This window comes from Streptomyces sp. SN-593 (assembly GCF_016756395.1).
GTDB classification, from domain to species: domain Bacteria; phylum Actinomycetota; class Actinomycetes; order Streptomycetales; family Streptomycetaceae; genus Actinacidiphila; species Actinacidiphila reveromycinica.
On the sequence record NZ_AP018365.1, the window covers coordinates 8,624,927 to 8,833,490 of the forward strand.

General features: G+C 75.4%; 77 protein-coding genes and 3 pseudogenes (1 of these 80 only partly in view). 52 read left to right on the forward strand and 28 right to left on the reverse strand.

What is annotated here, in order from left to right; all coding sequences use genetic code 11:
• From RVR_RS38805 to RVR_RS36075, 8 genes and pseudogenes are all read left to right on the forward strand, one after another.
• Positions 1 to 5,571, forward strand: the 3' portion of a protein-coding gene (locus tag RVR_RS38805; protein WP_202238201.1) for a type I polyketide synthase. It extends 13,878 nt beyond the left edge of the window; only the last 5,571 of its 19,449 coding nucleotides appear in the window; its start codon lies off the left edge, out of view; it ends in the stop codon at positions 5,569 to 5,571.
• 163 nt (positions 5,572 to 5,734) lie between these two features.
• Positions 5,735 to 15,661 carry a type I polyketide synthase gene (locus RVR_RS36030; RefSeq protein ID WP_202238202.1) on the forward strand — a complete coding sequence of 3,309 codons (9,927 nt, stop codon included), beginning with the start codon at positions 5,735 to 5,737 and terminating at the stop codon, positions 15,659 to 15,661.
• Between the two features lie 41 nt (positions 15,662 to 15,702).
• The gene (locus RVR_RS36035) at positions 15,703 to 35,364 is read left to right on the forward strand and encodes a type I polyketide synthase (protein ID WP_202238203.1); all 19,662 of its coding nucleotides are present in this window, start codon (positions 15,703 to 15,705) and stop codon (positions 35,362 to 35,364) included.
• A 72-nt stretch (positions 35,365 to 35,436) separates the two neighbouring features.
• Positions 35,437 to 54,966, forward strand: a pseudogene (locus RVR_RS38810) (type I polyketide synthase); the annotation flags it as partial.
• A gap of 147 nt (positions 54,967 to 55,113) precedes the next feature.
• Positions 55,114 to 65,160 (forward strand): annotated as a pseudogene (locus tag RVR_RS38815) (SDR family NAD(P)-dependent oxidoreductase); the annotation flags it as partial.
• A 296-nt stretch (positions 65,161 to 65,456) separates the two neighbouring features.
• Entirely contained in the window at positions 65,457 to 68,771 is a 3,315-nt protein-coding gene (locus RVR_RS36065) for a condensation domain-containing protein (protein ID WP_202238205.1), read from the forward strand.
• Between the two features lie 927 nt (positions 68,772 to 69,698).
• Positions 69,699 to 73,466 (forward strand): type I polyketide synthase, encoded by a 3,768-nt coding sequence (locus tag RVR_RS36070; RefSeq protein WP_202238206.1) that lies wholly within the window; start codon positions 69,699 to 69,701, stop codon positions 73,464 to 73,466.
• Between the two features lie 587 nt (positions 73,467 to 74,053).
• Positions 74,054 to 83,989, forward strand: coding sequence for a type I polyketide synthase (locus RVR_RS36075; protein ID WP_202238207.1), 9,936 nt, complete (start codon positions 74,054 to 74,056; stop codon positions 83,987 to 83,989).
• A gap of 366 nt (positions 83,990 to 84,355) precedes the next feature.
• On the opposite strand, the gene RVR_RS36080 is transcribed toward RVR_RS36075, so the two are convergent.
• Positions 84,356 to 85,162 carry a thioesterase II family protein gene (locus RVR_RS36080; RefSeq protein WP_202238208.1) on the reverse strand — a complete coding sequence of 269 codons (807 nt, stop codon included), beginning with the start codon at positions 85,160 to 85,162 and terminating at the stop codon, positions 84,356 to 84,358.
• A gap of 385 nt (positions 85,163 to 85,547) precedes the next feature.
• Here RVR_RS36080 and RVR_RS36085 point away from each other — a divergent pair, with 385 nt between their 5' ends.
• From RVR_RS36085 to RVR_RS36195, 23 genes are all read left to right on the forward strand, one after another.
• On the forward strand, positions 85,548 to 85,886 hold the full coding sequence (locus tag RVR_RS36085) for a hypothetical protein (protein WP_202238209.1): 339 nt from the start codon (positions 85,548 to 85,550) through the stop codon (positions 85,884 to 85,886).
• Between the two features lie 171 nt (positions 85,887 to 86,057).
• Positions 86,058 to 86,354 carry an acyl carrier protein gene (locus RVR_RS36090; protein WP_202238210.1) on the forward strand — a complete coding sequence of 99 codons (297 nt, stop codon included), beginning with the start codon at positions 86,058 to 86,060 and terminating at the stop codon, positions 86,352 to 86,354.
• Between the two features lie 85 nt (positions 86,355 to 86,439).
• Positions 86,440 to 88,113: an ABC transporter ATP-binding protein gene (locus RVR_RS36095; protein ID WP_202239670.1), complete on the forward strand. Its 1,674-nt coding sequence runs from the start codon at positions 86,440 to 86,442 to the stop codon at positions 88,111 to 88,113.
• Positions 88,110 to 90,206 (forward strand): ABC transporter ATP-binding protein, encoded by a 2,097-nt coding sequence (locus RVR_RS36100; protein ID WP_202238211.1) that lies wholly within the window; start codon positions 88,110 to 88,112, stop codon positions 90,204 to 90,206. Before RVR_RS36095 ends, RVR_RS36100 begins: the two co-directional genes overlap by 4 nt.
• A 306-nt stretch (positions 90,207 to 90,512) precedes the next feature.
• Positions 90,513 to 91,475, forward strand: coding sequence for an ABC transporter ATP-binding protein (locus RVR_RS36105; RefSeq protein WP_202238212.1), 963 nt, complete (start codon positions 90,513 to 90,515; stop codon positions 91,473 to 91,475).
• Positions 91,476 to 91,527: 52 nt separating this feature from the next.
• Positions 91,528 to 92,316: an ABC transporter permease gene (locus RVR_RS36110; RefSeq protein ID WP_202238213.1), complete on the forward strand. Its 789-nt coding sequence runs from the start codon at positions 91,528 to 91,530 to the stop codon at positions 92,314 to 92,316.
• 253 nt (positions 92,317 to 92,569) lie between these two features.
• Complete coding sequence (locus RVR_RS36115) at positions 92,570 to 93,373, forward strand: hypothetical protein (protein WP_202238214.1); 804 nt, start codon at positions 92,570 to 92,572, stop codon at positions 93,371 to 93,373.
• A gap of 44 nt (positions 93,374 to 93,417) precedes the next feature.
• Positions 93,418 to 95,226, forward strand: coding sequence for a non-ribosomal peptide synthetase (locus RVR_RS36120; RefSeq protein ID WP_202238215.1), 1,809 nt, complete (start codon positions 93,418 to 93,420; stop codon positions 95,224 to 95,226).
• 128 nt (positions 95,227 to 95,354) lie between these two features.
• Positions 95,355 to 96,902, forward strand: a complete 1,548-nt coding sequence (locus tag RVR_RS36125; protein WP_202238216.1) for an FAD-binding oxidoreductase — start codon at positions 95,355 to 95,357, stop codon at positions 96,900 to 96,902.
• 332 nt (positions 96,903 to 97,234) lie between these two features.
• Positions 97,235 to 99,778: an MGH1-like glycoside hydrolase domain-containing protein gene (locus RVR_RS36130; RefSeq protein ID WP_202238217.1), complete on the forward strand. Its 2,544-nt coding sequence runs from the start codon at positions 97,235 to 97,237 to the stop codon at positions 99,776 to 99,778.
• A 24-nt stretch (positions 99,779 to 99,802) separates the two neighbouring features.
• Entirely contained in the window at positions 99,803 to 101,875 is a 2,073-nt protein-coding gene (locus RVR_RS36135; protein ID WP_202238218.1) for a glycoside hydrolase family 30 protein, read from the forward strand.
• Between the two features lie 1,511 nt (positions 101,876 to 103,386).
• Positions 103,387 to 107,334 (forward strand): type VII secretion protein EccCa, encoded by a 3,948-nt coding sequence (eccCa, locus tag RVR_RS36140; RefSeq protein WP_202238219.1) that lies wholly within the window; start codon positions 103,387 to 103,389, stop codon positions 107,332 to 107,334.
• A gap of 175 nt (positions 107,335 to 107,509) precedes the next feature.
• Positions 107,510 to 108,910 carry a type VII secretion integral membrane protein EccD gene (gene eccD / locus RVR_RS36145; protein ID WP_202238220.1) on the forward strand — a complete coding sequence of 467 codons (1,401 nt, stop codon included), beginning with the start codon at positions 107,510 to 107,512 and terminating at the stop codon, positions 108,908 to 108,910.
• Positions 108,911 to 108,944: 34 nt separating this feature from the next.
• Complete coding sequence (eccB, locus tag RVR_RS36150; RefSeq protein WP_202238221.1) at positions 108,945 to 110,288, forward strand: type VII secretion protein EccB; 1,344 nt, start codon at positions 108,945 to 108,947, stop codon at positions 110,286 to 110,288.
• Positions 110,281 to 114,669 carry a hypothetical protein gene (locus RVR_RS36155; protein ID WP_202238222.1) on the forward strand — a complete coding sequence of 1,463 codons (4,389 nt, stop codon included), beginning with the start codon at positions 110,281 to 110,283 and terminating at the stop codon, positions 114,667 to 114,669. The genes eccB and RVR_RS36155 overlap by 8 nt, the downstream gene beginning before the upstream one ends.
• Positions 114,666 to 117,986 (forward strand): right-handed parallel beta-helix repeat-containing protein, encoded by a 3,321-nt coding sequence (locus tag RVR_RS36160; RefSeq protein ID WP_202238223.1) that lies wholly within the window; start codon positions 114,666 to 114,668, stop codon positions 117,984 to 117,986. The genes RVR_RS36155 and RVR_RS36160 overlap by 4 nt, the downstream gene beginning before the upstream one ends.
• An 86-nt stretch (positions 117,987 to 118,072) precedes the next feature.
• Positions 118,073 to 118,408: a WXG100 family type VII secretion target gene (locus RVR_RS36165; protein ID WP_202238224.1), complete on the forward strand. Its 336-nt coding sequence runs from the start codon at positions 118,073 to 118,075 to the stop codon at positions 118,406 to 118,408.
• A 132-nt stretch (positions 118,409 to 118,540) separates the two neighbouring features.
• Complete coding sequence (locus RVR_RS36170) at positions 118,541 to 118,828, forward strand: WXG100 family type VII secretion target (protein WP_202238225.1); 288 nt, start codon at positions 118,541 to 118,543, stop codon at positions 118,826 to 118,828.
• Between the two features lie 6 nt (positions 118,829 to 118,834).
• Positions 118,835 to 119,392, forward strand: coding sequence for a hypothetical protein (locus RVR_RS36175; protein ID WP_202238226.1), 558 nt, complete (start codon positions 118,835 to 118,837; stop codon positions 119,390 to 119,392).
• A gap of 150 nt (positions 119,393 to 119,542) precedes the next feature.
• Positions 119,543 to 123,211 (forward strand): hypothetical protein, encoded by a 3,669-nt coding sequence (locus RVR_RS36180; protein ID WP_202238227.1) that lies wholly within the window; start codon positions 119,543 to 119,545, stop codon positions 123,209 to 123,211.
• Between the two features lie 56 nt (positions 123,212 to 123,267).
• The gene (locus tag RVR_RS36185) at positions 123,268 to 123,705 is read left to right on the forward strand and encodes a YbaB/EbfC family nucleoid-associated protein (RefSeq protein ID WP_202238228.1); all 438 of its coding nucleotides are present in this window, start codon (positions 123,268 to 123,270) and stop codon (positions 123,703 to 123,705) included.
• A gap of 103 nt (positions 123,706 to 123,808) precedes the next feature.
• Complete coding sequence (locus tag RVR_RS36190) at positions 123,809 to 124,195, forward strand: WXG100 family type VII secretion target (RefSeq protein WP_202238229.1); 387 nt, start codon at positions 123,809 to 123,811, stop codon at positions 124,193 to 124,195.
• Positions 124,192 to 136,365, forward strand: coding sequence for a WXG100-like domain-containing protein (locus RVR_RS36195; RefSeq protein WP_202238230.1), 12,174 nt, complete (start codon positions 124,192 to 124,194; stop codon positions 136,363 to 136,365). Before RVR_RS36190 ends, RVR_RS36195 begins: the two co-directional genes overlap by 4 nt.
• A gap of 91 nt (positions 136,366 to 136,456) precedes the next feature.
• Here RVR_RS36195 and RVR_RS36200 read toward each other — a convergent pair whose 3' ends face one another.
• The 3 genes from RVR_RS36200 to RVR_RS36210 all read right to left on the reverse strand — a co-directional run bounded on the left by RVR_RS36200 (position 136,457) and on the right by RVR_RS36210 (position 139,755).
• Positions 136,457 to 136,909: a protein kilB gene (locus RVR_RS36200; protein WP_202238231.1), complete on the reverse strand. Its 453-nt coding sequence runs from the start codon at positions 136,907 to 136,909 to the stop codon at positions 136,457 to 136,459.
• A 165-nt stretch (positions 136,910 to 137,074) separates the two neighbouring features.
• Entirely contained in the window at positions 137,075 to 138,769 is a 1,695-nt protein-coding gene (proP, locus tag RVR_RS36205; protein ID WP_237405178.1) for a glycine betaine/L-proline transporter ProP, read from the reverse strand.
• Positions 138,770 to 138,945: 176 nt separating this feature from the next.
• A complete protein-coding gene (locus tag RVR_RS36210; protein WP_202238232.1) occupies positions 138,946 to 139,755 on the reverse strand; it encodes a siderophore-interacting protein in 810 nt (269 codons plus the stop codon).
• A gap of 24 nt (positions 139,756 to 139,779) precedes the next feature.
• On the opposite strand from RVR_RS36210, the gene RVR_RS36215 reads away from it, so the two are divergent.
• From RVR_RS36215 to RVR_RS36250, 8 genes are all read left to right on the forward strand, one after another.
• The gene (locus tag RVR_RS36215) at positions 139,780 to 140,832 is read left to right on the forward strand and encodes a FecCD family ABC transporter permease (protein ID WP_202238233.1); all 1,053 of its coding nucleotides are present in this window, start codon (positions 139,780 to 139,782) and stop codon (positions 140,830 to 140,832) included.
• Positions 140,829 to 141,986 (forward strand): FecCD family ABC transporter permease, encoded by a 1,158-nt coding sequence (locus tag RVR_RS36220; protein ID WP_202238234.1) that lies wholly within the window; start codon positions 140,829 to 140,831, stop codon positions 141,984 to 141,986. The genes RVR_RS36215 and RVR_RS36220 overlap by 4 nt, the downstream gene beginning before the upstream one ends.
• Positions 141,983 to 142,930 (forward strand): ABC transporter ATP-binding protein, encoded by a 948-nt coding sequence (locus RVR_RS36225; RefSeq protein ID WP_430393207.1) that lies wholly within the window; start codon positions 141,983 to 141,985, stop codon positions 142,928 to 142,930. The genes RVR_RS36220 and RVR_RS36225 overlap by 4 nt, the downstream gene beginning before the upstream one ends.
• 34 nt (positions 142,931 to 142,964) lie before the next feature.
• Positions 142,965 to 143,969 carry an ABC transporter substrate-binding protein gene (locus RVR_RS36230; protein ID WP_202238235.1) on the forward strand — a complete coding sequence of 335 codons (1,005 nt, stop codon included), beginning with the start codon at positions 142,965 to 142,967 and terminating at the stop codon, positions 143,967 to 143,969.
• Positions 143,970 to 144,091: 122 nt separating this feature from the next.
• Positions 144,092 to 145,255: an ATP-binding cassette domain-containing protein gene (locus RVR_RS36235; protein ID WP_202238236.1), complete on the forward strand. Its 1,164-nt coding sequence runs from the start codon at positions 144,092 to 144,094 to the stop codon at positions 145,253 to 145,255.
• The gene (locus RVR_RS36240) at positions 145,252 to 146,067 is read left to right on the forward strand and encodes an ABC transporter permease (protein ID WP_202238237.1); all 816 of its coding nucleotides are present in this window, start codon (positions 145,252 to 145,254) and stop codon (positions 146,065 to 146,067) included. The genes RVR_RS36235 and RVR_RS36240 overlap by 4 nt, the downstream gene beginning before the upstream one ends.
• Positions 146,064 to 146,876: an ABC transporter permease gene (locus RVR_RS36245; protein ID WP_202238238.1), complete on the forward strand. Its 813-nt coding sequence runs from the start codon at positions 146,064 to 146,066 to the stop codon at positions 146,874 to 146,876. The genes RVR_RS36240 and RVR_RS36245 overlap by 4 nt, the downstream gene beginning before the upstream one ends.
• Before the next feature lie 111 nt (positions 146,877 to 146,987).
• Positions 146,988 to 148,019, forward strand: coding sequence for an ABC transporter substrate-binding protein (locus tag RVR_RS36250; RefSeq protein ID WP_202238239.1), 1,032 nt, complete (start codon positions 146,988 to 146,990; stop codon positions 148,017 to 148,019).
• Positions 148,020 to 148,102: 83 nt separating this feature from the next.
• Here the strand turns inward: RVR_RS36250 and RVR_RS36255 are convergent, their stop codons facing one another.
• The 7 genes from RVR_RS36255 to RVR_RS36285 all read right to left on the reverse strand — a co-directional run bounded on the left by RVR_RS36255 (position 148,103) and on the right by RVR_RS36285 (position 171,351).
• Positions 148,103 to 153,817 carry an SDR family NAD(P)-dependent oxidoreductase gene (locus RVR_RS36255; protein WP_202238240.1) on the reverse strand — a complete coding sequence of 1,905 codons (5,715 nt, stop codon included), beginning with the start codon at positions 153,815 to 153,817 and terminating at the stop codon, positions 148,103 to 148,105.
• Between the two features lie 8 nt (positions 153,818 to 153,825).
• Positions 153,826 to 159,933: a type I polyketide synthase gene (locus tag RVR_RS36260; RefSeq protein ID WP_202238241.1), complete on the reverse strand. Its 6,108-nt coding sequence runs from the start codon at positions 159,931 to 159,933 to the stop codon at positions 153,826 to 153,828.
• Positions 159,930 to 163,388, reverse strand: a complete 3,459-nt coding sequence (locus tag RVR_RS36265; protein WP_202238242.1) for a non-ribosomal peptide synthetase — start codon at positions 163,386 to 163,388, stop codon at positions 159,930 to 159,932. The genes RVR_RS36260 and RVR_RS36265 overlap by 4 nt, the downstream gene beginning before the upstream one ends.
• Complete coding sequence (locus RVR_RS36270) at positions 163,388 to 166,879, reverse strand: non-ribosomal peptide synthetase (protein WP_202238243.1); 3,492 nt, start codon at positions 166,877 to 166,879, stop codon at positions 163,388 to 163,390. Before RVR_RS36270 ends, RVR_RS36265 begins: the two co-directional genes overlap by 1 nt.
• Positions 166,880 to 167,699: 820 nt before the next feature.
• Positions 167,700 to 169,922, reverse strand: coding sequence for a beta-ketoacyl synthase N-terminal-like domain-containing protein (locus RVR_RS36275; RefSeq protein ID WP_237405179.1), 2,223 nt, complete (start codon positions 169,920 to 169,922; stop codon positions 167,700 to 167,702).
• Between the two features lie 194 nt (positions 169,923 to 170,116).
• Positions 170,117 to 170,941 (reverse strand): thioesterase II family protein, encoded by an 825-nt coding sequence (locus tag RVR_RS36280; protein WP_202238244.1) that lies wholly within the window; start codon positions 170,939 to 170,941, stop codon positions 170,117 to 170,119.
• On the reverse strand, positions 170,938 to 171,351 hold the full coding sequence (locus tag RVR_RS36285) for a phosphopantetheine-binding protein (RefSeq protein WP_202238245.1): 414 nt from the start codon (positions 171,349 to 171,351) through the stop codon (positions 170,938 to 170,940). The genes RVR_RS36280 and RVR_RS36285 overlap by 4 nt, the downstream gene beginning before the upstream one ends.
• Positions 171,352 to 171,616: 265 nt before the next feature.
• Here RVR_RS36285 and RVR_RS36290 point away from each other — a divergent pair, with 265 nt between their 5' ends.
• Positions 171,617 to 172,966: a salicylate synthase gene (locus RVR_RS36290; protein WP_237405180.1), complete on the forward strand. Its 1,350-nt coding sequence runs from the start codon at positions 171,617 to 171,619 to the stop codon at positions 172,964 to 172,966.
• Between the two features lie 108 nt (positions 172,967 to 173,074).
• Positions 173,075 to 174,691 (forward strand): (2,3-dihydroxybenzoyl)adenylate synthase, encoded by a 1,617-nt coding sequence (locus tag RVR_RS36295; RefSeq protein WP_202238246.1) that lies wholly within the window; start codon positions 173,075 to 173,077, stop codon positions 174,689 to 174,691.
• Between the two features lie 61 nt (positions 174,692 to 174,752).
• Here RVR_RS36295 and RVR_RS36300 read toward each other — a convergent pair whose 3' ends face one another.
• Positions 174,753 to 175,664 (reverse strand): siderophore-interacting protein, encoded by a 912-nt coding sequence (locus tag RVR_RS36300; RefSeq protein WP_202238247.1) that lies wholly within the window; start codon positions 175,662 to 175,664, stop codon positions 174,753 to 174,755.
• 176 nt (positions 175,665 to 175,840) lie between these two features.
• Between RVR_RS36300 and RVR_RS36305 the strand changes: the two genes are divergently transcribed.
• Positions 175,841 to 176,566 carry a TetR/AcrR family transcriptional regulator gene (locus tag RVR_RS36305; RefSeq protein WP_237405181.1) on the forward strand — a complete coding sequence of 242 codons (726 nt, stop codon included), beginning with the start codon at positions 175,841 to 175,843 and terminating at the stop codon, positions 176,564 to 176,566.
• Between the two features lie 103 nt (positions 176,567 to 176,669).
• Here RVR_RS36305 and RVR_RS39020 read toward each other — a convergent pair whose 3' ends face one another.
• From RVR_RS39020 to RVR_RS36340, 7 genes are all read right to left on the reverse strand, one after another.
• On the reverse strand, positions 176,670 to 177,686 hold the full coding sequence (locus RVR_RS39020) for a YqcI/YcgG family protein (RefSeq protein ID WP_346731500.1): 1,017 nt from the start codon (positions 177,684 to 177,686) through the stop codon (positions 176,670 to 176,672).
• Between the two features lie 73 nt (positions 177,687 to 177,759).
• Positions 177,760 to 179,166 carry a cupin domain-containing protein gene (locus RVR_RS36315; RefSeq protein ID WP_202238248.1) on the reverse strand — a complete coding sequence of 469 codons (1,407 nt, stop codon included), beginning with the start codon at positions 179,164 to 179,166 and terminating at the stop codon, positions 177,760 to 177,762.
• A gap of 391 nt (positions 179,167 to 179,557) precedes the next feature.
• Positions 179,558 to 181,024: a chlorohydrolase family protein gene (locus RVR_RS36320; RefSeq protein ID WP_202238249.1), complete on the reverse strand. Its 1,467-nt coding sequence runs from the start codon at positions 181,022 to 181,024 to the stop codon at positions 179,558 to 179,560.
• The gene (locus RVR_RS36325; protein ID WP_346731501.1) at positions 181,021 to 182,313 is read right to left on the reverse strand and encodes an amidohydrolase; all 1,293 of its coding nucleotides are present in this window, start codon (positions 182,311 to 182,313) and stop codon (positions 181,021 to 181,023) included. The genes RVR_RS36320 and RVR_RS36325 overlap by 4 nt, the downstream gene beginning before the upstream one ends.
• A 1-nt stretch (position 182,314) precedes the next feature.
• Positions 182,315 to 183,025, reverse strand: a complete 711-nt coding sequence (locus RVR_RS36330) for a GntR family transcriptional regulator (protein ID WP_202238250.1) — start codon at positions 183,023 to 183,025, stop codon at positions 182,315 to 182,317.
• Positions 183,022 to 184,899, reverse strand: a complete 1,878-nt coding sequence (locus tag RVR_RS36335; protein ID WP_202238251.1) for a 2-oxo-4-hydroxy-4-carboxy-5-ureidoimidazoline decarboxylase — start codon at positions 184,897 to 184,899, stop codon at positions 183,022 to 183,024. Before RVR_RS36335 ends, RVR_RS36330 begins: the two co-directional genes overlap by 4 nt.
• Positions 184,900 to 184,940: 41 nt before the next feature.
• Positions 184,941 to 185,690, reverse strand: a complete 750-nt coding sequence (locus RVR_RS36340) for an aspartate/glutamate racemase family protein (RefSeq protein WP_202238252.1) — start codon at positions 185,688 to 185,690, stop codon at positions 184,941 to 184,943.
• Between the two features lie 361 nt (positions 185,691 to 186,051).
• Here RVR_RS36340 and RVR_RS36345 point away from each other — a divergent pair, with 361 nt between their 5' ends.
• From RVR_RS36345 to RVR_RS36375, 7 genes are all read left to right on the forward strand, one after another.
• Positions 186,052 to 187,653, forward strand: a complete 1,602-nt coding sequence (locus RVR_RS36345) for an ABC transporter substrate-binding protein (protein WP_202238253.1) — start codon at positions 186,052 to 186,054, stop codon at positions 187,651 to 187,653.
• Positions 187,653 to 188,690, forward strand: coding sequence for an ABC transporter permease (locus RVR_RS36350; protein ID WP_202238254.1), 1,038 nt, complete (start codon positions 187,653 to 187,655; stop codon positions 188,688 to 188,690). The genes RVR_RS36345 and RVR_RS36350 overlap by 1 nt, the downstream gene beginning before the upstream one ends.
• Positions 188,687 to 189,712, forward strand: a complete 1,026-nt coding sequence (locus RVR_RS36355) for an ABC transporter permease (RefSeq protein ID WP_202238255.1) — start codon at positions 188,687 to 188,689, stop codon at positions 189,710 to 189,712. Before RVR_RS36350 ends, RVR_RS36355 begins: the two co-directional genes overlap by 4 nt.
• The gene (locus RVR_RS36360) at positions 189,709 to 190,695 is read left to right on the forward strand and encodes an ABC transporter ATP-binding protein (RefSeq protein ID WP_202238256.1); all 987 of its coding nucleotides are present in this window, start codon (positions 189,709 to 189,711) and stop codon (positions 190,693 to 190,695) included. The genes RVR_RS36355 and RVR_RS36360 overlap by 4 nt, the downstream gene beginning before the upstream one ends.
• The gene (locus RVR_RS36365) at positions 190,692 to 191,480 is read left to right on the forward strand and encodes an ATP-binding cassette domain-containing protein (RefSeq protein ID WP_202238257.1); all 789 of its coding nucleotides are present in this window, start codon (positions 190,692 to 190,694) and stop codon (positions 191,478 to 191,480) included. Before RVR_RS36360 ends, RVR_RS36365 begins: the two co-directional genes overlap by 4 nt.
• Positions 191,481 to 191,549: 69 nt before the next feature.
• Positions 191,550 to 192,644 (forward strand): sugar phosphate isomerase/epimerase family protein, encoded by a 1,095-nt coding sequence (locus RVR_RS36370; RefSeq protein ID WP_202238258.1) that lies wholly within the window; start codon positions 191,550 to 191,552, stop codon positions 192,642 to 192,644.
• Positions 192,641 to 193,591, forward strand: a complete 951-nt coding sequence (locus RVR_RS36375; RefSeq protein ID WP_202238259.1) for a sugar phosphate isomerase/epimerase family protein — start codon at positions 192,641 to 192,643, stop codon at positions 193,589 to 193,591. The genes RVR_RS36370 and RVR_RS36375 overlap by 4 nt, the downstream gene beginning before the upstream one ends.
• A gap of 169 nt (positions 193,592 to 193,760) precedes the next feature.
• Here the strand turns inward: RVR_RS36375 and RVR_RS36380 are convergent, their stop codons facing one another.
• Together RVR_RS36380 and RVR_RS36385 are read right to left on the reverse strand one after the other, a co-directional pair.
• Positions 193,761 to 195,323: an FAD-dependent monooxygenase gene (locus RVR_RS36380; RefSeq protein ID WP_202238260.1), complete on the reverse strand. Its 1,563-nt coding sequence runs from the start codon at positions 195,321 to 195,323 to the stop codon at positions 193,761 to 193,763.
• Positions 195,324 to 195,828: 505 nt separating this feature from the next.
• On the reverse strand, positions 195,829 to 197,121 hold the full coding sequence (locus RVR_RS36385) for an alpha/beta fold hydrolase (RefSeq protein ID WP_237405182.1): 1,293 nt from the start codon (positions 197,119 to 197,121) through the stop codon (positions 195,829 to 195,831).
• Positions 197,122 to 197,535: 414 nt separating this feature from the next.
• Between RVR_RS36385 and tap the strand changes: the two genes are divergently transcribed.
• Entirely contained in the window at positions 197,536 to 199,824 is a 2,289-nt protein-coding gene (tap, locus tag RVR_RS36390; RefSeq protein WP_202238261.1) for a telomere-associated protein Tap, read from the forward strand.
• Positions 199,825 to 199,836: 12 nt separating this feature from the next.
• Positions 199,837 to 200,385 carry a telomere-protecting terminal protein Tpg gene (gene tpg, locus RVR_RS36395; protein WP_202239686.1) on the forward strand — a complete coding sequence of 183 codons (549 nt, stop codon included), beginning with the start codon at positions 199,837 to 199,839 and terminating at the stop codon, positions 200,383 to 200,385.
• Positions 200,386 to 200,406: 21 nt separating this feature from the next.
• Here tpg and RVR_RS36400 read toward each other — a convergent pair whose 3' ends face one another.
• The 4 genes from RVR_RS36400 to RVR_RS36415 form a co-directional block, all read right to left on the reverse strand.
• Positions 200,407 to 201,228: a hypothetical protein gene (locus tag RVR_RS36400; protein ID WP_430393208.1), complete on the reverse strand. Its 822-nt coding sequence runs from the start codon at positions 201,226 to 201,228 to the stop codon at positions 200,407 to 200,409.
• A 472-nt stretch (positions 201,229 to 201,700) separates the two neighbouring features.
• The gene (locus tag RVR_RS36405) at positions 201,701 to 202,840 is read right to left on the reverse strand and encodes a hypothetical protein (RefSeq protein ID WP_202238262.1); all 1,140 of its coding nucleotides are present in this window, start codon (positions 202,838 to 202,840) and stop codon (positions 201,701 to 201,703) included.
• 207 nt (positions 202,841 to 203,047) lie between these two features.
• Positions 203,048 to 204,679, reverse strand: coding sequence for an FAD-binding oxidoreductase (locus RVR_RS36410; RefSeq protein WP_202238263.1), 1,632 nt, complete (start codon positions 204,677 to 204,679; stop codon positions 203,048 to 203,050).
• 12 nt (positions 204,680 to 204,691) lie between these two features.
• Positions 204,692 to 205,696: a cucumopine synthase-related protein gene (locus RVR_RS36415; RefSeq protein WP_202238264.1), complete on the reverse strand. Its 1,005-nt coding sequence runs from the start codon at positions 205,694 to 205,696 to the stop codon at positions 204,692 to 204,694.
• A 510-nt stretch (positions 205,697 to 206,206) separates the two neighbouring features.
• Here RVR_RS36415 and RVR_RS36420 point away from each other — a divergent pair.
• A complete protein-coding gene (locus RVR_RS36420) occupies positions 206,207 to 206,677 on the forward strand; it encodes a replication-relaxation family protein (protein WP_202238265.1) in 471 nt (156 codons plus the stop codon).
• A gap of 222 nt (positions 206,678 to 206,899) precedes the next feature.
• Here RVR_RS36420 and RVR_RS38440 read toward each other — a convergent pair whose 3' ends face one another.
• The 3 genes and pseudogenes from RVR_RS38440 to RVR_RS36430 form a co-directional block, all read right to left on the reverse strand.
• On the reverse strand, positions 206,900 to 207,355 hold the full coding sequence (locus RVR_RS38440) for a hypothetical protein (protein ID WP_237405485.1): 456 nt from the start codon (positions 207,353 to 207,355) through the stop codon (positions 206,900 to 206,902).
• A 44-nt stretch (positions 207,356 to 207,399) separates the two neighbouring features.
• A pseudogene (locus RVR_RS38445) lies at positions 207,400 to 207,867 on the reverse strand (TniQ family protein); the annotation flags it as partial.
• On the reverse strand, positions 207,864 to 208,564 hold a 701-nt coding region (locus tag RVR_RS36430), incomplete at its 5' end, for a TniB family NTP-binding protein (RefSeq protein WP_237405185.1). The gene RVR_RS36430 and the pseudogene RVR_RS38445, both read right to left, overlap by 4 nt.

The following is a 208,564-nucleotide window of genomic DNA, read 5'->3' on the forward strand; positions in this document are numbered from 1 at the left end:
TTGCGGCGTGGTCCGTTGCCGGAGATGGATCCGGTGCTGGCGATGAACGCGTTCGCCCGGGCTGTGGACGGGCCGGGCGGTCTGGTCGCGGTGATGGACGTGGACTGGACCCAGTTCGCCGCCGTCCCCGGCGCGCTCGACGTCGCGTTCGTGCGCGACGTCCCCGAACTCGCCGCGGCCGCGGCTTCGGCGGCCGCTGCCGCCGCGGGCCAGAACACCGCCGGCGCGGCCCCGGTCGGGGCCGAGGACCTGGTCGGCCGGCTCACCGGCGTGTCCCGGGCCGAGCAGGACCGCGTCCTCACCGACCTGATCCGCTCCGCGGCCGCCGAGGTGCTGGGCCACGGCGCGTCCGCCTCCGTCCCCGCCGATCGGCCGTTCAGCGATCTGGGCTTCGACTCGCTCACGACACTGGAGATGCGGCAGCAGATGAGCGCGCTCACCGGGCTGCGTCTGCCGGCCACCCTGCTGTTCGACTACCCCACCCCGGAGGTCCTGGCGGGATTCCTGCGCGTCGAGCTGGGGGTCGCCGCCGCCGGCGACGGCCCCGACCCGGCCGTGTCCGGCGCCGCCTCGGCGGTGGCGGGCACGGAGCCGGACGAGCCGGTCGCGATCGTCGCGATGAGCTGCCGCTACCCCGGTGGCGTGGCCAGCCCCGAGGACCTGTGGGAGGTGCTGTCCACCGGGCGCGACGCGATCGGCGGCTTCCCCCGTGACCGCGGCTGGGACACCGACGACCTGTACGACCCGGAGCCCGGGCGCCCCGGCAGCGTCTACGTGCGGGCCGGCGGGTTCGTCCACGACGCCGGGGACTTCGACCCCGCCTTCTTCTCCATCAGCCCGCGTGAGGCGCTGGCCATGGACCCGCAGCAGCGCATCCTGCTGGAGATCGCCTGGGAGGCGCTGGAGCGCGCCGGCCTGGACCCCCGGGCCCTGCGCGGCACGTCGACCGGCGTCTTCGTCGGCGGCTACTCGTCGGGCTACGGCCTCAGCCTGGTCCTCCAGGGCTCCGGGCAGGCCGAGGGCCACCTCATGACGGGCAACGCCGGCAGCGTGCTGTCCGGCCGGCTGTCGTACGCCTTCGGGCTGGAGGGCCCGGCGGTCACCGTGGACACCGCCTGCTCGTCGTCGCTCGTGACGCTGCACCTCGCCTGCCAGGCGCTGAAGGCCGGCGAGTGCGACCTCGCGCTGGCCGGCGGCGTCACCATCATGGCCAACCCGATGGACCTGGTGGAGATGTCCCGGCAGCGGGGCCTGGCGGCGGACGGCCGGTGCAAGGCGTTCTCGGCGTCGGCCGACGGGATGGGCATGGCGGAGGGCGCCGGCATGATCGTGCTGGAACGGCTCTCCGACGCCCGCCGCAACGGCCACCACGTGCTCGCGGTCGTCGCCGGCTCCGCGGTGAACCAGGACGGCGCGTCGAACGGCCTGACCGCCCCCAACGGCCCGTCCCAGCAGCGGGTCATCCGCGCCGCCCTGGCCAGCGCGCGGCTGTCGGCCGCCGACATCGACGCCGTCGAGGCCCACGGCACCGGGACCGAGCTGGGCGACCCCATCGAGGCGCAGGCCCTGCTCGCCACCTACGGCCAGGACCGGCCCGCTGACCGGCCGCTGCTGCTGGGGTCGGTCAAGTCCAACATCGGCCACACGCAGGCCGCGGCCGGCGCCGCCGGCGTCATCAAGATGGTGCTGGCCCTCCAGCACCGGACCCTGCCCCGCACCCTGCACGCGGACGAGCCGTCGCCCCACGTGGACTGGTCGGCCGGCGAGGTGCGGCTGCTGAACGACGGCACGGCGTGGCCCGCGGAGGGCGGGCGCCCGCGCCGGGCCGGCGTGTCGGCGTTCGGGGTCAGCGGCACCAACGCCCACGTGGTGCTGGCGGAGGCGCCGGCCGTGGACGGCGCGGACACCGCGGACGGTGACGGCGCCGGCGGCGACCTCCCGGCGGCGCCCCCGGTGCTGGCGGGCGCGACCGCGTCCGCGGGTGCCGGTGCGCACCCCGCGTCGGGCTGGCTGCTGTCCGCGCGGACCGCCGAAGGGCTCGCGGCTCAGGCGGCCCGGGTCCGCGAGTTCGCCTCCACCCGGCCGGAGTCGGCGCCGGCGGACGTGGCGTGGTCGCTGGCGACGACCCGTTCGACCTTCGAGCACCGCGCGGTCGTGACGGGAAGCGGCCGGGACGACCTGCTGGCCGGCCTCGCGGCGGTGGCGGCGGGCGTGCCGGCCGCGGGAGTCGTCTCCGGCGAGGTGCCGGCCGACGGTGACCCGGGTCGGATCGCGTTCGTCTTCCCGGGCCAGGGCAGTCAGTGGGCGGGGATGGGTGCCGAACTGGCCCGGGTGAGCCCGGTGTTCGCGGCGCGGTTGGACGAGTGCGAGACGGCCCTCGCCCCGTTCGTGGACTGGTCGCTGCGTGAGGTGCTGGCCGAGGGGCCGGGTGCTCCGGGCCTGGACCGGGTGGATGTGGTGCAGCCGGCGTTGTGGGCGGTGCTCGTGTCGTTGGCGGCGGTATGGCAGGCGGCGGGGGTCATCCCCGATGCGGTGGTGGGCCACTCGCAGGGGGAGATCGCGGCGGCGGTGGTGGCGGGCGTGTTGTCGTTGGAGGACGGCGCCCGGGTGGTGGCGTTGCGGAGCCAGGCGTTGCGTGCGTTGGCCGGTCGTGGCGGGATGATGTCGATCGCCGCGGGTGAGGAGGCGGTGCGGGCGCGTATCGCGTCGTATGGGGAGCGGGTGTCCGTCGCGGCTCTCAACGGGCCCGCGGCCACGGTCGTTTCAGGTGATCCCGAAGCCCTGGAGGAGCTGGCGGCGGCCTGCGAGGCGGACGGCGTACGGGCCCGGGTCCTGCCGGTGGACTACGCGTCGCATTCGCCGCAGGTGGAGGAGTTGGAGGCGCAGATCCGGGGTGCCCTGGACGGCCTGGCACCCCGGCGCGGCACGATCCCCGTGGTCTCGTCCATGACAGGTGGGGTGATCGACGGCACCGCGATGGACGCCGGCTACTGGTACGACAGCCTGCGGGCGCCCGTCCGGTTCGGCGAGGCCGTCGCCACGCTGGCCGGGTCCGGGCACGGCGTGTTCGTGGAGACCTCCCCCCACCCCGTGCTGACCGGCGCCGTCGCCGACACCGTCGAGGCCGCGGTCACGGACGCCGACGAGGAGGGCACCGGCGGGAGCGGGGCCGTCGTGACCGGCACGCTGCGCCGCGAGGACGGCGGGGCCGCCCGGCTGCTCGCCTCGCTCGCCGAGGCCCACGTGCGCGGGGTGCGGGTCGACTGGGCCGCCGTGCTGCCGGCCGGCCGCCGGGTCGACCTGCCCACGTACGCCTTCCAGCACCAGCGGTACTGGCCGGAGGTGTCGCTCAACCTCGACCTCGGCGCGTTGCGGGGACCCGGCGGCGGCCCCCGGACCGGGGGCGGAGCGGCCGAGGCGCGGTTCTGGGCCGCGGTCGAGGGCGAGGACCTCGGGGAGTTGGCGAGCACGCTCGCGGTGGACGACCACGAGCGGCTGCGCTCGGTGCTGCCCGCGCTGGCGTCGTGGCGGCACCGCGAGCGCGACGAGTCCGCCCTCGCGTCCTGGCGGTACCGGATCGACTGGACGCCGGTCACCGACCCGGGCCCGGCCACCCTTTCGGGCCTGTGGCTGGTCATGACCCCGGGCGCCGAGGCGGTCGGCCCCGACCTCGCCGAGGCGTGCGCGGAGGCCCTGGGCCGGCGGGGTGCGCGTGTCGCGGTGGTCGAGGCCGGCGCCGCCGACCTCGACCGTGCCGCGCTGGCCGGGATCGTCGGGCAGGCGGTCGCCGCGGCCCACCACGACGGCGACGGGACGCCACCGCCCGCCCCGGCGGGCGTGCTGTCCCTGCTCGCGCTGGACGGGTCGCCGCTGACCGGCCACCCGCACCTGGCGGCCGGACCGGCCCGGACCCAGACCCTCGTGCAGGCCCTCGGCGACCTGCGACTCGGCGCCCCGGTGTGGGCGGTCACCCGGGGCGCGGTCGCCACCGACCCGGCCGAGGCGGCGCCCGATCCCGTGCAGGCCCAGGTCTGGGGCATGGGACGGGTGGCCGGCCTGGAACACCCGGACTGGTGGGGCGGCCTGGTGGACCTGCCGCCGGCGTGGGACGAGCGCGTGGCCGGGCGGTTGTGCGCGCTGCTGGCCGGCTGCGGCGAGGACCAGGCGGCGATCCGGCCCGCGGGCATCATGGCCCGGCGGCTGGTGCGCGCACCGCTGCCGGCCGGCGGCGCGCGGCCGTGGCACACCCGGGGCACGGCCCTGGTCACCGGCGGCACCGGCGCCATCGGCGGCCGCACGGCCCGCTGGCTGGCCGGGCGCGGCAGCGAGAGGATCGTGCTCGCCGGCCGTTCCGGCCCCGCCGCGCCCCAGGTGGCCGCGCTCGCGGCGGACCTGGCCGGACGCGGCGCCGACGTCGACGTGGTCGCCTGCGATGTCGCCCGGCGCGACGAGACGGCGGGCCTGCTGGAACGGATCGCGTCCCGCGGCCCGGCCCTGCGCGCGGTGCTGCACGCCGCCGGGGCACCCCAGTCCACCGCGCTGGAGCACACCGACCACGCCGAACTGGCCGCGGTGCTCGCCGCCAAGGCCGCCGGCGCGGCGCACCTCGACGCGCTGACCGCGGACGCCGACCTGGACGCGTTCGTGCTGTTCTCCTCGGCCGCCGCGACCTGGGGCAGCGGCATGCAGCCCGGATACGCCGCCGCCAACGCCTTCCTGGACGCCCTCGCCGAGAACCGCCGGTCCCGCGGCCTGCCCGGTACCGCCGTGGCGTGGGGCCTGTGGGGCGGGGGCGGCATGGGGGCCGGCGAGGGCGGCCGGCTGCTCGAACGGCACGGCGTCCTGGCCATGGAACCGGACCTGCTGGTCCGGTCGCTGGAGCGCGCCCTGGCCGGCGGCGAGGGCGCGCTGACGGTGGCCGACGTCGACTGGCAGCGCTTCGCGCCGCCCTTCACCCTGCGCCGGCCCAGCCCGCTGATCGCCGACCTGCCCGAGGTGCGCCAGGCCCTGGCCGGCGGCGGGGAGGAGCCCGACGCGGGCACCGACACGGCGGCGGGCGGCAAGCTCGGCCGCGAACTGGCCGACCTGTCCCGGACCGAGCAGGACCGTGCCCTGGTCCGCATCATCCGGTCCGAGGCGGCGGCGGTGCTCGGCTATCCCTCGCCCGACTCCGTGCCGGCCGCCCGGCCCTTCCGCGACCTCGGCTTCGACTCCCTGACGGCGGTCGAACTGCGCAACCACCTCACCGCGGCGACCGGCCTGCGGCTGCCCGCGACCCTCGTCTTCGACTACCCCACCCCCGCGGACCTGGCCGCCTACGTGTGGGGTGAGGTCTTCGGACGTGAGCCGGAGTCGGACACGGTGGTCGAGGAACTCGACCGCGTCGACTCGCTGCTGTCGGGTCTCGCGCCGGACAGCGCGGCCTACGACCTGGTCAACCGGCGGCTCCAGGAGTTCCTGGCCAAGTGGAGCGGCGCCGGCCGGGGCGGCGGCGAGGTGGCGAAGAAGATCAGCGCGGCGAGCGACGACGCGCTCTTCGACTTCATCGACAAGCAGTTCGGCCGGTCGTGAGCCCCCGCGCGGGCACCGTCCGACCCCTCCGTCGGCCCGGACCCGATGCGACCTGATCCGCCCGATGCGACCTGATCCGACCTGATCCGACCTTCCCGACCGGTGGCCCCACCGGTCCGACCGATGCGAAACGTCCAGAGACCGTCTGACGAGCGAGGCTGCGGTGGCAAACGAAGAGGCTCTGCGCGACTACCTCAAGTGGGTGACCACGAACCTGCACGAGACGCGTGAACACCTGCGCGAGGTGGAGGAACGCCGTCACGAGCCGCTGGCGATCGTCGGGATGAGCTGCCGCCTGCCCGGCGGCGTCCACGACCCCGAAGGGCTCTGGGAACTGGTCGCCTCCGGTACCGACGCCGTCGCGGCGCTCCCCACCGACCGGGGCTGGGACCTCGTCGAGGAGCTGTACGGCCTCGAACCGGACCCGGAGGGCAGGCGCCAGGGCGGGTTCGTCCACGACGCCACCGAGTTCGACGCCGGCTTCTTCGGCATCAGCCCCCGCGAGGCCCAGGCGATGGACCCGCAGCAGCGCCTGCTGCTGGAGGTCTCCTGGGAGGCGCTGGAGCGCGCCGGCCTCGACCCCCGCACGCTGCGCGGCTCGCGGACCGGCGTCTACGCGGGTGCCTCCTTCTCGGGCTACGGCCTCGCGCTCGCGATCCTGTCCGGAGGCGACGGCGGCTCCGACGGGTTCGGCCTCACCGGCCAGGCGGGCAGCGCGATCTCCGGGCGGGTGTCCTACGTCCTGGGGCTGGAGGGCCCCGCCGTCACCATCGACACCGCCTGCTCGTCGTCGCTGGTCGCCCTGCACCTGGCCTGCCAGGCCGTACGCGACGGCGAGTGCGACATGGCGCTGGCCGGCGGCGTCGCGGTCATGGCCGACCCGGGCGCCTACGCCGAGTTCGGCAAGCAGGGCGGCATGGCCGCCGACGGCCGCTGCAAGTCCTTCGCGGACTCCGCCGACGGCATCGGCTGGGCCGAGGGCGCGGGCATCGTCGTGGTCGAGCGCCTGTCGGACGCCCGCCGCCACGGGCACCGGGTGCTCGCCCTGGTCGCGGGCTCCGCGGTGAACCAGGACGGCGCGTCCAACGGTCTGACCGCGCCCAACGGCCCCGCCCAGCAGCGCGTCATCCGCGCCGCGCTCGCCAACGCCCGGCTCGGCGCCGACCAGGTCGACGCCGTGGAGGCCCACGGCACCGGCACCACGCTGGGCGACCCGATCGAGGCGCAGGCGCTGCTGGCGACCTACGGCCAAGGGCGGCCCGAGGACAGCCCGTTGTGGCTCGGTTCGGTGAAGTCCAACATCGGCCACGCGCAGGCCGCGGCAGGCGTCACCGGCGTGATCAAGATGGTGCAGGCGCTGCGGCACGCGGCGCTGCCCGGCACCCTGCACGTGGACGAGCCGTCGTCCCACGTCGACTGGTCGGCCGGCAGCGTGTCCCTGCTGTCCGGGCTGGCCGAGCCGATGCCGTGGCCCGAGACCGACCACCCGAAGCGGGCCGGCGTCTCGGCCTTCGGGGTCAGCGGCACCAACGCGCACGTCATCCTGGAGGAGGCTCCCGCCCCCGGGAGCGACGACGACGAGGGCTCCGACGACGACGGGGTGGGCTCCGGCGAGAGCTCTGGCGAGGGCTCCGGCGCCCCCGAGGCACACGCGGTGGAGGCCGCCGCGGCGGACGGCGGGGGGCGGCCGGAGCGCTCGCCGGAGGTGCTGGGCGGCGCGGGCGGCCCGGCCGCCACCGTCGCGTGGCCGGTGTCGGGCCGCACCTCCGCGGCCCTGCTCGCGCAGGCGGCCCGGCTGCGGGCGTTCGCCCTGGAACGGCCGGACGTGGCGGCGGCGGACGTGGCGTGGTCGCTGGCGACGACGCGGTCGGCGTTCGAGCACCGCGCGGTGGTGACCGGAACCGGGCACGGGGAACTGCTCGCGGGCCTGGCGGCCGTCGCGGCGGGCGAGCCGGCGGCGGACGTCGTCTCCGGGGAACTCCCGGGGACCGACCCCGGCCGGGTGGTGTTCGTGTTCCCGGGTCAGGGGAGTCAGTGGGTGGGGATGGGTGCCGAACTGGCCGGGGTGAGTCCGGTGTTCGGGGCGCGGTTGGCCGAGTGCGAGACGGCCCTCGCTCCCTTTGTGGACTGGTCGTTGCGTGAGGTGTTGGCGGGTGGGTCGGGTGCGCCTGGTTTCAACCGGGTGGATGTGGTGCAGCCGGCGTTGTGGGCGGTGATGGTGTCGTTGGCGGCGGTGTGGGAGGCGGCCGGGGTGGCGCCGGATGCGGTGGTGGGCCATTCGCAGGGGGAGATCGCGGCTGCGGTGGTCGCGGGCGTGCTGTCGTTGGAGGACGGTGCGCGGGTCGTCGCCTTGCGGAGTCAGGCGTTGCGTGGGCTGGCGGGGCGTGGCGGGATGCTGTCCATCGCGGCCGGGGAGGCCGCGGTGCGGGACCGTATCGCGTCGTATGGCGAGCGGGTGTCGGTCGCTGCTCTCAACGGGCCTGCGGCGACGGTGGTGTCGGGTGAGCCGGTCGCGTTGGAGGAGTTGGCGGCGGCCTGTGAGGCGGACGGCGTACGGGCTCGGGTCCTCCCCGTGGATTACGCGTCGCATTCGCCGCAGGTGGAGGAGTTGGAGGCCGGGATCCGGTCGGCGCTGGCTGGTGTGGCTCCGCGGGTGGGGCGGGTGCCGGTGGTGTCGTCGTTGACGGGTGGGGTGATCGACGGTTCGGCGATGGACGCGGGCTACTGGTACGACAGTTTGCGGGCGACGGTGCGGTTCAGTGATGCCGTCACCGCGTTGGCGGGTGAGGGGCACTCCGTGTTCGTGGAGACCTCCCCCCATCCCGTGTTGACCGCCGCCGTCACGGACACGGTGGAGGCGGCGGTCCCCGAAGGCGACGGCCCGGGCGAGGGCGGCGGGCCGGTGGTGACCGGGACGTTGCGGCGTGACGAGGGTGGTGCGGCGCGGCTGTTGGCGTCGTTCGCGGAGGCGTACGTGCGCGGGGTGGCCGTGGACTGGTCGGCGGTGCTGCCGGCGGGCGAGCGGGTGGACCTGCCGACGTACGCCTTCCAACGGCAGCGCTACTGGCCGAAGGGTGCCCTTGAGGGCGGCGCGCTCGCGGGGGCGCGGGCGCGGGACGCCACCGGGTCGTGGTGGTACCGCGAGTCGTGGGTGCCGGTGTCCGGGAGCGGTCGGGCGTCCCTGACCGGCACCTGGCTGGTCGTCACGACCGGCGCCGGCCCGCAGGAGCCGGTCGGTGCGTGCACGCGCGCGCTGGCCGCCGCCGGGGCGGAGGTGGCCGTCGTCGAGACCGGCACCGGGGACGTGACCCGCGCGCAACTGGCCCGGCTGGTCGCGGAGTCCGCCGGCCGCGAGGTTGCCGGAGTGGTGTCGCTGCTCGCGCTGGACGAGGAGCCCAGGAAGGATCTGCCGCTGGTCTCGCGCGGGCTGGCCGGATCACTCGCGCTGGTGCAGGCCCTCGGCGACGCCGGGATCGGCGCGCCGCTGTGGATGGTGACGTCCGGCGCGGTGGCGCCCGCCGGGACCGGGGCGGCCCGGCACCTGGTCCAGGCCCAGACGTGGGGCCTCGGCCGCGTGGCCGGACTGGAGCACCCGGACCGCTGGGGCGGCCTGATCGACCTCCCGCAGGAATGGGACGAGGCGGCGGCGGAACGGTTCGCCTTCGCACTGGCCGGGAGCGGCGAGGACGAACTCGCGATCCGGCCGAGCGGGGTCCTCGCCCGCCGTCTGGTCCGCGCGTCGCCGCCCCGCCGCCCCGAGCGGCCCTGGACGCCGTCGGGCACCGTGCTGGTGACCGGCGCCAGCGGCGCGATCGGCCCGCACCTGGCGCACTGGCTGGCCGGGCGGGGCGCGCCCCGGCTGGTCCTGACGACGCGGCGCGGCGCGAACGTCGCCGGGATGGGGGCGCTGGCGGCCGGGCTCGCCGAGGCGGGCAGCGACGTCGGCGTGCTCGCGTGCGACGTGTCCCGGCGGGACCAGGTCGCCGGGCTGCTGGAGCGGATCGGCAGCGGCGGACCGCGCCTGTCGGCGGTGGTGCACGCGGCCGTCGCGGGCGACCTGATGTCGCTGGAGGCCACCGGCACCGAGGACCTTGCCGTCGCGCTGGGCGGCAAGGTGGCCGGAGCACGCTGGCTGGACGAGTTGACCGCGGACGCCGGCCTCGACGCCTTCGTGCTGTTCTCCTCGATCGCGGCCACCTGGGGCAGCAGCGAGCACGCGGCCTACGCGGCCGCCAACGCGCACCTCGACGTCCTCGCCGGCCACCGGCGCGCCCGCGGGCTGCCCGCGACCACGGTCGCGTGGGGCGTGTGGGACGCGGGGGAGTGGGTCGGCCAGGACGCCGGCCTGCCGTCGAGCATCTCCCCGGCACGGCTGCGCCGCCAGGGCATGCGGTTCCTGGACCCCGCCCTGGCCCTGGACGCGCTGGACCGGGCGATCGGCGCCCGCGAGCCGTTCGTGGCGGTGGCCGACGTGGACTGGGCGCGCTTCGTACCGGTCTTCACCGCGGCCCGGCGCTGGCGCCTGCTGGACGTCCTCGCGGACGAGGTCGCCCGACAGGACCGGGCCGGGACCTCGGCCGACGCCGACGGCCCGGCGGACCAGGCGGGGCCGTCCGGTCTGGCCGGTCTGGTGGCGGGGTTGGACGCGGCCGGCCGGGAGCGGGCAGTGGTGGAGCTGGTGCGGTCGCACGCGGCCGCGGTGCTGGGGCATGAGAACGCGTCGGAGGTCGGCGCGGGTCGCGCCTTCCGCGACCTGGGCTTCGACTCGTTGACGGCGGTGGAGCTGCGGACGCGGATCAACGGTGCGACGGGGCTGCGGCTGCCGTCCACGGTGGTCTTCGACTACCCGTCACCGCGGATTCTGGCGCGGCACGTGCTCTCCTTCCTGCCCGGCGGCGGCGAGCAGGGCGCCGTGTCCGGGGCCGATGCGCCGGCGGCGGGCCGCCCGGACGACGACCCGGTGGTCGTCACCGGCATGGGCTGCCGGCTGCCGGGCGGCGTGACGTCCCCGGACCTGCTGTGGGACCTGCTCGCCGCGGGCGGCGACGCCACCGGGGAGTTCCCCGCCGACCGCGGCTGGGACCTCGACCGGCTGCTCGGCTCCGGCCCGGACCGCGCCGGGACGTCCTCCGTGTCCCGCGGCGGTTTCGTCACCGGCGTGGCGGACTTCGACCCCGGGTTCTTCGGGATCTCGCCGCGCGAGGCGCTGACGATGGACCCCCAGCAGCGGCTGCTGCTGGAGGTCTCCTGGGAGGCCCTGGAACGCGCCGGCATCGACCCGACCACCCTGCGGGGCCGCTCCGTCGGCGTCTTCGCGGGCGCGACCGCGTCCGGCTACGCGGGAGCGGTCGGCCAGGAGGGCGCCGAGGGGCACCTGGTGACGGGCAACGCGCTGAGCGTCATCTCCGGCCGGGTGTCGTACGTGCTGGGCCTCGAAGGACCGGCGGTCACGCTCGACACCGCGTGCTCCTCCTCACTGGTCGCGCTCCACCTGGCCGCGCAGGCGGTCCGGGCCGGGGAGTGCTCGATGGCCCTGGCCGGGGGCGTCACCGTGATCACCTCCCCCGAGGAGTTCGTCGGGTTCACCCAGCAGGGCGCGCTGGCCGCCGACGGCCGCTGCAAGGCGTTCGCCGAGGGCGCGGACGGCATGGCCCTGGCCGAGGGCGCGGGCATGGTCGTCGTCGAGCGGCTGTCGGACGCGCGGCGCGCGGGCCGTACGGTACTCGCGGTGGTCGCCGGCTCCGCGGTGAACCAGGACGGCGCGTCCAACGGCCTGACCGCCCCCAACGGACCCTCCCAACAGCGCGTCATCCGTGCCGCGCTGGCCGGCGCGGGCCTGTCCGCCGGGCAGGTCGACGTGGTCGAGGCGCATGGCACCGGCACCGAACTGGGCGACCCCATCGAGGCACAGGCCCTGCTCGCCACCTACGGACGGCAGCGCACGCCGGAACGGCCCCTGTGGCTCGGGTCGGTCAAGTCCAACATCGGCCACGCGCAGCAGGCCGCCGGCATCGCCGGTGTCATCAAGGCCGTTCTCGCGCTGACCCACCAGGTCGTGCCCGCCACGCTGCACGCGGACGAGCCGTCCACGCACGTGGACTGGGAGGACGGCCAGGTCCGCCTGGCCACCGAACCCGTCGCTTGGCCGGCCGTCCCCGGCGGAGAACCGCGGCGCGCGGGCGTGTCGGCGTTCGGCATCTCCGGCACCAACGCCCACGTCATCCTCCAGGAACCGCCCACCGCGAGCGGCCCCGACGACACCGGGACCGGTGCACCGCTTCCGTACCGGGAAGGCGCGGCCGACGGCGGCAGGGACTCCGGGGACACCCGCGTCGCGACGGACCGCGGAGCCGGGCGGACCGCGCAGGACCGACCCGGACCCGCGGAGCCGGTGCTCGCACCCGACGTGGAACTGTCGGCGTGGACCATCTCGGCGCGCACCGGCCAGGCGCTGGCCGGCCAGGCCGGCCGGCTGCGCGAACACCTCGCAGCCCGACCGGAACCGGCCCCCGCGGACGTCGCCTGGTCGCTCGCCACGACCCGCTCGCTCTTCGAGCACCGCGCGGTGGTCACCGCCGCCGGCCGCAGGGACCTGCTGGCCGCGCTCGCCTCGGTCGCCGTCGGAGAGCCCGCGGCCGGCGTGGTGGCCGGCGCGGCCCCCGTGGACGGCGACCCCGGCCGGGTCGTGTTCGTCTTCCCCGGCCACGGCAGCCAGTGGGCCGGCATGGGCCGGGAACTGGCCGCGGCCAGCCCGCTGTTCGCGGCCCGCCTGGCCGAGTGCGGCCGCGCGCTGGCCCCCCACACGACCTGGACCCTCGACGACCTGACGGCCGGCCGCGTCGACCTGGAACGCGAGGACGTCCTGCAACCCGTGCTGTGGGCGGTGACCGTCTCGCTCGCCGCCCTCTGGCAGGCCGCCGGCGTCGTCCCCGACGCGGTGCTCGGCCACTCGCAGGGCGAGATCGCCGCCGCCACCGTCGCCGGCATCCTGTCGCTCGACGACGCGGCACTCCTGGTCGCGCGCCGCAGCCGCGCCCTGACGGCGCTGTCCGGCCGGGGCGGCATGCTGTCGATCGCCGAGCCCGAACAGGACGTGCTCGCCCGCCTGGAGCCGTACGCCGGGCGCGTCGGCGTCTCGGTGGTCAACAGCCCCGCCGCCACCGTCGTCTCCGGGGACCTCGACGCCCTCACCGCGCTGGAGGCCGCGTGCGCCGCGGACGCGGTGCGCACCCAGCGGGTGCCGATCGACTACGCCTCGCACAGCGCCGCCGTCGAACCGGTCGCCGACCGCCTCCTCGCCGACCTGGCGCCCCTCACGCCCGCCGCCGGAGACATCCCGATGATCTCCGCGACGACCGCCGAACCCGTCGACGGCACCACCCTGGACGCCGCCTACTGGTACGCGAGCCTGCGCGCCCCGGTGCGCTTCGCCGACGCGGTCACCGCCCTCGCCGCCACCGGCCACGGCGTCTACGTCGAGGTCTCCCCGCACCCGGTGCTCGTCGGCGCGATCAGCAGCACCGTCGAGGACACCGCCGGCGGCCCCGCCCCGGTCGTCACCGGCACCCTGCGGCGCGACGCCGGCGGCCCGGCCCGGCTGCTGGCCTCGCTGGCCGCCGCCCACGTGCGCGGCGTGCCCGTCGACTGGACCGCGGTCCTGCCGGCCGGCCGGCGCGTGGAACTGCCCACCTACGCCTTCCAGCGCCAGGCGTTCTGGCCGGAACCGGCCCCCGACCGGTCCACCGTCGCCGCACCCGGCACCGGGTCGCCCGCGGAGACCGCGTTCTGGGCCGCGGTCGAGGACGGCGACCCGCACGCCCTCGCCGCCGCACTGCACTTGGACACCGGCGGCGCCGTCGACGCCGACCGACCGCTGCGCGAGGCGCTGCCCGCCCTCGCCGCATGGCGCCGACGCGAGCGTTCGCAGGCCCTGACGGCCGGCTGGCGGTACCGGGTGGCCTGGACGGTGGTCCCCGAGACCGCGCCCGGCAGCGGGCCGGCGCCGTCTCAGTTGAACGGACGCTGGCTTGCGGTGGTACCCGCCGGGCATGGTGGCTCCGAGCTGGTCCGCAGGTGTGTCGCGGCACTGGCGGTTCATGGTGCCGAGATCGAGGCGGTTGAAGTGCCGGTGTCCGAGGTGGACCGGTCGGCCCTGGCCACCCGGCTCGGCGCGATCGCCCGCGGACCGGCGTCCGCCGGGGAGTTCGGCGGGTCAGGAAGCGGAACGGAAGAGGGACCGCGGGTCGCGGCCCCGGTAGCGGGGGTGGTGTCGTTCTTGGCTCTCGACGGGCAGCCGACCGCGCACCACCCCGCGGTCACGCGCGGGCTGGCCACCAGCCAGACACTGGTCCAGGCCCTCGGCGACGCGGACGTCACCGCGCCGCTGTGGCTGGTGACCTCAGGAGCCGTCGCCACCCACCCGCACACCACCGGCCCGCACACCACCGGCCCGGCCCACCAACCGGACCCCGCCCGCACCACCCGCCTCGACACCGACCTCGACGCCGACCCGGCCATCGACCCCGTCCAGGCCCAGCTATGGGGCCTCGGCCGCGTCGTCGCCCTCGAACACCCCGACCGCTGGGGCGGGTTGGTCGACCTGCCCGCCGAACCCGACGACCTCACCGGCGCGCGCCTGGCCGCGGTCCTCGCCACCGGCACCGAGGACCAGGTCGCCATCCGCCCGACCGCCACGCTCGCCCGCCGCGTCACCGCCGCCGGCCCGTCCCGCGCGGCCCGCCCGTGGCGACCGGACGGCACCGTGCTCATCACCGGCGGCACCGGCGGGATCGGCGCCCAGGTCGCCCGGTGGGCAGCCGGCCGCGGCCCCGCCGACCTGGTCCTCACCAGCCGGTCCGGCCCCGCGGCCGACGGCGCCGCCGACCTCGCCGCCGGACTCGCCCAGGACGGCACCTCGGTCCAGGTCCTCGCCTGCGACATCGCCCGCCGCTCCCAGGCCACCGGCCTGCTCGACCGGATCGCCCTGGACGGCACCCCGCTGCGCGCGGTCCTGCACGCCGCGGGCACCGGCCAGAGCACCGCCCTGGACGACACCACCGTCGACGAACTCGCCGACGTCCTCGCGGCCAAGGTCGCCGGCGCCGCCCACCTCGACGACCTCACCCGCACCCTGGACCTCGACCGGTTCGTGCTGTTCTCCTCGATCTCCGCGACCTGGGGGAGCGGCCGCCAGCCCGGCTACGCCGCCGCCAACGCCTACCTCGACGCCCTCACCGAGCAGCGCAGGTCACGCGGCCAGGCCGCACAGTGCGTCGCCTGGGGCCTGTGGGACGGCGCCGGCATGGGCGCCCACGACAGCCGCGACTGGCTGGAGCGCTCCGGCCTGCGCCCGATGGCCCCCGAACTCGCCGTCGCCGCACTCGCCCAGGCCATCGACGGCGACGAGGGCCCGATCACCGTCGCCGACGTCGACTGGAACCGCTTCGCCCCCGCGTTCACGCTGCGCCGCCCCAGCCCGCTGCTTGGCGACCTGCCCCAGGTCCGGCAGGCCCTGACCGCCGACCCGGCCGCGCCGGGCACCGGCGCCGCGATCCAGCAGGCCGCGGCCGAACTCGCCGCCCGGCTGACCCGGTTGAACCCCGCCGACCAGGACCGCACCCTCGCCGACCTGGTCCGGGCCGAGGCCGCCGCCGTCCTCGGCCACCCCGGCCCCGAGGCGGTCCACCCCGGCCGGCCCTTCCGCGACCTCGGCATCGACTCGCTGACCGCCGTCGAACTGCGCGACCGCCTCGGCGCCGCGACCGGACTGCGGCTGCCCTCGACGCTCGTCTTCGACCACCCCACCGCCGCCGACATCGCCACGCTGCTGCGCCGCGAACTCACCGGCGCCGGCACCGAGGACGCCTCCGCCCTGGCCGAGCTGGAACGGCTCGAATCCGCCCTGCGGTCGGGCCCGCGCGACGGAGCGGAGCGGTCCGCGGTCGTCGAACGCCTGGAGGAACTGCTCCTGGACCTCAGGGCCGGGGACGAGGACGACCCGACGGCGGCAGGCGAGGACCTCGACCTGGCCTCCGACGACGAGATGTTCGAGCTGGTGGAGAAGGAACTGGGCGCGCCGGAGTCCGACTAGCCACAACTGCCGTGCAACAGCCAGGGGAATGGTTGCGAACAATGGAGAACGAGGACAAGCTCCGCGATTACCTCAAGCAGGTGACCGTGAAGCTCCGCCAGACCCGTCAGCGGCTGCGCGAGGTCAGCGACCGCGACCGCGAGCCGGTGGCGATCGTCGGCATGGGCTGCCGCTTCCCCGGCGGGGTCACCAGCCCCGAGGAGCTGTGGGACCTGGTCCTGGCGGGCCGCGACGCGACCTCCGACCTCCCCTCGGACCGCGGCTGGGACACCGCGGGCCTCTACGACCCCGACCCCGGCCGCGACGGCACCTCCTACGTCGCCCGCGGCGGTTTCGTGCGCGGCGCGGCCGGCTTCGACGCGCGGTTCTTCGGCATCAGCCCCCGCGAGGCCCTGGCCATGGACCCCCAGCAGCGGCTCCTGCTGGAGACCTCCTGGGAGGCCCTGGAGCGCGCCGGCATCGACCCCCACACGCTGCGCGGCAGCTCCACCGGTGTCTTCGCCGGCGCCTCGTTCTCCGGCTACGGCCTCGGCGAGAACGGCGCCGGCTCCGAGGGCTTCGTGCTCACCGGCACCACCACCAGCGTCATCTCCGGCCGGATCTCCTACGTCCTGGGCCTGGAGGGCCCGGCCGTCACCGTCGACTCCGCGTGCTCCTCCGCCCTGGTCGCCCTGCACCTGGCCTGCCAGGCGGTCCGCGCCGGGGACTGCGAGACGGCGCTGGCCGGCGGCGTCTCGGTCATGGTCTCCCCCGAGGTCTTCGTCGAGTTCTCCCGGCAGAACGGCCTCGCCGCCGACGGCCGGTCCAAGGCGTTCGCCGAGGCCGCCGACGGCATGGGCCTGGCCGAAGGCGCCGGCATGCTCGTGGTCGAACGGCTGTCCACCGCCCGCCGCAACGGCCACCCGGTGCTGGCCGTCATCCGCGGCAGCGCCGTCAACCAGGACGGCGCCTCCAACGGCCTGACCGCCCCCAACGGCCCCTCCCAGCAGCGCGTCATCCGCGCCGCCCTCGCCAACGCCCGCGTCTCCGCCGACCAGATCGACGCCGTCGAGGCGCACGGCACCGGCACCACCCTCGGCGACCCCATCGAGGCCCAGGCCCTCATCGCCGCCTACGGCCAGAACCGGCCCGCCGACCGGCCGTTGTGGCTCGGCTCGGTCAAGTCCAACATCGGCCACACCCAGCAGGCCGCCGGCACCGCCGGGATCATGAAGATGGTCCTGGCCATGCAGCACGGCACGCTGCCCGCGACCCTGCACGTCGACGAGCCGTCCACGCACGTGGACTGGTCCACCGGGGCCGTCCGGCTGCTGACCGAGGCCGCGGCCTGGCCCGACAGCGGGCAGCCGCGCCGGGCCGGCGTCTCCGCGTTCGGGATCAGCGGCACCAACGCGCACGTCGTCCTGGAGGAGGCACCTGCCGCATCCGGCGCGGACCCGGCCGCGGGCCGGGGCGTCCGGCCCATCGGGACGGCGCTGCGGACCACCGGCGACGGCGCGACGTGGCTGGTCTCCGCGCGCTCCCGGCAGGGGCTCGCCGCGCAGGCCGAGCGGCTCCACGCGTTCGCGCTGGAGCACCCGGAGCCGGCACCTGCGGATCTGGCGTGGTCGCTGGCCACCACGCGGTCGGCGTTCGAGCACCGCGCGGTCGTCACCGGAGGCAGCCGGGACGACCTGCTCGCCGGACTGGCGGGCCTCGCCGCGGGCGCGCCGGCCGCCGGCGTCGTCGCCGGAGCGGTACCGGCCGACGGCGACCCGGGCCGGACCGTGTTCGTCTTCCCGGGCCAGGGCAGCCAGTGGACCGGCATGGGCGCCGAACTGGCCGAGGCGAGCCCGGTGTTCGCGGCGCGGTTGGCGGAGTGCGAGGCGGCCCTCGCCCCCTTCGTTGACTGGTCGTTGACCGAGGTGCTGGCGGGGGGCCCGGGTGCCCCCGGCTTCGACCGGGTGGACGTGGTGCAGCCCGCGCTGTGGGCGGTGATGGTGTCGCTCGCCGCGGTCTGGCAGGCGGCGGGAGTGGTGCCGGACGCGGTGGTCGGACACTCCCAGGGGGAGATCGCGGCCGCCGTGGTCGCCGGGGTCCTGTCGCTGGAGGACGGCGCCCGCGTGGTGGCCCTGCGCAGCCAGGCGCTCCGCGTGCTGGCCGGGCGTGGCGGGATGACGGCGATCGCCGCGGGCGAGGACGCGGTGCGGGAGCGCGTCGCGCCGTACGGCGAGCGCGTGTCGGTGGCGGCCCTCAACGGCCCCGCCGCGACGGTCGTTTCGGGCGAGCCGGAAGCCCTCGAAGAACTGGCCGCCGCGTGCACGGCCGACGGCGTACGGGCCCGGGTCCTGCCGGTGGACTACGCCTCGCACTCGGTGCAGGTGGCCGAACTCGAAACCGAGATCCGGTCGGTGCTGGCGGGCGTCGCCCCGCAGGCCGGCCACGTCCCCGTGGTGTCGTCGCTGACCGGCGCCTGGATCGACGGCACCGCCATGGACGCGGGCTACTGGTACGAGAGCCTGCGGGCGACCGTGCGCTTCAGCGAGGCCGTGGCCGCGCTCGCGGACGACGGGTACGGCGTGTTCGTCGAGGCGTCCCCGCACCCCGTGCTCACCGGCGCCGTCGCCGACACCGTCGAGGCCGCCCGCCCGGACACCTACGGCGACGGTCCCGTCGTGACGGGGACGCTGCGGCGCGACGACGGAGGCGCGGAACGGCTGGTGGCGTCGTTCGCGGAGGCGTACGTGCGCGGCGCGGCCGTGGACTGGTCGGCGGTGCTGCCGGCCGGCGAGCAGGTCGGCCTGCCGACGTACGCCTTCCAGCGCCAGGACTACTGGCCGACGTGGCCGTCGCCGGCGGAACGCGCGGGCGCCGCCGGGCAGGGCGGGGAGCACGCGGGTTCGGCCGCGGAGGCGCGGTTCTGGGCGGCCGTCGAGGACGGCGACGTCGTCGGGCTCTCCGAGGTGCTCGCGATCGACGGGAGCCGTCCGTTCCAGGAGGTGCTGCCCGCGCTGGCGTCCTGGCGGGAGCGCGAGCGGGACCGCCAGGCGACGAACTCGTGGTGGTACCGCGTGGCGTGGGTGCCCGTCGAGGGCCTGGGCGTCGGACGCCTCGCGGGACGATGGCTCGCCGTGGTGCCGGCCGGCACGGCCGACGGCGGTCCGGTCGCGCAGGTGCCGACGGCGCTGGCGGCGCGCGGCGCCGAGGTGCTGACGCTGGAGGTGGACGCCCCGCACGCGGACCGGTCGGCGCTGGCCGAGCGGATCGGCGCGCTGGTCGCGGAACGCCCCGGGCCGGCCGGGCTCGCCGGTGTGGTGTCGCTGCTGGGCCTGTCCGGCGAACGGCTGGCGGCCGACCCGGTCGTCGGCGCGGGCGTGGCCGCCTCGATGGCGCTGGTGCAGGCGCTCGGTGACGCCGGGGTCGGCGCGCCGCTGTGGATGGTCACCTCCGGGGGCGCCGACGTCGCGGACGGCGGCCCCGTCGACCCGGTGCAGGCCCAGGTCTGCGGCCTGGGCAGGGTCGCCGGCCTGGAGCACCCCGACCGCTGGGGCGGTCTGGTCGACGTCCCCGCCACGCTCGAAGGACGCGCCGGCGACCTGCTGGCGGGCGTGCTCGCGGGATGCGGGGAGGAGCAGGTCGCGATCCGCCCCGCCGGGGCGCTGGCCCGCCGGGTGGTCCGTGCGAGCGCGCCGGCGGAGGACCCGGCCGCGCGCGAGTGGACTCCTCGGGGGACCGTGCTGGTGACCGGCGCGAGCGGGGCGATCGGCCCGCACCTGACCGGGTGGCTGGCCGGGGCCGGCGCGTCCCGGCTGGTCGTGACCTCCCGGCGCGGGACCGCCATGGAGGGCGTCGCGGCGATGGCCGCGGAGCTGGCGGGGTCCGGCACGTCGGTGAGCGTGGCGGCGTGTGACGTGTCGGTGCGGGACCAGGTGGCGGGTCTGCTGGGGTGGGTCGACCGTACGGGTGAGCGGCTGCGGGCCGTGGTGCACGCCGCCCTGGCGGTCGACCTGCTCCCGGTGTCCGCCTCGTCGGTGGGCGACCTGTCCAAGGCGCTCGGCGCCAAGGTGGACGGGGCGCGTTGGCTGGACGAGTTGACGGCGGACGCCGACCTCGACGCGTTCGTGCTGTTCTCGTCGATCGCGGCGACGTGGGGGAGTACGGAGCACGGGACGTACGCGGCGGCGAACGCGTACCTCGACGCCCTCGCGTACGACCGTCGGGCGCGGGGGCTGCCGGCGACCTCGATCGCCTGGGGCGTCTGGGAGGCGCGCACCGCCGGTTCCGACGCGCCGCCCGTCGGCGGGGCGGGCGATGCCGCCCATGGCGCCGGAGGTCAGGGTGACGAGGGGCAGGGCAGTGGCGATCAGGGTGTCGGCGGTCAGGTGAGCGCCGGTTGGTCGCCGAGCAGCGCGTCGCCGGTGTGGTTGCGGCGGCAGGGGGTGCGGTTCCTGGACCCGGACCTGGCGTTGGGTGCGTTGGGCCGGGCGGTGGGTGCGGGGGAGACGTTCGTGGCGGTGGCGGATGTGGACTGGGCGCGGTTCGTGCCGGTGTTCACCGCCTCGCGGCGCTGGCGGCTGCTGGACCCGCTGGAGGAGGAGACGGTCCGCGACGAGACCGCCGCTGCGGCCGGTCCGGGCAGCGCGGCCGCGGGCGTGGGCGAGCAGGAGGGCGCCGCGGGTCTGGCCGGTCTGGTGGCGGGGTTGGACGCGGTCGGCCGGGAGCGGGCGGTGGTGGAGTTGGTGCGGTCGCACGCGGCCGCGGTGCTCGGTCACGACGCCGTGTCGGAGGTGGAAGCGGGTCGCGCGTTCCGTGACCTGGGTTTCGACTCGTTGACGGCGGTGGAGCTGCGGACGCGGATCAACGGTGCGACGGGGCTGCGGCTGCCGTCGACGGTGGTCTTCGACTACCCGTCACCGCGGGTGCTGGCGCGGCACATTCTGTCCTTCCTGCCGGGTGGCAGCGGGCAGGACGTGCCGTCGGTCGCCGTGTCGCCGGTGGGTGCGGGTGGGGGTGGGGTGGGTGATGATCCGGTGGTGGTGACGGGGATGGGGTGCCGGCTGCCGGGTGGGGTCATGTCTCCTGAGCAGTTGTGGGAGTTGTTGGTGGTGGGTGGGGATGCGATCGGGGGGTTTCCGACGGATCGCGGGTGGGATCTGGCGGGGTTGTTCGATGCGGATCCGGAGCGTGAGGGGACGTCGTATGTGTCCCGGGGCGGTTTCGTGGCGGGTGCGGCGGATTTCGACGCGGGGTTCTTCGGGATCGCTCCGCGTGAGGCGGTGGCGATGGATCCGCAGCAGCGGTTGCTGTTGGAGACGTCGTGGGAGGCGTTGGAGTCGGCGGGCATCGATCCGACCTCGTTGCGGGGGCAGTCCGTGGGCGTCTTCGCGGGCGCCGCCTCGTCGGGATACACGGGCATCGGCTCTCTCGAAGGAGCCGACGGACACCTCGTGACGGGTAACGCGACGAGTGTGATCTCGGGTCGGGTGTCGTATGTGTTGGGGCTTGAGGGTCCTGCGGTGACGTTGGATACGGCGTGTTCGTCGTCGTTGGTGGCGTTGCATCTGGCGGCGCAGGCGGTGCGGTCGGGTGAGTGTGTGATGGCGTTGGCGGGTGGGGTGATGGTGATCGTGGGGCCGGATGAGTTCGTGGGGTTCTCGCGTCAGCGGGCGTTGGCGGTGGATGGTCGGTGCAAGGCGTTCGGTGCGGGTGCGGATGGGATGGGTCTGGCTGAGGGTGCGGGGATGGTGGTGGTGGAGCGGTTGTCGTCGGCGCGGCGGGCGGGGCGGCCGGTGCTCGCGGTGATCGCCGGCAGTGCGATCAATCAGGACGGTGCGTCGAATGGATTGACGGCTCCGAACGGTCCCTCCCAGCAGCGGGTGATCCGGGCGGCGTTGGCGAGTGCGGGGTTGGGCGCGGGTCAGGTGGATGTCGTGGAGGCCCACGGCACCGGGACCGAACTCGGTGACCCCATCGAGGCGCAGGCGTTGATCGCCACCTACGGCCAAAGTCACTCGGTGGAGCGGCCGTTGTGGTTGGGGTCGGTGAAGTCGAACATCGGTCATGCCCAGCAGGCGGCGGGTGTTGCCGGGGTGATCAAGGCGGTGTTGGCGTTGCGGCATGGGGTGATTCCGGCGACGTTGTACGCGCAGGAGCCGTCGTCGCACGTGGATTGGGAGGACGGTCAGGTTCGTCTGGCGAGTGAGGCGGTGGACTGGCCGTCGGTGCCGGGGGGTGAGCCGCGCCGGGTGGGGGTGTCGGCGTTCGGGATCTCCGGGACGAACGCGCACCTGATCCTCCAGGAAGCCCCGGTCGAGCAGGACGAGTCCGGTGCGCCGGACACGGACGGTGACACGGGCTCGGTGCTGCTGCCGGGGACCGAGGTGTCGGCCTGGCCGGTGTCGGGTCGTTCGGTGGTGGCGCTTGCTGGGCAGGCGGGGCGGTTGCGGGAGTTCGTGGCGGGGTGTGCGGGGGTGGGGCTGGGGGATGTGGCGTGGTCGTTGGTGACGGGGCGTGCGGTGTTCGAGCGGCGTGCGGTGGTGGTGGGTGGTGGCCGGGAGGAGTTGTTGGCGGGGTTGGCTGCGGTGGCGGCGGGGGAGCCGGCGGTGGGGGTTGTCTCCGGTGAGGTGCCGGCCGACGGTGACCCGGGCCGGATCGTGTTCGTGTTCCCGGGTCAGGGGAGTCAGTGGGTGGGGATGGGTGCCGAACTGGCCGGGGTGAGCCCGGTGTTCGCGGCGCGGTTGGCCGAGTGCGAGACGGCCCTCGCCCCGTTCGTGGACTGGTCGTTGCGTGAGGTGTTGGCCGAGGGGTCGGGTGCTCCGGGTCTGGATCGGGTGGATGTGGTGCAGCCGGTGTTGTGGGCGGTGATGGTGTCGTTGGCGGCGGTGTGGGAGGCGGCGGGGGTGGTGCCGGATGCGGTGGTGGGGCATTCGCAGGGGGAGATCGCGGCGGCGGTGGTGGCGGGCGTGTTGTCGTTGGAGGACGGTGCGCGGGTGGTGGCTCTTCGGAGTCAGGCGTTGCGTGCGTTGGCCGGTCGTGGCGGGATGCTGTCGATCGCTGCGGGTGAGGAGGCAGTGCGGGCGCGAATCGCGCCGTATGGGGAGCGGGTGTCCGTCGCCGCTCTCAACGGGCCCGCGGCCACGGTCGTTTCGGGCGAGCCGGTTGCCCTGGAGGAGTTGGCGGCGGTCTGCGAGGCGGATGGCGTGCGGGCCCGGGTCCTGCCGGTGGATTATGCGTCGCATTCGCCGCAGGTGGAGGAGTTGGAGGCGCAGATCCGGGGTGCCCTGGACGGTCTGGCGCCGCAGGTGGGGCGGGTCGTGGTGGTGTCGTCGTTGACGGGTGGGGTGATCGACGGTTCGGCGATGGACGCCGGCTACTGGTACGAGAGCCTTAGGGCGACCGTGCGGTTCAGTGAGGCCGTCACCGCGTTGGCGGGAAGTGGCCACTGCGTGTTCGTGGAGACCTCGCCGCATCCGGTGCTGACCGGGGCCGTCACGGATGTCGTCGAGGCGGCTGGGGACGGCGGGGGCGGTGCCGTGGTGACGGGGACGTTGCGGCGGGGGGAGGGTGGTGCGGGTCGTCTGCTGACCTCGCTCGCGGAGGCGCATGTGCGGGGCGTGACCGTGGACTGGTCGGCGGTCCTCCCGTCCGGCACCCGGGTGGACCTGCCCACGTACGCCTTCCAGCGCGAGCGGTACTGGCCCGACCGTCCCGCGGTCGCGGCGGTCGCCGAGGACACCGCTGCCCGTTCGGAGGCGGAGGCGCGGTTCTGGGCCGCGGTCGACGGCGGCGACGTCCCGGCCCTGACCGAGGCTCTGTCCGTCGGGCCGGACCGCCCGCTGCGTGAGGTGCTGCCCGCGCTGTCCTCGTGGCGGAGGCGGGAGCACGCACGGGAACTCACGGAAGCCTGGCGCTACCAGGTCACCTGGGTCCCCGTCACCGGGCTCAAGGCCGGCCTCCTGACCGGACGGTGGCTGCTGGTGGTTCCGGACGGCTGCCGCGACGGGCTCGCGGACGCGTGCGCGCGCCTGCTCACCGAGCACGGCGCCGACCCGGTGGTGGTCGAGGTGCGCGTCGGCGAGGCCGACCGGGCCGAGCTCGCGGCACGGATCGGCGACGCGCTGGCCGGCCCGGACGGCGGGCGGTTCCGTCCGTCCGGGGAACCGCACGCGGGCCCGACCGGGGTGGTGTCCCTGCTCGGACTCGCCGCCGAGCCGCTGGAGGACCTGCCGGAGGTGCCGGCCGGCGTGGCCGGATCCCTTGCGCTGGTGCAGGCGCTCGGCGACGCCGGGGTGGACGCGCCGCTGTGGATGGTGACCAGTGGTGCGGTGTTGCCGGGGTTGGATGTGGTGGGTGGTGTGGGTGGGGATGGTGTGGTGCAGGGGCAGGTGTGGGGTTTGGGTCAGGTGGTGGGGTTGGAGGAGCCGTTGCGTTGGGGTGGGTTGGTGGATGTGCCGGTGGTGTGGGAGGAGGGGGTGGGTGGGTTGGTTGCTGGGGTGTTGGCGGGGTGTGGTGAGGATCAGGTGGTGGTGCGTGGGGGTGGGGTTTGGGGGCGGCGGTTGGTGCGTGCGGTGGGTGGTGGGGGTTTGTCCGGGGTGTCGGGTGGTGGGGGTTGGGTGCCGTCGGGGTCGGTGTTGGTGACGGGGGGTACGGGGTCGATTGGTGGGCGTGTGGCGGGGTGGTTGGTGGGTCGGGGTGTGGGGCGGGTGGTGTTGGTGTCGCGGTCGGGTCCGGGTGCGGTGGGGGTGGCGTCGTGTGTGGCGGAGTTGGCGGCGGGGGGTGCTGCGGTCGAGGTGGTGGCGTGTGATGTGTCGGTGCGGTCGCAGGTGGCGGGGTTGTTGGAGCGGATCGCGGTGTCCGGGCCCGAGCTGTGCGCGGTCCTCCACACCGCGGGGGTCGGGATCGGCACCCCGGTGGGCGACGAGACCGTGTCCGGCCTCGCGGCGAACCTGGCCGCGAAGGCGTCGGGCGCGCGGTGGTTGGACGAGTTGACCGCCGATCTGCCCCTGGAGCAGTTCGTGGTGTTCTCGTCGGGTGCGGCGACGTGGGGTAGCGCGGGGCTCGGCGCATATGGCGCCGCGAACGCTTACCTGGACGGGTTGGTGACGGAGCGTCGGGCGCGGGGTCTGGCGGGGACGTCGGTGGCGTGGGGTCTGTGGGGTGGCGGCGGCATGGGCGAGGGTCCGGCCGGGGCGGCGTTGCAGCGGTTGGGTGTGGCGGAGATGGAGCCGGGGCGTGCGGTGGAGGCGTTGGCGCGGGTGGTGGACGCGGGTGAGGGTGTGGTGACGGTGGCGGATGTGGACTGGGAGCGGTTCGTGCCGGTGTTCACGTTGCGGCGGCCGAGTCCCTTGTTGGGTGCGTTGCCGGAGGCACAGCGGGCGCTTGCCGGGGTGGAGGCGGTGCCTGCGGGTGAGGCGGGTCCGGTGGGTGGGGAACTGGCGGGTCGGTTGGCCGGGTTGGGGCGGTCGGCGCAGGAGCAGGTGCTGACCGATCTGGTGCGGTCCAGGGCCGCGGTGGTGCTCGGCTACGGTTCCCCGGCGGCGGTCGAGGCCGGCCGGGCGTTCCGCGACCTGGGCGCCGACTCGCTCACCGCGGTGGAGTTGCGGAACCGGCTCGCGGCGGAGACCGGGTTGGTGCTGCCGTCCACGCTGGTGTTCGACTACCCGACTCCGCAGGCCGTCGCGTCGTACCTGCGCGAGCAACTGACCGGCGAGCAGGACGCGTTGCCCGCGGTGCCGGCGGCGCTGACCCCGGTCGGCGACGCGGGCGAGCCGATCGCGATCGTGGGCATGGGCTGCCGCTGTCCCGGCGGCGTCCGGAGCCCGGAGGACCTGTGGGACCTGGTCTTCGAGGGCCGCGACGCGGTCTCGGTCTTTCCGACCGACCGCGGCTGGGACCTCGACCCGGAACGGCAGGACCAGGGCTACGCCCGCGTGGGCGGCTTCGTCTACGACGTGGCCGACTTCGACCCCGCCTTCTTCGGCATCTCGCCGCGCGAGGCGCTGGCGATGGACCCGCAGCAGCGACTGCTGCTCGAAGTCGCCTGGGAGGCCCTGGAACGCTCCGGCATCGACCCCAAGTCGCTGCGCGGCAGCTCCACCGGCGTGTTCGCCGGGGCCGCCTACTCCGAGTACGACGCCGGCGCGCAGGAGGCCGGCGGTTACCAGCTCACCGGCAGCGTGACGAGTGTGATCTCGGGCCGGGTGTCGTATGTGCTGGGGCTTGAGGGCCCGGCGGTGACGGTGGACACGGCGTGCTCGTCGTCGCTGGTCGCGCTGCACCTCGCCTGCCAGGCGGTGCGGTCGGGTGAATGCGAGATGGCACTCGCCGGCGGCGTCGCGGTGATGGCCACGCCGAGCGCCTTCGCCGAGTTCTCCCTGCAACGGGGTCTTGCGGCGGATGGTCGGTGCAAGGCGTTCGCGGGTGCGGCCGACGGTATCGGGTGGGCCGAGGGTGCGGGGATGGTGGTGGTGGAGCGGTTGAGTGAGGCGCGGCGTCGGGGTCATCGGGTGTTGGCGGTGGTGGCGGGTTCGGCGATGAACCAGGATGGTGCGTCGAATGGTCTGACGGCTCCGAACGGTCCGTCGCAGCAGCGGGTGATCCGGGCGGCGTTGGCGAATGCGGGGTTGGACGCGTCGGAGGTGGACGCGGTCGAGGCGCATGGGACGGGGACGACGCTGGGTGACCCGATCGAGGCGCAGGCGTTGTTGGCCACGTACGGTCAAGGTCGTGCGGTGGAACGGCCGTTGTTGCTCGGGTCGGTGAAGTCGAACATCGGTCACGCGCAGTGTGCGGCTGGTGTGCTCGGGGTGGTCAAGACGGTGATGGCGCTCCGGTACGGGGTGTTGCCGGCGACTTTGCACGTGGACGAGCCGACCCCGCATGTGGACTGGTCGGCGGGCGGGGTGCGGTTGTTGACCGAGGCGGTGTCGTGGCCGGAGAACGGGCGGCCGCGGCGTGCGGGTGTGTCGGCGTTCGGCGTGTCCGGGACGAATGTGCACACCATCCTCGAACAGGCCCCTGTGGCCGAGGACATCGCCACCGGAGCGGACGACGAGGACTCGACGCCGTCGCTGCTGGTTCCGGGTGCCGGGGTGCCGGCGTGGTTGGTGTCGGCGCGCTCGCGGGAGGGGCTGGCGGCGCAGGCCGAGCAGGTGCGCGCGTTCGCGCTGGAGCGGCCGGAGGTGGCGGCGGCGGATGTGGCGTGGTCGCTGGCGACGACGCGGTCGGTGTTCGAGTACCGGGCGGTGGTGTTGGGGTCCGGTCGGGATGAACTCGTTGCGGGGTTGGCCGGGTTGGTGGCGGGTGAGCCGGTGGCGGGTGTGGTCGCGGGTGGGCTGCCGGTGGGCGGTGTGGGGCGCACCGCGTTCGTGTTCCCGGGCCAGGGCAGCCAGTGGGCGGGCATGGGCGCCGAACTGGCCGAGGCGAGCCCGGTGTTCGCAGCGCGGTTGGCGGAGTGTGAGGCGGCTCTCGCTCCCTTCGTGGACTGGTCGTTGCGTGAGGTGTTGGCCGAGGGGTCGGGTGCTCCGGGTCTGGAGCGGGTGGATGTGGTGCAGCCGGTGTTGTGGGCGGTGATGGTGTCGTTGGCGGCGGTGTGGGAGGCGGCGGGGGTGGTGCCGGATGCGGTGGTGGGGCATTCGCAGGGGGAGATCGCGGCGGCGGTGGTGGCGGGGGTGCTGTCGTTGGAGGACGGCGCCCGGGTCGTCGCCTTGCGGAGTCAGGCGTTGCGTGGGCTGGCGGGGCGTGGCGGGATGCTGTCCATCGCGGCCGGGGAGGAGGCGGTGCGGGCGCGTATCGCGTCGTATGGGGAGCGGGTGTCCGTCGCCGCTCTCAACGGGCCCGCGGCCACGGTCGTTTCAGGTGATCCCGAAGCCCTGGAGGAGTTGGCGGCGGCCTGTGAGGCCGAGGGTGTCCGGGCTCGGGTCCTCCCCGTGGACTACGCGTCGCATTCGCCGCAGGTGGAGGAGTTGGAGGCGCAGATCCGGGGTGCCCTGGATGGTCTGGCGCCGCAGGTGGGGCGGGTTCGGGTGGTGTCGTCGCTGACGGGTGGGTGGATCGACGGTTCGGCGATGGACGCCGGCTACTGGTACGACAGCCTCCGGGCGACGGTGCGGTTCAGTGACGCGGTGGGCACGTTGGCGGGTGAGGGGCACTCCGTGTTCGTGGAGACCTCGCCTCATCCGGTGCTGACCGCCGCCGTCGCGGACACGGTGGAGGCACTGGGCGCGGAGGTTGATGGTGGCGGCCCCGTCGTCACGGGGACGTTGCGCCGTGAGGACGGTGGTGCGGCGCGGCTGTTGGCGTCGTTCGCGGAGGCGTACGTGCGCGGGGTGGCCGTGGACTGGTCTGCGGTACTGCCAGTCGGCGAGCAGGTGGACCTGCCCACGTACGCCTTCCAACGGCAGCGCTACTGGCCGGACATGGCCGCTCGGGTGGCGGCGGAACGGGCGGCCCGCGGGCTCGACGGCACGGGTTCGGCGGCCGAGGCGCGGTTCTGGGCGGCTGTCGAGGGCCGCGACGTGGCCCGGCTGGCGACGGAGTTGGCGATCGACGGGGACCGCCCGTTCCGGGAGGTGCTGCCGGCACTGGCGTCCTGGCGGGAGCGCGAGCGGGATCGGGCGGCGACGGGGTCGTGGTGGTACCGGGTGGCGTGGGTGCCGGTCGCGGGCCTCGGTGCCGGGGTGCTGTCGGGGACCTGGCTGGCGGTCGTTCCGGCCGGCGGTGCGGGCGCGGTCATGGCCGAACAGGTGACGGCTGCCCTGGCGGCGCGCGGTGCGGACGTCGTCACGGTCGAGGTGGATCTGCGGGGTGTGGATCGGGAGGGTCTGGCCGAGCGGATCGGTGCCGTGGTGGCCGAGGAGGCTGGTGGGCTGTCCGGTGTGGCGGGTGTGGTGTCGCTGCTGGGGCTGGCCTCGGGTGAGCGGCTGGAGGCGGAGCCGTCGGTGCCGGCGGGTGTGGCCGGTTCGCTGGTGCTGGTACAGGCGTTGGGCGACGCCGTGGTCGAGGCCCCGTTGTGGCTGGTGACGTCCGGGGGCGCGGACCTCGCGGACGGTGGCCGGATCGATCCGGTGCAGGCGCAGGTGTGGGGGCTGGGCCGGGTGGCCGGTCTGGAGCACCCGGACCGCTGGGGCGGGTTGGTCGATGTCCCGGATGTCCTGGACGACCGGTCCGCCGACCGGTTGGCGGCGGTCCTGGCCGGGTCCGGCGAGGACCAGGTGGCGATCCGCGCGGGCTCCGCGCTCGCCCGCCGCGTCGTGCGGGCCAACGGCACCGGCGATTCGGAGGGCGCCGGAGGATGGAGCCCTCGGGGGACGGTGCTGGTGACGGGTGCGAGCGGGGCGATCGGTCCGCACCTGGTCCGGTGGTTGTCGGACGCGGGGGCTTCGCGGCTGGTGGTGCCGTCGCGGCGCGGAACCGCGCTGGAGGGGATCGGGGCGGCGGCCGCCGAGTTGGCGGGGTCTGGCACGTCGGTGAGTGTGGTGGCGTGTGACGTGTCGGTGCGGGACCAGGTGGCGGGTCTGTTGGGGTGGATCGACCGTACGGGTGAGCGGCTGCGGGCTGTGGTGCATGGTGCGGTCGCGGTGGATCTTCTTCCGGTGGCGGGGACGTCGGTGGAGGATCTGGCGAGGACGTTGGGTGCGAAGGTGGAGGGCGCCCGCTGGCTGGACGAGTTGACGGCGGACGTGGAGTTGGACGCGTTCGTGTTGTTCTCGTCGATCGCGGCGACGTGGGGGAGTACGGAGCACGCGGCGTATGCGGCGGCGAACGCGGGGTTGGACGCGTTGGCGTACGACCGTCGGGCGCGGGGGCTGCCGGCGACCTCGATCGCCTGGGGCGTGTGGGAGGCCGGGGCCAAGGCCGCACCGGAATCGGAGGAACAGGAGCAGGAGCAGGACGCCGAGGCGGGGCGGAACACGGACGGGTGGTCGCCGAGCAGCGCGTCGCCGGCCTGGTTGCAGGGTCAGGGGGTGCGGTTCCTTGCGCCGGAGCGGGCGTTGGGCGTGCTCGGGCAGGCGGTGGGCGCCGACGAGACGTTCGTGGCGGTGGCGGATGTGGACTGGGCGCGGTTCGTGCCGGTGTTCACCGCGTCCCGTCCCTGGCGCCTGCTGGACACCCTGGCCGAGGAGGCGGCCCGGCCCCGGCCCGGCGCGCCGGGTGAGGGCGTCGCGGGCGCCGGAGCCGACACCGCGGACGACGGGGCCGCCGCGGGTCTGGCCGGTCTGGTGGCGGGGTTGGACGCGGCCGGGCGGGAGCGGGCGGTGGTGGAGCTGGTGCGGTCGCACGCGGCCGCGGTGCTGGGTCATGAGAACGCGTCGGAGGTCGGCGCGGGGCGTCCCTTCCGTGACCTGGGCTTCGACTCGTTGACGGCGGTGGAGCTGCGGACGCGGATCAACGGTGCGACGGGGCTGCGGCTGCCGTCGACGGTGGTCTTCGACTACCCGTCACCGAGGCTGCTGGCGCGGCACGTGCTGTCGTTCCTCCCCGGTGGCGGTGAGCAGGGCGCGGTGGCGGCCGGAGCTCCGGCCCTCCCGGCGGCCGCCCAGTCCGCCGACTCCGACCCGGTCGTGGTGACGGGCATGGGCTGCCGCCTGCCGGGCGGCGTGACGTCCCCGGCCCGGCTGTGGGACCTGCTCGCCGCAGGCGGCGACGCCACCGGAGAGTTCCCCACGGACCGGGGCTGGGACCTGGCCCGCCTGTTCGACCCGGACCCCGACCACGACGGCACGTCGTACGTCACCCGAGGCGGTTTCGTGGCGGGCGTGGCGGACTTCGACCCCGGGTTCTTCGGGATCTCCCCCCGTGAGGCGCTGACGATGGACCCGCAGCAGCGGCTGCTGCTGGAGACGTCGTGGGAGGCCCTGGAAGCGGCGGGCGTCGACCCGACCACCCTGCGCGGCGCGTCCGTCGGCGTCTTCGCCGGCGCGGCGACATCCGGCTACGCCGGGATCGGCAACGCCGAGGGCGCCGAGGGTCACATGGTGACGGGTAACGCGACGAGTGTGATCTCGGGTCGGGTGTCGTATGTGTTGGGGCTTGAGGGTCCTGCGGTGACGTTGGATACGGCGTGTTCGTCGTCGTTGGTGGCGTTGCATCTGGCGGCGCAGGCGGTGCGGTCGGGTGAGTGTGTGATGGCGTTGGCGGGTGGGGTGATGGTGATCGTGGGGCCGGATGAGTTCGTGGGGTTCTCGCGTCAGCGGGCGTTGGCGGTGGATGGTCGGTGCAAGGCGTTCGGTGCGGGTGCGGATGGGATGGGGTTGGCTGAGGGTGCGGGGATGGTGGTGGTGGAGCGGTTGTCGTCGGCGCGGCGGGCGGGGCGGCCGGTGCTCGCGGTGATCGCTGGTAGTGCGGTCAACCAGGATGGTGCGTCGAATGGTCTGACGGCTCCGAACGGTCCCTCCCAGCAGCGGGTGATCCGGGCGGCGTTGGCGAGTGCGGGGTTGGGCGCGGGTCAGGTGGATGTCGTGGAGGCCCACGGGACTGGGACCGAACTCGGTGATCCGATCGAGGCGCAGGCGTTGATCGCCACTTACGGCCAGAGCCACTCGGTGGAGCGGCCGTTGTGGTTGGGGTCGGTGAAGTCGAACATCGGTCATGCCCAGCAGGCGGCGGGTGTTGCCGGGGTGATCAAGGCGGTGTTGGCGCTGACCCACCAGGTGATTCCGGCGACGCTGTACGCGCAGGAGCCGTCGTCGCATGTGGACTGGGAGGACGGTCAGGTTCGTCCGGCGAGCGAGGCGGTGGACTGGCCGACCGTCCCCGGTGGGGAACCGCGCCGGGTGGGGGTGTCGGCGTTCGGGATCTCCGGGACCAACGCCCACGTCATCCTCCAGGAAGCCCCCACTCCGGACGTCCCCTCGGAAGCAGGCGACCTGCCTTGTGCGGCCGGCACCGGCGAGGACGCCGGTTCGCCCGCCCTCCCGCAGGCGGACGGCACCGCCACGGCGGCCCCCGTCCTGGGCACCGGCACCGAGGCGTGGAGCTGGCCCGTGTCCGGGCGCAGCCGGGAGGCGCTGGCCGACCAGGCCGCGCGGCTGCGCGAACTCGTCGTCGAGCGCCCGCGGACGGCGCTCTCCGACGTGGCGTGGTCACTGGCGACGACCCGGTCGGCGTTCGAACACCGCGCGGTCGTCACGGGCACCGGCCGGGAGGACCTGCTGGCGGGCCTGTCCGCGGTCGCGGCCGGCGAGCCGGCGCCGGGCGTCGTGTCCGGAGCCGTCCCGGTGGACGGCGACCCGGACCGCGTGGTCTTCGTCTTCCCCGGCCAGGGCAGCCAGTGGACCGGTATGGGCGCCGAACTGGCCGAGGCGAGCCCGGTGTTCGCGGCGCGGTTGGCGGAGTGCGAGACGGCCCTCGCCCCCTTCGTGGACTGGTCGCTGACCGAGGTGCTGGCGGGGGGCCCGGGTGCTCCCGGCTTCGACCGGGTGGACGTGGTGCAGCCCGCGCTGTGGGCGGTGATGGTGTCGCTCGCCGCGGTGTGGCAGGCCGCCGGCGCCGTCCCCGGCGCGGTCGTCGGGCACTCGCAGGGCGAGATCGCGGCCGCGGTCGTGGCCGGCGTGCTGCCCCTGGAGGACGGCGCCCGGGTCGTCGCCCTGCGCAGCCAGGCGCTGCGCGCGCTGGCCGGACGCGGTGGCATGCTCTCGATCGCGGAGAGCGAGGAGGACGTCCGGGTGCGGATGGCCGCGTACGGCGACCGCCTCTCGATCGCGGCCCTCAACGGGCCCGCGGCCACGGTCGTTTCGGGCGAGCCGGGAGCTCTGGAGGAACTTGCGGCCGCCTGCGAGCGCGACCGGGTCCGCGCGCGGGTCCTGCCGGTGGACTACGCCTCCCACTCCCCGCAGGTCGAGGAGCTGGAGTGCACGATCCGGGCGGCGCTCGACGGACTGACCCCGCGCCGCGGCCGGGTCCCGGTGTTCTCCTCGCTGACCGGCGAGCCGATCGACGGCACCGCGATGGACGCCGGCTACTGGTACGAGAGCCTGCGCGCCACCGTACGGTTCAGCGACGCCGTCACCGCGCTGGCGCGCGACGGGCACGGCGTGTTCGTCGAGACCTCCCCGCATCCCGTGCTGACCGGCGCCGTCGGCGACACCCTGCTCAGTGCGACCGGGAACACGCCGGGCCGTACCGGCGCCGTCCCGGTCGTGACGGGCACCCTGCGCCGCGACGACGGCGGGCCGGGCCGGCTGCTGGCCTCGCTGGCGGAGGCGTACGTGTGCGGAGTGGGCGTCGACTGGACCCGGGTGCTGCCCGCGGGCCGCCGCGTCGACCTGCCCACGTACGCCTTCCAGCACCAGCCGTACTGGCCCCAGCCGGCCGCCGCACCGGTCACCGGGGGCGGCGACGTCGCCGGATCGGCCGCGGAGGGGCGGTTCTGGGCGGCGGTCGAGGGCGGCGACCTGGACGGCCTGTCGCAGACCCTCGCCCTTGAGGAGAGCGGGGCGGTCCGCGAGGTCCTCACCGCGCTGTCGTCGTGGCGGCAGCGCGAACGGGCCCAGACCGTCTCCTCCTCCTGGCGGTACCAGGTCACCTGGACGCCGGTGGCCAACCCGGGCGCCGGCGCGCTGTCCGGGACCTGGCTGCTGGTGGTCCCGCAGGACGCGGCGGACGGCGGCGCGGCGACGCCGGGCGCGGACACCGCCCCCGCGGGCCTGGCCGCCGAGTGCGCGCGGGTCCTGGCGGAACACGGGGCCCGGCCGCTGGTGCTGCGGGTGCCGCCGGACGGGACGGACCGCGCCGCGCTGGCCGGGCGGATCGGCCGCGCCCTGGCGGCCGCCTCCACCGAAACCACCGCCGAGCCAGCCACCGGGTCCGCGACCGAGCTCTCCACCGGGCCCCGACCCGCGCCCTCCGCCGAGGACGTGACCGGCGTGCTGTCGCTGCTCGCCCTGGCCGCGGGGCCCGCCACCGGGTTCCCCGACCTGCGAGCGGGCGTGGCGGCCTCGCAGCTACTGATGCAGGCGCTCGGCGACGCGGGAGTGGACGCGCCGGCCTGGCTGGTGACCAGCGGGGCCGTCCTGCCGGGCCGGCCCGGGCACACCGCCCTGCCCGGTGCCACCGCGGCGTCGGGCCCGAGGCGCGCCCGCGCGGTCCGCGCCGGCGCCGAGCCGCCCGCCGCGCTCCGCCCCGGGCGGGACAGCGGCCCGGCCGCCGTCCTCGACGGCGTGGTCCAGGCACAGGTGTGGGGCCTCGGCCAGGCGGTCGGCCTGGAGGTGCCCGACCGCTGGGGCGGCCTGATCGACCTGCCCGCGACCCTGGACGGCGTCACGGCCGGCCTCCTGGCGGGCGTGCTCGCCGGCTGCGGCGAGGACCAGGTGGTGCTCCGCGACGGGCGGGCCTGGGCACGCCGCATGGTGCGGGCCTCCGGGCCGGCGCCGAAGACGGAATGGACCCCGTCCGGCACCGTGCTGATCACCGGCGGAACCGGTGCCATCGGCGGGCACACCGCACGCTGGCTTGCCCGTCGGGGCGCCCCCGGACTCGTGCTCCAGTCGCGGTCCGGCCCGGTCGCGCCCGGCGCGGCCCGGCTGGCCGCGGACCTCGCGGAGGCGGGCAGCACCGTCAGTGTGCTCGCCGCCGACAGCAGCCGCAGGGACCACGTCGCCGAAGTGCTCGCCAGGGCGGAAAGGTCGACGGCCGGACACGACGTGTGCGCCGTGGTGCACGCGGCCGGCGTCGGCCAGGGCACGCCGCTGGACCGGGCGAGCACCGCCGAACTGGACGCCGTGCTGGCCGGCAAGGCGGCCGGCGCCCGCTGGCTGGACGAACTGACCGCGGACCTGGACCTGGAGCAGTTCGTGCTGTTCTCGTCCGGCTCGGCGACCTGGGGAAGCGCCGGGCAGGGCGCCTACGGCGCGGCCAACCTCTACCTCGACGCGCTGGCCACCGCCCGCCGCGCCAGGGGACAGGCCGGCACCTCGGTGGCGTGGGGCCTGTGGGACGGCGGCGGCATGGGCGCGGGACCGGCCGGGGACGCGCTCCAGCGGCTCGGGCTGCGGCTGATGGACCCGGCCCGCGGCGTCGGCGCGCTGGCCCGGATCGTCGACGCCGGCGAGGTCGCGGTCACCGTGGCCGACGTGGACTGGGACCGCTTCGTGCCGGTGTTCACCCTGCGCCGGCCCAGCCCGCTGCTGGCCACCCTGCCCGAGGCCCAGAACGCGCTCGCCGCCGCCCAGGCCGGTCCCGACGAGGAGGCGCAGGCCGGCGGCGCGGGCCGACTGGCCGGCCGGCTCGCCGGGCTGGGCCGCGCGGCCAGGGAACAGGTGCTCACGGACCTGGTACGGGCCCGGGCCGCCGTCGTCCTCGGCTACGGCTCGCCCGCCGCCGTCGAGGCCGGACGGGCGTTCCGCGACCTGGGCGCCGACTCGCTCACCGCGGTCGAGCTGCGCAACCAGCTCACCGCCGAGACCGGGATCGCGCTGCCCTCCACCCTGGTCTTCGACTACCCCACCCCCCAGGCCGTCGCCGCCCACCTCCTCGCCGAGATGGGCACCGACGGCTCCGAGCACCCGGCGGTCCTCGCCGAACTCGACCAGATCCAAGCCGGCCTCGCGGGACTCGACCCGGATCAGGAGACGGCGGACAGCATCACCCGGCGACTGCAGAAGATGCTGTCGAGCTGGATGTCGGCGCAGGGCACGCCGGAATCCGACGGGACGTCACTCGAACTCACGTCGGCGACGCAGGACGAGGTCTTCGACTTCCTCGACAGGGAACTCGGCTCCTCCTGAACCCGGCCGCACCCGGCCCCCTGATCCAGGCTTTGCGAACTGAACGACGGCGCACGTTTCTAGGAGTCACCGGTGGAGAACCAGGAAAAGCTCTTCAGCTACCTCAAGCGGACGGCTGCCGAGCTCCAGGAGACCCGCAAGCGCCTGCGGACGCTGGAATCGGGCGCCCAGGAGCCGCTGGCGATCGTCGGCATGGGCTGCCGGTTCCCCGGCGGGGTGCGCACCCCGGAGGACCTGTGGGACCTGGTCCTGGAAGGCCGCGACGCGATATCGGTGTTCCCGCAGGACCGCGGCTGGGACACCGAGTCCGGCGCCGAGGACGGCGTCACCTACACCCGGGCCGGCGGCTTCGTCTACGACGTGGCCGGGTTCGACCCCGCCTTCTTCGGCATCTCGCCGCGTGAGGCGCTGGCGATGGACCCGCAGCAGCGGCTGCTGCTCGAAGTGGCGTGGGAGTCGCTGGAGCGCTCGGGCATCGACCCCCGCTCGCTGCGCGGCAGTTCGACCGGGGTGTTCGTCGGCGCCGCGATGTCCGGGTACGCCGAGGGCCTGGCGACCGCGCCCGGCTCCGAGGGCTACGTCCTGACCGGCAACACCACCAGTGTCATCTCCGGCCGGGTCTCCTACGTGCTCGGGCTGGAGGGCCCGGCCGTCACCGTGGACACCGCCTGCTCGTCGTCCCTGGTCGCGCTCCACCTCGCCTGCCAGGCCGTACGGACCGGCGAGTGCGAGATGGCACTCGCCGGCGGCGTGGCCGTCATGGTGACCCCCGGCGCGTTCGCGGAGTTCTCCCGGCAGCGCGGCCTGGCCGCGGACGGCCGGACCAAGGCGTTCGCGAAGGCCGCCGACGGCATCGGCTGGGCCGAGGGCTCCGGCGTGGTGGTCGTCGAGCGGCTGAGCACCGCCCGCCGCAAGGGCCACCACGTGCTGGCGCTCATCGCGGGCAGCGCCATGAACCAGGACGGCGCGTCGAACGGCCTGACGGCTCCGAACGGACCGTCCCAGCAGCGCGTCATCCGCGCGGCGCTGGCGAGCGCCCGGCTGGACGCCCACGAGGTGGACGCCGTCGAGGCGCACGGCACGGGGACGACGCTGGGCGACCCGATCGAGGCACAGGCCCTGCTCGCCACCTACGGTCAGGGCCGGCCCGAGGACCGGCCGTTGTGGCTCGGTTCGGTGAAGTCCAACATCGGCCACGCCCAGTGCGCCGCCGGCATGGCCGGCGTCGTCAAGACGGTGATGGCCCTCCGGCACGGGGTGCTGCCGGCCACGCTGCACGTGGACGAGCCCACCCCGGAGGTCAACTGGTCGGCGGGCGCGGTGGAACTGCTGACCGAGGCCATGCCGTGGCCGGCGAGCGGACGGCCGCGCCGGGCGGGTGTGTCGGCGTTCGGCGTGTCCGGCACGAACGTGCACACCATCCTCGAACAGGCCCCGGCCACCGAGGCGGCCGGGACCGCCGGCGGCGAGGGGGAGCAGTCCGACCCCGCGGCAGCGGCCGCCGAGGAGGAGGCCGACGGGTCCGGCACGGCGACGGCGGCCCTTCTCGCGCCCGGCGCGGTGCCGCCGGCATGGCTCGTCTCGGGCCGCTCCGGGGCGGCGCTGGCGGCCCAGGCCGACCGGCTCCGGGAGTTCGTGACGGCCCGGCTGGAACTGGAACCCGGCGACGTGGCCTGGTCGTTGGCGACGACCCGCTCGGTCTTCGAGCGGCGCGCGGTGGTGACCGGGGCCGGTCGGGAGGAACTCGTGGCGGGGTTGGCCGCGTTGGCGGCCGGCGAACCGGTGGCGGGTGTGGTCGCGGGTGGGCTGCCGGTGGGCGGTGTGGGGCGCACCGCGTTCGTGTTCCCGGGCCAGGGCAGCCAGTGGGCGGGCATGGGCGCCGAACTGGCCCGGGTGAGTCCGGTGTTCGCGGCACGGTTGGCCGAGTGCGAGACGGCCCTCGCCCCCTTCGTGGACTGGTCGCTGCGTGAGGTGCTGGCGGGCGGGCCGGATGCGCCCGGCTTCGACCGGGTCGATGTGGTGCAGCCGGCGTTGTGGGCGGTGATGGTGTCGTTGGCCGCGGTGTGGGAGGCGGCCGGGGTGCGGCCGGACGCTGTGGTGGGTCACTCGCAGGGGGAGATCGCGGCCGCGGTGGTGGCGGGCGTGCTGTCGTTGGAGGACGGCGCCCGGGTCGTCGCGTTGCGGAGCCAGGCGTTGCGCGTGCTGGCCGGGCGTGGCGGGATGCTGTCCATCGCGGCCGGGGAAGCCGCCGTCCGGGACCGTATCGCGTCCTACGGCGAGCGGGTGTCGGTGGCGGCGCTGAACGGGCCCGCCGCGACGGTGGTGTCGGGGGAACCCGACGCCCTCGATGAGCTGGCCGCCGCATGTGACGCCGACGGGGTGCGGGCGCGCGTCCTGCCGGTGGATTACGCCTCGCACTCGCCGCAGGTGGAGGAGTTGGAGGGTGAGATCCGTGCGGCGCTGGCCGGGGTGGTGCCACAGGCCGGGTCCGTTCCGGTGGTGTCGTCGCTGACGGGTGCGGTGATCGACGGTACGGAGATGGACGCGGGCTACTGGTACGACAGCCTGCGGGCGACCGTGCGGTTCAGCGAGGCCGTGGCCGTGCTGGCGCGCGACGGACACGGCGTGTTCGTCGAGGCGTCCCCCCACCCCGTGCTGACCGGCGCCGTCACCGACACCGCCGAGGCCGTGCGGGCGCCGGGCGGCGAGGACGACGAGGAGCGGACCGGCGGCCTCATGGTGACGGGGACGCTGCGCCGCGAGGACGGCGGCGCGGCGCGGCTGGTGGCGTCGTTCGCGGAGGCGTACGTGCGGGGGGTGGCCGTGGACTGGTCTGCGGTGCTGCCGGCCGGCGAGCAGGTGGACCTGCCCACGTACGCGTTCCAGCGCCAGGCCTACTGGCCGCCGGCACCCTCACTCGCGGACCTGGAGGCCGCGGTGCGGGGCGGACACGGCGCCGGGTCGCTCGCCGAGGCGCGGTTCTGGGCCGCGGTGCAGGGCGGCGACGCCGTGGGCCTGTCGGAGGTGCTGGCGATCGACGAGAGCCGCCCGTTCCGGGAGGTGCTGCCCGCGCTGGCGTCCTGGCGGCGGCGCGAGCGGGACCGGGCGGCGACGGGGTCGTGGTGGTACCGCGTGTCGTGGGTGCCCGTGGTGGCGCTCGGCGCCGGGCTGCTGCCCGGGACCTGGCTGGCGGTCGTCCCGGCCGGCGGCGCCGGCGCCGATGTGGTGGAGCAGGTGACGGCTGCCCTGGCGGCGCGGGGCGCCGACGTCGTGACCGTCGAGGTGGATCTGCGGGGTGTGGATCGGGAGGGTCTGGCCGAGCGGATCGGTGCCGTGGTGGCCGAGGAGGCCGGTGGGCCGTCCGGTGTGGCGGGTGTGGTGTCGCTGCTGGGGCTGGCCTCCGGTGAGCGGCTGGTGGCGGAGCCGTCGGTGCCGGCGGGCGTGGCCGGTTCGCTGCTGCTGGTACAGGCGTTGGGCGACGCCGCGATCGGGGCCCCGTTGTGGATGGTCACCTGCGGCGGCGCGGACACCGGTGACGGCGGGCGCGTGGACGTCGGGCAGGCGCAGGTGTGGGGGCTGGGCCGGGTGGCGGGTCTGGAGCACCCGGACCGCTGGGGCGGGTTGGTCGACGTCCCGGACGTCCTGGACGACCGATCCGCCGACCAGTTGGCGGCGGTCCTGGCCGGGTCCGGCGAGGACCAGGTGGCGATCCGCGCGGGCTCCGCGCTCGCCCGCCGCGTCGTGCGGGCCAACGGCACCGGCGACGCGGGCGGCACCCGTGAGTGGACTCCTCGGGGGACGGTGCTGGTGACGGGTGCGAGCGGGGCGATCGGTCCGCACCTGACTGGGTGGCTGGCCGGGGCCGGCGCGTCCCGGCTGGTCGTCGCCTCGCGGCGCGGCGTGGCCCTGGACGGCGTCGCGGCCTCGGTGGCGGAGCTGGCGGGGTCCGGCACGTCGGTGAGTGTGGCGGCGTGTGACGTGTCGGTGCGGGACCAGGTGGCGGGTCTGTTGGGGTGGGTCGACCGTACGGGTGAGCGGCTGCGGGCTGTGGTGCATGGTGCCGTCGCGGTGGACCTGCTTCCCGTGGCGGCGACATCCGTGGAGGACCTGGCGACGACGCTGGGTGCGAAGGTGGAGGGCGCCCGCTGGCTGGACGAGTTGACGGCGGACGCCGACCTTGACGCGTTCGTGTTGTTCTCGTCGATCGCGGCGACGTGGGGGAGTACGGAGCACGGGACGTATGCGGCGGCGAACGCGGGGTTGGACGCGTTGGCGTACGACCGTCGGGCGCGGGGGCTACCGGCGACCTCGATCGCCTGGGGCGTCTGGGAGGCCGGGGCGAAAGCGGCGCCCTACACGGAGGACGTGCTCGGCGGCGCCGTACGCGACGGTGCCGACCGGGTGCCCAGCAGCGCGTCGTCGGCGTGGTTGCGGCGGCAGGGGGTGCGGTTCCTGGACCCGGAGTTGGCGTTGGGTGCGTTGGGCCAGGCGGTGGGTGCTGGGGAGACGTTCGTGGCGGTGGCGGATGTGGACTGGGCGCGGTTCGTGCCGGTGTTCACCGCCTCGCGGCGCTGGCGGCTGCTCGACGCGCTGGCGGAGGAGACCGCCCGCGACGGCGCCACTGCCACCGCGGCGGCACCCGGCACCGAAGCCGTCCCCGGAGCCGTGCGGGAGGGCACCGAAGGGCTGGCCGGCCTGGTCGCCGGCCGCGAGGGCGCCGAGCGCGAACGCGTGGTGACCGACCTCATCCGCTCGCACGCCGCCGCGGTCCTCGGCCACGACTCGGGCGCCGAAGTGGCGGCCGGGCGGGCGTTCCGCGACCTCGGCTTCGACTCGCTCACCGCCGTCGAACTGCGGGACCGCATCAACCGCGCCACCGGACTGCGCCTCGCCTCGACCGTCGTGTTCGACTACCCCTCGCCGCGCGGCCTCGCCCGGCACATCCTGTCGCTCCTGCCCGGACCCGACGGCCAGGACGACACCGCGTCGTCGGCTGTCACGTCTGCCGTGTCGTCGGTGGGTGCGGGTGGGGGTGGGGTGGGTGACGATCCGGTGGTGGTGACGGGGATGGGGTGCCGGTTGCCGGGTGGGGTCATGTCTCCTGAGCAGTTGTGGGAGTTGTTGGTGGTGGGTGGGGATGCGATCGGGGGGTTTCCGACGGATCGCGGGTGGGATCTGGCGGGGTTGTTCGATGCGGATCCGGAGCGTGAGGGGACGTCGTATGTGTCGCGGGGTGGGTTCGTGGCGGGTGCGGCGGATTTCGACGCGGGGTTCTTCGGGATCGCTCCGCGTGAGGCGGTGGCGATGGATCCGCAGCAGCGGTTGCTGCTGGAGACGTCGTGGGAGGCGTTGGAGGCGGCGGGGATCGATCCGACCTCGTTGCGGGGGCAGTCCGTGGGCGTCTTCGCGGGCGCGGCGGCCTCCGGGTACGCCGGTGCCGGCTCGTACGAGGGCGCCGAGGGCCACATGGTCACGGGCAACGCGACGAGTGTGATCTCGGGTCGGGTGTCGTATGTGCTGGGGCTTGAGGGCCCCGCGGTGACGATCGACACGGCGTGCTCGTCGTCGTTGGTGGCGTTGCATCTGGCGGCGCAGGCGGTGCGCGCGGGGGAGTGCTCGATGGCGCTCGCGGGCGGGGTGATGGTCATCGTCGGACCCGAGGAGTTCGTGGGGTTCTCGCGTCAGCGGGCGTTGGCGGCGGACGGCCGGTGCAAGGCGTTCGGTGCGGGTGCGGATGGGATGGGTCTGGCTGAGGGTGCGGGGATGGTGGTGGTGGAGCGGTTGTCGTCGGCGCGGCGGGCGGGGCGCCCGGTGCTCGCGATGGTGGCCGGTTCGGCGATCAACCAGGACGGTGCGTCGAACGGTCTGACGGCTCCGAACGGTCCCTCTCAACAGCGGGTGATCCGGGCGGCGTTGGCGAGTGCGGGGTTGGACGCGGGTCAGGTGGACTTCGTGGAGGCCCACGGCACCGGGACCGAACTCGGTGACCCCATCGAGGCGCAGGCGTTGATCGCCACCTACGGCCAAAGCCACTCGGTGGAGAGGCCGTTGTGGCTCGGGTCGGTGAAGTCCAACATCGGCCACGCCCAGCAGGCGGCGGGCATCGCGGGGATCATCAAGGCGGTTCTGGCGCTGACCCACCAGGCGATCCCGGCGACGCTGCACGCGCAGGAGCCGTCGTCGCACGTGGACTGGGAGGACGGTCAGGTTCGTCTGGCGAGCGAGGCGGTGGACTGGCCGTCGGTGCCGGGGGGTGAGCCGCGCCGGGCGGGGGTGTCGGCGTTCGGGATCTCCGGGACGAACGCGCACCTGATCCTCCAGGAAGCACCGGCCGGGACGGACGACGACGCGGTCGGCGGCGGCACCGGAGACGGCCTCGTGCCTGCCGAGGAGTTGGACGAGGGCCGCGTGCTGGTGGCGGGCGCGGACACGTACGGGTGGCCGGTGTCGGGTCGTTCGGTGGTGGCGCTTGCTGGGCAGGCGGGGCGGTTGCGGGAGTTCGTGGCGGGGTGTGCGGGGGTGGGGCTGGGGGATGTGGCGTGGTCGTTGGTGACGGGGCGTGCGGTGTTCGAGCGGCGTGCGGTGGTGGTGGGGTCCGGTCGGGAGGAGTTGTTGGCGGGGTTGGCTGCGGTGGCGGCGGGGGAGCCGGCGGTGGGGGTTGTCTCCGGTGAGGTGCCGGCCGACGGTGACCCGGGCCGGGTGGTGTTTGTCTTCCCGGGTCAGGGGAGTCAGTGGGTGGGGATGGGTGCGGAACTGGCCGGGGTGAGTCCGGTGTTCGGGGCGCGGTTGGCGGAGTGCGAGAGGGCCCTCGCCCCGTTTGTGGACTGGTCGTTGTGTGAGGTGTTGGCGGGTGGGTCGGGTGCTCCGGGTCTGGATCGGGTGGATGTGGTGCAGCCGGTGTTGTGGGCGGTGATGGTGTCGTTGGCGGCGGTGTGGGAGGCGGCGGGGGTGGTGCCGGATGCGGTGGTGGGGCATTCGCAGGGGGAGATCGCGGCGGCGGTGGTGGCGGGCGTGTTGTCGTTGGAGGACGGTGCGCGGGTGGTGGCGTTGCGGAGCCAGGCGTTGCGTGCGTTGGCCGGTCGTGGCGGGATGATGTCGATCGCTGCGGGTGAGGAGGCGGTGCGGGCGCGTATCGCGCCGTATGGGGAGCGGGTGTCGGTGGCCGCTCTCAACGGGCCCGCGGCCACGGTCGTTTCGGGCGAGCCGGTTGCCCTGGAGGAGTTGGCGGCGGTCTGCGAGGCGGATGGCGTGCGGGCCCGGGTCCTGCCGGTGGATTATGCGTCGCATTCGCCGCAGGTGGAGGAGTTGGAGGCGCAGATCCGGGGTGCCCTGGACGGTCTGGCGCCGCAGGTGGGGCGGGTCGTGGTGGTGTCGTCGTTGACGGGTGGGGTGATCGACGGTTCGGCGATGGACGCGGGCTACTGGTACGAGAGCCTTCGGGCGACCGTGCGGTTCAGTGACGCCGTCACCGCGTTGGCGGGCAGCGGCCACTGCGTGTTCGTGGAGACCTCACCGCATCCCGTGCTCACGGGAGCCGTGGCCGACACCGCGGCCCTGGCGCTGGCGGACGGAGCGGGCGCGCTCCGCGCAGACGCCGTACGGGTGATGGGCACGCTCCGTCGCGAGGACGGCGGTGCGGCACGCTTGCTGACGTCGCTCGCGGAGGCTTACGTGTGCGGAGTGGGCGTCGACTGGTCGCGCGTCCTGCCGACCGGGCGGCTCGTCGGTCTGCCGACGTACGCGTTCCAGCGCGAGCGGTACTGGCCCGGGCCGGTCCGGAACGCCGCACCCGCCGCAGGGACCGGTACCGGTTCCGGGTCGGACGCGGAGGCACGGTTCTGGGCGGCCGTGGAGAGCGGCGACGTGCCCGGGCTGACCACCGCGCTCGCGGTGGAGCCGGACCGGCCGTTCCGTGAGGTGCTGCCGGCGCTGTCGTCGTGGTGGCGGCGCGAGCGCGCCCAGGAGTTGACCGGGGCCTGGCGGTACCAGATCACCTGGACGCCGGTGGCGGTCCCGGGCGCCGTCACGCTGTCGGGCACCTGGCTGTTGGTGGTTCCGGACGCCTGCCGCGACGGGCTCGCGGACGCGTGCGCGCGCCTGCTCGCCGAGCACGGCGCGGACCCGGTGGTCGTCCGGGTCGACGCCGGCCGCGACGACCGTGCCGCCGTGGCGGCGCTGATCCGCGAGGCGCTGCGCGCCCCGGCCGGGGACCGGACAGCCGATGTCGCCGGAGTGGTCTCGCTGCTGGCCGGTGCCGAGGGTACGGCGGCCGGGTTCGCTCACGTGCCGGCCGCCGTGGCCGGTTCGCTCGCGCTGACGCAGGCACTGGGCGACCTCGCCATCGGTGCTCCGGAATGGTGGCTGACCAGTGGTGCGGTGTTGCCGGGGTTGGATGTGGTGGGTGGTGTGGGTGGGGATGGTGTGGTGCAGGGGCAGGTGTGGGGTTTGGGTCAGGTGGTGGGGTTGGAGGAGCCGTTGCGTTGGGGTGGGTTGGTGGATGTGCCGGTGGTGTGGGAGGAGGGGGTGGGTGGGTTGGTTGCGGGGGTGTTGGCGGGGTGTGGTGAGGATCAGGTGGTGGTGCGTGGGGGTGGGGTTTGGGGGCGGCGGTTGGTGCGTGCGGTGGGTGGTGCGGGTTCGGCGGTGGGTGGTGGGGGTTGGGTGCCGTCGGGGTCGGTGTTGGTGACGGGGGGTACGGGGTCGATTGGTGGGCGTGTGGCGGGGTGGTTGGTGGGTCGGGGTGTGGGGCGGGTGGTGTTGTCGTCGCGGTCGGGTCCGGGTGCGGTGGGGGTGGCGTCGTGTGTGGCGGAGTTGGCGGCGGGGGGTGCTGCGGTCGAGGTGGTGGCGTGTGATGTGTCGGTGCGGTCGCAGGTGGCGGGGTTGTTGGAGCGGATCGCGGTGTCCGGGCCCGAGTTGTGCGCGGTCCTCCACACCGCCGGTGCGGGCGCCGGGGCCCCGGCGGCCCGGGAGACGCTGCCGGGCCTCTCCCTGGAGTTGGCCGCGAAGGCGTCGGGCGCGCGGTGGCTGGACGAGTTGACCGCCGATCTGCCCCTGGAGCAGTTCGTGGCGTTCTCGTCGGGTGCGGCGACGTGGGGCAGCGCGGGGCTGGGTGGTTACGGGGCAGCGAACGCTTACTTGGACGCCTTGGTGACGGAGCGTCGGGCGCGGGGTCTGGCGGGGACGTCGGTGGCGTGGGGTCTGTGGGGTGGCGGCGGCATGGGCGAGGGTCCGGCCGGGGCGGCGTTGCAGCGGTTGGGTGTGGCGGAGATGGAGCCGGGGTGTGCGGTGGAGGCGTTGGCGCGGGTGGTGGACGCGGGTGAGGGTGTGGTGACGGTGGCGGATGTGGAGTGGGAGCGGTTCGTGCCGGTGTTCACGTTGCGGCGGCCGAGTCCGTTGTTGGGTGCGTTGCCGGAGGCGCAGCGGGCGCTTGCCGCGTTGGAGGCGGTGCCCGTGGGTGAGGCGGGTCCGGTGGGCGGGGAACTGGCGGGTCGGTTGGCCGGGTTGGGGCGGTCGGCGCAGGAGCAGGTGCTGACGGATCTGGTGCGGTCCAGGGCCGCGGTGGTGCTGGGCCACGGTTCCCCTGCGGCGGTCGAGGCCGGCCGTGCCTTCAAGGATCTCGGGGTCGACTCCCTGATCGCGGTGGAGTTGCGGAACCGGCTCGCGGCGGAGACGGGGTTGGTGCTGCCGTCCACGCTGGTGTTCGACTACCCGTCGGCGCAGGCCGTCGCGTCGTACCTGCGCGAGCAACTGACCGGCGAGCAGGACGCGTTGCCCGCGGCGCCGGCCCCCGTGGCCGCCGCGGACCTCGGCGAGCCGATCGCGATCGTCGGCATGGGCTGCCGCTGTCCCGGCGGCGTCGAGAGCCCCGAGGACCTGTGGGACGTCGTCTTCGAGGGCCGGGACGTGCTCTCCCCGTTCCCGACCGACCGCGGCTGGGACATCGACCGGACCCGCGAGGACCAGGACTACGCCCCCGTCGGCGGCTTCGTCCACGACGCCGCTGAGTTCGACGCGGGCTTCTTCGGCATCTCGCCGCGTGAGGCGCTGGCGATGGACCCGCAGCAGCGGATGCTGCTGGAGGTCGCGTGGGAGTCCCTGGAACGCTCCGGCATCGATCCCCGCGCGCTGCGCGGCAGTTCGACCGGGGTGTTCGTCGGCGCGGCGATGTCCGGGTACGCCGAGAGCGTGGCGGCGGCCCAGGGTTCCGAGGGCTACGTGCTGACCGGGAACACCACGAGTGTGATCTCGGGCCGGGTGTCGTATGTGCTGGGGCTTGAGGGCCCGGCGGTGACGGTGGACACGGCGTGCTCGTCGTCGCTGGTCGCACTGCACCTCGCCTGCCAGTCCGTACGCGCCGGGGAGTGCGACATGGCGCTGGCCGGCGGCGTCGCCGTCATGGTGACCCCCGGGGCGTACGCGGAGTTCTCGCGCCAGCAGGGTCTTGCGGCGGATGGTCGGTGCAAGGCGTTCGCGGGTGCGGCCGACGGTATCGGGTGGGCTGAGGGTGCGGGGATGGTGGTGGTGGAGCGGTTGAGTGAGGCGCGTCGTCAGGGTCATCGGGTGTTGGCGGTGGTGGCGGGTTCGGCGATGAACCAGGATGGTGCGTCGAACGGTCTGACGGCTCCGAACGGTCCGTCGCAGCAGCGGGTGATCCGGGCGGCGTTGGCGAATGCGGGGTTGGACGCGTCGGAGGTGGACGCGGTCGAGGCGCATGGGACGGGTACGACGCTGGGTGACCCGATCGAGGCGCAGGCGTTGTTGGCCACCTATGGACGGCATCGCTCCGACGACCGGCCGTTGTTGCTCGGGTCGGTGAAGTCGAACATCGGTCACGCGCAGTGTGCGGCTGGTGTGCTCGGGGTGGTCAAGACGGTGATGGCGCTTCGGTACGGGGTGTTGCCGGCGACCTTGCACGTGGACGAGCCGACCCCGCATGTGGACTGGTCGGCGGGCGCGGTGCGGTTGTTGACCGAGGCGGTGTCGTGGCCGGAGAACGGGCGGCCGCGGCGTGCGGGTGTGTCGGCGTTCGGTGTCTCCGGGACGAATGTGCACACCATCCTCGAACAGGCCCCCGCCTCGGACCTCGACGGGGAGGACGACGGAGACCGCTCCGGCCCCGAGGGGAACACCGTCACGGAGGAGGCCGACCTCCCGGCGCTGTTGGTTCCGGGTGCCGGGGTGCCGGCGTGGTTGGTGTCGGCGCGCTCGCGGGAGGGCCTGGCCGCGCAGGCGGGTCGGCTCCATGCCTCCGTGTCGGCACGGCCGGAGGTGGCGCCGGTGGATGTGGCGTGGTCGCTGGCGACGACGCGGTCGGTGTTCGAGCACCGGGCGGTGGTGTTGGGGTCCGGTCGGGTGGAACTGCTGGGTGGGTTGGCCGGGTTGGTGGTGGGTGAGCCGGTGGTGGGTGTGGTTGCCGGTGAGGTGGCGGTGGGTGGTCCGGGTCGGGTGGTGTTCGTGTTCCCGGGTCAGGGGAGTCAGTGGGTGGGGATGGGTGCGGAACTGGCCGGGGTGAGTCCGGTGTTCGCAGCGCGGTTGGCGGAGTGTGAGGCGGCTCTCGCTCCCTTCGTGGACTGGTCGTTGCGTGAGGTGTTGGCCGAGGGGTCGGGTGCTCCGGGTCTGGAGCGGGTGGATGTGGTGCAGCCGGTGTTGTGGGCGGTGATGGTGTCGTTGGCCGCGGTGTGGGAGGCGGCGGGGGTGGCGCCGGATGCGGTGGTGGGGCATTCGCAGGGGGAGATCGCGGCGGCGGTGGTGGCGGGGGTGCTGTCGTTGGAGGACGGCGCCCGCGTCGTCGCGTTGCGGAGCCAGGCGTTGCGTGCGTTGGCCGGGCGTGGCGGGATGCTGTCCATCGCGGCCGGGGAGGCGGCGGTGCGGGCGCGTATCGCGTCGTATGGCGAGCGGGTGTCGGTAGCCGCCCTGAATGGGCCCGCGGCGACGGTCGTGTCAGGTGATCCCGAAGCCCTGGAGGAGTTGGCGGCGGTCTGCGAGGCGGAGGGTGTACGGGCTCGGGTCCTGCCGGTGGATTACGCGTCGCATTCGCCGCAGGTGGAGGAGTTGGAGGCGCAGATCCGGGGTGCTCTGGATGGTCTGGCGCCGCAGGTGGGGCGGGTCGCGGTGGTGTCGTCGTTGACGGGTGGGGTGATCGAAGGTTCGGCGATGGACGCGGGGTACTGGTACGAGAGCCTTCGGGCGACGGTGCGGTTCAGTGACGCGGTGGGCATTTTGGCGGGTGAGGGGCACTCCGTGTTCGTGGAGACCTCGCCTCATCCGGTGCTGACCGCCGCCGTTGCGGACACGGTGGAGGCCGTGGACCCGGAAGCGGAGGGCGGCGGGCCGGTGGTGACCGGGACGTTGCGGCGTGACGAGGGTGGTGCGGCGCGGCTGGTGGCGTCGTTCGCGGAGGCGTACGTGCGGGGGGTGGCCGTGGACTGGTCGGCGGTACTGCCAGTCGGCGAGCAGGTGGACCTGCCCACGTATGCCTTCCAGCGACGCCTGTACTGGCCGGCGCCCGCTCCGGCCGGCAGCGGTCGGACGCCGGTCGAGGACGGGAGCGGCGCGGGTTCGGCCGCGGAGGAGCGGTTCTGGGCGGCGGTGGAGGACGGTGACGTCACCGGGCTTTCCGCGGCGCTGGCCGTCGAGGACGAGGGGCAGTTGGGCGCGGTGCTGCCGGCGCTGGCCAACTGGCGGCGACGGGAGCGGGATCGGGCGGCGACGGGGTCGTGGTGGTACCGGGTGGCGTGGGTGCCGGTCGCCGGTCTCGGTGCCGGGGTGCTGTCGGGGACCTGGCTGGCGGTCGTTCCGGCCGGCGGTGCGGGCGCGGTCATGGCCGAACAGGTGACGGCGGCTCTCGCGGCGCGCGGTGCGGACGTCGTCACGGTCGAGGTGGACCAGCAGGTCGTCGTACGGGCGGAGTTGGCCGATCGGATCGGGACGGTGGCTGCCGGGGGAGTTACCGGCGTGGTGTCGCTGCTGGGGCTGGCCTCCGGTGAGCGGCTGGAGGCGGAGCCGTCGGTGCCGGCGGGTGTGGCCGGTTCGCTGGTGCTGGTGAAGGCGTTGGGCGACGCCGTGGTCGGGGCCCCGTTGTGGCTGGTGACGTCCGGGGGCGCGGACCTCGGGGACGGTGGCCGGATCGATCCGGTGCAGGCGCAGGTGTGGGGGCTGGGCCGGGTGGCGGGTCTGGAGCACCCGGACCGCTGGGGCGGGTTGGTCGATGTCCCGGACGTCCTGGACGACCGGTCCGCCGACCGGTTGGCGGCGGTCCTGGCGGGCTGCGGTGAGGACCAGGTGGCGGTTCGGCCGGGCGGCGTGCTCGCCCGCAGGGTCGTCCGTGGCGCGTCCCCGGCCGACGACGGCAGCGGGCACGGCCGGACGTGGAGCCCTCGGGGGACGGTGCTGGTGACGGGTGCGAGCGGGGCGATCGGTCCGCACCTGGTCCGGTGGTTGTCGGACGCGGGGGCTTCGCGGCTGGTGGTGCCGTCGCGGCGCGGAACCGCGCTGGAGGGGATCGGGGCGGCGGCCGCCGAACTGGCGGGGTCTGGCACGTCGGTGAGTGTGGCGGCGTGTGACGTGTCGGTGCGGGACCAGGTGGCGGGTCTGTTGGGGTGGATTGACCGTACGGGTGAGCGGCTGCGGGCTGTGGTGCATGGTGCGGTCGCGGTGGATCTTCTTCCGGTGGCGGGGACGTCGGTGGAGGATCTGGCGACGACGTTGGGTGCGAAGGTGGACGGGGCGCGTTGGCTGGACGAGTTGACGGCGGACGTGGAGTTGGACGCGTTCGTGTTGTTCTCGTCGATCGCGGCGACGTGGGGGAGTACGGAGCACGCGGCGTATGCGGCGGCGAACGCGGGGTTGGACGCGTTGGCGTACGACCGTCGGGCGCGGGGGCTACCGGCGACCTCGATCGCCTGGGGCGTGTGGGAGGCCGGGGCCAAGGCCGCACCTGAGGGGGGCGAGGCCGACGCCAACGCCGTTCAGGTGTCCGCAAGTTGGCTGCCGAGCAGCGCGTCGCCGGTGTGGTTGCGGCGGCAGGGGGTGCGGTTCCTGGCGCCGGAGCGGGCGTTGGGCGTGCTCGGGCAGGCGGTGGGGGCTGGCGACGCGTTCGTGGCGGTGGCGGATGTGGACTGGGCGCGGTTCGTGCCGGTGTTCACCGCGTCGCGCCCGTGGCGGCTGCTGGACACCCTCGCCGAAGAGGCGATCGCCTCCGGTGGTCCCGCGGCGGCTGACGACCGTGGCGCGACGGACGACGAGGCGGACGCGGGTCTGGCCGGTCTGGTGGCGGGGTTGGACGCGGCCGGGCGGGAGCGGGCGGTGGTGGAGTTGGTGCGGTCGCACGCGGCCGCGGTGCTGGGGCATGAGAACGCGTCGGAGGTCGGCGCGGGTCGCGCGTTCCGTGACCTGGGCTTCGACTCGTTGACGGCGGTGGAGTTGCGGACGCGGATCAACGGTGCGACGGGGCTGCGGCTGCCGTCCACGGTGGTCTTCGACTACCCGTCACCGAGGGAGCTGGCGCGGCACATTCTGTCCTTCCTGCCGGGTGGCAGCGGGCAGGACGTGTCGTCGGTCGCCGTGTCGCCGGTGAGTGCGGGTGGGGGTGGGGTGGATGACGATCCGGTGGTGGTGACGGGGATGGGGTGCCGGCTGCCGGGCGGGGTCATGTCCCCTGACCAGCTCTGGGAGTTGCTGGCCACCGGCGCGGACGCGACCGGCGGGTTCCCCACGGACCGCGGCTGGGATCTCGGTGGGCTGTTCGACCCGGACCCCGACCACGACGGCACGTCGTATGTCTCCCGGGGCGGGTTCATGACCGGCGCCGCCGACTTCGACCCGGCGTTCTTCGGGATCTCCCCGCGTGAGGCGGTGGCGATGGACCCGCAGCAGCGTTTGCTGCTGGAGACGTCGTGGGAGGCGTTGGAGGCGGCGGGGATCGATCCCACGTCCCTCCGGGGTCAGGCAGTGGGCGTCTTCGCGGGTGCCGCTGCCTCGGGCTACGCGGGGGTCGGCTCGCCGGAGAGCGTCGACGGTCACATGGTGACGGGGAACGCGACGAGTGTGATCTCGGGTCGGGTGTCGTATGTGTTGGGGCTTGAGGGTCCTGCGGTGACGTTGGATACGGCGTGTTCGTCGTCGTTGGTGGCGTTGCATCTGGCGGCGCAGGCGGTGCGGTCGGGTGAGTGTGTGATGGCGTTGGCGGGTGGGGTGATGGTGATCGTGGGGCCGGATGAGTTCGTGGGGTTCTCGCGTCAGCGGGCGTTGGCGGTGGATGGTCGGTGCAAGGCGTTCGGTGCGGGTGCGGACGGGATGGGTCTGGCCGAGGGTGCGGGGATGGTGGTGGTGGAGCGGTTGTCGTCGGCGCGGCGGGCGGGGCGGCCGGTGCTCGCGGTGATCGCCGGCAGTGCGGTCAACCAGGATGGTGCGTCGAATGGTCTGACGGCTCCGAACGGTCCCTCCCAGCAGCGGGTGATCCGGGCGGCGTTGGCGAGTGCGGGGTTGGGCGCGGGTCAGGTGGATGTCGTGGAGGCCCACGGCACCGGGACCGAACTCGGTGACCCCATCGAGGCGCAGGCGTTGATCGCCACCTACGGCCAAAGTCACTCGGTGGAGCGGCCGTTGTGGTTGGGGTCGGTGAAGTCGAACATCGGTCATGCCCAGCAGGCGGCGGGTGTCGCCGGGGTGATCAAGGCGGTGTTGGCGCTGACCCACCAGGCGATCCCGGCGACGCTGCACGCGCAGGAGCCGTCGCCGCACGTGGATTGGGAGGACGGTCAGGTTCGTTTGCCGAGCGAGGCGGTGGACTGGCCAACCGTCCCCGGTGGGGAACCGCGCCGGGTGGGGGTGTCGGCGTTCGGGATCTCCGGGACCAACGCCCACGTCATCCTCCAGGAAGCCCCCGCCCAGGAAGGCGCGGACGGGACGGCGGCCGGGGTGGACGCGCCGGAGGAAGAGGAGAGCGCACGGCGGGTGCTGGCCGCGGACGCCGTCGTGACGGGCTGGTCCGTGTCGGGGCGCAGCCGGGAGGCGTTGGCCGCGCAGGCGGACCGGCTCGCCGCACTCGTGACCGCGCACCCCGAGGTCGAACGGGGCGACGTGGCCTGGTCGTTGGCGACGACCCGTTCCGTCTTCGAGTACCGCGCCGTCGTCACGGGCACCGGGCGCGAAGAGCTGCTGTCCGGCCTGGCGGCCGTGTCGGCCGGGGAGTCCGCTGTCGGCGTCGTCTCGGGGACCGCTCCGGCCGACGGTGACCCGGGTCGGATCGTGTTCGTCTTCCCGGGCCAGGGCAGTCAGTGGGTGGGGATGGGTGCCGAACTGGCCGGGGTGAGTCCGGTGTTCGGGGCGCGGTTGGACGAGTGCGAGACGGCCCTCGCCCCGTTCGTGGACTGGTCGTTGCGTGAGGTGCTGGCGGGTGGGCCGGGGGCGCCTGGCTTTGATCGGGTGGATGTGGTGCAGCCGGTGTTGTGGGCGGTGATGGTGTCGTTGGCGGCGGTGTGGGAGGCGGCCGGGGTGGCGCCCGACGCGGTGGTGGGCCACTCACAGGGGGAGATCGCCGCCGCGGTGGTCGCCGGCGTGCTGTCGTTGGAGGACGGTGCGCGGGTGGTGGCGTTGCGGAGCCAGGCGTTGCGTGCGTTGGCCGGTCGTGGCGGGATGATGTCGATCGCTGCGGGTGAGGAGGCGGTGCGGGCACGTATCGCGCCGTATGGGGAGCGGGTGTCCGTCGCCGCTCTCAACGGGCCCGCGGCCACGGTCGTTTCAGGTGATCCCGAGGCCCTGGAGGAGCTGGCGGCGGTCTGCGAGGCGGACGGCGTACGGGCCCGGGTCCTGCCGGTGGACTACGCGTCGCACTCCCCGCAGGTGGAGGAGTTGGAGGCGCAGATCCGGGGTGCTCTGGATGGTCTGGCGCCGCAGGTGGGGCGGGTTCGGGTGGTGTCGTCGTTGACGGGTGGGGTGATCGACGGTTCGGCGATGGACGCGGGCTACTGGTACGACAGTTTGCGGGCGACGGTGCGGTTCAGTGAGGCCGTCACCGCGTTGGCGGGCAGTGGCCACTGCGTGTTCGTGGAGACCTCGCCGCATCCGGTGCTGACCGGTGCGGTCACGGATGTGGTCGAGGCGGTCGGGGACGGCGGGGGCGTTGCCGTGGTGACGGGGACGTTGCGGCGGGGGGAGGGTGGTGCGGGTCGTCTGTTGACCTCGCTCGCGGAGGCGCACGTGCGGGGCGTGACCGTGGACTGGTCGGCGGTCCTCCCGTCCGGCACCCGGGTGGACCTGCCCACGTACGCCTTCCAACACCAGGCGTTCTGGCCCGAGTCGGCGCCCGAGCGGCGCGCGACCGCGGGCGGGGACACCCCCGGGTCGGCGGCGGAGGCGGACTTCTGGTCCGCGGTCGCCGGTGGTGACGCGCCGGGCCTGGCGACCGCGCTCGCGGTGGACCCGGAGCGGCCGTTCCGGGAGGCGCTGCCCGCGCTGGCCGCCTGGCGGCAGCGGGAACGCTCGCAGGCCGCGACCGCCGCGTGGCGGTACCGCGTCACCTGGGCGCAACTGCCCGACAGGGCCCCGGACGCGGCCCCGGTCCGCCCGGAAGGGCGCTGGCTCGCCCTGGTGCCCGTCGGGCACCGCTCCCACGACGCGGTGCGCGGGAGCGTCGCGGCCCTGACCGCGTGCGGCGCCGACGTCACCGTGACCGAGCTGGACCCGCGCGACGACCGTGCCACGATGACCGCGCGGGTGGCCCTGGCCGTCCGCGAGGCGGTGGCCGCGGCCGACGCAGCCGATAGCCCGGAAGGGGCCGGCGACCCGTCAGGAGCGGCCCCGTCAGGAGCGGCGCCGGGGTCGGCACGAGCCGGGGGACCGGCCGCGGACGAGCCGGTCGGCATCCTGTCGTTCCTCGCGCTCGACGAGGAGCCGCTCGACGGCCACCCCGGTGTCGTCGCCGGCCTCGCCGGCAGCCAGACCCTGGTACAGGCCCTCGGTGACGCCGAGGTGGCGGCCCCGCTGTGGATGGTGACGGCGGGGGCGGTCGCGGCGGCCCCCGGGGAGGTGCTGGAACGGCCGCTCCAGGCGCAGGTCTGGGGCCTGGGCCGGGTGGTCGGGCTGGAACACCCCGAGCGGTGGGGCGGCCTGGTGGACCTGCCCGCGGAGTGGGAGGAGGCGGCCGGCCCGCGCCTGGCCGCGGTGCTCGCCGGGTGCGGCGAGGACCAGGTGGCGGTGCGGGCGGCGGCGACGGCGGCCCGGCGCCTCACCGTGGCCGCCGCGCCCTCCGCCGGGGCAGGGCCCTGGCGGCCGGGCGGCACCGTGCTGATCACCGGCGGAACCGGCGGGATCGGCGCCCGCGTCGCCCGCTGGGTGGTGGAGCGGGGCGGCACCGAGGTGGTGTTGACCAGCCGGTCGGGTCCGGCCGCCGCGGGTGCCGCCGCCCTCGCCGCCTCGCTGGCCGAGGCGGGGGCGTCGGTGCGGATGGTGGCCTGCGACATCGCGCGGCGGCCACAGACCGCCGAACTGCTGCACCGCATCGCGACCGACGTGTCCGCGCCGCTCCGCGCCGTCTTCCACGCGGCAGGGGTCGGCCAGGCCACGGCGCTGGCGGAGACCACGCTCGGCGAACTGGCCGCGGTCTGCGAGGCGAAGGTGGCGGGCGCCGACCACCTGTGCGCGCTGACCCGCGACCTCGACCTGGAGCAGTTCGTGCTCTTCTCGTCGGCGTCGGCGACGTGGGGCAGCACCCTCCAACCCGCCTACGGGGCGGCCAACGCCTACCTCGACGCGCTGGCCGAGCAGTTGCGGGCCCGGCACGCCCCGGCGGCCTCGGTGGCCTGGGGCCTGTGGGGCGGGGACGGCATGGGCGCGATGGGCACCAGCCGCTGGCTGGAGCGGTCCGGCCTGCGGGTGATGGACCCCGAGCTGGCGCTCGACGCGCTCGCCCGGACCGTGGACGGCGACGACGGCGTGGTCACCGTGGCGGACGTGGACTGGGCACGCTTCGCGCCCGCGTTCACCCTGCGCCGGCCCAGCCCGCTGATCGGCGACCTCCCCGCGGTGCGGGAGGCCGCCGAGGCCGCCACGGCCGGCGGGGGCACCGGAGCCGGGACCGGCACCGGGCGGGAGGGGGCGGAGGAACAGGCGGGCACGGCCCTGGCCCGGCGGCTGGCCGGCCTGCCCGCCGACGAGCAGGACGACATCCTCACCGACCTGGTCGTCGCGGAGGTGGTCGTGGTGCTCGGCCACTCCTCGCCCGCCCAGGTCGAGTCCGGCCGCGCCTTCAAGGACCTCGGCTTCGACTCGCTGACCGCGCTCGAACTGCGCAACCGGCTGGTGGCAGCGACCGGCCTCGCGCTTCCCTCGACCCTCGTCTTCGACTACCCGACCTCGACCGGACTCGTCGCGTACCTGCGCGAGGAGATCGGCACCGCCTCGTCCGCGGCGGGCGCGCCGGTGCTGGGCGACCTCGACCGGCTGGAGTCGGCCGTCGCCGCGATACCCGAGGGCAGCGACCTGGCCACCGACGTGGCCGCGCGCCTCCAGACGCTGCTGTCCCGACTCACCGGCGTTCGCACTCCCCCGCGAACGGGCGCGGCCCTCGGCCAGGGCACCGGCCCCGCCGCCGAGGTCGCCGACAGGCTGGAGTCCGCGACCGCGGACGAGGTCATGGACTTCATCAACTCGCTGAAGGGGGAATGAGGCCGTGTCCGCTCCCGCGTTGACCGGCTCCGCTCAGGAGGGGCGCCGATGACCGACAACGAACAGCTTCTGGGCTACCTGAAGTCCGTGGCGGCCGACCTGTACGAGACGCGCGAGCAGCTACGGAAGCTGGAGTCGGGCGCGCAGGAGCCGATGGCCGTCGTGGGCATGGCCTGCCGCTACCCCGGCGGGGTGGAGAGCCCCGAGGACCTGTGGGACGTGGTCGCCGGCGGCCGCGATGTGCTCTCCGCGTTCCCGACCGACCGCGGATGGGACACCGGCACCGGCACTGGCACCGGCGGCCAGGGCCAGGACTACGCCCCCGTCGGCGGCTTCGTCCACGACGCGGCCGACTTCGACCCCGCCTTCTTCGGCATCTCGCCGCGCGAGGCGCTGGCGATGGACCCGCAGCAGCGGATGCTGCTGGAGGTCGCGTGGGAGTCCCTGGAGCGCTCCGGCATCGACCCCCGTTCGCTGCGCGGCAGTCCGACCGGCGTGTTCGTCGGCGCCGCGATGTCCGGGTACGCCGAGGGACTGGGCGCCGCCCAGGGCTCCGAGGGCTACGTCCTGACCGGCAACACCGCGAGCGTGGTCTCCGGCCGGGTGTCCTACGTGCTGGGCCTGGAGGGCCCGGCGGTGACGGTGGACACCGCCTGCTCCAGCTCGCTGGTGGCGCTGCACGTCGCCTGCCAGGCGGTACGCGCCGGGGAGTGCGACATGGCGCTGGCCGGCGGCGTCGCCGTCCTGGTCACGCCCGGCGCGTTCGCGGAGTTCTCCCGGCAGCGCGGCATGGCCGCGGACGGCCGCTGCAAGGCGTTCGCGGGCGCCGCCGACGGCATCGGCTGGGCCGAGGGCGCCGGCATGGTCGTCATCGAGCGGCTCAGCACCGCCCGCCGCAAGGGCCACCGCGTGCTGGCGCTCATCGCGGGCAGCGCCATGAACCAGGACGGCGCGTCCAACGGCCTGACCGCGCCCAACGGACCGTCCCAGCAGCGCCTGATCCGCGCGGCACTGGCCAACGCCCGGCTGGACGCCCACGAGGTGGACGCCGTCGAGGCGCACGGCACCGGCACCACCCTCGGCGACCCGATCGAGGCGCAGGCCCTGCTCGCCACCTACGGCAAGGGCCGCCCGGACGAACGCCCGCTGTGGCTGGGATCGGTGAAGTCCAACATCGGCCACGCCCAGCAGGCCGCCGGGGTAGCCGGGGTGATCAAGGCCGTCATGGCGCTGCGGCACGCCGTGCTGCCCACCACGCTGCACGTGGACGAGCCGACCCCGCACGTCGACTGGTCGGCGGGCGCGGTGCGGCTGCTGACCGAGGCCGTGCCCTGGCCGCAGTACGGGCGCCCGCGCCGCGCCGGGGTCTCCGCGTTCGGCGTGTCCGGCACCAATGTGCACACCATCCTCGAACAGGCCCCCGAGCCGCAGGACGCCGCGGCCGAGGAGCCCGGGCCGCGGGAGGCCCCGGACGGGGCGGGGGACGGCCCCGCGCGGCAGTCCGGCACTCCGCCGGTCCTCGGCCCCGGCGTCGACGCACCCGTCTGGCTGGTGTCCGGCCGCTCGCCGGAGGGCCTGGCCGCTCAGGCGGAGCGGCTGCGGGCGTTCGCCGCCGGCCGGCCGGAGCTGCACCAGGCCGATGTCGCCTGGTCGTTGGCGACGACCCGCTCGACGTTCGAGCACCGCGCGGTCGTCACCGGGACCGGCCGGGCCGACCTGCTGGCCGGGCTCGCGGCGCTGGCCGCGACGGCCCCGGCGCCGGGACTGGTGGCCGGTGACGGCCCTGTGGCCGGCCGACCGGGCCGGGTGGCGTTCGTGTTCCCCGGCCAGGGCGGCCAGTGGGCCGGGATGGGCGCCGAACTGACGCAGGCGAGCCCGGTGTTCGCCGCACGCCTCGCCGCGTGCGAGGAGGCGCTCGCCCCCCACACCGACTGGTCGCTGCGCGAGGTCCTGGCCGCCGGCGCGCGCGCCCACCTCGACCGGGTGGACGTCGTGCAGCCGGCGCTGTGGGCCGTCATGGTGTCGCTGGCCGCGGTGTGGCAGGCCGCCGGCATCACCCCGAAGGCCGTCGTCGGCCACTCGCAGGGGGAGATCGCGGCGGCGGTCGTGGCCGGGGCGCTGTCGCTGGAGGACGGCGCCCGGGTGGTCGCGCTGCGCAGCCGGGCGTTGCGTGCGTTGGCCGGTCGCGGCGGGATGATGTCGATCGCCGCGGGCGAGGACGCGGTCCGCGACCGTATCGCGTCCTACGGCGGGCGCGTCTCGGTCGCCGCCCTCAACGGGCCCGCGGCCACGGTGGTGTCGGGCGAGCCGGCCGCGCTGGAGGAACTGGCCGCGGCCTGCGGGGCCGAGGGCGTGCGGGCACGCGTCCTGCCGGTCGACTACGCCTCGCACTCGCCGCAGGTCGAGGAGCTGGAGGCCGAGATCCGCTCGGCGCTGGCCGGGATCTCGCCGCGCGCCGGCCGGGTCCCGATGGTGTCCTCGATGACCGGTGAGCCGATCGACGGCACCGCGCTGGACGCGGGCTACTGGTACGCCAGCCTGCGCGCGCCCGTCCGCTTCGGCGACGCCGTCACCGCGCTGGCGGGCAGCGGCCACACCGTGTTCGTGGAGGCGTCCCCGCACCCCGTGCTGACCGGGGCCGTCGCCGACACGGTGCACGCGGCCGACCCGGACGCGGAGAGCGGCGGCCCCGTGGTGACGGGGACGCTGCGGCGCGACGAGGGCGGCCCGGCGCGGCTGCTGACCTCCTTCGCCGAGGCGCACGTGCGGGGCGTGCCGGTCGACTGGACCCGCGTACTGCCGGCCGGCAGCACCGTGGACCTGCCGACGTACCCGTTCCAGCACCAGCGGTACTGGCAGCGGGAGGGCACCTCCGCGGGCGACCTGTCCGCCGCCGGCCTGGGCGCGATCGGGCACCCCCTCCTCGCGGCGGCCGTCGTGCTCGCCGACGGCGGCGGCCTGGTCCTCACCGGCCGCCTGTCGACGGCGGCCCAGCCGTGGCTGGCCGACCACGCCGTGAACGGCACCGTGGTCTTCCCGGGCACCGCGTTCGTCGAACTCGCCCTCCAGGCCGGCCACCGCGCCGGATGCGGGCACCTCGCGGAACTCACCCTCGAAACCCCGCTGGTCCTGCCCCGGGACGGCGCCACGCAGCTCCAGGTGGTGCTCGGCCCGGCCGACCCCGACGGGCGGCGGACCTTCGAGACGTACGCCCGCCCGGACACCGACGACCCCGACCGGCCGTGGACCCGGCACGCGGGCGGGCTGCTGGCCGCCGCCTCCCCGACGCCCCGCACCCCGGACGACGGCGGCCCGGACGGCCCCGACGACCTGACGGCGTGGCCGCCCCCCGGCGCGGTGCCGGTGGACGTCAGCGGGCTCTACGGCGAGGTCGCCGCGGCCGGCTACGGCTACGGCCCGGCGTTCCAGGGGCTGCGCGCGGTCTGGCGGCGCGGCCGGGACGTGTTCGCCGAGGTGGCGCTGCCGGAGGACGTCGCCGACAGCGCGGGGCGGTTCGGGCTGCACCCGGCGCTGCTGGACGCCACGCTCCACGCGTCGGCGGTGGCCGCCGGGCAGCAGGAGGACCCCGCGGGGGTGCGGCTGCCGTTCGCCTGGCAGGACGTGGCGCTGCGCGCCGCCGGCGCCGGGGTGCTGCGGGCACGGCTGCGGCCGGCCGCGGACGGCGCCCTGTCGCTGACCGCCGCGGACGGCACCGGGGCTCCGGTGGTGTCCGTCGGCAACCTGGTGCTGCGGCCGGTCTCCGCAGGGCAGTTGGCGGCCTCGGGCGGCGGGCGGCAGGACGCCCTGTTCGGCGTGGCATGGGAGGAACTCCCCGCCTCGGCCGCGCCCGCCGGCCGCTGGGCCGTCGTCGGCGACGACACGGGCGGCCTGCGCGCCGAACTCGCCGGGAGCGGCGCGGACATCGCGCCCTACCCGGACCTCGCCGCTCTGGCCGCGGCGGTCGGCGCCGGCGGACCGGCACCGGACGTGGTACTGGCCCCGGTCGGCGCCGACCCGCGCGCGGCGCTCGGCGACGACGTGGTGCCGGCCACCCGGGAGACCACCGTACGGACGCTGGCGCTGCTCCAGGAGTGGCTGGCGGCCGAGGAGTTGGGCACCGCGCGGCTGGCGCTGGTGACGCGCGGCGCGGTCGCCGCCCGGTCCGGCGAGGGCGTCACCGACCTCGCCGGCGCGGCCGTGTGGGGGATGGTGCGGTCCGCCCAGACCGAGAACCCCGGCCGGCTGGTGCTGGCCGACCTTCCCGCGGTCCGTCCCGCCGGCTCCGCTCAGGGCGCGCGCACCGGCGCGGCCCTGGCCGCCGGGCTGGCCGGCGCCGAACCCGAACTGGTGGTCCGCGACGGCGCGGTGCGCGGCCGGCGGCTGACCCGGCCCCGTGCCGGCCTGGACCGGCCGGAGGACGGCATGCCGTGGCGGCTGGAGAACCTGCGGCCCGGCGCGCTCGACGGCCTGGCCCTCGTACCCCGTCCGCAGGCGGCCGCGCCCCTGGAACCCGGGCAGGTCCGGATCGCGGTCCGCGCGGCCGCGCTCGGCACCGCGGACGTCGCCGCCGTGCTCGACCCACCCGCGGTGCTCGACACCCACGGCGCCGACGGCACGTCCGCCCGCGGGGGCGCGTACGCTCCCGGCGGTGACCGCGCGGCGGTCCCGCTCGGCCGCGAGATCGCCGGCGTCGTCCTGGAGACCGGCGACGGCGTCGGCGGCCTGGCTCCCGGCGACCGCGTGCTCGGCCTGGCGCCGGGCGGGGCCGGCCCGCTCGCCGTGACCGACGCGCGGCTGCTGGCCCCGGTGCCGGACGGATGGACGTTCGCCCGCGCCGCGGCCGCGCCGGGCCCCTACCTCGCGGCCTGGTACGCGCTCGCCGACGTGGCCGGGGTGCGGCCGGGGCAGCACGTCCTGCTGCACGCCGGCGCCGACGGCACGGGCGTGGCCGCGGTGCACGTCGCCCACCGGCTCGGCCTGGAGGTCCACGCGACCGCCGGACCGGAGCAGTTCGCGGCGCTGCAAGCGGCCGGCCTGGACGAGGCGCACCTCGCGCCCGCCGACGACACCTCCCACCTCGCGCGGTTCGAAGCCGCCGTCATGGCCGCCACCGGCGGGGACGGCGTGGCCGCCGTGCTCGACGCGTCGGAGGGCGGGCCCGCCGGGACGGCGCTGCGGCTGCTGTCCCGGGGCGGCGCGCTCGTCACCCTGGGCACCGGCCGCGCGCAGGAGGGGGAGGCCGCCGCCGCTGTGGCGCAGGCCCGCCCCGACGTCCGGTACGCGCGTGCCGACCTCGATCCCGACGTCGGTCCCGACCTCGCCCCCGGTCCCGGTCCCGGTCCCGGTGGGGCCGACACCGAGCGGCTCGGCCGCGTCCTCGGCGACGTGGCGGACCTGCTCGCCGACGGCGCCCTGCCCGCGCCGCCGTACCGGGCCTGGGACGTCCGCAGGGCCGCCGACGCCGTGGAGGCGGCGAGCCGTGCCCCGTCCGACTGCCGCACCGTCCTGACCGTCCCCCGGGACGGTGCGGCGCCCCGGCCGCCCGGCACCGTACTGGTCACCGGCGGCACCGGCCTGATCGGCGGGCTGGTCGCCGGGCACCTGGCGGCCGCCGGACAGGCCCGCCGGGTGGTGCTGACCAGCCGCAGCGGCCCCGCCGCCCCCGGAGCGGCCGTGCTGGCGGCCGCAGTCGCCGGCCGCGGCGCCGATGTGCGGATCGCCGTGTGCGACGCCGCCGACCGCTCGGCCCTGGCCGCCGTACTGGACGCGATCCCGCCGTCCGCGCCGCTCACCGGGGTGATGCACGCCGCCGGTGTGCTCGACGACGGCGTCATCGGTTCGCTGACGCCTCGTCAGGTCGACGTCGTCCTGCGGCCCAAGAGCGCCGCGGCGTGGAACCTCCACCGCCTCACCCTCGGCCACGACCTCGACCGCTTCGTGATGTTCTCCTCCGCCGCGGCCACCCTGGGCAGCGCCGGCCAGGGCAACTACGCGGCGGCCAACGCCTTCCTCGACGCACTCGCCGCCAGGCGCCAGGCCGACGGCCGCCCCGCCACCTCGCTGGCATGGGGCTTCTGGGCCGACGCCAGCGCGATGACCGGCCACCTCGGCACCGGCGAACGCGCCCGCATCAGCCGCGGCGGCGTCCGCGCGCTGTCCGCCGACGAGGGACTGGACCTGCTGGACCTGGCCACCGCGCGCGACGAGCCGCTGCTCGTGCCGGCCGGCATCGACGTGCCGGCCCTGCGTGCGCAGGTCGCCCGCGGCGACGTGCTCCCGCCGCTGTGGCAGGTGCTCGCCGGCCGCGCCACCCGGCTGCCGTCCGCCGCCGCCGGCGGCGCGGTGCGGACGCTGCGCCACACGCTGGCCGCGATGGCCCCGGCCGAACAGGACCGCACCCTGCTGGACCTGGTCCGGTCGCACGCCGCGGCCGTGCTGGGCCATGCGTCGCCGGACGCGATCGAGGCGGGCAAGGCGTTCAAGGACATCGGCTTCGACTCGCTGACCGCCGTCGAACTGCGCAACCGCCTGGGCGCCGCGACCGGACTGCGGCTCACCGCCACCCTCGTCTTCGACTACCCCACGTCCGCGGCGCTCGCGGCCCACCTGCGGTCCGGGCTCGTCGGCGAACAGCCCGCGACGGCCGGCGCGGACCCGGCGGCACCACCCCCGCCGGTGGACGACGACCCGATCGCGATCGTGGCGATGAGCTGCCGCTTCCCCGGCGACGTCCAGGACCCGGAGTCCTTCTGGGACCTGCTCGACGCCGGCCGCGACGTCATCGCGGACTGCCCCGCCAACCGCGGCTGGGACACCGAGCGGCTCTACGACCCCGACCGTGACCACCCCGGCACCGCGTACACGCTCCAGGGCGGCTACCTCAGCGGCGTGGGCGACTTCGACACCGGCTTCTTCGGGATCAGCCCCCGCGAGGCCCTGGCCATGGACCCGCAGCAGCGGCTCCTGCTCGAAACCGCGTGGGAGGCCCTGGAACGCGCCGCGATCGCGCCCGACTCGCTGCGCGGCTCGGCGGCCGGCGTCTTCGTCGGGGCCACGTCCTCCGGGTACAACGCGCTGCTGCCCGACGACGCCGCCGGGTCGGAGGGCTACCTCATGACCGGCAGCGCGGTCAGCGTGATCTCCGGCCGCATCGCCTACGCGCTCGGCCTGGAGGGCCCCGCGATGACGGTGGACACCGCCTGCTCCTCGGCACTGGTCGCGCTGCACCTGGCCTGCCAGGCCCTGCGGGCCGGCGAGTGCCGCCTCGCGCTCGCCGGCGGCGTGACGATCATGTCCACGCCCGCGGCGTTCACCGAGTTCAGCCAGCAGCGCGGCCTGGCCGCCGACGGGCGCTGCAAGCCCTTCGGCGCGGCGGCCGACGGCACCGGATGGGGGGAGGGCGCCGGGCTCGTGGTGCTGGAGCGGCTGTCCGACGCCCGCCGGAACGGCCACCCGGTGCTGGCCGTGGTGGCCGGCAGCGCCGTCAACCAGGACGGCGCGAGCAACGGCCTGACCGCGCCCAACGGGCCCTCCCAGCAACGGGTGATCCGCGCCGCGCTCGCCGGCGCGGGGCTGCGCGCCGACCAGGTGGACGCGGTCGAGGCGCACGGCACCGGCACGGTGCTGGGCGACCCCATCGAGGCGCAGGCCCTGCTCGCCACCTACGGCCAGGGCCGCGCGGACGGCCGGCCGCTGTGGCTCGGCTCGGTCAAGTCGAACATCGGCCACACCCAGGCGGCGGCCGGCGTGGCCGGGGTGATCAAGATGGTGCTGGCCCTGCACCACGGGCGCCTGCCCGCGACCCTGCACGCCGAGCAGCCGTCCCCGCACGTCGACTGGTCGGCCGGCGACGTCCGGCTGCTGACCGAGCCCGTCGAGTGGCCGGCCGGCGACGAGCCGCGCCGTGCCGGGGTGTCCTCCTTCGGGCTGAGCGGTACCAACGCCCATCTGATCGTGGCGGAACCGCCGCCCGTCCCCGGCGCCGGCGCGCACGGCGAGGGCGCCTCGGGCGCCGATACCTCGGGCGCCGACGTCCCCGCCGCCGACGTTCCCGCCGTTGACGCTTCGGGCACCGATGCCTCCGGCACCGACGCTCCGGACCCCGACGCTCCGGGCACCGGCACGCACGCAGAGGACGGGGCGGCGGGTCCGGGCCTGCCGCCCGTGCCGTGGGTGCTGTCCGGGCGCGGCGCCGACGGACTGCGCGCCCAGGCCGCCCGACTCCTCGACCACCTTGACCGCCACCCCGAACTCGACGCCCCCGACGTCGGGTTCTCGCTGGCCACCACCAGGTCGGCGTTCTCCCGGCGCGCGGTCGTCATCGGCTCGGACCGCGCCGAGCTGCTGGCCGGGCTCGCGGCGGTCGCCGCACCGGGCGCGGAGCGTACGGAGAGCGGGGAGGGCGAGGAGGACGGGACGCGGGCGCAGGACGCAGGGCGTGCCGAGGACGGGCAGGGCGCCGCAGAGCGTCCGGACCGCGGCGGTTCCGGGCACCGGGTGGTGACCGGAACCGCCGCGCCCGCCATGGCCCAGAGCCGGGTGGCGTTCGTGCTCCCCGCCCTCGACGGCGCCACCCTGGTCGCGCCGGTGCGTCAACTGCTCGACCAGGCAACGGCGTTCGGGACCCGGATGGCCGAGTGCGATCGGGCACTCGCCGCGCACCTGGGCTGGTCGGTGACCGACGTGCTGCGCGAGCGGCCCGGTGCACCGTCGCTCCGGGAGGACGGCGTCGCCCGCGCGGTCGGGTTCGCGGTGCAGGTCGCGCTGGCCGCGCTGTGGCGGTCGGCCGGGCTGGTCCCGGCCGCCGTCGCGGGCGCCGGGAGCGGGGAGATCGCCGCTGCCCACGTGGCCGGGGTGCTCACGCTCGCCGACGCGGCCCGAATCGCCGCCGGCTCGGCGACCCCGCGAACCGACCCCGTGGCCCCGGCGCCGGGGACGCTTCCGCTGATGTCCCTGTCCACGGCGAGCTGGCTGGAGGGCGAGGACCTCGACACCGCGTACTGGTGCGGGCCCCGGCCAGAGCCGGGCCCGGCCCGGGCCGCCGCGGAGGAACTGCACGCCTCCGGATACGGCGTCCTCGTCGAGATCAGCACCGACCCCGCGGCGACCGCGGACCTGCGGGCGGTGGCGCCCGAGGGCCGCAAGGCCGCCGCGGTCAACGCCGCCGGGGCGTTGGGCCCCGGACGCTCCGGCCTGCCCGGCTTCCTCGCCGGGCTCGCCGACCTGTACGTGCGCGGCACCGCCGTGGACTGGGCGTCGGTGTGGGCCGACACAGCTCCCCGCCAAGTGGCCCTGCCCACCTACGCCTTCCAGCACCAGTGGTACTGGCCGTCCGGCATGACGCGGCGCGGCCCGGCGGGCGTGGACGGAACGGCCGGAGCAGCGGCGGCCGACGCGCCGGCCGATCCGCGAACCCCGCCGGGTGCGGGCGGGGACGCGTCGGACGCGGGCGGATTCGGCGCGGTCGAGGACGAGTTGGGCGCGGCCCCGGACACGTCGGGCTCCGGTGACGGTGACGGTGCCGGTGCCGGCGTCGCCCGGCCCGCGAGCGACCGCCGAAGCCCGGTCGGTGAGCCGCTGTTCTGGGCGGCCGTCGCCCAGGAGGACCTGGCCGCCCTCGGCGGGCTGCTCGGCGCCGGCGAACCGCTGCGCGCGGACACGCCGTTGAGCGAGGTGCTCGCGCGGCTGTCGGCATGGCACCGAGCCGCCGGCGACCCCGTGCCGGCCGCCCCGGGACAGCCCGCCGAGGGCGGTGCGACAGGGAGCGGGCCCGGAGTCGGCGCGGACCCCGCCGCGGACACCGACACGGACACGGACGCCTGCACCTACGTAGACGACGGGGGCGCCGACGGCGACGACTCCGTGACCCTGCCGGTGGTGGACCCGCAGTGGTCGGCGCGCCTGGCCGGACTCGACCCGGCCGCGCAGGAGGCCGTCCTGCTGGACCTCGTCCGGGCGGAGATCGCGGTGCTGCTCGGCTACGCCTCCGACGACCTGGTCGAGGCCGAGGGCGACATCCTGGAGATGGGCATGTCCTCGATGGCGGCGGTCCAGCTCCGCGAGCGGCTCGCCGGCCTCATCGGGCTCGAACTGCCCGAGGGGTTCATGTACGACCTGGAGTCCCCGGCCGTGATCGCCGAGTACCTGGCGGCGGAGTACGCCGCCCGGCCCGGCCCGCGGGCAACGGCACCGGACCAGCCCCTGTGACGGCCACGGCACCGGGCGCAACGCGGCCGCGCCCGCCGCGCGGCGCCCGGTGCCGCACACCCGACCCGGCCCGGCCGCCGCGGTTCCCCGTGCCCTGTCGCGGCGCGGACCGCGGTCACCGGCGCACCCCCGAACGGAAGGCGAGAGATGCAGGAACCACAGGCGCGCGAGGCCGCACCGGACGCCCGCGGACGCGCCGCCCTCGGCGCATCGGACGCGCGGCTGTGACCGGGGCGCGCGCCGGGCGGCCGGCGGCCGGCCCGCAGCAGGACGGCACCGGGCGGAGCAGCACGGAGCCGGACACCGCCGAGCAGAGCACCATCGATCAGTGCACCGCCGAGCAGGGCATGTCCGGGCACGGCGCCATCGACCAGGGCGCCATCGGGCACGGTGGCTCCGAGCCGCGCCTCGCGGTCACCCGCAAGGAACACGCCCTGTGGCTGCTGGAGCGGCTGGTCCCGGACGCGGGCGTCAACAACCTCGGCATCGCGCTGCGCGTCGACGGCCACCTGCAGGCCGACGCGCTCGCCGAGGCGCTCCGGGTCGTCCTCGGCCGGTACCCGGCGCTGCGGACCGCGTTCACCGCCGCCGGCGGGGAGCTGACGAAGGACGTCCTTCCCCCCGACCGCTTCCCGGTGGAGGTCGGCCCGCTGGAACTGCCCGCCGAACCCCTCCCCGACGACCGGCTCGCGGCGGAACTCGGACGCTTCATCGCCCGCCCCTTCCCGCTGGACGGCCGCCCGCTGGTCCGCGCCGGTCTCGCCCGCCGGCCCGACGGCGACGTCTTCTGCCTGACCGTCCACCACCTGGTCTTCGACGTCACCTCGGCGACCATCCTCATGCACACCCTCATCCCGGTGTACGACGCCCTCGCGGCCGGCCGCCCGGTCCCCGCCGCCGCCCTCGTCGAGGTGCCCCCGGCCCCCGAGCGGCGGCCCGACGAGGCCCATCTCGCCTACTGGCGCGAGCACCTGCGGGACCTCCCGCCGGGCGGCACCGACCTGTGGTGCGGCGCCCCGCGCCCGCAGCGCCCCCGGCTCGCCGGCGACATCGCCACCCACACCCTGTCCGAGGAAGGGCGCGCCGCCGTCCAGCAGTTGCAGCGGCAGGTACGCGCACCGGTCGCCGCCGTCCTGCTGGCCGCCTACCACGTGCTGCTCGCCGCGCACGGCGCGGGACCCGACCTCGTCATCGGCTCGCCGCTCGACCTGCGCGGCCAGCAGGCCACCCAGGAGGTCGGCTACCACGTCAACGTGGTGCCGCTGCGGCTGCGGGCCGACCTCACCGCCGGGTTCCGCGCGCTGGCCCGCCAGGCCCGGGACCGGTTCCTCGGCGCCATGGCCCACGGCGACGTCTCCGTGGACGACCTGACCGCCGAACTGCCGCGCACCGGCGCGGCCTGGCAGACGGTCTACCGGCACGTCTTCAACTACCTGCCGCAGGTCGCGTCCGAGGAACTGGTGGTCGGCGGCACGGACGGACGGCTGCTGCCCGTCGAGAACGGGTACAGCAAGTTCGACCTCGAAATGGTCGCGGTCCCCGCCAAGGCCGAGATCCGGCTCCGCTACGACCGCCAGATCCTCGCGCGCCCCGACGTCGAGGCCCTGCTGCGCCGCTACGAGGCCCTGCTCGTCGAGGCCGCCGCGGCCGCCGACCGCCCGGTCGGCGAGTACGCCGGGTGGAGTCCGGCGGACCGGGAGACCGTCGCGTCCGCGCACCGGCCGCCGACCGCGTCCGCGGACGCCTCCCCGCTGGACGCCGTCCTCGCCCGGGGCCGCCGGACCCCAGGCGCGGCCGCCGTCGTGGACGGTGACCGCGTGCTCGACTACGCCGGGCTGATCGACGCCGCCGGCGCGGTCCGGGCCGGCCTCGCCGAAGCCGGTGCGGGCGCGGGCGACGTCGTGGCCGTCACCGCCCGGCGGCCCGGGGACCTGGCCGCGGCCGCACTCGGCGTGTGGCTGGCGGGCGGCGTGTGCCTCCCGATCGGCTCGGACCGCGGTACCGGAGTACGCCGCCGCCTGGATCGCTGCGGCGCCCGGTGGGTGCTGGCGTACGAAGCGGATCCCGATCCGGACGGCCTCGGCCTGCCGGTGGTGCGGCTCGCCGCAGCAGGCGCGGCCGCCGCCGAGGTGCCCGCCGAAGTTTCTGCCGAGTTCTCCGCCGATCCTGACGCGGCGGCACCGGCCGGCGCCCCGGACCGGCCCGCCTGGCTGCTCGCGGACATGGACGCGGACGCGGACGTGGACGTGGACATGGACGCCGACGGCGGCACCGGCACGGATCCAGGCGCGGCCGGCCCCTTCGTCCCGGTCGCCCTGAGCCATCGGGACGTCATGACGGCGCTCGGCCACGTCGCCGGCGAGCTGGGCGCGGCGCCGGGCACCGGGACGCTGGCGTCCGCCCGTCCCGGGTCGTTCCAGGCACTGGTGGAACTCTTCCTCCCCCTGACGACCGGGGGCCGCGTCGTGGCGGCCCCGCCCGCCGGATGGGCCGACGGACCGGGACTGGGCGAGGCGGTCGCCCGCCACGCCGTGGGGATCGTCCCGGTGCCGCCGGGAACACCGGCGGAGGCGGTGGAGGCGGCGGTCCGCGGCGCCGCGGACGCCGCGGACGGGCTGCGGATCGCCGTGCACGGCGAGGACCTGCCGCCCGCGGCGCTGCGCCGATTGGTCGCCGCCGGAGCCCGGCCGTACAGCGTGTACGCGGCGCCAGGGGTGGGCAGTTGGGCGCTTTCGGGTCCGGTCGAATCGAACGGTGCCGGCCGCACCCGGGGGCGGCCCGCCCCTGGAGTCACGGCGGCCGTGCGAGCCCCGGACGGACGGGACCTGCCGGTCGGCGTCCGCGGTGAACTCCACCTGGCCGTGGCCGGAGCGGGCTCGGCGTGGCTGCCGACCGGAGTGCTCGCCCGGTGGTGCCCCGACGGCAGCGTCGAGCGCCTCGGCCCGCTGGGGGAGCGGGCCACCGTCGCCGGCCGCGCGGTGGATCTCGGCGCCGTGGACGCCGCGCTCCGGGACCACCCCGGCGTCGCGGCGGCCGCCACTGTCGGAGTGCTGGTGCCCGGACCGGACGCCGTGCCCGTGTCCTTCGTCGTCCCGGGGGCCGATCCCGCTGCGGGCGGCGACCTGGCCCGAGCGGCGCGCGACCACGCGCGGGACCTGCTGCCCGAGGCGGTCGTGCCCGCGCGTGTGACGTGCCTGGAGGTGCTGCCCCGCCGCCCCGACGGCCGGTTCGACCGGGACGCGCTGCTCCGGCTCGCCCGCGAGCAGGCCGGCGCCGCTCCGGGTCCGGACGGCGGCGCCGACGGCGAACTCGTCGCCCGCCTCGTCGAGGTGTGGCAGCGGTTGCTCGGTACGGAGGTGACCGCCGACACGAACTTCTTCGCCGCCGGAGGCCACTCCCTGCTGGCCGCCCGGCTGGCCCAGGACGTCGAGGAACTGACCGGCGCGGAGGTCGAGTTGGCGGAGGTCTTCGACCACCCGACGCCCATGGCGCTGGCCGCGCGCCTGGCCGGAGCGCGGGCGGGCGCGGAGACCGGGTGACGGCCGGGTGCGGGTCCGGGCCGGCGGCCGCGGGGCTGTGCTGCGTTCGTCCGGCCGGAATCGGCCGTGCTCGCGCGTGGGGCCAACCGACGTACGGTGCGGACGCGTCGGTGTCCGGCGGCGCCGGCGCTCCCGGGATCGGGTGCACCGCTGGTCCACCCGGGCGGCGGTGCCGGGCGGGGATGCCGGGCGGGCGGCGGCCGGTCGCTGCCCCTACGGCGCCGGGCCGCGGGCGCGAGACCTGTCGCGGCGGACCGGGCCCTGACGCCTTCGGGCCGTGACGCGTTCGGGCCGTGACGCATTCGGCCCGTTCGGGGCGGGGCGTCGGCACTGAGGGCGGGCCACCGGATGCCGGACGCGCCGAGGGATTCCGCCCGCGGCGGCATTCGGCCGGGACAGCCCTCAGGGGTGTGCGCGGCCCGGGCGCCGTGCGCTGGTGGGCACCCAGGGGCGCGCCCTAGATTTGGCATCCGGAGCGGCGGCCCAAACCCACGATCCGTGGGCGGGCCGGAGCGGCGGACGCGCCCGGTGGACACGGTCGGCCGCAGGGGCGGAGCCGGACCGGACGAAGCACGACCGGGCCGGTCGGAACCGGTTCGCGTCCACCGACGATGGAGTGGTCATGGGACAGCCGCGAAGGTGCCCGCCCGCGGAGCGGGAGGTCGGCACGTGCCCTGTCCGGCCCGTGTCGCCCCCGCGCCCGGCTCCGGTGGGAACGGCGTTCAAGTGGGATGTCCGCGCGGTTGAACGCCGCCGCCCGCGGCGCTCGGGACCGTACGGCGCGCGACCGCGGTATCCGACGGCCGTCCGCACGCGGCACGCCCGGACGCCCGTCGTGCCCGCTGTGCCCGCCGGGTGCGGGGCGTCGTCGTGACCGAGGCAGAAGCGTCCGCGGGGAGTCCGCGCACGAACGTCGAGGGGGAGGCCGTGGGGCGAGACGGTGCGGAGCCCGACCGGGCGCCGGGACCCGCGCGGGGCGCGGCCGGCGGGCCGGGAGCGGAGCCGGGGAACCAGGCGGAGGCGGTCGCGATCGTCGGGATGGCCTGCCGTTACCCGGGCGGCGTCGACTCGCCCGCCGGGCTGTGGCAGTTGGCGGCCGACGGCAGGGAGGCCGTCGGACCGCTTCCCGCGGACCGCGGCTGGGACCTGGCCGCCGTCCCCGGCACCGAGGGGCCCGAACCGTGCGCGCCGGGTGCACCCGGCGTCGACCGGGGCGGATTCCTCGACGGCGCGGCCGAGTTCGACGCCGAGTTCTTCGGGATGACCCCGGCGCAGGCCCAAGCGGCCGACCCGCAGCACCGGTTGATGCTGGAGGTCTGCTGGGAGGCGTGCGAGCGGGCCGGGTTGGACCCGGCGGAGCTGCGGGAAGCGGAGACCGGGGTGTTCGTGGCCGCGGCCTCCTCGGGCTACGGGGCCGGGCACCCGGACGGCGGCGCCGCGGAGGGCCCGCTGTCGGTGCGCCTGGCCGACGCGTTCGGGCTGCGGGACCCGGCGGCCGGTGACCCCCCGGCCGCCGACCCGCCGCATTCGCTCGCCGCCCTGCTCCAGGCCGGAGAAGCCCTGCGTGCGGGGGAGTGCGCGTTCGCGCTCGCCGGTGGCGTCACCGTGCACGCGACCCCCGAGGAGTTCCTGCGGCCCCTTGGGGACCTCGCGCCCGACGGCCGTTGCAAGGCGTTCGCCGCGGCCGCCGACGGTACGGGGCTCGCCGAGGGCGCGGCCGTGCTCGTGCTGGAACGGCTGGCGGACGCGCGACGCGGCGGCCACCCCGTGCTGGCGCTGCTGCGCGGCGGCGCGACACGCCCGCAGGACGGGCCCGGCGGCCCGGACGCACCGGACGGCGCGTCGCACCTGGGGCTGATCCGGGCCGCGTTGGCCGATGCGGGGCTTCGCCCGGACGAGGTCGACGCGGTGGAGGCCCACGGCTCCGGCACCGCGCCCGGCGACACGGCGGAGGCCGCCGCGCTGATCGCCGCCTACGGGCGGGACCGGGCGGCCGACCGGCCGCTCTGGCTGGGAGCGGTCACCTCCAACCTCGGCCACACGGGCCGTGCGGCGGGCGCCGCGGGCGTCATCAAGACGGTCGAGGCCCTCCAACGCGGCGTGCTCCCCAAGACCTTGCATGCCGCCGCGCCGACACCGCGCGTCGACTGGCACACCGGCGGGGTCCGGCTCGCCACGAAGGACGTCGCGTGGCCGCGCGGAGAACGGCCGCGCCGCGCCGGCGTGTCGTCGCTCGGTGCCGCCACGGCCGACACGCACGTGATCCTGGAGGAAGCTCCCCCCATCTCCACATCGCCCCCTGTGGACCCGTCTCCGCCCGTCCCAGCGGCTCGACCGGTGTCCGGCCCCCGGCCCGCCCCGGCGGGCGCTGTCCCGGCCGCCGGTGCGGCCGCGGCTTCCGGGGCGTCGCCGTCGCCGGCCTCCGGTCGCGCTGTGCCGTCGGGCCCCGCGCGCACCGCGGCTGCGGATTCCGCCGCGGGTGCGGTCCCGGACACGGTGCCGGCTGCTGCTCCGGTAGCGGCGCCGGGCTCGGCGGGGGCCGGGGCAGAGGTCTCCGCCCCGGCCGGCGCCACGGGTCCGGTGCGAGGTGCGGTGCCGGGAGCGGCGCCGACCAGGGGTGCGGCGCCGGGGACGGTCTCGGCCTCCACGCCCGTACCGGCCACGAGGGTCGGTCGGGCCGTCGTCGTGGAGGGTATTCCGGGAGCCGGTGCGGGCCCGGTGGCGGGTTCCGGCACGGGTGCGGCCTCAGGTGCTGCTCCGTCTGTTGTTCCGTCAGCCGCTTCGGGTGTCGGCAGGGCCGTGACGGGGGGCGCCCCTTCGGCGGGCAGCCCGGGTGCCGTCCGTGATGCGGCGGCCCCTCCCGGTCCGGTGGCGGCCGCCGCCCCGATGCCGGGCGGTGCGACGGCCACGGCATCGGCCTCGTCGTCTCCGGGTGCGGCCCCGGGGGCCGGTCGGGGCGCGGGCTCGGGCCCCGGCACGCCCGCGCCGTCGGGTGCGGCGGTGCGGCGCGGGCGCGGGGGCGCCGCCGAGGAGACGGGGGCGGTTCTGGCGTGGCCGGTCTCGGGGCGGTCGGCCGCCGGCCTGAGCGCGCAGGCACGGCAGTTGGCCGACTTCGTGTCCGCGCGCCCCGAACTGGACCCGCGGGACCTGGCCTGGTCGCTCGCGGCGACCCGTCCCGCACTGGAACACCGCGCGGCGGTCGTCGGCACGAGCCGCGAGGACCTGCTCGCCGGGCTGGCCGCGCTCGCCGAGGGGCGGGCCAGGACGGGCACCGTCTCCGGGGTCGTCGGCGGCGCCGGCCGGCTCGGGTTCGTCTTCACCGGCCAGGGCGCCCAGCGGATCGGCATGGGCCAGGGCCTCCACGCCGCGTTCCCCGCCTTCGCCGACGCCTTCGACGCGGCCTGCGCCGCGCTCGACAGCCACCTGGACCGGCCGCTGGCCGACGTGGTGCGGGGCGGGGACGCGGCGGGCGGTGCCCAGCCGGGCACCCTGGACGACACCCAGTGGACCCAGGCCGCGCTCTTCGCCGTGGAGGTGGCGCTGTTCCGGCTGCTGGAGTCCTGGGCGCTGCGCCCCGACATCCTCGCCGGGCACTCCATCGGCGAGTTGGCCGCGGCCCACGTGGCCGGCGTGTGGTCGCTGCCCGACGCGGCCGCGGTCGTGGCCGCGCGCGGACGGCTCATGCAGGCGCTGCCCCGCGGCGGCGCGATGGTCGCGGTGGCCACCTCGGAGCGGGCGGCGGAAGCGGTGCTGGAACGGCACCCGGGCGCCGCCCTCGCCGCGGTCAACGGCCCCCAGGCCGTGGTGCTCTCCGGCGAGGCCGACGCCGTGACCGCGGCGGCGGCCGAACTCGCCGCGGCCGGCGCCCGCACGCACCGGCTGCGCGTGTCCCACGCCTTCCACTCGCCGCTGATGGAACCGATGCTGGCCGCCTTCGCCGACGTGGCCGCGTCGGTGTCCTACCGCAGCCCCGGTATCCCGATGGCGTCGGCGCTCACCGGGCGCGCCGCCGCCGACGAGGTGGCGGAGCCCGGCTACTGGGTGCGGCACGTGCGGGAACCGGTCCGGTTCGCCGACGCGGCCGGTGTGCTGCGGGCCGCCGGTGTCGCGACGTTCGTGGAGATCGGGCCGGACGGGGTCCTGGCGACCATGGGCCCGCAGACCCGCTCCGGTCCCGGCGCGCCGGTGGGTGCGGGGCGGCCCGGCGAGGCATCGGACGAACTGTGGGTGCCGGCGCTGCGGCGGGGCCGCGACGAGCCCCGGACGCTCGTGACGACACTGGCCCGGCTGCACACCCGGGGTGTTCCGGTGCACTGGACCGCCTTCCACGGGTCCGGCGGCGGCCGCCGGGTGGACCTGCCGACGTACCCCTTCCAGCGGCGCCGCTACTGGCTGAGCGCCGTCACCCCGGCCGGGGGCGCACCGGCGCCGGTGCGGCCGGACGGCGACGGACGGGCGGAGGACCGTACGGCCGCGCTGCTCGCCGCACTCGACCGGGTCGAGCAGGGCTGGGCGGGCCTCGACCCGGACCGGGACACCGCCGAGCGCGTCGCCGAACGGCTCCGGCGGATGCTGGCGCGCTGGACGGCGGCCGTTGACGGGTCGGCACCGGATCCCGGGCGCCCCGGAGCCGACGAGGACCCGGCACCACGGAACACGGACGCGCGTCCCGACGAGGGGTCAGGACCGGCCTGAGCCGGCCCGCGAGACCCGCCCGCCCGCACCCCCTGACCCAGGAGCCAGCCAGTGGACGACCACGAACACCGCGGTCCCGACGCGCGGCCGTGCGCGTCGGCGCGCGTGGTGCGGGGCCCGGTACGGGCGCCGCGGGCCCTGTCCGCGGTGGCCGCCCGGTCGGCGGAGCGGTCGGCGGCGCGCACGGGGCGGACCGCGCTCACGGTGCCCTCGGGGGAGACGGGAACGCCGGCGCGGTACGTGCCGGCCCCGGCCGGCGTCCGCGCGGCGGGCGGGACACGGACCGTACGGCCGGGGCCGGGGCGGCCGTCCGTGCCCGCGATGCCCGCCGCTCGCGGGGGACACGCCGTACGCGCCGCGCACGGCGGGGGAGCCGCCGACGCGTCGTCCGCCGTGTGCGGGAGGCCGGACACCCGCGGGTGGCGCACCGCGTCCTCCGCGTCGTCCGCCCGCGCACGGGTCGGCGTGCCCGCAACGAACCGGTGCGCCCGCGCTCGCACCGGCGGACCCGGCCGCGCGCCGGACCAGGGACAGTGCGGCCGCCGCGTACCGGCGCCGCGACCGACGGACGACAGGGGCGACAGCTGATGGCGCACGGCAACGGGGACCCGGCGGACGTGACGGACGTGACGGACCTGGTGGACCCGCCGGACGCGCCGGTCCGGCCGCGGGAGCCGATCGCGGTGATCGGGATGGCCTGCCGGCTGCCGATGGCACCGGACCCCGCCTCCTACCTGCGGTTGCTGCGCGCCGGGGACAGCGCGATCATCTCCGCCCCGGCCGGCCGCCCGCTGCCGCCCGGCCCGCAGGACGCCGCGCCCGCCCCCGGCGGCTACCTGGACGCGGTCGACACCTTCGACGCGGAGTTCTTCGGGATCTCGCCGCGCGAGGCCGAGCAGATGGACCCGCGGCAGCGCCTCGCCCTCGAACTCGGCTGGGAGGCCCTGGAGGACGCCGGCATCGTGCCCGCCGACCTGACCGGCCGCCCCGTCGGCGTCTTCGCCGGGGCGCTCGCCGACGACTACGCCACCCTGGCGGCGCAGCTCGGCCCCGCCGCCGTCACCCGGCACTCCATGACCGGCCTGCACCGCGGCATCATCGCCAACCGGATCTCCTACGCACTCGGCCTGCGCGGCCCGAGCCTGACGATCGACTCCGGGCAGTCCTCCTCGCTGGTCGCCGTGCACCTGGCGTGCGAGAGCCTGCGGACCGGCGAGTCGCGGCTGGCGCTGGCCGGCGGCGTCCAGCTCAACCTGGCCGCGCAGACGGCGGCCGCGGCCGAGCGGTTCGGCGGCCTGTCGCCGCGGGGCCGCTGCCACACCTTCGACGCGCGCGCCGACGGGTTCGTCCGCGGTGAGGGCGGCGGCTTCGTCGTGCTCAAGCCGCTCGCGGCGGCGCTGGCCGACGGCGACCGGGTGCTGTGCGTCGTCCGCGGCAGCGCGGTGAACAACGACGGACCCACCGAGGGACTGACCGTGCCCAGCGCGGAGGCGCAGGAAGCGGTGATCCGCACCGCCCACCGCACCGCGGCCGTCGACCCCGGCGCGATCCGGTACGTCGAACTGCACGGCACCGGAACCCGGTTGGGCGACCCGATCGAGGCCGCGGCGCTCGGCGCGGCCCTCGGCGCGCGGGCCGCCGCACCGGTCGCGGTCGGCTCGGTGAAGACCAACATCGGCCACCTGGAGGGAGCCGCGGGCATCGCCGGCCTGCTCAAGGCCGCGCTGAGCGTCGCCCACCGCGAACTGTTCCCGAGCCTGAACTTCACCACACCCCACCCCGCCATCCCGCTGGACGCGTTGCACCTGAAGGTGCAGACCGCCTGGCAGCCGTGGCCGGCCGGCGACCGCGAACCGGTCGCGGGCGTCAGCGCGTTCGGCATGGGCGGTACCAACTGCCACGTGGTGCTGTCCGCGGCGCCCGACCTCGCGGCCGGCCCGCTCCGGGCCCGAACCCCCGGCGGGACCGTGCCGTTGGTGCTGTCGGCGCGCAGCGCGGCCGCGCTGCGCGACCAGGCCCGGCGGCTGGCCGACCGGATCGGCCGCGTACCGGCTCTGACCGACGCCCCCGACCGCCGGAGCCCCGACGGACCGGCCGCCCCCGCGGCACCCGCCGTGCCCGAGCCCGCGGCATCCGTCGACCTGGCCGACGTCGCGGCGCCCGCCGGCCTGGCCGACATCGCTTTCTCCCTCGCCACCACCCGGTCGGCCTTCGCCCACCGCGCGGTGGTGCTCGCCGACGACGGCGCCGACCCCGCCGGGAACCTCGCCGCAGACCTCGCCGACCTGGCCGGCACCGGCCAGGCGGCCGGAGCGGTCACCGGCCGCGTCGACAGCGGCTCCGGCACGGTCCTCGTCTTCCCCGGCCAGGGCTCCCAGTGGCCCGGCATGGCGGCCGAACTGCTCGATTCCTCACCGGAGTTCGCCGCCATGGTCGAGCGCTGCGCGGCCGCGCTGGCCCCCTGCACCGACTGGTCGCTGGTCGACGTGCTGCGCGGGGCCCCGGGCGCCGCCTCGCTGGACCGGGTGGACGTCGTGCAGCCGGCGCTGTTCGCGATGATGGTGTCGCTCGCCGAGGTCTGGCGGGCCCACGGGCTGCGCCCCGCCGCGGTGATCGGCCACTCGCAGGGCGAGATCGCCGCGGCCTTCGTCGCCGGCGCGCTGTCGCTGGAGGACGCGGCCAGGATCGTGGCGCTGCGCAGCGCCGCGCTGACCACCCTCGCCGGCAGCGGCGGCATGGCCTCCGTCCCGCTGCCCGCGGCCGAGACCGGTGGCCTGCTGCTCGGCCTGACCGGCCGCATCGCCGTGGCCGCCGTCAACGGCCCCGGCCACACGGTGGTCTCGGGCGACACCGCCGCCCTCGACGAGCTGATCGCCCGCTGCCAGTCCGAAGGCGTCGACGCGCGCCGTATCCCGGTGGACTACGCCTCGCACTCCGCCCCCGTCGACGACCTCCACGACCGCCTCGTGGCCGACCTCGCCGGGATCGCCCCGCGCGCCGGCCGGGTCCCCTTCTACTCCACGGTGGACGCGGCCGAGGTAGCGGACACGACCGTGCTGGACGCTAGTTACTGGTTCCGGAACCTGCGGCGCCCCGTGCGCTTCGACGCGACGGTCCGGCTGCTGCTCGCCGCCGGCCACCGGCGGTTCGTCGAGGTCAGCCCGCACCCGGTGCTCGCGCCCGGCCTGCCCGCCATCGGCGAGGACGCCGGCGTCCCGTGCACGGCCACCGGCACGCTGCGCCGCGACGACGGCGGGCGGCGCCGCCTGCTGGTGTCGCTCGCCGCCGCGTACGTCAGCGGCGCCGAGGTCGACTGGACGCGCGCGGTGTCCGGCAGACGGGTGCCGCTGCCCACCTACCCGTTCCAGCGCGAGCGGTTCTGGCTGCCGGAGACCGACGCCCCGCACCGGCCGCGACCCCAGGCACCCGCCACCTCCCCGGCCGGGCCCGGCGGACCCGCCACCACCGAAGCCGCGCCCGCCGCGGGTACCGCGTTGGCCGAGCCCTCCGCGGGTGCCACACCTGTCGACCACGCCGCGCCCGCCGCGTCCGCTGGGCCCGCCGCCCCCGCGCCCGCCCCGGCCGACGGCTTCGCCGCGCTGCCCCCGACCGAACAACTGCGGCGCGCCGCCGAACTGGTCCGCACCGGCGCCGCACACGTGCTGGGACACCGGACCGGCGCGGCCGTGGACGAGCAGCGGTCCTTCAAGGACCTCGGCTTCGACTCGATGGGCCTGGTCGAGCTGCGCGACCGGCTGGACGCCCTGACGGGGCTGCGGCTTCCCGCGTCGGTGTTCTTCAGCCACGCCACACCGGCCGCCCTGGCCGGGCACCTGCGGGACCTGCTGGCCGGCGCCGCCCCCGGCGGACCGCGGGCCCGGACCGCCGTCCCCGCCCCGGCCGCCGTGCCGACGGACGCCGACGCCCCGGACGGTGGGAGGACCGACCCGGCGGACGACCCCGTCGTCATCGTCGGCATGGGCTGCCGCTTCCCCGGCGGCGTGCGCTCCCCGGAGGACCTGTGGGAGCTGGTCCGCACCGGTACGGACGCCGTCTCGCCGTTCCCCGCCGACCGCGGCTGGGACCTGGACCGGCTGCACGACCCCGACCCGTCCCGCTCCGGCACCTCCTCCACCCGGCACGGCGGCTTCCTGGAGGACGCCGCTGGCTTCGACGCCGGGTTCTTCGGCATCTCGCCGCGCGAGGCGCTGGCGATGGACCCGCAGCAGCGGCTGCTGCTGGAGACCTCGTGGGAGGCCGTCGAACGCGCCGGCATCCGGCCGCACGCGCTGCGCGGCGAGCAGGTCGGCGTCTTCGTCGGCGTCATGGCGCAGGACTACGGCCCGCGGCTGCACGAACCGGACGGCGGCACCGACGGCCACCTCCTCACCGGCAGCTCCACCAGCGTCGCGTCCGGCCGGATCGCCTACGCCCTGGGCCTGCGCGGGCCCGCGGTCACCGTGGACACCGCCTGCTCGTCGTCCCTGGTGGCCCTGCACCTGGCCGCGACCGCGCTGCGCCAGGGCGAGTGCCGCCTCGCGCTGGCCGGCGGCGCGACCGTCATGAGCACCCCGGGCATGTTCGTGGAGTTCAGCCGCCAGCGCGGCCTGTCGCCCGACGGGCGCTGCCGGGCGTTCTCCGCGGACGCCGACGGCACCGGGTGGGCCGAGGGCGCCGGCGTCCTGGTACTGGAGCGCCGGTCGGACGCCCTGCGCCACGGTCACCGCGTGCTCGCGGTGCTGCGCGGCGCGGCGGTCAACCAGGACGGCGCCAGCAACGGCCTCACCGCGCCCAACGGCGCCTCCCAGGAAGAGGTCGTCCGCCGCGCGCTGGCCGCCGCCGGCCTCGCACCGGGCGACGTGGACGCCGTCGAGGCCCACGGCACCGGCACCGCGCTCGGCGACCCGGTCGAGGCGCAGGCGCTGCTCGCCGCCTACGGTCAGGGCCGCCCCGGGGACCGGCCGTTGCGGCTCGGGTCGCTCAAGAGCAACATCGGCCACGCGCAGGCCGCCGCGGGCGTCGGCGGCGTGATCAAGATGGTGCAGGCCCTGCGGCACGGCGAGTTGCCCGCCACCTTGCACGTCCGCGAGCCCACCCCGCACGTGGACTGGTCCGCGGGCGCGGTGGAACTGCTCACCGAGGCGGTGCCGTGGCCGCGCGGCGCCCGGCCCCGCCGGGCCGGCGTCTCGTCGTTCGGGATCAGCGGCACCAACGCGCACGTGATCCTGGAGGAGGGGCCCGCGCCATCCGCGTCCGGCACAGCGGCAGGAGCCGTCCCGGCGGACGGCGCGGCAGCGGTCCTCGCCGCCGCGCCCGCGAGCACGGCATCCGCCTGGCCCGTGTCGGCGCGTACGCCCGAGGGGCTGGCGGCCCAGGCCGCCCGGCTCCGCGAACGCCTCGCGGAGGCGGTCGAGTTGGCGCCGGTGGATGTGGCGTGGTCGCTCGCGTCGACGCGGTCGGTGTTCGAGTACCGGGCGGTGGTGGTGGGGTCCGGTCGGGATGAACTCGTTGCGGGGTTGGCCGGGTTGGTGGCGGGTGAGCCGGTGGTGGGTGTGGTCTCCGGTGAGGTGGTGGTGGGTGGTCCGGGTCGGGTGGTGTTCGTGTTTCCGGGTCAGGGGAGTCAGTGGGTGGGGATGGGTGCCGAACTGGCCGGGGTGAGTCCGGTGTTCGGGGTGCGGTTGGCGGAGTGTGAGGCGGCTCTCGCTCCCTTTGTGGACTGGTCGTTGCGTGAGGTGTTGGCGGGTGGGTCGGGTGCGCCGGGTCTGGATCGGGTGGATGTGGTGCAGCCGGTGTTGTGGGCGGTGATGGTGTCGTTGGCGGCGGTGTGGGAGGCGGCGGGGGTGGTGCCGGATGCGGTGGTGGGGCATTCGCAGGGGGAGATCGCGGCTGCGGTGGTCGCGGGGGTGCTGTCGTTGGAGGACGGTGCGCGGGTGGTGGCTCTTCGGAGTCAGGCGTTGCGTGCGTTGGCGGGGCGTGGCGGGATGATGTCGATCGCTGCGGGTGAGGTGGCGGTGCGGGCGCGTATCGCGTCGTATGGGGAGCGGGTGTCGGTGGCGGCGCTGAATGGGCCTGCGGCGACGGTCGTTTCGGGTGATCCGGACGCCCTGGAGGAGCTGGCGGCGGCCTGTGAGGCGGATGGCGTGCGGGTTCGGGTGCTGCCGGTGGATTACGCGTCGCATTCGCCGCAGGTGGAGGAGTTGGAGGCGGAGATCCGGGGTGCTCTGGATGGTCTGGCGCCGCGGGTGGGGCGGGTTCGGGTGGTGTCGTCGTTGACGGGTGGGGTGATCGACGGTTCGGGGATGGACGCCGGCTACTGGTACGACAGTTTGCGGTCGACGGTGCGGTTCGGTGAGGCCGTGGCGGCGTTGGTGGGCGACGGGCACTCCGTGTTCGTGGAGACCTCTCCTCATCCCGTGTTGACCGCCGCCGTCACGGACACGGTGGAGGCGGTGGTTCCCGGTGGCGACGGCCCGGGCGAGGGCGGCGGGCCGGTGGTGACCGGGACGTTGCGGCGTGACGAGGGTGGTGCGGCGCGGCTGTTGGCGTCGTTCGCTGAGGCGTACGTGCGGGGGGTGGCCGTGGACTGGTCGGCGGTGCTGCCGGCGGGCGAGCGGGTGGACCTGCCGACGTACGCCTTCCAACGGCAGCGCTACTGGGCGGCCGGTGCCGTGGCACCGGGCCGAGCGGGCGCGGCCGCGCTGGGCCTGACCGAGCCGGGCCACCCTCTGCTCGGCGCCGAGGTCGAGCTGCCGGCCTCCGGCGGGGTGGTGCTGGCAGGGCGGTTGTCGCTCGCGGACCAGCCCTGGCTCGCCGACCACGTGGTGTCCGGCCGGGTGCTGGTGCCGGGCACGGTCTTCGCGGAGCTGGCGGTCCGTGCGGCGGAGTCCGTCGGAGCCTCGGCCGTGGGCGAGTTGGTGGTGGAGCGGCCCCTGCCGCTGCCCCCGCGCGGCGGCGTCCAGGTGCGGGTGTCGGTCGAGGCGGCGGACGAGCGGGGACGCCGGGAACTGGCGCTGCACGCGCGGCCCGAGCCGGGGCCGGGGGAGGACCCCGAGGGCGGATGGGCCCCGCACGTCACCGGCTTCCTCACCAACTCCGGTTCCGGGTCCGGGTCCTCGTGCGGGCCCAAGCCCAAGTCCGGGTCCGGGTCCGGGTCCGGAGCCGAGACCTCGACCGGAACGGACCCGGCCGCATGGCCGCCCCCCGGCGCGGTCCCCGAGGACCTCGCCGGCTTCTACCCGGCCCTCGCCGAACGCGGCCTCGCGTACGGCCCGGCGTTCCGCGGGGTGCGGGCCGCGTGGCGGCGCGGCGACGAGGTGTTCGCCGAGGTCGACCTCCCCGACGACCTCCCCGTGGCGGGCTTCGCCGCCCACCCGGCGCTGCTGGACGCGGCCCTGCACGTCACGGGACTGGTGACCGCGCCCGACCCGGACACCACGGGGCCGCTGCTGCCCTTCGCGTGGACCGGCGTGGCCGTGCACGCCACCGGCGCGACCGCCGCCCGGGTCCGGGTCGCCCCGGTGCCCGGCGGGGAGGGCTTCGCCGTCGCCCTCGCCGACCCCGCCGGGGCACCGCTGGCCACGATCGACTCGCTGGTGCTGCGGGCCCGTCCGGCCGACCGGACGGACACGGTGACGGACGGCGAGCTGTACCGGCTGACCTGGGTGCCCGCTCAGGCGGAGCCCGCGCCCGCCGACCTCCGCTGGGCGTTGCTCGGCGCCGACGGCGGCCTGGACCTGCCCGGCGCGGCGCGCTACCGCGACCTGGCCGCACTGTCCGCCGCCGCGGCCGGACCGTCGGCCGACGCGCCCGACATCGTGGTGGCCTGCTGCCCGTCCGGGAGCGGCGACGAGGGCGGGGACGCCGCCGCCGGTGCCCGCGCCACCGCCGCCTGGGCCCTGGACCTGGTCCAGGGCTGGCTCGGCCACCCCGCCCTGCCGCCGGCTCGCCTGATGGTCGTGACCCGGAACGCGGTGGACACGCTGGGCTCACCCGTCGACCCGGCCGCGGCCCCCGTGTGGGGCCTGCTGCGGGCCGCCCAGACCGAGCACCCGGACCGCTTCCTGCTCGCCGACCTCGACCACGCGGCCACCGCCGGCCCGCCGCTGCGGACCGGCTCGGCCCTGGACGAGCCGCAGTTCGCGGTGCGCCGCGGGGAGGTCCTGGTGCCCCGGCTGGCCCGGGCCGGCGCGGCACTGCCCCTCCCCGCCCACGACCGCTGGCGCCTGGCGCCCGACGCCCGCGGCAGCCTCGACGACCTCGCCGTCGCCGGAACCGGACCGGTGGGGGAGGGGCCCTGGCGCCCGCTGGCCCCCGGCGAGGTCCGGGTGGGCCTGCGGGCCGCCGGGGTCAACTTCCGCGACGTGCTGACCTTCCTCGACATGATCCCGGCCGAGCACGACGCCCTCGGCCTCGAAGGCGCCGGCCACGTGCTGGAGACCGGCCCCGGGGTCACCGGACTGGCCGCCGGGGACCGGGTGATGGGGCTGTTCGGCACCTCCTTCGGCCCGGTCGCGATCGCGGACGCGCGCGTCCTCGCCCCCGTCCCGCCGGGCTGGACGCTCGCGCAGGCGGCCGCCGCGCCCGCCGCGTACCTCACGGCCTGGCACGCCCTGGTGGAACTCGCCCGGCTGCGCCCGCAGGAGTCCGTCCTCGTGCACGCCGCCACCGGCGGGGTCGGCCTGGCCGCCGTCCACCTCGCCCGGCTGCTCGGCGCGCGCGTCTACGGGACCGCCGGACCCGGGAAGTGGCAGACGCTGCGGGACATCGGGCTGGACGACGACGCCATCGCCTCCTCCCGCACGCTGGAGTTCGAGGAGCGCTTCCGCTCGGCGACCGGTGGGCGGGGCGTGGACGTGGTGCTCGACTCGCTCGCAGGCGAGTTCGTGGACGCGTCGCTGCGGGTGACGGCCCGCGGCGGCCGCTTCGTCGAGATGGGCAAGACCGACCTGCGCGATCCCGGCCGGGTCCGCGCCGCCCACGGCGTGGAGTACGAGGCGATCGACCTGCTGCGGCTCGACCCGGCCCGGATCGGCGCGATGACCGCCGAGCTGACCCGGCTGTTCGCCGACGGCTCCCTGCCCCCGTTGCCGGTGGCCGGCTGGGACGTACGGCGGGCTCCGGACGCCTTCCGCTACATGAGCCAGGCCCGCCACGTCGGCAAGGTCGTGCTCGCCCTGCCCGCCCCCTGGCACGGCGGCACCGTCCTGATCACCGGCGCGTCCGGCCTGCTCGGCACGCTGGTGGCCCGCCACCTCGCCGCCGGGGCACGCCGGACGGTGCTGCTGTCCCGCCGCGGCCCGGCCGCCGCGGGAACGGCCCGGCTGGCCGCGGAACTCGCCGGGCGCGGCGTCGCGGTGCACGTCGCGGTCTGCGACGTCGCCGACCGCGCCGCGCTCGCCGCCGTCCTCGCGGCGGTCCCGGCGGACGCCCCGCTGCGCGCGGTGGTCCACGCGGCGGGGGCGCTGGACGACGGTGTCGTCGGGACGCTGACCGCCGAGCGGAACGAGGTGGCGATGCGCCCGAAGATCGACGGGGCATGGCACCTGCACGAGCTGACCCGCGAGCTGGACCTCGGCCTGTTCGTGCTCTTCTCCTCGGTCGCCGGGACCTGGGGCAACGCGGGCCAGGCGGCCTACGGGGCGGCCAACACGTTCCTCGACGCGCTCGCCGCCCACCGGCGCGACAGCGGGCTGCCGGCCACGTCGCTGGCCTGGGGGCCGTGGCGGACCGCCGGCGGCATGACCGGCCACCTGACCGGCGCGGACTGGGAGCGGATGGCCAGGACCGGCCTGCGCCCGCTGACCGACGAGGAGGGCCTGGCCCTGCTGGACGCGGCCACCCGCGCCGGATGGAGCCTGCTGGTCCCGGCCCCGCTGGACCTGGCCCGACTGCGCGCCGGCGCCGACCCGCTGCCGCCGATGCTCTCCGGCCTGGTCCGCCGGCCCGCACGGCGCCGCGCGAGCATTCCCGCCGGAACCGCCGCGCACCCCGACCGGACCGGGCCGGCCACGCGGCTCGCCGCCCTGCCGCCCGCCGAGCGCGAGGAGGCCGTCCGGCAGCTCGTGCGCGGCCACGCGGCGGCGGTGCTCGGCCTGGGCGACCCCGCCGACGCCGACCGCGGCCGGACCTTCCGGCAGTTGGGCTTCGACTCGCTGACCGCCGTCGAGCTGCGCAACCGGCTCGGGACGGCCGCCGGTGTACGGCCGTCGGCCACCGTCGTGTTCGACTACCCCACCCCGGCGGCCCTGACCCGGCACCTCCTGGAGCTGATCGCCGGGGAGGCGGGCGCACAGCCGGAGGCGCCGCGGGGGCCGGCCGCGGTGGCGGAGCTGGACCGGTTGGAGGCGGCCCTCGCGGAGGTGCCGCCCGGCGACGCCCGGCGCCCGCGGATCGTGACCCGGCTGGAGGCGATCCTCCACGCCTTCCGGGCCGGGCGGAGCGGCGAGGCGGGGGCGGACGAGGAGATCGACACGGCCAGCGACGACGAGATCTTCTCGATGATCGACCGCGAGCTGGGGATCTGAGCGGAGCCGGCCGGGGCCCGTCCGGCGGGTGATGGCGCAAGGCCCATGACCGCAAGGTGCCGTGCGGCGGCGGTGGGCCCCGAGGTCGTCCAGGGACTCCGAGGCCGGGCCGTCGCCGTGGTGCGGTGCGCCGCCGCTGATCCCGGGCCGGGTCCACCGCCGGAAGGCCCGACCCGCCCGGAACGGCCCGACCCGACGCTCGGGCCCCACCGGGAGACGGGCCACCGGCCCCCAACAGGTCGCCTTCCGGCGGGAGATGAGGCCCCATGCCACGCGGGTGCCGGCGCCGGCGCCCGCGGGACCCTGGCCGGAGCCGGCACCCCGGCCTGGACCGCCCCCCGGACGCGACCAGGCCCCCGGCCCGGTTCAGTCGGCCGCCTCCGCCTCCGCCTGCTTGCCCGCTGCCGGCTCCGCCTTCCCCGCCCCCGTCTCCTGGAAGTGGCGTCGCAGCCGCTCGACGATCGGGTCGAGCTGGTCGGTGAGGAAGAAGTGCCCGCCGGGGAACACCTGGAGGTCGAACGCCCCCGAGGTGTGCGCGGCCCACGCGGCCGCCTCGTCGAGGGTCGTCTTCGGGTCGTCCGCACCGGTGAACACCGTCACGGGGCAGGCCACCGCCGTCCCGGGCGGGCAGCGGTAGTCCTCGGTCGCCCGGTAGTCGGCCCGCAGCGCGGGCAGCGCCGCCCGCATCAGGGACTCGTTCTCCAGCAGCGCCGACGCGGTGCCGTCCAGCCGGCGCAGCTCGGCCAGGATGTCGTCGTCCGTGAGGTGGAGCTCGTCGGTCCGCGGGGCCGAGGGAGCCCGCCGTCCCGACGCGAACAGCCGGACCGGGCCGCGCCCGTCCGCCTCCAGACGCCGGGTCAGCTCGAAGCCCAGGACCGCTCCCATGCTGTGCCCGAAGACGGTCAGCGGCCGCTCAGGCTCGTGCCTGAGGACCGCGTGCAGACGGTCGGCGAGCGTGGCCATGTCGGGGATCGGCGGCTCGGCCCTGCGGTCCTGGCGCCCCGGGTACTGGACGGCCACGACGTCCACCGCCGGACTGAGCGCGATCGCCAGCGGCAGGTAGAAGGACGCGGAGCCGCCGGCGTGCGGCAGGCACACCAGCCGGACGGGCGCGTGCGGCGCCGGACGGAACCGGCGGCACCACGCACGGCCGTCGGCGGAAGGCTCGGACATACCACTCCCCACGGGTCGGTTCCGGCGGACGGGTTTCACCGAAAAGCGCGGGGTGAAGGTATAACGGGCGAATGGAATGAACCAATGGCGGGGTGTTATACCGGAGAACACCGGCCGTGCGCGCCGGCGGACGGCATTGCGGTCAACTGCGAAAATTCCGCAGTTGGACACGTGGCACCGTTTCACCAAGCCGCTCCCACCTGCCTGTTCGTGCGGGCCGCGAACAGGCTTGCACCGCCGGCGGCGGCGCCGTTACGGTTCTGTCCGCCGGTTAATCCTGTGCGGCGATATCTTTCGGCGGCGGCCCCGTCCGTTTGCCCTCAGGCGGCATCCGAGGCGTGGGAACCATGCGCCCGTACGCAATGGAAAAGGAAGGGTGGCGGCTGTGGGTCACAAGTTCTCGCTGGTTCTTAGCCGGGAGATCACCGACGAGGAATCGGCGCTCCTGGAGAAGGCCGGCTTCAACGGCGCGGTCTTCGGCAAGGACACGCTGCCCACCGACGCCGGCGTGCCCGTCACCAAGGTGGACTTCGACGACACGGTGACCCCGTCGCTCGCCGAGGCGATCGAGACGGCGCTCGAAGCGGTGAAGCAGGTGCCCGACCTGAGCGTGCCGGGCCTGAACGTGCCGGCCGTGCCGAAGGCCGCTGCCGGTGCCGAGGGCACGGACGACGCGGACGTCGTCGCCGGCGAGGTCGTCACCGACGCGGCCGCCGCCGAGTAGCCCCCGGCGAGCGGAGCAGGACCGGACCCGCGGCCCGCGAGGGCGCGGGCCGGACGCACCGGGCGGCCGCGCGCCGCCGGTGCACCCGCACGGCGCGGTGGACGTGCCGCGCGAAGGCAGCCTCGGCCGCACGAGCGGCCGGGGCTTTCTCGACTACGGAAAGGTGGCGTCGTGACCGCCGAACAGACCTCCGAGGTGGCGCCGGTCAGCGCCGAATCCGTCGAAGCGGCCCTGCTGGGGTTCCTGGGGGAGCGGGTCAGCACCGACATCACGCCCGACCAGGACCTCTTCGGTTCCGGCCTGGTGTCGTCGATGTTCGCGATGCAGCTTGTGGTGCACCTGGAGGAGACGTACGACATCGCGATCATCGGGCCGGAGCTGAAGCTCGACAACTTCCGTACCGTGCAGTCGATGACGGCCCTGGTCCTGCGGCTGCGACAGGCCGCCGGGCCGGTCAGCGGTGCCTGAACCGCCGGTCGGCGGGGCGGGCGGCGGTGCGCTGACCCGCCTGCTGCGGGTTTTCCTGCGTCCCTACGCCGGCCTGCTCGCCGCCATGACGGCCCTGCTGGCCGCGCAGGCGGCCGGGAACCTCTACCTGCCCGCCCTCAACGCCGACCTCACCAACAAGGGTGTCGTCAGCGGCGACACCGGCTACGTGTGGCGCACCGGCGGCCTGATGCTCGCCGTCGTCCTCGGCGTCGGCCTGCTGTCGGTGGCCACCACCTGGGGCACGTCGCGGGTCGCGATGGGGGCCGGGACCCGGATGCGGGCCGCGCTGTTCCGGCGCGTGCAGGCGTTCTCGACCGCCGAGGTGGGCCGGTTCGGCATCCCGTCGCTGATCACCCGCAACATCAACGACGTCCAGCAGATCACCGCCTTCCTCCAGGCGGCCCTCGCGCCGCTGGTCATGGCGGTGCTGATGTGCGCCGGCGCGGTCGTCATGGCGGTCCGGGAGAGCGCCGCGCTGTCGCTGCTGCTGGTGGTCGCGGTCCCGGTGCTCGCACTCGTCATCGGCGGCCTGCTGCTGGTCCTGGTGCCGATGGCCCGCACCATGCAGGACCGGGTCGACCGCATCAACCACGTGCTGCGCGAGCAGATCACCGGGGTCCGGGTCACCCGGGCCTTCCTGCGCACCGGCACCGAGCAGCAGCGCTTCCACCGGGCCAGCGCCGACCTCACCGCGATCTCGCTGCGCACCTTCCGGATCTACGCCGCGATCATGCCGGTGGTCATGGTGGTCGCCAACCTCTCCAGCGTGGGCGTCATATGGTTCGGCGGCCACCTGGTCAGCAGGGGCTCCACGCCGATCGGCAACCTGACCGCGTTCCTCGTCTACGTCCTCCAGGTGCTGGTCTACGCCGTGATCGCGGTGTCCGTGATCGCGCTGGCCCCGCGCGCGGTGGCCAGCGCCGAGCGGGTCGACCAGGTGCTGCGGACCGACCCGGTGATCGCCGACCCGGCCGACGCCGTCACACCCGCCGAGGCGACCGGCGCGGTGGAGTTCCGCCACGTCGACTTCGGCTACCCCGGCGGTGAGCGGCCGGTCCTCACCGACGTCACGTTCACCCTGCGGCCGGGCCGGACCACCGGCATCGTCGGCAGCACCGGCAGCGGGAAGACCACACTGCTCCAACTGATCCTGCGCGCCTTCGACGTGACCGGGGGAGAGGTGCTCGTCGACGGCGTGGACGTCCGGCGGCAGTCCGCCGACCGGTTGCGCGGGCCGATCGGGCTGGTGCCGCAGGCCGGCTTCCTCTTCGGCGGCACCGTGGCGAGCAACCTGCGCTTCGCGGCACCCGACGCCACGGACGAGCAGGTGTGGCGGGCCCTGACCACCGCGCAGGCCCGCGACTTCGTGGCCGCCATGCCCGGCGGGCTCGACGCGCCCATCGACCAGGGCGGCACCAACATCTCCGGCGGCCAGCGGCAGCGGCTGTCGATAGCCCGGGCGCTGGTCCGGCCGTCCCGGCTCTACCTGTTCGACGACTGCTTCTCCGCACTCGACGTGGCGACCGACGCCCGCCTGCGCGCCGCCCTGCGCGACGCGACCCGCGAGGCCACCGTCGTGATCGTCGCCCAGCGGGTGAGCACGATCATGCACGCCGACCAGATCATCGTCCTGGACGCCGGGCGGGTCGTCGGTGTCGGCACCCACGAGCACCTGCTCGACCAGTGCGTGACCTACCAGGAGATCGTCGCGTCGCAGTTGGGGGAGGAGGCGGCATGACCACCGAGAAGCCCCGCACGCAGGACGCGGACGAACCCGCGGTGCGCGCCGCCGATCCCGACGCCGCCGATCCCCCCGCCGCGGACGAACACGCCGCGGACGAACGCGCGTCGCACGAAGCCGCGTCGCACGAAGCCGCGTCGCCCGGAACCGGTCACACCGGCTCCGGCGACGTCGACAAGGCCGCCGTCAAGGCCCGGCTCGCCGCGCTGCTGCGGCCGGAACGCGGCAGGGTGCTGCTGGTCACCGGGCTGGCCGCCCTCGGCGTGGCGTTCCTGCTCGCCGGCCCCACCATCCTCGGCCGGGCCACGGACATCCTGTTCGACGGTGTCGTCAGCCGCCAACTGCCGCACAACGAGACGAAGTCGCAGGTCCTGGCGTCCCTGCGGGCGCACGGCCACGGCGACACGGCCCGGGTGCTGGCCGGCATGCACCTGGTGCCCGGTACCGGTGTCGACTTCACCCGGCTCGGTCAGGTGCTCGGCCTCGCCGCGGTCGTCTACGCGCTGGGCGCCGCGTTCTGGTGGGCGCAGGGCTACCTGATGGCCGGAGTGGCCCAGCGGATCGTCTACCGCATCCGTGAACAGGCCGAACTCAAGCTCGCCAGGCTGCCGTTGCGCCACTTCGACAGCACCGCGCACGGCGACACGCTCAGCCGGGTCACCAACGACGTCGACAACATCAGCTCGGCGCTCAACGAGGGCCTCGGCCCGTTGATCACCGCCCTGCTCACCGTGCTCGGCGTGATGGGGATGATGTTCTGGATCTCCCCGCTGCTGGCGGCCCTGACCCTGGCGGGCATCCCGCTGGTGCTGCTGGTCAGCGGGCTGGTCGTCCGCCGCGCCAAGCCGTCGTTCGCCGCGCAGTGGGAGCGGACCGGCGCCCTGAACGGCCTGGTCGAGGAGACGCACTCGGGCCACGAACTGGTGGTGGCGTTCGGCCGGCAGGACAGCGTGGTCGAGGAGTTCGACCGGCAGAACGAAGAACTTTTCGAGGCGGGCTTCCGGGCCCAGTTCCTGGCCGGCGTGATCCTCCCGGCCGTCCAGTTCATCGGCAACGTCAACTTCGTGGTGGTGGCGGCGCTCGGCGGCTACCAGGTGGCCACCGGCGCGATCACGCTCGGCGCGGTGCAGGCGTTCATCCAGTACTCGCAGCGTTTCACCCCGGTCACCCAGATCGCCGCGCTCATCGGCCAGTTGCAGTCCGGGCTCGCGTCGGCCGGCCGGGTCGCCGAGTTCCTGGCGGCACCGGAGGAGCCGGAGATCGCCGAACCCGAGCGCCCCGAACCCGAGCGCCCCGGGCCCGCCGCGTCCACCCCGCTTCCGTCGCCCGTGCCGCCCCCCGCGACGACCGCCCGCACGGTCCGGCTGGAGGAGGTCTCGTTCCGCTACGACCCGGACACCCCGTTGATCGAGGGGCTCTCCCTCGAAGCCGCCCCCGGCGAGACCGTGGCGATCGTCGGCCCGACCGGCGCCGGCAAGACCACCGTGGTCAACCTGCTCATGCGCTTCTACGAGGTCGACGGCGGCCGCATCCTGCTCGACGGCGTGGACTACCGCGCGTTGGGCCGCGACGAGGTACGGCGCTGCTTCGGCATGGTGCTCCAGGACACGTGGCTGTTCGGGGGCACGATCCGCGACAACATCGCCTACGGGCGCGAGGGCGCCACCGACGAGGAGGTCAGGGCGGCCGCCCGGGCCGCGCACGTCGACGAGTTCGTGCGGGTGCTGCCCGGCGGCTATGACACGGTGCTGGACGCGGACTCCTCCGGCCTGTCCGCCGGACAGCGCCAACTCCTCACCATCGCAAGGGCGTTCCTCGCCGATCCGGGCATCCTGATCCTCGACGAGGCGACCAGCAACGTGGACACCCGCACCGAGGCGATGATCCAGGACGCGATGGGCCGCCTGCGCGCCGGCCGGACCAGCTTCGTCATCGCGCACCGGCTGTCCACCGTCCGTGACGCCGACACGATCGTGGTGATGGACGGCGGCCGGGTCGTCGAACAGGGCGGCCACGACGCCCTGCTGGACCGCCGGGGGCTCTACCACGAGCTGTACCACAGCCAGTTCACCCAGCCGCTGGCCTCCTGAGCCCGCCCCGGCAGCGCCCGCGCACCGGCCCCGCACGTACCCCCGGCCCCGCCGTACCCCCGGGCCCCGCCCGTACCGATCCCGCACGGCCCCGCCCCGGCACGCCCCGGGCGGGGCCGTGCCGCGCTCCCGGCACCCGGCCGCGGTGGAGGGGGCATCCACCGATCGGTGGATGCCCCCTCCACCGCGCGGCCGACCGCCCGCCTCCCGTCGGGAAGGGCCGGCCGGCCGATGCGGCCGGGGCCCTTCCGCTGCCAGTCTCGTAGGTGCGATCCGGACCCTCCGGAGGCGGGAAGGACGCCGGGCATGCCAGCGGACATCGAGGTGCGGCACCTCCACAAGAAGTACGGCGACAACGTGGCGGTCGCCGACGTCTCGTTCACCGTCGAGCAGGGCGAGATCTTCGGCATCCTCGGTCCGAACGGCGCCGGGAAGACCACCACCGTGGAGTGCGTCGAGGGGCTGCGCAGGCCCGACGGCGGCGAGATCCGGGTGCTCGGCCTCGACCCGCAGCACGACCGGGCCGAGCTGACCCAGCGGCTCGGGGTGCAGCTCCAGGACGGCCAGTTGCCCGACCGGATGACGGTCGGCGAGGCGCTGCGGCTCTACCGCTCCTTCTACCGCGAGCCGGCCGACCCGCAGGCCCTGATGGACGCGCTCGGCCTGGCCGCCAAGCACAGGACCCGGTACGCCGACCTGTCCGGCGGCCAGAAGCAGCGGCTGTCGATCGCGCTCGCGCTGATCGGCAACCCGAAGGTGGCCGTCCTGGACGAGCTGACCACCGGCCTGGACCCGCAGGCGCGCCGCGACACCTGGAGCCTGATCCAGGACGTGCGGGCGCGCGGGGTGACGATCCTGCTGGTCACGCACTTCATGGAGGAGGCCGAGCGGCTGTGCGACCGGGTGGCGGTCATCGACCGCGGCCGGGTCGCCGCCGTGGACAGCCCGACCGGGCTGACCGAGCGGGTCCAGGACGGCCAGCGGATCAGGTTCCGGCCGTCCGTCCCGTTCGAGGACGCGCTGCTGACGGACCTGCCGGACGTCACGGGCCTCACCCGCCAGAACGACCTCGTGGTGGTCACCGGTACCGAGAACGCGCTCAACGCGATCACCTCCGTGCTGGCCCGCAACAACATCGTGGCCCAGCACCTGCGGGTGGACCAGCCCAGCCTGGAGGACGCCTTCGTCGCGCTGACCGGCAACCACCCCGCCGCGGGAGCCGACGCCGCCCCCGGCACCTCCGACGCCTCACCCGCCGCCCGTTCCTAGGGCCCGTCCGCCCGTCCGCCACGTCCCACCGGCCCCCAGGGGGAGTCCCACCATGTCAGTCAGCACCTCAGCCGGGCCCGTGCCGCCCGCCGCGGACCGCGGCTCGGTGCTGGGGCAGCTCGCCCTCAGCGAGCTGAGGATGTTCGTCCGTGCCAAGGCCGGCCCGATCTTCGCGATCGGCCTGCCGCTGGCCCTGCTGATCATCTTCGGCAACATCCCGTTCTACAACGAGCACCGCAAGAGCCTGGACGGCTACACCCTGCTCGACGTCTACGTGCCGATCCTGTCCGCGTTCGTGCTGGCCACCCTCTCCTTCAACGTGGTGCCGGCGGTGCTGGTCTCCTACCGGGAGAAGGGCGTGCTGCGCCGGCTGCGGACCACCCCGGTCGGCCCGGCCCGGGTGCTGGCCGCCCAGCTCCTGGTGAACCTCGGCACCGCCGCCGTCTCCGTGGTCGCGGTGCTGCTGGTCGGCCGGTTCGGGTTCGGTGTGGAGCTGCCCCGCCAGGCCGGGGGCTACGCGGTCGGCATCGTGCTGGCGGCGCTCGCCCTCATGTCGATCGGGCTGTTCGTCGCGGCCGTGGCCACCAGCAGCCAGGTCGCGGACGCCGTGGGCACCACGCTGTTCTACGTGATGATGTTCTTCGCCGGCCTGTTCCTGCCGATCGGCGCGATGCCCTCGCTGCTGAAGCACATCAGCCGGGCCGCTCCCCTCGGCGCCGCCGTGCAGGCGCTGACCGACGCCAGCGAGGGGCACTGGCCGCACGCCGCCCAGCTACTGACGCTCGTCGCCTACGTGGTCGTCTTCGGCGCGGGCGCCGTCAGGTGGTTCCGCTGGGAGTGACCGCCGGCCCCGCCGGGAGCGGCCGGCCGTGCCGGAGCCCGCTGGGCCCGGCACGGCCGGCCGGCCGCCCTGGTGAACAGCTTCGGCAGCGTGGTGAGATGGCCCCCGGGAAAGCCGGCGTGCTCGACGGGGGTTGCCGTCCTTCGCGCTGCGGGGCGCCGCGTTCGCCCGCCCCCTGATTCCGTCGGGGGAGTGCCGATTCCTGCGGGGCCGTACGGCCCTGAAATCGTCCAGTGGCGGGAGTTGATGCGCAATGGCGTCGGGCAACGCGTGGCGGGTACTCGGGACCGGGGAGGGCGACGGCGTCATACTCGCCTGCGACTACGCGACCGCGGCCCGTCCGGAGGCGCAGTTCTCGCACTTCGTCACGCATCTGACGCCCGCCCGCACGGTGTGGGAGACGGCGATGCCGAAGCCCGGGACCGAGAGCGGCTGGCGCGCCGAGGACTACCTCGACTGGTGGACGGCGCCGCTGCGCGCGTCCGGTGTCCGCGTGGACGCCGTCCTCGGCTTCTGCGCCGGCAGCGTCTTCGCCGCGGGCGTCGCCCGTGAGGTGGCGCGACAGCAGTCGCAGCCGGTCCCGCTGGTCGTCCTCGAACCCGAACTGCCCGGTGCTCTCGCGCTCTACGACCACTACCACCGCGCCGTCGAGCTGTTCGCACCGGTCCTGGACCGGTCCGCCGTGGACGGCATGCAGGAGGCCGGGCAGGAACTGCTCGCCCGCGACGGCGACCTCCAGGTGTTCGGCCCCGCCCTGGCCGGGCTGTACGAGCGGGTGGCCGACGACGCGATGGCGAAGATCGGGCTCAACGCCGGCCGCCGGGCCGAACTCATCGCCGTCTTCACGTCGTTCATCAACTGGGTGGTCGCCGCGGGGCCGATCGACCCGGCACCGGAGTGGGCCGGCGCCGTCTGCGTGAGCGCGAAGGGCGACATCGACCCCTCCATCGCGCTCGGACGCCTGATCACCGTGGACGTCGACCACGACCGGATGCTCGCCGACCCCGGGGTGGTGCGCACCGTGGTCGACGCGCTCGACCAGGGCGTCCGGCCCTGACCGGGGTGGAGCCCCCGGCGACCGCACCGGACCGGGGGGACACCGTGCACCGGCTGCCGGACCCGGGCTGGAACCCGCCGCCGGACCGCGCCTGGCGGGCCGACACCCTGCACGGCCTGTTCGCGTGGTGCGCGCGGCGCTGGCCGGACCGGACCGCGGTGCGGCACGGCGACCGGGAGGTCGGCTACGGGGAGCTGTCCGCGGCGGCCGACACCGTGGCCGCGCGGCTGGAGTCGGCCGGCGTCGGACCGGGCGGCTTCGTGCCGGTGCTGATGCCGCGCTCGCCGGAGTTCCTCGCGGTGCTGCTCGCCGTCACGCGACTCGGCGCCGCCTACGCCGCCCTGGACCCGCGCTGGCCGCACGACCGGCTGGCCGGCATCGTCCGGCGGCTCGGCCCGCCGCTGCTGGTCACCGGCCAGGACGGGGACTGGCCGGTGCCGACCTGGGAGCCGGGCGCCGACACCGCCCGGCTCGCGGCGCAGCGCCTGACCCCGGGCACGTACCCGGTCGGCCCGGACGACCCGTGCGCGGTCTTCTTCACCTCCGGATCGTCCGGCGTGCCCAACGGCGTGGTCTGCGCCCACCGCGGCACCGTCCGCATCTTCGACGACTGGGCGTTCGCCCCCCGCGACAGCGCGGTGGTCATGCCGCAGTCCCTCGCCGCCACCTGGGACGCGTTCGGCCTCGACTCCTGGGGGGTGCTGCTCGGCGGCGGCACGATCATCCTGCTCGACGGCGGCACCCTGGAACTCACCAGGCGACTGCGGGAGTTGATCGCCGACGACGGTGCGAACACCGCCTTCCTGCCCACCGCGGTCTTCCACATGCAGGTCGAGACCGACCTCGACGCGTTCACCGGACTGCGCACCGTCGGCACCGGCGGCGAGCGGCTGTCGGCACGGCACGCCCGGATGTTCCTGGAGCGCCACCCCGGCATCACCCTGCACAACATGTACGGACCGGTGGAGAGCACCATCGCCTCCACCGACCACGTCGTCACCCTCGACGACTGCCGTGGGGGCGACGTGCCGATCGGCGCCCCCCTGCCCGGCACCGAGGTGCACGTGCTGGACGGAGCGCGCACCTGCGCCGTCGGCGAGGTCGGGGAGATCTGCCTGGCCGGCGACGGACTCGCGCTCGGCTACGTCGACGACCCGGCGCTGACCGCCCGCCGGTTCGTCGAACTCGACACGCCCGCCGGCCGCCGGCGGCTGTACCGCACCCGCGACCTCGGCTTCTGGTCGCGGGACGGCGCGGTGTGCTTCGTCGGGCGCGCCGACGGCCAGCTGAAGATCCGCGGCCACCGCGTGGAGCCGCACGAGATCGAGGTCGCCGCCGAGGACCTGCCGGGCATCGGCCGGGCCGTCGCCGTACCCGTCCTCGACACCGAGGGCGCCTGCGTGGACGTCAGCCTGTTCTACGTGCCGCTGCCCGGCGCCGAGCCGTCCGAGCAGGACGTGCGGGACGCGCTGGCGCGACGACTGCCCGGCTACCTGGTGCCCGGCCGCGCGCACCGGCTGGAGGACCTGCCGGTGCTGGAGGACCGCAAGGTCGACCGCAGGGAACTGGCCGCGCGTGCCGGGAGGTTGCGCGCCGAGGCCGGTCAGGGCGCACCTGCGGCCGGCAGCACCGAGCGCCGTGTCGCCGCCATCTTCGCCGGCGTGCTCGGGGTGTCCGAACTGCCCCGCGACGTCTCGTTCTTCGCGCTCGGCGGCAACTCGCTGTCCGTCACCCGGGCGTCCGCGCTGCTCGACGAGGAGTTCGGGGTGCGCGTCCCACTGGAGGCGATCTTCGACCACGCGACCGTCGAGGGCGTCGCCGGGCTGCTGGCCCAGGCCGGCGCGCCGACGTGAGCGGCGTGCCCGACCGGTGACCCGGGGCCGCCCCGCCCCCAGGGCCGCCCGCCCGTGAGGCGGCCCACCGACCCGACCGCCCAGCCCCGCCGCCTGCCGCGGGAGCAGGCCGAGTGAGAGAAGCGTCGATGCACACCACCCAGGACACCCACACGCCGGAGGGGCGCACGGCGGCCTTCCGGATCGCGCCGGACGACCGGCGGTACGCCGACCTGACCCGCGGCTGCAACCAGCGGTTCGTCAGCAGTCCGGACTACGTCTACCTGATCCGCTCGACGCAGGACGCGGTCGACGCCGTGCAGGAGGCCGTCGACGGCGGGCGGCCGATCTCCGTGCGCAGCGGCGGGCACTGCATGGACGAGCTGGTGGACACCCCCGAGGTGCGCGCGCTGCTCGACACCTCCGAGCTCCAGGGCATCCGGTTCGACCCCGAGCGGCGGGCGTTCATGATCGAGCCGGGCGTCAGGCTCGGCGACATGTGCGGCACGCTCTACAAGAAGTGGGGGGTGACGCTGCCGGTCGGCTCCTGCCCGTCGGTCGGTGTCGGCGGCCACTTCGCCGGCGGCGCCTACGGCCCGCTGTCGCGCCGGCTGGGCTACCTGGTGGACTACCTGTGCGCGGTGGAGGTCGTGGTCGTCGACGCCGACGGCCGGGCCCGGGCGGTGGTCGCGACCGACGAGCCGGACGATCCGCACCGCGAGCTGTGGTGGGCCCACACCGGCGGTGGCGGCGGCAACTTCGGCATCGTCACCCGCTACTGGCTGCGCTCCCAGGGCGCCGAGGGCGACGACCCGGCCACCCTGCTCCCGAAGCCGCCGCAGTCGGTGCTGCTCAGCCGCGTGGTGTGGCCGTGGGCGGGCCTGGACGAGGCGAACTTCGCCCGGCTGGTGGGCAACTTCGCCGGCTGGTTCGAGCGGAACTCGGGCCCGGACTCGGAGTACCTCGACCTCTACAGCGGCCTGATCCTGCCGCACAAGTCGGCCGGCGGCGTCATGATGAACGTCCAGATGGACGCGGACGCGCCGCACGCCGCCGAGCTGTTCGAGCGCTTCCACGCGGCCGTGCGGGAGGGCGTGGAGGTCCCGGCGGTGGTCGACGAGAAGCTGCGGATGCCGTGGCTGCGCGCCACCCGCTGGACCTGGCTGTACTCCAGCGGCAGCACCGAGACGCAACGTGCCAAGCTCAAGGCCGCCGACCTGCGCCGGGGCTACTCCGACGAGCAGGTCGCCACGATCCACCGCTACCTGACGGCGGACGACTACCCCAACCCCTCGGCGGCGCTCACCTTCGTCGGCTTCGGCGGCGTGGCCAACGAGCGGCCCGAGGACGCGACGGCGATCCCGCAGCGGGACTCCGTCCTCAAGCTGATCTACTCCGCGACCTGGCAGCACGCGACCGACGACGAGAAGAGCTTCGCCTGGCTGCGGGCGTGGTACCGCGACGTGCACCGGGACACCGGCGGGGTGCCGATCTCCGACGACGTCACCAACGGCACCTACATCAACAACCCCGACAGCGACCTGAAGGCCCCGGAGTGGAACACCTCCGGCGTGCCCTGGCACACCTTCTACTACAAGGACAACTACCCGCGCCTGCAGCGGGTGAAGGCGGCGTACGACCCGCGCGACGTCTTCCACCACGCGCTCTCCGTCCGTCCCCCGTCCCCGGACGCCTGACCGGCCGGCAGCTTCCGTGAAGGCGCCCCGACCCGACCGGGTGGGGCGCCTTCCGCGTGTCCGGGCCGACCCGGGCCGACCCGGACCCGTCCGGGGGCTGCCACAGGACGGCCCCCGGGGCTGCCCGGGGGCGCGACTCTCGACGGATCTGTTGACAGCGCTGTCGTGAGCGCTAACAATTCGAGTCGCCCGTGATGCAGTTCATGCCGTATCCCCCTCGGGGCCTCGTGCCCCCCGGGCCCCGTGGCCGGTAGCGCCGTGCTGGCCTGCTCCTATGCATGCCCCGGGGTCCGTCAGACGTTGGAACGGAAGGTCTCATGACCCATCGTCACATGCCCAGGCGAAGCTTTCTGAAGGTGGCCGGAGCGACCGGCATCGGCGGTTCGGTGGCTGCTCTTGCGAGCGATAACATCGCAGCGGCCGCGACCGGTGGCGCGGAGGCGGACGCCGCACCGGGCGCCTCCGGCGGGCACCCGGCAGCCCTGCCGTACCCGACGCTGAAGCGGCCGTTCGCGATGCCGGGCGTCAAGGAGCAGGACTGGACGGGCGCGCTGTTCGTCGGCGAGGGCGAGTCCCGGTTCGCCGTCCGCGTGGTGCTGCTCACCGAGGCGGGCACCGTCATCCGCGAGAAGATGACCAACAACCTGTGGCGGATCGGCCCGATGGCCCCCGACGGCAGCTTCAAGCAGGTCCACATCAGCAGCGACGACCGCTCGGTGACGCCGGCCCACCTGGAGGCGTTGCAGGAGGTCATCGCCCACCCCGACTGGTTCTCGGCCGACGAGGTCACGGACGCCACCGCGAAACTCCCTGTCCTCCAGGCGAAGTACGACCTGGCGCAGGCGCAGAAGCGCGACCTCGTGGTGCGCTACGCCCGCACCGGCGACGGCAGTTCGGTGGTCGCCACGGTCACCGCGCTCGCCGACGACACCACGGTCTTCCTGGAGGTCGGCACCCCGTGGGGCGCGGCCGCCGGCGAGAGCGCCGCCTTCGCGCTCGACGGCCACGACGTGACCGGCAGCGCCCCCGGCCTGGTGGACACCGCCTCGACGGGCCACATCCGGCTCACCCCCGCCGAGCGTCCGGTCTCCGCCGCCTGCTACGCCTCCGTCGCCGACCTGACCGCGGCGATGACCGGCGGCACCGGGGCGCCGGGCACCGCCACCGCGGCCCTGCGCTACGACCTCGGCAAGGGGGAGAGCATCACCTTCGCGGCCGCCGTCGGCGGCCGGCCGCCGACGGTCGGCACGCCCGAACCGCACGAGGTGGAGCGCCGGCTCGCCACCGCCCAGGCCGCGATCCGCGCCACCCAGCTCACCGGCTCCGGCCCGGTCGGCCAGGCCGCGGACGCGGTACGCGACGCGCTGTCGCTGAACACCAACTACGACAAGGACTTCCACCGCAACTACGTCCTGTGGGGCTGGGGCGGCGGGGGCGGGCTGTTCACCGGCTGGGACTCCTCCTTCGACTGCATCGACGCCGGCCTGGTCAGCCAGACCCTCGCCACCCAGCACGAGACGGACGTCTTCGACCAGCCGGCACCGCCCAACCAGGTGGACCTGAAGGGCCCGCGCTACGACCAGGAGAACTCCGCCCCCATGCACGCCTACGCGGTGTGGCGGCTGTACACGAAGTTCGGCGACCGCGGCGTGCTGGAGAAGGCGTACCCGCACCTGGTCACCTTCCACGACCTGATGCCGGAGTGGGACGCCGACGGCGACGGGCTGCTGGAGGCGCCGTACTTCGGCGACCGGGTCGGCGGCCGCGGCAACCACCTCGGCCTGGACGACCTGCCGGTCTACGCCGACTACCAGCGCGTCCCCAAGGCCGGCGGCAGCGGCGACCCGCGCGACAACACCAACCTCACCGACGTACCGCTGAACGCGTACTACGCGCTGCTCGCCGAGACGCTGGCGAAGATGGCCCGGGTGCTCGGCAGGAGCGCCGACGCCCGGCGCTTCGCCGCGCAGTACGCGACGATCAAGCGCCTGCTCAACGAGCGGCTGTGGCACCCGGGCAAGGGCCTGTACCTGAGCCGCTACCTCGACGGGACCTGGAACGAGGTGGTCACGCCGACCGTGTTCTACCCGCTGTTCGCGGGCATCGCGACCCCCGAACGTGCCAGGACGCTGATCACCCACCTGCTGGACCCGCAGATGTTCTGGGGCGACTACGTGGTGCCGAGCATCGCCCGCAACGACCCGACGTACTGCTCCGGCGGCCCGGTGCACCCGAAGTCCGAGCACTTCAGATTCTTCGACCGCTACGGGGAGGGCACCGCCCCCGAGCAGTGGAAGGGCGCGATCTGGCCGCCGATGAACGCCACCGTCTACGACGGCGTCAAGCGCTACGGCTTCGACGACGTCGCCGGCATGTTCGCCACCCGCAGCACCGCGATGTACCTGGACTCCTGGACGAACGACGGCTGGTTCCCCGAGTCGTTCGACCCCGAGCCCGGGCAGTCGATCATGGGGCCGGCGGTCGACACCGCCTGGCGGACGTACTCCTGGTCCAACGCGATGCCGGTGCAGGGCCTGCACGAACTGCTCTCGGACAACCCGTGGGACGGCGACCCGTCGGCGCTGATGTTCGGCTCGCTCTCCCTGCCGGGCACCAACAGCATCTCCAACGTGCAGATGCGCGGCCACCGCTACGACGTGTCGGCCGGCCCGGACCGCACCACCCTGGCCCGCGACGGCAAGGTGGTCTTCCGCGCCACCGGCGCGCGCGTGGCGGTCCGCAACTTCCTGCTGACCGACACCGGCGCCTCCTTCGATCTCACCGCCGACGGCGTCGCGCACGTGGAAGTCCTCCCCGCCCACGGCCGGCCGCGCTCCAGCAAGGCGGCCAAGGGCCGCTCCCACATCCGGCTCTGACGCGGACGAAGGAGGACCACACCCATGATCCGCACCGGAAGAGTGCCGCTGCGCGCGCCCTGGTGGCTGCCGCACCGCGTCGCGTGGGCGGTCGGCAGCGTGCTGCTGGCCTGCGTGGCGCTGCTGGCGCCACCGCCCAGCGCGGGCGCGGCCACCCGGCCGGCCGCCCAGCAGATCGCCGTCGACGGCAACGGCACCGGCCGCACCTTCGCCGGCGTCGGGGCGATCAGCGGTGGCGGCGGCACCTCGCGCCTGCTCACCGACTACCCCGAACCCGAACGCGGCCAGATCCTCGACTACCTGTTCAAGCCCGGTTACGGAGCCTCGCTGCAGATCCTCAAGGTGGAGATCGGCTCCGACACCAACTCCAGCAACGGCGCCGAGCAGAGCCACATGCGCACCCCCACCGACGTCGACTGCGACCGCGGCTACGAGTGGTGGCTGATGGAGCAGGCCCAGCAGCGCAACCCCGACATCCAGTTCTACGGCCTGGAGTGGGGCGCGCCCGGCTGGTTCGACGGCGGGTTCTGGTCGGCCGACAACATCCGCTACCTCACCACCTGGCTGGGCTGCGCGAAGCAGCACGGCCTGCACGTCGACTACCTGGGCGGCTGGAACGAGAAGGGCTGGGACGCGTCCTGGTACGAGCAGCTCAAGTCGACGCTGGTGCGCGACGGGTACGGCTCGGTGAAGGTCGTCGCCGCCGACAACGCCGGATGGCAGGTGGCCACCGACATGAAGGACGACCCGGCGTTCGACGCGGCCACCGACGTCGTCGGGGTGCACTACCCCTGCACGGCGGCGCACTGCTCCAGCACCCCCGACGCGCTCGGCCTCGGCAAGCCGCTGTTCGCCAGCGAGTCCGGGTGGAACGACTACCTGACCGGAGCGGACCGGCTCGCCGCCGAGATGAACCACGAGTACGTCGACGCGGGCATCACCGGGTTCATCAACTGGCCGGCGGCGTACGCCTGGTACCCGACGGTGCAGATGCAGGGCAGCGGGCTGCTGGAGGCGAACGAGCCGTGGAGCGGGAACTACCGGCTCGGCCCGACGCTGTGGACGGTCGCGCAGACCGCGCAGTTCACCCACCCCGGCTGGCAGTACGTCGACTCCGCCAGCGGCTACCTCGACGGCGGCGGCACGTACGTGACACTCAGGTCACCCGGCCGGCACCCGTCGTACACCACCGTGTTCGAGACGACGGGCGCGAGCGCGCCGCAGACGGTGTCGTTGACGCCCTCCGGTCCGCTCCCGAACAGCCCGCTGCACCGGTGGACGACCACGCTGGACTCCACCGATCCGGCGGACTGGTTCGTGCGCGGCGCCGACGTGCGCGCCGGCGCGGGTGGCGCGCACACCGCCACACTCCAGCCCGGCACCGTCACCACGCTCACCACCGTGGCCGGGGGCAAGGGCCCGGCCGCGGCGAAGGCACCCGCCTCGAAGCCGATGCCGCTGCCCTACCGGGAGGACTTCGACGGCTACCGCGACGGTGCGAGCGCGCGCTACGTCTCGGACATGGAGGGCGCGTTCCAGGTCGAGCCGTGCGCGCCCGGCCCGCGGTCCGCGGCCGGCCGCGGCGGCACAGGGAAGTGCCTGCAACAGATGATCACCCAGCAGCCGATCCAGTGGGCGCGGGTGCCCAGCCCGCTCACGCTGGTGGGCGACGCCACGTGGGGCGACTACACGGTGTCGGTCGAGGCGAGGATCGCGAAGGGCAGCACCTCCACCCTGCTCGGCCGGGTCTCCGGCCAGCTCAACACCGTGGGCGCCGGCCGGATCACGGCGTGGGAGGGCTACTACCTGAAGCTCTCGGACAGCGGAGGCTGGTCGCTGGAAGTCCTCGACCCGGACAAGACCACCCGGGTCCTGGCCTCCGGCACGGTGCACGGCGTCACCTCCGGCGGTTGGTCCCGGCTCCAACTGTCCTTCTCCGGAGCCGAGATCACCGCCCGGATCAACGGCGCCACGCTCGCGCGCGTGGACGACTCCACCTACGCCCGGGGGCAGCTCGGCCTGGCGTCGGACACCTACACGTCGGCCACCCAGTTCGACGACCTCACGGCCACCGCGCCGCACGGGGCGGCCGGGTAGTCCGACGACCGGCCGAGAACCGGCTGCCCCGGGTTCCGTTTCCGACTCCGACTCCCCTCCGGCCTCCGGCGACCCGCGGTCCGGCCTGCTCCGCTCTTCGGACGGCGCCGGGGCCGATGTGAATTCCCGTGACCCGCTGCGGTCATGCGGCCACAACCGCGGCGGCGGAATTCGGCCGCCCGACCAAACGTCCGGTCGTGAGGAAAGCGGGGGAGACGGCGGGCGGGTCGTGACGGTCCGCGGGCGCGCGGCAATTGGTACGGACCGCGCCCACACCGACCGCCTTACGCACGGGCGCCGCCGCGGCACACCGCGGCGGCGTCCGCCACGCGTTCTCGTACCGACCGGTAGCCCGCGGTCCGCGGTGACCGCGGGCGCCCGCCGCGCCCCGGCGGGGAGGGAGCCGCAGGCAGGAGGGGGCGCCGGCGCCCGTCCGCGCCCGTATGCGGCGCTCGCGCTGCGGCGCGTACGGCCGGCCGGGCACCAGCCTCCGCGAGGCCGTCCCCTCCCGCCGCCGTGGAATTACCGTCTGCCCGCCGGAGTCGGCCGCGCCCCGGTCGAAGGGAAAGCGCGCCGCCCCGGGAAACGCGGAATGCGGACCTTCCCCGAAAAGGACCGCGTGACGCGGAGAGGCATCGTGGAATTCCCGCACGGGCCCGCGGGCGCATTCCCCGCCGAATACGCTGGATGAGAAGGGGGTGGGTCGGTGGGCGATCCCGCCGGGTGGCCCGGTCCGCCGCCGATCCGCTCGGCCGCCCCGGGGGTGCGACGCGGGGGTCGTGGGCCACGCCGGACCCTTTTGCCGCCCGACGCGAGGAACGGGACCTATGTCCCTCCTGCGCTCTTGGTCGGGGAAACGGTTGTTCGGCCCGTCTCTTCCGCGTCCGTCGCCGACGGGACCACGCGGACGGGCGCCCGGCTTCCGCGGGCGATTGCCGGTGATCGCCTGCCCGGTGTGCGCTCGCGGGGTGACCGATTGCACCATGAAACAGTCGGGGGAACATCCGGCGCGCGCCGACCGCGCGGCGCCGGGCATTGCCTATCACCCGGCGCCCCGCGCCGCCGCCCCGGCGCGAGGCCGCTCCCGCCGCCGAACGAGGCGGCACAGCTCCCACCTGCGAGAACGTAGCGGGAGGTCAGGTGGCCGCCCGGCCGTGTCCGCTTCGTTACCGGCCGGTCCCGAGGAAACCGACGCGCGAAGGACTAAAGGTGAATAGCCGGGGAATAATGGTCTGCCGCAATCGCCGGACCGGCTCCCGGCGTCCCGGGGAAATGCCCGCCCACGAGGCCCGACCGCCGCCTGCGGGCCGGGTTCGTAGATCGCGGAACCGGTCACGGAACCGGTTACGGTGACCGCCCCGCGGCGCCCGGAAAGGAAAAGGGGGACTGTTGCAACGCGGGGGAGATTCCCTATAGTCGCTGCCGTAACAAGTGGCATGCACACTGCACCGGGAGTCACCGCGTTGAGCATTAAGCCGGTGAAGCGTTCACCTCGTCGCGACGGGCCGCCCATGCCCGACGGTCAGGTCGAGCTCGCGGAGCCGCCGGTATTGGGCGAGCCCGCCGGCGCGGACTTCGGCTCGGCCCTGATGTACCTGCCGATGGGCCTCGGCGCCGGCGCCATGGTGCTGATGTTCAGCGTCCGCAGCATGGGCCCGACCACCTACATGATGTCCGGGATGATGGGCGTCGCCATGATCAGCATGACGCTGACCCAGGTGGGCCGCAGCAGCGCCGAACGCCGCCGCCGGATGCGGGCCGAGCGCCGCGACTACCTCCGCTACCTCGCGCAGAAGCGCCGCCAGGCCCGCGCCGCCGCCGCCGAGCAGCGCGCCGCCCTGCTGTGGGACAACCCCGACCCGCGCGAGCTGTGGGCCTTCGCGATGGGACCACGGCTGTGGGAACGCCGCCCCAGCCACGACGACTTCGGCCGGGTCCGGATCGGCATGGGCATCCGCCGCGCCGAACTGGTCTTCCTGCCGCCCCAGACCAAGCCCGTCGAGGACCTCGAACCGCTCACCGCGATCTCGCTGCGCCGCTTCACCCGCGCCCACCAGACCGTCCCCGACCTGCCGATCCCGGTCGCGCTGCGCCGTTTCGCCCGGGTGGAGTTCGCCGGCGACGGCCAGGAGGCGCTGGCCCTGATGCGGGCGATGACCGCCCAGCTCGCGGTGCTGCACGCCCCCGACGAACTGCGCATCGCCGTGCTCGGGAACACCGCCGCCCGCGCGGAGTGGGACTGGGTCAAGTGGCTGCCCCACAACGCCCACCCCGACGAGCAGGACGACGCCGGCGCGGTCCGGCTGGCCGCCGGCGATCACGACGAACTGATGGCGCTGCTCGGCCCCGACGTGCGCGACCGCCCCGACCACGACCCGGACGCCTCGCCCAACGTCACCGAGCCCTTCGTGGTGGTCATCGCGCAGGGCGTCCGGCTGCCCGACAGCTCGCGGCTGCTCCACGAGGGCCTGCGCAACACCCTGCTGCTCGACGCCACCGGCATGCTGCGCGGCGGCGACGACGTGCTGCGGCTGACCGTCCGCGACGGCACGGTCAGCTTCCCGGCCGGCGACGACGCCTCCGCCTCCGCGTCCGCCGACGCGCTCAGCGCCACCGCCGCCGAGACGCTCGCCCGCGGCCTGGCTCCCCTGCGCACCGGCGGCAGCATCGACCTGACCGAACGCCCGCTGGAGTCCGACTTCGACCTCACGTCGCTGCTGAACATCCGCGACCCGCGCACCTTCGACGTGAACGCCAAGTGGCGCCCCCGGCAGACCCAGTCGGCCCGGCTGCGGGTGCCGCTCGGCGTCACCGACGAGGGCGAGGTCGTGGAACTGGACCTCAAGGAGTCCGCGCAGGGCGGGATGGGCCCGCACGGCCTGCTCATCGGCGCCACCGGCTCCGGCAAGAGCGAACTGCTGCGCACCCTGGTGATGGGACTGGCCGCCACCCACTCCTCGGAGGTCCTGAACCTGGTCCTGGTCGACTTCAAGGGCGGCGCGACCTTCCTCAACATGGACCGCCTGCCGCACACCTCGGCGGTCATCACCAACCTCGCCGACGAGATCCACCTGGTGGACCGGATGCGGGACTCCATCAACGGCGAGATGATCCGCCGTCAGGAACTCCTGCGCGAGTCCGGCTACTCCTCGCTGTTCGACTACGAGAAGGCCCGGATGGCCGGCGCCACCCTCGCGCCGCTCCCCTCACTGCTGATCATCGTGGACGAGTTCTCCGAACTGCTCGCCAGCAAACCGGAGTTCGTGGACCTGTTCGTGTCCGTCGGGCGGCTGGGCCGCAGCCTGGGCGTCCACCTGCTGCTCGCCTCCCAGCGGCTGGACGAGAGCCGCATCCACAAGGTGGAGGGCCACCTGTCCTACCGGCTGGCCCTGCGCACCTTCTCCTCCATGGAGTCCCGCAGCGTCATCGGCGTCTCGCACGCCTACGAACTGCCCTCCGCGCCCGGCAACGGCTACCTGAAGGTCGACACCACCAACCTCGTCCGGTTCAAGGCCGCCTACGTCTCCGGCCCGGCCCCCGAACCGGCCGCGGAGATCGACCCCGCCGAGCAGCAGCGCGCCGCCCAGGAGGTCACCGCCTTCGGGCTCGACCGCAGCGGCGAACTTCTCTCCGCGCGCGCCGAGGAGGCCGCGGCCCTGGCCGAGGCCGCCCGGGCGGCCGAGGAGAAGGCCCGCCCGACGACCGGCCCCGACGGCGAACCGCTCACCGAGGAGAGCCTGCTGGAACTGCTGGTCGGCCGGCTGGAGGACGCGGGCCCGCCGGCCCGCCAGGTGTGGCTGCCGCCGCTGGACTCCTCCGTCAGCCTCGACCAGGTGCTGCCGGCGATCGTCCCGGACCCCGACCGCGGCATGAGCGCCGCCGACTACCCCAGGCTGGCCTCGCTGCGCTTCCCGCTCGGCATGGTCGACAAGCCCTACGAGCAGTCCCGCGACCTGCTCACCGCGGACCTGTCCGGCGCCGACGGCCACGTCGGCCTGGTCGGTGCGCCGCGCACCGGCAAGTCCACGATGCTGCGCACGATGATGATGTCGCTGGCCGTGACCCACACCCCGCAGGAGATCCAGTTCTACTGCCTGGACTTCGGCGGCGGCGGCCTGGTCTCCACCTCCGGCCTCCCGCACGTCGGATCGGTCGCCACCCGCCTGGACCGGGACCGCGTGCACCGCACCGTCGCCGAACTGACCCAGCTCCTGGAGCGCCGCGAGGCCGAGTTCGGCGCCCGCGGCCTGGAGTCCATGGCCGGCTACCGGGCGCAGCGCGCCGCCGGCGCGATCGAGGACCCGTACGGCGACGTGTTCCTCGTGGTCGACGGCTGGGGCACGCTGCGCCAGGACTACGAGGACATCGAGCCGCGCGTCATCGACATGGCCGCCCGGGGGCTGTCCTTCGGCATCCACGTCATCGGCTCCGCGGTGCGCTGGTCGGAGTTCCGCCCCCGGCTGCGCGACCTGCTCGGCACCAAGTTCGAACTCCGGCTGGGCGACACCCTGGAGTCCGAGGTCGGCGCGCGCGCCGCCGCGGCGGTGCCGCACCAGCCCGGCCGCGGACTGACCTCCGGCGGACACCACTTCCTGGCCGCGCTGCCCCGCCTGGACAGCTCCCCGCACACGGAGGACCTCACCGCGGCCACCAAGGAGGCGGTCGCGGAGATCGACACCTTCTGGACCGGCCGGCCCGCCCCCGGCGTCCGGCTGCTGCCCAGCCGGCTGTCCACCGCCCAACTCCCGGCCGCGGAAGGCGACCTGCGGGTGTGCCTGGGCTGGGACGAGCAGCGCCTCGAACCGGCCTGGCACGACTTCGCCGCCCACCCCCACCTGATGGTCTTCGGCGACAGCGAGACCGGCAAGACCAACATGCTGCGGCTCATGGTCGACGCCATCACCTCCCGCTACACCCCCGAGGAAGCCCGCATCATGGTCGCCGACCCCGGGCGCGGCCTGCTCACCGCGGTCCCCGAGGCCTACCGGGTCGGCTACGTCGTGGACAGCGAGGCGCTCGGCCAACTCGCCGCGAGCGCCGCGGTGTCGGTCGGCAAGCGGGTGCCGGCCGCCGACATCTCCCCGGAGAACCTGGCCCGCCGCGACTGGTGGAGCGGTCCGCTGCTGTTCGTGCTCATCGACGACTACGACCTGTTCTCCGGCACGCCCGGCGCCCCCTCCCCGATGACCCCGCTGGTGCCGCTGCTGGCCCAGGCCCCCCACATCGGGCTGCACCTGGTCGTGTGCCGCAGCACCTCCGGGGCGATGCGGGCGATGATGGACCCGGTGCTGCGCCGCCTGTGGGAACTGGGCAACCCGGCCCTGCTCTTCTCCTACCCGAAGGAGGAGGGCAAGTTCATCGGCGAGGCGAAGCCGCGCACCCTGCCGCCCGGCCGCGCCCAACTCGTCACCCGCCGCGCGGTCAAGCTCATGCAGACCGGACTGGTGGCCGCCGAGTGAGCCGCGACCGCATCCCCGCCCCGAGGCCCGCGCGTACGGGTGCCGTCCGCCCGGCACCCCCGCGCCCGGCCGCCGCCCGCCCGGCGCCCGACCGAACCGCCGCCGCCCGTACCGCCGCCGCCCCCGGCCCCGCCACCGGGGAACGCGGCGTGCCCCAGCGCACAGGAGCGTCCCGATGACCAGTGCCTCCGTGGTTCCCGCCGCAGGGACCGGCACCGAGGTGTGCCGGGTGACCGTCGTCGGCCCCGGCGGCCAGGCCGACCTCGCCATCCCCGTCACGCTGCCGGTGTCCGCCCTGCTGCCCGTCCTCGTGGAGCACGTCGTCTCCGACGTCCGCGACCGCGGCGCGCCGTGGTCGCTCCAGCGCCTGGGCGAGTCCCCCCTCGACCCCGACGGCACCCCCGCCGGGCTCGGCCTGCACCACGGCGACGTGCTGTACCTGCGCCCCGTCGAGGAGCCGCTGCCCACCCTGCACTTCGACGACGTCGCCGACGGCGTCGCCCACGTCGTCGGCTCGCTGCCCGGCCGCTGGCGGCCGGAGCTGACCCGCGCGCTGGCCCTGACCATGGGCGCGCTCGCCCTCGTCTTCCTCGCCCTCGCCCTGCTCAGCGACGGTCCCGGCGACTTCGCCGGCTACGGCTCGGGCATCGCCGCCGTGCTGTTCGCCGCGGCGAGCGTCACCGGCGCCCGGCTCGACGCCGACCCGGCCGCCGTGCTGACCGCCGGCATCGCCTCGATGGCCATGGCCGCGCTCGCCGGACTGTCCTTCCGCACCGGCCCGGGAGGCGGCTTCGACCCGGGCGTGGCCGGCCTGCTGGTCACCGCCGGCTGCGTCACCGCCGTGGCCGTCGCGCTCGTCGCGCTGCGCGCCACGCCCTTCCTGGTACCCGGCACCGCGGCCGTCGTGGCCGCCTCCGTGGCCGCCGCCATCGGACTGCGCGCCGCCTTCGACTGGCGGACCGGCCAGGCCGTCGCCGTGGTCGGCGTCGGCCTGTTCGTCCTCGGCCACTTCGCGCCCCGGCTCACGCTGCGCGCCGCCCGGCTGCGGGTCCCCCAACTCCCGCACAACGCCGCCGAACTGCAGGAGGACGTGGAGCCCGAGCCGCAGGAGCGGGTGGAACGCCGGGTGCGGGCCGCCACCTCCTACCTGGACGCCCTCAGCGTCGGCTTCGCCATCGCCTTCGGCGTCGTCTTCTGGTTCATGGTCCACGAACACGGCTGGATCGGCTGGGCACTGCCGCTCGTGTTCGGCGGCGCGGTGCTGCTGCGCTCCCGCGGCCTGACCGGAACCCTCCAGCGGGTGCCCACCGTCATCGCCGCCGGCGGCGGCCTCGCGCTGCTCCTCCTCCAGCAGTGGACCACCGGCGGCCCCGGCCAGCGCGGCACCGCCGTCGCGCTTCTCGCGCTGACCGTCGTCGCCCTGCTGGCAGCCGCCTGGCGGCTGCCCTCCAGCCGGCTGCTCCCGGTGTGGGGCCACAGCGGCGACATCACCGAGATGCTCGTCGCGATGGCCCTGCTGCCCCTGCTCCTCCAACTCCTGCACGTCTACTCGCACCTGCGCGAGATGACGAGCTGAGACACCGGACCGGAACCGAGAGGAGGAACCCGACATGCAGACCCGACGGGACCACGTCCAGGCGTACCAGTTCGCCGTCGGCCGCCTGGCCACCGCGCTCGTCAGCGGCGACCCCGGCCGCGGCGACAGCCCCACCCGCCGCGCCTCGCTCGGCACCTTCTTCGGCGTGGGCGTCGTCATCCTGCTCTGCGTGGGCTTCGGCGTCTACGGCCTCATCGCGCCCGCCCCCGACCACTCCTGGCGCGCCTCCGGGGCGTACATCGTGGAGAAGGAGACCGGCAACCGCTACCTGTACGCCGGCGGCGAGCTGCACCCGGTCCGCAACTACGCCTCGGTACGGCTGCTCGCCGGCAACGCCACCGCCCACAACGTCTCCCGGCAGGACCTCGCCGGCATCCCGCACGGTGCCGCGATCGGCATCCCCGGCGCCCCCGACGAGGTCCCCGCCCCCGCCGACGTGCTCGGCAACGCCTGGACCCTCTGCCTGCGGCCGCAGCTCGCCGGGGGGCTGAGCCTCGACTTCAGTCCCGCCGGCCACACCGCCGCCGTCCCCGCCGGCCGGCAGGCCCTGCTGGCCGGTCCCGACGGCACGCGCTACCTGCTGTGGAAGGGCACCACCTACCGCGTCCCGGACCAGGCGACGCTGGTCGCGCTCGGGCTGGACACCGACCGGCAGATCGCCGCCCCCGCCGACTGGCTCGCCGATCTGCCGACCGGGCGCGCGCTCACCGCGGTCCGCCCCGCCGGACTGGGCACGCCCGCCGGCAAGGTCGCCGACCACGCCGTCACCGTCGGCCAGTTGTTCACCACGACCACCACCACCGCCGGCGCGCGCCACTACTACGTGATGACCAAGGCCGGCGTCGCCCGCACCACGGCGACCGAGTCCGCGCTGCTCGCCGCGCAGCCCCACGTCCCCGCACCGCTCCAGGTGCCCTCCTCCGCGCTGGCCGCCGTCCAGCTCGCCAGCGACCCCGACATGGCCGGCGCGCTGCCCGACGTGGCCGGCGCGCCCGCGATGTCCACCGACGGGCAGGCGGTGTGCCTGGCCCAGCGCGTCGACGGCGCCACGCTGGGCACGCAGGTCGTCGTCGAGACCGGCGCCGCCGCCACCGGCAGCCGCTCCGTCGTCGTGCCACCCGGCCATGGCGTGGTGGCCCGCAGCCGCGAGGAGGCGCTGAAGAAGGTCACCCACCCCAGGACCTACCTCATCACCGACGACGGCACCGCCTACCCGCTGGCCGACGACGACGCCACCGCCGCACTCGGCCTGTCCGGCCTGGTCTCCTTGCTGCCCGACGACGTGATCTCCCTGCTGCCGACCGGCCCCGTCCTGTCCAAGCCAGGCTCCACCGGCGGAGGAGGCAGCGGTGTTTAGGAGCATCCGGTCGCTGCTGCCGCCCGGCCCCGCGCTCCAGTGCCGCCCCGTCGGCGACGCGCTGCTGCTCCAGCCCAAGGGCCGCAACGACCAGGCCGCCTGGCGGTTCACCGGCGCGCTCGCCCGCGACGACCAGCACACCGTCGTCGTCGTGGACGTGCCCGGCATCCCGCCGGACACCGCGGCCGACGCCATGGCCCGCGCGCTGTCCGACAGCGGCGGCAGCCTGCGCCTGGTCTTCGGCAACGGCACCTCCGCGGAGATCCGCCGCGCCGGGCAGCGGATCTCCGAGGAACTGGGCAAGGTCGTGGTGGTGCCCGACGGCGAGGTGCTGCCCACCGCCGGCGGCGGGCTCTACATCCCCGGCGGCCACGGCTCGGGATGGCTGCGGCTGCGCCCCGGCCGCCCGGTCGAACACGACTCCATGGGCTTCCCCAAGCCCCGCTGGCAGTTCTCGATGATGGACCGCCCCTGGGCGACTAGCCCCTACGCCGTGGTCGAACCGCTGCCCTGCGGGGTGTGGGTGCGCGGCGCGCTGCCCGACGGCGCCGACGACAACCGGCTCCGGCTCTTCGGCCTCATCGCCGTCGACCCCGACGTCATGACGGTGGTGCTCGGCTGCCCCGGCGGCCCGGCCGTCCCGCTCGCCGACGTCGTACGGTTCTGGGAGACCGTGATGCCGTCGACCCGCTCCCGGGTGCGCTTCGTGCACTTCGGACCGGTCGCACTGCCCCAGGAGGGCGAGGCGCTCGGCCAACAGCTCGCCGACGCGCTGGACCACCAGGTCGTCCTGTACACCGGCATGGGCGACGACGACGCCACCACGGCCGCGCCCCGGACCGGGGCGGCGGACCGAGGCGCCCGCGGCGCGAACGGCTCGGCTGCGTACGGCACGTCGGAGCAGGGCGGCGCGCCGGGCGGAGCCGACCACGCGACGGGTCCCTCCACGTTCGTCCGCGAACTGCTCTACACCCCGCGCGGCACCGACATCGCCCCGCCGCCGGCCCTGGCGGGCGTGCGCGAACCCCTGCCCGGCTTCCAACCGGTCGCCCCGGGCGTCTACGAGTACGCCTTCGACGCGGTGCTCGAAGTGGTGCAGAGCGGGTTGTGGATGCGCCCGCAGTCCGAGCCCGCCGACGGCGACGACGTGCGCCGGATCGCGGCCGTCCCCGGCGACCGGCTCTTCCTCTACCACCGCGGCTCCCCGGAACTGGCCGCGCGGATGCGGGCGCTGGCCGAGGACGCGCTCTGGCGGCTGGGCGCCGACGCACGCAGCGACTTCATCCTGCGGCCGGCCGACGACCCGGCCGTGGACACCGGCGCCTGGTACGCCGAGCCGATCGCCGTGTCCGACCCGCAGGAGGCGGTGACGGCGGCGATCCCGCCGACCACCCGGCCGGCGGGGACCGCGCCCTGGACCCCGGTCACGGTCGGGGCACCGGCCGTGGGGACCGCTGACGACGACGTCGCCGTCGCGGGTGAGGCGGCAGGCTCGGACGGCGTGGCAGGTGTGGACGACGCGGAAGGTACGCGGAGCGGTGGGGCGCAGGAGGGCGCCGGGGTGCCGGCGGCCCTCGGACCCGCACCCGCGGCCGCTTCCGACACCGGGGCGGCGAACGCCTTCCAGGCGGAGGTGTGGGCGTCCGCCGCCGAGGACCTCTCCGCGCCGGCGCCGTCGCCCGCGTCCGCTTCCAGGGCGCCCGCGGTGGCACCGTCGAGCCCGCGGCCGGTAGGCGCCCTCACCGCGGGGCTCGCGCTGCCGACGGGGTGGGCCGCCTCGATGCCCACCGAGTCGTCGGAGACCGTCGCGCCCTCCGCGGCTGCCGCGCCTACCGCGGCCGAGGCGTCGGCCACGGCGGCGCCGCTCGCGGTTCCCGCGGTGTCCGGGCCCGCGCCCGACGGCGTGGTGGAGGGGGAACACGCCACCGCGGCCGGGGCGGAGGGCGTGTCGACCGCCACCGCGGGTGCCACGGCGGGCCCCGCCCTCGCGGGTGGCGGGCTGCCTCCGACCGGAGGTGCCGGCGCGGTGCCGACGGTGCCGACCGGGCGGGCGGGCAGCGGCGACGACGGCGGCGGCGAAGACGGCGGCGACGAACCCGAGCGGTCCGAACGCGCCGAGCCGGAAGCGGGGGAGACCGAGGCCGCGGAGCGGGGAGCCCCGGAGCCGGCTGCCGAGGACGTCCCGCTTCCGGATGCGGAGCCGGAGCCGGAGCGTGATCCGAGGCTGGAAGCGGTCGAGCGGGACGGGCGGGCGGTCGAGCGGGCGGTCGAGCAGGGCGGGCGGGCGGACGAGTCGGGCGGGCGGGCGGACGGCCTGCCCGGGGAGCCCGCACCCCCCGTGCCTCCGCACCTGGCGGAGAACCCGGCCCCCGGTACGGTTCCAGCCGCCCCTTACGCCCCGCCGTCGGTGCGCCGGCTTCCGCTGCCGTTGGCCCACCCGACCACGATCTTCCCGCCCTCGTCCGACGGTCCGCCCTCGTCCGACGGTCCGGCCTCGTCCGACGGTCCGGCCGCGCCGGATGCCGCCCCCGTCCCGGCCCCCGCGCCCGTCGCCGCGCTGCCAACTCCCGGACCCGCGCCCATCCCGTCGGGCTCCGGGCCCGCGACGCCGTCGCCGGGTGGGCCGACTGCCGTGCCGCTGGTGCCGGCTGCCGCGGCTCCGGTTCCTCCTGCGGGCCCCTCCCTCGTACCGCCGGTGCCCCCCACTCCGCCCGCGCCGGTGCCGCCGACGGCAGTTGTTCCGGCGCCGGGTCCGTCTGCCGCGGTGCCGCCGCCGGTGTCCCCCTCCGGGGCCGCGCTGCTGGGGCCGGAGGCTGTCAGTGGTTCCGCTCCCGGTGGTTCCGCCCCGCCGGCCGCACCCACCGCGGTGCCGTCAGGGGCCGTTGGCTCCCCGCCGGTCGTTCCTCCGTCCCCTGCGCAGCCCGTTCCGGGTCCGCCGGCCGAGGCCGCTCCCGGCGCCCCTGCCGCGCCGTCCGGTCCGACCGCGGTGCCTGCGACGGCTGCTGGTCCCGCGCCGGTTGCCGCGCCGCCCGCGCCGCCGCTTGTCCCGGAGCCGTCGGGCGCCGTACCGACCGCCCCGCCCGCCCCGACCGCCGTGTCCCCAGGGACAGGGGGCCCGGGCTCGCCCGCCGCACCGACGGCGGGGGTGGACCCGGCGGAGCCCGCGCCGGCCACCGGTGCCGGCGTCGTACCGCCCGAGCCGGGTGCGATGCCCGCTGCAAGCGGCTCGCCGGCCGCCGCGCCGGCGCCCCCGGCCGTACCGCCCGCGCCGAAGGCCGCGCCCGTCGCGCCGCCGACCGCCGCGGCGCGGCCGGCCGGGCTGCGGCTGGAATCCGCGTGGTCCTACCCGGCGGCCCCCGCTCCCGCCCCCGTTCCGGCTCCGGTCCCCGCCGCCCCCGAACCGGCGGTCGCCGCGGACCCCTTGGCGCCGCGCGGGCCCGCCGCACCCTCGACGCGGCCCACCGCCGTACCGGCGGCCACCGCACCCACCACACCTGCGGCACCCGCCTCCGCGGCAGCGCCCGGCGTGCGGGTGCAGCCCGTGCCGAAGGGCGCGGCCTGCGCGGTGCCGCCCGAGCGCGGGATCGAGCGGGAGCGGGACTGGGTGCGCAAGACGTTCCGGGCGCAGTACGACGTGGCCGCGGGCACCGTCTCCCGGGTGATGTCGGAGGTGCCGGGGCTGCGCAGCGCGAGCCGGGAGAAGGCGACGGACGCGCTGATCGACCTCGTCGCCGTCCGCCTGTACCTGACCGGGAACAGCGCGGGCGTGGACGCGTCGGTGCGCGCCGCGCGGGTCGGGCCCCACGTGCCGCTCGCGCGCTGCGTGGCCTCGGGGCTGCGCCGGCTGCCGTCGTACCGGGGCACCGCCGTGCTGCACGCGGAACTGACGGACGCGGAGCGCGCCTGGTACCGGGACGGGCGGCTGGTGACGGAGTGGTCCTTCTGCCCCGCCCTGGCGGCGCCCGCCGCGGACCGGGTGCCGGGAGCGCGGTTCGTGGTGTGGTCGATGACGGCACGGCGCACCGGGCTGCTCGACGCCACCGCGCCGGACCAGGTGGTGTTCCTGCCCGGCACCACCTTCAAGGTGCTGCGCCCGGCCGCGTCGGCGGACGAGCCGGTGCTCATCCGCGAGATGGCGGCGACCGAGATCGGCGCGGACGGGCGGGTCGCGCCCGGGCGGTCGGCGCTGGACGACCTCGCCCTGGAGAGCCTGGAGCGGGCCGTCGCCGCCCTGCCGAAGGAGCCCGGCGCGGCGGACGCCGACCAGCCGTGGACGCCGCGGAACCCGCCCGGCCTGATGGCCTCGGCGCCCCGGCAGGGCGCCGCGACCGGGACGAACGCGCCCGCGCAGGGCGCCCCTCACAAGGGAGCGACGCTGTGAACCGGCAAGTGCTTGTGGTCTCCCCGGACCGGCCCGGCGCGTACCGGACGCTGACGGAGGCGCTCGCGGACGCCGCCGAGGGCGCGCTGATCACCGTGGGCCCCGGCCGCTACGAGGAGGCCCTGCACCTCGTGCGCACGGTCACCCTGGCGGCCGACGGAGCCGGCGGGACCGCCCACGTGCACGCCCCGGCGGGCAGCACCGTCGTCGTGGACGCGGAGGCCGTGCAGATGTCCGGGCTGCTGCTGAGCGGCGCCGACCCGGAGGCGCCGGTGCTCGACGTGCGCCGCGGCCAGGCCGCGCTGGACGGCTGCCGGGTGGCGGGCGAGGCGTGGACGGCGGTCCTGGCGTGGGACGCCGGCACCGTGGCGCTGCGCGACTGCCAGGTCACCAACCCCCGCGGTGCCGGTGTGGTGCTGACCTCCGGCGGCGGCAACGTGGTGGAGCGCACCACCGTCTCCGAGGCCGGCTCCTCCGCCGTGGTGGTGGCCGAGCAGGGCCGGCTGACGCTCCGTTCGTCGGTCCTGGACCGCGCGGCGGGCAACGGGCTGTGCGTCAACGGGCGCGGCGCCGTCGTCGTGGAGGCCACCCGGATCACCGGCAGCGGCAAGCCCGCCCTGGCCGTGGAGCAGGACGCCCGGGCCGAACTGAGCCGTGTCGAGGTGTCCGGCAGCTCCGGCCTGGACGCGTACCTGGCCAGTACCGCGGGCGCGACGCTGGCCGAGTGCACCTTCACCGGTTCGCGGGGCGAGTCGGTGTACGTCAAGGAGTGCGCGCCGGTCCTGCGCGACTGCGTGATCACCGGGGCGGCGCAGGTCGGACTGCACGCGGCGGCCGGCGGCCGGCCGGTGCTGGAACGGTGCCGGATCGAGGACACCCCGGTCGGCGTGCTGACCGAGGACGGCGCCGAGGTGACCGCCACCGAACTGGCGGTGCGCGCCGCCGGGACCGCCGCCCTGCGGCTGGGCGGCGGCGCGGCGCGGCTGACCCGGTTGGCGGTCGCCGACGGCGGCACCGCCGTACAGGCGCTCGGCGGCGCCCGGCTGGACATCGACGAGGGCGACGTCTCCGCCACCGGGACCGCCGGCATCGAGCTGGGGGAGCGGGTGCGCGCCCGGCTGTCCGAGCTGCGGCTGCGGGTCGGCGGCGGCACCGCCCTCGCGCTCGCCGACTCCGCGCACGCCGAGCTGGACGCCGCCACCGTGGAGGGCGGCACCGTCCTCATCGGCACGGACAGCGAACTGACCGCCCGGGACAGCGAGTTCCGCGGCTCCGAGCAGGACGGCCTGCGGGTGGCCGGCGGCACCCTCACCGCGGTCGGCTGCCGGGTGCACGGCGCGCGCGGCGACGGCGTGCACATCGCCGCCAACTCCCGCGCGGAGCTGACCAACTGCACCGTCTTCGACAACACCGGCGAGGGCATCCGCTCGCAGACCGCCGAGCCGGTCGGCGTGCACGACTGCGAAGTGCGCGACAACTCCGGTCCGCCCGGGCGCCGTCCGGGCGACGGCCGTCCGGACACGGACGGCAGGGAGCTGACCGCGACCGCCGCGGACGGCGGCGGCGCCGGCGGACCCGGCCCGGCCTCGTACAGCGGCAGCGCGACCGGCGCCGGACCGCTGGCCGAACTCCAGTCCCTGGTCGGCCTGGAGAGCGTCAAGCGCGAGGTCACCGGACTGATCGACCTCAACAAGATGACCAAGCGGCGGATGGAGATGGGCCTGCCCATGCCGCCGATGAGCCGCCACCTGGTCTTCGCGGGCCCGCCCGGCACCGGCAAGACCACCGTCGCCCGCCTGTACGGCGCGGTGCTCGCCGAACTCGGCATCCTGCGCCAGGGCCACATCGTGGAGGTGGCGCGGGCCGACCTCGTCGCGCAGATCATCGGCGGCACCGCCATCAAGACCACCGAGGTCTTCACCAAGGCCCTCGGCGGCGTGCTCTTCATCGACGAGGCGTACACCCTGACCAACCAGTCCCGCGGCTCGGGACCGGACTTCGGCCAGGAAGCCGTCGAGACGCTGATGAAGCTGATGGAGGACCACCGCGACGAGATCGTGGTCATCGTCGCCGGCTACTCCGCGCAGATGGACCAGTTCCTCGCCTCCAACCCCGGTATGGCGTCCCGGTTCGCGCGGACCATCGAGTTCCCGAACTACGAGCCCGACGAACTCGTCACCATCGTCCGCGGGTTGTGCGGCAAGCACTACTACGAGCTGGACGACGGCGCGCTGGAGGCGCTGACCCGCTACTTCGTCGAGGTTCCCAAGGGCGACACCTTCGGCAACGGCCGCGTGGCCCGGAAGATCTTCGAGGAGATGATCGGCCGCCAGGCCAGCCGGCTGTCCGCCCAGTCCCACCAGGACGACAGCGCGCTGAGCGTCCTGACCGGCGAGGACGTGACCGAGGTGCCCGGCACCCCCGGCGCCGGCGAGAGCGAACCCGAACTGCCCGAACTGCCGGGCCTGCGACGGCTTGCCGCCATGACCGGCCTGGACACCGCCCGAGCGGCGCTGCGCACCCGGCTGCGCGCCCTGGCCGCCGCCCAGCAGCGGTCCGGCTCCCGGCCCGAAGCGCTCTCCGCCCGCGCCAACGTCGTGCTCGAGGGCCCGCCCGGCAGCGGCCGCCGCGCGCTGGCGGCCCTCTACGGGCGCTGCCTGGCCGAGCTGGGGCTGCTGCCCACCGGCGCCACCCGCCACGTCCGGCTGTCCTCGCTGCCCGCCCGCTGGCCCGAACAGCCGCTGCTGCGCCTCGCGTCGGCTCTGGAGGAGAACGCCGGCGGCCTGCTGGTCCTGGAGTGGACCGAGGCGTTCGAGCAGCGCAGCCCGCAGTCCCGGGAGGCCGTGCTGAGCGCCCTCGCGCGGATCGTCGCCGTGCCCGGCGACACCGTGCTCGCGCTCATCGGCACCCCCGAGCACCTGATCGGCCTGATGCGCGAACGCACCGACATCGCGCAGGGGTTCGCCGAGTACGCCCGCCTGGAGCCGTACACGCCCGAGCAGACCGTGGAACTGGTCCGGCGCCGGCTGCGTGGCTACGGCTTCCAGATGGACGAGGACGTCGCCCAGGCACTCGCGGAGACCTTCGGCCGCTCGCCCGAGCCGGCCGGCGCGCACCGCGCCCACCGGCTCGCCGAGAGCCTGGCGGCGAGCGCCCGCGCCCGCACCGTCACCACCGGCGACCTGCCCCGGCAGGCGCCCGAGCAGGCCGCGGTGCTCGCCCCGGACGAGAGCGCGCCGACGCCGGGGGAGCCCCCGGCCGCGCCCCCGCCCCCCGAACCCCCGTACCAGCGGCCCGAACCGCTGGCCCGGCTGTGAGCTTCCGGCCCGTCGCGCCCTGAACGGCACCCGCGGCGGACCGGGACGGAGAAGAAGACCGAGACCGACGAGAGGACAGCCCGACCATGGCACTGACATCAGTCGAACTGCAGGGAATGACCGCCGCCCAGGGCACCTTCCAGACCGCCCTGGACGACGGCGCCACCTCCTACGCCCAGATGGCCGGCCAGATCGACGGCCTGCGCGGTAGCTGGACCGGTGACGCCTCCACCATCTACGGCAACGCCATGCAGGCGTGGCTGGACGACTTCAACAAGGTGAACCAGGCGCTGCGGACGATGCTGGAGAAGCTCCAGCAGAACACGAACGTCTACGCGAACACCCACGAGGAGACCCAGCAGACCGCCAACCAGGTCGCGCAGAACATCGCGTCCGGCGTCACCAGCCTGCCCGGTTTCTGAGCCGCGCGCTCGGACCTCCCGGCGGCCGCGACGCGCCGGCGGCCCCGGCACCGCCGGGTGCCGGCAGGCGTGCCCCGCACCGCCCCGCACCGCCCGACAGCCCGTTCCACCCTCTTCCTCCAAGGAGCCCCCGTGGCGACGTACACCGTCCAGATGGAGCAGGTCGACGTGATCGTCGGCGAGATGAACGCCATCACGCAGCGCATCAACCAGGCCCTCCAGGACCTCGACAACCAGGCCAAGGTCAACCTCGCCGAGTGGACCAGCGACGCGCAGGCCACCTACGCGCAGGTCAAGGCGCAGTGGGACGCCGCTGCGGCGGACATGACGCAGAAGGCGGCCCTGGCCACCCAGCAGCTCGGCAGCATCAACGAGTACTACTCCCAGGGCGAGCGCGCGGGCGTCCAGCTCTGGGGCTGACGCGCCATGACCTACGGAACCCTCGACGGCACCCTGCCGCCGAAGCCGTCACCTCCGCCGCACAAGGCGCAGCAGTACGACGGCGGTACGACGCTGCCGACCGGGCAGGGCACGTACTCGAACGACACGCCGTTCGACGCGCCGCCGGTCCCCGGAGGCAGCGGCGGTGGCAAGGGGACGACCGTGGACACACCGTCGATGACCGTGTTCGCGGACAACATCGACAAGCTCATCGCGCCCACGCAGGCGGCGGCGAAGAAGCTCGACCCGATCAGTGTCGCGCCGGGCGCCTTCTACCACGCCGACCAGATCCGCACGAAGGTCAACGGGCTCAACGCCGACGACGGGCTCAAGGCCCAGTACGGCAAGGTCCTGTCGGATCTGGTGCAGGGGCTCGGCGACCTGAGGGACGGAGTCCGTCAACTGGCGTCGAACTACTCGACGTTGGAGGACGCCAACAAGATGACGTCCCAGGATCTCGACACCGCCATGCAGTCGACGAACGGCGACTTCTCCGTTCTGCTGACCGACGCGGGCGGAGCGTCCGGCGGGGGCGGCGCGTAGGCACGCGCGCCACCCAGCGGACGGCACGGCGGGCCGGGAACGGCGGGCCGTGCGCGTATGTCCCGGGCGGCGGGGCGGTCCGGTCCACCGGACGCCCCGCCGGCCTGGACCGGCGGACAGCGACGGCGTACTGACGGAGGACTTGCTCACATGGGCGACACCGACTACGACAGCAACGGGTTCAACCAGGGCGACGACGGGTCGATCTACGGCGACCCGACCGCGACCGGCTCCATCTCCGACTACGACAGTTGGGACTGGAAGCAGATCGAGGCCGCGATCCGCGGCATGTCGGCGGGCGTGAGCAACTCCGACAACCTCGACCACGCCGCCTCCGTCGCGTCGCCCCAGACCCTCCAGGACGCGGCGAACGTCTTCTACCACGTCCAGGTGGTGCTGTCGGGTGTCGCCAAGGCCCTCCAGGACCAGGCCAAGGCGCTCGCCGGCGACGACGGCCCGTGGAAGGGCGACGCCGCCGACGCCTTCTACGACATGATGAGCACCTTCTCCAAGCAGGTCGCCGCGACCGCCGACGTGCTGTCCGGGGGCACCAGCGGCTCCGGGAACTCCGTGCCGCAGCAACTGGCGGACAACGCCGTCAACCTGACGAACGCGCAGAACAAGATCGGCGAGATCGACGCCTGGTACGCCCACCAGGCGACCCTGATGGGCGTCACGCCGATGAGCAACGGCCTGATCCCGGTCAGCAAGAAGCCCGAGCTGGTCCAGATGCTCAACCACGACATGCGCCAGGTGCTGAAGAACCTGGCCGCCGACTACCAGGTCACCATCGACTCGGTCCGGCCACCCGGCACCATCACCGGCCCCGGCCCCGGCGACACGCCGCCGGTCGACGAGCCGCCCCCGGACGACACGGGCGCGGACGACTCCATCGGCGACGTCACCCCCGCCGACCTGGCGCGTCTGGCCAACACCGACGGCCCGGCCCTGGACGCGCAGGCACCGGACGCGCTGACCAGCGCCGACGGCTTCACCCCGACCGGCGACGCCCTCGCGCCGACGCCGTACTCCGGCAGCCTGGACAGCAACGGGCCCGGATCGGGCCTGGGCGACGGCAGCGGACTCGGGGACGGCTCCGGCCTCGGCGGGCTGGGCGACAACAGCACGCTGGACCCCAACGCGCTGGACAGCGCGCTCAACCCCGCGTCCTTCGACGGCGGTACGGGAGTGGACGGCGCCGGCGGGCTCGGCGACGACGGCGGGTTGGGCGGACTGGGCGGGCTGACCCCCAACGCGCTGCTGTCCCGCAGCGCGACGCCGTCGGCCTTCGACGGCGGTACGGGAGTGGACGGCGCCGGCGGGCTCGGCGACGACGCCGGGCTCGGCGGACTGGGCGGCCTGACCACCACCCCCTCGGCCTTCGGCGGGGGCACCGGTCTGGACGGCACGGGCGACCTGCCCGAGTCCGACCTCGCCGAGGACCCGAGCACCTGGAAGGACGGGGCGACCGCCACCGACTTCCCCGGCGACACCGGCATCGGCGGCACATCGGGCCTGGGAGCCGACAGCGGCCTCGGGGACGAGGCGGGTCTCGGCGGGCTCGGCGACCTCAAGAGCGTCTCGCCGTCCGCCTTCCCGGGGTCCACCGCCACCGGCGGCTCGGTGCCCAACGCGAGCGACCTCGGACTGGAGTCCGACACGCCCGGCTTCAGCCCCTCCGCCTTCCCCGGCTCCACCGGCCTGTCCGCCGCCGGCTCCGGCCTCACCGGCGGGACCGGTAGCGGAATGCCGTTGATGCCGGGGATGGGTGGGGGTGCGCAGTCGGCGCAGGGTGGGTTGGATCGTAGCGATGCGTCGGGGTTGTTGGATCCGGAGGCGGAGCCGTGGGCGGGGGATGCGGATACGGCGGGGGAGGGGTTGTTGCCGTCGGGTGGTGTGCCGGTGGGTGCGGATGGGGGGTTGGATCTGCCGGGGTTCGAGCCGTCGGAGTTCCCTGGTTCGTCGGAGTTGGGTGGTGAGGCCGCGGGTGTGGGCGGTGTGGGGAGTGGGATGCCGTTGATGCCGGGGATGGGTGGGGGTGCGCAGTCGGCGCAGGGTGGGTTGGATCGTAGTGATGCGTCGGGGTTGTTGGATCCGGAGGCGGAGCCGTGGGCGGGGGATGCGGATACGGCGGGGGAGGGGTTGTTGCCGTCGGGTGGTGTGCCGGTGGGTGCGGATGGGGGGTTGGATCTGCCGGGGTTCGAGCCGTCGGAGTTCCCTGGTTCGTCGGAGTTGGGTGGTGAGGCCGCGGGTGTGGGCGGTGTGGGGAGTGGGATGCCGTTGATGCCGGGGATGGGTGGGGGTGCGCAGTCGGCGCAGGGTGGGTTGGATCGTAGTGATGCGTCGGGGTTGTTGGATCCGGAGGCGGAGCCGTGGGCGGGGGATGCGGATACGGCGGGGGAGGGGTTGTTGCCGTCGGGTGGTGTGCCGGTGGGTGCGGATGGGGGGTTGGATCTGCCGGGGTTCGAGCCGTCGGAGTTCCCTGGTTCGTCGGAGTTGGGTGGTGAGGCCGCGGGTGTGGGCGGTGTGGGGAGTGGGATGCCGTTGATGCCGGGGATGGGTGGGGGTGCGCAGTCGGCGCAGGGTGGGTTGGACCGCAGCGATGCGTCCGGGTTGCTCGACCCGACGGCGGAGCCGTGGACCGGCGACGCCGACACGGCGGACGGCGACATCGAGGCGGCCGGGACCGTACCCGGTGGGCAGGGGCGGCTCGACCTGCCCGGCACCGGGGCGGAGGAGGAGACGGCGGCGGCCGCACCGGACGCGGAACCCGGCATGATGATGCCGGGGACAGGCGGGGTGCCGGGCGGCGCAGCGGGCCGGGAGGACGGCGTGTCCTCCGACGCCTCCGGGCTGCTGGCCCCCAGCGCGGACCCGTGGACGGACGAGGGCGCGCCGGACCCGGAAGCGGCGGGCACCGCCCTGTCCGCCCCCGGCACGGGCGCCCTGTCCGGGCTGACGACCGGCGCAGACGGCGGCACGGGAGCCGCTCCCGCACCGTCCGCGGCCGAAGGCGACGAGTCCGGTGGCACCGCGTCCGAGGGTTTCGCCGTGCCCGCGGCGGCCGAGGCGTCGGCCGTACCGGCCGCGGCCCCGTTCCTGCCGATGGGCGGCTCGGGGGCTCCCGCGGGGACCGGCCGCGGGGACGACGACGACCGCGGCACGCTCGTGGAGCCGACCGGTGAGGCGTTCACCGAACCCGCGGCCCCCGAGGCACTGGCCGCCGACGCGCTCGCGGCGGGGATGACCGCCCCAGCAGCGCCGGGGACCCCGGAGCACGCCGGCGACCCGCAGTACGCCACGTACGACGGGCAGGGAGCCGCCGACCTCGGCGACCCGCTGGTCGTGCTCCGGCCGGCCGACGACGACCTGTCGGAGGAGGACACCGCGGCGTGGGGCGTCGCGGGCGCGGCCTTCGTCCCGCTGCTGTGGGCCGGACGCCCGGAGGAGGAGCCGGAGGTGACCGCGCCCGGCTACGCCACCGCCGACGAGGGCACTTGGGGCATGGCGCCCCCCGCTGCCCCGCGTGGCGCGGAGCCGCCCCAGGAGGGCGACGACGCGGACCAGCCGCTGGCCACCTGGCGCCCCCAACGGCCCGCCGCAGGCGGGGAGTCGACTCTCCTCCCGTCCGCCGACCAGCCGTTGTCCTGCGCCGCCGCCTCACCGGACGACGACTGGGACGAGGAGGAGCCCGAGGCGGCGCACGACGAGTCCGCCGAGGAGGAGCCCGCCACCCGCGGCATCGCCGACCTGCTGGTGCAGGAAGGCGACACCTGGGGGTCGCCGCCTGTCGCCGGCGGCCCGGACGGGGTGTACTGAGTGGCCCCCGTGGCCCGGGACGGCGCGGCACGACGGCGACGCGAGGAGAGGAAGCGATGAGCACCCCGTACGACCAGGACATCGAAGGACTCCTGGAGCTGTACCGCAAGCAGCGCGAGGAGGCCGCCGAGACCCGGCGCCGGATCAACGAGGTCACCGGCACGGCGACCGCGCCGCGCCAGACGGTCAAGGTGACCGTGGGCGCCCAGGGCGACGTGACGGCCATCGAGTTCCCGACCGGCGCCTACCACCGCATGGCGCCCAAGGAGTTGGCGGACGCGCTGCTGGCGACCATCCGCGAGGCGCGGGCGGAGGCCATGGAGAAGGTCGCCGAACTCACCTCCCTCGCGCTGCCGCCCGGCGTCACCGTGACCGACCTGCTGCGCGGCGAGGTCGATCCCAAGGCGATCCTGCCCGACGACCCGGCCATGCCGGACGAGGTGCGGGACTACATCGACAACGGCCGCCCGGAAGGGGCCGCCGGCCGCCCGTGACCCCCTCGGTCCGACCCGCCCGCCCCCGGCGATCCCCTCGCCGGGGCCCCACCCCCGTCCCCCCACCCAGGCTTCACCACCGCGTCCACCTCAGGGAGTTCCCATGTCAGGCGAGTCGTTCTCGGTCGACACCGACGGTCTCCAGGCCCAGATGCCCTACATGCAGGAGCTGGCCCAGCGCTTCCTCGACGTGCACAGCTCGCTGGAGGCGAAGCTCGGTTCGCTCGGGGAGCCCTGGGGTGAGGACGCCACCGGGGAGGCGTTCCTGCGGCAGTACACCAAGCCCAAGGGGCAGATCCTGGAGGCGACGCTCGACGCGGGCGACGTCCTGCGCAGCACCGGCGACGGCCTGAAGACCATGGCCCGCGGCTACGAGAGCATCGAGTCGCAGAACTCCGACTCCGCCCGCAAGCTCGGCACCTCGCTCGAACCCGGCACGGTGCCCGAGACCGGCGACAACGGCAGCCGCCCGAGGTCAAGCCGCTCGTGAGCGTCAACCTGCCCCCGGAACTCGCCTGGGTCGCCCGGCTCGCCGTCGGCCAGTCCTGGCCCAAGGGCGACGAGGACAAGATGCACAGCCTCGGCCTGGCCTGGGACGAGGCCGCGCAGGCGCTGGAGGCCATCAGCCAGGAGATAGCGCCCGCCACCAGGGGGGTGCTGCACAGCGTCGGCGGATCCGTGGCGGACGAGTTCGCGTCCTTCGTCAACCAACTCCAGTCCAACGTCCCGGACATGGCCAAGGCGTCGGGCGAACTCGGCAAGCTCGGCAGGAACACCGGGGTGCAGCTGGAGTACGCGAAGTACATGATCCTGGTGCAACTCGTGTGGCTGGCCGCCGAGATCGCCCAGATGTCGTTCTGGGCGCCGGAGGTCATCCCCGCGCTGATCACGTCCGTACGGCTGGTCGTGCGGATGCTGCTGCGCCGCCTGCTGACGTCGATCGCGACCGGCATCGGCATGATGGTCGGGATGGACGCGGTCATCCAGGGCATCCAGATGCTCAAGGGCGACCGCACCTCCTGGAGCGTGCAGAACACGATCTCCGCCATCGAGAGCGGGGCGATCGGCGGCGCCATCGGCGGGCTCACCTTCGGCCTGGGCGACGCCTTCGTGCCGAAGTTCGCCGGTTCGCTGATCGGCCGGGGAATCCTGGGCGGGGCGTCTGGGGTCGCCAGCACCGCGGCCCTGAACGAGCTCTTCCACAGCGGGGAGCCGTCGGACCTGGGGTTCGGCGGCGCGGCCGGGGCGATCGGCGCGATGGCCGGCGGCGGCAAGCGGCGCGGCGGCGGTGGCGACGACACGAAGGTCGACGACTTCGACTTCCACCTGCCGAACACCATGGACCTGCCCGACCTGCACCGCCCCGACAAGCTGACGGGCGGCGACCTCGGCGGCAGCGGCGGCAGCGGGTTCGGCGGGAGCAACCACGACGCCACGCCCACGGGCGGCTCCGGCGGTACGACCGTACGGACGACCGGCGGCGACGACCACGGCTCCGAGGCGCCCGCGGACGTGCGCCCGCCGGCCACGTCCGGGGGCGGTCACGCACCCGCGGAGGAGACGGAAACCCACCAGCCGCCCGCGACGGCCCCCGTCACCACACACGTCGCCGCGCCGCCCACCGAGACCCGTACGAACGGGTCCACCGGGTCCACCGGTTCGAACGGTTCGACAGGTTCCGGCACGGCGGGCGGGCACGGCACCGAGCAGTCGAACGCGGCCACGGACGCGCGCGCCACGGACGCCCGCACCACGGACGCCCGCACCACGGGCGGCACCGCTCCGCCCGCCACGCGTGACGGCGCCACCGGCGGCGACCGGACCGGCACGTTCACCTCGCAGAGCACCCCGCCCACCACGGTCACGCACAGCCTGGCCGCCGGGGGCGGAACGGGAACGGCCGTGTCCGTCGCGCGTGACGGCGCCGGGACGCAGGACGGTGGGCTGCCCGGCTTCACCACGGCGTTCCCCGCCGCGTCCACCGACCACGCGCCCGCCGCCGCGAACACCACCACGGCGCCCCCGACACGTACGTCCACCGGCACCAACGGCACCCCTGGCAGCGCCGCCACCTCCGCGCCGCCCGAGAGCGTGCGCACGTTCACGCCGACGGAGCACGGGAGCGGGAGCCCGCACGTACCGGTGGAGTCCGCGGCCCCGGCGCCGCACCAGGACGTGAACGTGTTCTCGCCGTCGCACCAGGGGAGCGGCGGCTCGCACGTGCCGGTGGAGTCGCCAGCCGCGGTGCCGCACCAGGAGGCCGCGACCGGCAACGCGCCGACCGGTGCCAGCGGCGATGACCTCCCCCATTCCGCGGCCGCTTCGGGGCCGCCGGTCGCAGTGACCCTGGACGGGGCGGCCGCGTCCACCGGCGGCGGGCACGTGTCGGCACCGCCGGCGCACGGGGAGTCGTCGGGCGGCGTCGCGCCGCCGGTGCACGTGGAGCAGGCACAGACCTCCTCCGGTCCGGGCGGCACCGGAGGCGACACCGCCGGCACCGGGACGAGCCGGGGCACGGGTACGGGCCAGGGCACGGGAGGCCCCGCGCCGGTCCGGTCCGATCCGGGCCGGAGCGGCGCCACGCAGGGCGGGCCGTCCGAGGTCGCCCCCCGGGCACCGCGGGCCCCGGCCACCGTCGGAGGGCAGACCGGCGGCCCCGGAACCGGGCACACGGGCGGCGCCACCCCGACCGACACGCAGAGCGGCACGCAGACGCCGCCCTCCCACCAGAGCCCGACCGTGATCGAGCAGCCCGGCGGAACCGGCAGCAGCCACCTCGACCTGCCCAGCCCGCCCACCGAGACCCCGGGTGCCTCCCTCGCCTCGGGCGGCACGGGCACCACCGGCGGCGGCACCCACACGTTCCCGGAGGTGCCGACGCACACCCCGGGCACGTCACCGGCGGCGCACACCGCACCGACCGAGCCGGCACCGACGGCCACCGGGCACAGCGGGACCGCCGCCGTCACCGGCGGTGGCGGACACGACCTCCCCGACGTGCCCACGCACGCCCCCGGCAGCGCCCCGGCCGCCCCCGCACCGCACGTCCCCGGGGAGGGGCCCGCCACGGAGCCGGCGCCCGGCGGCGGCAGCCACGACGACCCGACCGGGAGCGGGCTCGGTGGCGGACACGACCTGCCCGACGTGCCCACGCACCCGATCGGGGACTCGGCGCACCCCCTCCACGACGCCCCCGACGCGCCGACCACCCCGCTCGTCTCGCCGATCGCCCGCGTCGATGCGCGGGTGGACGCGCTGGACCGCGCCGGGCGGGACGCGGGCATGTCACCGTCGGACCGACAGAACCACCGCCAGGCCGTCGACCAGGCGGTCCGTTCGGGGAACATGAGCGGGGCTACCCGCGGGCTCCAGGCGTTCCGCGACCACGTGGAGACGGCAGCGCTCAACCAGCGCTACGACGCCTTCCGGCAGCACGCCGACGGCGGGTTCGACTCCACCCGGGCGCCGCAGTCCGCGCGCGGCACCTGGGACGACCTGGTGAACGCCGTCGAGCAGGCCCGCCGAGGCGGTGACCCGGACCTGCTGGACAGCCACCTGGGCGAATACACCGACTTCGTGGAGCAGCACGCACCGGCGGAGGCGCTCACCGGCCACGACGCCCCGCAGCCGTACCACCCGGACGTCGAGGACGTACGGCGCCGGCTCGCCACCGCCACCGGGCCCGACGCGGACCGGCTGCGCACCCGGCTCGCTGACCTGCGACAGACCGCCGACCTCCAGGACCGGCTGCGCCGGTTGGGCAACGGCCCGAACGGGCCCGACCCGCAGGAGACTGCCCTGACCCGGGCCGTCGACCGGGCCGACACCCCGGACGCCGCCGCCCGGGCCCTCGCCGACCTCCAGGACCACCGGGCCGACCAGGCACTCCAGCAGCGCATCGACCGCCTCAACTCCGACCACGCGCCCGAGCCGAGCGGCCGCGGCGGCCTCGACGACCTGGAGCAGCGCCTCGACGCGCTGCGCGGCGACACCGGCCCCGACGAGCAGGCACTGATCCAGCAGATCCGCGACGCCCCGACCCCCGACGAGGCCGCCGCCGCGCTGGATGCCCTCCACGACCACCGCGAGCAGCAGGAGACGCAGAACCTCCAGCAGCGTCTGGACCAGCTCCGCGACCCGGCCCCGGGCGCGCGGACAGCGGCCCCCACCGGGACCGGCACCACCGGCGGGGCGGACACCACCACGGGCGGCGGCCGCGCGACGGACGGCCAGGACCGCGGCGGGCCCGGCGCCGTGCCCTCCGACGACGAACTGCGGCAGCGACTCGACGCGTTGGACGACGACCCGGTCTCGCGGGACCTCCGCGCCCAGGCCTATGACGCGCACACCCCGGAAGACGCGCAACGCGCCCTCGACCAGCATGCCGCCCGGCAGGACCGGCTCGACCAGCAGCGCCAGGACCGGATCGACCGCCTGCGCCAGGACCTCGACGGTGCCGAGCAGCAGCACACCCGGGACCTCCTGTCGGGGAACCAGGAGGCCGCCGCCCGCTCCGGGCAGGACGTCGCCGACCTGCGCGACCGGCTCGACAGCGCGCTGCCGTACGACCAGCGCGCCTCGGACCTCGGCCGGGAACTCGGCCAGGGCATCGGCGGGCAGCAGGACCCTGGACACCTGGGCCGGATCAGCGGCGGCCCGCAACCGGCCGTCGACCACCACGAGCCGGCCGTCGACGACCACGGGCCGGCCCTTGGCGACCACGGGTCGGGCGCCGACCACGAACCGGTCACGACCGGCGGCACCCCGCCCGCGCGGCAGCGTCTCCAGCCCCTGCTCGACCAGCCGGCGTCCTCCTCGCACGGTGACACACCGGGCTCCGGGACGGACCGCGTACCGGGGCGGGGCACGAGCGGCGGAACGAACGGCGCCGCCACCCGCGTCGACCCGGTCCGCCAGCAGCCGGCGTCCCACCCCGGATCGGAGCAGGCACCGCTCCAGGAGCGTCCGGCGCCGTCCGAGCAGCAGGCCCCCGGCGCCGGTTCGCAGGCCGTGCCCCACCCGTCCGACACCCCCGTGCCGGACACCAGGGGACTCGACGACCTGCCGCACGGCCCGGGTACCGAGGACACCTCCACCTCTCTCGCGCACGGGTCGGGGGACGGCACCGGCACCGACCACACGGCCCCGGCGACCGACCACGGCGGCACGTCCGGCGACCACGGCAGTACGTCCACGCCGCCGCCGGTGGTCCGGCCGCCGGCCCAGCTCAACCACGCGCCGAGGTTCGTGCTGCACTCGTCGTTCGACCAGCGGCGGTTCGAGTCCGGCGGGCAGAGGTACACCGACCTCACCGTCAAGGTCGCCATCCGCCCGGGCGACACGGGCGCGGACGACGTGGCCGACACGCAGGACCGGGTGCTGCAAGGCGTGCAGACGTACCTCAACGACCCCGGCTACCGGATGCCGGACGGCGACATCCTGCACGTGACGGTCGAGCACGTGCCGCCGGGCGCGCAGGCCCACCTGACGGTCGACCTGACACACGGCGACGGCAGCACGCCCATGGACCAGCGCACCTGGAGCACCGGCGCGCCGCCGATCGCGTACGCGCATGAGATCGGCCACCAGATCGGCCTGCGGGACGAGTACCACGACACCGAAGACCCCGGGGACGCCGGTGTCACCGGCGGGTTGATGGGCAACTACCACGTGCCGTCCGAGGACGGGCTGCCGCCGGGCGGCCTGGGCAGCCGGCACCTGTCGCTCCTCGGCGCCCTCACCGGCGGCCACGGCGACGCGCCGCACCCGCAGACCGGTACGGCGACGGGCGCCGGCCCGCACACCGACGCGCACAACGACCCCGCCTGGCAGGCCGCGCGCGCCCAGGCCACCGCGGTGCCCCGCAACCACACCCACGTGGACCCGGTCACCGACCCCTACGCCGAGACCTCCACCACGTCGTCCGAGCCCCCGGAGGACACCCCGGTCACCGTGACGGACCAGCACCCGCCGACGGTCACGGTCACCCCGCCGTCGGACCACCCGCCCGCCGTCACCCACGAGGAACCGTCCGACGACACGGCCCCCCTCGGGACGTCGGGCGGCGACCACACGCCCCTGGTCGAGGAGCACGCGCCCCCGGTCGACGACCACACCACGCCGATCGAGCACCCCACGGTGCCGTCCGACGACCACACCGCTCCGGTGGACGACCACACCACGACGGCGATCGGCCACGACGACACGGCGATCGGCCACGACGACACCGTGGCCGAGCATCACGACACGACGACGACCGAGCACACGACCACAGAGCACACGACGCCGGTGGACGACCACGGCACGACGGACCACGACGACACGATTACCGATCACGAGCACACGACCACGGACCACGGCGACACCACCACCGATCACGGCCGTCCCACGACCGACGACGTGCCGGTGGTCACCGACGGGACCGACGACGGGACCGTGCCGGGGACGAGGACCACCGGGCGTCCCGAGGGGGACCCGCCCGCGCAGTTGACCGACGGCTGGCACGGCAGCTCCCTCGCGGGCAAGCGGATCGTGGAGGCGCCCGGGCCGGACGAGGTGCGCCGGAGGGTCGAGACGCTGCTCGGCGGCAAGGCGAACGACCCGCTGGTGACGCAGCGGTTGAACGGCCAGTTCGACCCCGCGAACTTCCGCAAGCAGTACCCGAAGATGATCAACGGGGGTTGGCGCTTCCCGATCCACGTCGACGGTCACCCGTACGAGGTGCGGGTCGGCGCGCGGACCACGCCGTGGCAACTGGACCCGACCCGCGACGCCGCCAAGGACAACGACGGCGACGGGCTCGACGTGAAGTCCGAGGGGGAGTACGCGCCGCCCAAGGTGAAGACGGAGCTGACGACGTCGCAGGCCGGGCTGGATTACAACCCGTCGGTCATCCAGCAGCTCAACCCCAACCTGCTCCTGCTGGTGAACGGTTCGGCGAAGGCCGGCGGCGCCAGCCACGGCACCGAGACCACCAGCTCGACCTCGGCGAAGTCGGCCGGCGAGGTCAAGCTGACCGGGAAGACCGACAGCTACACCTCGCAGGCCACCTTCGACATCCAGGTCGTGGACCACCACGGCGACCCCGTCGGGGTGGGCGGCCACGGCGGGACGCCGGCTGCGCCGCCGGCGCCGGTCGGCGGGCAACTGCGGGCCGACGTGCCGCGGTCCTCGCCCCGCTCGGCCACCGGTCCGCACACCTGGGAGGGCTGGAACCCGCCGCCGCGCACCGCGGACGGCGACCACACGGCGCCGGCCACCACGTCCGGAACGGCGCAGACGCAGACGCAGACGCACGCACCCGCGCCGGCACCGGCGCACGCGCCGCGGACCGCGAGCGGCCACCCGCTCACCATCACCGGCCTGGACGGCGTCCGCGACTCCGTCTTCGACGCGCTGCCGAAGGACGCGCGGCCGGCGGGGACCGCCCACCAGGACATCGTGGACTTCCTCGACACCGACAACGTCATCAAGCAGTTCGAGCAGGTGTCGGGCCCCGGCCTGATCTCCAAGCCGCTGACGCTGTCCGACGGCGGCACCGGCTTCCTGCGGCTGACCGCGGAACCGGGGACGTCCACGGTGCTGCACACGACGGACACCACCACCAGTTCCGGGTTCGGCACCAAGGGCGAGCAGGCCCGCAACCACTCGCAGAGCAGCGGGTGGGCGCTGGGCGCGGGCGGTGGCGCGTCCGGCGAGGTGTGGCACAGCAAGACCTCGGCGGAGACGAAGTGGCTGACGGGGACCGGCACGTACACGTACGGGCAGTCCACGGCCTACGGCGCCAAGGGCACGCACGCCGTGGAGGACGGGGTGACCGTCGAGGACAAGGGGCCCGCCGACGTGGTGAGCACCCCCACCCGCTTCCGGGTCTGGCTCACCCGCCAGACCCTCTCGCCGGGCACCGACGGCCTGCACTCCACCACGACGGAGGAGATCACCGACCACACCCCGCCGCCGGCCCCCGCGCCGGGTACCCACGTGGTGCAGGTGGAGCCGCCGAGGCGGGCACCCACCGGCGACGTCGTGCGCGTCCTGCCCCGTCCCCACGAGCCGGCGACGACCACCACGTCCACCTCGACGTCCACCTCCACGACGACCGGCACCACCGGGCACACGACCGGCACGACGACCGGCACCACCGGCACCGTGACCGGCGACACCACCGGAAGCACCACCGGCACCGCCGGACACACCGACGGGACGACCACCACCGGCACCACGCAGCCGCCGGCGGTGCGGCAGCCGCCGCCCGGGCAGCAGTTGAGCGGCCCCGGGCTGGTCCAGCGCACGACCTTCTCCGACTTCCCCGGCTCCGAGCAGTTGGAGCGCCACATCGTGCAGACGCTGTGGCAGACCGCCCCCGGGGTGCTGCCGCCGCCGCACGTCGTCCATCCGCCCACCGGGACGGCGGCCGCGGGCGGCCACCAGCCGGTGCGCGTCTCGCCGAAGGCGATCACGAACCTCGCGGACCTGCGCCGGCAGATCGCGCCGTCCCAACTCGGCGGCAGCGGCCACAAACTGGTCGACGGCAGCTTCCGCGTCAGCCTGGACAGCTCGCACCTGCCGTTCCTGAACGCGAAGACGTACGACGTGCTGGTGAAGGCCAACCTCGGCGACGGCACCCACGACGGCACGCGGAACGCGACGGCGAAGAACACCCTCACCCAGAGCGCCGGGGCCGAACGGTCCGTGACGCAGGGCAGTTCGCACGTGGTGGCCGGCAGCGGCAACCTGCGCAGCTCGCTGGACCACACGGACTTCCAGCGCGGTTTCCTCAACGTGAACGCCGACGGCACCTACGCGCCCACGCACGGCACGACGGTCGCCGACAGCACCGAGGTGAAACGCACGCTGACGGTCACGGGCGACCGCGACCGCTACACGTACCCGGTCTCCTTCGACGTACTGACGGTGCGTCAGGACGCGGACCACCCGGTGCTGCGGGTGCCGACCCTGCCGATCCAGGCGCACCACCAGGCGGTGCAGCACGTCGACACCGGGGGCGGACGCGTGACCGTGGACGTCGGCCGGACGGAGACGCCCGCGCAGGCGCCGCCCCGGCAGGTGACGATCGACCGGCTGCCGGACCACCACCTCGTGGACCACGTCGGCGGCGAGGACACGTACCGGGACAACGCCCGGGAGGCGATCGAGAACGCCTTCAACGCCCGGCAGGCCAAGAGCCTCTCGCCGCTGCCGGCGCGTGTCCCGGACCTCCACGACGTGGTCGACCCGCTCGCGACCCAGGCCAACCTGCGGGCGAACGTCTCGGCGTCGCACGGCGGGTGGACCAACACGGCCGACCAGCACGTGGGTTCGGGCCGCAACCGGGACACCGCCGGGCTCTCCCAACGTACCCGGCTGAGCAACCTGACCTACCGCGAGACGCTCTCCGGCGACGGGAAACTGGACGTCGAGACGAAGACCGAGACGTCGGTCAAGGTGCAGGACAAGGCGGGGCTGACCGGAAAGGGCGGTCTGGGCGGCGACTTCGGGCGGTTCCCGGGAACGCCGAAGGACGCGCACGCCTCCACCTACCAGCTACGTGGCGGCGGCCGCGGCAAGGGGTCGTACGGCGGCAGCAGCGCGGACGCGGTCAAGCACACCTTCACCACGAACCGCAAGACGTCCCAGAACGGCCCGTGGCACGTCTACGAGGGTGACGCGCGCGTCATCCTCCAGGGCAAGGTGACCGGTTCGACCGGCGAGGTCACCTACGGCGATCCCGTCACCCACGACCACCGCGTCCGGGTGCTGCTGTCCGACGAGGACGTCAAAGCCCTCACCCAGCCCGGCCGGCCGGCCACCGCGACCGGCAACGGCACGACCGCGACGACGGGCTCGCACACCGGGACCGGGACGGACACGGCGCAACCGCCGCGGCGCTCCGTGCCGTTGGAGAACGGGGTCAGCGGGGGCAGCCGGGTCGAGATCCCGTCGACCGACGAGATCCTGCGCGAGGTGGACCGCCAGATCCGCAGCGGCGCGCTCCCCCCGGGCGACCTCGAAGCCGGGGACGGCCTCGGCGACGTCCCGGTGTCCGCGCTCCCGTTCGCGGACGTGATCACGCCCGACCACCTCGGCGCCCACTACGACGACCTCGTGGGGCCGGGCGTCCTGGTGCACCGGGTCGACAACCACCACGGCGTCCGCACCGTCACGCAGGTGCTGATCAAGGGCACCCCCGGGGGCTGGCAGCACGACGGGCGGCAGTCGGACGGCGGCGCGACCCGCAAGGTCGCCGTGAGCGAGGCCGTCACCGGCGACAGCGGCCGTACCTGGTCGGCGGGCGCCGACGGCAACATCCGCGCCTCCTACCGCGCCCCGACCGCGGAGAATCACCTGAACAACGTGACCTACACCGGGACGGCCGGCGCCGACGCGAAGGGCAACTCGTCGCACTCGTCCGGCCAGACCACGAAGATCGAGCACAAGACGACCTCCACCGGGGACCTGCACAAGTTCAGCACCCCCATGCGGTTCGACGTGACCGTCACGCGCCGCAACGCCGGCAACCGGTTCGTCAACATGCCGGCGCCCCAGCCCGTCCGTCCTGCCTGGCGCGCCTCCGCATGGGTGCCCGAGTCGATGACGACCACCGAGCCGGTCACCGCCACCACGGGCGGCCGCACCGCGGGCGACGGCACCACCACGACCACCACCCCGCACCAGTCCGGCGGCACCGGTCAGCAGTCCGGCGTGCAGCACGGCCCGGGCGACCAGGACGGCGGTGTGGAGCTGGGACCGGTGAACGGCACCCCCGAGCAACGCGCCCAGTGGCAGGCCGATTTCGACTCCGGCCACGACCTGGTCGGCGTGGACCACCCCGAGCGGCTGATCGACACGGCGCACAACGTGCTCAACACGCCGCGTCCGTGGGGCAACGGCATCCTCGGCCGGACGGGCTCGGTCGCGTCCCAGGCGTGGGGCGCGACGACCGGGGCGCTGGGCCACGCGGCGTGGGCGATGACGCCCGACGCGGCCCGGAGGGTCGTCGACTCCTTCATCCACGACCCGCGGGTGGGCCCGGGACACCAGCTCCACACCGAGCAGACCACGCCGATCACCCAGCAGGTCTCCACCCGGCAGGCCCTGTCCGGCCAGGCGCTGTCCACGGTCTTCCCGCACCTGAAGGACCCGGCGGGCGGCTACCGCACGGTGCCGCTCGGCGACGACCACCGGACCGGTCTGAAGGTCACGATGGAGCCGACCGGCCAGGCACAGGAGGTCGGACGGCGGGACGACGGGACGGACGAGGTCACCGTCTCGACCGAGGACGACCTGACCACGTCCGCCGGGCGCGGGGTGTCCTACAGCGTCGCCCCCGCGGACGTCGTGTTCCTCACCCGCAACCCCGGGCTGACGGTGCCGCTGCCGGGGCTGAACTCGATGCAGATCAGCCGGGACCAGGCGCTGGAGGCCGACGCCTCGGTCAGCCGGCCGCCCGGCACCCCCGGCCGGCGGCTGACCCCGCCCGCGGTCCCGCACGGCCTCACCGGCGACAAGCCCGGCCAGGGCAAGACCGAGGGCGTCCAGCGCCTCTTCCGCCAGCCCGTCCGCATCACCCTCCAGAAGTACGACGCGAACGGGACGTACGGCGCCCCGGCCAGCACCACCCACCACGCCTACTACTGGTCCACCGCCCCCAAGACGACCACCACGGACACGACCACCACCACGGACACGACCACGACCACGACCACCACGGACACGACGACGGCCACCGACACGACGACGAGCACGACGTCGACCACGGCCACGGACATCCCGAACCCGGTGGCCGACACCACGGCCACGACCTCGACGGCGGCCCCGACCGGTTCCACTACGCCTCCCACGGTCGTGCGGCCGGTCACCACGACCACGGCCGCCTCGGGGTCGGAGCCGATCACCGCGTCGACCAGCCGCCCCGCAGTGGTCTCCTCCACGTCGACCGCGGGCCGCACGGCCGCCTCGGACACCTCTGACGCTTCGGACACCGCGCACGGCGGGACGGAGGACAGCGGGGGCGTCCTGCCGCCTCCGGTGAAGGCGCAGGTGCCGTCGATCGTGGTGACGGAGCCGCACACGCCGGTCGTGGCGCCCGTGACCCATGGCGCGCCGTCGGCCGTCCACCCCTCCGAGCACGCGCCGGCGGTTCAGGCGCCGGTGCGGATGCCGGGGCACGGGGGCGGCGGGTACGGGCCGGTGCACGCCCCGGCGACGCTGTCGGACGACAGCTCGCCGGTGTGGGACGCGCCCCCGGAGGGCGGTACCTCCGACGGCGCGGTGCGGTTGACGCCCGGTCAGCGGGCGTGGGTCGCCGGCAGCGCACAGGAGGCGGCGGCGGCGATCGCCGCGGTGGTGGCCGGGGGAGGGCCGGTGCCGGTCCTGCGGATCGAGGACGAGGCGGTGCTGTCCGTCGACGGGGTGCCGCACTTCGGCCGCTCCGTCCAGTTCGCCGAGGCCCGCTCCCGCGCGGTCGCCGCCGCCTACAAGGCCGCGCTGACGTCCGCGCTGGACGGCCTGCGGGCGTCCGGCCAGGACGTGCCCTCCGCGGAGGACGTCCCGATGATCGCCACGCCCTCCCTCCGGTGGCCGCCGGCCACCACCGCGGAGCCGCCCGGCGGTTCGGTGATCGTGGAGCTTCTCGACCCGCGCGGCGTGGTGACCGTATGACCCGGTGCCGCCTCCTGTCCCCGCCCCCGCCCTGAGGGCCTGTCGTGGCCCGGACGGTCCGGCCGGACCGCGCCGGGCGGGCCTGCGGGCGTCAGGCCATGGCGCGTCCCACCGCCGCCACCAGCTCGTCCGTCGCGGCGATCGCCCGCTCGCGGCGGGCGGCGAGTTCGGCGCGGTCGGGGGCGTCGCGCAGGTCGAACGCGCTGCGCGCGGCCTGCTGGGCGGCCTGCGCGAGGGCCGGCTCGATGACCGAGACCGCCACCAGCGGCGCGGTGACCGCCGAACGGGTGGCGCGGGACTCCGCGCGCGCGGCCTCGAACGCCTCCCGGTCCGCGCCGTCCAGCCGCAGCAGCTCGCGGTACCACATCGCCCGCCGGTGGTCACCGAGCGCGGCGACCAGTTCGCCGAGCGCCGTACGCAGCGCCCGTGCCTTCTCGTCGGCGCGGGCGGCGAGCCGGGACCGCCGCTCACCGCGGCTCTGGAGGAATCCGGTGAGCGCCCCGCCGAGCAGGGTGCCGGCCACGGCTATGACGGTGGACCACATCGGGACGCTCCTTCGCTGTGACGCTGCCTCACCAAAGGACACCCCGTCGGCGCCGACAGTTCCGGACCTCCCGGGGCCGTCTCCCGGCGCGTCCGGTCCGTCCCCCGGTCGGCCCGGGCGGGGCGGGCGGGGGGACCGGGGAACGCGGGCCGGGGGAGGCCGCGTTCAGTGCCGGCCGCGCAGCTTGATCCACATGTCCCGGGCCTGCCGTCCCGCGGCCGTGCGGCTGCGGGCCACCAGGCGCCGCGCCTGGCCGGGCGTCTCCGCCATCGCGCGGGAGCCGGGCAGCGGTTTGCCGGCCGTCTCCCGCAGGAAGAGCGTGGACACGAATCCGACCACCCCGGCGACCATCAGGTAGTACGCCGGCACCATGTCGTCGCCCGTCGCCGCCACCAGCGCCGAGGCGAACAGCGGAGTGGTGCCGCCGAACAGCGAGACGGAGATGTTGAAGGCGATCGACAGGGCGCCGTACCGCATCCGGGTCGGGAAGAGCGCGGGCAGCGTGGCCGCGGAGGTGCCGGCGAACGTGACCAGCAGCAGACCCAGCACCGCGCAGCCCACCGCGGGCAGCACGATCCCGCCCTGCCGGATCAGCAGGAACGCCGGCGCCGACAGCGCGACGAGTGCGACGCTGCCGGTCATGAACACCGGCCGCCGCCCCCAGCGGTCCGAGCTGCGGCCCACCACGGTGATCGTCAGGACCACCAGCAGCATCGTCGCCAGCACCAGCAACTGCGCGGTGGTGTCGCCGAAGTCGAGCGTGGAGGTCATGTACGTCGGCAGGTAGGAGGTGACCATGTAATTGGTGACGTTGTAGAGCAGCACCAGACCCATGCAGATCAGCACGGCCTGCCAGTGGTCGGTGAAGATCTCCTTCAGCCGTCCGCCGCCGGACTGCCGCGCCTCGTCCACCGGGCTGCCCTCGCCGGGCACCGCGTGCGCCGCCTGCTCGGCCTCCTCCTTGAACGCCGGGGTGTCCTCCAGCTTCAGCCGCATGTACAGGCCGGTGATGCCGAGCGGCCCGGCGACCCAGAACGGGATCCGCCACGCCCACTCCCGCAGCCCGTCCGATCCCGCGGTCAGGGTGAGCACCGTGACCAGCCCCGAGCCGAGCGAGTAGCCCACGAACGTGCCGAAGTCGAGCCAGCTACCGAGGAAGCCGCGCCGCCGGTCCGGCGCGTACTCGGCGATGTACGTGGTCGCGCCCGCGTACTCTCCGCCGGTGGAGAAGCCCTGCACCAGCCGGCACACCAGCAGGAGCAGCGGCGCGAGCAGCCCCACGGACGAGTAGGTGGGCAGCAGGCCGACCGCGAAGGTGCTCGCGGCCATCATGATCATGGTGATCGCGAGCACCCGCTGCCGGCCGATCCGGTCGCCCAGCGGCCCGAAGACCAGCCCGCCGAGCGGGCGCACGAGGAAGGCGGCGGCGAAGGTGGCGAAGGTCGAGACCACCTGCGTCGCGGGGTTGCTCGACGGGAAGAACACCTTGCCGAGGGTGTCGGCCAGATAGGCGTAGACGCCGAAGTCGAACCACTCCATGGTGTTGCCGAGCGCGGCCGCGGTGACCGCCAGCCGCACCTTCGGCAGGTCCGCGACGGCGACGTCCTCGGGGGCGAGCGACTGCTTGCGGCGGCGCAGCAGCGTGCGGTAGAGCTGGTCCACCCGCTGGGCGGACCGTTTCTCCGGGTTCTCCCGGGCCCGCTCCCGGGCGCGCTCGCGCGACACCTCCAGGTCCCGTTCGTCGCCCGGCCCGCGGGCCTGCTCGCGGCGCCGCTCGCGCTGGCGTCGCTGCTGCCGCTGCCGGCGGTCCTGAAGCCGGGCCCGCTCGGAGCCGCCGGGCCGCCTTCGGCGCGCGTCCATGCGTCACCCTTCTCCGGGCGGTCGGCCCGGTTCGGGGGCCGGCGCGGCGTCGGTCGCGCCAGGTCGTGCCCTATCCCTTCCTATCCGGCCGGCCGCCTGCGCCGGCCGAGGCGCAGCAGCCGTTCACCCCAGGAGAGGAGGCGGGAGGGCCGGCGGCCGGACGCGTGGCGGGCGGGTCAGTGGAGTTCGGACTTCCAGAAGCCCGAGAAGGTGATGCGGTTCTTCGGCATTCCGGCCCGGTGCAAGTGGCGGCGCCCCTCCGTGGCGAGCGTCTGCTCGCCCACCACGAAGGCGTACCCGCCCGGATCGACCGCGTCGTGGCCGCGCAGCGCGGCCAGCGCGGCGCTGCCGGGCACCGTCCGCTCGTCGGCGCGCGGAATCCACTCGACCCGTACCCCGGGCGGTCCGGACAGCACGCGGCAGTCGCCGTCGGAGGGCACCTCCTGGAACACGCGGCCGACCGTGTCGGGCGACAGCGAGCGCAGGATGCCGGCGACGGCCGGCAGCCCGGACTCGTCGGCGACCAGCAGCACGCTGGAGGCGTCGTCGGGCGCGTCGTAGAGGATGCCCTGGTCGATCAGGGCGAGTTCCTCCCCGGGCGCGGTCGAGCAGGCCCAGATCGCGACGGCGCCGGCCAGTTCGCCGTCCGGACCGCGGTGCACCACGACGTCGATGTCCATCTCGCCGTCCTCCGCACGGAAGTCGGCCACCGTGTAGTTGGCGCAGTGCGGCCGGATCTCGTCGGGCATCGCGAGGTACGGCTTCCACCAGGTCTCGCCCCCGGCCTCCGGCACGTGGAACCGCTCCTGGTGCGGGTGGCGGAAGAACAGCCGGAACCAGTGGTCGTAGCCGCGCCACGGGAACTCCCGCAGTTCGTCGCCGCGTACGGTCACCCGCTGCATGTTCGGGGTCAGCCGCGTGGTCGAGGCCACCGAGGCTCGGAACAGCCGGGATTCGCGCGTCAGGGTGCGTGTACGAGTGCTCATGTAGGTAAGGCTAAGCTAACTTTCGTGATCGTAGCCACGGAGCCGGCCGCACCGCCGCAGCGGACCCGCCGGCCGTTCCCGTCCCGCGCCGGCGGTCCGCGGGCCCTCGGCGCGCTGACCCTGGCGGTCGCGGCCGCGTGCGTCGCGAGCCTCCTGCTGGGCAGCAATCCGCTCACCCCCGGCGCGGTGCTGCACGGACTGCTGCACCCCGGTTCCGGCACGGACGCCGCCGTCGTCTACGGCTCGCGGGTGCCGCGCACGGTCATCGGCCTGATCACCGGCGTCTGCCTGGGCGTGGCGGGCACCGTCATGCAGGGACACACCCGCAACCCCCTCGCCGATCCCGGGCTGTTCGGCGTATCGGCCGGCGCGGGGCTCGCCGTGGTGCTCGGGATCGTGGTGTTCGGGGTGTCGGGGCCCGCCGCCTCGGTCGGCCTCGCGCTGGTGGGCGCGCTCGTGGCGAGCACCGCCGCGTTCGCGATCACCGTGGCCGGCAGTGCCACCGCGAACCCGGTGCCGCTCGCCATCGCGGGCACCGCGGTCTCCGCGCTGCTCGGCGCCGTCACCTCCTTCCTCACCCTCGCCGACCGCGACAGCCTGCGCGCCTACCAGTTGTGGGTGGTCGGCTCGCTGTCGGGCCGCCAACTCCACGACGTGTGGGCCACGGTGCCGTTCGCGCTCGCCGGGCTGGTGCTCGCGGCGCTCAACTCCCGCGCCCTGGACAACCTCGCGCTCGGCGAGGACCTCGCGCGCGGCCTCGGCGAGAACCTGCTCGTGGCGCGCGGCACCGGACTGGCCGCCATCACCCTGCTCACCGCCGCCGCGACGGCCGCGGCCGGCCCGATCGCGTTCGTCGGACTGGTCGTCCCGCACCTGGCGCGCGCGGTGGTGGGAGCGGGGCACCGCCGACTGCTGCCGGCCTCCGCACTCGTGGGATGCCTGGTGGTGCTGCTCGCCGATGTCGCCGGCCGCGAGGTCGGCGGTTCCTCGGAGGTCCAGGTGGGCATCATGCTCGCGGTGGTCGGCGGGCCGTTCTTCGTGGTGGTCGCCCGGCGCCGATCGCTGGTGAGCCTGTGAGGCCCGCCGAGCCGGTGCGTTCGGCCGGGTCCGCGCGGACGGCGGGCCCCGCCGAGACCGCCGAGTCGGCGGACTCCGCCGCGGCCGGCGGGCGGCCGGCGCCGCGGCACGGCCTGCTGGTCGGTCCGCTCGGCTTCGCCTGGCGCCCGCGCGTCCTGATCGCCACCCTCGTGGCCGCGCTGCTCGCTCTCGCGCTCGTCGTCACCGCGATCGCGGTCGGCGGCGCGGAGGTCTCGGTGCCCGACATCCTGCGCACCCTCGCGGGGCGGGGCAGCACCTTCGACCGGCTCATCGTGATCACGCTGCGGATGCCGCGGGTGCTCACCGGCGCGCTCGTGGGACTCGCCCTCGGTGTCGCCGGGGCACTCATGCAGACCGTCACCCGCAACCCGCTGGCCACGCCCGACGTGGTCGGCGTCACCTCCGGCGCGTCGCTCGGCGCGGTGGCGGCCGTCGTGATCGGCGGTGGCGGCGAGAGCGTCGGCGGGCTGCTGCTGGGCGCGGGCATGCCCACCGTCGCCGCGCTCGGCGCGGTCGCGGCCGCCGCGCTGGTCTACGGACTCGGCTGGCGCGGCGGCGGAGTCGAGGGCTACCGGCTGGTGCTGGTCGGCATCGGGGTGGCCGCGATGCTCGACGCCGGCACCAGCTACCTGCTGGTGCGGGCCCGCATCACGCAGGCGACGGCCGCCTCGCAGTGGCTGGTCGGCTCACTGTCCGGCGCGTCGTGGGACGGCGTACGCCCGCTGCTGGTCGCGGTGGCCGTGCTGGTGCCGCTCGCGCTCGCCGGCTCCGCGGCCCTGGCCGTCTCGCACCTCGGGGACGGCGTCGCGCGTGGCGTCGGGCTGCCGGTCCAACTGCACCGGCTCACCGTGGTGGCGCTGACGGTGCTGCTGACGGCGGCCGCCGTCGCCGCCGCGGGACCGGTCGGCTTCGTCGCGTTCGTGGCGCCCCAGATCGCGGTGCGCGCCGCAGGCACCGCCCGCCCGCCGCTGCTGCTGTCCGGGCTGGCGGGCGCCTGCCTGGTGCTGCTCGCGGACACCCTCGCCCGCACGGTCTTCCCGTGGGACGTGCCGGTCGGGATCGTGACGACCGTGGTCGGCGCGCCCTACCTGATCTGGCTGCTGGTCAGACACCGCAAGGAGATGACGACGTGACCGCCGTACCCGCCGCCGACCGGGGCGCACCCGCCGACCGGACCGTACCCGCGGACCCCGCCGTTCCCGGCCGGGACGCACCCGCGGCCCCCGCCGTTTCCGACCGGGACGCCCCGGCCGTCCCCGCCGTGCCCGTGCTCCAGGCCCGGGGCGTACGGCTGGGCTACGACAAGCGCGCCGTGCTCGACGGGATCGACCTGGACATCGAGGCCGGCACCGTCACCACGCTGGTCGGGGCGAACGGCTGCGGCAAGTCCACCCTGCTCAAGGCGTTCGGCCGGCTGCTGGACCCGAGCGCGGGCACGATCCTGCTCGACGGGGAGCCGCTGCGGAAGTCGCGTTCGCGCGCGGTCGCCCGGCGGCTGGCGATCCTGCCGCAGAGCCCGGTCGCGCCGGCCGGCACGAGCGTGCGCGACCTGGTGATGCGCGGGCGCAACCCCCACCAGAGCTGGGCCCGGCCGTGGACGCCCGCGGACGACGCGGTGGTGACCCGGGTGCTCGCCGACACCGGGCTGGCGCAGGTCGCCGACCGGGCGGTGACCGAACTGTCCGGCGGGCAGCGGCAACGCGCCTGGATCGCCCTGGTGCTCGCGCAGGAGGCCCCCACCCTCCTGCTGGACGAGCCGACGACCTACCTCGACCTCGCGCACCAGTTGGAGGTGCTGCGGCTGGTGCGGCGGACCAACCGTCAGGCGGGCACCACCGTCGTGATGGTGCTCCATGACCTGGGCCTGGCCGCCCGCTACTCCGACCGCCTGGTCGCCCTCGGCGAAGGGGGCGTGCTCGCCGACGGGAAACCGGCCGAGGTGCTGCGACCGGAGCTGCTCCTGCGGGCGTTCGGCCTGCGGGCGCGGGTGGTGCCGGACCCGGTCACCGGCACTCCGCTGGTGCTGCCCGAGGAGGACGAGTCGGCCGCGGAGGCACGGGAGCAGAACCCGGAGTGAGCTACATATTAGGTTAGGCTAACCTAAGCTCACTATGTCGAACTTTCCACGCATCCGTCTCCTCCCGCTCGTCGCCGCGGCTCTGATCGCCGCTCTGGCCGCCTGCTCCTCCTCGACCTCCTCCTCGACCTCCGACGCGGCGGCCTCGCACCAGCGGTGGACCTTCACCGACGACCTGGGCAAGACCGTGACGCTCGACCACGCGCCGACCCGCGTGGCGGGCATGAACGACGAGATCGTTCCCCTCATGCACTACGGCCTCAAGCCGGTCGCCTCCTGGGGCTACTCGACGATCAAGGACGACGCCCGCTTCGACGGGCTCGACACCTCCGGCGTCCAGCAGGTCGGCTCGGTCGCCGGTGAGATCGACGTCGAGAAGCTCGCGGCGGCCAGGCCCGACATCATCGTCTCCGAGGTCTACCCGACCGACGAGAAGGGCACGATCGACACCACCCAGCCCGACTACGGCTTCAAGGACCTGGCCCAGCAGAAGCAGGTCGAGGCGATCGCCCCGGTCGTCACGATCCTGATCGGCGGCGACGGCGCGGACGTCGTGGAGCACACCACCAAGCTCGCGCTGGCGCTCGGCGCCGACTCCGCGACGGTCGCCAAGGCGAAGGCGACGTACACCGCCGCGTCGGACCGCCTGAGGAAGGCCGCGGCCGCGAACCCGGTCACCGTCGCGGCCCTCTACGCCGACAGCGACGGGATCAACGCCGCCAAGTACCAGGACGACCCGGCGCTGCGGCTGTACTCCGACCTCGGCGTGAAGTTCTTCGCGCCCGAGCCCAAGGGCTTCTACTGGGCCGACTACAGCTGGGAGAACGCCGGCCAGGTCGGCGGTGACGTGTGGCTGCTCGAACAGGACGGCTACGACCGGGCGCAGTTGGCGAAGCAGCCCACCGTCGCGAAGAGCCCCGCCCTGGCCGCCGGCCAGGTGCACCCCTGGCTCTCCGCGACGCTCGACTACGTGTCCCAGGCGCAGTACATGGACCAGCTCTCCGGCTGGATCGGCGCGGCGAAGGCGGTCACCGGCTGACGCCGCGACGGCGCGGGGACGGTCGGCCGCGGGGTGGAACTTAGGGTTGCCTTGCTTATTTGCGACAGTGCGTCGTAAACTCGCGCCGCAACCGCCCGGACATGGGAAGGGGAAGCCGCCCGATGACCACCACCCCCGCGGCCGTCGTCGCCGAGGACCTGCGCCTGTCCTACGGGTCGCACGCCGCGCTCGACGGCCTGTCGCTGACCGTCGCCGCCGGCGAGATCGTCGGCCTGCTCGGCCCCAACGGCGCCGGCAAGACCACCACCGTGCACGTGCTGTCCACGCTGGAACTGCCGGACTCCGGGACCGCCACCGTCGCCGGGTACGACGTGCGGGAGCGCCCCGCCGAGGTCCGCGGCGCGATCGCGCTGACCGGGCAGTACGCCTCCGTGGACGAGGAGCTGACCGGGCGGGAGAACCTGGTGCTCTTCGCCCGGCTGCTCGGCCTGCGCAAGGCCGCCGCCAAGCAGCGCGCCGCCGAACTCCTCGCCGCCTTCGACCTGGTGGAGGCCGCCGACCGGCGGACGGCCACCTACTCCGGCGGCATGCGCCGCCGCCTGGACCTCGCGGCCGGGCTGGTGCGCGACCCCGCCGTGGTCTTCCTCGACGAGCCCACCACCGGCCTCGACCCGCGCAGCCGGCTCGCCCTGTGGGCCGCCGTCCGGGAACTGCGCGCCCGGGGCGTCGCGGTGCTGCTCACCACCCAGTACCTGGAGGAGGCCGACCAGTTGGCCGACCGGATCGTGGTCATCGACCGCGGCCGGGCGATCGCCATCGGCACCCCGCACCAGCTCAAGGAGCAGGTCGGCGGGACCTTCTGCGAGGTCACCCCGGCCGACCCGGCGGACGTCCCGCGGGTGCTCGCCGCCTTGGCGGGACTCGGCGCCGACGCGCGGGACGACACCGTCGCCCTGCCCGCCCCCGACGGGCCGGCCACCCTCACCGAGGCGGTCCGCCGCACCGAGGCGGCGGGTGTGGCCCTCACCGACATCGCCCTGCGCCGGCCCTCGCTGGACGAGGTCTTCCTCGCCCTCACCGGAAGCACGCCCACCGCGGACACGCCCGCCAACACGCAGGCACCCACCGCGGCCCCGCCCACCGGGGACACGCCCGCCACACAGGCACCCACCGCGCTGACGTCCGCCACCGACACGTCACCCGACGCGTCGACTCCCGGCGCGGACGCGCTCGGTACGCCCGCCGGCCGGTCCCCAGCCGGGCCACCCGCGGCCGCCGCCCCGGCCGCCACCACCGCCGGCGTCCCGCGCGAGGACCCTCGATGAGCGCGCCGGCACTGCCCGCCGCCGGGCGGGGGCCCGCCTCCCGGCTCACCCAGGCCTGGGTGCTGGCGCTGCGGTCGGTGACCCTGCTCGGCCGGGACACCGCCGAGATCGCCGGCGCCCTGATCACCCCGCTGGTGTTCTTCGCGGGCTTCTACGTGCCGATGCGCGGCGTGATGGAGCAGCGCGGCATCGACTACGTCCAGTGGCTGCCGCCGATCGTCGTCCTCCAGGCGATGATCTTCGTGGCGATGAGCTCCGCCGACGCCGTCGCCGCCGACGTCCAGCAGGGCATGGTCACCCGGTTCCGCACCATGCCGCTCGGGCGGCTCGCCCCCGTGGCCGGGCGGCTCGGTGCCGACCTGTGCCGCGCGGTCCTCGCGCTGGCCACCGCGGTCGGCACGGCCGCCGCCTTCGGGTTCAGGTTCCGGGCCGGCCCCGGACCGGCGGTCGGCTTCGCGGTCCTCGCGCTGGCGTTCGCACTGTGCCTGGCGGTCGGCTGCGTCGCGCTCGGCCTGGCCGTCGGCAACCCGGAGTACACCGCGTCGGCGATGCTCGTACCGCAACTGCTGCTCACCATGCTCTCCACCGGCTTCACCCCGGTGAGCGGGTTCCCCGGCTGGATCCGGCCGTTCGTGCGCAACCAGCCCGTCTCGCAGGCGGCGGACGCGCTCCGGTCACTGGCCGCCGGCGGGCCCACCGCCCGCCCGGTGACCATCACCTGCGTCTGGCTGGTGGCGCTGCTCGCCGCCTTCACCTGGCTGGTCCACCGCGTGCTGGGCCGGATGAACCGCACGAAGGGGCGCCGCCGATGAGCACCACCACCGCCACCACGACGACCGCCACCACGGGCGCGTTCGGACAGGGCGCCCTCCAGGCCGGGCGGTTGTTGCGCCGGTGGTCGCGCTCGCCCCTGGTGTTCGTCCAGGCCCTGGTCTTCCCGGTCTGCCTGCTGCTGGTCTTCCGGCTCGTCTTCGGCTCCACCGTCGCGGCGTCCTCCGGCGGCGACAGCCTCAACCGCTTCGTGCCGCTCGCCACCCTCGTCGGCACCGTCTTCGGCGGCGTCGGCAGCGGCGCCTCCCTCATCCGCGAGCGCCAGTCGGGCCTGCTCGACAGGTTCCGCGCGATGCCCGTGCACCGCTCGTCCCTGCTGATCGGGCGACTGGAGGCCGAACTGGCCCGCGCGCTGGTGACCGCCGCCGCCTTCCTCGCGGTCGGGTACGCCCTGGGCTTCCGCGCCCACGGCGACCTGGGCGCGGCCGCGCTGCCGCTCTTCCTGGCCGTGCCGCTGCTGCTCGGCCTCGGCTTCGCGGCCCTGGTGTGCGCGGTCGCCGCCCACGCCCGCAGCACCGCCGTCCTCAGCGGGCTGTCGATGCTCTTCACGCTCATGCTCTTCTTCAACACCGGCTTCGCACCGGCCGACTCCTACCCCGGCGCGCTGCGCCCGCTCGTCCGCGCCCTGCCGCTGAGCTGCGGCGCGGACGCGATGCGCGGACTGGCCGACGCGGGCGCGGTGCGGGCCCCGCTGCTGGGCACCGTCGCCTGGACGGTCGGTCTGGTCGCCGTCTTCGGCGTGATCGCCGTCCGCGGGCTGTCCCGCCCCGCCCGCGGCGACCGCACCTGACCGGTCGTCGGACCTCCCCCTCCCACGGTGTCCCCCCGCGGTCCGCGGTCGTCACCGGACGTCCGCGGACCACGCCGTCCCGCCCGAACCCGTACCACCCGGAAGGCCACCATGCACAGCACCACCCGTACGCCCAGACGTGCCCCGCGCGCCCTCGCCGTCGCCGCGGCCGCCCTCGGGCTCTTGCTGGGCGCCGCCGCGTGCGGCTCCGACGGCCATGACGACGCCGGCGGCGCCGGCACCCCGGCCGCGTCGAGCAGCACCGGCACGTCCACCGGATTCCCGCTCACCGTCAAGGACTCGCAGGGCGGCACCACCCTCAAGGCCGCGCCCAAGAAGGTCGTCGCGCTCACCGCCGTCGACCTCGACGCCGCACTCGCCGCCAGCGTCGTACCGGTGCTGGCCCCCAGCAACCCCTTCTCCGCCGACGGCAGCTACCCCTGGCTGAAGGGCAAGCTCACCGCCGCCACGCAGCTCGTGCCCCTCACCACCACCCCTCCGTTTGAGAAGATCGCCGCCCTCAGCCCCGACCTCATCCTCGACACCGGCGACTACGCCCCGCAGGACACTTACGGGAAGCTCTCCGAGATCGCGCCCACCCTGGCCCCCCTCGCCTCGGCTGCCGCCGACACCTGGCAGGACCGCCAGCGGCAGATCGGCCGCGCCCTCGGCCGCTCCGAGCAGTCCGACGCGGCGATCACCAGCGCGCAGAACGCGGTGACCACCGAGAAGGCCGAGCACCCCGGGCTCGCGGGCAGGACCTTCAGCGTCACCTACGCCGCCGACGCCGCGCAGATCGTCACCCTGTCCTCGCCGCAGGACTTCGCCGTCCGGTTCCTCCAGTCCCTCGGCCTGAAGCAGGCGCCCGCGCTCACCGCGCTCGCGAAGAACAGCAACGGCGTCGGCATGGTCAGCAAGGAGAAGCTCGACCTGCTGTCGGCCGACCTCATGCTCGCCGCCTACCAGACGCCCGCGCTGGAGAAGGAGATCGGGCGGTCACCGCTGATGGCCTCGGCGGCCAAGGGCCACACCCTCCAGGAGGTCGACCTCACCACGATCACCCTCCTGCGCAACCCTTCGACGCTGGGCCTGCCGTGGGTCCTCGACCAGCTCGACCCGTCCCTGGCGAAGACCGCTTCCTGAGGGGAACCGCCCCGTCGCACGACCGAGGGGGCCCGGCACCAGGCCGGGCCCCCTCCCGCGTGCCCCGCGGACCCCGGGGCTGCTCAGCGGTCCCGGCGGGCCGCCGCCGCGCGCAGCCGCCGCTCCGCCCGGCCGCGGCCCCGCGCGCCCGCCGCCGGTGCCGGCGCGCCCGCCGGCTCCAACGCCTCGGCCAGCGCGCGCAGCGTGGGACGGCGGAACAGCTCCACCATCGGCACCTCGCGGCCCAGCCGGTCCTGGAGCAGCCCGTGCACCCGCGTGGCCTGGAGCGAGCCACCGCCCAGGTCGAAGAAGCTCGCGCCCCGCGTGATGCCCTCGGCGCCCAGCACCTCCGCCCACACGGCGGCGATCACCGACTCCAGACCCTCGCGCGGCGCGCCGTCCGCGGCGCCCTCCCGGGCGCCGGACTTCGCCAGCCGCTCCCGGTCCACCTCGCCGGTGACCGGGTCCACCGGCAGCGGCCCGACGACCACCCGGCGCGGCGCGGGCAGGGTCCCGAACCGGTCCGGGCCCGCCTCGCCCAGCGCGGTCTCCTCCTCCGCGTGCACGGCCAGCTCCGTCAACGGCTGTGCGGGGCCCGCCAGGTGCGCGGCGATCCACGGCCGGCCCGGGTCCAGGCCCACCAGTTGGTGCGGCGCCCGCCGGCCGAGCGCCACCGCGAGCGAGGCCAGCGCCTCGTCCGGCGGCAGCACCCGGTACCCCCGCGCCCGGGTCAGGCTCTTCATCGGGTGGCCGGCGCTCATCCCGGTCTCGTCCCACATGCTCCACCCCAGGCTGTACGCGTCCAGGCCGCGGGCCCGCAGCCCCACCGCGAGCGCGTCCAGGTACGCCGAGGCGGCGGAGTAGCCCGCCACCGAGGCGCCGCCGAACAGGCCGTTCACCGAGGAGAACGCGACGAAGAGCAAGCCCTCCCGGTCCCCGAGCAGGTCGGCCAGCACCCGCGCGCCGTCGGCCTTGGCGGCCAGCGCCGCGTCCAGGTCGGCGGGCGCGCAGGCGTCGAGCGGAACCTCGCGGTAGGCGCCCGCGAGGTGCAGCACCCCGTCCAGTCGCGCCCCCCACCGCTCCTCGGCCTCCCGCACCGCCCGGCCCACGGCCGCGGCGTCCGCGACATCGGCGCGGACGTACTCCGCCGCCGGGACGAGGGCGTCCGGCCGCGGCCCACGCCCCAGGCACAGCACCCCGGCGCCGTACACCTCGGTCAACTCCCGGGCCAGCAGCAGGCCGACGCCTCCGGCGCCGCCGGTGACCAGGTAGCGGCCGCCCGGGCGGAACGGCGGCCGGTCCGGGCCGGCCTCCCGCGCGGGCACCAGCCGCCGGGCCAGGCGCCGGCCTTCGCGGTGGGCCACCACGCGCTCGCGCGGCAGACGGTCCACCTCCGCGGCGAGCAGCGCCGCGACCTCGTCCGCGTCGCCGTCCGGGAGGTCCAGGTGCAGCACCCGTGCGCCGGGCAGCTCGTGGCCGAGGGTGGCCAGCACCCCGGCCAGCGCGGCCCGTTCCGGGTCCGGGACCTCGTGGGGGAGCGCGGCCACCGCGTCACAGGTCACCACGTACACCGCGCCGGCCCGGCCGCACCGCCGGGGCAGCTCCAGCAGGCCGTACCCCTCCCGGCGGTCCTGCCGCGTGCCGGCGGCCGGCCGGCCGCCGAAGCAGCGCAGGTCCACCACGGCCGCGGGCCGGCAGCCCTCGGGCGGACCGGCGCCGGGCCCGTCCGCCACGACGACCTCCCGGCCGGCGGCGCGCAGCAGGACGGCGAGGCGCCCGGCGACGCCGCCGCCGTCCGGCAGCAGGAGCACCGGACCGGGCGGGGCCTGCTCGGGTGGGGCGCCCGGCTCGGGTGTGGCGGCCTGCTCGGGCGGGGACGGCGGCAGGGCGCGCGGCACCCACACCGGCCGGTGGAAGTGGTCGGGCAGGGTGGCCGTGTCCAGCGCGGTGAACGCACCGGCCTCGAAGCGGGCCCGCAGCGCGGCCCGCTGGATCTTCCCGATCTCCGTCTTCGGGATCTCCGCCTGCTCCACCGGCAGCACGAACCGGGGGTTCACGCCGATCCGGTCCAGCACCGCGTGCCGCACCCGGCGGGCGGTCTCCTCCGGCCCGTCCGCGCCGCGCGGGTGGAAGAACACCGCCAGTTCGTCGCCGCCCGCCCCGGGCGGCCGCACCGCCACCGCGGCGGTGAACGACGGCTCCACGCAGTCCAGTTCCTCCACCGCCGACTCGATCTCATGGCTGTGGTGGTTGACGCCGTTGAGGATCACCACGTCCTTGGCACGGCCGGTCAGAGTCAGCCGGCCGCCGGTCAGCGTGCCGAGGTCGCCGGTGTCGAACCAGCCGTCGCCCGTGAACGCCGCCGCGTTCTGCTCCGGGGCCGCGAGGTAGCCGGTCGTCACGGTGGCACCGCGCACCTGGAGCCGCCCGGTCGCGCCCTCGGCCAGCACGCGGGGGGCCTCCTGCGGACCGTCCACGATCCGTACCGCGCAGCCGGGCAGCGGCGCGCCGACCTCCGCGAAGGCGTCGTCGTCGGAGGTCGTCCCCAGCGTGAACCGGTCGGAGTAGACCATCGCCGAGGAGGTCTCCGACATCCCCCACGCCGGGCGCATCGCGGTGCCGGGCAGCCCGAACGGCGCGAGCAGCCGCAGCCAGCGGCGGGCCACCCGCGGCACGATCGCCTCGCCCGCGTTCATCACGAACCGCAGCGGCGACAGGTCCCAGCCGGCGCCGCGCTCCGGCAGCTCCGCCGCGCGGTCGCCGACCAGCCCGAACGCGAAGTTCGGCGCCCACGTCATGGTCGCGCGGTGGCGGTGCGCCAGGTCCAGCCAGCGCAGCGGGTCGCGCAGCACCCAGCGGGCGGGGGCGTGCACCTGGCGGCAGCCGAGGTAGGTGTCCCGCAGGTGGAACATCACCACCCCGCCGACGTGGTCCAGCGGCAGCCAGTTCACCGACACGTCCTGCGGGCCGAGCCCGTTGAGGGCCGCGGTGCCCGCGCTGCGGGCGAGCACGTTGCGGTGCCGCAGCACCACCGCCTTCGGCCGGCCGGTGCTGCCGGAGGTGAGCATCAGCAGCACCGGGTCGTCCGGGTCGGCCGGGCGGGGCGCCGCCGGCCCGGCGGCGCAGAGCGCGTCCGACCCGGCGGCGCGCAGGTCCGGCCAGCCCGCGGCGGCGGCCCGCAGCTCCGCCAGGCGCGCGTCCGCGGTCACCACGAGCGGGCGCTCCAGTGCGTCCCACGCCCCCCGCAGCCGGCCGCACGCCGCGTCGCCCGCGGCGTAGTCGGCGGGCACCGCCAGCGGCACCGCGACCTGGCCGCCGAGCACGCACGCCCACAGCACCGTCAGGAAGGCGACGTGGTCCTCCAGTTGCAGCAGCACCCGGTCGCCCGGCCCCAGGCCGAGGGCCCGCAGCCCGCCCAGCGCCCGCAGCGCCCGCTCCCGCAGCTCGCCGTAGGCCAGCCGGGTCGAGCCGCCGTCCTCGCGCAGCAGGACGAGGTCGCCGACGGCCGAGCCGGCCACGCGCTCCAGCGTCTCGACGAGCGTGCGGTCCACCGGGGGCACGGCCGGCCCGCCGTCGACCAGGGCCGGCGGCCCGTCCGCCGGAGCCGCGGCGGGGCCGGGGGCGCCGGCCGGCTGCCGGACGGCCGGGGCGGACGGCCGGGGGAGACGGGGGAGCGAGGCCGGCGCGGCCGGGGCCGGCAGCACCGCGACCCGGGCACCGGGCCGGTCGGCGCGCAGCCGCTTCTCCAGTCGGCCCGCCTCGATCGCGTCGGCGACCGGCAGTCGCAGCAGCGCGGGCACGTCCACCGCGCCGTCCGGTGTCAGCGGCAGCCGCGACACCGGCACCACCGACCCCGGCACCGGCAGGTGCGCGGCCAGGTCGGCGGTGTCCGCCGGCCCGTCCGGCACCACGTAGGCGAGCAGTTCCGCCCCGCCGTCCGCGCCCGCGCGCGGTACGACCGCCACGTCCGCCAGGCCGGGCGCGGCGCGCAGCAACTCCTCCTCCACGGCGGCCGGCTGGACGCTCCGCCCGCCGATCTCCACGCGACCGGGCACCACACCGTCGAAGCCCACCGCGTCCAGCACCCGCACGGCGCCGTCGGGCCCGAGCACGCCCCGCAGGCCGGTGTGCGCGCCGTCGGCCGTCCACACCTCTCCCGGCACACCCTCGGGCGGCACCAGCCCGCCCGCGTCGCGGACCAGCAGCCCGCCGCGCGCCATCGCCTCCGCCAGCTCCCGCTCCCGCGGCGCCGGGCGCAGCGGCAGCCGGCCGACCGGCGCGTCCGGGTCGAGGACGGCGGAGTCCAGCAACCGGCGGTAGTGGGCGGCGATCCGCTCGGCGGTCGCCAGGTCGAACAGGTCCGTGTCGAACACGAGGGAGCCGTGCAGGTGCTCGGGGTGCTCCCACACGTGCAGTTCGAGGTCGAAGCGGGTGGACTCCTCCTCGTCGTCCACGCGCTCCACGTCCAGACCGCCCAACCGGAGCCGCTGGTCGGCGAAGTTCTGCAGCGCGAACAGCACCTGGAACAGCGGGTTGCCGCCGGCGCCGTCGTGGGAGGCGCCCGACCGGCCGCCGCCGGCGTCCTGGCCGGCGCCGAGCGCGTGCACCAGACCGTCCACCGGCGTGTCCTGGTGGGCCTGCACGTCGAGCGAGGCCGCCCGGACCGCCGCCAGCAGCGCGGTGAACGGCTGGTCGGGATCGACGTCCACGCGGACCGGCAGGGTGTTGACGAACAGGCCCATCAGCGGCGCCAGTTGCTCGTTGTCCCGGTTGGCGAGCAGGGTGCCGACCACGATGCGTGAGCCGGCCCCGTAGCGGTGCAGCAGCGCGTTCCAGCCGGCGAGCAGCGCCATGTGCAAGGTGGCGCCGTGCCGGCGGGCGAGCGCGCGTATCCCGCGCGCGGTGCCGGCCGGCAGGTCGAAGTCCACGCGGGCACCGCGGAAGGTCGGCTCCGCCGGCCGCGGCCGGTCGGTGGGCAGGGCGATCCTCGGCGGCAGGCCGGCCAGCACCTCGCGCCAGTGGTCGTAGCGGTCGGCCAGCGCCTCCGGTGTGAGGGTGTCCCGCTGCCACTCGGCGTAGTCGGCGTACTGGATGGGCAGGTCCGGCAGTCCGTCCGGCCGACCCTCGGCGTCGGCGCGGTAGAACGCGTCGAGTTCGGTCACCAGCAGTCCGAGCGACCAGCCGTCGGTGGCGATGTGGTGCACGCAGAACACCAGCAGGTGGTCGTCCGCGGCCAGCCGGACCAGCCGTGCCCGCAGCGGTGGCCGGCCGGTCAGGTCGAACGGCGCGCGCACCGTCTCGCGCACGCTCGCCCGCACCCGCGGATCGTCCGTCGCCGGCTCGGCGGGAGCCGGGCCGCCGAGGTCGCGGACCTCCAGACGGACGTCCGCGCGCTCGTGCACGAACTGGCGCAGCGCGCCGTCGGTTCCGGCGGCGTACGTGGTCCGCAGGATCTCGTGGCGCTCCACCACGCGCCGCAGCGCGCGGTCCAGCCGCGCCGCGTCGAGCGCACCGCGCAGCCGCAGGACCAGCGGCACGTTGTAGGTGGGGTTGCCCGGGTCGAGCCGGTGGAAGAACCACATGCGCTCCTGGTCGTAGGAGGCGGGGAACTCCAGCGGCGCCGTCGGCACCGGGTCGGCGGGTGCGGCGGGTGCGGCAGGCGGTGCGGACTGGGACGGCGCCGGGGACACGGCGGGCCCGGCGGACGGTGCTTGCCGGCCGGGTGAGGCGGGTGAGGCGGGGGACGGGGACGCGGCGGTGGGGTCCGGAGTGGCGGACGCTGCGGGTTCCAGGGACATGCGGGCTCTCACTCCTGCGCGGTGGCGGTCTTGGCCCGGCGCGGGCTCGGGGCGATGGCGGCGGGCGCGGGGCCCGCCGCGCGGGAACGCTCGATCAGCGCGGCGAGGACCGCGACGGTGGGCTCGCCCGCGTCGAAGAACGACCGGACGGACAGGGCCACGTCCAACTCCTCCCGCAGCCTGGTGACCAACTGCATGGCCAGCAGCGACTCGCCGCCCAGGTCGAAGAAGTCGTCATGCGCGCCCACCCGGTCGATGCCGAGCACCGCCGCCCAGGCGCGGGCGACCGTCCGCTCCAGGTCGTCGCGCGGTTCGACGTACGGCGTGTCCAGCGGCGGGCGGGCGTTGAACGCCGAGCCGCCGCCGTACAGCCCGCCCGCCGCGGGCGTCCGCGCGGCCGGCGCGTCGGCGGCAGCGGGCCCGGCGGGCGACGGCTCCGCGGCCTCCATCAGCCGCAGCACCACCGGGTCCGGCGTGTCCAGGACCGTGCCGAGCGCGGCGCTCAGGGCGCGCGCGGCTTCGGGCGCGATCACCTCGACGGTGCCGCCGGCCTCCTCCAGCCGGCGGATCCGCCCGGCGCGCTGCGCCGCCTCGTCCGGCAGCGGGCTGCGCGCGGTCAGCAGCGCGTGGTCGGCCTCCTCCAGCCGGCCGGCGTCGCGCGGGAAGACCTGCACCTCGTCGAAGCCGCGCTCGCCGAGCACGCCGCGCCAGCCCTCCGGCGGCAGCAGCGGGGAGTGCTCGCGCAGGTCGTCGCGGAAGTACCACCATCCGGCGAACAGCCCCGCCGTCAGCATCGACGGGCGCCGCTGCCGGGTGGCCTCCAGCAGGAACAGCCGCCCGCCGTCGGCGAGCAGCGACCGCACGTTGCCCAGCGTGTCGCGCAGGTCCGGCGTGGCGTGCAGCACGTTGAAGGCGAGCACCACGTCGAAGCCGCCGGCGGGGAAGCCCTGCGGGGCCGGGTCGCCGGAGATGTCCAGCACCCCGAACCGCATGAAGTCCGCCTCCCGCTCGGCCGCCTCCCGCTGCCCGGCCAGCACGAAGGACCGGCCGAGGTCGGTGAAGTGGTACTCGACCCCCGGGATGCCCTTGAGCGCCTCGACCACGTCCCAGGTCAGGTAGCCGCGGCCGGCGCCGACCTCCAGCACCCGCAGCCGCCCGCCGCGCGCCTGCCGGGCGAGCCGGGCGACCGCCTGCGCCACCAGGCGGGTGTGGACGGCGACGTCGCTGCTGCCGATGCGCTGGTCCACCACGTCCTGCGAGATGTCGCCCGCACCGTCGGGCAGCAGCACCTGGTGCCCCTCGACGGCGCCGGACAGCACCTCCGGGTAGCGCTCGGCACACCGCCGCAGCAGGTCCAACTCGTCGATCCGGTCCGGGTACCGGGAGCGCACCAGGGCCTCCAGCTCCTCGATGCCGGGTTCCGCGCCGAGGTCGGCGGCGTCGCCCGGCCGGGTGCGGAAGGAGACCCGCCCGCCGTCCAGGGCGATGGAGCCGTCCTCGGCCAGCACCGCGAGCATCGCGTCGAGGAACGGCCGGTAGCCGGCCACGACGCGGACTGTCGCGGCGACCTCCTCGACGGTGGTCGTGGCGCCCCCGGCGGTGCGCACCCCCGCGCGGTGCAGGAACCGCATGATGTGGCGGGCACACAGCGCGTCCATGACGCTCTGCAACTCGGCCGGCGGGTGCACGACCGCGATCCGGCCGCGCAGCAGCGTGTCGTCCTCGGCGAGCCGGGCGGCCTCGTCGGCGGGGTCCACGTGCGCGACGGACGCGGCCGTCGCCTCCCCGCCGCCGCCGGCCACCAGCAGCCGGCTGCCGCGCGCGGCCAGTTCCAGGGCCCGGTCGAACGCCGGCTCGCGCAGCCCGTCGGGCACCAGGTAGGTGCCGGCCTGCGGGGACCGCCGGGGCGGGTCCATCCAGAACCGGCGCCGCTGGAAGGCGTACCCGGGCAGCGGCAGCCGGCGCGGCGGCCGGTCGCCGTAGGGGGCGTGCCGGTCGATGGTGCCGCCGGCCGCCCACACCGCGCCGAGCGCGGTGGTCAGTGCCTCGGTGTCGCCGTAGCCGTCCCGGGGGTGCCGCATGGCGGAGACCGCGACGGCACTCCCGCCGAGCTGGAGCCCGGCCAGCCGGGTCAGGCCGCGGCTCGGCCCGACCTCCACGAGCACCGGTCCGCGCTCGCCGTGCACGGCCGCCAGGCCCTCGGCGAAGCGGACGGTGTGCCGGGTGTGCCGCAGCCAGTACCGCGGGTCCGTCGCCTCCTCGGCGGTGAGCGGCGCGGCGGTGACGTTGGAGATGATCGGGACGGCCGGGGCGTGCAGCGCGACCCGCGCCAGCGCCTCGGCGTACCGCGGGAGGACCGGCTCCAGCAGCGCGGAGTGCACGGCGGTCGCCAGCCGCAGCCGTGAGTGGTCCACGCCCTCCTCGGCCAGCCGCCGCTCCAGTTCCTCGACCTCGGCCACCGGGCCGGACACCGAGCAGTGCAGGGGGCCGTTGACGGCCGCGACGCCGAGCCCGCCGGTCAGCCGGGCCCGCACCTGCTCCTCGCCGAGCAGCACGCTCAGCGTGGCGCCGCCCGCCTCCGTCATCAGCCGCTCGCGCTCGGCGACCAGCGGCAGCGCGTCCTCCAGCGACATCACCCCGGCCACGCAGGCCGCGGTGTACTCGCCGAGGCTGTGCCCGAGCAGCGCGACCGGGCGCACCCCGTACGCCTCCAACTGGCGGGCCACCGCGTAGCCGGTCGCGACCACGCCCGGGAACCCGGCGCCGTCGCGGGCGAGTTCGGCCCGCAGATCCCGGCCCAGCGTGGCCATCACGGCCGCCGCCCGGTCCATCTCGGCGCGGAACACCGGCTCGTGGTCGTGGAGTCCGGTGCCCATGCCGGCGAACTGCGTGCCGCCGCCGGGGAAGAGCAGCGCCACCGCACGCGCGGCCGTCGCCCGGCCGGTGCTGCCCGCGCCCCGCCGCAGCGCCCGCACCGCCGAGGGGAGGTCGGCCGCGGTGACGGCGAGGCGGTGCTCGAACTCCTCGCGGCCCGAGCGCAACGTCTGGGCCACGTCGGACAGTTCGAGAACGGTCCGGCCCTCGATCCCGTCGGCGAGCAAGGCCGCGGTGTCCGCGAGGGCCTGCGGCGACTTCGCCGACACCGTCAGCAGGTGGTGGGGGCGCGGGTCGGGCTCCGGCGCCGTGAGGAGCGGCGCCTCCTGGAGGACGACGTGGGCGTTGGTGCCCCCGATGCCGAAGGCGCTGACGCCGGCCCGGCGCGGCGCGCCCGCGGTGCGCTTCCACCCGGTCGGCTCCGTCACCACCCGGAACGGGCTTCCCTCCAGCGGGATCAGCGGGTTGGGGCGTTCGAAGTGCAGGCTGGGAGGCAGCTCTTCGTGCTCCAGCGCCAGCACCGTCTTGATCACCCCGGCGATGCCCGCGGCCGCGTCCAGGTGCCCGACGTTGGTCTTCACCGAGCCGAGCGCGCAGGAGCCGGGCCGCTGCCCGGTCTCCGGGTCGGCGGCGAACGCCTCCAGCAGAGCCTGGAGTTCGATGGGGTCGCCCACCGGGGTCCCGGTGCCGTGCGCCTCGACGTACCCGATGTCGGACGCGGCGACGCCCGCGGCGGCGTGCGCGGCGAGGATCACCTCGCGCTGTCCCGCCGCGCTGGGCGCGGAGAACCCCGCCTTGCGGTCGCCGTCGTTGTTCACCGCCGAGCCCTTGACGACCGCCCGGATCGGGTCGCCGTCGGCGAGCGCGTCGGCCAGCCGCTTCAGCACCACCACGCCGACCCCGTCGCCGGGGAACATGCCGTTCGCGCCCGCGTCGAAGGCGCGGCAGCGCGCGTCGGGCGACAGCGGGCCGTCGGGGATGTGGTGGTAGCCGGTGTGCGGGCGGGGGTTGAGCGAGGCGCCGCCGGCGAGCGCCACGTCGCAGGCGTGGTCCAGCAGGTCGCGGCAGGCCAGGTGGAGCGCGACCAGGGAGGTCGAGCAGGCGGTCGCCACGGTGATGCCGGGGCCGGTCAGCCCCAGCTCGTAGCAGACCCGGGTGGCGAACGTGCTGGGCGAGTTGGCCGACACCGCCGGCAGCAGCGCCATCGAGCGCGGCGCGTCCGCGATGTGCGGGTGCACCCGCTCCAGGAAGTAGCGGCTCTGGCTCGACCCCGCGTACACCCCGATCAGTCCGGGGTACTCGCGCGGCGCGCAACCGGCCTGCTGCAAGGCGTGGTAGGCGCACTCCAGGAACAACCGCTGCTGCGGGTCGAGGAGTTCGGCCTCGGAGGGCCGGTAGCCGAAGAAGTCCGCGTCGAACAGGTCGATGCCCTCGACCGCTGCCTCCTTGCGCACCAGGCTCGGATCGTCCAGCGCGCGCGGGTCGTTGCCCGCGGCCGTGAACTCCTCGGCGGTGAAGGACGTCACGGACTCGCGGCCCTGCGCGAGGCCGGACCAGAATTCCTCCAGCGTGGCGGCGCCGGGGAAGCGGCCGGCCATGCCGATGACGGCGATGTCGAGGTCGGGGTCGTAGTCGGGGCCGGGCTCGGGGGCGGCGGCGGATCTGCCGGCCGTGGTGGCGGCGGAGGTGTCGTGCATGTCCGGTGTCCCTTCGCGGTGCGGGCGCTCGTCGCGGCCCGCGCCGGTCGGCAGTGGTGGTGTCGCGCCCGGGGCCGCGGCGGCCAGCTCCTCGATGAGGGCGGCGAACCGGTCGGCAAGGCGCTGGGTGGTGGCGGCGGTGAACATGTCGGCCCGTGCGGTCACGGTCACGTACATGCCGCCGTCGCCGGGCGGCGACGGGGCGCCCTCGCCCGGCGTACCGGGCGTGCCCGGTGTGCCCGGCGCGCTCCTCCCGACCGGGTCGGCGCTGTCGGCGACGTCCAGGACGAGGTCGAACCGCGACGTCCCCGGGTCCACCGGGTACTCCGCGCACCGCACGCCCGGCAGGTCCAGGCCGCCGAGCAGTTGGGAGCGGGAGGAGAACATCACGTCGAACAGCCGAGGCGCGCCGCCGCCCCGGTCCGGCCGCGCGTCGGCCACCACCGTCTCGAACGGCACGTGCTGGTGCGCGTACGCCTGCGCGCACAGCTCGCGCACCTGCCGCAGCAGCTCCCCGGGATCGGGTTCCGCGCCCGGACCGCCCACGTCCACCGGCAGCACCATCACGTTGCCGAAGTTGCCGACCAGCGGCTCGTACTCGGGCCGGGGACGGCGCACCACGGGCGTGCCGAACGGCACCCGCCCGTACGACCCGCAGCGCCGCAGCAGCAACGCGGCGGCCGTGAGCAGCACCATGTACGGCGACGCGTGCGCGGCGCGCGCCAGCTCCCGGACGCGCGCGGCCGTGCCGGGGGCGACCGCCGCCCTGCGCCGGACCCCGAGCCGGGGCGGCCGCGGCGGGCGCGGCTGGTCGGCGGGCAGCCGTACGGTCCCGGGCGGGCCGGCCAGCAGCCGCCGCCAGTAGGCGCGCGACTCCTCGAACGACGGCCCGGCGAGCTCCTCGGCCTCCCAGCGCGCGAAGTCCGCGTACTGCCGGGCCGCGGGCGGGCCCTGCCCGTCGCCGCGGTAGGCGGCCGACGCCTCGCCGAGCAGCACCTGCCACGACAGGTCGTCGCAGGCGATGTGGTGGATCGTCAGGAACAGCAGGTGCCCGTGGTCCGACCGGCGCAGGAGCAGCAGCCGCAGCGGCAGGTCGCGCCCGAGGTCGAACGGCCGGTCCGACCACGCCCTGACCGTCCGCTCCACGCGCGACGGGTCGGCGTCCGGCGGCAGTTCGCGCCGCTCGAAGGACAGCACGGCGTCCGCGGGGGCGGCGACCTGCTCCGCCTCCTGCGGGGAGGCGCCGCGGTAGACCGTCCTGAGCACCTCGTGGCGCCGGGTCACCTCCTCGAACGCCTCCCGCAGCCGCCCGGCGTCCAGCGCGCCGTCCAGCCGCACCCCCACCGTGAGGTGGTAGGCCGGGTCGTCGGGCGCCAACTGGTGCAGGAACCACATCCGGCGCTGCGCGGTGGACAGCGGCGCCGGCAGCCGCGGGCGCCGCGCTCCGGACGGCGGCGGCGCGGCCGCGCCGCCGAGGCCGCGCGCCGCCAGGGCGCGGCGCAGCAGCTCCGCCCGGCGCGGGTCGAGCGGCGCGTCGCCGCTCATGACGCGCCTCCCGGCGGTGCCTGCTCGCCGGCCAGCGCGGCGTCCAGGTCCTCAGGGGACAGGTCGGCCACGTAGAGGTGCACCGCGGCGATCTGCGCCATCCGGCCCGGCTCGGCCTCCTCCTCCGCCAGCACCCGCGCCATGCCCACCACGTCCGAGGTGGCCATGAGCGCGCGCGGCGAGAGGCGCTCGTCGGGGAAGGCGTCGCGCAGCCGCGCCAGGATGCGCGCCCCGACCAGCGAGTCCCCGCCGAGCGCGAAGAAGTTGTCGTGCGGCCCGACGTGCGCCAGCCCCAGGGCCGACGCCCACGTCCTGGCCAGCAGCTCGACCAGCGGGTCGGCGGCGGAACCGTCGCCGCCGGCGTCGCCGCCCGTCGCGTCGCCGCCCACGGCGACAGCGGTGGCGGTGGCGGTGGGCGGCGTCGCCGCCGCCTCGCGCGCCAGGGCGTCCCGGTCCACCTTGCCGTTCCGGGTCAGCGGCAGGCTCGCGCAGGTCACGATGCTCCCGGGTACCAGGTGGGCGGGCAGCAGGCCGCCCAGGTGGGCCCGCAGCTCCGCGGGATCCGGCGCGGCCCGGCCGGGGACCGGCACCGCGAACGCGGCGAGCCCCCGGTGGCCGGCCGCCTGCTCGCGCCGCACCGGCACCACCGCGGCCCGGGCCACGCCCGGATGCGCGGCCAGGGCCGCCTCCACCTCGGCCGGCTCGACCCGGCGCCCGGCGATCTGTACCTGGCCGTCCGCCCGCCCGGCGAACTCGATCACGCCGTCCGCCCGGTAACGCCCCAGGTCGCCGCTGCGGTAGAGGCGTTCACCGGTGCGTGGGTGGGTGGCGAAGGCGCCGCGGCCGGCCCCCTCGTCGCCCAGGTAGCCGCGCGTGACACCCGGGCCCGAGCAGTACAGCTCACCGGTGACGCCGTCCGGGCGGTCCCGCAGTGCCCGGTCCAGCACGTGGTAGCGGGTGTTGGCGATCGGCGTGCCGTAGGGGACGGACGTCCACCGCGGGTCGGGCCTGCCGATCGAGTACCAGATGTTCCACAGCGTGGTCTCGGTCGGGCCGCCCACCGAGACCGCCCGGGCCCCGGGAAACCGCTCGCCCAGCTCCCGTACGGCCGCCAGCGGCACCCAGTCGCCGCCGAGGAACGCCAGGCGCAGGGTCGCCGGGTCGTCGGCGCGGTCGCCGGGCGTGTCGGCGAGCCGGGCCAGCAGCATCTCCATCATCGCCGGCACCGAGTTCCACACCGTCACCCGGTGCCGGGCCATCAGCTCCAGCCAGTGCGCCGGATCGGTGCGCCGCGCGGCCTCGGGCAGTACCAGCGTGCCGCCGGCGCCCAGCACGCCGAACACGTCGAACAGCGACATGTCGTGGTGCAGCGCGGTCAGCCCCAGGCACCGGTCGCCCGGACCGAGCGCGAAGCGCTCCGCGGTCGCCCGCAGGCAGTTGACGACGCCCCGGTGCTCGATCATCACCCCCTTCGGGGTGCCGGTCGTGCCCGAGGTGAACAGCACGTACGCCAGGTCGTCGGGGGTGCGGTCGGACGGCGGCAGGTCCCCTGCGCCGTCGTCGAACGAGTCGTCCGCGCCGGCCGAGCCGTGCGAGTCGTCCGCGTCGTGTGAGCCGTGCGAGCCGCCGGTCCGGGGGCCGGAGCCGTCCTCCGCCCCCGCGTCCCGAGCCGCGGCCGCCACCGCGTCCGCGCGCACCACCGCCCACGGACCGCCCGGCACCGCCCCGGCCAGCGGGGCGTGCGTGACCACCGCGGCGACCGAGGCCGCCTCCAGCAGCGCGGCCAGCCGGCCCGGCGGGGACTCCGGGTCGAGCGGGACGTACGCGCCGCCCGCCAGCAGCACCGCCAGCGCCGCCACCACCTGGTCCTCGCCCTTGTCCAGCAGCAGCGCCACCAGCGCGCCCGCCTCGACGCCGCCTTCCGTGCGCAGCCGCCGGGCCAGCCGGGCCGCGCGCGCCCGCAGCGCGCCGTAGCCCAAGGTGCCCGAGGCGCTGATGACGGCGGGCGCGTCCGGGCGGGCCGCCGCCTGCCGCAGGAACGCCTCCTGGACCAGCTCGTCCGGGATCGGCACCGCGGCGCCCTGGGCCGCCTCCCGCCGCGCGGCCTGCTCGGCTGGCAGCAGCCCTACGTCGTCGCGGTCCCACAGCTCCCCGTCGTCCGCCAGCCGCCGCAGCAGCGAGGTCCACGCCCCGAACATCGCGTCCAGCACGCCCGGCGCGAACAGCTCCTCCACCGCGTCCCAGTTGCACGCCAGGCTGCCGCGCCGCTCCTCGACCTGGGCGTCCAGGTACACCTGCGGGGTCTGCGTGATCCCGTACACGTGCCGCAGCGAGCGCTCCAGGACGTGCGGCTCGGGGTCGGCCAGGGCGAGGGTGCTGGTCAGCACGACGGGCATGCGCGCCTGCTCACCGCCGTGCAGGCGGGTCAGCCGCCGCAGCAGCCGGACACCGCCCGCCTCGCCGTGTTCCAGGCCCTCCAGCAGCCGCCGCTGAAGAGCCCGGGCCCGCTCGGCGAAGCCGCCCGGCGCGCTGTGGTCGGCCTCCACCAGCGTGAAGGACGCGAACTCGCCGACCAGGCCCGCCGCGCCGGGCACCGACGGGTCGCGGTTCATGCTCGGCACGTTGAGCGTGAAACGGTCGGTGGCGCTCCAGCGGGCGATCACCTCCGCGTAGGCGGCGAGCACCACACCGGTCGGGGTCAGCCCGGCCGCCACGCCGCGCCGTCGCAGCCGCGCCCAGGTGTCAGGGTCGAGCACCGACTCCCGGCGCACGAAGCGGGGACTGCGCACGCTGTCGGGGTCCACCCGCAGCGGCAGCGCGGGCGCGTCCGGCAGCTCCGGCAGCCGACGCTCCCAGAACTCCTCGGCCGCCGCCAGGGAGCCCGGCTCCACCGCGGCCGCCCGTTCCCGCAGGTAGTCGGCGAACCCGCCCGCGAGCGGCGGCAGTTCGGCGGCCGGATCGTTGTAGTAGGCCGCCAGGTCCCGGTACATCACGTGCCAGCTCGCCCAGTCGACCGTCAGCCCGTCGAAGCCGACGTGCACCCGGCAGGTGCCGCCCTGGAGCAGGCACACCACGACGGAGAACAGCGGCCACACCCCGGCCGGCCGCACCTCGTGCGACAACCGCTCGCGCACCGCGGCGAGCGCCGCGCCGACCTCGTCGGCCGGCCGGTCGCGCAGGTCCACCACCTCGATCGGCGGGTCGGGCACCTCCGCCAGCTCCCGCTGCTCCTGCCGGGTCGGGTCCACCACGGTGCGCAGCATCCCGTGCCGGTCCACCAGCAGCCGCCACGCGCGCACGAAGCGCCCCGCGTCCAGCGGCCCCTCCAGCTCCAGGTAGGCGTGGGTGCTCACGTTGCCCAGCGGGTAGGCGTCGCCGCGGCCGACCAGGTACGCCTGCTGCGTGTCGGTCAGCGGGAAGGCGGCGCTCGCGGGCGCGCCCTGCTCGGGGCCCATCACGCGCCCTCCCCGGCCGCCGGGACCTGCGGGCGGCCCTGGGGGCGGCGCGAGCGGCGCGCGGACAGCGCCTCCCGGCCGCGCAGCGCCCGGGCCCGGGCCTGCTCGCCGGCCTCGGCCGGCGGCTCCGCGCCGTCCGCCCCCTCTCCGCCTCCCGTGTCGAGGTAGGCCGCGAGCCGGGCCACCGTCGCGTTGGAGAAGAGCGTCAGCAGCGGCACCTTCACGCCGATCCGCTGCTCGATGAGCGTCTGCGCGCGGACCACCAGCAGGGAATGGCCGCCCAGGTCGAAGAAGTTGTCGTGCGCGCCGACCTTGTCCACGTCCAGCAGTTCGGCCCAGATCCGCGCCACCGCGTCCTGCGTGCCGGCCGCGGGCGCGGTCCAGCCGTCCTCGGCGCCGGAGGAGGGCAGCGGCAGTGCGCCCAGGGCCTTGCGGTCGACCTTGCCCGCGGTGGTCAGCGGCAGCTCGGCGAGCACCAGGACCGCGCGCGGCACCGCGTGCGCCGGCAGCAGCCCGGCCAGCCAGCCGCGCAGCTCCTCACCACCCGGATCGGCCGGACCCGGCTCCGCCGCCGCACCGGCCATCCCTGCCGGATCAGCCTCCGACGCCGGTCCCGCCGCGCCCTGCTCACCCTCGGCGCCGGTGCGCACCGAGCAGTACCCGACCAGCTCGTGCCCGCCGCCGGCCGCCGTCCGCGCCAGCACCGCCGCCTGCCGCACCGCCGGATGCCGGGCCAGGACCGCGGCGACCTCACCGGGCTCCACCCGGAAGCCGCGGATCTTCACCTGGTCGTCGGCGCGGCCCAGGAACTCGATCTCGCCGCCGGGGGTGAACCGCGCCAGGTCCCCGGTGCGGTACATCCGCGCGCCGGGCGTGTCCGCGTACGGGTCGGCGATGAACGACTCGGCGGTCCGCTCCGGGTCGCCCAGGTAGCCGCGGGCCAACGGCAGCCCGCCGATGTGCAGTTCACCGCCCACGCCCACCGGCACCGGGCGCAGCGCGGCGTCCAGCACGTACAGGCGGGCGTTGGGGTTCGGCCGGCCGATGGTGACGCGCCGGGTCGACTCCGACGGCTCGAACACCCGGCAGCTGACGCCGATGGTCGTCTCGGCCGGACCGTACCCGTGGTACATCCGGGCCGGCGAGACCTGCCGGAACCGTGCGTACAGGTCGGCCGTCAACGCCTCGCCGCCGCACCACAGGTGGCGCAGCGAGCGCAGCCTGCGTGCCGCGTCCACCCGCTCCAGGAGCACGTCGAGCATCGAGGCCACGATGTACAGGAAGGTGACGCAGCGCCCCTCGATCGTCTCCAGCAGCCGGTCCACGTCACCGTCGTCGCCCGGCTCGGCCACCACCAGGCGGGCACCGGCCACCAGCGGCAGGAAGATCTCGTTGATCGAGATGTCGAAGCCCAACGGCGCCTTGTGCAGCACCGCGTCGTCGGGCCGCAGGCCCAGCTTGCCGATCTGCCACAGCATCCGGTTGCAGATCGCCTGGTGCCGGATCATCACGCCCTTCGGGGTGCCGGTGGAGCCCGAGGTGTGGATCACGTACGCGATCCGCTCCATGTCGGTCCGGCCCGCCGGCTCCGGTTCCGGCCCCGCGTCCGCCCCGTCCCCGCCGGCGTCCGGGCGCACCACCCGTACACCGCTGCCCGCCAGCAGCCGGTCCGCCTCCTCGCCGCCGACCACCAGGGACAGCCCGCACCGGTCCGCGAGGTCCTGGACCCGCGCCGACGGCCAGGACACCTCCAACGGCACGAACGCGCCCTGCGACTTGAGCACCCCCAGCAGCGCCACCACGAGGTCCACCGAGCGTTCCAGCAACACCCCGACCAGCGTCTCCGGGCCCACCCCGGACGCGCGCAGCCGTGCCGCCAGGCCGGCCGCCCGCGCCTCCAACTCGCCGTAGGTCAGGGACCGGTCGCCGCACTCCACGGCCACCGCGCCCGGGTCGCGCAGCGCCGCCTCGCGCACCAGGGCGGCCAGGTCCCGGTCCACCAGCGGGTCGTCCCCCTCCACCGGGCGGCCCCAGCGCAGCAGCAGCTCCCGCTCCGCGTCCGGCACGACCTCCAGCCCGCCCGCGGTCGTGTGCTCGCCCCGTTCGGCGACGTCGGCCAGCAGCCGCACCAGGTGGCCGGCGGTACGGGCCACGCTCTCCCGGTCGTACAGGTCCGCGTTGCCGGTGACCGCGCCGTGCAGGGTGCCCCCCGTCTCCCAGCAGTTGAGCACCAGGTCGAAGCGCGCCGAGTCCACCTCCTGCTCGACCGGTTCGGCCCGCAGCCCCGCGACCTCGGCGCCCTGCGGCGGACTCTGCATCACCGCGAGCACCTGCGGCAGCGGGCCCGCGCCGGTCGAACGGTCCCAGCGCAGTTCGGTCGCGATCGCGTCGAGCGACACCTCCTGCCGGGCGTACGCCTCGTGGCAGGTGCCCCGCACCCGGTCCAGCAGCTCCCCGAACGGGGTGTCGGGCTCCACCGCCGTGCGCAGCACCACCGTGTCGGCGAAGCAGCCGACGGCCTGCTGGAGTTCGGGCCGCTCACGGCCGTGCACGACCGAGCCGACCGGCACCGCCTGCTGCCCGGTGTACCGGTGCAGCAGCGCGGTGAGCGCGGCCACCGCGGCCATGTACGGGGTCGCGTCGTGCCGGCGGGCCAGCTCGCGGACCGCCGACCAGACCCGCGGGTCCAGGGTGAAGCGGTGCGAGACGCCCAGCGAGCCGGCCACCGGCGGACGGGGCCGGTCGGTGGGCAGGTCGAGCCGCGGCGGCTCACCGCCCAGCTTCTCCCGCCAGGCCGCGAGGTGCGCGGCGTACTCAGGCCCCGCCTCCCGCTTCTCGCGCCAGCGCGCGTAGTCCCGGTAGGTGACCTGCGGCGGGGGCAGCGGGCTCGGCAGGCCGGAGGTGAACGCCTCGTACAGCGCGAACAGTTCGCGCAGCAGCACGCCGAGCGACAGCCCGTCGGCGACCGCGTGGTGCACCACCAGCATCAGGACGTGCTCCCCGTCGGCGTGCCGCAGGAGCCCGAACCGGACCAGCGGGCCGCGCTCCAGGTCGAACGGCTCGGTGTCCAGAGCGGCGATCCAGCCGGCCTCGGCCGACCGGTCGCCTCCGGAGTCGTCCCGGCGCAGCGGCAGTTCGAGCGCGGGGGCCACCACCTGCGTCACCGCGTCGTCGTCGCGGGCGCTGAGCGTGGTGCGCAACGCCTCGTGGCGCGCGACGAGTTCGGCGAGCGCCCGGCGCAGCGCGACCACGTCGAGCGGCCCGGTCAGACGGACGGCCTGCCCGATGTTGTAGGCGGCGGTGCCGGGCAGCAGCCGGGCGTGGACCCACATCCGGCGCTGGGCCGCCGTGGCCGCGACGGGTGCGTCGCCGTCGTGGCTGCCGATGCCCTCGGGCCGGGCGGCGCCGGCCAGCCACCGGTCCAGGAGTCGCTGTTTGGCGTCGGACAGCCCGTGCTGTCCGGGCGATTCCTGAGAGCGTTCGTCGGTCATGCGGTCTCCCGGCTTCCGTGCGGATGAGGGGGGTGGACTCGTACGTGTCGGGGTCCCGGCGGTCATGCCGCCGGGCCGGGGTGCGCGCGTCGCGCGGCGGCGCGCCTCAGCGGGCCGGGCGCGACCGCCCGGCCGCGCCCGCACCGGGCGCGTGCGGGTGGCCCGGACATCGCGCTCCGGGCACCGGCAGGCAGCCGGATGCGGTGGTGGGCGTGGTGTGCGTCAGGCGGCTGGCGGGGGTGGGGTGTTCGGGGCCGGGGCCGGGGCCGGGGTCGGTGCGGTGCGTGCCGGGCGGGCCGGCCGTGCCCGTGCGGGGCGGGTGTGGGTGGCCCGGGCGTGGGGTTGCGGGCGCCGGCCGGCGGCGGGTCCCGGCGGTGGGCTTGGTGTGCGTTAGTCGGCGTGCGGGGGTGGGGTGTTCGGGGGCGGGGCCGGTGCGAGGTGCCGCCCGGCGTCCGGCGGCCGGTGGGGCGGGCCGTGCCACGGTGGGGCCTCGGCCGGCGCACGGCCGCGCTCCCTCCGTACGGCAGGGCTGCAGGCTGCCCGGTGCCGCCCCGGTCAGGAGGGCGGGACGGGCGACCGGGTCGCTCCTGCCGGGGGACCGGCGCGGTCCGCCGGCAGGGTTGCGCCTGCCGGGCGGCCGTCGTGGTCCGCCGGCCGGCGCGGAACACCCCGGGTAGGGCTCCCCCCGTTCGAGCCGCCGGCAGGCGCTCCTGCCGGCGGCTCCCTCCGCACGCGGGGGGACCGCCGGCGCGCCGGGCACCGCGGTCCGGGGACTTCCGCCGCGCCGCGGACCGCGGGGGAGTGCTGTGCCGGCCACGCGCTACGCCAGCTTCGCCGCGAGGGACGCCGCCTCGTCGTCGGACAGGGCGTCGAGCGCGGCGTGCAGGCGGTGGCGCAGGCGCTCGGCGTGACCGGCGGGAGTGGGCGGGGAGCCGAGGAGGTCGGTGGCGTCGGTCGGCACCGGCAGCACCCCGCGCAGGGCGGCGGTGACATGGGCCGCGAGCAGGGAGTGGCCGCCGAGGTCGAAGAAGTTGTCGTCACGGCCGATGCCGGACACGCCCAGCGCCTCGCCCCACGTGCCGGCGACCAGCTCCTCCAGCCGGTCCGACGGCGCCGCGTACGCGGTCTCCAGGGCCGGCCGCGGATGTAGCCGTGCGGTGGGCGCCGCGTCGGACGCCGCCCCCGGTGCCGCGGCGTACGGCGGCGGCGCGACCCAGTGCCGGGCGCGCTCGAACGGGTAGGTGGGCAGCGCGACCCGCTGCCGCGCCCCGCCGGCGGCGTTCGCGGGCTCGCCCTCCCCGCCCGCCACCCACGCCCCGGCCTGTCGAAGCGCCGCCTGCGCCGCCTGCGTCACCTCAGGCGCGTCCGGGGCGTCCGGCGCATCCGGCGCGTGGGACGTGTCGGACGTGTCCGCCGGGCCGCTGCCGGGGCGCAACAGCACCCAGCCCGAGCCGTGGGACGCCACGTCGCCGGAGGCCAGCACCCGCAGCGCGGCCAGCGCGCCGTCCCGGCCGCCGGCGAGGACGGCCGCCCGGCGGGCGAAGCGGGCCCGACCGGTCAGCAGGGTGTGGGCCACGTCGTCGAGCGGCACCTCGGGGTGCCGTTCCAGGTGCGCGGCCAGGCGGGCGGCCTGCGCGCGGACCGCGCCGTCGCTGCGCGCCGACAGCGGCAGCACGTACGCCTGCCCGCCGCCCGGCTCCGGCGCCCGCGGGGGCCCGGGCGGCGCCTCCTCCAGCACCACGTGCGCGTTGGTCCCGCCGATCCCGAACGTGTGCACCGCCGCGCGCCGCGGCCGGTCCCCGCGCTTCCACGCGCTCGCTTCGGCGTTGAGCCGGAACGGCGTGCGCGCGAAGTCGACGGCCGGGTTCGGCCGCTCCCAGTTCGGCAGCGGCGGCAGCTCCTCGTGGGCGAGCGACAGCAGCACCTTGACCAGCCCGACCGCGCCCGCCGCCGCCCAGGTGTCGCCGACGTTCGGCTTGTGGGTGCCCAGCCGGCAACTGCCCGCGGGGGCCCCGGCGTACGCCTCGGCGAGCGCGGTCACCTCCAGCGCGTCGCCCATCGGGGTGCCGGTGCCGTGCGCCTCCACGTAGTCGATGTCGGCCGGGTCGAGCCCGGCGACGGCCAGCGCCTCGGCGGCCACGTCGCTCTGCGGGTCCACCGCGGGGGCGGTGAAACCGGCCTTGCCCGCACCGTCGTTGTTCACCGCGCTGCCGCGGACCAGGGCGAGCACCGGGTCGCCGGCGGCCCGCGCGTCCGACAGGCGGCGCAGCGCGAGGACCGCGACGCCGTCGCCGGGCGTGGTGCCCGCCGCCTGCGCGTCGAACGCGCGGCAGCGCCCGTCGGGCGAGTTGACGCCGCCCTCGCGGTGGACGTAGCCGGCCCGCTGCGGGAAGTAGACGGTAGCGCCGCCGGCCAGCGCGAAGTCCGACTCGCCCGCGAGCAGGCTCTGCACCGCGAGGTGGACGGCGACCAGCGAGGTGGAGCAGCCGGCCTGCACGGTGACGCTCGGCCCGGTCAGGTCGAGCACGTAGGACACCCGCGGGGCGAGGAAGTCGGCGCTGTTGCCGAGCAGGTTCTGCACCGGTCCCGCGCCCGGGCCGCCCGCGCGCTGGTGCGGGTGGAGGTGGTTGAGGAAGTAGCTGTCCGGGCCGGTGCCCCCGAAGACGCTCACCGCGTGCTCGGCCAGGCTCCGCGGATCGTGGCCGGCCGACTCCAGCGCCTCGTAGGCGCACTCCAGGAACAGCCGGTGCTGCGGGTCCAGCACGTCCGCCTCGGCGGGGCTGTAGCCGAAGAAGCCGGCGTCGAAGAACTCGGCGCCCTCGATCACCGGCCGGGTCCTGACCCGCGCCGGATCGGTGGCGGCGGACGGCGGCAGCCCGGCGTCGGCCAGGTCCTGGTCGGTGAAGGCGGTCAGCGACTCGACGCCCGCGCTGAGGTTGCGCCAGAACGCCTCGGGTGTGTCGGCGCCCGGCAGGCGGACGGCCATGCCGATGACGGCGACGGGGTCCTCGGAACCGGCGGGCAGCGGTATGCCGGCAGCCACGATGGTCAACTCCCTTGTGGATCGGGTTTCGTCGGTCAGGCGAGCAGTGCCGGTCTGGAGGCGGCAGCGGCCGGTCCGGCCCGGGGGTCCGGAGCCGGTGGGTGGGGCCGGTGGGTGGGGCCGGTACCGGGGGTCCGGCCGACCGGCGGGGCCGCGGGTGCGGGCCGATCCCGTCCGGCCGGGACCGGCCCGGCTCACCGCGCGGCCGCGTCCCAGCCGAGCCGGGTGAGCACCGCCGAGGCGAGCGCGTCGGGACGCTCCAGCAGGTAGAAGTGGCCGCCGGGGAAGGTCAGGTGCTCGAACGAGCCCGCGGTGGTGCGCCGCCACCCCTCGACCTGCGCGGCCGTCACGGTGCCGTCGCCCTCGGCGGCGATCGAGACCACGCCGGTGCGCAGGGCCGGCCCGTCCGACGGCTCGTAGGTCTCCACCAGCCGGTAGTCGTTGCGGACGATCGGCAGCAGGTAGTCCCGCATCTCCGGCTCGTCCAGCAGCGTGGCGGGCGTGCCGCCGGTGTCGCGCAGCATCTCGGCGAACGCGTCGTCGTCCAGCAGGTGCCGCAGCCGGTGGTCGTCGTCCGCGCTGTGCCGGTGGTCGTCGTCCGGGCCGTGCGGATGGTCGTCGCCGGGGCCGGGAAGGTGCGGAGGGTGCCGCGCGGATGCGAACAGCCGTTCCACCGGGACCCCTTCGGCCTCCAGGCGGCGGGTCACCTCGTAGGCGACCAGCGCCCCCATGCTGTGGCCGAGGATCGCCAGCCGCCGTCCGGCCAGCGGCAGCAGCGCCTCGGCCGCCCGGTCGGCGAGCACCTCCATGTCGTCGACGAGTTCCTCGCCGGCGCGGGCCTCGCGCCCCGGGTACTGCACGGCGCGCACGTCCACGTCGGACCCGAACCGGTCGGCGAGTCCGCGGTAGAAGCCGGCGCTGCCGCCGGCGTGCGGGAACAGGACCAGGGTCGGGGCCTCGGCGCCGAGCGGCCGGAAGGTCCGCAGCCACGGCGTGCGGGTCGCGTCGGCGGCCCTCATCCGGCCCGCCCCGCGTCCGTGGCGGCGCCGCCCGGGGCGGAGTCGGCCACCAGCCGCCACCACGCCCGCAGCGTCGGCTCCTCGATCATCTGCGCGTAGCCGATCCGCACCCGGTACTTGCGCAGTTGGGCCGAGATGGCCATCACCCGGACCGACTCCACGCCGAGGGCCACGAGGTTGTCGTCGTCGCCGACCTTCTCGGGCGCGATGCCGAGGACGTCGGCGACGGCGGCCCGCAGGAGGTCCAGGTCCAGGTCCAGGTCCGCGCGGTGCTCGGCCGCCGCGGCCGGCGCGGACCCCGGGCCGGGCCCGGGTGCCGGGGCGGGGTCGACGACCGGGGACGTCCGCGGTGCGGCCGGGGGAGTGCCGCCGGCGGTGGTGGGCGGGCTGCTCGGATCGGGCGGCGTCACAGGTCTCCCTCGCTCGGTGGACCGAACCGCGGCATCGCTGCCGCCGGTTCGCGGGGCGTGCCCGCCGCGGATCACACGTGGACACACCGGCGGATGCTAGTTAGGCTCAGGGCAGTTAGGCAAGGCTTGCCTTAGTAATTTGCGACAATGTGTCAGCAAGCACACGGCTTCCCGCCGCCCCGCCGTGCCAGTTCCACCGCCCCGGCCCGCGGCTCCCCGCCGCGGTGCCTCCGCCGATGACAGACGACACAGGACGGTCTCCCCCGTGGCCACTCACGCCCCCGCCCACGCCCCGGCCCTGCGCTACCTGCACACCAGGACCGCCGGGGTCCCCGATCCCCTCGCCACCGCCGTCCGGCTCGCCCGGTCCGGCCTCGCCGACCGCTGCGCCGTCTACGAGCAGGACGGCCGCTGGTGGTTCGCCGGCGGCGCACTCGGCGAGGTGACGGTCCACCAGGACACCGTCACCACGCAGTGGAACGGCGAGCGCCGGGTGACCCCGCGCACCTGCGGCCACGCCGCCCAGGACCTCGGCGCCGCGCTCGCCGGCGCCCCGGTGGCCGACTGGCGCGGCTACGGCTGGGTCGCCTTCGAAAGCGCCGCCGCCGCGGTCGGCCGGGCCGCCGCCGACCCGCGGCAGCCGCTCGCCCACGCCTTCGTGCCCGCCGTCGAGGTCGAGATCGGCACCGGCGGCCTCGATGTGCGGTGCGCCGCGCCCGACCTGCTCCAGCGGGTCCTGACCGCCGTCCACACCCCCGAGGCCGTACCCGACCTGCCGGCCCGGCCGCTCGACGTGGAGGCCGAGGGCCCGGCCGCCTACGAGGAGGCCGTCGCCGACGCCGTCGCCCGCATCAACCGCGGCGACCTGGAGAAGGTCATCCTGTCCCGGCGCGTCGAGGTGCCCTTCGCCCTCGACTTCCCCGGCACCTACGCCGCCGGCCGCCGCGCCAACACCCCGGCCCGCTCCTTCCTGCTCGACCTGCCCGGCCTGCGCGCGGTCGGCTTCAGCCCCGAGACCGTCGCCGAGGTCGGCGCCGACGGCTGGGTGACCTCCCAGCCGCTGGCCGGCACCCGCGCCCGCCACGCCGACGACCCGGTGCTCGACGCCCGCACCGCCGCCGAACTGCGCACCGACGTCAAGGAGATCTACGAGCACGCGGTGTCCGTGCAGCTCGCCGACACCGAGATGCGCGCCCTGTGCGCGCCGGGCAGCGTGGCCGTGGAGGAGTTCATGGCGGTCAAGGAGCGCGGCAGCGTCCGCCACCTGGGCTCGCGGGTGCGCGGCCGGCTCCGCGCCGACCGCACCCGCTGGGACGCCCTCGCCGCGCTCTTCCCCGCCGTCACCGCGTCCGGCATCCCCAAGCCGCCCGCCTACGACGTGATCGCCGACCACGAACCGCCCCGCGGGCTGTACTCCGGCGCCGTGCTGCGTGCCACCGCCGACGGTGACCTGGACGCCGCGCTCGCGCTGCGCACCGTCTACACCCACCAGGGCCGTACCTGGGTGCGGGCCGGCGCGGGGATCGTCGGGGTCTCCCGGCCCGCCCGCGAGTACCGCGAGACGTGCGAGAAGCTCGCCAGCGTCGCGCCCTACCTGGTGCCGGCCCGCCCGTAAGGCTCCTCCAGCGGGCCGGCCGCCGTACGACGCGGCGCCGGCCCGGCCCCCACCGCGGCGAACCGCCGCCCCGCCACCGCCCACCGCGACCCCGTCGAGAGGACCCGCATGCTGCCCGGATGCGTACCCTGGCCCGCCGAAGAGGCGGACCGCTACCGCCGCGAGGGCTACTGGAAGGGGGAGCCGCTCGGCGAGCTGCTGCGGCGCGGCGCGGCCGAACACGGCGACCGCACCGCGCTGGTGGCCCGCGGCGCCCGCATCTGCTACCGCGAACTCGACGCCCGCGCCGACGACCTGGCCCGCGGCCTGTCCGCCCTCGGCATCGCCCGCGGCGACCGCGTCGTCGTCCACCTGCCCAACCGCCCCGAGTTCGTGCTCGCCACCTTCGCCCTGCTGCGGATCGGCGCGCTGCCCGTCTACGCCCTGCCGGCCCACCGCGAGCGGGAGATCGGCCACATGTGCGCCTTCGCCGGCGCGGCCGCGTACCTGACCGCCGACCGGTACCTCGGCCACGACTACCGCGAGACCGCGCGCAAGGTGGCCGCGCTGCCCGAAGTGGCGCTGCGGCACGTCCTGGTGGCCGGCGACGCGCAGGAGTTCACCGCGCTGGAGTCGGTGGAAAGCGCCGGCCGCGCGCTGCGGGACACCCCGCTGCCGCCGCCCGGCCCGTCCGACGACGCGGCCCTCTTCCTGCTGTCGGGCGGCACCACCGGCCTGCCCAAGCTCATCCCGCGCACCCACGACGACTACGCCTACAACGCCCGCGCCGCGGCGCGGGTCTGCGGCTTCGACCAGGACACGGTCTACCTCGCCGCCCTGCCGGCCGCCCACAACTTCGCGCTCGCCTGCCCCGGCGTCCTGGGCACCCTCGCGGTCGGCGGCACCGTGGTGCTCCCGGACGACCCGAGCCCGCAGGAGTCGCTGCGGCTGGTGGCCGAGGAGCGCGTCACCGCCACCGCGCTCGTGCCCTCGCTGCTGGCGCTGTGGCTCGACGCCCAGGAGTGGCTGCCCGAGGACCTCTCCAGCCTGCGGCTGGTCCAGGTCGGCGGCGCCCGGCCGGACGCCGCCACGGCCGCGCGGGTGCGCCCGGTGCTCGGCTGCACCCTCCAGCAGGTGTTCGGCATGGCGGAGGGGCTGCTGTGCCTGACCCGTCCCGACGACCCGGCGGACCTGGTGCTCTCCTGCCAGGGGCGCCCGCTCAGCCCGGCCGACGAGGTGCGGGTCGTGGACGGCGCCGGCGAGCAGGTGCCGCCCGGCGCGGTCGGCGAACTGCTGGCCCGCGGCCCCTACACGCTGCGCGGCTACTACCGGCTGCCCGAGCACAACGCCCGTGTGTTCGCCGGCGGCTGGTACCGCACCGGGGACCTCGTCCGCAGGCTGCCCGATGGCAACCTGGCGGTGGAGGGGCGGGTCAAGGAGGTCATCAACCGGGCCGGGGAGAAGGTCTCCGCGGAGGAGGTCGAGGAGCACCTCGCCGCGCACCCCGCGGTCCGGCAGGCCGCGGTGGTCGGCGAGAGCGACCCGGTGCTCGGCGAGCGGATCAGCGCGTTCGTCGTGGTCGAGGACGGCGCCGCCTGCCCCACGCCCGGCGAGCTGGCCGACTTCCTGCGCGCCCGCGGGGTGGCGGCGTACAAGGCCCCGGACCGGCTCGCGCCCATCCCGTTCCTCCCCCTCACCGCGATCGGCAAGGTCGACCGCAAGGCGCTGCCCACCGCGGCCCCGTGATCCCGCCTCGGGCCGCCCGGCCCGGGCCCGCGCGCACGCGCGCCCGGGCCGGGGCCCGGGGTCACGCGAGGTCGGCGTCGGTGGTGAGTGTCGGGTCGTCGGGGTCGCCGCCCGCGGCCACGGCGGCCTGGTAGGCGGCCAACACCTGCACGTCGCGCTCGTCACTGGTCAGATCCCGCTTCCAGTACGCCGATGCCTGCAACTGGGGGCGCGGCAGGCCGCGTTCGTCGAGCAGGCAGCGGCGGAGGGAGCGGGCCGCGCCGGCCTCGGCGCCGATCCACGCCTGGGCGGCGGCGAACGGCCGGTCCACGTCGCGCACCGCCTTCTCCAGCGGCCCGCCCGGGCCGGCGGGGACGCCGTCGCGGTACAGCCAGACCACCTCCGCGCCGGCCGGCACGGCCAGGTTGATCCGGTCGGCCGCGCCGTCGACCTCGATCAGAGCCACCACCTCGGTGCCGTCCGGCAGCGACTCCAGGATGGCCGCGATGGCGGGCAGCGCGGTCTCGTCGCCGGCCAGCAGGTGCCATGCCGCCTCGGGGGAGGCGGCGAACTCGTGGCGGGGTCCGGCGAGGGCGACCTCGTCGCCCGGCTCCGCGGTCCGTGCCCACACGCTGGCGGGGGTGTCGCCGTGCAGCAGCACGTCCACGGTCAGTTCGTGGGCGGCCGGGTCGAACCGGCGGGCGGTGAAGGCGCGCAGCACCGGCGGCACCGCGCCGGGCGCGTACTCGGGCAGGCCGCCCGCGCCGACGACCGGCAGGTCGACGGTCCGGCGCCCGGCCGGAGGCAGCATGAACTTCCAGGCGTCGGCGGGCAGTCCGCCCTCCGCGCAGCCGGCCAGCTCCGCGCCGCCGACGGTGATGCGGCGCATTCGCGCGGTCAGGTCGGCGGTGCGCAGCACCTGCGCGCGACGGACCCGGACCTGCGGCCGGGTCTGCCGGGTGCGGCGGCGCAGCTCCTCCTGGATCGGGGGCATGGGTTACTCCTTGCGAGGTGGTGGTGCGGCCGCCGACGTCCGTGCGGCGGAAGGGGGGACGGAAGCGGAACAGAAGAAAGGTATGCCTAACCAAAGTTATTGGCAACGGGCTGTTGCTAAAGGCGCGCGGAGGGCGGGTTCGCCCAGGTCGGGAGGGCTGGGGGAGAATGAGGGGCATGACCGGGAACAGCGAGCCGCCCCCGCCGCGCCGCACACAGGCGCGGCCGGCCGCGGTGCGGGCGCCGCGCACCCCACGACTGGGGCGCCCGCCGCAGGTCGACCGCGAGGCGATCGTCCGCGCCGCCGTCGCCGTCGGCTTCGGCAAGCTGGGAATGAGCACCGTCGCCCAGCGGCTCGGCACCAAGCACTCGACGCTCTACCGCTACTTCGCCACCCGGGACGAGCTGGTCGCGGCCACCGTCGATGCGGTGGTCGCGGAGACCGACTGGCCGGAGCCGTCCGGGAGTTGGCGGCCGGACCTGGCGGCCTACGCGTGGACCACCTACCGGCTGCTGGAGCGCTACCCGGGGCTGGCCGCCCACATCGTCTCGCTGCGCGGCACCTCGGCCGCCTACGGCCGGGTGAACGAGCGCGTGGTCACCCACCTGGTGGACCTCGGGTTCTCCGCCGAGAGCGCGATCCTCGCGCACGACGTGGTGCACGAACAGGTGCTGATGTTCTTCCTGGCCGGACAGGGCGGCGAGGGCGACGAGGGGGCCACCACCCCGCAGCGCGCCGCCGAACTGCGGCGCGAGTTGCTGCCGGACGCCCTGGAAGAGGTGGACCCGCGGCTGCGGGAGGCGCTGACGGGCATCGTGCGGGGAGAGCCGGGCGGCTGGTTCGCCCGCAAGCTGGAAGTGCTGCTCGACGGCCTGGCCGGCCTGGCACCCGAGGCGGCCTGAGGCACCCGAGCGGCACGGCGCGGGGCCGTACCGGCCGCGAGGTCACGCGTCCCCCGCCGCCGGTACGGCACCCCGCGCCGCGGACATCCGCCCGGCGCCGGGCCTACCCCACCGGATCGAGGTCCCGCCGGCGCGAGGAGGCCGGGCGCATGTCGGTCCACACCCGCACCACGTACGCCAGGCACGCCTCCCGTGATCCGCGCACGCCGGTCGGGTGCCAGTGCGGCGGCACCGGCACGGCTGCCGGCCACAGCGAGGACTGGCCCTCGTCGTTGACCAGCACCAGGTGGCTGCCGGTCCCGCCGGCGGGCGACGCCTCACGGGCGCCGGCCCGGGCCAGGAACGGGCAGGCCGGCGTGGCGCCGTCCGCGCTGTCGGGCAGGAAGTACTGCCGCCACTCGCGGTTGCCCTCCTCGCCGTGGTTCCCCAACTGCGGGGCCGGCTCCATGCCGTCGAACCGCCGGATGCGGTTGCGGATCACCTGGCGCGCCTTGGCCCCGCGCGGGGTGTGCGGCTCCAGCCCCTCGAACACCCACCGCGGCTGGAAGGTGATCATGAAGTGCGGGCTGTGCCGGCTGTGCCGGTCGACGTGGGAGGGGGTGTTGCAGACCACGAAGATCTCGGTGCCGGCGTAGCTGAACTCCCACCAGAGGTCCTCGGGGTCCAGCGGGGTGTCCGCCGGCCACGGCTCGGTGTCGCCGTCGTGCAGGTACTGGAGCACCTCCCAGAAGCGCCGGAAGTACGCGTCCACGCCCAGCGGCTGGTCCTCGGGCGGCCCGAAGAACACCACCAGCGAGGTGTCCTTGCCCAGGTCGCGGTAGATGTCCAGGTATTCGCGCAGGATGCCGGCGAGCGGCGCCCACGCGGCCTCGTCGTGCGCGCTGTCGACGAAGCCGAAGCGCAGGGACTCCTTCTTGGCGGCGGCCACGGCGAAGGTGCACGGGAACGGCTTCTCGGTGCCGACCAGGGTGGCCAGCAGGTCCGAGGCGGCGGCCTGGCCCCAGTCGGGCACGGCGCCGATGGTCCGGGCCGCCAGGGCCGGGCGGGTGGGGGCGGGGGCGCCGTCAAGGGCGCCGGTGGGTTCGAAACGGTCGTCGGTCGCGGACACGTTGGCGGACACGATGGGGTGACTCCATCCCGGGTCGGGGGCTCCCGGCGCGCTCGCCGGGGCCCGGGGGTGCGGCGGCCGGCGGTCAGAACCGGGCGTACATGTCCTCGGGGATGATCGGCTGGTGGTAGGTGCACTCGCCGGACAGCACCGTGGAGCCGTGCAGCCGCGACACCGGGATGAGGACCTTGTCCCCCTCGTGCAGGTCTATCTTGTGGGTGACGTTGTTCCAGAAGTGCATCTCGCCGCGCTCGACCATCACCAGCCGGTGCTCGTTGTGCACGTGGGTGGTCGAGGTCTCCTCGTGGCTCTCCACGAAGGTGTCCAGGTCCACGGTGATGTCGTTGTCCTCGATGTGGCGGCTGATGCGCTCGGCCTTCTCCTGGTGCAGCGGGATGTCGTCGGCCCACGCGAGCTGGAGCGCCAGGTCCTCGTCCCACAGTTGGGCGAACCAGGCGGCGTCGGCGAAGCCGTCGTGGAAGCGGCGCACGGCCGACGGACCGTACAGGCGGATCAGCGGCTCGATCCAGCGGTCGGTGAACTCGCGCAGGTGGCCCGGCTGTTCGGCCAGGTGCGCCAGCAGGCCCGAGCGCACCCCGAGGCCGTCCTCGAAGACGTCGGCGAAGCGGGTGGCGGTCACCGCGCGGTCGATGCTCTGGTGGACCAGCGCGCCGAGGAACTCCGGGTAGCGCTCGCGGTCGCGCGACAGCCAGTGCAGGTGGTTGCCCCGGGCGAGCGAGGTGCCCAGGTAGAGCTGCCAGTAGGCGCCCGTGGTGGTCTTCAGCCCGCCGCCCTCCACCAGGGCCCGGTACTCCTCGTGCAGGCCGGCCCAGGTGCGGTAGTCGTCCAGCAGCGCGGTGCGGGCGCCGGGGTGCCCCGCGTCGAACTCGCCCAGCGCCGCCCGCCCGGTGGCGAGGTAGCTCGCCGGCAGGTACGCCGACAGTTGGAGCAGCACGAACGTCGCCGACGCCTTGCGGTCCTTCGTGCCCAGCGCCGTGGTGAAGGCCCGGCCCGGCTCGGCCAGGCGCTGCTGGTGGTACTCCTCGACGGCGGCGGCGACCTGGTCGGGGGAGTAGCCGGGCAGCGGCTTGCGCTCGCCCGGGAGCAGGCTGAACAGGTGCTGCTCCAGGATCGGCGCGGCGAGCGCGCCCAGGATGCGGTTCTCGTCGTTGTAGAACGACGCGGCGTCGCGTTCGGCGTCCCCGTTCGGGGCGGGCGGCAGGAACAGCAGCCCGCTGTCGTAGACGTTGCGCAGCATCCGGTGCCCGAGCAGCGCGCTGAGCTTGAGGGCCTTGGCCGCCGGCATCTTCCTGCCGTAGTTCAGCCATGCCAGGTCGTCGGGGCGCACCGGCCGGCGGTAGGGGTTCTCCTCGGTGGTGAGCTCCTCCCACTCGGCGGCCCGGAACGCGGGGTTCGCGGCGAACGCCTTGACGACGTCGTTGAGTTCACCGTTCGCGAGCTGGGCGATGGTCTCCGAGTGCTCCAGGGGCATGTCGGTCCTCCAGACGGATCGGGCGTGCGGGCACGGCGGCGCCGCGCGCCGCAGGCAGGCAACACGCTGTCATTTATTGCTTAGGTAAGCCTTACCTTATGGTGGATTGCCGTCAAGTCCCCACCGTCGCCCGGTGCGCGGCGCCGGGGACCGGAGTGCGCCGTGGCGGTGCGCCGCGCGGCCCCGCGACGACCGCATGGCCCCGCTTTGGTTCGAGTTCGCCCCCCGGGCGGCCCGCGGCGACGTGCGCAGTGTCACAGCGCCGGCACGCGCCGCCCGGCGGAGACCGTCCGCCCGGCGGAGACCGCCCGGCAGGCGTCGCCCGGCGGGCACGCGTCGGCCCGCCCGCCGTCCCGCGGGGGAGCGGGACGGCGAGCGGGCCGACGGCGGTTCAGGCGAGCGGGAAGCTGGGCGGGAAGAGGCGGTCCGGCGGCCGCCCGAGCCGGTCGCGCCCCGCGTAGGCGGACCTCATCCGGTCGAACAGCTCCTGCGCCCGCGCCCGCAGCGGGCCGGTCCGCACGCCGGGTACCCGGCCGTCCCTGACCACGACGCGCCCGGCGATCATCGACATCCGCACCGCGCGGCCGGTGCCGTTGGACAGCAGGGTGCGCACCGGGTCGTCGAGGACCCCGTCCCGCACGTCGTCCAGGGCGAAGGCGACCAGGTCGGCCTGCGCGCCCGGGGCGATTCTGCCCAGGTCCTCCCGCCCGAGCGCCGCGGCCCCGGCCACCGTGGCGGCGCGGACGTAGTCGGCGGGCGTGACCGTGTCCGTCCGGCCGCTCTGCACCTTCGCGAGGTTGACCCCGAAGTCCATGCCGCGCACCAGGTCCGGCGGGAACGAGTCGGTGCCGAGCGCGATGTTCAGGCCCGCCGCCCGGTAGCGGGCGAAGGTCTCCATCGCCGAGCCGTAGCGCGCCGAGGTGAGCGGGCAGTGGACGACGCTCACCCGGTTCTCGACCAGCCGCGCCAGGTCCCGGTCGGTGCCGGCGCCCACCGAGGAGTGCGCGTCCAGGTGGATGCCGTGCGGCACCAGGAGCCGGTCGCCGAGCAGCCCGGCGCGCTCCAGCACGGACAGCGGGTCGCCGCGGCCCTGCTCGGCGAGCCGGTGGCGCTCGGCGACGCCCTGCAGGCAGTGCAGCCGGACCTTGACGTCGAGGCTCCGCGCCGCCTCGGCGGTGGCGGCCAGCAGGTCGTCCGACATCGTCTCGACGCGGCAGGGCAGCAGGACCGGGCGCAGCAGCGCGTCGTGCTCCTCGCGCAGCCATCGCGCGAACCGCACCGCGTCGGCGAGGCCGGTCCGCCCGGCCTCCTCGTCCCACCAGACGGTCGCGCTGCCGTCCGCGCGCACCGCGCCGACACCCGAGCGGTAGCTCGGGCCCAGGTAGCAGCGCAGCCCCAGCGCGCGGGCCTCGCGCGCCATGTCCACGGCCTCGTCGTAGGTCTCGGCCCACCGGCTGTGGGTCTCCGCGGCGATCGGCATCGCCGTGGTGACGCCGTGCAGCAGGAGCTGTACGAAGGCGTAGCGGCGGACGAACGCCTTCTCCTCGCGGGTGAACACGTCCCGGGGACCCTGCTCCAGGTAGCGCAGCGACCAGGTGAGGTCCCGGGCGTGCTGGGGGCCGCCGAAGGAGTCCAGCAGCGCGTGGTCGATGTCGGCCAGCGCGTCGAGGTCGATCAGGCCGGGCATCAGCAGAGCCGACCCCAGCTCGACCGTGCGGGTCCCGGGGGCCGGCTGCGCCGTGGTGCGCGGCCCGACGCGGACGATCCGGCCGCCGTCCACCTCGACCTCGCCGTCGCGCAGCAGCGCGTGGTCGGTGCCCGCCCAGGCCAGGACGTGGTCGGCGTGCAGCCGGATCACGCGTCGACCAGTTTCAGGTCGACCGCCACCACGCGGCCCCGGCGGATCACCGTGCGCCCAGGCGGGCGGTCCATGACCGCGGCCGCGGGAGCCTCCGCGTCGACCAGGACGAAGTCCGCCGGGTCGCCGGCGGAGACCCCCGGGTGCCGGCCGTCGCCCTGCCGCGGGGCGGCCGCGGAGACGATCCGGGCGCCGCCGGCGGTGGCGACGGCGAGCGCCTGCTCCACCTGCGGGTCGTTGCGGAAGCCGTTGGTGAACGCCAGCTGCCAGGTCCGGTCCAGCAGGTCGCCGTTGCCGTAGGGCGACCAGTAGTCGCGCTGCCCGTCGTCGCCGAGCCCGACCCGCAGGCCGGCGGAGGTGAGGCGGTCCAGCGGCAGCGTGTGGGGCGCGGCAGGCGCGCAGGTGGTGACGGCGATGTCCAGTTCGGCCATCCGCTCCAGCGCCTGCCGCAGTTCCGGCTCCGGCAGGTGCGCGAGGGCGAAGGCGTGCGAGACGGTGACCTGGCCGGCCATCTTCAGGGCCGCGGTACGCTCCATGATCTTGGTGAGGCTGAACAGGCCCAGCTCGCCGGGTTCGTGCAGGTGGATGTCGACCGGAACCCGGAAGCGCTCGGCCAGGGCGAAGACGATGTCGAGGTGCCGCACCGGGTCGCCGTCCAGGGCGCAGGGGTCGATGCCCCCGACCACGTCGGCGCCCTGCTCCAGTGCCTTTGCCATCAGGTCCGGCACCCCCGGCTCGCGCAGCAGGCCGGCCTGCGGGAAGGCCACGATCTGGACCTCGGCGCGGTCCCGGTGGTGCTCGCGCGCGGCGCGCACCGCCTGGAAGCGCTCCAGCCGGGCGTCGGCGTCGATCTGGGCGAACGACCGGACCCGCGTGGTGCCGTGGGCCACGAGCACGCCCAGCAGGTGCCGGGCGCGCTCGGCCATCGAGGTCTCCGCGGTGCGCCAGTGGGCCCGGTCGTGCAGGACGTTGGGCCAGACGCCGCCGGGGGAGTCGTTCGGGCGCCAGGGCAGGCCGACCCGGTTGGAGTCGAGGTGGACGTGGGCGTCGCTGAAGGACGGCAGCAGGAGTCGGCCCGCCGCGTCGAGGACCGGGGGCGCGGACGCGGCGGTGGGGGACCGGGGTTCCGAGGGCGTCCCGGCTGTCGCGGCCGCCGTCGCGGGCCGAGCGGGCGGCACGCCGCCGGCGGGGGTGACGGCCGTGACGACGCCGTCGCGGATGTGGACGTCCGCCCGGTCGCCGCCCCACGGGCGGGCGTTGGTGACGATCAGGGTGCCGTGCTGGGTCATGTCACTCCCCGAAAGCGCTCAGGGTCGGGATGCGGCCGCGCTCGATGTGCGCGTACGCCACCGACTCGGCGGTCCGCTGGTGGCCGGAGCGGATCGCGTCGAACAGTTCGTGGTGCTCCTGGCAGGCGAGGTTCTGGTCCCGCCCCGAGGTCAGGTAGAACAGCCACACCATCCGGCTGACGACGGCGTTCATCAGCGAGACCATCAGCGCGTTGTCGGTGCTGAGCACGACGGCCTCGTGGAAGGCGGCGCTCGCCTCGGCGACGCTGAGGTGGTCGTGCTCGCCGGTGGCGTCCAGGTGCCGGTGGGAGCGGGCGAGCGCGGCTTCCATGTCGGTGGCGTCGCGCCCGTCCGCCATCCGGCGGGCGGCCAGCCCCGCGGCGGCGACCTCCACCGCCAGGCGTACGTCGAACAGGTCGTGGATCGCCTGCGTGGTCCAGGTGTCCACGACGGCGCCGCGCCGGGGCACCGTCCTGACCAGGCCGTCGGTCTCCAACTGCTGGATGGCCTCGCGCAGCGGGACCCGCGAGACCGACAGGTCCTCGGCGATCTTCTGCTCCGGCAGCCGTGACCCCTGCGGGTAGGCGCCGACGAGGATGCGCCGGCGCAGCGAGGTGTAGGTCCGCACCGCCAGCGAGGGTTCGGCGGGCGACGGGGCCGAGCGGGCGGAGGGGGCGTCGGCGGTGGCGCGTCCGGCGGGCCGGCTGGTCATGAGATCACATCCGAGAGGGTGAGCAACTGGATCAGTCGATTGTCGATGATGGTGCGCAACTCCTGCCGTGCGCGGGGTAGTTCGACCTCCTCGTCGCGCGCGGAGCGGATCCGCACGTCCATCAGCACGTCCTGGGCGCCGAGCCCGGCCGAGGAGACCACGTAGCGGAACCCGAGGTCCCGCTCGTAGCCGGCGGCCAGTTCGGCGATGAGGCGGCGGACGCCGTCGTCGGCCCCCAGCACACCGGACTCCTCGCGCCGCGACAGCGCGGCGCGGGCGGTCTCCTCGCGTGCCGTCGGCGCGGGCCGGGTGCCTTCGGCCCCGTCCGTGTCGGAGCCGTCGGTCCGATCCGTGCCGGTGTCGTCGGTCCCGTCCGGGCCGGTGCCTTCGGCCGTGGCCGCCATCGGCTTGCAGTGCGCCAGCATCGCCACCAGGTCCGGCACGGGAGCCGCCCCCGTCTCCTGCCACGCCGCATCGACCAGGTCGGCGGCGCTCGCCCCCGCCCCGGCCCGGGCCAGCACCCGCTCCTGCCAGGGCCCGTGCGGGCAGGCGACGTCCAGCACGCGTCCCACCCGCTCCGGGTCGGGCACCCGCCGCAGGCCGGCCAGCGCCTGGTCGAAGCGCGCGGCCGCCTGCTGCGGGTCGAGCCAGCGCGGGTAGCCGGGGACCGCCGCGACCGCGGTGTCCATCGCGCGCCGCAGGGCGCGGACCTCCGCGCCGCTGAGGTCGTCGTGGCCCTGCCGCGCGCCGAGCGCCCGCACCATCCCCTCCGAGCTGAGCCCGCCCCACACCCACGTCATCTCCTGCCCCATCCGCGCCGGCACCAGACCGTGGCTGACCGGGGGGAAGGCGCCCTGACCCTGGGTCAGGGCGGCGACGACGTCGCCCGGCATGTGCTTGAGGTAGGCGTAGCCGCCGGTCAGCGGCTTCAGCGCGGGCAGCGGCACGCCCGACTCGCGGGCCACCACCCGCGCCACGTGCTGGATGCGCTCCAGGTGCAGGCCGGTGTCCACGCCGTAGAGGGTCTCCAGCGCGAGCACCACCTCCTCCAGCGGGGCGAAGCCGCAGCGGTAGGACATGCCGTTCATGGCGACGTCCGGATGGGCCCCGGCGGTGGCCGCGGCGATCGCGCCGGCGGTGGCGAGCCCGAACTCGTCGTGGACGTGCATGGTCACCGGCACCTGCCGGCTCAGGCCGGCCCGGAAGCGGCGCACGAACAGCTTCATCGCCTCGGGGGCGAGGCTGCTGGTGGAGTCCATCAGGTCCAACCGTCGGGCACCCAGGCGCACCGCGTGGTCGGCCATGGCCAGCATCCGCCCGAAGTCGCGCCGGCCGACCTGCGCGAAGGTGGTGGTGGTGTCCAGGCCGGCCCGCCCGGCGTACTCGAAGTAGTCGGCCAGCTCGTCGAGTTGGCGCTTCTGCGCGTCGTCGTCCGGGGCTTCGAGGATGCCCGGCGCGGCGGTGGTGACGCCCGCCTCGGCGAGCATGTCGACGGTCCGGCGCATCGAGGTCTGCTGGTGGTCGCGGCCGTTGCCGACCAGGGTGTCGGTGTAGACGTTGAGCCGGAACGGGAATCCGCCCTCCACGATCGCCTGGAGCAGCGCCCAGTCCTGCGGGGCCGGGTGATCGGCCCCGGTCCAGGTGACGTTGATGCTCTCGTCCCGCACGCCGAGTTCCGCCAGCGCCTCGGCGATGCGCTGGAAGCCGAGCCGGGAGGTGGTGTGCCCGGCGGTGAAGAGCGTCTTGCGCAGCGTGGAGTCGATCAGCCGCAGCGGCGCGGGGAAGTCGAACTCCCCCAGCACCTGCGGCTCGAAGTTCACCGGGCTGACCGAGTGGCTGCCCGGGACGTGCGGCCGGCGATCGGGATTGAGCATTCCAACTCCAGTGGGGGACGCGAAGGGGCAGGGCGAGGCCGTCAGCGGGCGGCGACGGCCGGCGGGACGGCGGGGGAGCCGACCGGCCAGCGGGGACGGGACTTCACGGCCGGCGGCGTGTAGGGCCCGGCCGCCGTGGTGTTCTTGCCGAGGCCGACCAGCGCCTCCGCGAGCGCGACCGCCGCGGCCACCCCGTCCACGACCGGCACCCCGAGCGCCGCCTCCAGGCGGGCGTCCAGGCCGGCCATCCCCGCGCAGCCGAGGACCAGCACGTCCGCGCCCGCCTCCAGCAGCCGCCGGCCCTCGGCGGCGAGCGCGTCGGCGGTGCGCTCCACGTCGGCGTCCAGGGCGAGCACCCCGATGTCGCAGGCGCGCACGCCCACGCAGCGCTGGAGCAGCCCGGCCGCGCGCAGGCTGTCGCGGACCGGCGCGACCGCCTGCGGAACCGTGGTGACCACGCCGTAGTCGGAGCCGAGCAGGCAGGCGAGTTGGGCGGCCGCCTCGGTGATGTCCACGACCGGCACGCGCAGCAACTGCCGCGCCCCCTCCCGTCCGTGCTCGCCGAATCCGGCCATCACCACGGCGTCGAACTCCTCCGTGGTCGTGCTCAGCAGGTCCAGGACGGCCGCCGCGGAGATGAAGCTGTCGTAGTAGCCCTCGGCGGACTCGACTCCCCAGGACGGCTGGACGGCCAGGATCACCGTGCCGGGCCGGGCCGCGGCACTGGCCACGGCCGCGATCCCCTCGGTCATGGCGGTCGAGGTGTTGCAGTTGACCACGAGCACTCGCATGGGTGTCTTCGCCTCGCTGTCGGGGGCTCTGTTGACGGCACGGTCCGGGTGCGCTCGGCACCGGCCGGCCCTCACGGCGCTACGCCGCCGCGCCGCTGCGCGGGACGTGCGGGGTAGGTACGGGGCCTGCCGGTCGGGCACCCCGCTCGGACCCCATCTGTATACCAGAATCGCATTCCGGGGAAGGGTCCGCCGGGGATGTGCCTATTTAACATGAGGTTTACCTGAACTCGTTCAACCGCTAACACGGAACGGTATACCGTCCTGCCATTCCGGGTTGCCGCCCCGGCACCCCCGAAGGCGCACAGCGCCCCGCGGCGCCCGCTGCGAGACCCCCGTCCCGAAGGTGAGGAGCCTTTCCATGTCAGCGTTCCTGCGGTCGCATGCCTCCACGCCCGCTCCGGCGAGGGCTCGGCGGATGGCCGTCACCGTCGTCTCCACGGCCCTGCTCGGTGCCACCGCCTGCACCGCGGGCAGCACCACCGGCGGCAGCGCCTCCACCGGCGCGAAGAACAGCAGCCTGGTCTACGCCTACCGCAACGAGGTCACGACCCTCGACCCCGCGCAGTCCAGCTACGCCCAGACCGACAACGTCGACCAGCTCCTGTACGACACCCTCGTCGGCTACGACACCAAGGGCACGATGGTCCCCCGCCTCGCCACCGCCTCCACCTACGGCAAGGGCCTGACCAGTGTCGCCATCACCCTGCGCGCCGGCGTCACCTTCCACGACGGCACCCCCCTCACCGCCACCGACGTCGCCTACAGCCTCGACCGCTACCGCGACATCAAGACCGGCATCGCCGCCCAGATGAGCAGCTACGCCTCGACGCAGGTCATCGACGCCCACCACCTGACCGTGCGGTTGAAGAAGCCCGACCCGCTGTTCCTCGGCGCGCTCAGCCGCGTCTACATCGTCAACTCCGCCCTGGTGCAGAAGCACGCCGGCACCGACCGCGGCCAGTCCTACCTGCTGGACCACGACGCCGGCTCGGGCCCCTACACCCTGAAGTCCGCGTCGTCCGGGACCTACACCACCACCCGCTACGCCCACTACTGGGCCTACGAGGACGACCGCCCGCGCACCTTCACCCTGCGCCGCATCGACGAGTTCGCCACCGTCCGGGACGAACTGAAGGCCGGCACCGTCGACCTCGGCCAGGTCTCGCCGGACTTCGCCGCCGACCTGAAGCAGGCGGGCCTGAAGACCGAGGACATCTCCGGCGGCCAGGCCATCATCTACTTCAACACCTCCCACGGCCCGCTCGCCGACAAGCCGCTGCGCGAGGCCCTGCGCGCGGTCTACGACTACGCCGGCGGCCTGAAGAACATCCGCGCCGGCCGCGGCACCCTGGCGGACGGCCCGCTGCCCACCAACATGACCTGCCGCCCCACGCTGCCGGCCGTCCACCAGGACCTCGCCGCCGCGAAGAAGGACCTGGCCGCGTCCGGCCTGAAGAGCAGGACCCTGACCATGCGCTACCAGCCGGCCTTCGCCGAGCAGGCCAGCGAGGCCACCCTGCTCCAGTCCGACCTCAAGCAGATCGGCGTGACCCTCAAGCTCCAGCCGATCGCGTTCGCCGACTACCTGACCATGCTCGACGACCCCGCGAAGATCCCCGACATCATGCTCCTCACCGAGTCCGCGCCCTACCCCGACGCCGGCGTCATGGTGACCACCACCTACTCCTCGACCGCGACCGGCACGAACAAGGGCGCCTACCGCAACCCCCGGGTCGACGCGCTGCTCGACAAGGCCGCCGACACCACCGACGCGACCACCCGCTGCGGCCTGTACTCCGACGCGCAGAAGATCATCGACTCCGACGCCGCGTCCATGCCGCTCTACACCATTGACAACACCTACGCCGGCCGTGCCGACATCGACGGCATCGACATCCCCGCGGCTGCCGGAGGCGTCTCCCTGCGGGACCTCACGGTCGGCTCGGGCCAGGGCAGCTGATGCGGCCGCCCGGCGCCACCACGGCGCTGTGGGTGCTGCGCCGGCTGCTCGGCGCCGTCGCGACCCTGGTCACCCTGGCCACCGTGGTGTTCTTCCTGCTGAAACTCGTCCCCGGTGACGAGGCCCGGGTGGTCGCGGGCACCGGCGCCACACCGGCGCAGGTGGCCGCCACCCGCGCGCGGCTCGGACTGGACTCCCCCCTGCTGGTGCAGTGGCTGCGCTACCTCGGCCGCATCGCCCGCGGCGACCTCGGGACCTCCAGCTCCACCCAGGGGCCGGTCGCCAAGGCCGTCTGGGACGTGCTGCCCGGGACCGCGGAACTCGTCGTCGCGTCGCTGGTGATCAGCGTGGCCGTCGCCGTGCCGCTGGCCGCGCTGTCCGCGCTGCGCGACCGGGGCGCCGGTGACGCGGTGCGGCGCGTGCTGGTCGTGGTCTGCGCCGGGCTGCCGGTGTTCTGGCTGGCGCTCATGCTCCAGTACCTGCTGGGCTCCCGCCTCGGCGTCCTGCCGATCTCCGGCTCGCTGTCCGCGTGGTACGACGTCCCGCGGGTCACCGGCTCCACCGTGGTCGACTCGCTGCTCGCGGGCAACCCCGCCGCCGCCTGGGACGCCGTCCAGCACCTGTTCCTGCCCGCCCTGGTGCTCGCGGTGCCGCAGATCGGCATGACCTACCGGGTGGCCCGCGCCGAACTGCTGCGGGTGCTCACCCGCGAACACGTCCTGGTGGCCCGAGCCGTCGGGGTGCCGCGGCGCCGGCTGATCCGCCGGCACGTCGTCCCGCAGGCCCTGACCCCGGTGGTCATCCTGCTCGGCATTGAGTTCGGCTACCTCTTCGGCGGCGCGGTGCTGGTGGAGTCCGTGTTCGGCCGCAGCGGCCTGGGCGCGTTCCTCACCAACGCGGTGGCCCAGAAGGACACCGTGTCCGTCGAGGGCGGCGTCCTGGTCATCGGCGTGATCGTCGTGGCGACCAGCCTCGTCGTCGACCTGATCCAGATCGTCCGCGACCCGCGCGTGCGTGCCACCGCGATCGGAGCATGACCATGGCCATCCTCACCTCCGCCTCCTCCGCCGAATCCCGACCGCGGCCCGGCCGCAGGCCGCCGATGCGGCGCCGCGGACTGAAGGCGGCCCGGCATCTGCGCTCCGGACCGTCCCCGCTGCTCGACACCGTCACCGTCGTGCTCGTCACCGTACTGGTGCTGCTCGCCGTCGTCGGGCCGCTGCTCGCACCCGACGTGTACTCCTCGCACATCGACCTCGCCCGGCAGGCCCCCAGCGGCGCCCACTGGCTCGGCACCGACGACCAGGGCCGCGACATCGGCTGGCGGATCGTGGTCGGGGCCCGCGCCACCCTGCTGTCCTCGGTGGTGATCGTCGCCGGGTACGCGTTGCTGGGGACGCTGGTGGCCGTCGCCGCCGCCCTCGGCCCGCGCCTCGTGGACGAGGCGCTGATGCGCTTCACCGACGTGGTGCTCGCCTTTCCCGGCCTGATCTTCGCGCTCGCGGTCACCGCCGCCCTCGGCGCGGGCCTGAAGTCCGCGATCGTCGCCCTGGTCCTCACCGGCTGGCCGATGACCGCCCGCCTGCTGCGCGGCATCATCGCCGAGACCAGCGCCCTGCCCTACGTCGAGGGCGCCCGGACCCTGGGCGTCGGGCCGGTGCGGCTGATGGCGCGGCACGTGCTGCCCAACTCGCTGCCCGCGGTGTGGGTCAAGTGGGCCGGCGACATCGGCAACACGGTGCTGGTGATCGGCGCCCTGTCCTTCGTCGGAGCCGGCGCACAGCCGCCGTCCGCGGAGTGGGGCGCGATGGTCAACGGCGCCAGGGGATACGTCTCGACCGCTTGGTGGACCGCGCTCTTCCCGGGCCTGGCCATCGCCGTGACCACGGCGGCCTTCGGCCTGCTCGGCGACATGCTGCACCTGCGCACGGACCCGGCGCTGCGCGCCCGCGCCGCCGCGGCCGGCGCCGCCGAGGCGGGCGGCCCGGCGGGCACCGCGACCGCGGCGGACGCCGGAATCGCGGGCAAAGAGGCCGCGGGCAAGGGGGCCGCGTCGTGAACCGCCTGCTGGAGGTCACCGGGCTGCACATCACCGCCACCGCGCCCGACGGCCGCTCCGTCCCCCTCGTCGAGGACATCACGCTGGGCATCTCCGCCGGAGAACGGGTCGCCCTGGTCGGCGAGTCGGGATCGGGGAAGTCCGTCACCGCCCGGGCGCTGCTCCGACTCGACGACTCCGTACGCCTCACCGGCAGCATCCGCCTGGACGGCCGGGAACTCCTCGGCCTGCCCGAACGCGACCTCACCCGGCTGCGTGGCAGCAGCGTCGCCCTGGTCACCCAGGACCCGCTGGCGGCCCTCAACCCGCTGATGACGGTGGGCGACCAGGTCGCCGAACCCCTCCTGGTCCGGTCCGTGGCCCGCAAGGAGGCCAGGCGCCGCGCCGTCGCCATGCTCGACGAACTCGGCGTCGCCGACGCCGCACGCCGCTCCCGCGCCTACCCGCACGAGTTCTCCGGCGGCATGCGCCAGCGCGTCGCCCTGGCCATGGCGCTGGTCTGTGAGCCCGCCCTGCTGCTGGCCGACGAGCCGACCACGGCGCTCGACGTGCGCGTCCAGCAGCAGGTGATGGACCTGCTGACCACCGTCTCCCGGGAACGCGGCCTCGCCGTCCTGCTCATCACCCACGACGTGGGCGTGGTGGCCGGGTTCGCCGACCGGGTGGAGGTGCTGTACTCCGGGCGCGTGGTCGAGTCCGCTCCCGTGCGGACCCTGTTCGAGGCTCCGGTCCACCCCTACACCCGGGCCCTGCTGGGCGCCGTACCGCGGATCGGCGCCCACCGGGACCGGCTGACCGCGCTGCCCGGCACCCCGCCCGACCCCTCCGCGCGCCCCGGCGGGTGCGTCTTCCACCCCCGTTGCCCCGTCGCCGAGGACGCCTGCCGGACCACCAGGCCGACTCTGGCACCGCCCACCGGAGCGCACCGCGCCGCCTGCCCGGTCACCGCCCCCGCCCGCCCGGCACAAGGAGCGCCCGCATGAGCCTGCTCGCCGTCGACGGCCTGTCCAAGACCTACAGGCCCCCCGGCCGCCCCGCCCACCAGGCGCTCGCCGACGTCGACCTGACCGTGGACAAGGGCGAGGTCGTCGGCCTGGTCGGCGAGTCCGGCTCGGGGAAGTCGACCCTGCTGCGGTGCGTCATGCGGCTGGTCCAACCCGACTCCGGCTCCCTCGCCTTCGACGGCCGGAACCTGCTGACGCTCGGCCGCACCGCCCTGCGCGGCTACCGCCGCGAGGTGCAGATGGTCCACCAGGACCCGGCCGGCAGCCTGAACCCGCGGATGACCGCCCACCAGCTCGTCGCCGAGGGACTGCTCGTCCACCGCCGCGACCTGCCCGCCGCCGCCCGCCGGGAGCAGGTCGCCGAACTCCTGGAGACGGTCGGCATCAACCCCGCCCACCAGCACCGGCATCCCGCGTCCTTCTCCGGCGGGCAGCTCCAGCGGATCGCCCTCGCGCGGGCCCTCGCGGTCGCGCCACGGCTGCTCGTGTGCGACGAACCGGTCTCCGCGCTCGACGTGTCGGTGCAGGCCCAGGTGCTCAACCTGCTGCTGGACATGCGCGAACGCCTGGGCCTGTCCATCCTGTTCGTCTCCCACGACCTCGCCGTCGTCGACCACCTCTGCTCGCGCGTCTACGTCCTGAGGAGCGGCCGGATCGTCGAGGAGGGCCCCCGGGAGCAGATCTTCACCGCGCCCCGCCACCCCTACACCCGCCAACTGCTCGACGCGGTACCCGATCCCGACCGTGCGCCCGGCCGCGTCTGACCGGCGCGCCGACACCCCCTTCCGTTCCCGGGACCCCGGGGGCGGACGCCCCGCGAGAAAGGAGCCGCCATGCGGCTCGGAAGTGACGCCCTCAAGCTCCCCGACTCGGCGAAGCACACCGCCGTGGAGCAACTCGAACGCGCCGCCGAGCACGGCCTCGCCGGACTGTTCTTCCGCACCGTCCTGCACCTGAGCCCCACCCTCGACCCGGCCGAGCTGGCCGAGGTGCGCGCACGCGCCGACGAACTGGGCCTCTACCTCGAAGCCGGCCTCGGGAAGGTCAACCCGTACAACACCGCCGAGTCGCCCGAACTGCGCGCCCTCGGCGACGGCGACACCGTCGCCGGGTTCCGCCGCATGATGGAGGCGGCCGCCGCCATCGGCATCACCGAGCTGTGGGGCGAGACCGCGACCATCAAGCCCTACGAGGGCCGCTTTGCCTACGACCGTTTCCGCACCGACGTCCCCTGGAGCGACCAGCTCGCCGCGACCGGGCGCTTCCTCACCACCCTCGCGCCCATCGCCCGCGACCTCGGCATCCACATCAACCTGGAGACCCACGAGGAGATCACCACCTTCGAGCTGGTCCGCCTCGTCGAGACCGCCGGCCCCGACACGACCGGCATCACCTTCGACACCGCCAACGTCCTGCAGCGCGCCGAGGACCCCGTGCTGGCCGCGCGCCGCATCGCCCCGTACGTCCGCCAGACGCACATCAAGGACGCGGCCCTGTTCCGCCGGCCGGACGGGCTGGCGTTCCAGATGCGGCCGGTCGGCGACGGCTGCGTGGACATCGCCGCGATCCTGCCGATCCTCCACGCGGCCAACCCCGACCTGAACCTCTCCCTCGAGGTGCGCGACTACGGCGGTGCCCCGCACCTGCCGCGCCGCGGCGCCGACCGGCGCGCCGCCGTGTCCGTGTACGAACCCGAGTGGATCGCCGGCCACCCCGACCTCACCCCGGGCGAACTGGCCGCCTACTTCCACCTGGTCCAGCGCCACGAGGAGCGCGTGGCCGCCGGCGAGGTCCCCGGACACGCCGAGTACGCCGCCTCCTCCTGGGCCCTTGAGGACGCCTGGGCCTACGTCCACGCCTCGCTCGACCACGTCCGCGCCGCCGCCGCGGGCCACGGCATCGCACTCGACCCGGCCGTGCGCGCATGACCGACGACCCCCGCGGCATCGTCCTGCGCGACCTGCCCGGCGCCCCGCGGACGGTGGAGGGGATGCTGAGCGCGCTGCGCGCCCTCGGCGTGCGGCGCTGCCACCTGCCCGGCCCCGGGTGGTTCGACGCCGGGCTGGACGACCGGGCGCTCGCGGCGGCCCGCGCCGCGCTCGCCGCCGAGGGCGTCGCGGTCGCCCTCGGCCTCGGCTTCGTGAACCCGGCCCGGCCGGAGCGCGCCGCCGAAACGGTCCGCCTCGGCCACGGCGACCTGGAGGCGGGCCTGCACCGCCTGGTACGGGCCGCCGCGCTGCTCGGCGCGGAGTCGCTGCACTTCACCGTCGGCACCGTGGAGGACCGCTTCCGCACGGCACCCACCTGGGCGGACCAGCTCGCCGCCGCCGCGCCCGTCGTCCGCCGGCTCGCCGAACGGGCCGCCTCCCACGGCATCCCGCTGGTTCTGAAGACCCACGAGGAGATGACCACGTTCGAACTGCTGCGGCTGCGCGACGCGGTCGGCCACGACGGCCTGCGCGTCGGCTACAGCCCGGTGAACGTGCTGTGCCGGCTGGAGGACCCGGTCGCCGCGGCCGGCCGGGTCGCCGACTGGACCCACACGGTGTTCCTCGACGACGCGGACACGGCCTGGACCCCGCGCGGCCTGGAGCGCCGGATGCGTCCGCTGGGGGAGGGCCGGGTGGACTGGCCCGCGGTGCTGTCGGTGCTGGCGCCGGCCGCGCCCCGGCTGGTCCTGGACCTGCACCGGGCGGCCCTGGACATGCCGTTCGCCGAGCCCGGGTGGATCACACGGCATCCCGACCTCACCGCGGGGGAGTTCGCCGCGGTCGCGGCCATGGCCCCGCACCGCGATCCGGCGCCGCCCGCGGACCTCGACCGGCGCCGCTCCGCGGGCCTGCGCCGGCTGGCCGCGTCCGGGGCCCCCGGATAGGGGGCCCGGCACTGCCCCGTCTCCCGCCGCGACCGCCGGGCGGACCGATTCCGCGGCCGCGCGTGCGGAGGAGCCCGCGGGGAGTCCGCCGGCGGGGACCGGACGACGCGGTGACGTCGGGCGGCTGCGGCTGCGGCCGGGGCCGGGGCCGCGTCCGGGGCCGGCGTGGTCACGCCGGGGCCGCGGCCGCCTCGCTGCCGGTGGCGGCCGCGGCGGTGGTGAGGGCCTGGTAGGCGGCGACCGGTGCGGGGTCGTCCCCCTCGGCGATCGCCCCCACGTAGCCGTCCGGCCGGATCATGACGCGGCCCGAGGCCAGCCCGAAGCGGGCGGCCGCGCGCCGGTCCGGGTCCGCGACGACGGCGTCGAAACCATCGGTCGCGGCCGCGGTGCCGGCGACGAGGACCTGCCGGACGCCGGGGAGGTCCGGCAGCGCCGGAAGGGGGCCGAGGGTCAGCAGGACGTGCCCCGTCGGCTTCGTCAGCGCCTCGCGGAGTCCGGTGTCCGGCACGTCGGGCAGGTGGTCGCCGCTGTGGATACGCGCGTGCGCGGTGGACCGTACGACCGCCGGGCTGTCGCGGTAGGCCAGCGTGGTCTCCTCGGTCTCCTCGGCCAGGGCCCGCCGGGCCGGGCCGATCCCGGTGACGGTGTGCAGGACCGCGTTGCGCAGCTTCTGCGCGACCGGGTTCGCCAGGGTGCTGGCCTGCGTGAGCCTGGTACTGAACTCGATGACGCGTGCCGCGACCGGATGGCGCTCGGCGTGGTAGCTGTCGAGCAGCGTCGGCGACGCCGTCCCCTGGTGGGCCGCGGCGAGTTTCCACCCGAGGTTGAAGGCGTCCTGGAGGCCGGTGTTCATGCCCTGCCCGCCGGCCGGGCTGTGCACGTGGGCCGCGTCGCCGGCCAGGAAGACCCGCCCGAACCGGTACCGCGGAACCTGCGCGTGGTGGACCTCGAAACAGGTCAGCCACAGTGAGTCGAGGATCCGGAGCCGGCCCGCGGCCCGCTCGTCGGCGATCCGCTGCAGCCACTCCTGGCTCGCGGCGTCCGTGGACGCGGTGGGGATCTGGGCGATCAGCCGCATCCGGTCGCCCTTCATCGGGAAGACCATCAACGGGCCGTCGTGCGGGGAGAAGAAGGTGTACATCGAGCGCTTGTCGAAGTCGTGGGCGGCGTGCACGTCGCCCATCAGGAAGCGCTCCCCGTGGAAGGACCCCTCCAGCGCGGTGCCGACCTGCCGCCGTACCTCGCTGCGCGCACCGTCGGCGCCGACGAGCCAGGAGGCCGCGACGGTCTGCTGCGCGCCGCCGGGGCCGCGCAGGGTCGCGTGGACCCCGCTCGCGGTCTGTTCCAGGCCGGTCAGCGAGACGCCCCGCTCGACCTCGACGCCGTACGCGGCCAGGTGCTCGGTCAGGACGCGTTCGGTCTCGGTCTGCGCGGTCAGCACCGAGTAGGGGTGGGCGCTGTCCACGATGTCCAGGTCGAAGCGGGCGAGGGTGCGCCCGCCGGCGTGCATCTCGACGCAGGTGGACTTGATGCCGGAGGCGACGATGTCGTCGAGCACACCGACGCGTTCGAGCATTTCGAGGCTGCGGGCGTGCACGATGACGGCGCGCGACTCGGTGGTGGGCACCGGAAGTGTGTCGACGATGCGGACCGGCACGCCGCGCCGCGCCAGTTCACCCGCCGCGGCGAGGCCGACCGGACCGGCGCCGACGACCAGGATCGGGTCACTCATGCTCGGGAACCCCCACTTCGGCGGCAGCGCGCGCTGCCGGTGGCCCGGCCGGGGTGATCCACTCGGCCGGGGTGGGGGAGAGCGTACTGAGATCCGCGGCGCTCTGTCACACGGGGGTGATGACACCGCCCGACACAAGAACATCCCGCTGCCACCTGCACCTTCCGTACCTTCCGCACCTCGGGCGGACCCGCCCGGCCACGGACCACGGACACGGACACCGGTCGGGCGCGCCGACCGCACACGCCGGTCACGCGGGCCCGCCGCGCGCGCCCACCGCGCACGCCCGTGGGGGAGACGCCGCGCCGGGCGCCCGCCCCCACGGACCCACGGGGGGTGCCTAGGGCCTGTCCGGCGGATCATGCCGGTCGAGCTCGCGGCGTCCGGTGCCGTACATCGCAAGGCGGAGAAACATCCTCGTACCGGGTCGTACATGGATGATTCGACAACGCAGGGAGGTGCGGTGCCGGGCGCCGCGAGCCCGGCAGGATCCGCCGGACAGGGCCTAGTTCCCGCGGACCGGCCCGCCGGTGGCGTCCACCATCTCCCGCAGCCGGGTGAAGACCCGCTCGTCGCCGATCCCGTCGTGCTCGTACTCGTTGGTCACCCACACCTGCGCACCCCCCACCCGGCTCGCGGTGTCGAGCTGCAACCCCGCGTCGACGTACATGTCGTCGTGGTAGACGGCGGCGGCGACGGGCACCTCGTTGGCGGCCAGGCGCTCCACGTCGTACAGCGCCGGCCAGCTCCCGCGCTCCGCGAGCAGGTCCACCGCCGTGCGGAACGGCCGCAGTTGCCCGATCTCCTCGAACATCCAGGGGTAGATCATCTCGCCGGTGAGCAGCAGCGGCCGCGCGGACTCGGCGAACTCCGGGTGGCGCGCGCGTTCCGCCTCGGCCGCCCAACCGGTCGCCCCCGGACCGTGGCCGTAGATGCTCTCCTGCAACGCGGCGTACAACGGGTTGTCGCTGTAGGACGTCCTGGCCATGACCTGGTACAGGAACGCCGCCGACAGCTCCTCGCCGCTCCACGCCTCGTCCAGCAGCCAGTGCAGCCGTTCGTGCCCGGGCTTCATCCCGAGATCGACCCCCAGCGACTGAAGCCGGCGCACCGTCAGCACGTCGCCGTCCGGCAGCACGACGTCGCCGGCCGACAGCCGGTCCGCGATCCGCGCGAGGTTCTCCGCCAGGTGCGGGTAACGGCGGTGCAGCAGCGCGTTCTTCGCCAGCACCCGCGGGTACGTACGCCGGTACACCTCCGCCGCCGACGGCTCCAGCGCGGGAAGCCCTCCGGTGACGTAGCAGGCGTTCAGCCCCTCGGGGGCCCGGGAGAGGTAGCTGAGCGTGAGGAACCCGCCGTACGACTGCCCCAGTGTCGACCACCGCCGCCCGCCGAACACCGTCCGCCGCACGTGCTCGTGGTCCGCGACGATGGAGTCGGCCCGGAAGCACGCCAGGTGGTCGGCCGCGTCACCGGCGTCGGAGAACGCGGCCATCCGTCGGCCGTCCACCCGGCTGCTGCGACCGGTACCGCGCTGGTCGAGCAGGACCACCCGGTGCGTCTTGAGGGCCACCCCCAGCCAGCCCCCGCGGTCCAGCGGGCGCGGGCCCTTCCCGCCGGGACCGCCCTGCAGGTAGACCAGGCAGGGCAGGTCCTCGCCGGCCCGCGCCGGGTCGGCGATGTCACGGACGAAGACCTCCAGGGTGCCCCGGCCGGGATCGGACCAGTCCAGCGGCACCTCGACGAGCCGTTCGCCGACCCGCATGCCGGGGATGGTGTAACTGACGGTGCCGCTCATGCGCAGGTGCCCTTTCCTCACGACCAGGTTCACGTCCGCGGCCCGCGACCGCGCCGCCCGCACACGCGTTGACCTGCGCGGACACCGCCTCCCGCGCCCGCCGGAAGCCACCTCCGGACCCTACCTCCGGCTCCGCGCTCCCACGACACGCCCCTACGCAACACCCCCACCACATGCCCCCGCCGCCGTCCCCCGTCCGTAGTTTTCGCGGCCGACCCCGCAGCCCGCCCGGGACGTCCCGGCGCCCGGGAGGTCCCGGAGGTGAGCACAAGGCCCAGCCCGCGCGCCGTACCCGCCCCCGTGCCCAACCCGATCCGTGTGCCCCGGCCCGGTTCGTGTCCCCGGCGCGGCGCCGTGACGCGGCATGCGGGCCCCTGCCGGTGATTCCTCTCGCGCGTGCGCGATTCGTGAGCGATGGCGTGTGCGATTCCTGCTAGCGTGCGACTCGGAGGTGAGCCGGTGGCCACTGAGAACGAGCTGTTCGGTGCTGTGGACGCACTGCTGGAACAGGTCCCGACCGACGAACTGCCGCCGCCTGCCGAGCGTCGGCGGCTGCGGGAGGCCGCGGGCCTGAGCCAGACCCAGATCGCCACCGCGCTCGGCACGCGCCGCGAGGCCGTGGGGAACTGGGAGGCAGGTCGCACCGAGCCGCGCGCGCCTCAACGGGCCGCGTACGCCCGGCTGTTGGAGGGGCTGGCCGCGCGGTTCCCCGCTCCGGAGCCGGCGGCGGCGCCGTCCCCGCAGCAGCCGTCGCCCGCGGCGCCGCATGATCCCGGCGGCCGGGCCACCCCGCCGTCCGCGCCGGAGTCGTCCCCGGCACCGGCACCGGCACCGGCTTCGACATCGGCACCCAAGGCGAGCGCGGAGCCGCGTGCGGCGGCTGCCCCCGGGAGCCCTCGGACGTCACCTCGCACTGCCGCGCGCAGGACGGGCGCCGGGCCCGCGCCCGCCCCGGCCGGGCCGGCGGCGGTGGACCCGCGGTTCGCGCACGGTCCGCTCGGCGTGCTGGACGGTGACGGCTCGCTGTACTGCGCGGGCGGCCTGGTGCTGGAGTGCCCCGCCAGGTCGGTACCGGAGTTGGTGGAGTGGACGCTCGCCGAGGCGAGGCTTGGCCTGTCGCGGCTGCACCGCTCGGGCAAGGACGCGGACCCGCTGATCGTCGTGACGGCCGCGGCCGCCGACCGGCTCGGCCTGCCAGGGCACCTGGAGGACCGGCGCTCCATGCGGCTGCCGGAGAACCACAAGGTGGTCAGGCAGATCTCGAAGGCGAAGTGGCAGTTGACGAAGCGGGGGTTCGGCCCATGGGCCCGGGTCTACCGTCCGGCGCAGGGGCAGCAGCGCAGTTGCGTGCAGCTCGCGGTCCTGCCGTGGGGCGCGTTGGACACCCGCGCGTGGGGCGACGCCGACCGGCTTGCGCCGGCGGAGCTCGCGCGGGTGCTGACCGCCTACGCCGCCAGGGTGCTGACCCCGCGCGGGTCCACCGCGGTGGCGGGACTGGAGCTGATGACGGCGTTGCGGCCGCCGACGCGGGCGGTGCTGGACGACGCGACCGGGACGTGGGTGTCCGGGCCGGTACCCGGGTCGCTCACCGCGGCGGTCGACCCGGCGCCGCCGGAGGCCCCGGACGAACACCCCGTGGTGCACGGCCTGTTCGCGCGCACCCACCAGCGGACCCCGGCGGAGGTCCTCGACGAGGAGGCGTTCGACTGGATCCGCCCCACCGAACTGCTCACCGATGCCGAGTGCGCCCGCCCGTACGCGGTGGGCGTGGACGTGAACACCGCGTTCCTCGCCGCCGCGAACCGCCTGGTGGTCGGTCTGTGCGGCCCGGAGTGCGTGAAGACACCGCGGTTCGACAAGACGGTGCCCGGTTCGTGGCTGGTGGACCTGTCCGGCCTGGAGCTGGACCCGCGGCTCCCGTCGCCGTTCACGCCGCACGGGCGCCGTCCGGAGGGCCCGGCCTGGTACGCCACGCCGACCGTGGCCTACGCGCAGGAGCTGATCGACACCTACCGCCTGCCGGTGGAGCTCCGCCCGATCGTGGCCTACGTGCGGCGCGCGGCCGGACCGTATCTGGACCCCTGGTACAAGCACCTGGCGGAGGCGTACAAGCAGACGATGGCGGACCTTGGGGTGGGCGCCGGCCTGTCGCCGACCGCGTTCCTCGACGCGATGGAGAGCCACAAGGCCGGCGACCCTGGTATGGCGGCGGTGCTGTCGGCGATCAAGTCGACGGTCAAAGGCGGCATCGGCAAGCTGCGCGAGCGGCCGCAGGGCGCGAAGTACCGTCCGGGCGAGCGGTGGCCGGCGCTGGAACGGCCCACGTGGCGCCCGGACATCCGCGCCGCAGTGATCTCGGCGGCGCGGATCAACATGCACCGCAAGCTGCTGAAGACCGCGTTGGCGACGCAGACCGGCCCCGCGCCGTCCGGTGCGGTGGCGTTCGGTGAGGACGCGCTGCTGCCGATCGCGCTGCTGTCGGACTGCGTGGTCTATCCGGCCGCCGGGCCCTCGCCGTTGGACGTCCTGCCGTACGACGCGGCCGGCAAGCCGGCGCCGGGCACGTTCCGCCTCGGGGTCTCGCCCGGCATGGTCAAGCACGAGGGCACCAGGGAACTGTTCTGGGCGGTGGAGCTGATGGAGGCCCGGCACAACCCGGCCCGGCACATCAAGGGCGACGGCGCCGCGGACGACGGGGAGTAGACCGTGGGAGAGATGGAAGACGCGCTGGCCCGGGCCGCCGCGGGTACCGCGACGCGCCCGATCCCGAAGTCCGCGCAGGCGCGGATGCGGTTCCTGCTCAAGGCGGAGAAGGGCTCCACCCGCGCGGTCGCGACCCGGCTCGGAATCACCCGGCGCACGGTGGAGCGCTACCTCAAGGGCACGCTGCGCCGCCCCCGCGCGGAGCTGGCGGCCCGTCTGGAGCGCGAGGTGCGCCGCGACTGGCAGCCCCGCGTCCAGCAGCGGGCGAGGAAGCGGGCCTCCACCGCGACCGGGATCGTGATCGAGACCCGTGCGCGGTTCGGATACACCGCCGCGCCCGGTTCGACGGACGACTCCCGGATGCGGCGCATCACCCAGCACCTGCCACCGGCCTACGCGGCCCGGCTGTTCGACGCGCAGGCCGCCGGCGCCGGCGAGCAGCAGCTCCAGACCATCGCGGCGGAGGGCCTCCAGGAGATCTACTTCAAGGACCGCGGCCGCCGCGCGGCGGGCCTGGAGGTGGAGTTCACGGACATCGACTACGTGGAACTCGACTTCTGACGCCCCACGGCGCGCCGTTGTTCATGTTCGGCACGCGTCGTGGTATCTGCGCAGCCGGGGCGCGCGTATGGCGGGCAGCCCGACCAAGGTGCACACGAAGGCGCGGTGGTGGGGCGCCAGCGGGCGCCGGGGGCACGGTGGCAGGGGGTAGTCGTCGCGCAGGACACCGTCCGGAAGCACCCCCGTCGCGGGCATCGGCGACGTCTCCCCCGGGCGGGCGAGGTACGCCCATACCCCGCTGTCCAGCGGCACGACGGCCGCGTCGTCACCAGGCGGGCGCCACGGTCCGCCCGTGAGGGGGTGGCAGGGGACGAGGAGGACGTCGGGACGGGGCCGGGGCGTGCGGATTCCCGGGCCGGCCAGCCCCACCGTACGGGCGTCGGGCCCGGAGGGCAGGTACCGGCCGACGGCGGGGCCGAGCAACTCCGCGACGGGACCGGCGGGAAGGGTCACGGGGCGGTCCTCGGTGGCCACCACGAGGTGGGCCAGTGCGACGCCGACCGCCGCCTCCCAGCGGCGGCTCCACGACCCGTCGGGTTCGACGGGCGGGACGCGGTGCTCGGCGCGCTCCAGCTCGTCCCAGTCGGGAGGCGGACCGGCGGGGAGCCCCGGGGGGCGGCGTACGACCGCGCCGGGATCCAGCCACACCGTCTGCCACAGTCCGCAGTCGTCCATGCGGGTCGCCACGGCCCGCCCGCACCCCTCGCACGCCAGGTTGGGGCCGGCCCGGCCGTCAACCCCCTGGCAGTAGCCCTCGCACTTCTCGGGTATCAGGGCCAGCGACCGGGAGTCGCCCGGGGCGATGACGATCCTGTTCCGCGCGCCGAAGGAGACGGAGCGCACCGGTGCGTACACGCCCTGCCGGGCGGCCGTGTCCTCTCCGACGTCCTCCCACGACCGCCACGGGCGGACCCGTGGGTCGGGGATCGACGGCGTACGTCGCGGGCTCCATCAAAGGAGGATGAAGTTCCTCCCATCCCCCGTGGTGGGTGTGGACCGGGAGAGCCACTCGGGACACCGGCGCCGTCAGCTCCGTGCCGCACCCGGCACACGCGAACACGTCCACGCGCACTCCCCTTCGCCCCTTACTCCCCGCACATTGTGCCTCCCCTACGCCGAAGGACCCACCGCATCCCCGGATGGGGCTGGCGCGCTGCACCTGCGTCGCCACACCAGACCGCCACCCTCCGCACCACGTGCCGTGAACCGCAGCGGCGCGAAGCAGAGGCACGGACCACGACATCCGTAAGGGCACCGACCGCGCGTCCTTCGAGGAGCCCGACAGAAGCCACCTGCTGCGCGCGCGTTCTCCGGGCTACCGCTGTCGCGTCGCCTGACGGGGGCCTGCGGACTTCCTCGCGGCCCGCGTGCGGGCCAGGTCGAACGACATCGCGGGGTTCGGGTCCTCGATCCACGGCTCGGCGCCGCACCACAGGCCGATCAGCCGGAACTGCTCCAGCGCGGCGTCGTGGAGGTCCGCCCTGCCCAGGTGGTAGGCGAGGAGGTGGCGCAGCCGCGGGAGCCGTTCGTCGTCGGCGCGGACCGAACGCAGGGAATCGGCGACCTGCTGGAGCAGGGCCTTGCTGTCCTTGGAGGGTGCCCTCTTGCCCTCGCGTGCCTCGAGCTCTTGCAGGGCGAACAGATACATGGCAGCGAGAGGGCTGCCCTCGGGGGCGTTGCGCACGGCCTTCCGGGCGAAGCTGAGCATTTCGGCGTCCGATCCGGCCCACTTGGCGCACCAGAACTGCAGCGCCTGCCAGTGCCCGTCGTAGTGGTGCGGCGCCCTGGCGACGAGTTCGGTCCACAACTGCTGGAACCGGTACGGTGAGTACCGCGCGCCGCGGGCCGCGGTGATCATGACGACCCACGGGCCCGGGTTCTGCGGCGCCAGTGCCGCTGCCTCACGCGCCGCGTCGATGGCCTCCGGCAGCAGGGCCCCGAACTGTGCCATGCGCGCCGGCGGGACCGTGTTCGCGTACCCACTGCCGCGGATGGCCCAGGCCCGGTGGACGAGGACCAGAGCATGCAACGTGGCCGCGTCGCAGTCGTCCGGCCTTTCCCGGCGCCAGGCGTCGACCCAGGAACTGTCGGGGCGGGCGATCTGCTCCAGCAGTTCGGTCCGCGACCACCTGGTGTCCCAGTCCTGACCGGCCGCCTCGACGTACGAGGCCGCTGCCTGCCAGTCGCCGTGGCGCGTCGCGTCGGCGAGCGCCTGGATCTCCCTGACCCGGTACCCCGGCAGAGCCGGCCCTGACCGGCCCGTGTCCAACTCGTCACGCCTCGGCAGGCCATACGCGGTGGGATCGAACCGGTACCGCGCCCACAGCGCGTCAGGACGAAGGAACCGAAGCGGCCCCCACACACTGCTCGTACGCAGCAGCCGAATCCATCTCTCCCGTGTACGGACGACGGCGGCCAGGGCGAATATCAGGAACAGGAACATGGCGAAGATCACAGGCGGGATCCTGGCCCATGCGAGCCCCCGAGAGCAAAGCGTTGCTCCCCGCCCGCCCCCGGCACGTCAGAGCCCCCGTGAAAGCCGTCGCGCTGGATGCCGTCGTCGGCAACAACGACCCGGACCTTTCCGTCCTGGCTGTCGGGAGCCGGGGGGAGCAGCCGACGCCGGAGCTGTCGCCGCTATAAAGCGATCTCCGCCTGCATTTCAGGGCTGGGGGTCGTCCTGGTTCGTGCCGACGGTGTCCGGGATGAGCAGAGTCTGGAAAACGGGAGGGTCGGTGTCGGTGTCGAGGGTGGGCGTGGGGGCGGGGGCGGGGGAGTATCGGCCGGGCGAGATGACGCCCTGCGGATCGAGCGTCGCTTTGAGGGCTGCCGTGGTGTCCCAGAAGTCGCTGGGATGTCGGTCGAGGAACGGTGTCATTCCGTCGATGTCCATGCGCATCGGGTAGATGTGGATGTCCTCGAGAGAGCGCAGGACCTGTTCCTTGAAGGAGTGGGCGCGTTCGACCTGGGTGGTGTCCCGGCGGTCGAAGTAGAGGGGGAAGAAACCGGAGGCGGCGGTGGGGGCGAGCATCGCGAAGGAGCGGGAGACCTGGACGTTCGCCTGGCGGGCGGCCGACGCGACCGTTGCGGCGCACCGGGCGACGTGTTCTCCGGTGAAGGGCAGGGCGACGTTGGCGCACAGGAAGCCCGGCAGTTCCCGGTCCTGGTCGAGGTCGGGGGCGAGCCGCCTTTCGCCCTCGGCGGATACGGGACGGCCGCTGCTGGCGGCGATGGTCTTGAGGGAGCGGTCGGAGGGGATGCCGTTGGCGAGGTTGAGCCGTGCCTGGAGGTAGTGCTGTTCTTCGGCGGTACGGGCCTTGGCGCGGTCGCGTTCGGTGTCGAAGCATTCGACGCGGTGGACCAGAGGGGTGAGGCGTCTGATCAGTTCGCGTTCGGCCTCGGCGCGCATGGCGCGGGTTCCGCGCACGGTGGTCTGGGCCCTCCATCGGGAATCGCCGGAGGCGTGGAAGAAGCGGATGTTCTGGTCGGTTCCGTCGGTGATCCGGATGTTGCCGTTCAGGACGGCGTCGTCGTGTGCCAGTCGCAACGCGTCGATGAAGCCCGGTAGTTGAGGCTCGGTCGCTTCGCAGGTGATCTCGAGGAGTTCGGTCAACCGATGAAGCCGGACGATCATTTTGGTCACGATGCCGAAGCTCGACTGGACGAACAGTCCTCGCAGGTCTGGGCCGATCCCGGGCGGATAGTAGTGGCCGTGCGGGGGATCGTCGGAGAGGTGCCACAGGCCGGTGCGTACGACACTGCCGTTGCCGAGGACGGCTTCGAGGCCGAGGACGTCGTCGATACGGGGGCCGAGGTTCCCGGCTCCCCGGTCCAGTGCGTTGCCGACGATGCTGGTGTCCCGCCCGGAACCGGTGACGTTGAGCTTGAGTCGGCTGCCGTGCGCGATCAGGTGGTCGGAGAGCTGTCCTTGGAGTACGCCGGGTTCGATGACGGCGTAGTGCAGGGACTCGTCGACGCCGATGATCGAGTTCATCCCGGCGAGGTCGACCAGAGCGACCGGTCCGCGGACCGGCAAGGCCGAGCCGAAGCCCCAGTTCCTGCCCGAACTCACCGGATGAAGGGGCGCACCCGTCGCACGCGCGACAGCGATGATCTGCCGCACGTCGTCCAGCGAGCCGGGCCGCAGGAGCGCGTACAGTTCGCGTTCCGGGTATTCGGAGGTGTTGAGCCGGCGCGTGCGCAGGCGATCCGGATCGGTGATCACCGCCTTCGGTCCCAGGACGGTCCGCCAGTGTGTGATCGCGAGGTCGAGGGCCTCGGCCGTCAGGGTCATCGGACCGTGCTCCTATCGGCTCGCGGCACCGGCGGGGGCCGGCGGTTGGTAGGCGTGGGTCTCCTGGCCGGCCTTCCAGGGGAAGAGCAGCATGTTCCACGAGTGGAGCCGGTAGGCGTACAGGCTGAACAGGGAGAAGAGGTCGAAGTACTCCTCCGGTGTGGTGATGGCGTCGAAGTGCCTGACCAGGCGCTGGAAGAAGTCGCTGATGGTTTGCTGTCCGCACATGGCCAGGTAGCGGACCGATACGTCGCAGAGCATGCTGGTGGCGGTCTTGAGTGCCGGCAGGGGCAGTTCCCCGCTGCGGCACAGTCGCAGCATGATGTCGATACTGCCGATGTTGGCGATGTTGGACAGCCGGCTGATCTCGCCTTCGACGAAGAACAGCGTCGAGAAGTACTGGCCGTAGCTGCCCAGTCCGGTGCGGGCACTGTGGTCGCCGCTGTAGAGGTCCGTCAACTCCGCAGGTGGCGTGAGCCACATGTCGTCGATCGCGGCGGTCATGTCGGCGGCAAGCTGCCGCAGGTCCGGCTCGCCGAAGCGGTCCGCCGACGGGAGCCTGCTGGAGACCGACGGCACGGCACCGGACGGTTGTCCGGCCCGTTCCACGACGATCTGTCGGATCTCCTTGCTGTGGTAGACCGCCTGCCAGCTCAGCCGCCCCATCTCCCGCATGGCGGGAAGGGAGTCCTCTGTCACCCGGGCCACGGGTGGGAACTGGTGGTCCTCGGAGTCCGGGCCGTACTTGACGAACAGGCACCGGGGATAGGGCGAGAAGATCGTGCCCGGTTCGCACTCCAGTCGGCGGCGCAGGGTGGGGGCGTGGTCGTAGAAGGGAGCCGTGGTGGGGACGAAGCTGTGCATGTTGCTGCCGGCGACCACCGTGTGCAGCAGGACGCTGCGGTAGGGCAGATTGCCCCACAGGACGTCGCACGCCTGACGGTTCACATCGTCGAGGAGGTCCGCAGTGATGTGGAGATCCGTGCCGCTCAGGCTGATTTTCATCTGTCGGCTCATGGAGACCCGCCCTTCTTTCTGCTGCCGTGGTGAGTGGTGCGGAGGAGCGCCCGGGGTCCTCCGGATGCCCGTCGATGATTACTCAGCGTAGTCAAAAAAATACGGAGCGCAATAGTTCAGGGCTTCTGTCACCCCATCGCGTGACGGAGCATTCGCCGGTTGCCGCCGCGGCAGCGATGACCGCCGCCGGGTCGTTGGGCAAAGGAGGTCGGCGGAGCATCCGTGCGTGCCCGAACCCGTTCCGACCACCGGTCGGAACCCGATGCCACACCGTACGTTCCTGAAAAGCGACGTCTCCGTGCGACCGCACCATCTGCAACTCGTCGAGTTCCCTGGCGCGTACGGGCTCCATCCGGCGGCCCTGGTGGGGCGCTGGCCGCCGCTGGGTGCGTCGGCCGGGTGAACGGGGGCAGGGGGGTGCTGCGGGGCCGTCAGGCGGGTGCTGAGGCTGCTTTGTCGGTGGGCCGGGTGAGGCTGGACTGCCTGATCACCGGAAGCGGGGAGGCAGGCGTGAGCCACACGCAGGAGCCCGGACAGACCGAGACTGAGCAGTCGGGGAAGCCGAAGTCGAAGCGGGTGCTGTATCCGTACGGGTCGGCGTCACCGGAGCGGGACGACGCGATCACCGTGCTGGGTGTGCTTAAGGTCGCTACCGCCTCGCAGATCATGCGACTGGTCCGTCCGCACCTGACGGACAACAAGCCGATCCGCAACGCGCTGCTGGACTTGAGCAAGCACGGTCTGGTGGTCTCCGAGGGCAACACCGCCGGGCCTCGGGGCCGGATCGGGACCCCGGGTCGGGCGGGGCCTGCGGCGCAGAAGCTGTGGCGGCTGAGGGCGGCCGGCCTGGACTACGCCGACACGGTCATGGAGGAAGGCGTCGACGGCGGCCTGGCCCGCGGAGTGGCCCGGGGCGGGGCGAAGCACGCGATGGCTGTCAACGAGACCGTCACCGCGTTCGTCCGCGGCGGCACGCTGTGACGGGCCGGTGATCATGGTGTTTTTGATCTTGGTTGTGCTGGGGTTGTGCAGTTGTCTCGGGTGGGCGAGCGGGGTCGGGGTGTGGTCCGGTGGTGTTTGGGTGGGGGTAGGCGCTCGCTGGGGATGGGGTTTGAGCTGGGCTTTTCAGGTGTGTGCAGGTGTTCTGGGTGGAGGCTTGATTTTGCGCAGTTGCTCTCTGGGTTCCTTGAGGGAGGTGCGGGGTCAGCGTGTGTGGATGCGGGTCCAGAGGGGGTCGTGGGTGGCGGGTGTGAGGTGGTTTATCTCCAGTTGGTCGGCGAGGTGGTGGAGGAAGCGGGCCTGGGCGTTGGGGGTGAGGCCGTGTGGGGGGATGCGGGTGAGGGTGGCGGCGAGGGTGAGGGTTTCGGGGTAGGTGATCAGGGTTCGGCAGGTCAGGGTGGGGGATGCCGGGCCGTGTTGGGTGTGGGGGTTGGTGGTGGTGAGCCGGGTCAGGCGGGTGTGCCATCGGTCGGTGAGGTGTTGGTGGTGGTCGTACCAGCGGGTGGTGATGGTGGCGGCCCAGGTCAGTGCGGTGGTGAAGGCGGGGTGGCGGGCCGCGCGGCGGTGCTGGTGGTGGGCGCGGGTGAGTTCTGGTAGGGCGGCGATGTCGAGCGGTGCGGTGTGCCGGGGTCGTCGGCGGCCTGCTGGTGGCGGGTGCACAGGGCTGGGGTGTGGTCGGGCGGGTGGATCCAGGCGGTGCTGGTGCCGCGGCTGCGGTGGAGTACGCAGGCAGTGCAGGCGCGCACGGGGCGGTGCGCTGGTTCCAGGGGCTGCCAGTGTGCGGCGGGCGGGCCCGCCGGGGTGTGGCTGGTGGGGGCGGGGCGTTCGTGTGGGCCCGGGGCGAGTCGGGGTAGGGCGCGCAGCAGGTGCGGTTGGGGGGTGCGGGCGTGTGCGGCGAGGCGGGCTGCGGCTGGGAGGTTGAGGTGGAGTTCGGCGGTGGGAGCGGCGCCGTTGGTGCTGCCCGGTCCGGGATTGAGGTGGATGCCGAGGCCGTCGAGCAGGTGGGGCAGGGGCAGCCGGTAAGCGGCTGCGAGGCGGGTGGTGTAAGAGGCGGTGGCCTCGCCGGGCAGCGGGCGCACGCGGAAGACCCCCGGGCCTGGCGCGGCCGGTCGAGCCCAGGCGGCTCCGGCAGGGATCGGTGCCGTCGTCGGCGTGGTGACGGCGCGGTTCACGCGGGACGTGGACCGCGGCCGGGCGGGTGGCCGGTGTTGGTGCGGCGGCGGGTGGGGGTGCGGGGGCGGTAGTGCTCTTCGGCGAGGTGGTCCGCCGCGATGGAGTCCAGGCTGGTCCGGGTGATCTTCTCGGTGCCGTTCAGGAGGGCTTCGATGGCGGCCTGGCGGATGAGGCGGGCGAGGCTGCCGATGCGGCCTGCGGTGCGCTCGTGAAGATAGGGAGCCAGGCGGGGCAGGCTGCCGGGCCGGTGCGCGTGCAGATCGAGGGCGTTTTCCATGGCGGCGATCAGGTCGCGGAAAGGTTCGCTGCCCGCGTGGCGGGCGGGCAGGACCCCGCAGTCGATCAGGGAGGCGCGTCCGGCGAGCTGCGCGCCGCGGACCCCGCTGAACAGGGCGGTGCCGGTGACGTCGATCCCGGCGTAGACGAACGTCGCCCCGACGCGTTCGGTGATGTCCTTGAGCCAGTCGGCGGCTTCGGCGCCGCTGGTGGTGCGGGGGTTGAGGCGGTGGATCTCGTCGAGCAGGACGAGTTTCACGCCGGCGGCGGTGTAGGTGTGGCAGACCGCGGTGGTGATCTGGGCGGTGGTCATGCGGGTGGTGACGGGGATGCCGAGGTAACGGGCGAACTCTGCGCCCAGGGATTTGGCGGTGGCGGCGGGCGGCACCAGGACGTAGGCGACCGGCACCGTGTCGACTC

Coding starts and splice junctions, on each gene's coding strand:
- RVR_RS36260 (WP_202238241.1), bottom strand. CDS start 159,933: ATGAGCGGCGACGCGCCGCTCGACCCGCGCCGGGCGGAGCTGCTGCGC.
- RVR_RS36125 (WP_202238216.1), top strand. CDS start 95,355: ATGCACACCACCCAGGACACCCACACGCCGGAGGGGCGCACGGCGGCC.
- RVR_RS36110 (WP_202238213.1), top strand. CDS start 91,528: ATGTCAGTCAGCACCTCAGCCGGGCCCGTGCCGCCCGCCGCGGACCGC.
- RVR_RS36385 (WP_237405182.1), bottom strand. CDS start 197,121: ATGAGCGGCACCGTCAGTTACACCATCCCCGGCATGCGGGTCGGCGAA.
- RVR_RS36295 (WP_202238246.1), top strand. CDS start 173,075: ATGCTGCCCGGATGCGTACCCTGGCCCGCCGAAGAGGCGGACCGCTAC.
- eccD (WP_202238220.1), top strand. CDS start 107,510: ATGACCAGTGCCTCCGTGGTTCCCGCCGCAGGGACCGGCACCGAGGTG.
- RVR_RS36185 (WP_202238228.1), top strand. CDS start 123,268: ATGAGCACCCCGTACGACCAGGACATCGAAGGACTCCTGGAGCTGTAC.
- RVR_RS36255 (WP_202238240.1), bottom strand. CDS start 153,817: ATGTCCCTGGAACCCGCAGCGTCCGCCACTCCGGACCCCACCGCCGCG.
- proP (WP_237405178.1), bottom strand. CDS start 138,769: ATGGACGCGCGCCGAAGGCGGCCCGGCGGCTCCGAGCGGGCCCGGCTT.
- RVR_RS36300 (WP_202238247.1), bottom strand. CDS start 175,664: ATGCCCCCGATCCAGGAGGAGCTGCGCCGCCGCACCCGGCAGACCCGG.
- RVR_RS36135 (WP_202238218.1), top strand. CDS start 99,803: ATGATCCGCACCGGAAGAGTGCCGCTGCGCGCGCCCTGGTGGCTGCCG.
- RVR_RS36115 (WP_202238214.1), top strand. CDS start 92,570: ATGGCGTCGGGCAACGCGTGGCGGGTACTCGGGACCGGGGAGGGCGAC.
- RVR_RS36335 (WP_202238251.1), bottom strand. CDS start 184,899: ATGCTCAATCCCGATCGCCGGCCGCACGTCCCGGGCAGCCACTCGGTC.
- RVR_RS36240 (WP_202238237.1), top strand. CDS start 145,252: ATGAGCGCGCCGGCACTGCCCGCCGCCGGGCGGGGGCCCGCCTCCCGG.
- RVR_RS36235 (WP_202238236.1), top strand. CDS start 144,092: ATGACCACCACCCCCGCGGCCGTCGTCGCCGAGGACCTGCGCCTGTCC.
- RVR_RS36035 (WP_202238203.1), top strand. CDS start 15,703: ATGGAGAACGAGGACAAGCTCCGCGATTACCTCAAGCAGGTGACCGTG.
- tap (WP_202238261.1), top strand. CDS start 197,536: ATGGCGTGTGCGATTCCTGCTAGCGTGCGACTCGGAGGTGAGCCGGTG.
- RVR_RS36190 (WP_202238229.1), top strand. CDS start 123,809: ATGTCAGGCGAGTCGTTCTCGGTCGACACCGACGGTCTCCAGGCCCAG.
- RVR_RS36100 (WP_202238211.1), top strand. CDS start 88,110: ATGACCACCGAGAAGCCCCGCACGCAGGACGCGGACGAACCCGCGGTG.
- RVR_RS36355 (WP_202238255.1), top strand. CDS start 188,687: ATGACCATGGCCATCCTCACCTCCGCCTCCTCCGCCGAATCCCGACCG.
- RVR_RS36105 (WP_202238212.1), top strand. CDS start 90,513: ATGCCAGCGGACATCGAGGTGCGGCACCTCCACAAGAAGTACGGCGAC.
- RVR_RS36200 (WP_202238231.1), bottom strand. CDS start 136,909: ATGTGGTCCACCGTCATAGCCGTGGCCGGCACCCTGCTCGGCGGGGCG.
- eccCa (WP_202238219.1), top strand. CDS start 103,387: ATGCCCGACGGTCAGGTCGAGCTCGCGGAGCCGCCGGTATTGGGCGAG.
- RVR_RS36210 (WP_202238232.1), bottom strand. CDS start 139,755: ATGAGCACTCGTACACGCACCCTGACGCGCGAATCCCGGCTGTTCCGA.
- RVR_RS36305 (WP_237405181.1), top strand. CDS start 175,841: ATGACCGGGAACAGCGAGCCGCCCCCGCCGCGCCGCACACAGGCGCGG.
- RVR_RS36175 (WP_202238226.1), top strand. CDS start 118,835: ATGACCTACGGAACCCTCGACGGCACCCTGCCGCCGAAGCCGTCACCT.
- RVR_RS36270 (WP_202238243.1), bottom strand. CDS start 166,879: ATGACCGACGAACGCTCTCAGGAATCGCCCGGACAGCACGGGCTGTCC.
- RVR_RS36165 (WP_202238224.1), top strand. CDS start 118,073: ATGGCACTGACATCAGTCGAACTGCAGGGAATGACCGCCGCCCAGGGC.
- RVR_RS36280 (WP_202238244.1), bottom strand. CDS start 170,941: ATGAGGGCCGCCGACGCGACCCGCACGCCGTGGCTGCGGACCTTCCGG.
- RVR_RS36245 (WP_202238238.1), top strand. CDS start 146,064: ATGAGCACCACCACCGCCACCACGACGACCGCCACCACGGGCGCGTTC.
- RVR_RS36075 (WP_202238207.1), top strand. CDS start 74,054: ATGGCGCACGGCAACGGGGACCCGGCGGACGTGACGGACGTGACGGAC.
- RVR_RS36315 (WP_202238248.1), bottom strand. CDS start 179,166: ATGCCCCTGGAGCACTCGGAGACCATCGCCCAGCTCGCGAACGGTGAA.
- RVR_RS36080 (WP_202238208.1), bottom strand. CDS start 85,162: ATGTCCGAGCCTTCCGCCGACGGCCGTGCGTGGTGCCGCCGGTTCCGT.
- RVR_RS36415 (WP_202238264.1), bottom strand. CDS start 205,696: ATGAGCCGACAGATGAAAATCAGCCTGAGCGGCACGGATCTCCACATC.
- RVR_RS36380 (WP_202238260.1), bottom strand. CDS start 195,323: ATGAGTGACCCGATCCTGGTCGTCGGCGCCGGTCCGGTCGGCCTCGCC.
- RVR_RS36330 (WP_202238250.1), bottom strand. CDS start 183,025: ATGACCAGCCGGCCCGCCGGACGCGCCACCGCCGACGCCCCCTCCGCC.
- RVR_RS36375 (WP_202238259.1), top strand. CDS start 192,641: ATGACCGACGACCCCCGCGGCATCGTCCTGCGCGACCTGCCCGGCGCC.
- RVR_RS36370 (WP_202238258.1), top strand. CDS start 191,550: ATGCGGCTCGGAAGTGACGCCCTCAAGCTCCCCGACTCGGCGAAGCAC.
- RVR_RS36345 (WP_202238253.1), top strand. CDS start 186,052: ATGTCAGCGTTCCTGCGGTCGCATGCCTCCACGCCCGCTCCGGCGAGG.
- RVR_RS36325 (WP_346731501.1), bottom strand. CDS start 182,313: ATGACCCAGCACGGCACCCTGATCGTCACCAACGCCCGCCCGTGGGGC.
- RVR_RS36250 (WP_202238239.1), top strand. CDS start 146,988: ATGCACAGCACCACCCGTACGCCCAGACGTGCCCCGCGCGCCCTCGCC.
- RVR_RS36265 (WP_202238242.1), bottom strand. CDS start 163,388: ATGGGCCCCGAGCAGGGCGCGCCCGCGAGCGCCGCCTTCCCGCTGACC.
- eccB (WP_202238221.1), top strand. CDS start 108,945: ATGCAGACCCGACGGGACCACGTCCAGGCGTACCAGTTCGCCGTCGGC.
- RVR_RS36230 (WP_202238235.1), top strand. CDS start 142,965: ATGTCGAACTTTCCACGCATCCGTCTCCTCCCGCTCGTCGCCGCGGCT.
- RVR_RS36095 (WP_202239670.1), top strand. CDS start 86,440: ATGACGGCCCTGCTGGCCGCGCAGGCGGCCGGGAACCTCTACCTGCCC.
- RVR_RS36365 (WP_202238257.1), top strand. CDS start 190,692: ATGAGCCTGCTCGCCGTCGACGGCCTGTCCAAGACCTACAGGCCCCCC.
- RVR_RS36180 (WP_202238227.1), top strand. CDS start 119,543: ATGGGCGACACCGACTACGACAGCAACGGGTTCAACCAGGGCGACGAC.
- RVR_RS36350 (WP_202238254.1), top strand. CDS start 187,653: ATGCGGCCGCCCGGCGCCACCACGGCGCTGTGGGTGCTGCGCCGGCTG.
- RVR_RS36410 (WP_202238263.1), bottom strand. CDS start 204,679: ATGACCCTGACGGCCGAGGCCCTCGACCTCGCGATCACACACTGGCGG.
- RVR_RS36340 (WP_202238252.1), bottom strand. CDS start 185,690: ATGCGAGTGCTCGTGGTCAACTGCAACACCTCGACCGCCATGACCGAG.
- tpg (WP_202239686.1), top strand. CDS start 199,837: ATGGAAGACGCGCTGGCCCGGGCCGCCGCGGGTACCGCGACGCGCCCG.
- RVR_RS36130 (WP_202238217.1), top strand. CDS start 97,235: ATGCCCAGGCGAAGCTTTCTGAAGGTGGCCGGAGCGACCGGCATCGGC.